General features: G+C 72.1%; 217 protein-coding genes, 4 tRNA genes, 3 pseudogenes and 1 riboswitch (1 of these 225 running past the window's edge). Of the genes and pseudogenes, 77 read left to right on the forward strand and 147 right to left on the reverse strand.

Annotated features, from left to right (window positions below):
* Positions 1-1879, forward strand: partial view of a fumarate reductase/succinate dehydrogenase flavoprotein subunit gene (locus GA0070216_RS08045; RefSeq protein ID WP_091241558.1) — the 3' portion only. It extends 35 nt beyond the left edge of the window; 1879 of the gene's 1914 nt are visible here — the last part of the coding sequence; its start codon lies off the left edge, out of view; its stop codon occupies positions 1877-1879.
* Positions 1879-2967, forward strand: coding sequence for a succinate dehydrogenase/fumarate reductase iron-sulfur subunit (locus tag GA0070216_RS08050; protein WP_091241561.1), 1089 nt, complete (start codon positions 1879-1881; stop codon positions 2965-2967). Before GA0070216_RS08045 ends, GA0070216_RS08050 begins: the two co-directional genes overlap by 1 nt.
* Before the next feature lie 234 nt (positions 2968-3201).
* Here the strand turns inward: GA0070216_RS08050 and GA0070216_RS08055 are convergent, their stop codons facing one another.
* On the reverse strand, positions 3202-3642 hold the full coding sequence (locus GA0070216_RS08055; protein WP_091242658.1) for a (deoxy)nucleoside triphosphate pyrophosphohydrolase: 441 nt from the start codon (positions 3640-3642) through the stop codon (positions 3202-3204).
* Positions 3643-3824: 182 nt separating this feature from the next.
* On the opposite strand from GA0070216_RS08055, the gene GA0070216_RS08060 reads away from it, so the two are divergent.
* Entirely contained in the window at positions 3825-4133 is a 309-nt protein-coding gene (locus GA0070216_RS08060) for a 4a-hydroxytetrahydrobiopterin dehydratase (RefSeq protein WP_091241564.1), read from the forward strand.
* A 181-nt stretch (positions 4134-4314) separates the two neighbouring features.
* Here the strand turns inward: GA0070216_RS08060 and GA0070216_RS08065 are convergent, their stop codons facing one another.
* Positions 4315-5439, reverse strand: coding sequence for a DUF4190 domain-containing protein (locus GA0070216_RS08065; protein ID WP_091241567.1), 1125 nt, complete (start codon positions 5437-5439; stop codon positions 4315-4317).
* A 111-nt stretch (positions 5440-5550) separates the two neighbouring features.
* On the opposite strand from GA0070216_RS08065, the gene GA0070216_RS08070 reads away from it, so the two are divergent.
* Positions 5551-5913 (forward strand): PH domain-containing protein, encoded by a 363-nt coding sequence (locus GA0070216_RS08070; RefSeq protein WP_091241571.1) that lies wholly within the window; start codon positions 5551-5553, stop codon positions 5911-5913.
* 56 nt (positions 5914-5969) lie between these two features.
* Here GA0070216_RS08070 and GA0070216_RS08075 read toward each other — a convergent pair whose 3' ends face one another.
* The gene (locus GA0070216_RS08075) at positions 5970-6335 is read right to left on the reverse strand and encodes a MerR family transcriptional regulator (protein WP_091241575.1); all 366 of its coding nucleotides are present in this window, start codon (positions 6333-6335) and stop codon (positions 5970-5972) included.
* Positions 6336-6395: 60 nt separating this feature from the next.
* On the opposite strand from GA0070216_RS08075, the gene GA0070216_RS08080 reads away from it, so the two are divergent.
* From GA0070216_RS08080 to GA0070216_RS08090, 3 genes are read left to right on the forward strand one after another with little or no spacing between them, the layout of a single operon-like run.
* Entirely contained in the window at positions 6396-7319 is a 924-nt protein-coding gene (locus GA0070216_RS08080; RefSeq protein WP_091241578.1) for an NAD(P)-dependent oxidoreductase, read from the forward strand.
* A 50-nt stretch (positions 7320-7369) separates the two neighbouring features.
* Positions 7370-7891: a GNAT family N-acetyltransferase gene (locus tag GA0070216_RS08085; RefSeq protein ID WP_091241581.1), complete on the forward strand. Its 522-nt coding sequence runs from the start codon at positions 7370-7372 to the stop codon at positions 7889-7891.
* A 20-nt stretch (positions 7892-7911) separates the two neighbouring features.
* Positions 7912-8298, forward strand: coding sequence for a hypothetical protein (locus GA0070216_RS08090; RefSeq protein WP_342670710.1), 387 nt, complete (start codon positions 7912-7914; stop codon positions 8296-8298).
* Between the two features lie 102 nt (positions 8299-8400).
* Here GA0070216_RS08090 and GA0070216_RS08095 read toward each other — a convergent pair whose 3' ends face one another.
* A complete protein-coding gene (locus tag GA0070216_RS08095) occupies positions 8401-8871 on the reverse strand; it encodes a GNAT family N-acetyltransferase (protein WP_141723023.1) in 471 nt (156 codons plus the stop codon).
* Positions 8872-9040: 169 nt separating this feature from the next.
* Between GA0070216_RS08095 and GA0070216_RS08100 the strand changes: the two genes are divergently transcribed.
* Complete coding sequence (locus tag GA0070216_RS08100) at positions 9041-9652, forward strand: nucleotidyltransferase domain-containing protein (protein WP_091241588.1); 612 nt, start codon at positions 9041-9043, stop codon at positions 9650-9652.
* Between the two features lie 114 nt (positions 9653-9766).
* Positions 9767-10348, forward strand: a complete 582-nt coding sequence (locus GA0070216_RS08105; RefSeq protein ID WP_091241591.1) for a Uma2 family endonuclease — start codon at positions 9767-9769, stop codon at positions 10346-10348.
* A gap of 45 nt (positions 10349-10393) precedes the next feature.
* Here GA0070216_RS08105 and ychF read toward each other — a convergent pair whose 3' ends face one another.
* From ychF to GA0070216_RS08120, 3 genes are all read right to left on the reverse strand, one after another.
* Complete coding sequence (ychF, locus tag GA0070216_RS08110) at positions 10394-11479, reverse strand: redox-regulated ATPase YchF (protein WP_091241595.1); 1086 nt, start codon at positions 11477-11479, stop codon at positions 10394-10396.
* Between the two features lie 59 nt (positions 11480-11538).
* Complete coding sequence (locus GA0070216_RS08115) at positions 11539-12273, reverse strand: Type 1 glutamine amidotransferase-like domain-containing protein (RefSeq protein ID WP_091241598.1); 735 nt, start codon at positions 12271-12273, stop codon at positions 11539-11541.
* A 165-nt stretch (positions 12274-12438) separates the two neighbouring features.
* Complete coding sequence (locus GA0070216_RS08120) at positions 12439-12900, reverse strand: hypothetical protein (RefSeq protein WP_091241602.1); 462 nt, start codon at positions 12898-12900, stop codon at positions 12439-12441.
* A 141-nt stretch (positions 12901-13041) separates the two neighbouring features.
* On the opposite strand from GA0070216_RS08120, the gene GA0070216_RS08125 reads away from it, so the two are divergent.
* The 8 genes from GA0070216_RS08125 (at position 13042) to valS (ending at position 24885) form a co-directional block, all read left to right on the forward strand.
* Positions 13042-13551, forward strand: a complete 510-nt coding sequence (locus tag GA0070216_RS08125; RefSeq protein WP_091241606.1) for a SigE family RNA polymerase sigma factor — start codon at positions 13042-13044, stop codon at positions 13549-13551.
* The gene (locus tag GA0070216_RS08130; protein ID WP_091241608.1) at positions 13548-14129 is read left to right on the forward strand and encodes a hypothetical protein; all 582 of its coding nucleotides are present in this window, start codon (positions 13548-13550) and stop codon (positions 14127-14129) included. Before GA0070216_RS08125 ends, GA0070216_RS08130 begins: the two co-directional genes overlap by 4 nt.
* 241 nt (positions 14130-14370) lie before the next feature.
* A complete protein-coding gene (locus tag GA0070216_RS08135; protein WP_091242662.1) occupies positions 14371-16035 on the forward strand; it encodes a DNA-3-methyladenine glycosylase 2 family protein in 1665 nt (554 codons plus the stop codon).
* On the forward strand, positions 16032-16544 hold the full coding sequence (locus tag GA0070216_RS08140) for a methylated-DNA--[protein]-cysteine S-methyltransferase (RefSeq protein WP_091241611.1): 513 nt from the start codon (positions 16032-16034) through the stop codon (positions 16542-16544). The genes GA0070216_RS08135 and GA0070216_RS08140 overlap by 4 nt, the downstream gene beginning before the upstream one ends.
* A gap of 37 nt (positions 16545-16581) precedes the next feature.
* Entirely contained in the window at positions 16582-18390 is a 1809-nt protein-coding gene (locus tag GA0070216_RS08145) for an ABC transporter ATP-binding protein (RefSeq protein ID WP_091241614.1), read from the forward strand.
* Positions 18387-20279: an ABC transporter ATP-binding protein gene (locus GA0070216_RS08150; RefSeq protein WP_091241617.1), complete on the forward strand. Its 1893-nt coding sequence runs from the start codon at positions 18387-18389 to the stop codon at positions 20277-20279. Before GA0070216_RS08145 ends, GA0070216_RS08150 begins: the two co-directional genes overlap by 4 nt.
* Before the next feature lie 147 nt (positions 20280-20426).
* On the forward strand, positions 20427-22001 hold the full coding sequence (locus GA0070216_RS08155) for a trypsin-like peptidase domain-containing protein (protein WP_141723025.1): 1575 nt from the start codon (positions 20427-20429) through the stop codon (positions 21999-22001).
* A gap of 268 nt (positions 22002-22269) precedes the next feature.
* On the forward strand, positions 22270-24885 hold the full coding sequence (valS, locus tag GA0070216_RS08160; protein ID WP_091241624.1) for a valine--tRNA ligase: 2616 nt from the start codon (positions 22270-22272) through the stop codon (positions 24883-24885).
* 220 nt (positions 24886-25105) lie between these two features.
* Here the strand turns inward: valS and GA0070216_RS08165 are convergent, their stop codons facing one another.
* The 4 genes from GA0070216_RS08165 to GA0070216_RS08180 are packed head-to-tail and all read right to left on the reverse strand — an operon-like array spanning position 25106 to position 28497.
* Positions 25106-25816 (reverse strand): ABC transporter permease, encoded by a 711-nt coding sequence (locus tag GA0070216_RS08165; RefSeq protein ID WP_091241627.1) that lies wholly within the window; start codon positions 25814-25816, stop codon positions 25106-25108.
* Positions 25816-26766: an ABC transporter ATP-binding protein gene (locus GA0070216_RS08170; RefSeq protein WP_091241630.1), complete on the reverse strand. Its 951-nt coding sequence runs from the start codon at positions 26764-26766 to the stop codon at positions 25816-25818. The genes GA0070216_RS08165 and GA0070216_RS08170 overlap by 1 nt, the downstream gene beginning before the upstream one ends.
* On the reverse strand, positions 26763-27647 hold the full coding sequence (locus tag GA0070216_RS08175; RefSeq protein WP_091241633.1) for an ABC transporter permease: 885 nt from the start codon (positions 27645-27647) through the stop codon (positions 26763-26765). The genes GA0070216_RS08170 and GA0070216_RS08175 overlap by 4 nt, the downstream gene beginning before the upstream one ends.
* On the reverse strand, positions 27640-28497 hold the full coding sequence (locus GA0070216_RS08180) for an ABC transporter ATP-binding protein (protein ID WP_425413142.1): 858 nt from the start codon (positions 28495-28497) through the stop codon (positions 27640-27642). Before GA0070216_RS08180 ends, GA0070216_RS08175 begins: the two co-directional genes overlap by 8 nt.
* Positions 28498-28911: 414 nt before the next feature.
* Here GA0070216_RS08180 and GA0070216_RS08185 point away from each other — a divergent pair, with 414 nt between their 5' ends.
* The 4 genes from GA0070216_RS08185 to galT all read left to right on the forward strand — a co-directional run bounded on the left by GA0070216_RS08185 (position 28912) and on the right by galT (position 33174).
* On the forward strand, positions 28912-29535 hold the full coding sequence (locus tag GA0070216_RS08185) for a DM13 domain-containing protein (protein ID WP_091241639.1): 624 nt from the start codon (positions 28912-28914) through the stop codon (positions 29533-29535).
* Positions 29536-29662: 127 nt separating this feature from the next.
* Positions 29663-31192, forward strand: coding sequence for an adenylyl-sulfate kinase (gene cysC / locus GA0070216_RS08190; protein ID WP_091241642.1), 1530 nt, complete (start codon positions 29663-29665; stop codon positions 31190-31192).
* Positions 31193-31294: 102 nt separating this feature from the next.
* Entirely contained in the window at positions 31295-32101 is an 807-nt protein-coding gene (locus GA0070216_RS08195; RefSeq protein ID WP_091241645.1) for a DeoR/GlpR family DNA-binding transcription regulator, read from the forward strand.
* Complete coding sequence (gene galT, locus GA0070216_RS08200; RefSeq protein WP_091241648.1) at positions 32098-33174, forward strand: galactose-1-phosphate uridylyltransferase; 1077 nt, start codon at positions 32098-32100, stop codon at positions 33172-33174. The genes GA0070216_RS08195 and galT overlap by 4 nt, the downstream gene beginning before the upstream one ends.
* A gap of 388 nt (positions 33175-33562) precedes the next feature.
* On the opposite strand, the gene GA0070216_RS08205 is transcribed toward galT, so the two are convergent.
* On the reverse strand, positions 33563-34780 hold the full coding sequence (locus tag GA0070216_RS08205; RefSeq protein WP_091241651.1) for an NADP-dependent isocitrate dehydrogenase: 1218 nt from the start codon (positions 34778-34780) through the stop codon (positions 33563-33565).
* A 147-nt stretch (positions 34781-34927) separates the two neighbouring features.
* Here GA0070216_RS08205 and GA0070216_RS08210 point away from each other — a divergent pair, with 147 nt between their 5' ends.
* Positions 34928-35800, forward strand: coding sequence for an MBL fold metallo-hydrolase (locus tag GA0070216_RS08210; protein WP_091241654.1), 873 nt, complete (start codon positions 34928-34930; stop codon positions 35798-35800).
* 228 nt (positions 35801-36028) lie between these two features.
* Here GA0070216_RS08210 and GA0070216_RS08215 read toward each other — a convergent pair whose 3' ends face one another.
* A complete protein-coding gene (locus GA0070216_RS08215; protein WP_091241657.1) occupies positions 36029-36979 on the reverse strand; it encodes a malate dehydrogenase in 951 nt (316 codons plus the stop codon).
* Positions 36980-37160: 181 nt separating this feature from the next.
* Positions 37161-38021 (reverse strand): bifunctional methylenetetrahydrofolate dehydrogenase/methenyltetrahydrofolate cyclohydrolase, encoded by an 861-nt coding sequence (locus GA0070216_RS08220; RefSeq protein WP_091241660.1) that lies wholly within the window; start codon positions 38019-38021, stop codon positions 37161-37163.
* A 415-nt stretch (positions 38022-38436) separates the two neighbouring features.
* Here GA0070216_RS08220 and GA0070216_RS08225 point away from each other — a divergent pair, with 415 nt between their 5' ends.
* The 5 genes from GA0070216_RS08225 to GA0070216_RS08245 all read left to right on the forward strand — a co-directional run bounded on the left by GA0070216_RS08225 (position 38437) and on the right by GA0070216_RS08245 (position 44310).
* Positions 38437-40041: a peptide ABC transporter substrate-binding protein gene (locus GA0070216_RS08225; protein ID WP_091241663.1), complete on the forward strand. Its 1605-nt coding sequence runs from the start codon at positions 38437-38439 to the stop codon at positions 40039-40041.
* Between the two features lie 151 nt (positions 40042-40192).
* Positions 40193-41131: an ABC transporter permease gene (locus tag GA0070216_RS08230; RefSeq protein ID WP_091241666.1), complete on the forward strand. Its 939-nt coding sequence runs from the start codon at positions 40193-40195 to the stop codon at positions 41129-41131.
* A gap of 18 nt (positions 41132-41149) precedes the next feature.
* Positions 41150-42106: an ABC transporter permease gene (locus GA0070216_RS08235; RefSeq protein ID WP_091241669.1), complete on the forward strand. Its 957-nt coding sequence runs from the start codon at positions 41150-41152 to the stop codon at positions 42104-42106.
* 145 nt (positions 42107-42251) lie between these two features.
* Entirely contained in the window at positions 42252-43289 is a 1038-nt protein-coding gene (locus tag GA0070216_RS08240; RefSeq protein ID WP_091241672.1) for an ABC transporter ATP-binding protein, read from the forward strand.
* A complete protein-coding gene (locus GA0070216_RS08245; RefSeq protein ID WP_091241674.1) occupies positions 43273-44310 on the forward strand; it encodes an ABC transporter ATP-binding protein in 1038 nt (345 codons plus the stop codon). The genes GA0070216_RS08240 and GA0070216_RS08245 overlap by 17 nt, the downstream gene beginning before the upstream one ends.
* A 123-nt stretch (positions 44311-44433) precedes the next feature.
* Here the strand turns inward: GA0070216_RS08245 and purH are convergent, their stop codons facing one another.
* Entirely contained in the window at positions 44434-46005 is a 1572-nt protein-coding gene (gene purH, locus GA0070216_RS08250) for a bifunctional phosphoribosylaminoimidazolecarboxamide formyltransferase/IMP cyclohydrolase (RefSeq protein WP_091241677.1), read from the reverse strand.
* Positions 46002-46622: a phosphoribosylglycinamide formyltransferase gene (gene purN / locus GA0070216_RS08255; RefSeq protein WP_091241680.1), complete on the reverse strand. Its 621-nt coding sequence runs from the start codon at positions 46620-46622 to the stop codon at positions 46002-46004. Before purN ends, purH begins: the two co-directional genes overlap by 4 nt.
* A gap of 183 nt (positions 46623-46805) precedes the next feature.
* On the opposite strand from purN, the gene GA0070216_RS08260 reads away from it, so the two are divergent.
* Both GA0070216_RS08260 and GA0070216_RS08265 read left to right on the forward strand, forming a co-directional pair.
* Positions 46806-47105 (forward strand): CD225/dispanin family protein, encoded by a 300-nt coding sequence (locus GA0070216_RS08260; protein WP_091241683.1) that lies wholly within the window; start codon positions 46806-46808, stop codon positions 47103-47105.
* Between the two features lie 26 nt (positions 47106-47131).
* On the forward strand, positions 47132-47737 hold the full coding sequence (locus tag GA0070216_RS08265) for a DUF4190 domain-containing protein (RefSeq protein ID WP_091241687.1): 606 nt from the start codon (positions 47132-47134) through the stop codon (positions 47735-47737).
* A gap of 216 nt (positions 47738-47953) precedes the next feature.
* On the opposite strand, the pseudogene GA0070216_RS08270 reads toward GA0070216_RS08265, so the two are convergent.
* A pseudogene (locus GA0070216_RS08270) lies at positions 47954-49228 on the reverse strand (cell division protein PerM); the annotation flags it as partial.
* A gap of 156 nt (positions 49229-49384) precedes the next feature.
* Here GA0070216_RS08270 and GA0070216_RS08275 point away from each other — a divergent pair.
* Positions 49385-49651, forward strand: a complete 267-nt coding sequence (locus GA0070216_RS08275) for a hypothetical protein (protein WP_091241689.1) — start codon at positions 49385-49387, stop codon at positions 49649-49651.
* A gap of 69 nt (positions 49652-49720) precedes the next feature.
* Here GA0070216_RS08275 and sucD read toward each other — a convergent pair whose 3' ends face one another.
* The 3 genes from sucD to icmB form a co-directional block, all read right to left on the reverse strand.
* Complete coding sequence (sucD, locus tag GA0070216_RS08280; RefSeq protein WP_091241693.1) at positions 49721-50608, reverse strand: succinate--CoA ligase subunit alpha; 888 nt, start codon at positions 50606-50608, stop codon at positions 49721-49723.
* 2 nt (positions 50609-50610) lie between these two features.
* Positions 50611-51789: an ADP-forming succinate--CoA ligase subunit beta gene (gene sucC / locus GA0070216_RS08285; RefSeq protein ID WP_091241696.1), complete on the reverse strand. Its 1179-nt coding sequence runs from the start codon at positions 51787-51789 to the stop codon at positions 50611-50613.
* Positions 51790-52386: 597 nt separating this feature from the next.
* Complete coding sequence (gene icmB / locus GA0070216_RS08290) at positions 52387-52791, reverse strand: coenzyme B12-dependent isobutyryl CoA mutase small subunit (RefSeq protein ID WP_091241700.1); 405 nt, start codon at positions 52789-52791, stop codon at positions 52387-52389.
* A gap of 385 nt (positions 52792-53176) precedes the next feature.
* Between icmB and GA0070216_RS08295 the strand changes: the two genes are divergently transcribed.
* Complete coding sequence (locus tag GA0070216_RS08295; protein ID WP_091241703.1) at positions 53177-53893, forward strand: M23 family metallopeptidase; 717 nt, start codon at positions 53177-53179, stop codon at positions 53891-53893.
* A 264-nt stretch (positions 53894-54157) separates the two neighbouring features.
* Complete coding sequence (locus tag GA0070216_RS08300) at positions 54158-55006, forward strand: M23 family metallopeptidase (protein ID WP_091241706.1); 849 nt, start codon at positions 54158-54160, stop codon at positions 55004-55006.
* A gap of 58 nt (positions 55007-55064) precedes the next feature.
* Here GA0070216_RS08300 and pcrA read toward each other — a convergent pair whose 3' ends face one another.
* Positions 55065-57467, reverse strand: a complete 2403-nt coding sequence (gene pcrA / locus GA0070216_RS08305) for a DNA helicase PcrA (protein ID WP_091241709.1) — start codon at positions 57465-57467, stop codon at positions 55065-55067.
* A gap of 281 nt (positions 57468-57748) precedes the next feature.
* On the opposite strand from pcrA, the gene GA0070216_RS08310 reads away from it, so the two are divergent.
* Both GA0070216_RS08310 and GA0070216_RS08315 read left to right on the forward strand, forming a co-directional pair.
* Positions 57749-59599 carry a bifunctional metallophosphatase/5'-nucleotidase gene (locus GA0070216_RS08310; protein ID WP_091241712.1) on the forward strand — a complete coding sequence of 617 codons (1851 nt, stop codon included), beginning with the start codon at positions 57749-57751 and terminating at the stop codon, positions 59597-59599.
* Between the two features lie 275 nt (positions 59600-59874).
* Positions 59875-60243: a chorismate mutase gene (locus GA0070216_RS08315; protein WP_091241716.1), complete on the forward strand. Its 369-nt coding sequence runs from the start codon at positions 59875-59877 to the stop codon at positions 60241-60243.
* 165 nt (positions 60244-60408) lie between these two features.
* Here GA0070216_RS08315 and GA0070216_RS08320 read toward each other — a convergent pair whose 3' ends face one another.
* The 8 genes from GA0070216_RS08320 to GA0070216_RS08355 all read right to left on the reverse strand — a co-directional run bounded on the left by GA0070216_RS08320 (position 60409) and on the right by GA0070216_RS08355 (position 70294).
* On the reverse strand, positions 60409-61422 hold the full coding sequence (locus GA0070216_RS08320; protein ID WP_091241720.1) for an ABC transporter ATP-binding protein: 1014 nt from the start codon (positions 61420-61422) through the stop codon (positions 60409-60411).
* A complete protein-coding gene (locus tag GA0070216_RS08325; protein ID WP_091241723.1) occupies positions 61415-62443 on the reverse strand; it encodes an ABC transporter ATP-binding protein in 1029 nt (342 codons plus the stop codon). Before GA0070216_RS08325 ends, GA0070216_RS08320 begins: the two co-directional genes overlap by 8 nt.
* Positions 62444-62469: 26 nt before the next feature.
* Positions 62470-63441 carry an ABC transporter permease gene (locus tag GA0070216_RS08330; protein ID WP_091241727.1) on the reverse strand — a complete coding sequence of 324 codons (972 nt, stop codon included), beginning with the start codon at positions 63439-63441 and terminating at the stop codon, positions 62470-62472.
* 75 nt (positions 63442-63516) lie between these two features.
* Positions 63517-64443: an ABC transporter permease gene (locus GA0070216_RS08335; RefSeq protein WP_091241731.1), complete on the reverse strand. Its 927-nt coding sequence runs from the start codon at positions 64441-64443 to the stop codon at positions 63517-63519.
* 152 nt (positions 64444-64595) lie between these two features.
* Positions 64596-66239: a peptide ABC transporter substrate-binding protein gene (locus GA0070216_RS08340; protein ID WP_091241734.1), complete on the reverse strand. Its 1644-nt coding sequence runs from the start codon at positions 66237-66239 to the stop codon at positions 64596-64598.
* A 735-nt stretch (positions 66240-66974) separates the two neighbouring features.
* Entirely contained in the window at positions 66975-68171 is a 1197-nt protein-coding gene (locus tag GA0070216_RS08345; protein WP_091241738.1) for a thioester domain-containing protein, read from the reverse strand.
* Between the two features lie 169 nt (positions 68172-68340).
* A complete protein-coding gene (locus GA0070216_RS08350) occupies positions 68341-69012 on the reverse strand; it encodes a response regulator (RefSeq protein ID WP_425413140.1) in 672 nt (223 codons plus the stop codon).
* Between the two features lie 16 nt (positions 69013-69028).
* Positions 69029-70294 carry an ATP-binding protein gene (locus GA0070216_RS08355; RefSeq protein ID WP_091241746.1) on the reverse strand — a complete coding sequence of 422 codons (1266 nt, stop codon included), beginning with the start codon at positions 70292-70294 and terminating at the stop codon, positions 69029-69031.
* Positions 70295-70462: 168 nt separating this feature from the next.
* On the opposite strand from GA0070216_RS08355, the gene GA0070216_RS08360 reads away from it, so the two are divergent.
* From GA0070216_RS08360 to GA0070216_RS08370, 3 genes and pseudogenes are all read left to right on the forward strand, one after another.
* On the forward strand, positions 70463-72070 hold the full coding sequence (locus GA0070216_RS08360; protein WP_091241748.1) for a PspC domain-containing protein: 1608 nt from the start codon (positions 70463-70465) through the stop codon (positions 72068-72070).
* Positions 72067-72324: pseudogene (locus GA0070216_RS36370) on the forward strand (hypothetical protein); the annotation flags it as partial. The gene GA0070216_RS08360 and the pseudogene GA0070216_RS36370, both read left to right, overlap by 4 nt.
* A gap of 460 nt (positions 72325-72784) precedes the next feature.
* Positions 72785-74032 carry a phosphatidylserine decarboxylase gene (locus GA0070216_RS08370; RefSeq protein ID WP_091241751.1) on the forward strand — a complete coding sequence of 416 codons (1248 nt, stop codon included), beginning with the start codon at positions 72785-72787 and terminating at the stop codon, positions 74030-74032.
* Between the two features lie 64 nt (positions 74033-74096).
* On the opposite strand, the gene GA0070216_RS08375 is transcribed toward GA0070216_RS08370, so the two are convergent.
* From GA0070216_RS08375 to GA0070216_RS08385, 3 genes and pseudogenes are all read right to left on the reverse strand, one after another.
* A complete protein-coding gene (locus GA0070216_RS08375; protein WP_091241755.1) occupies positions 74097-75026 on the reverse strand; it encodes a CDP-alcohol phosphatidyltransferase family protein in 930 nt (309 codons plus the stop codon).
* Positions 75027-75373: 347 nt separating this feature from the next.
* Entirely contained in the window at positions 75374-76357 is a 984-nt protein-coding gene (locus tag GA0070216_RS08380; RefSeq protein WP_091241758.1) for an NUDIX domain-containing protein, read from the reverse strand.
* Between the two features lie 135 nt (positions 76358-76492).
* Positions 76493-77442: pseudogene (locus tag GA0070216_RS08385) on the reverse strand (NUDIX domain-containing protein).
* A 144-nt stretch (positions 77443-77586) separates the two neighbouring features.
* Between GA0070216_RS08385 and GA0070216_RS08390 the strand changes: the two are divergent.
* Positions 77587-77997 carry a PspC domain-containing protein gene (locus GA0070216_RS08390; protein WP_091241761.1) on the forward strand — a complete coding sequence of 137 codons (411 nt, stop codon included), beginning with the start codon at positions 77587-77589 and terminating at the stop codon, positions 77995-77997.
* A gap of 7 nt (positions 77998-78004) precedes the next feature.
* Here the strand turns inward: GA0070216_RS08390 and guaA are convergent, their stop codons facing one another.
* Positions 78005-79561 (reverse strand): glutamine-hydrolyzing GMP synthase, encoded by a 1557-nt coding sequence (gene guaA / locus GA0070216_RS08395; RefSeq protein WP_091241764.1) that lies wholly within the window; start codon positions 79559-79561, stop codon positions 78005-78007.
* 68 nt (positions 79562-79629) lie between these two features.
* Positions 79630-81339: an FAD-dependent oxidoreductase gene (locus GA0070216_RS08400; protein WP_091241767.1), complete on the reverse strand. Its 1710-nt coding sequence runs from the start codon at positions 81337-81339 to the stop codon at positions 79630-79632.
* Between the two features lie 130 nt (positions 81340-81469).
* Between GA0070216_RS08400 and GA0070216_RS08405 the strand changes: the two genes are divergently transcribed.
* Positions 81470-82588 (forward strand): LCP family protein, encoded by a 1119-nt coding sequence (locus GA0070216_RS08405; protein ID WP_091241771.1) that lies wholly within the window; start codon positions 81470-81472, stop codon positions 82586-82588.
* An 85-nt stretch (positions 82589-82673) separates the two neighbouring features.
* Here the strand turns inward: GA0070216_RS08405 and GA0070216_RS08410 are convergent, their stop codons facing one another.
* From GA0070216_RS08410 to guaB, 3 genes are all read right to left on the reverse strand, one after another.
* A complete protein-coding gene (locus GA0070216_RS08410; protein WP_091241774.1) occupies positions 82674-84131 on the reverse strand; it encodes a M1 family metallopeptidase in 1458 nt (485 codons plus the stop codon).
* Between the two features lie 126 nt (positions 84132-84257).
* The gene (locus GA0070216_RS08415) at positions 84258-85376 is read right to left on the reverse strand and encodes a GuaB3 family IMP dehydrogenase-related protein (RefSeq protein WP_091241778.1); all 1119 of its coding nucleotides are present in this window, start codon (positions 85374-85376) and stop codon (positions 84258-84260) included.
* A 30-nt stretch (positions 85377-85406) separates the two neighbouring features.
* Positions 85407-86969 carry an IMP dehydrogenase gene (gene guaB / locus GA0070216_RS08420; RefSeq protein WP_091241781.1) on the reverse strand — a complete coding sequence of 521 codons (1563 nt, stop codon included), beginning with the start codon at positions 86967-86969 and terminating at the stop codon, positions 85407-85409.
* Between the two features lie 195 nt (positions 86970-87164).
* Here guaB and GA0070216_RS08425 point away from each other — a divergent pair, with 195 nt between their 5' ends.
* Positions 87165-87575, forward strand: a complete 411-nt coding sequence (locus GA0070216_RS08425) for a DUF5319 domain-containing protein (protein ID WP_091241784.1) — start codon at positions 87165-87167, stop codon at positions 87573-87575.
* A 12-nt stretch (positions 87576-87587) separates the two neighbouring features.
* Here the strand turns inward: GA0070216_RS08425 and GA0070216_RS08430 are convergent, their stop codons facing one another.
* Complete coding sequence (locus GA0070216_RS08430) at positions 87588-88412, reverse strand: helix-turn-helix transcriptional regulator (RefSeq protein ID WP_091242668.1); 825 nt, start codon at positions 88410-88412, stop codon at positions 87588-87590.
* 255 nt (positions 88413-88667) lie between these two features.
* Between GA0070216_RS08430 and GA0070216_RS08435 the strand changes: the two genes are divergently transcribed.
* Complete coding sequence (locus GA0070216_RS08435; RefSeq protein WP_091242671.1) at positions 88668-89051, forward strand: WhiB family transcriptional regulator; 384 nt, start codon at positions 88668-88670, stop codon at positions 89049-89051.
* A gap of 246 nt (positions 89052-89297) precedes the next feature.
* On the opposite strand, the gene GA0070216_RS08440 is transcribed toward GA0070216_RS08435, so the two are convergent.
* The 4 genes from GA0070216_RS08440 to groES form a co-directional block, all read right to left on the reverse strand.
* Positions 89298-90734, reverse strand: coding sequence for a non-reducing end alpha-L-arabinofuranosidase family hydrolase (locus GA0070216_RS08440; RefSeq protein WP_091241787.1), 1437 nt, complete (start codon positions 90732-90734; stop codon positions 89298-89300).
* Positions 90735-90914: 180 nt separating this feature from the next.
* Positions 90915-92675 (reverse strand): molybdopterin-dependent oxidoreductase, encoded by a 1761-nt coding sequence (locus GA0070216_RS08445; protein ID WP_091241790.1) that lies wholly within the window; start codon positions 92673-92675, stop codon positions 90915-90917.
* Positions 92676-92805: 130 nt separating this feature from the next.
* Complete coding sequence (groL, locus tag GA0070216_RS08450) at positions 92806-94446, reverse strand: chaperonin GroEL (RefSeq protein WP_091241793.1); 1641 nt, start codon at positions 94444-94446, stop codon at positions 92806-92808.
* A gap of 72 nt (positions 94447-94518) precedes the next feature.
* Entirely contained in the window at positions 94519-94833 is a 315-nt protein-coding gene (groES, locus tag GA0070216_RS08455) for a co-chaperone GroES (protein ID WP_084261531.1), read from the reverse strand.
* A gap of 549 nt (positions 94834-95382) precedes the next feature.
* Between groES and GA0070216_RS08460 the strand changes: the two genes are divergently transcribed.
* The 7 genes from GA0070216_RS08460 (at position 95383) to GA0070216_RS08490 (ending at position 102892) form a co-directional block, all read left to right on the forward strand.
* Positions 95383-96702, forward strand: coding sequence for a THUMP-like domain-containing protein (locus GA0070216_RS08460; protein WP_091241796.1), 1320 nt, complete (start codon positions 95383-95385; stop codon positions 96700-96702).
* Between the two features lie 9 nt (positions 96703-96711).
* Positions 96712-97191, forward strand: a complete 480-nt coding sequence (gene ybaK / locus GA0070216_RS08465; protein ID WP_091241798.1) for a Cys-tRNA(Pro) deacylase — start codon at positions 96712-96714, stop codon at positions 97189-97191.
* A 211-nt stretch (positions 97192-97402) separates the two neighbouring features.
* Complete coding sequence (locus GA0070216_RS08470) at positions 97403-98503, forward strand: sugar ABC transporter substrate-binding protein (RefSeq protein ID WP_091241801.1); 1101 nt, start codon at positions 97403-97405, stop codon at positions 98501-98503.
* A 119-nt stretch (positions 98504-98622) separates the two neighbouring features.
* Complete coding sequence (locus GA0070216_RS08475) at positions 98623-99447, forward strand: ATP-binding cassette domain-containing protein (RefSeq protein WP_091241804.1); 825 nt, start codon at positions 98623-98625, stop codon at positions 99445-99447.
* On the forward strand, positions 99444-100703 hold the full coding sequence (locus GA0070216_RS08480) for a sugar ABC transporter permease (protein ID WP_091241807.1): 1260 nt from the start codon (positions 99444-99446) through the stop codon (positions 100701-100703). The genes GA0070216_RS08475 and GA0070216_RS08480 overlap by 4 nt, the downstream gene beginning before the upstream one ends.
* A 40-nt stretch (positions 100704-100743) precedes the next feature.
* The gene (locus tag GA0070216_RS08485; RefSeq protein WP_091241810.1) at positions 100744-101925 is read left to right on the forward strand and encodes an ROK family protein; all 1182 of its coding nucleotides are present in this window, start codon (positions 100744-100746) and stop codon (positions 101923-101925) included.
* 229 nt (positions 101926-102154) lie between these two features.
* On the forward strand, positions 102155-102892 hold the full coding sequence (locus tag GA0070216_RS08490; protein ID WP_091241813.1) for a DUF4142 domain-containing protein: 738 nt from the start codon (positions 102155-102157) through the stop codon (positions 102890-102892).
* Positions 102893-103036: 144 nt separating this feature from the next.
* On the opposite strand, the gene GA0070216_RS08495 is transcribed toward GA0070216_RS08490, so the two are convergent.
* From GA0070216_RS08495 to tsaB, 4 genes are read right to left on the reverse strand one after another with little or no spacing between them, the layout of a single operon-like run.
* Positions 103037-103291 (reverse strand): hypothetical protein, encoded by a 255-nt coding sequence (locus GA0070216_RS08495; protein WP_091241817.1) that lies wholly within the window; start codon positions 103289-103291, stop codon positions 103037-103039.
* Positions 103292-103307: 16 nt separating this feature from the next.
* A complete protein-coding gene (tsaD, locus tag GA0070216_RS08500) occupies positions 103308-104354 on the reverse strand; it encodes a tRNA (adenosine(37)-N6)-threonylcarbamoyltransferase complex transferase subunit TsaD (RefSeq protein ID WP_091241820.1) in 1047 nt (348 codons plus the stop codon).
* Positions 104347-104823, reverse strand: a complete 477-nt coding sequence (gene rimI, locus GA0070216_RS08505) for a ribosomal protein S18-alanine N-acetyltransferase (RefSeq protein ID WP_091241824.1) — start codon at positions 104821-104823, stop codon at positions 104347-104349. Before rimI ends, tsaD begins: the two co-directional genes overlap by 8 nt.
* On the reverse strand, positions 104820-105566 hold the full coding sequence (gene tsaB, locus GA0070216_RS08510; protein WP_091241827.1) for a tRNA (adenosine(37)-N6)-threonylcarbamoyltransferase complex dimerization subunit type 1 TsaB: 747 nt from the start codon (positions 105564-105566) through the stop codon (positions 104820-104822). Before tsaB ends, rimI begins: the two co-directional genes overlap by 4 nt.
* Positions 105567-106083: 517 nt before the next feature.
* On the opposite strand from tsaB, the gene GA0070216_RS08515 reads away from it, so the two are divergent.
* The gene (locus GA0070216_RS08515; protein ID WP_245722371.1) at positions 106084-106629 is read left to right on the forward strand and encodes an XRE family transcriptional regulator; all 546 of its coding nucleotides are present in this window, start codon (positions 106084-106086) and stop codon (positions 106627-106629) included.
* Positions 106630-106818: 189 nt separating this feature from the next.
* Here the strand turns inward: GA0070216_RS08515 and ung are convergent, their stop codons facing one another.
* The 5 genes from ung to GA0070216_RS08540 all read right to left on the reverse strand — a co-directional run bounded on the left by ung (position 106819) and on the right by GA0070216_RS08540 (position 111880).
* Positions 106819-107520 (reverse strand): uracil-DNA glycosylase, encoded by a 702-nt coding sequence (gene ung, locus GA0070216_RS08520; RefSeq protein ID WP_091241831.1) that lies wholly within the window; start codon positions 107518-107520, stop codon positions 106819-106821.
* A 55-nt stretch (positions 107521-107575) separates the two neighbouring features.
* Complete coding sequence (gene tsaE / locus GA0070216_RS08525; protein ID WP_091241834.1) at positions 107576-108058, reverse strand: tRNA (adenosine(37)-N6)-threonylcarbamoyltransferase complex ATPase subunit type 1 TsaE; 483 nt, start codon at positions 108056-108058, stop codon at positions 107576-107578.
* A gap of 70 nt (positions 108059-108128) precedes the next feature.
* Positions 108129-109148: an alpha/beta fold hydrolase gene (locus GA0070216_RS08530; protein WP_245722395.1), complete on the reverse strand. Its 1020-nt coding sequence runs from the start codon at positions 109146-109148 to the stop codon at positions 108129-108131.
* A 74-nt stretch (positions 109149-109222) separates the two neighbouring features.
* A complete protein-coding gene (gene alr, locus GA0070216_RS08535; RefSeq protein ID WP_091241839.1) occupies positions 109223-110341 on the reverse strand; it encodes an alanine racemase in 1119 nt (372 codons plus the stop codon).
* A 69-nt stretch (positions 110342-110410) separates the two neighbouring features.
* Entirely contained in the window at positions 110411-111880 is a 1470-nt protein-coding gene (locus GA0070216_RS08540; protein WP_091241842.1) for an NAD(P)H-hydrate dehydratase, read from the reverse strand.
* Between the two features lie 214 nt (positions 111881-112094).
* On the opposite strand from GA0070216_RS08540, the gene GA0070216_RS08545 reads away from it, so the two are divergent.
* Entirely contained in the window at positions 112095-112391 is a 297-nt protein-coding gene (locus tag GA0070216_RS08545; protein ID WP_091241845.1) for a hypothetical protein, read from the forward strand.
* Positions 112388-114157 (forward strand): alpha/beta hydrolase, encoded by a 1770-nt coding sequence (locus GA0070216_RS08550; RefSeq protein WP_091241848.1) that lies wholly within the window; start codon positions 112388-112390, stop codon positions 114155-114157. The genes GA0070216_RS08545 and GA0070216_RS08550 overlap by 4 nt, the downstream gene beginning before the upstream one ends.
* 29 nt (positions 114158-114186) lie before the next feature.
* Here the strand turns inward: GA0070216_RS08550 and glmS are convergent, their stop codons facing one another.
* Entirely contained in the window at positions 114187-116100 is a 1914-nt protein-coding gene (gene glmS, locus GA0070216_RS08555; protein WP_091241851.1) for a glutamine--fructose-6-phosphate transaminase (isomerizing), read from the reverse strand.
* 902 nt (positions 116101-117002) lie between these two features.
* On the opposite strand from glmS, the gene GA0070216_RS33650 reads away from it, so the two are divergent.
* Together GA0070216_RS33650 and GA0070216_RS08565 are read left to right on the forward strand one after the other, a co-directional pair.
* On the forward strand, positions 117003-117488 hold the full coding sequence (locus GA0070216_RS33650) for a hypothetical protein (RefSeq protein ID WP_141723027.1): 486 nt from the start codon (positions 117003-117005) through the stop codon (positions 117486-117488).
* A 126-nt stretch (positions 117489-117614) separates the two neighbouring features.
* Positions 117615-118811 (forward strand): pyridoxal phosphate-dependent aminotransferase, encoded by a 1197-nt coding sequence (locus GA0070216_RS08565; RefSeq protein WP_091241859.1) that lies wholly within the window; start codon positions 117615-117617, stop codon positions 118809-118811.
* 83 nt (positions 118812-118894) lie between these two features.
* Here the strand turns inward: GA0070216_RS08565 and glmM are convergent, their stop codons facing one another.
* The 7 genes from glmM to GA0070216_RS08600 form a co-directional block, all read right to left on the reverse strand.
* Positions 118895-120250: a phosphoglucosamine mutase gene (gene glmM / locus GA0070216_RS08570; protein ID WP_091241862.1), complete on the reverse strand. Its 1356-nt coding sequence runs from the start codon at positions 120248-120250 to the stop codon at positions 118895-118897.
* 112 nt (positions 120251-120362) lie between these two features.
* A complete protein-coding gene (rpsI, locus tag GA0070216_RS08575; RefSeq protein ID WP_091241865.1) occupies positions 120363-120836 on the reverse strand; it encodes a 30S ribosomal protein S9 in 474 nt (157 codons plus the stop codon).
* Between the two features lie 20 nt (positions 120837-120856).
* Complete coding sequence (rplM, locus tag GA0070216_RS08580; protein WP_030489638.1) at positions 120857-121300, reverse strand: 50S ribosomal protein L13; 444 nt, start codon at positions 121298-121300, stop codon at positions 120857-120859.
* Between the two features lie 211 nt (positions 121301-121511).
* Positions 121512-122825 carry an MFS transporter gene (locus GA0070216_RS08585; protein ID WP_091242675.1) on the reverse strand — a complete coding sequence of 438 codons (1314 nt, stop codon included), beginning with the start codon at positions 122823-122825 and terminating at the stop codon, positions 121512-121514.
* Positions 122826-123115: 290 nt separating this feature from the next.
* Entirely contained in the window at positions 123116-123409 is a 294-nt protein-coding gene (locus GA0070216_RS08590; RefSeq protein WP_091241869.1) for a type II toxin-antitoxin system PemK/MazF family toxin, read from the reverse strand.
* Positions 123399-123656 carry a DUF6364 family protein gene (locus GA0070216_RS08595; RefSeq protein ID WP_091241872.1) on the reverse strand — a complete coding sequence of 86 codons (258 nt, stop codon included), beginning with the start codon at positions 123654-123656 and terminating at the stop codon, positions 123399-123401. Before GA0070216_RS08595 ends, GA0070216_RS08590 begins: the two co-directional genes overlap by 11 nt.
* A 121-nt stretch (positions 123657-123777) precedes the next feature.
* The gene (locus GA0070216_RS08600) at positions 123778-124476 is read right to left on the reverse strand and encodes a class I SAM-dependent methyltransferase (protein ID WP_091241875.1); all 699 of its coding nucleotides are present in this window, start codon (positions 124474-124476) and stop codon (positions 123778-123780) included.
* Positions 124477-124716: 240 nt separating this feature from the next.
* On the opposite strand from GA0070216_RS08600, the gene GA0070216_RS08605 reads away from it, so the two are divergent.
* Genes GA0070216_RS08605 through GA0070216_RS08625 form a run of 5 tightly spaced genes read left to right on the forward strand, consistent with a single transcriptional unit; the run spans position 124717 to position 132320 of the window.
* Positions 124717-126858 carry a molybdopterin oxidoreductase family protein gene (locus tag GA0070216_RS08605; RefSeq protein ID WP_245722397.1) on the forward strand — a complete coding sequence of 714 codons (2142 nt, stop codon included), beginning with the start codon at positions 124717-124719 and terminating at the stop codon, positions 126856-126858.
* The gene (locus tag GA0070216_RS08610; RefSeq protein WP_091241879.1) at positions 126855-128288 is read left to right on the forward strand and encodes an FAD-dependent oxidoreductase; all 1434 of its coding nucleotides are present in this window, start codon (positions 126855-126857) and stop codon (positions 128286-128288) included. The genes GA0070216_RS08605 and GA0070216_RS08610 overlap by 4 nt, the downstream gene beginning before the upstream one ends.
* Positions 128289-128317: 29 nt before the next feature.
* Positions 128318-130888 carry a nitrite reductase large subunit NirB gene (nirB, locus tag GA0070216_RS08615; RefSeq protein WP_091241882.1) on the forward strand — a complete coding sequence of 857 codons (2571 nt, stop codon included), beginning with the start codon at positions 128318-128320 and terminating at the stop codon, positions 130886-130888.
* Entirely contained in the window at positions 130885-131232 is a 348-nt protein-coding gene (gene nirD / locus GA0070216_RS08620; RefSeq protein ID WP_091241885.1) for a nitrite reductase small subunit NirD, read from the forward strand. The genes nirB and nirD overlap by 4 nt, the downstream gene beginning before the upstream one ends.
* Positions 131232-132320 carry a uroporphyrinogen-III synthase gene (locus GA0070216_RS08625; protein WP_091241889.1) on the forward strand — a complete coding sequence of 363 codons (1089 nt, stop codon included), beginning with the start codon at positions 131232-131234 and terminating at the stop codon, positions 132318-132320. Before nirD ends, GA0070216_RS08625 begins: the two co-directional genes overlap by 1 nt.
* A gap of 78 nt (positions 132321-132398) precedes the next feature.
* Here GA0070216_RS08625 and GA0070216_RS08630 read toward each other — a convergent pair whose 3' ends face one another.
* From GA0070216_RS08630 to GA0070216_RS34430, 5 genes are all read right to left on the reverse strand, one after another.
* Positions 132399-133022 (reverse strand): GTP-binding protein, encoded by a 624-nt coding sequence (locus GA0070216_RS08630; RefSeq protein ID WP_091241891.1) that lies wholly within the window; start codon positions 133020-133022, stop codon positions 132399-132401.
* Positions 133003-133365 (reverse strand): DUF742 domain-containing protein, encoded by a 363-nt coding sequence (locus GA0070216_RS08635; protein ID WP_091241894.1) that lies wholly within the window; start codon positions 133363-133365, stop codon positions 133003-133005. Before GA0070216_RS08635 ends, GA0070216_RS08630 begins: the two co-directional genes overlap by 20 nt.
* An 84-nt stretch (positions 133366-133449) precedes the next feature.
* Complete coding sequence (locus GA0070216_RS08640; RefSeq protein ID WP_067313320.1) at positions 133450-133857, reverse strand: roadblock/LC7 domain-containing protein; 408 nt, start codon at positions 133855-133857, stop codon at positions 133450-133452.
* The gene (locus GA0070216_RS08645) at positions 133854-137204 is read right to left on the reverse strand and encodes a sensor histidine kinase (RefSeq protein ID WP_091241899.1); all 3351 of its coding nucleotides are present in this window, start codon (positions 137202-137204) and stop codon (positions 133854-133856) included. Before GA0070216_RS08645 ends, GA0070216_RS08640 begins: the two co-directional genes overlap by 4 nt.
* The gene (locus tag GA0070216_RS34430; protein WP_176738881.1) at positions 137201-137362 is read right to left on the reverse strand and encodes a hypothetical protein; all 162 of its coding nucleotides are present in this window, start codon (positions 137360-137362) and stop codon (positions 137201-137203) included. The genes GA0070216_RS08645 and GA0070216_RS34430 overlap by 4 nt, the downstream gene beginning before the upstream one ends.
* Positions 137363-137642: 280 nt before the next feature.
* Between GA0070216_RS34430 and GA0070216_RS08650 the strand changes: the two genes are divergently transcribed.
* Positions 137643-138824, forward strand: coding sequence for an ABC transporter substrate-binding protein (locus GA0070216_RS08650; RefSeq protein WP_091241903.1), 1182 nt, complete (start codon positions 137643-137645; stop codon positions 138822-138824).
* A gap of 76 nt (positions 138825-138900) precedes the next feature.
* On the opposite strand, the gene GA0070216_RS08655 is transcribed toward GA0070216_RS08650, so the two are convergent.
* Both GA0070216_RS08655 and GA0070216_RS08660 read right to left on the reverse strand, forming a co-directional pair.
* On the reverse strand, positions 138901-139710 hold the full coding sequence (locus GA0070216_RS08655) for an ABC transporter permease (protein WP_245722372.1): 810 nt from the start codon (positions 139708-139710) through the stop codon (positions 138901-138903).
* Between the two features lie 169 nt (positions 139711-139879).
* Positions 139880-140908 (reverse strand): ABC transporter substrate-binding protein, encoded by a 1029-nt coding sequence (locus GA0070216_RS08660; RefSeq protein ID WP_091241907.1) that lies wholly within the window; start codon positions 140906-140908, stop codon positions 139880-139882.
* Between the two features lie 262 nt (positions 140909-141170).
* On the opposite strand from GA0070216_RS08660, the gene GA0070216_RS08665 reads away from it, so the two are divergent.
* The 4 genes from GA0070216_RS08665 to GA0070216_RS34435 all read left to right on the forward strand — a co-directional run bounded on the left by GA0070216_RS08665 (position 141171) and on the right by GA0070216_RS34435 (position 145499).
* A complete protein-coding gene (locus GA0070216_RS08665; protein ID WP_091241911.1) occupies positions 141171-141956 on the forward strand; it encodes an ABC transporter ATP-binding protein in 786 nt (261 codons plus the stop codon).
* Positions 141957-141958: 2 nt separating this feature from the next.
* Positions 141959-142909 (forward strand): LLM class F420-dependent oxidoreductase, encoded by a 951-nt coding sequence (locus tag GA0070216_RS08670; RefSeq protein ID WP_091241914.1) that lies wholly within the window; start codon positions 141959-141961, stop codon positions 142907-142909.
* Complete coding sequence (locus tag GA0070216_RS08675; RefSeq protein ID WP_091241920.1) at positions 142906-143214, forward strand: cupin domain-containing protein; 309 nt, start codon at positions 142906-142908, stop codon at positions 143212-143214. The genes GA0070216_RS08670 and GA0070216_RS08675 overlap by 4 nt, the downstream gene beginning before the upstream one ends.
* 86 nt (positions 143215-143300) lie before the next feature.
* Positions 143301-145499, forward strand: coding sequence for a hypothetical protein (locus tag GA0070216_RS34435; RefSeq protein ID WP_091241923.1), 2199 nt, complete (start codon positions 143301-143303; stop codon positions 145497-145499).
* Between the two features lie 172 nt (positions 145500-145671).
* On the opposite strand, the gene thiC is transcribed toward GA0070216_RS34435, so the two are convergent.
* From thiC to thiE, 7 genes are all read right to left on the reverse strand, one after another.
* Positions 145672-147264: a phosphomethylpyrimidine synthase ThiC gene (gene thiC, locus GA0070216_RS08685; RefSeq protein ID WP_091241926.1), complete on the reverse strand. Its 1593-nt coding sequence runs from the start codon at positions 147262-147264 to the stop codon at positions 145672-145674.
* A 17-nt stretch (positions 147265-147281) separates the two neighbouring features.
* Positions 147282-148070: a bifunctional hydroxymethylpyrimidine kinase/phosphomethylpyrimidine kinase gene (thiD, locus tag GA0070216_RS08690; protein ID WP_091241929.1), complete on the reverse strand. Its 789-nt coding sequence runs from the start codon at positions 148068-148070 to the stop codon at positions 147282-147284.
* Positions 148067-148885: a thiamine phosphate synthase gene (locus GA0070216_RS08695; RefSeq protein ID WP_091241933.1), complete on the reverse strand. Its 819-nt coding sequence runs from the start codon at positions 148883-148885 to the stop codon at positions 148067-148069. The genes thiD and GA0070216_RS08695 overlap by 4 nt, the downstream gene beginning before the upstream one ends.
* Complete coding sequence (locus tag GA0070216_RS08700; RefSeq protein ID WP_091241936.1) at positions 148882-149652, reverse strand: thiazole synthase; 771 nt, start codon at positions 149650-149652, stop codon at positions 148882-148884. Before GA0070216_RS08700 ends, GA0070216_RS08695 begins: the two co-directional genes overlap by 4 nt.
* A 5-nt stretch (positions 149653-149657) precedes the next feature.
* Complete coding sequence (thiS, locus tag GA0070216_RS08705) at positions 149658-149858, reverse strand: sulfur carrier protein ThiS (protein ID WP_091241940.1); 201 nt, start codon at positions 149856-149858, stop codon at positions 149658-149660.
* A gap of 10 nt (positions 149859-149868) precedes the next feature.
* Complete coding sequence (gene thiO / locus GA0070216_RS08710) at positions 149869-150939, reverse strand: glycine oxidase ThiO (protein ID WP_091241944.1); 1071 nt, start codon at positions 150937-150939, stop codon at positions 149869-149871.
* Positions 150933-151559, reverse strand: coding sequence for a thiamine phosphate synthase (gene thiE / locus GA0070216_RS08715; RefSeq protein WP_091241948.1), 627 nt, complete (start codon positions 151557-151559; stop codon positions 150933-150935). The genes thiO and thiE overlap by 7 nt, the downstream gene beginning before the upstream one ends.
* Positions 151554-151663, reverse strand: a riboswitch (TPP riboswitch). Its footprint overlaps the gene before it by 6 nt.
* 337 nt (positions 151664-152000) lie before the next feature.
* On the opposite strand from thiE, the gene GA0070216_RS08720 reads away from it, so the two are divergent.
* Together GA0070216_RS08720 and GA0070216_RS08725 are read left to right on the forward strand one after the other, a co-directional pair.
* Complete coding sequence (locus GA0070216_RS08720; protein ID WP_091241951.1) at positions 152001-157829, forward strand: ThuA domain-containing protein; 5829 nt, start codon at positions 152001-152003, stop codon at positions 157827-157829.
* Between the two features lie 75 nt (positions 157830-157904).
* Positions 157905-158456 (forward strand): hypothetical protein, encoded by a 552-nt coding sequence (locus GA0070216_RS08725; RefSeq protein ID WP_091241954.1) that lies wholly within the window; start codon positions 157905-157907, stop codon positions 158454-158456.
* Between the two features lie 138 nt (positions 158457-158594).
* On the opposite strand, the gene GA0070216_RS08730 is transcribed toward GA0070216_RS08725, so the two are convergent.
* The 3 genes from GA0070216_RS08730 to GA0070216_RS08740 form a co-directional block, all read right to left on the reverse strand.
* Positions 158595-159557, reverse strand: coding sequence for an aldo/keto reductase (locus GA0070216_RS08730; protein WP_176738882.1), 963 nt, complete (start codon positions 159555-159557; stop codon positions 158595-158597).
* 89 nt (positions 159558-159646) lie between these two features.
* On the reverse strand, positions 159647-161326 hold the full coding sequence (locus GA0070216_RS08735; protein WP_091241961.1) for an ABC-F family ATP-binding cassette domain-containing protein: 1680 nt from the start codon (positions 161324-161326) through the stop codon (positions 159647-159649).
* A 41-nt stretch (positions 161327-161367) separates the two neighbouring features.
* On the reverse strand, positions 161368-161973 hold the full coding sequence (locus GA0070216_RS08740; RefSeq protein ID WP_091241964.1) for a class I SAM-dependent methyltransferase: 606 nt from the start codon (positions 161971-161973) through the stop codon (positions 161368-161370).
* Positions 161974-162096: 123 nt separating this feature from the next.
* Here GA0070216_RS08740 and GA0070216_RS08745 point away from each other — a divergent pair, with 123 nt between their 5' ends.
* A complete protein-coding gene (locus GA0070216_RS08745; protein WP_176738883.1) occupies positions 162097-163218 on the forward strand; it encodes a hypothetical protein in 1122 nt (373 codons plus the stop codon).
* 160 nt (positions 163219-163378) lie between these two features.
* Here the strand turns inward: GA0070216_RS08745 and GA0070216_RS08750 are convergent, their stop codons facing one another.
* Positions 163379-163873 (reverse strand): GyrI-like domain-containing protein, encoded by a 495-nt coding sequence (locus tag GA0070216_RS08750; RefSeq protein WP_091241967.1) that lies wholly within the window; start codon positions 163871-163873, stop codon positions 163379-163381.
* Between the two features lie 153 nt (positions 163874-164026).
* Here GA0070216_RS08750 and GA0070216_RS08755 point away from each other — a divergent pair, with 153 nt between their 5' ends.
* Together GA0070216_RS08755 and GA0070216_RS08760 are read left to right on the forward strand one after the other, a co-directional pair.
* Positions 164027-164836 (forward strand): phytanoyl-CoA dioxygenase family protein, encoded by an 810-nt coding sequence (locus GA0070216_RS08755; protein ID WP_091241970.1) that lies wholly within the window; start codon positions 164027-164029, stop codon positions 164834-164836.
* A 2-nt stretch (positions 164837-164838) separates the two neighbouring features.
* Positions 164839-165657, forward strand: coding sequence for a TrmH family RNA methyltransferase (locus GA0070216_RS08760; RefSeq protein WP_245722398.1), 819 nt, complete (start codon positions 164839-164841; stop codon positions 165655-165657).
* Between the two features lie 100 nt (positions 165658-165757).
* On the opposite strand, the gene truA is transcribed toward GA0070216_RS08760, so the two are convergent.
* The 57 genes from truA to GA0070216_RS34440 form a co-directional block, all read right to left on the reverse strand.
* Entirely contained in the window at positions 165758-166588 is an 831-nt protein-coding gene (gene truA, locus GA0070216_RS08765) for a tRNA pseudouridine(38-40) synthase TruA (protein ID WP_091241976.1), read from the reverse strand.
* Between the two features lie 74 nt (positions 166589-166662).
* Positions 166663-167235, reverse strand: coding sequence for a 50S ribosomal protein L17 (gene rplQ / locus GA0070216_RS08770; RefSeq protein WP_091241978.1), 573 nt, complete (start codon positions 167233-167235; stop codon positions 166663-166665).
* A 34-nt stretch (positions 167236-167269) separates the two neighbouring features.
* Positions 167270-168292, reverse strand: coding sequence for a DNA-directed RNA polymerase subunit alpha (locus GA0070216_RS08775; protein ID WP_007073009.1), 1023 nt, complete (start codon positions 168290-168292; stop codon positions 167270-167272).
* Positions 168293-168387: 95 nt separating this feature from the next.
* Positions 168388-169014 (reverse strand): 30S ribosomal protein S4, encoded by a 627-nt coding sequence (gene rpsD / locus GA0070216_RS08780; protein ID WP_067301470.1) that lies wholly within the window; start codon positions 169012-169014, stop codon positions 168388-168390.
* A gap of 14 nt (positions 169015-169028) precedes the next feature.
* Complete coding sequence (gene rpsK, locus GA0070216_RS08785) at positions 169029-169436, reverse strand: 30S ribosomal protein S11 (protein ID WP_030329919.1); 408 nt, start codon at positions 169434-169436, stop codon at positions 169029-169031.
* A gap of 128 nt (positions 169437-169564) precedes the next feature.
* Positions 169565-169945, reverse strand: coding sequence for a 30S ribosomal protein S13 (rpsM, locus tag GA0070216_RS08790; RefSeq protein ID WP_091241981.1), 381 nt, complete (start codon positions 169943-169945; stop codon positions 169565-169567).
* Between the two features lie 264 nt (positions 169946-170209).
* Positions 170210-170323, reverse strand: coding sequence for a 50S ribosomal protein L36 (gene rpmJ / locus GA0070216_RS08795; RefSeq protein WP_012184307.1), 114 nt, complete (start codon positions 170321-170323; stop codon positions 170210-170212).
* Positions 170324-170415: 92 nt separating this feature from the next.
* Complete coding sequence (gene infA, locus GA0070216_RS08800) at positions 170416-170637, reverse strand: translation initiation factor IF-1 (protein WP_007073013.1); 222 nt, start codon at positions 170635-170637, stop codon at positions 170416-170418.
* Positions 170638-170987: 350 nt separating this feature from the next.
* Positions 170988-171623, reverse strand: coding sequence for a DUF1707 SHOCT-like domain-containing protein (locus tag GA0070216_RS08805; RefSeq protein ID WP_245722373.1), 636 nt, complete (start codon positions 171621-171623; stop codon positions 170988-170990).
* A gap of 588 nt (positions 171624-172211) precedes the next feature.
* Positions 172212-173063: a type I methionyl aminopeptidase gene (gene map / locus GA0070216_RS08810; protein ID WP_091241984.1), complete on the reverse strand. Its 852-nt coding sequence runs from the start codon at positions 173061-173063 to the stop codon at positions 172212-172214.
* Positions 173064-173159: 96 nt separating this feature from the next.
* Positions 173160-173813, reverse strand: a complete 654-nt coding sequence (locus tag GA0070216_RS08815) for an adenylate kinase (RefSeq protein WP_091241987.1) — start codon at positions 173811-173813, stop codon at positions 173160-173162.
* A gap of 1 nt (position 173814) precedes the next feature.
* On the reverse strand, positions 173815-175143 hold the full coding sequence (gene secY / locus GA0070216_RS08820) for a preprotein translocase subunit SecY (RefSeq protein WP_091241990.1): 1329 nt from the start codon (positions 175141-175143) through the stop codon (positions 173815-173817).
* 235 nt (positions 175144-175378) lie between these two features.
* Entirely contained in the window at positions 175379-175822 is a 444-nt protein-coding gene (gene rplO / locus GA0070216_RS08825) for a 50S ribosomal protein L15 (protein WP_067301456.1), read from the reverse strand.
* On the reverse strand, positions 175822-176004 hold the full coding sequence (gene rpmD / locus GA0070216_RS08830) for a 50S ribosomal protein L30 (RefSeq protein ID WP_091241994.1): 183 nt from the start codon (positions 176002-176004) through the stop codon (positions 175822-175824). The genes rplO and rpmD overlap by 1 nt, the downstream gene beginning before the upstream one ends.
* The gene (gene rpsE, locus GA0070216_RS08835) at positions 176004-176618 is read right to left on the reverse strand and encodes a 30S ribosomal protein S5 (RefSeq protein WP_088646996.1); all 615 of its coding nucleotides are present in this window, start codon (positions 176616-176618) and stop codon (positions 176004-176006) included. The genes rpmD and rpsE overlap by 1 nt, the downstream gene beginning before the upstream one ends.
* A 33-nt stretch (positions 176619-176651) precedes the next feature.
* On the reverse strand, positions 176652-177041 hold the full coding sequence (gene rplR, locus GA0070216_RS08840) for a 50S ribosomal protein L18 (RefSeq protein ID WP_091241997.1): 390 nt from the start codon (positions 177039-177041) through the stop codon (positions 176652-176654).
* On the reverse strand, positions 177038-177580 hold the full coding sequence (gene rplF, locus GA0070216_RS08845; protein ID WP_091242002.1) for a 50S ribosomal protein L6: 543 nt from the start codon (positions 177578-177580) through the stop codon (positions 177038-177040). The genes rplR and rplF overlap by 4 nt, the downstream gene beginning before the upstream one ends.
* Positions 177581-177596: 16 nt before the next feature.
* The gene (gene rpsH / locus GA0070216_RS08850; protein WP_091242005.1) at positions 177597-178004 is read right to left on the reverse strand and encodes a 30S ribosomal protein S8; all 408 of its coding nucleotides are present in this window, start codon (positions 178002-178004) and stop codon (positions 177597-177599) included.
* A 96-nt stretch (positions 178005-178100) separates the two neighbouring features.
* Positions 178101-178286 carry a type Z 30S ribosomal protein S14 gene (locus GA0070216_RS08855; protein ID WP_007465272.1) on the reverse strand — a complete coding sequence of 62 codons (186 nt, stop codon included), beginning with the start codon at positions 178284-178286 and terminating at the stop codon, positions 178101-178103.
* Position 178287: 1 nt separating this feature from the next.
* Positions 178288-178857, reverse strand: coding sequence for a 50S ribosomal protein L5 (gene rplE / locus GA0070216_RS08860; protein WP_091242008.1), 570 nt, complete (start codon positions 178855-178857; stop codon positions 178288-178290).
* Positions 178857-179177, reverse strand: a complete 321-nt coding sequence (gene rplX / locus GA0070216_RS08865) for a 50S ribosomal protein L24 (protein WP_176738884.1) — start codon at positions 179175-179177, stop codon at positions 178857-178859. Before rplX ends, rplE begins: the two co-directional genes overlap by 1 nt.
* Positions 179174-179542 (reverse strand): 50S ribosomal protein L14, encoded by a 369-nt coding sequence (rplN, locus tag GA0070216_RS08870; protein ID WP_007465279.1) that lies wholly within the window; start codon positions 179540-179542, stop codon positions 179174-179176. The genes rplX and rplN overlap by 4 nt, the downstream gene beginning before the upstream one ends.
* Positions 179543-179642: 100 nt before the next feature.
* On the reverse strand, positions 179643-179924 hold the full coding sequence (gene rpsQ, locus GA0070216_RS08875; RefSeq protein WP_091242012.1) for a 30S ribosomal protein S17: 282 nt from the start codon (positions 179922-179924) through the stop codon (positions 179643-179645).
* Positions 179921-180157 (reverse strand): 50S ribosomal protein L29, encoded by a 237-nt coding sequence (rpmC, locus tag GA0070216_RS08880; RefSeq protein ID WP_013288628.1) that lies wholly within the window; start codon positions 180155-180157, stop codon positions 179921-179923. Before rpmC ends, rpsQ begins: the two co-directional genes overlap by 4 nt.
* A complete protein-coding gene (rplP, locus tag GA0070216_RS08885; protein WP_091242015.1) occupies positions 180157-180582 on the reverse strand; it encodes a 50S ribosomal protein L16 in 426 nt (141 codons plus the stop codon). Before rplP ends, rpmC begins: the two co-directional genes overlap by 1 nt.
* Before the next feature lie 3 nt (positions 180583-180585).
* On the reverse strand, positions 180586-181458 hold the full coding sequence (gene rpsC, locus GA0070216_RS08890) for a 30S ribosomal protein S3 (protein ID WP_091242018.1): 873 nt from the start codon (positions 181456-181458) through the stop codon (positions 180586-180588).
* Positions 181458-181916, reverse strand: coding sequence for a 50S ribosomal protein L22 (rplV, locus tag GA0070216_RS08895; RefSeq protein WP_091242021.1), 459 nt, complete (start codon positions 181914-181916; stop codon positions 181458-181460). Before rplV ends, rpsC begins: the two co-directional genes overlap by 1 nt.
* Positions 181917-181955: 39 nt before the next feature.
* Positions 181956-182237, reverse strand: a complete 282-nt coding sequence (rpsS, locus tag GA0070216_RS08900) for a 30S ribosomal protein S19 (protein WP_088647003.1) — start codon at positions 182235-182237, stop codon at positions 181956-181958.
* A gap of 12 nt (positions 182238-182249) precedes the next feature.
* On the reverse strand, positions 182250-183089 hold the full coding sequence (gene rplB / locus GA0070216_RS08905; protein ID WP_091242024.1) for a 50S ribosomal protein L2: 840 nt from the start codon (positions 183087-183089) through the stop codon (positions 182250-182252).
* 12 nt (positions 183090-183101) lie between these two features.
* Positions 183102-183404, reverse strand: coding sequence for a 50S ribosomal protein L23 (rplW, locus tag GA0070216_RS08910; RefSeq protein WP_007465304.1), 303 nt, complete (start codon positions 183402-183404; stop codon positions 183102-183104).
* Entirely contained in the window at positions 183401-184081 is a 681-nt protein-coding gene (gene rplD / locus GA0070216_RS08915; protein ID WP_091242028.1) for a 50S ribosomal protein L4, read from the reverse strand. Before rplD ends, rplW begins: the two co-directional genes overlap by 4 nt.
* A complete protein-coding gene (gene rplC, locus GA0070216_RS08920; protein ID WP_091242032.1) occupies positions 184078-184743 on the reverse strand; it encodes a 50S ribosomal protein L3 in 666 nt (221 codons plus the stop codon). The genes rplD and rplC overlap by 4 nt, the downstream gene beginning before the upstream one ends.
* A gap of 11 nt (positions 184744-184754) precedes the next feature.
* Positions 184755-185063 (reverse strand): 30S ribosomal protein S10, encoded by a 309-nt coding sequence (gene rpsJ / locus GA0070216_RS08925; RefSeq protein ID WP_007073037.1) that lies wholly within the window; start codon positions 185061-185063, stop codon positions 184755-184757.
* A gap of 353 nt (positions 185064-185416) precedes the next feature.
* Positions 185417-186610: an elongation factor Tu gene (gene tuf, locus GA0070216_RS08930; RefSeq protein WP_091242035.1), complete on the reverse strand. Its 1194-nt coding sequence runs from the start codon at positions 186608-186610 to the stop codon at positions 185417-185419.
* A gap of 217 nt (positions 186611-186827) precedes the next feature.
* On the reverse strand, positions 186828-188924 hold the full coding sequence (gene fusA / locus GA0070216_RS08935) for an elongation factor G (RefSeq protein ID WP_091242039.1): 2097 nt from the start codon (positions 188922-188924) through the stop codon (positions 186828-186830).
* Between the two features lie 75 nt (positions 188925-188999).
* A complete protein-coding gene (rpsG, locus tag GA0070216_RS08940) occupies positions 189000-189470 on the reverse strand; it encodes a 30S ribosomal protein S7 (protein ID WP_091242043.1) in 471 nt (156 codons plus the stop codon).
* 1 nt (position 189471) lies between these two features.
* Complete coding sequence (gene rpsL, locus GA0070216_RS08945) at positions 189472-189846, reverse strand: 30S ribosomal protein S12 (protein ID WP_007465318.1); 375 nt, start codon at positions 189844-189846, stop codon at positions 189472-189474.
* Between the two features lie 471 nt (positions 189847-190317).
* A complete protein-coding gene (locus GA0070216_RS08950; protein WP_091242690.1) occupies positions 190318-190746 on the reverse strand; it encodes a hypothetical protein in 429 nt (142 codons plus the stop codon).
* Between the two features lie 608 nt (positions 190747-191354).
* Positions 191355-191723 (reverse strand): hypothetical protein, encoded by a 369-nt coding sequence (locus GA0070216_RS08955; protein WP_091242694.1) that lies wholly within the window; start codon positions 191721-191723, stop codon positions 191355-191357.
* Positions 191724-191856: 133 nt separating this feature from the next.
* Positions 191857-195747 (reverse strand): DNA-directed RNA polymerase subunit beta', encoded by a 3891-nt coding sequence (locus tag GA0070216_RS08960; RefSeq protein WP_091242044.1) that lies wholly within the window; start codon positions 195745-195747, stop codon positions 191857-191859.
* Between the two features lie 119 nt (positions 195748-195866).
* Complete coding sequence (gene rpoB / locus GA0070216_RS08965) at positions 195867-199298, reverse strand: DNA-directed RNA polymerase subunit beta (protein ID WP_091242047.1); 3432 nt, start codon at positions 199296-199298, stop codon at positions 195867-195869.
* A 590-nt stretch (positions 199299-199888) separates the two neighbouring features.
* Complete coding sequence (gene rplL / locus GA0070216_RS08970) at positions 199889-200272, reverse strand: 50S ribosomal protein L7/L12 (RefSeq protein ID WP_091242050.1); 384 nt, start codon at positions 200270-200272, stop codon at positions 199889-199891.
* A 54-nt stretch (positions 200273-200326) separates the two neighbouring features.
* Positions 200327-200875: a 50S ribosomal protein L10 gene (gene rplJ, locus GA0070216_RS08975; RefSeq protein WP_091242053.1), complete on the reverse strand. Its 549-nt coding sequence runs from the start codon at positions 200873-200875 to the stop codon at positions 200327-200329.
* Positions 200876-201248: 373 nt separating this feature from the next.
* Complete coding sequence (locus GA0070216_RS08980; RefSeq protein ID WP_091242056.1) at positions 201249-201935, reverse strand: hypothetical protein; 687 nt, start codon at positions 201933-201935, stop codon at positions 201249-201251.
* Complete coding sequence (locus tag GA0070216_RS08985) at positions 201932-202804, reverse strand: ATP-binding cassette domain-containing protein (protein ID WP_091242061.1); 873 nt, start codon at positions 202802-202804, stop codon at positions 201932-201934. Before GA0070216_RS08985 ends, GA0070216_RS08980 begins: the two co-directional genes overlap by 4 nt.
* An 80-nt stretch (positions 202805-202884) precedes the next feature.
* Positions 202885-203601 carry a 50S ribosomal protein L1 gene (gene rplA, locus GA0070216_RS08990; RefSeq protein WP_091242065.1) on the reverse strand — a complete coding sequence of 239 codons (717 nt, stop codon included), beginning with the start codon at positions 203599-203601 and terminating at the stop codon, positions 202885-202887.
* An 80-nt stretch (positions 203602-203681) separates the two neighbouring features.
* Positions 203682-204113 carry a 50S ribosomal protein L11 gene (rplK, locus tag GA0070216_RS08995; protein WP_091242068.1) on the reverse strand — a complete coding sequence of 144 codons (432 nt, stop codon included), beginning with the start codon at positions 204111-204113 and terminating at the stop codon, positions 203682-203684.
* Between the two features lie 186 nt (positions 204114-204299).
* Complete coding sequence (gene nusG, locus GA0070216_RS09000) at positions 204300-205022, reverse strand: transcription termination/antitermination protein NusG (RefSeq protein WP_091242070.1); 723 nt, start codon at positions 205020-205022, stop codon at positions 204300-204302.
* 38 nt (positions 205023-205060) lie between these two features.
* Positions 205061-205498 carry a preprotein translocase subunit SecE gene (gene secE, locus GA0070216_RS09005; RefSeq protein ID WP_091242072.1) on the reverse strand — a complete coding sequence of 146 codons (438 nt, stop codon included), beginning with the start codon at positions 205496-205498 and terminating at the stop codon, positions 205061-205063.
* A gap of 216 nt (positions 205499-205714) precedes the next feature.
* Positions 205715-205787: transfer RNA gene (locus GA0070216_RS09010), tRNA-Trp, on the reverse strand.
* Between the two features lie 127 nt (positions 205788-205914).
* On the reverse strand, positions 205915-206307 hold the full coding sequence (locus GA0070216_RS09015; protein WP_091242075.1) for a MaoC family dehydratase: 393 nt from the start codon (positions 206305-206307) through the stop codon (positions 205915-205917).
* A gap of 1 nt (position 206308) precedes the next feature.
* Positions 206309-206755, reverse strand: coding sequence for a MaoC family dehydratase N-terminal domain-containing protein (locus tag GA0070216_RS09020; protein WP_091242079.1), 447 nt, complete (start codon positions 206753-206755; stop codon positions 206309-206311).
* A gap of 130 nt (positions 206756-206885) precedes the next feature.
* Complete coding sequence (gene rpmG / locus GA0070216_RS09025) at positions 206886-207053, reverse strand: 50S ribosomal protein L33 (RefSeq protein ID WP_091242082.1); 168 nt, start codon at positions 207051-207053, stop codon at positions 206886-206888.
* A gap of 132 nt (positions 207054-207185) precedes the next feature.
* Positions 207186-207258, reverse strand: a tRNA-Met gene (locus GA0070216_RS09030).
* A 25-nt stretch (positions 207259-207283) separates the two neighbouring features.
* Positions 207284-207356 (reverse strand) — tRNA-Thr (locus tag GA0070216_RS09035).
* A 96-nt stretch (positions 207357-207452) separates the two neighbouring features.
* Entirely contained in the window at positions 207453-209972 is a 2520-nt protein-coding gene (locus GA0070216_RS09040; RefSeq protein ID WP_091242084.1) for a putative bifunctional diguanylate cyclase/phosphodiesterase, read from the reverse strand.
* 63 nt (positions 209973-210035) lie between these two features.
* Positions 210036-210182 carry a hypothetical protein gene (locus tag GA0070216_RS34440; protein ID WP_176738885.1) on the reverse strand — a complete coding sequence of 49 codons (147 nt, stop codon included), beginning with the start codon at positions 210180-210182 and terminating at the stop codon, positions 210036-210038.
* A 481-nt stretch (positions 210183-210663) separates the two neighbouring features.
* On the opposite strand from GA0070216_RS34440, the gene GA0070216_RS09045 reads away from it, so the two are divergent.
* Complete coding sequence (locus GA0070216_RS09045; protein WP_091242087.1) at positions 210664-211176, forward strand: GyrI-like domain-containing protein; 513 nt, start codon at positions 210664-210666, stop codon at positions 211174-211176.
* A gap of 62 nt (positions 211177-211238) precedes the next feature.
* Positions 211239-211712, forward strand: a complete 474-nt coding sequence (locus GA0070216_RS09050) for a hypothetical protein (RefSeq protein WP_091242091.1) — start codon at positions 211239-211241, stop codon at positions 211710-211712.
* A 100-nt stretch (positions 211713-211812) separates the two neighbouring features.
* Here the strand turns inward: GA0070216_RS09050 and GA0070216_RS09055 are convergent, their stop codons facing one another.
* From GA0070216_RS09055 to GA0070216_RS09065, 3 genes are read right to left on the reverse strand one after another with little or no spacing between them, the layout of a single operon-like run.
* Positions 211813-212355: a DapH/DapD/GlmU-related protein gene (locus tag GA0070216_RS09055; RefSeq protein WP_091242095.1), complete on the reverse strand. Its 543-nt coding sequence runs from the start codon at positions 212353-212355 to the stop codon at positions 211813-211815.
* Between the two features lie 52 nt (positions 212356-212407).
* A complete protein-coding gene (locus GA0070216_RS09060; protein WP_245722374.1) occupies positions 212408-212719 on the reverse strand; it encodes a precorrin-4 C11-methyltransferase in 312 nt (103 codons plus the stop codon).
* Positions 212712-213071: a hypothetical protein gene (locus tag GA0070216_RS09065; RefSeq protein ID WP_245722375.1), complete on the reverse strand. Its 360-nt coding sequence runs from the start codon at positions 213069-213071 to the stop codon at positions 212712-212714. The genes GA0070216_RS09060 and GA0070216_RS09065 overlap by 8 nt, the downstream gene beginning before the upstream one ends.
* A gap of 452 nt (positions 213072-213523) precedes the next feature.
* On the opposite strand from GA0070216_RS09065, the gene GA0070216_RS09070 reads away from it, so the two are divergent.
* The 3 genes from GA0070216_RS09070 to GA0070216_RS09080 all read left to right on the forward strand — a co-directional run bounded on the left by GA0070216_RS09070 (position 213524) and on the right by GA0070216_RS09080 (position 216190).
* Positions 213524-214297: a GntR family transcriptional regulator gene (locus GA0070216_RS09070; protein ID WP_091242103.1), complete on the forward strand. Its 774-nt coding sequence runs from the start codon at positions 213524-213526 to the stop codon at positions 214295-214297.
* Positions 214287-215189 carry a DMT family transporter gene (locus tag GA0070216_RS09075; protein WP_218108153.1) on the forward strand — a complete coding sequence of 301 codons (903 nt, stop codon included), beginning with the start codon at positions 214287-214289 and terminating at the stop codon, positions 215187-215189. The genes GA0070216_RS09070 and GA0070216_RS09075 overlap by 11 nt, the downstream gene beginning before the upstream one ends.
* Positions 215190-215332: 143 nt before the next feature.
* Positions 215333-216190 carry a protein phosphatase 2C domain-containing protein gene (locus GA0070216_RS09080; protein ID WP_091242109.1) on the forward strand — a complete coding sequence of 286 codons (858 nt, stop codon included), beginning with the start codon at positions 215333-215335 and terminating at the stop codon, positions 216188-216190.
* A 129-nt stretch (positions 216191-216319) separates the two neighbouring features.
* Here GA0070216_RS09080 and GA0070216_RS09085 read toward each other — a convergent pair.
* Positions 216320-216403: transfer RNA gene (locus GA0070216_RS09085), tRNA-Tyr, on the reverse strand.
* 147 nt (positions 216404-216550) lie between these two features.
* Here GA0070216_RS09085 and GA0070216_RS09090 point away from each other — a divergent pair.
* Complete coding sequence (locus GA0070216_RS09090) at positions 216551-217045, forward strand: YajQ family cyclic di-GMP-binding protein (RefSeq protein WP_091242112.1); 495 nt, start codon at positions 216551-216553, stop codon at positions 217043-217045.
* A 70-nt stretch (positions 217046-217115) separates the two neighbouring features.
* On the opposite strand, the gene GA0070216_RS09095 is transcribed toward GA0070216_RS09090, so the two are convergent.
* Positions 217116-218375: an MFS transporter gene (locus GA0070216_RS09095; protein ID WP_091242114.1), complete on the reverse strand. Its 1260-nt coding sequence runs from the start codon at positions 218373-218375 to the stop codon at positions 217116-217118.
* A gap of 200 nt (positions 218376-218575) precedes the next feature.
* Between GA0070216_RS09095 and GA0070216_RS09100 the strand changes: the two genes are divergently transcribed.
* Positions 218576-219796: an MFS transporter gene (locus tag GA0070216_RS09100; RefSeq protein WP_091242118.1), complete on the forward strand. Its 1221-nt coding sequence runs from the start codon at positions 218576-218578 to the stop codon at positions 219794-219796.
* A 111-nt stretch (positions 219797-219907) separates the two neighbouring features.
* Here GA0070216_RS09100 and htpX read toward each other — a convergent pair whose 3' ends face one another.
* From htpX to GA0070216_RS09135, 7 genes are all read right to left on the reverse strand, one after another.
* On the reverse strand, positions 219908-220786 hold the full coding sequence (gene htpX / locus GA0070216_RS09105; RefSeq protein WP_091242122.1) for a zinc metalloprotease HtpX: 879 nt from the start codon (positions 220784-220786) through the stop codon (positions 219908-219910).
* Between the two features lie 235 nt (positions 220787-221021).
* The gene (locus GA0070216_RS09110; protein WP_091242126.1) at positions 221022-222530 is read right to left on the reverse strand and encodes an NADH-quinone oxidoreductase subunit N; all 1509 of its coding nucleotides are present in this window, start codon (positions 222528-222530) and stop codon (positions 221022-221024) included.
* A 203-nt stretch (positions 222531-222733) separates the two neighbouring features.
* A complete protein-coding gene (locus GA0070216_RS09115; RefSeq protein WP_091242130.1) occupies positions 222734-224263 on the reverse strand; it encodes a complex I subunit 4 family protein in 1530 nt (509 codons plus the stop codon).
* Positions 224264-224377: 114 nt separating this feature from the next.
* Positions 224378-226288, reverse strand: coding sequence for an NADH-quinone oxidoreductase subunit 5 family protein (locus GA0070216_RS09120; protein WP_091242133.1), 1911 nt, complete (start codon positions 226286-226288; stop codon positions 224378-224380).
* Positions 226285-226671, reverse strand: a complete 387-nt coding sequence (nuoK, locus tag GA0070216_RS09125; protein WP_245722376.1) for an NADH-quinone oxidoreductase subunit NuoK — start codon at positions 226669-226671, stop codon at positions 226285-226287. The genes GA0070216_RS09120 and nuoK overlap by 4 nt, the downstream gene beginning before the upstream one ends.
* A 232-nt stretch (positions 226672-226903) precedes the next feature.
* Positions 226904-227446 carry an NADH-quinone oxidoreductase subunit J family protein gene (locus GA0070216_RS09130; protein ID WP_091242136.1) on the reverse strand — a complete coding sequence of 181 codons (543 nt, stop codon included), beginning with the start codon at positions 227444-227446 and terminating at the stop codon, positions 226904-226906.
* Positions 227443-228126 (reverse strand): NuoI/complex I 23 kDa subunit family protein, encoded by a 684-nt coding sequence (locus tag GA0070216_RS09135; protein WP_091242139.1) that lies wholly within the window; start codon positions 228124-228126, stop codon positions 227443-227445. The genes GA0070216_RS09130 and GA0070216_RS09135 overlap by 4 nt, the downstream gene beginning before the upstream one ends.
* A 130-nt stretch (positions 228127-228256) precedes the next feature.
* On the opposite strand from GA0070216_RS09135, the gene GA0070216_RS09140 reads away from it, so the two are divergent.
* Positions 228257-228832, forward strand: a complete 576-nt coding sequence (locus GA0070216_RS09140; protein ID WP_091242142.1) for a Uma2 family endonuclease — start codon at positions 228257-228259, stop codon at positions 228830-228832.
* Here GA0070216_RS09140 and GA0070216_RS09145 read toward each other — a convergent pair.
* Positions 228813-229235 carry an ester cyclase gene (locus GA0070216_RS09145; RefSeq protein WP_091242145.1) on the reverse strand — a complete coding sequence of 141 codons (423 nt, stop codon included), beginning with the start codon at positions 229233-229235 and terminating at the stop codon, positions 228813-228815. The two genes, GA0070216_RS09140 and GA0070216_RS09145, sit on opposite strands and share 20 nt — an antisense overlap.
* Before the next feature lie 243 nt (positions 229236-229478).
* On the opposite strand from GA0070216_RS09145, the gene GA0070216_RS09150 reads away from it, so the two are divergent.
* On the forward strand, positions 229479-230516 hold the full coding sequence (locus GA0070216_RS09150; RefSeq protein WP_091242149.1) for a glutathione S-transferase family protein: 1038 nt from the start codon (positions 229479-229481) through the stop codon (positions 230514-230516).
* The last annotated feature ends 170 nt before the right edge of the window (positions 230517-230686 follow it).

Below are 230686 nucleotides of genomic sequence, written 5' to 3' on the forward strand. Positions count from 1 at the left end.
CGACGTCGTCGTGATCGGGGCCGGCGGCGCCGGCCTGCGCGCGGCGATCGAGGCCCGGCTCGCCGGCAAGAAGACCGCGATCATCTCCAAGTCGCTCTTCGGCAAGGCGCACACCGTGATGGCCGAGGGCGGCGCGGCGGCCGCGATGGGGAACGTGAACAGCCGGGACAACTGGCAGGTGCACTTCCGCGACACCATGCGCGGCGGCAAGTTCCTCAACAACTTCCGGATGGCCGAGCTGCACGCCAAGGAGTCGCCGCAGCGGATCTGGGAGCTGGAGACGTACGGGGCGCTCTTCGACCGGACCAAGGACGGGAAGATCTCCCAGCGCAACTTCGGCGGGCACGAGTACCCGCGGCTGGCGCACGTCGGTGACCGGACCGGCCTGGAGCTGATCCGCACCCTCCAGCAGAAGATCGTCTCCCTCCAGCAGGAGGACAAGCGCGACCTCGGCGACTACGAGGCCCGGATCAAGGTGTTCTCCGAGACCACCATCACCGAGCTGCTGCTCGACGGGGACCGGGTGGCCGGCGCGTTCGGCTACTACCGGGAGTCCGGCGAGTTCATCCTGTTCGAGGCCCCGGCGGTGGTGCTGGCCACCGGCGGCGTCGGCCGTTCCTACAAGGTCACCTCGAACTCCTGGGAATACACCGGGGACGGGCACGCGCTCGCCCTGCGGGCCGGGGCCACGCTGATCAACATGGAGTTCCTCCAGTTCCACCCGACCGGCATGGTCTGGCCGCCCTCGGTGAAGGGCATCCTGGTCACCGAGTCGGTGCGCGGTGACGGCGGGGTGCTGAAGAACTCCGACGGCAAGCGGTTCATGTTCGACTACGTCCCCGACGTCTTCCGCAAGCAGTACGCGGAGACCGAGGAGGAGGCGGACCGCTGGTACACCGACCCGGACAACAACCGACGCCCGCCGGAGCTGCTCCCCCGCGACGAGGTCGCCCGCGCGATCAACAGCGAGGTCAAGGCCGGTCGGGGTACGCCGGCCGGCGGCGTCTACCTGGACATCGCCTCCCGGCGTTCGGCCGAGGAGATCCGTCGCCGGCTGCCGTCGATGTACCACCAGTTCAAGGAGCTGGCCGATGTCGACATCACGGCCGAGCCGATGGAGGTCGGGCCGACCTGTCACTACGTGATGGGCGGCGTCGAGGTCGACCCGGATTCCGGCGCGGCGTTCGGCACGGTGCAGGGGCTGTTCGCCGCCGGTGAGGTCTCCGGTGGCATGCACGGCTCCAACCGGTTGGGCGGCAACTCCCTGTCCGACCTGCTGGTCTTCGGCAAGCGGGCGGGCGGGCACGCGGCGTCGTACACCGATCAGCTGGCCTCGCGGCCGAAGGTGCCGGTCGGCGCGGTGGAGGACGCGCTGGAGGCGGCACTCGCGCCGTTGCAGCGGGACACCGGTGAGAACCCGTACCACCTTCAGCAGGACCTTCAGGCGGTGATGGGGGACCTGGTCGGCATCATCCGCCGGGAGAGTGAGCTGGTCGACGCGCTGACCCGGCTGGCCGAGCTGCGGGAGCGGGTGGCGAAGGTGAGCGCGGCCGGCGGCCGACGCTACAACCCGGGCTGGCACCTGGCCCTGGACCTGCGCAACATGCTGGTCGTCTCGGAGTGCACCGCGAAGGCGGCGCTGGAGCGGCAGGAGTCGCGGGGCGGGCACACCCGGGAGGACTTCCCGACCATGGACCCCGGGTGGCGTCGGGTCAACCTGGTCTGCGCCCTGGACGGCGACGCCGTACGCCTGGAGCACAAGCCGCTGCCGAAGATGCGGGCCGAGCTGATCGGCCTCTTCGACCGTACCGAGCTGGCCAAGTACCTGACCGACGAGGAACTGGCCGACTTCGACGCCCGCGCCGAGGAGGCGAACTGATGGGAAACAAGAGGGAGTTCCGCATCTGGCGGGGCGACGAGACCGGTGGTGACCTCCAGGACTACTCGGTCGAGGTGAACGAGGGTGAGGTCGTGCTCGACGTCATCCACCGGCTCCAGGCCACCGAGGCACCGGACCTGGCCTGCCGGTGGAACTGCAAGGCCGGCAAGTGCGGCTCCTGCTCGATGGAGATCAACGGCAAGCCCCGGCTGAGCTGCATGACCCGGATGTCGACGTTCGAGGAGGCGGAGACCGTCACGGTCACCCCGCTGCGCACCTTCCCGGTGATCCGGGACCTGGTCACGGACGTCTCGTTCAACTACGAGAAGGCGCGGGAGACGCCGGCCTTCGCCCCGCCGGCCGACCTGGCGCCGGGCGAGTACCGGATGCAGCAGGTCGACGTGGAGCGGTCGCAGGAGTTCCGCAAGTGCATCGAGTGCTTCCTGTGCCAGAACGTCTGTCACGTGATCCGCGACCACGAGGAGAACAAGCCGGCCTTCTCCGGCCCCCGGTTCTTCATCCGGGCCGCCGAGCTGGACATGCACCCGCTGGACGCGAAGACCGACCGCAAGCAGTACGCGCAGGAGGAGCAGGGGCTCGGCTTCTGCAACATCACCAAGTGCTGCACCGAGGTCTGCCCCGAGCACATCAAGATCACCGATAACGGGATCATCCCCATGAAGGAACGGGTCGTCGACCGCAGGTACGATCCCCTGGTATGGCTCGGTAGCAAGATCTTCCGTCGGGGCGAGACGCCCCAGAGCACCGCGAACAGCGCGGGAAAGGGGTCCGTGGTGCACAGCGGCGCTCGTCAGACCGGGGTCCACTCGCACGCCGGCGGCTCCGGCGATCCGGCTGCGGAGGCCCAGGCGCAGCAGGGCGTGAACTGGCACCGCGAGGTCCCGCACCCGACGATGCCGGCGGTCGACGACCGGGGCCGGCTCCCGCTGACGGAGCTGACCTTCGACCGGGCGGCGGCCCCGTCGCCGTTCGGTGACGACGTCACCTTCCCCTTGCCGCCGGAGCACCTCAACTTCGCCCACCCGAGCCAGGACGACAAGCCCGCAGGCGAGGGCGACAAGCACTGACGCGGCGCGACGGGCCCGGAGCCGGCACGACAGGCGACCGGGCCGGGACCGATCGGCACTGCCGCACGACAGGCACTGCCGTACGACAGGCATTGAGCCGGGACCGGACAGGCCCGCGCAGCACGACAGCACCGAGCCGGCGCGATGCACGCCGAGCGAGCACCACGACGGCGGACGGGGCCGGCGGCGCAAGCCGTCGGCCCCGTCCATGTTCCGGGCCGGGCGCCGGCTCCGTCAGTCGGCGGCCAACAGCGGGCGGAGGGCGGCGACGATGGGGACATCGGCCGGGAGCCAGGTGACGGTGTGCAGCTCGCCGGCAGCGAGCCAGCGCAGCGCGGAATGCTCCAGCGCGCGCGGCTGGTCGCTGTGCAGCAGGCGGGCCGCGTACACCTTCAGCACCGACCGGCCGTGGGCCATCCGGACGTCCCGGCCGATCCGGTCGCCGATCTCCACCCGGACGGCCAACTCCTCGGCGCACTCGCGGATCAGCGCGGCCGTCTCGCTCTCCCCCGGTTCGACCTTGCCGCCGGGGAACTCGAACATGCCGGCGACCTCGCGGGGCGCGGTGCGCGCACAGGCGAGCACCCGCCCGGCGGAGATGATCGCCGCACCCACGACCACTCTCGGCTCACGCCGGTCGGCCTGTCCGTCACCGCTACACCGTTCGGTCTGCACGGGCATCCAGCGTGCCAGATCAATCGTCGGTTTGGGTACCGTGCTCGACCGGTAGGCCAATAAGAGACGGAAGTGTGGGCGTGGACACACCGCCGCCAGGTCGACAGACTGGTGACACCACGAGGACACGGGACGGCGACGATTTGGCCACAAGCCGGCAACGGCGCCTGGGAGGTGCGGTGATGCGCGCGCTGTTCACCAGTCGAACCAAGCACGACTATCTCAGTGACGCCCTCACGCTCCTGCACGGGTGGACCCGCGACGGTGAGCAGATCCGGCGCACCCTGGTGATGGACGACACCCAGCACGCGGCGTTGACCGAACGGGTCAAGGTCGTCGCGGACGCGCTGCGGTTGCGGCCGGACATCAGTCGCCGGGACACCGAGACCCGCATCCGGGTCGGGCACGGTGACGGGGAACCACTCACCGAGGGTGAAGTGCTGCTCGCCGCCCGGATCGAGGACGCGTACCGCGCGGTGACGGCGGACTGAACGCGCCTCGGCAGGGACCGCGCACCCGGCGACTGCACGCCTGCGGTCGTCCCCGCCATTGTCGGCCCCCGTCCCCCACCGCGTCGTCGTCGCCAGCCTAGGGCCGGCCGGCAACCGCCCTGATCCCCGGAACGTCCGATCCGTCCGCGCCGAGCGGTCGGCACACCACCGTCGGTGATGATCAGCGCATCGGTTCGCCCTGCGCGGTGGGCAACCCCAGCGCCTGGCGTACGGCCAGCTCGGTGGCCGGGTCCGGGTGCTGCCCGGCCTGCGCCACGACCTGGAGCAGCTTGCCCCGGTCGGGCTCACCGTCGGCGTCCCGCCAGGCCGGTTCGTCCTGCTCCATCTCGGTGAGCAGCCGCTCCATCGCCGGTCGGACCGGCTCCGGCCAGGGTTCCCGGCGCAACCGGAACCACATGTCGGTGTGGGTGGCCTCGGCCCGCCGCACCGCGTCGCGCAGCCCCGCCGGGGTGCTGGTCGGCCCGCCGGCCACCAGGGCGGCCCGCGCCTCGGTCCAGTCCCGGCTGGCCAGCAGGTAGCCGAGCTGCGCCGGGCTGAGCACCGTGGTGTCCATCCGCAGCGGTCGGGACAGCGTGGTCGGGGCGGTCAGATAGCAGGTGATGGTGGGATCGGTGGACCAGTCGACCCGGGTCGGCAGGTACCAGCTCAACCGCACCTCGGCGGGCAGCCCCAGCGGGTCCACCACGTAGCTGCGCTGCCGCTGCCGGCAGAGCGTCCCCGCCCGCTGGGAGAGCACCGCCGCGCCGGGGTAACGCTCGTCGGCGGAACGTTCGTACGCGGGGAAGTCGTCGACGTACTCGGCATTGTGGGACGCGTCACAGGCCACCCGGGTGACCTGTTCGGGGGCGGTACGGCTGGCGGTGGCGTCGGTGGGCACCCGGAAGCAGTCCCCCACCCGCAACCCGCGCAGCCCGGTGTCCGGGTCGGTGCCGGTCATCGTGAGCCCCCACACCGCCAGGCCGGCCAGCACCCACCCGCCGAGGAGCACCAGCCCGGCGGTCACCAGACCCTTGCCCCGCTCGCCGTTGCGCCTGATCCGGCGCAGCGCGAACACGGCGGTGACCGGCGCGAGCACCCCGCCGAGCAGGCCGAACACGAGGGTGACGACGGCCAGCCGGTTCAGTCGGCCCCGGACGGCCGGCCGCTGCGGCCACGGCTCCCAGTCGGGTACGGCGGTGCCGGCCGCTCGGCGGGACGGGGCCGCGTCCTCGCCACCGGTCGGTGCCGACGACGGCTCACGCCGGGCCTCATCGGTGGGTTGCGTCTCGGAATGTTCGCTGGTCACGCCGCTTCCCTCCCCCGTCGCCCGCGTCTGGCCAGGCATGGGGAGACTAGTCGACCGGACCGACCGACGGGGAACCACCGACGCTGGCGGGCACCTCCTACCGTGGATTCCATGGCAAATGCGACGTACGACCGCAAGGAGCAGTTCCAGCAGATCCAGAGTGGACTGCTCGACGGGGAACAGATCATCGCCGTCTACGACGCCGTCGGCACCGGCACCGGGTTCATCGGCCTGACCGACCGGCGGGTGATCATCCAGGACCGGTCATTCGTGGGAAAGAAGTACGCGATCACCAGCATCCCGTACTCGAAGATCACCAGCGTGAGCGTGGTGAGCAACAAGTCGTGGGGCGGGGAGTTCTTCTCCACCGGCTCCATCGCGGTGCACGTCGGCACCCACACCTACGAGGTGGAGTTCCGGGGCGCGCAGAAGAGCCACCACGTGCACAACGTGATCCTGCACTACATCTCCTGAGCCCCGCCCCGCCCGCCGACGTGCAGACCCGCAGCGGCGACCACCGCCGCCCGGCCTCACCGCAGGCGGGTGGGGGCACCGGTGGCGATGAGGGCGTCGAGGATGTCCCGGGCCGCGACGAGCCGTTGCATGGACGCGGTGATCCGCGCCCGCTCCTCGGCGAGGGCGTCGAGCAACTCGGGGCAGGTGGGGGCGAGCACCGTGGTGTCGTCCGGCACACAGGGCAGGATCTCGGCGATCACGGTCGTCCCGAGCCCGGCCGAGAGGAGCAACTGGATGCGCCGCACCGTGGTCAGCGCCTGCTCACCGTAGTCGCGGTAACCGCTCGGCCGCCGCTCGGGCCGCAACAGGCCCTGTTCCTCGTAGTAGCGCAGGGCCCGGGTGCTCACCCCGGCCCGCCGGGCCAGTTCACCGATCCGCATGCGGTACAGGAGAACGCGGACTTGACCTTCACGTCAACGTGAACGTCTACCGTCGCCGGCATGAGCGACCGACAACTCACGCACCACGACCCGGTGGCGGTACTCGGCCTGGGGCCGATGGGGCAGGCCCTCGCCACCGCCCTGATCTCCGCCGGGATTCCGACCACCGTCTGGAACCGTACGCCGGAACGGGCCGGACCCCTCGTCGCCCGGGGCGTGACGGCCGCGCCCACCGTCACCGCGGCGGTCCGGGCCGCCACCGTCGTGGTCACCTGCCTGAGAAACCCGGCGGCGGTCGACTCCGTGCTGGCCGCGCACGACGACTGGGCCGGTCACACCGTCGTCGACGTCACCACCGGTCGACCGGACGAGGCGCGGAAGCTCGCGGACTGGGCCGACGGCAACGGCGTCGACCTGGTGAAGGGCGCCATCCTGACCCCGACGCCGACGATCGGCACACCGGCCGCCGTGACGCTCTGGTGCGGCAGTCAGTCCGCCGTCGAGGCCGTCCTGCCCACCCTGGGGGCCTTCGGCGGCACGCCCGCCTACCTCGGCTCGGAGCCGGGTGCGACGGCGGCGTACGAAATGGCGCTGTTCGATCTGTTCGGCACCTCGGTCACCGGCCTGCTCCACTCCTTCGCGCTGGCCTCGGCCGAGGGCATCGACCCCCGGTCGTTCGCCCGGTACGCCGCCGGAATCGCCCCGACGCTCGCGGCGTTGGTGGCCCGCTTCGCCGACGAGATCGCCGAGGACCGGTTCCCCGGCGACCACTCCACCGTCGCCTCGGTCGGCTCGAGCATCAGCCACGTCATCGAGGCCACCGACGCGCACGGGATCGACTCCGGGATGCTGCGCGCCGCCCGATCCGTCATCGAGCGGACCGTCGCCGCCGGCCACGGCGAGGACGGCCTGGCCCGGCTGGCCCAGTTCCTCACCCCACCCCGCTCCGCCTGGCCCCCCGGATCGGGGCGACCCCTGGAATAGTCGTGCCATGCGGACGACTCTCCACCATGGTCGACGGGGGCAGGTGCGGCGTGTTCCTGCGTGACGTGCTGGCCACCGACGTCGAGGCGTACCTGCGGATGCGCTGCGACCCGGTGATGATGGCCGAGTTGGGCGGACCGCTGCCGGCCGCCCACGTGACGCGACAGGTCCGTCGGGACGCCCAACTGGCCGCCGACGGCACCGCGCTGATCAAGATGATCGTGGTGGACGACGCCGTCGCCGGGACCGTCACCCTCTGGCGGCCCGCACCGGACGACGGGACGGCCGCCGAGATCGGGTGGATGGTGCTGCCCGAGTTCCAGGGCCGGGGCCTGGCCAAGCAGGGCGTCCGGACACTGCTCGACCAGGCCCGCGCCGCGGGACGGGGGGACACCGTGCACGCGTTCCCGGCGGTCACCAACGGCCCGTCCAACGGGATCTGCCGGGCGCTCGGGTTCACCCTGCGCGGCGAGGAGGACGTCGAGTTCAACGACCAGGTCATCCGCACCCGACACTGGACGCTGGAGCTGGCCCGCCCACCCGAGCGGCCGGAAACCGGGTTGCCCCGCTGACGGGCCCGCTGCTTGGCCGGGTGCACGCGGAGCGGCAGCAGGACTGCTTCCGCAACGTGGCCCGGGTGCTGGCCCCCGGTGGCGAGTTCGTCATCGAGGCGTTCGTGCCCGACCCGGCCGACTTCGACCGGGACGAGCAGGTACACATGCGATCGGTGACCGAGGACTCGGCCACCATCCGGCTGCACCAGTACGACCGGGCCGCGCAGACCTTCGTCCGGCAGACGATCACCTTCGACCGCGACGGGGTGCACCTGGCGCCCTTCGCGATGCGCTACTGCTGGCCGGACCAGATCGACGAGTTGGCCGGGCGGGCCGGGCTACGGCTCGTCGCGCGGTACGCCGACTGGCACCGGCAACCCTTCGACGACGGCAGCCGATCGCACATCTCGGTCTACCGTCGCTGACCCGGTGGCCCGGCCGGGGTCGGGGCGAGCGTCCCGACCCTGGCCGGGCCGGCACGCCGTCGCCCGTTCCCGGGGCGCTCGTTCAGGCCCGCCATTCGCACGTCACAACCGCTTGGCCATCCGGATGGCGGTGACCTCGAAACCCATCTGCTCGTAGAGCGCCCGCGCGCCGGAGTTGAACCCGAAGACGCTCAGCCCGATGGCGACCACGCCCCACTCCCGGCAGAGCCGCTCGGCGGCCTCGATGATCGCCCGGCCGTAGCCCTGGCGGCGCAACTCCTCGCGTACCTCGAAGTCGTAGCCGAAGGCGTGCAGGCCGTCGGACTTCTGCTCCAGGTGCAGCCAGAGCATGCCGACCTCGTCGGCGTCGTCGTACGCCGTCCAGAGCCGGTGTCCCTCGGTGGCCAGGCCGTCGGGCAGCAACTCCTGGTACTGCTGGCGGGCCTTCTCCTGAGCGTCCGGCAGCGGCATCGCCCCGGAGGCGGCGATGTTCTGCGCGTAGTCCTCCTCGGCGCGTTCCCGGTAGCGCAGGTACTGCTCGTCGGTCATCGGTTCGAGCCTCAAGGTCGCCACGCCGCCACGGTAGGCCAGCACCGTCCCGGCCCGCTGCCCCGCCACCCGTGGCCGGGAAGCGCGCAGGTCACCCGGCCCGCCCGCTGCTGGACGCCCCTCCCCCGAGGCGGCGCACCCGAGACGAGGGCAACGACTGGTGCCCGAGAAGGACCGCTGTCAGGCTGGGTCCGTGCGGTACGACCCCCACCGGCACATCTGGGCGGCGCTCTCCGTCGCCGAGGTGCGCTCGCTGTTCACCGGCGGCCCGGCGCGCTGGTGGCTCTCCGGCGGGTGGGCCATCGACCACTGGCTCGGCAGGCCGAGCCGGGCGCACGGCGACATCGACGTCAGCACCCTCCGGCCGGCGTTGTCCGGCCTCCTCGACGACCTGCCGGCACAGCTGCGGCCGTACGCGGCCATCAGCGGGCACCTGCTCCCCCTGGCAGGGCAGCTCGGCGACCACCGGCTGCACAACATCTGGGTACACGACCCGGATCGGGAGCGCTTCGTCCTCCAGATCAATCTGGAGGACGGCGACGGGGCAGGCTGGCGCTACCGCCGCGATCCACGAATCACGCTCCCGTGGGGTTCGGCGGTCACGCCCATCGACTCCGTGCCGACCGGGACGCCGGTCACCCAACTACTGTGGAAGTCGCGAGACCCGCGCCCTCGGGACGAACACGACCTGGACATCGCCCATGGTCTGCTGAGTCCCGAGCAACGCCGGTGGCTGGGCGAGGCCGTCCGCCGTGCACACCCGCGCTCACCGTGGGCCGACGACCCTCGACTGGCACCGCACTGACCCTCTCCAGAGCCGGAACCGGCGAGATGGTGAAGCCCGACCCGTCGGTATGCGACAGCCGAACGCCCGCGCGCAGCAGGCCAGGCGGTCATTACCGAATGCTACGGTGACGGCATGACTGCGGTGCCCGAGTGGATGCGGCCGCCCCGCCCCGAGGGGTGGTACGCCGACGACCTCGACCACCTTTCCGAAGCGCCGCGTCACACCGAGCTGATCGATGGAGCACTCGTCTTCATGATGTCCCCCCAGCGGGTCTGGCACGCCAGGATGATCACCGCGCTGGTGAACTCCCTGAGCGGCCAGGCACCGGCAGGCATCGAGGTGGACCGGGAAATCACGATCCGACTCGACAGGTGGAATCGTCCCGAGCCCGATCTCCTGGCCACGACGGCACCTTACGATCCGTCCCGTACCTGCTACACGCCGGAAGAGACCCTTCTGGTCGTGGAGGTGGTCTCGCCGGAGTCGGCGCACCGGGACCGCAACGTCAAGCTGCGCAAGTACGCGGAAGCCGGCATCCCGAGCTACTGGCGTATCGAGGACGAGGACGGATCACCTGTGGTCCACGCCTACGAACTCGACGAGCCCACCCGGTCGTACGCGCCGACCGGAATCCATCGACACGAGTTGCTCACCACGACGCCGTTCGCGATCAGGATCGATCTGGATGGGCTGGTGCCCGGCCGCAACAGCTAGACCGGGCAGGGCACCCGGCCGATGTCCGCCAGAGGCCGTCCGTCGCTACACGTTGAAGCGGAACTCGACCACGTCGCCGTCCTGCATGACGTACTCCTTGCCCTCGATCCGGACCTTGCCGGCGGCCTTCGCCGCCGCCATCGATCCGGCCGTGACCAGGTCGCCGTAGGAGACCACCTCGGCCTTGATGAAGCCGCGCTGGAAGTCGCTGTGGATCACCCCGGCGGCCTCCGGGGCGGTCGCGCCGACCGGCACGGTCCAGGCCCGCGCCTCCTTCGGACCCGCCGTGAGGTACGTCTGGAGCCCGAGCGTGCGGAAGCCGACCCGGACGAGCTGGTTCAGGCCCGGCTCGTGCTGCCCGATGGACTCCAGCAGCTCGCGGGCCTCGTCCTCGGGCAGGTCCACCAGCTCGGATTCGATCTTGGCGTCCATGAAGACCGCCTCGGCGGGGGCCACCAGCGCGCGCAGCTCGTCGAGGAAACCGGCGTTGGCCAGCTCGGCCTCGTCGACGTTGAAGACGTAGAGGAACGGCTTGGTGGTGAGCAGGTGCAGCTCCCGCAGGTGCTCCAGCTCGATCTTGGCGGCGGCGGCCCCGGCGTACAGGGTGGTGCCACCGTCGAGCACCTCGACGGCCTGCTTCGCAGCGGTGACGGCGGCGGCCCGGTCCTTACGGAGCTTGGCCTCCTTCTCCAGCCGGGGCAGCGCCTTCTCCAGGGTCTGCAGGTCGGCCAGGATCAACTCGGTGTTGATCGTCTCGATGTCGTCGGCCGGCGAGACCTTGCCGTCGACGTGCACCACGTTCGGGTCGGAGAAGGCCCGCACCACCTGGCAGATCGCCGAGGCGTCCCGGATGTTCGCCAGGAACGCGTTGCCCCGGCCCTGCCCCTTCGACGCGCCCCGGACCAGGCCGGCGATGTCGACGAACGACACCGGCGCGGGCAGCACCTTCTGCGACGAGAAGATCTCCGCGAGCTTGCCGAGCCGTTCGTCCGGCAGCCCCACCACCCCGACGTTGGGCTCGATGGTGGCGAACGGGTAGTTCGCCGCGAGCACGTCGTTCTTGGTCAGCGCGTTGAACAGGGTGCTCTTGCCGACGTTGGGCAGGCCGACGATGCCGATGGTGAGACTCACGACGGGCCAGCTTACGCCGTCACACCCGCACCCCGGACAGGCAGCCCCGGCAGAGATCGTCAGGCGGTGAGCAGCCGGGGCTCGATCCGGGTCTCCCGGACCCCACCCGCACCGTCCGGCACCACCTCGTACCCGGCCACCCCGGGCCGGTCGGCGACCACCTCGGCCAGCCGGGTGCCCCGGTAGACCAGCCCCACCCCGTCGTCGGTGCAGTGGCTGGCCGGCAGGGTGCCGTCGGCGACCAGCCGGTGCAGCAGCGGCCGGCGCTCGGCCTCGCTGTCGTAGTGCACCCCGTTGCCGTACGGCAGCCAGCCCAGACCGTCGGTGTAGGCGCGCAACTTCCGGCCGAAGCTGTCGGTGGTGCCGCCGACGTGCCAGCAGATCGAGCCGGCGGAGACCCCGCCGAGCACCACCCCGGCCTCCCAGCACTCGCGCAGGATCTCCGGCAGGCCGTGCACCCGCCACACCGCGCAGAGGTTGGCCACGCTGCCGCCACCGACCCAGATGATGTCCTGACCGAGCAGGTGGGCCCGGACGTCCTCGACGTTGGGCATCGGGAACAACGCCAGGTGCGAGGGGCGGTAGCGGGTACCGGCGAACGCGCCGTGGAAGACCGTCAGCGAGGTGGGCTGGTCGCCGACGGCCTGGTTGAGGTAGCAGATCCTCGGCTCGTCGGCCTGCGCCAACCCGGCCATCAGGTCGAAGACCGGCCCGGGGTCGGCGTCCCAGGGCCCCCGGCCACGGCTGGTGAAACCCATGCTGGTGGCGACGATCGTCGGTTCGCTGGCGGGCATGCTGGTCCTCTCGTCGGCTGGCTCCGCCCCCATCCTGCGCCACCGTCACACCCCGACCGCCGTCACACCCCGGCTGTGTCCCGCCCGACCGGAACCGCGCCCCGGTCACTGTCGTCCCGGTCACTGTCGCCCCGACCGCCGGCCCGCCCCGACCGCCGGGCGGGGTCACCCGGCCAGCCGCCAGCCCGCCCCGCCGTCGGTCACCCCGGGCAGCTCACCGGCCGCCGCGAGCGGCAGGGTGAACCGGTCCCGCGCGGTCGGGCCGGCCCGCTCGGACTCGCCGAGCATCCAGCGGACCTCGTCGACCGTCCAGCCCAGCCCCCGCCGGCCGGCGATCTCCCGAACCAGCCGCCGACCGACCCGGGTGTCGTCGTCGTAGAACCGCATGCACCAGTGGTGCGCCCACATGCCCAGCGCCCGCAGGCCGGCCGCGTCGAGGGACCCGGCCAGCCGACCACAGGCGGTGTCGGCGAACGGCCGCGCCGGGTCGTCGGCCCGGTCCCGCTCGATCGCGCCGAAGGCGGCCGGCGCGACCACCCGCATCCGGTCGTAGAGGCCCTGCGCCACAGCATCGTCCAGCCGCGTCCGCCCTGACCGAGGGTCCCCACGCCCGGTCACGCTCGCCATCGCCGCACCCTTCTGGAGTTGGTGCCGGGACGCTACCGACCACTACCGACACTTTCCGGCGGGAAACTCCGTCCGGCCACCGGGATAGCTGCGACGAGCTGGGGCGTCTGTATCTGTGACAGCCAACATCGGGGAGGGCGGGTGGACGAGGACGACCGGGCCCGACTGGCCGATTTCGTGGCCAGCCGGACGCCGGCCCTGATGCGGGTCGCGTACCTGCTCACCGGGGACCGGCACGCCGCCGAGGACCTGTTCCAGTCGGCGCTGGCCAGGACCATTCCGAGGTGGCGCGAACTGCGGCACACCGACCCGGAGGGTTACCTGCGCGCGGTCATGTACCGGGAGCAGGTGAGCTGGTGGCGGCGACTGCGCCGGTACCGGGAGACGTTGCTCACCGGCGCCGACGAACGGGCCGGTCCCGATCCGAGCGGCGGCACCGACGTACGGCTGGCGATGCGGACCGCGCTGCGGGCGCTGCCGGCGGCCCAGCGCACGGTCGTGGTCCTGCGCTACTACGAGGACCTGACCGAGACCCAGGTGGCCGCCGCGCTCGGCTGCTCGGTCGGCACCGTACGCAGCCGCACCCACCGGGCCGTGGCCCGGCTGCGGCAACTCCTGCCGGACATCGAACTGCTGGAGGTACGGCGGTGACCACGCCCTTCGAGAACCTCATCCGCGCCACCCTCACCGACCTTGCCGAGGAGGCACCGACAGTGCACGACCAATTGCCCCGGGCCGAACACCGGGCCCGGACCCGACGCCGCGCCACGGTGACGATGAGCGCGGTGGGCGCCCTCGCCGCCGTGCTGATCGCCGCCCCGATCGCGATGGCCGCCAGCGGTGGCCGGGACGCCCCGCCCGCCGTGCCGGCCTCGACGCCGAGTGGCCCGCCGGCCGCGCCGGCCCCCGCGCCGGCCCGGACCGCACCGCCCGCCGACCCGGCCCCCCTGACCGGCCGGACCGCCGCGCCCGAGCCACCGGTCCTGCCCCTTCCGGCGGCACCCGGGGCACCCGTTCCGGCCCAGACCGCGCCGCCCCTCGACCAGCCCCGGACCGGCAATCCGGCCGCACCGGCCCCCGCCGTCACCGCACCCCCGGTCGACCGGCCCCGAACCGGCCGGACGGCCGCACCGGCCCCCGCCGTCACCGCACCCCCCGTCGACCAGCCCCGAACCGGCAGGATCGCCGCACCGGCACCGGCGGCGCCGGCAGGAGCGCCCGGGCGCTGACGCCCAGCGACCGCCCCCGGGCCGGCCATGCACTGTCGGCCCGGGGGCGGTCGCTGCGCCGGCCACTGACCTGTCGGCCCGGGGGCGGGCAGCCATCGGGCCAACCACTGACCTGTCGGCCCGGGGCGGTCGCCAGCGTCCGGGCGGGTTGCCGGTCCCCGGGGGTCGTCCCCGGAAAGCGGCACACTGAGGTCCGATTTCCGCGAGCCACCGCCGCTGAGCTGCGGGCATGATCGGTGGCGTGGAGTTGGACTTCGAACGGTGCTACCGGGCCGTGGACAGCCGTGACCAGCGGTTCGACGGCTGGTTCTACACCGGCGTCACGTCGACCGGGATCTACTGCCGGCCGTCCTGCCCGGCGATGACGCCGAAACGACGCAACGTCCGGTTCTTCGCGTCGGCAGCCGCCGCGCAGGGGGCCGGGCTGCGGGCCTGTCGCCGGTGCCGGCCGGACGCCGCGCCCGGCTCGCCGCAGTGGGACGTCCGCGCCGACGTGGTGGGCCGGGCCATGCGGCTGATCGCCGACGGGGTGGTCGACCGGGACGGCGTGCCGGGGCTGGCCGCCCGACTGGGCTACACCGAACGGCACCTGCACCGGATGCTCCGGGCGGAGCTGGGGGCCGGCCCGTTGGCGCTGGCCCGGGCGCAACGCGCACAGACCGCCCGGACGCTGATCGAGACCACCGGGCTGGGCCTGGCGGAGGTGGCGTTCGCGGCAGGTTTCGGCAGCGTGCGGCAGTTCAACGACACGGTCCGCGAGGTGTACGGGACCGTGCCGTCCCAGCTGCGCACCGCGCGGGGCGGCCGGCCGGCACCGGGCGGGGCGGGCACGATCACGCTCCGGTTGGCGTACCGGCCGCCGTTGCACGCCACCGCGCTGCTGGACTACCTGGCCGCCCGGGTGCTGCCCGGCGTGGAGGACGTGGTCGACGGGACGTACCGCCGGGGGTTGCGGCTGCCGCACGGCCCGGCGGAGATCGCGCTCACTCCGGTCGCCGGATACGTCGCGGCGACGCTGAGGCTGGCCGACCTGCGCGACCTGGCCCCGGCGGTGGCCCGCTGCCGTCGCCTGTTCGACCTGGACGCCGACCCGGAGGCGGTCGACCAGACGCTGGCCGCCGACCCGGCCCTCGCCGGGATCGTCGCCGCCGAACCCGGCGTCCGCCTCCCCCGTGCGGTCGACGGTTTCGAGCTGGCCCTGCGCGCGATCATCGGCCAACAGATCTCCCTCCGCGCCGCCACCACCACCCTCACCCGCCTCCTCCACCACCCCCGCACCCCCTCCCCTCCCCCCGCCCCCTGCCCTCCCCCCACCGACCGCCCCGGCTCCGGTGATCAAGAGGTTTGCGTCACGGAGAGCGCTTCCCGGCGTCCCAAACCTCTTGATCACCGCGGCGAACCCGGAGCGCACGGCGGACACGGAGCGCACGGCGGACACGGAGCGCACGGCGGACACGGAGCACGCGGCGGACACGGAGCACGCGGCGCGCGTGGAGAGGGCGGTGGGGTGGGGGGTGCGTGGGGGGTGGTGCGGGGGTTTCCGGGGGCGGAGGAGGTGTTGGGGTTGCCGGATGCGGCGTTCGGGATGCCGGTCGCGCGGCGGGAGACGATCCGGACGCTGGCCCGGGCGGTCGCCGCCGGGGAGGTCGACCTGGAACCCGGCGGGGACCGGACGGAGACCGTACGGCGGTTGACCGCGCTGCCCGGGATCGGCCCGTGGACGGCCGGCTACCTGGCCATGCGCGCCCTCGGCGACCCGGACGTGCTGCTCCCCACCGACCTCGCGGTACGCCGGGGCGCCGCCGCCCTCGGCCTGCCCCACACCCCCACCACCCTCGACGCGTACGCGGACCGCTGGCGGCCCTGGCGGTCGTACGCGGCGATCAGACTCTGGAGAGCGGCATGACGACCATCGACACCACCACCATGGACACCCCGACCGGCCCGCTCAGTGTGCTGGTCGGCCCGGACGGCGCGATCCGGGCCGCCGGGTTCACCGCCGACCCGGAGAGCCTGCTGCCGCTGGTGCACCCGAGCCTGCGCGGCCCGCTGCGGCAGCACGCCGACCTCGGTCCGGTGACCGCCGCCGTCCACGCCTATCTCGCCGGTGAGCTGACCGCGATCGACGAGGTGCCGGTGACCCAGCACAGCGGTGGGGCGTTCCAGAGCCACGCCTGGATCGTGCTGCGGGACGTCAAGCCCGGCGAGCCGATCACCTACACCGGGTACGCCGCGCTGGCCGGTCGGCCCGCCGCGGTCCGGGCAGCCGCCGCCGCCTGTGCCCGCAACGCGGTCGCCCTCTTCGTCCCCTGCCACCGGGTGCTGCGCACCGACGGGACCCTCGGCGGCTACCGGTACGGGTTGGCGGTGAAGCAGTGGTTGCTCGGTCATGAGCGCGGGCTGACGGCAACCTGACAGCGGCATCGACGCCGTTCGACGCTACCGTCGGGTAGTGCCTGCGCAGTGCGACGGCGACCCGGCCACCCCGAGGGCGGACGGCCGGGTCCGGTCGCTGCGCAACCTCTGGCGGCTGCGCCGCTACCTGCGCCCGTACGCCGCCGCGTACGTGCTGCTGTTGCTGGCCGCGCTGGCCGCCACCGGGGCCGGTCTCGCCGTACCGCTAGTGGTGCAGCGGGTGGTGGACGGGCCGATCGCCCGGCACGACGAGGCCGGGCTGCTCCGACTCGGCGGGCTGGCCCTGCTGCTCGGGCTCGTCGAGGCGGTGCTGATCTTCATCCGGCGGTGGAGCCAGTCCTCCTCCTCGGTCGGCATGGAGGCGACCATCCGCGCCGACCTCTACGCCCACCTGCAACGCCTGCCGGCCGGCTTCCACGACCGCTGGCAGTCCGGGCAGCTGCTGTCCCGGGCCATCAGCGACCTGTCGGTGCTACGCCGGTTCCTCTCCTTCGGGCTGCTCTTCCTGGTGCTCAACATGGTCACCTACGTCGCCGTGGTGATCCTCCTGCTCCGGTTGCACGGGCCGCTGGGGCTGCTGGTGGCGGCCAGCGCGGTGCCGCTGTTCCTGATCAGCCGCCGGTTCGGCCGGAACTACCACGCCGCGTCCCGAAGGATGCAGGACCAGCAGGGCGACGTGGCCACCCTGGTCGAGGAGACCGCGCAGGGGCTGCGCACCATGAAGGCGTACGGGCGGGGGCCGGAGTTGGCCGACCGGTTCGCCGGGCGGGCCCGCGCGCTGCACGACACAGGCGTCGGCAAGGGCGTCCTGCTGGCCGGCGCCTCGGCGCTGTTCGACCTGGTGCCCAACCTGACCCTGGGGGTGACGCTGGTCGGCGGCGCGACCCTGGTCGCCCGGGACGCGTTGACCATCGGCGAGCTGGTCGCGTTCGTCAGCCTCCAGCTCATGCTGATCTGGCCGGTGCAGTCGCTCGGCTGGATCATCGCCAACGGGCAGGAGGCGGCGACCGCCGCCGACCGCATCCAGGAGGTGCTGGACACCCCGCCGTCCATCGTGGATGCCCCGGGTGCCGTGCCGTTGGCCCGGTCGGCGGTCCGCGGCCGGCTCCGCTTCGAGGGGGTGTCGTTCCGCTACCCGGGAAGCGCCGAACCGGTGCTGCGGGAGATCGAGCTGACCGTCGAGCCGGGCGAGACGCTGGCCCTGGTCGGGGCGACCGGCTGCGGCAAGAGCACCCTGCTCTCCCTGGTCCCCCGGCTCTACGACGTGACCGGCGGCCGGATCACCCTGGACGGGCACGACCTGCGCGAGGTACGCCTGGACGCGCTGCGCCGGTTGGTCGGGGTGGCCTTCGAGGAGCCGACCCTGTTCTCCATGTCGATCTGGGAGAACCTCACCCTGGGCTGCCCGGACGCCGACGCCGACCAGGTCCGGGCCGCGTTGGCGCTGGCCCAGGCCGACTTCGCGTACGACCTGCCGTGGGGGTTGGCGACCCGGGTGGGTGAGCAGGGCCTGTCGCTCTCCGGCGGGCAGCGGCAACGGTTGGCGCTGGCCCGGGCGGTGCTCGGCCGGCCGAAGCTGCTGGTCCTCGACGACCCGCTCTCCGCCCTGGACGTACAGACCGAGGCGCTGGTCGAGGCGGCGTTGCGCCGGGTGCTGCGGGACACCACCGCGCTGCTGGTGGTGCACCGGCCGTCGACCGTCGCGCTGGCCGACCGGGTGGCCCTGCTCGACGGGGGTCGGATCACCGCCGTCGGCCGGCACTCCGAACTGCTGGCCACGGTGCCGGCGTACCGGGCGGTGCTCGCCGCCGAACCCTCGCCGACGCCGGGCCTGGTGCGCTCGTGAGCCGCCCGCCCCGACAGCACCCCCCGACCGGGGGCGACGGCCGGCCCGCCGCCGAGTTGTCCCACTGGCGGGGACTGGCCACCGACCCGGACGCCGACCGCAGCCGCGCCGAGGACGACTCGCCCGAGGCGGTGGCCCGGCTGCGCGGGCGGAGCCGGGCGCTGCTGCGGGACCTGCTCCGCCCGCACCGCAGGCCACTCGGCGCGGCGGTGGCCCTGCTGCTCGTCCAGAACACCGCCGCGATGGCCGGGCCGTACCTGGTCATGCTCGGCATCGACCGGGCGGTGCCGCCGCTGCGGGCCGGCGACCCGGGTCCGCTGGCGGCCGTCGCGGGCGCGTTCGCCGTCGCGGCCGTCACCGAGTACGCCGCCCGGCGCAGCTACCTCACCCGCTCCACCCGGATCGGCCAGGCCGTCCTGCTCCAACTCCGCCAGCGGGTGTACGGCCACCTGCTGACCCTCTCGGTCGGTTTCCACGAGCGCTACACCTCTGGTCGGGTGGTGTCCCGGCTCACCAGCGACGTGGACTCCATCGCCGAACTGGTCGACGGGGGGATCGACACCCTGGCCGCCGCCGCGTTGTCGGTGCTGTCGGTCGCCGCCATCCTGCTCTGGCTGGACCTGCCGCTGGCGGCGGTGACCCTGCTGGCGTTCCCCTTCCTGTTCTGGCTGTCCCGCTGGTTCGCCCGCGCCTCGGCACAGGCCTACCGGCACAGCCGGGAGGCGGTGGCCCTGGTGATCGTCCACTTCGTGGAGTCGCTGCGCGGCATCCGCGCGGTGCAGGCGTTCCGCCGCGAACCGCGCAACCAGCAGATCTTCGTGACGGTCAACGACGAGTACCGGCGGACCAGCCAGCACGGCTTCCGGCTGATCGCCACGTACTCGCCGGCGATCAAGGTGATCGGCAACGTCACCGTGGCGCTGGTGCTCGGGTACGGCGGTTGGCGGGTGCTGGGCGGCCACACCGACGTGGGGGTGCTCGCCGCGTTCCTGCTCTACCTGCGCCGGTTCTTCGAGCCGATGCAGGAGCTGAGCCAGTTCTACAACTCCCTCCAGTCGGCGACCGCCGCCCTGGAGAAGCTCGCCGGGGTGCTGGACGAGCAGCCCGGGGTGCCCGAGCCGGCGTCGCCGGTGCCGTTGCCGGCCGGGCCGGGCCGGGGTGCGGTGACGTTCCGTGCGGTGTCCTTCGGCTACCGGCCGCAGACACCGATCCTGACCGGGCTGGGCCTGGCCGTGCCGGCCGGGCAGACGGTGGCCCTGATCGGCCCGACCGGTGCCGGCAAGTCGACGGTGGCGAAGCTGCTCGCCCGCTTCCACGACCCGGACGACGGCACGGTCGAGCTGGACGGCGTCGACCTGCGGGCGCTGTCCGACGCGGAGCTGCGGCGCGCCGTGGTGCTGGTGACCCAGGAGAACCATCTGTTCGGCGGCTCGGTGGCGGAGAACATCCGGTTCGGCAGGCCGGACGCCACCGACGCGGCGGTGCAGGCGGCGGCGCGGGCGATCGGCGCGCACGACTTCATCGCCGCCCTGCCCGACGGGTACGCCACCGAGGTGCACCGGCGCGGCGGCCGGCTCTCCGCCGGGCAGCGGCAACTCGTCGCGTTCGCCCGCGCGTTCCTGGCCGACCCCCGGGTGCTGATCCTGGACGAGGCGACGTCGTCGCTGGACGTGCCGACCGAGCGGTTGGTGCAGCGGGCGCTGGCCACCGTGCTGCGGGACCGCACCGCGCTGGTGATCGCGCACCGGCTCTCCACAGTGGAGACCGCCGACCGGGTGCTGGTCGTCGACTCCGGACGGATCGTCGAGGACGGCTCACCGGCCCGGCTCGCCACCACCGGCGGCCGGTACGCCGCACTGCACCGGCAGTGGCGCGATTCGCTGATCTGACCTCGGCCGTCCGGGGCGGCCGGTGGTGCACGGGACGGCTAGACTCTCTGCGCATTGATGGGCCCCGCCGCCCGCCCGACCGCTCCGACCGGTCGGGCGGGCGCGGCGGGGTCGATCGCATCGCCGGCATACGGGGGAGGGCGCGGCGTGCGGATTCGTGGACGAGTGGTCCTGGCGGCGGCATTGGCGCTGAGCACGGTGGGAACGACGGGGGTGGCGTTGGCCGTGGACCGGGACGCCGGTCCGGCCACCGGACCATCCGGCGGCGCCTGGTCGGCCGGGGCGGCTCCGGCCGCCGAGGACGTCCGCGCGGCGGCCGGAGCCGGCACCGGCGGCCGGGTCGCGGCACCTGCCGCCCCCCGCCCGGCACCGGTGGTGACCCGCCCCGCGACCCAGGTCGCGCAGGCCGCCCCCGCCTCGGTGAGCTACCTGAGCGACCGTTACCGGGTCGCCCCGGGCGAGGCCGCCCGCCGGCTGGCCCTCCAGGAGCTGTCCGCGCCGCTGGCCGACACCCTGGCCGCCCGTTTCCCCGACTCGTACGCCGGGATGTGGCTGGACCAGGCCGGTGGCGGTGTGCTCACCATCGCCGCCACCGATCCGGCACCGGTCACCGAGGCGGTCGCCGGCCTGCCGGACGCCCGGCACGTCACCGTCGTGCCGGTGCGCCACTCGCGGCGCGACCTCGACGCGGCGGCGGCCCGGCTGGCCGGGACGCTGGGCGTCACCGCCGGTCGGGACGTGCTGGTCGACGAGCGGGCCAACGAGGTGCTGGTGCTCACCGGCGACGCGGTGCCCGCCGACGACGCCCGGCTGGCCGGCACGCTCGACGCGGCCGGGGTGCCGGTGCGGGCCCGGGCCCGGCTCGACGACTCCGCGATCCCCAAGGCGTGCGACCCGCGCTACTGCGCCAAGGCGCCGATGCGCGGCGGCATCCGGCTCGACGTGCCCCGCGACGACGGCACCGTCGGCGGTTGCACCACCGGCTTCAACGTCCGGGCGAAGTCCGGGCAGTACTACGTGCTGACCGCCGGGCACTGCGTGGTCGGCGGCCGGCACCAGCGCGTCGACGACACCTGGCACCAGTTCCTCGGGCCGAAGGTGCCGGTGGGCCTGGAGTCGACCAATCCGGTGCTGGCCGAGAACGCCTTCCCCAACGACTACGCGGTCCTGCCGTACGCGAAGGGCGCGACGACCCGCTGGGCGTACCCGAGGCGGACCGTGGGCAACGCCCCGAGCCTGGTCAACTACTGGTGCGTGGCGGACAATCCGGCCTGCGCCAGCAAGGGCAGCCGCGACGTGCCGATCACCGGCGTCACGCCGTACGGCGCGGTGCAGGCCGGCTGGGTGGTCTGCGCCACCGGTTCGGCGTACACCCCGGCGGCCGGCGAGCAGTACGTCGACTCGGGCGCCGGGGCCGGTTACCTGCCGGGCACCCGCTGCGGTGAGGTCATCGGCAAGGCCAGTGGCGGCATCGACGTGCGGGTGTGCGCCCGGCCGGGTGACAGCGGCGGTCCGCTGTTCACCGAGTCCGACGGGCGGGCGCTGGGCATCCTGAACAACGGCGACCCCGGTGAGGGTCCCTGCACCAACCCGGACGAGAAGAACACCTACGCGCCGGTCTCGGTGATCCTCGACCGGGTCAACGGCCGCACCGGGCTCGGCTTCCAGATCGCCACCCAGGGGCCGCTGCTCACCCCGCCGGTCGGCTCCTCGAACCGGTAGCCCACCGGGTCCGGCCGGCTTCCCGAACCGGCCGGTCGCCCGGTCCGGTAGGTCGCCCGGTCCGGTCGGCTCCTCGAAGCGGTAGGTCGGCCGGTCACCGCGCCCGGCCCGCCCCACGTCGCACCGCACACCCGGCCCGCCACGACCCATGACGCACCGCACACCCGGCCCGCCACGACCCATGACGTGCCGGGCACCCGGCGCGAGGCAGCCGGCACGCCGGGTAAAGCCGGTGGTCGGGAGGTCGGTGGCTGCCTACGATCGACCGATGACTGACACGGCGAGGACGGCCCGCGCCGGTGTTCCCGAACGTCCCACCCTGGACGGCATCGAGGAGCACTGGGCGCACCGCTGGCAGGAGGAGGGCACGTACGCGTTCGACCGGGAGAAGGCGACCGTAGCGGGTCGCGGGCCGGCGGCGCAGACGCCCCGTCGGCACGGTCGCGGCGACGACGTGTACTCCATCGACACCCCGCCGCCGACCGTATCCGGCGAACTGCACATGGGGCACGTCTTCTCGTACACGCACACCGACACGGTGGCCCGGTTCCAGCGGATGCGCGGCCGCAACGTGTTCTACCCGATGGGCTGGGACGACAACGGCCTGCCCACCGAACGCCGGGTGCAGAACGTCTACGGGGTGCGCTGCGACCCGTCCCTGCCGTACGACCCGACGTGGCAGCCGCCCGACGCCCCGGTCACCGAGGCCCGACGCCGGGAGCCGACCCCGATCTCCCGACGCAACTTCGTCGAGTTGTGCGCGCGGTTGACCGCCGACGACGAGCAGGTCTTCGAGGCGCTCTGGCGGCGGCTCGGGCTGTCGGTGGACTGGTCGCTGACGTACACCACGATCGGGCGGGCGGCGCGGGCCACCTCGCAGCGGATGTTCCTGCGCAACCTGGCCCGGGGTGAGGCGTACCAGGCGGAGGCGCCGACGCTGTGGGACGTCGGGTTCGGCACCGCCGTGGCCCAGGCGGAACTGGAGGACCGGGAGCGCCCGGGGGCGTACCACCGGCTGCGGTTCACCGGGCCGGGCGGGCGGGAGGTGCTGATCGACACCACCCGGCCGGAGTTGCTGCCGGCCTGCGTGGCGCTGGTCTGCCACCCGGACGACGAGCGGTACGCCGACCTGGTGGGCGCGACGGTGCGTACCCCCGTGTTCGGGGTGGAGGTGCCGGTGCGCGCGCATCCGCTGGCGGACCCGGCCAAGGGCACCGGCGTCGCGATGGTGTGCACGTTCGGTGACCTGACCGACGTGACCTGGTGGCGGGATCTCGACCTGGCGACCCGGGTGGTGATCGGCCGGGACGGGCGGCTACTGGCCGAGCCGCCGGCCGGCGTGCCCGCGGCACCCTACGCGGCGCTGGCCGGGCAGTCGGTCAACGCCGCCCGACGGACCCTGGTGGAGCTGCTGCGCGCGGCCGGTGACCTGGTCGGCGAGCCGCGCGAGATCACCCATCCGGTGAAGTTCTACGAGCGTGGCGACCGGCCGCTGGAGATCGTCTCGACCCGGCAGTGGTATCTGCGCAACGGTGGCCGGGAGGCCGAGTTGCGGGCGGCGCTGCTGGCCCGGGGGGACGAGCTGCGCTGGGTGCCGGAGCACATGGGGCACCGCTACGCGCACTGGGTGGGCGGGCTGACCGGTGACTGGCTGGTCAGCCGGCAGCGCTTCTTCGGTGTGTCGGTGCCGGTGTGGTACCGGCTCGACGCCATTGGCGAGCCGGACCACACCAACCCTCTCACACCGGACGAAGCGTCGCTGCCGGTCGACCCGTCCAGCGAGCCGCCGCCCGGCTACGACGAGTCGCAGCGCGGTGTGCCCGGCGGTTTCGTCGGCGACCCGGACGTGCTGGACACCTGGGCCACCTCGTCGTTGACCCCGCAGATCGTCGGCGGTTGGGAGACCGACCCGGAGCTGTTCGACCGGATCTTCCCGATGGACCTGCGCCCGCAGGGGCAGGAGATCATCCGCACCTGGCTCTTCGCCACCGTGGTCCGCGCCCACCTGGAGCACGGGGTGCTGCCCTGGCGGGACGCGGTGCTCTCCGGCTGGATCCTCGACCCGGACCGCAAGAAGATGTCCAAGTCCAAGGGGAACGTGGTCACCCCGATGGCGTTGCTGCAACAGCACGGCTCGGACGCGGTCCGCTACTGGGCCGCCAACGGCCGGCCCGGGATGGACCTGGCCTTCGACCCGGCGCAGATCAAGGTGGGCCGGCGACTGGCCACCAAACTGCTCAACGCGTCGAAGTTCGCGCTCGGGCTGGGCGCCGGCGACGCCCTGCGCGCCCCGGCGACCACCCCGCTGGACACCGCCATGCTCGCCGAACTCTCCGCCGTGGTCACCACCGCGACCACCGCCTTCGACGGGTACGACCACACGACCGCCCTACAGGCCGCCGAGGCGTTCTTCTGGCGGTTCTGCGACGACTACATCGAGTTGGTGAAGGAACGCGCCTATGGCACCGGGCCGGGTGCCGACTCGGCCCGGGCGGCGCTCGCCACCGCCCTGTCGGTGCAGTTGCGGCTCTTCGCCCCGGTGCTTCCGTACGTGACCGAGGAGGTCTGGTCGTGGTGGCGGTACGGCTCGGTGCACCGGGCCACCTGGCCCACCACGTACGAGGTGGACCGGGCCATCACCGGCACCGGTGACCCGGCCCTGCTCCGGCTGGCCGGGGACGCCCTGGCCCAGGTCCGCCGGGCCAAGTCCGACCGCAAGCTGTCGATGCGGGCGGAGATCCCGCTGGCCGAGGCGTTGGGCCCGGCCGCCCTGCTCGACCAGCTCACCCTGATCGCCGACGACGTCCGCGCCGCCGGCCGGATCACCACCCTCGACCTGCTCCCCGACCGCGCCCCCGAGCTGGTGATCGCCAGCGCCTTCTGACCGGCAGGGCCCCGCGCGGGGTCGGCGACCCCGCGCGGAGGTTCGCAATATCGCCGATATAGCGGTGTCAGCGTGGGGCGGATGCCGCTATATCGGCGCACCTGTGTCGATCATGCCGCCCCACCCGGCCCGCCCGGCCCGCCCGGCCCAGCCCCGCCCCGCCGCACCACCGCCCGGCCCGGGACAAGGCTGCCGGGCCGGGCCGGGCGGGGTACCGGGATCAGCTGGTCTCGCCGGCGACGCTGAAGGAGCGGAGCCGGTCGATCGCCAGGACGGTGAAGCCGACGCTCACCAGGGCGGTCAGCACCACCGCGACCGGCACCGAGACGGTCGTCGACAGCAGCGCCGTGGGGGCCATCCGGTCGGTCAGGGCGATCACCCACTGCTGGATCGACAGCACCTTGGTGCCGCTGACGAAGTTGCCCAGCAGCCCCTCCCAGATCAGCACGTAGACCAGGCCGAGCAGCACCGGCCGCCGGGTGACCAGGCTGAGCGCCAGGAACAGCGCCGAGTACGCCAGCGCGCCCAACGCCGAGGCGGCGGCGAGGGCCAGGCCGAGGCGTGCCGAATCGGCCAGCACGCCCGCGACGTAGAGCGGCACGGCGACCGTGGCCGCGCTGACCCCGGCGGCCACCATGAGTTTCGGCAGCACGATCTGCCAGCGCGGCAGCGGCTTGGTCAGGATGTGCACCACCGTGCCGTCGTCGATCTCCGCGCCCAGCACGCCGGTGCCGATGATGAGCGCCACCACCGGCAGCACCACGGCCAGGCCGAGGCCGACCAGCACCGGCGGCGCCCACTCACCCGGGTCCACCCCGAGCGACCGGCAGAGGACGGCGAGCAACACCAGCACCGCCGGCAGCGGCAGCAGCATGAGGAACCGGCGACGGCCGAACAGCCCACGCGCGGTGATCCAGGAAACGGTTGACATCAGGCCTCCACCAGGTAGGAGAAGACGCTCTCCAGGGACTCGTCCTCGGGGGTCAACTGCCGGACCCGGATCTGCCGGGCGAGCGCGATCTTCGGCAGTGCCCGGGTGAACGCGCCGTAGTCGCCGGCCCGTACGGTCAGGCCGGTCTTGTCCAGCTCGACGCCGGTGACCGACGGGTCGGCCATCAGCGCCACGGCCAGCGCCCGGTCGTCGGTGGAGCGGACCGCGAAGACGTGCGGCCGGTTGGTCATCAGCCGGCGGATGGTGCGGAAGTCACCGGAGGCGGCCAGCCGGCCGGCGACCATCACCTGCACGGTGCCGGAGACCTGCTCGACCTCCTCCAGGATGTGCGAGCTGAACAGGATGGTCCGCCCGGCGTCGCCGAGGGAGTGCAACAGGCCCATCATGTGCAGCCGCTGGCGCGGGTCCATCCCGTTGAACGGCTCGTCGAGCAGCAGCACCTGCGGGTCGTGCACCAGCGCGGCGGCCACCCGGGTACGTTGCCGCATCCCCTTGGAGTACGTGCCGATCCGGCGGTCCTGCGCGTCGGTCATCTCGACCAGCTCGATCGCCCGGCGGGCGGCGGCCTCCGGGTCGGGCAACCGGTGCAGCTTGGCGCTGGCCAGCACGAACTCCTTGGCGGTGAGGAAGGAGTGCACCGCCTCCCGCTCGCTGACCAGCCCGAGCCGGCGGTAGACACCGGGATTGCGCCAGGTCGACTCGCCGTCGAGGGTGAGCGTGCCCCGGGACGGGGCGAGGAAGCCGGCCATCATGTGCAGCAGGGTGGTCTTGCCGGCGCCGTTGGGGCCGAGCAGGCCGGTCACCCCGGAGCTGAGCTGCATGGTGACGTCGTTGACCGCCACCACGTTGCCGTACCAGCGGGAGACCCCGACGAGATCCAGGGTGCTGGTGGTGACCGCCGGCCGGGCGTCGGTGTCGAGTGTGGTCATCGGGCGGCCACCTTCCGGTATCGCAGCAGCAGCAGGGCGGTGCAGGCGGTGACCAGCAGCACGGCGACGATCGCGTAGACCGGGCCGAAGCTGCCGATCGGCATCCCGCCGCCCTGTCCCTCGGGCACCAGCAGGTCACCGAGCGCCCAGGTGCCCACCCCACCGACCAGCGTCGACGGCGAGGCGAGGAAGGCCAGCTCGTTGACCGCGTGGGACGGCAGGATCGACAGCACGCCGACGATCGGAGTGGTCATCAGGAACACCGCCACGATCCCGCCGGCGGCGAACGCCCGCTTGCCGGTGAGCGAGGCGACCAGCAGGCCGATCGCGGCGAAGACCACCGCCCACAGCCCGGCGTAGAGCAACCCGGGGAGCAGGTCCAGCAGCTCGTTCCAGGTCCCGCGCAGGCCGTCGGAGGTGGTGAACGCCGCCGCCAGGAACATCACCAGCTGCGGCCCGCCCAGCAGCAGCCAGAGCGCGCTGACCAGGGAGAGCAGCTTGGCCAGCGCGTAGTCGTCGCGCGGCAGCGGCCGGGAGAAGTACAGCGGGAGCACGCCGCTGCGCAGGTCCCGGGAGACCAGCTCGGGGGCGGCCACCGCGACGAAGAAGATGACCAGCCAGCTCATCGCGTCGGCGAACTGGGCGTACGTCATCACCACCTCGCCGAGCTGGCTGCGGACGGCGGCGAGGCCGGCAGCCACCACGGTCACGATGCCGACCACCAGCCAGGGGAAGATCTTCGCCTTGGCGCTGCGGCCCAGCCCGAAGACGGTCCGCAGGCCGTGCAGGTAGAGCGCGCCGAAGACGTGCCGGCGGCCCAGCCTCGGGCCGGTGTACCGCTGGTAGCCGATGTCGTGGATGACGCCGGTCGGCTCAGGCATTGCTGGGCTCCCTCGGGGCGAAGAGTTCGGCCACCCGGTGCCGGCGCTGGTCCAGCCGGTGCAGCGGCAGGTCCAGCTCGGCGACCGCGCCGAGGATCAGGTCGTAGGTGCGCTCGTCGACGAGCGGGACGAGCAGCATCCGGCCGTCCCGGGTCACCGGCAGGTCGAGCGTGGCGAGTCGGCCGGCCAACTGGTCGGTGCCCTCGCTGACCTCGACGGCGAGCACGTCGGTGGCCGAGGTCATCGCGTCGATCCGGTCGGCGCGCAGGAGCCGGCCGCCGTCGATGGCGACCAGGGTGTCGCAGATCCGCTCCACCTCGCCCAGCAGGTGCGAGCAGACCAGCACGGAGATGCCGAACTCGGTGCCGATCCGGTGGACCAGGGCGAGCATGGCGTCCCGGCCGGCCGGGTCGAGGCCGTTGGTGGGCTCGTCGAGCAGCAGCAGGTCCGGGTCGTGCACCAGGGCCTGGGCGAGCTTGACCCGCTGCTTCATTCCGGTGGAGTAGCCGCCGACCGGCCGGTAGCGCTCCTCGTAGAGGCCGACGTGCCGCAGCGTCTCGGAGGCACGCTCACGGGCCACCGTCCGGGGCAGGCCGCTCATCCGCCCGAGGTGGGTGACGAGCTCGGCGGCGGAGAGGTCGGGTGGGAGCGCCTCGTGCTCCGGCATGTAGCCGACCCGGGCGCGGACCGCCGCCGGGTCGGTGGTGGGGTCGAGGTCGAGCACGGAGACCCGTCCGCTGGTCGGCGGGAGCAGGCCCAGCAGGATCTTTATCAGGGTCGACTTGCCGGCGCCGTTGGCGCCGACCAGCCCGATGATCCCCGGCTCGACCGCGACGGTGAGGTCGGCCAAGGCGGTGACCCGGCCTCCGTACGTCTTGGTCAGCGACTCGGTCGCGATCAGTGTCACGCCGCCAGCCTAGGGAGGTGGCACCCTGGCGGGTATCCGGAATCGCCCGGGGTCGCCCCTGATTCCCGCCCTCGACCAGCCCCGTCCTCGACCGGCCGGCCGGGCCGCGCTGCGCCGGGTGGGCCGGCGGGCCGGGCGGAGGCGGCCTGGCGGAGGCGGCCGGGCGGGGCGGGGCAGAGTGGTGATCCACTCGTCATCAGCGATGTAGCGGTATCCGCCGCACCTGATACCGCTACATCGACCCCAGCGGGTCGATCCAGGGCAGGCAGGCAGAAAGTCTGCACGGCCGGGGCGGTAAGGCTTTCGTAACGGCGTTGGGCGGTGACCGGCCACCGTTGTCCGGCGAGACTGGGCGGCATGTCCCGTCGCCTGTTGCGTACCCCGCTGACCTGGGTCGCCGTCGCCGTCCTCGGCGTCGGCGTCGCCTTCGGCCTGTACTGGTTCCAACCCTGGAAGGTGGTGACCGACAACCAGGTCGACGAACAACTCGCCGAGGTGGACGCCACCCCGGCCGGCACCACCCCGGCCGACGCCCCCGGCACCGGGGCCACCCCCGCCGGCACCACGCCGACCACCCCGGCCGCAGGGACAGGGACCCCCGCCGGCAGCCCCACGAGCACCCGTCCGGTGGTGGTCAGCCGGGGGAAGTTCGTCAGCCACGAGCACGACACCGCGGGCACCGCCCGGATCGTCCGTACCGCCGGTGGGGGGCACCGGTTGGAGCTGGTCGGATTGGACACCTCCAACGGCCCCGATCTGAAGGTCTGGCTCACCGACCAGCCGGTACGCACCGGCCGGGCCGGCTGGGGCGTCTTCGACGACGGCCGCCGGGTGGAGCTGGGCCGGCTCAAGGGCAACAAGGGCGACCAGGCGTACGCCATCCCGTCCGGCACCGACCTCGCCGGACTGAACAGTGTCGCGATCTGGTGTCAACGATTCGCCGTCTCGTTCGGTGCCGCGCCCCTGGTCCCGGTGGGTTGACCTCGCTCACCATCCGGTCGACGCACCCCTCCATTGATCCACTTCCGGGTCGGCAGTGGAGTGGCGCTCTCGACCGATCGCCGGTCGGCTGAGAAACTGTGAGCCGGTCGGCGAGTGAGGGGTAACGATGAGCAACAGTTGGGTGCTGCCCGAGGACGTGTTGCGGGATGCCCCCGCGTACGCGCCGCGCCCCGGTGAGCTGGCCGATCTGGAGTTGCTGCTGAGTGGGGCGTACACCCCGCTGGCCGGCTTCATGACCCGCGCCGACCTGGCCTCGTTGTCGCGTCGGGGTCGACTGGCCGACGGCACCTCCTGGCCGGTCCCGGTGACCCTCCAGGTGCCCACCCCGGTCGCCGACGGCCTGGACCCGGCCGATCCGGCCCGCCGGACGCTGGTGCTCACCGACGGCGAGGGCGCCCCGGTGGCCGCCCTGGAGGTGACCGACGTCTGGCCGGTCCGCGAGGGGGTGGCCGGGCTGGGCGGCCCGGTCCGCCGGCTCGGCGACGGCGGGCACGGCCCGTTCCAGCGGTTGCGTCGGGGCCCGGAGGAGATCCGACCGCTGCTGCCCCCGGGCCGGGTGCTCGGGGTGATCGCCGACCGGCCGCTGCACCGGCCGCAGCTGGCGCAGATCGCGCACGCCGCCCGTACCCTCGGTGCCCATCTGCTGGTGATGATCCCGGTCGGTGAGGACGGCGCCGGCGGGCTGCCCACCGAGGCCCTGGTCCGCAGCGTCTTCGCCGCCCGGGACCGGATGCCCCCGGCGACCCTGGTCGCGGTGCCGCTGCCGCGGCGCACCGACGAGATCAGCGACGCCCTGCTGCGGGCCCGGATCTCCGCCGCGTACGGAGTGACCCACCTGCTCTCCACCGGCGGCATGCTCTCCGGCGCCGGGCTGCGGGTGCTCGTCCCCCGCGAACTGGCCTACGACAGCCGGGACGGCCAGTGGCGTTGGCGGGACGACATCCCGCCGCGCAACCGCAAGCTGGCGCTGAGCGAGGCGGAGATCGACGACCTGCTCGACCGGGGGTTCCCGCTGCCCGAGTGGCACACCCCGCCGGCGGTGGCCAAGGAACTCAGTCGGGCCCGCCCGCCGCGCCGGCACCGGGGGCTGGTGGTCTTCCTGACCGGGCTCTCCGGTTCCGGCAAGTCGACCATCGCCCGAGGGCTGGCCGATCTGCTGCGGGAGCAGGGCGAGCGCACGATCACCCTGCTCGACGGCGACGTGGTGCGCCGGGAGTTGTCGGCCGGGTTGACCTTCAGCCGGGCCGACCGGGACGCCAACGTCCGGCGGATCGGTTGGGTGGCGGCCGAGATCGCCCGGCACCGGGGGGTGGGCATCTGCTGCCCGATCGCCCCGTACGCCCAGGCGCGGGCCGCCGTCCGCGAGATGGCCCGCTCCGCCGGGGCGGGCTTCCTGCTGGTGCACGTGGCCACCCCGTTGGAGGTCTGTGAGCAGCGCGACCGCAAGGGCCTCTACGCCCGTGCCCGCGCCGGTCTGCTCACCGGGATGACCGGCATCGACGACCCGTACGAGACGCCGACCGATGCGGACCTGGTGGTCGACACCACCGACCAGAGCATCGAGGAGGCCGTGCAGGTGGTGATGAACCACCTCACCGAGACCGGTTGGGTGGAGCCCCGCCTGCCGTCCGCCTGACCTCGGGGTTCCACTTCCGCCGCTGCCCGCTGCGCGCTAGTGTTCAATCTTGTTTGAACACGTTCGAGCGCGTGCAGGTGTGTGGACCGGGAGGCAGGGCGGATGCTGGCGCGGCAGCGACAGGCGACGATCCTCGACCGGGTCCGGACCGCCGGTGGCGTACGGGTGACCGAACTGGCCGCCGAGTTCGGCGTCTCCGACATGACCATCCGGCGTGACCTGGACACGCTGCACGACCAGGGGCTGTTGGCCAAGGTACATGGTGGGGCGACCGCCACCGGTCCCGGCTCGACCGACGAGCCGGGCTTCCACGCCAAGTCCGTTCGGCAGTCCGCCGAGAAGGCCGCCATCGCCGGCCACGCCGCCGAACTGGTCCGGCCCGGTGCGGCGATCGCGCTCTCCGCCGGCACCACCACCGCCGAGCTGGCCCGCCGCCTGGTCGACGTCGCCGGGCTGACCGTGGTGACCAACTCGCTGCCGGTGGCCGAGATCCTGCACACCGCCGGCCGCCCCGACCAGACCGTGGTGCTGACCGGCGGGGTGCGCACCCCGTCCGACGCGCTGGTCGGCCCGCTGGCCGTGGAGGCCATCCAATCGCTCCACCTGGACCTGCTCTTCCTCGGCGTCCACGGGATCACCGAGCGGGCCGGTTTCACCACCCCCAACCTGATGGAGGCGGAGACCGACCGGGCCCTGGTGGAGGCCGCCGACCGGCTGGTCGTCCTCGCCGACCACACCAAGTGGGGCACCGTGGGCATCTCCTCCATCGTCGGCCTGGGCGCCGCCGACGTGCTGGTCAGCGACGACCGGTTGGCCCCCGAGGCGCGCCGGGTGATCGACGAGAAGGTGGGCGAGCTGGTGATCGTGACAGGCACGGGCCGGGCGACCGGGCAGGAGACGACGCGGTGAAGCGTACGGCGATCGAGTTGGCCGACGGCCGCGAGCTGATCTACTTCGACGAGCGGGACGACGCGGTCCGGGACCAACCGGACCAGCGGGAACTTCCCCCGCCGCCGCCGGCCTCCCAGCTGCGGTACGACCCGCTCACCGACGAGTGGGTGGCGGTGGCGGTGCACCGGCAGACCCGGACCTTCCTCCCGCCGGCCGACCAGTGCCCGCTCTGCCCGTCCCGGGGCGACCGGCACAGCGAGATCCCCGCGCCCGACTACGACGTGGCGGTCTTCGAGAACCGGTTCCCCTCGCTGAGCCAGCGGATCGCCGACGAGCCGGCTGAGATCACCCCGTTCACCCCGGTCCGCCCCGGCCAGGGCCGCTGCGAGGTGGTCTGCTTCACCGACGACCACCAGGCGTCCTTCGCCAGCCTCTCCCCCCGTCGGGTCCGGCTGGTGCTGGACGCGCTGGCCGACCGGACCACGGCGGTCGGCGCGCTGCCCGGGGTGGAGCAGGTGTTCTGCTTCGAGAACCGGGGGGTGGAGATCGGGGTGACCCTGCACCACCCGCACGGCCAGATCTACGCCTACCCGTTCGTCACGCCACGTACCCGGTCGCTGCTGGCGGCGGCCCGCCGGCACGCGGAGCGCACCGGCGGGGGCAACCTCTACGCCGACGTGCTCGCCGCCGAACGCGCCGCCGGCGACCGGGTGGTCGCGGCCAACGACCACTGGACGGCGTACGTGCCGGCGGCGGCCCGCTGGCCGTTCGAGGTACACGTCGCGCCGCACCGGCCGGTGCCGGACATCCCGGCGCTCGACGACGCCGAACGGGACGCGTTCGGCCCGCTCTACCTGGACGTGCTGCGCCGCTTCGACGGGCTGTTCGACCTGCCCATGCCGTACATCGCGGCCTGGCACCAGGCACCGGTGCGGATCGACCGGGAGCTGGGCCACCTGCATCTCCAACTGTTCACCGTCCGCCGGGCGAAGGACAAGTTGAAGTACCTGGCCGGCTCCGAGTCGGGCATGGGGGTCTTCATCAACGACATCGCCCCCGAGCGCGCCGCCGAACTCCTGCGCGCCGGCTGACCCGCACTCCTGACCCGCACTCCTGGCCCGCCGGCTGACCCGCATCCCTGCGGGCCGGCTGACCCGCACCCCTGCTGCGTGTCGCCGGACCCCGGACAGCAGGACGCGGGGGCCCGGGACCGGGCCCCGGCGGGGAAGGGACGACTGGCTGTGCTCGACAGCCGGGGAGGCTGGCCGATCGGCACCGGTGCCGTGCCGCGATCGACGTGCTCCCTGGACGCGACTGGCACCACGTCCACCCGGCTCAACGACCCTTTTCCCGGCCGGTGACGCCGGCGTCACCCGGACGGGTGGCGCCTCCGGGTGACGCCGGTACGCGCCCGCCGGCCGGGTACGACGGAACCCGCCGGCGGTCCGCCGACGGGTTCCGAGGGTGCGGGGTGAGAGATCAGGCGCCGAGCTTGCGGGCCAGATTCTCGTCGAGGGTGTTCATGAACTCGTCGGTGCTCTGCCACGGGGCGTCCCGCGAGATGAGCAGCGCGAGGTCCTTGGTCATCTGGCCGGCCTCGACGGTGTCGACGATGACCTGCTCCAGGGTGTCGGCGAACTCGGTGACCGCCGGGGTGCCGTCCAGCTTGCCCCGGTGGGCCAGGCCCCGGGTCCAGGCGTAGATCGAGGCGATCGGGTTGGTCGAGGTCTTCTCGCCCTTCTGGTACTGCCGGTAGTGCCGGGTGACCGTGCCGTGTGCGGCCTCCGCCTCGACGGTACGACCGTCCGGGGAGAGCAGCACCGAGGTCATCAGGCCGAGCGAGCCGAAGCCCTGCGCGACGGTGTCGGACTGCACGTCACCGTCGTAGTTCTTGCAGGCCCAGACGTAGCCGCCCTCCCACTTGAGCGCGGCGGCGACCATGTCGTCGATCAGCCGGTGCTCGTAGGTGATGCCGGCGGCGGCGAACTCGTCCTTGAACTCGGCCTCGAACACCTCGGCGAAGAGGTCCTTGAACCGGCCGTCGTACGCCTTGAGGATGGTGTTCTTGGTGGACAGGTAGACCGGGTAGCCCCGGTCCAGGCCGTACCGGAACGAGGCGCGGGCGAAGTCCCGGATCGACTCGTCGTAGTTGTACATGCCCATGGCGATGCCGCCGCCGGGGAAGTTGGCGACCTCCAGCTCCATCGGGGCGCCGCCGTCGGCCGGGGTGTAGCTGATCGTCACGGTGCCCGGACCGGGCACCACGAAGTCGGTGGCCTTGTACTGGTCACCGTGGGCGTGCCGGCCGATGATGATCGGCTTGGTCCAGCCGGGGACCAGCCGCGGCACGTTCGACATGATGATCGGCTCGCGGAAGACCACGCCGCCGAGGATGTTGCGGATGGTGCCGTTCGGCGACCGCCACATCTTCTTGAGGCCGAACTCCTCCACCCGGGCCTCGTCCGGGGTGATGGTCGCGCACTTGACGCCGACGCCGTGCTCCTTGATGGCATTCGCGGCGTCGATGGTCACCTGGTCGTCGGTGGCATCCCGGTGCTGGATCGACAGGTCGTAGTAGTGCAGGTCGACGTCGAGGTAGGGCAGGATCAACTGCTCCCGGATCTGCTTCCAGATGATCCGGGTCATCTCGTCGCCGTCGAGCTCCACGACCGGGTTGTTTACCTTGATCTTCGCCATCGGCCGGCGCTCCTCTCGGGGGACACGTGCTCTAGCAGTACGAGCGTACTGGAAACCGGTCGACGGCACCGAGCCGGCCTCGACCCGGGCCCCTCGGCCGGCAGAAACACCGGGCGGACCGCAGCGGACACCTGACAGGATCGCCGGATGCCGCTCAGCCGCACCCTCGGGTCTATCACGGTCACCGCCCTCACCGACGGTGAGGGACCGTTCTTCCAGCCTCGCGCGGAGGCGTTTCCCGCAGCCACCGCCGCACACTGGCGCGAGGCGGACCGGCGGGAACCCGACTCGGTGACCGCCGACGGCGGCTGGTGGCTGCCGTTCCGCGCCTTCGCCCTGCGCGTCGGGGACGGGCCGGTGACCCTGATCGACGCCGGCATCGGGCCGGCCGACTCCCCCGCCGCGAGCTGGGCGCCGGTGCCGGGCCGGTTGCCGGCCGAGCTGGCCGCCGCCGGCATCGACCCGGCCGACGTGCACACCGTCGTCCTCACCCACCTGCACAGCGACCACATCGGCTGGGCGGTGACCGGCACCCCGGGCCGCCCCTACTTCCGCAACGCGACCTACCTGCTCCAGCGGGCCGAACTGGCCGCCGTGGAGAGCATCAACCCCGAACTGCCGGCCGGCCTGATCGCGCCGTTGCGCGCCGCCGGCCAACTCCGGGTCGTCGACGGCGACACCACCCTCACCCCGGGGGTACGACTGCTGCCCGCTCCCGGGCACACCCCCGGCCACCAGTGCGTGCTGGTCGACACCGGCGACGAGCGGGTCCTGTTCACCGGCGACCTGCTGGTGCACGTGGTGCAACTGATCGACCCGGAACTGGCGTACGCCCACGAGGTGGACCCGGCCACCGCCCGCCACTCCCGCACCACCCTGCTGCGCGACCTCGCCGGTACCACCCCTCCCCCCACCCTCCTCGCCACCCCCCACCTGTCCACCCCCTTCACCCCCCACCCACCCGCCCCCGCCCCCGCCTTCAGCCCCAGCCCCGCCTTCAGCCCCGGCCCGCCCCGGTGATCAAGAGGTTTAGGTCAAAAAACCGCCTCGGCGTGACCTAAACCTCTTGATCACCGGAGCGGAGCGGGCGGAGCGGGCGGAGCGGGCGGAGCGGGCGGAGCGGGCGGAGCGGGCGGAGCGGGCGGAGCGGGGCTGAGGGTGGGAGTGGAGGGCAGGGGTGGGGGTGGGACGGCTGAGGGGCGGGCCGGCGGGAGCCGGCCCGCCCCTCAGGGTGGGTGTTTCAGGTGGTCACATGCTGGCTACGTCGGCCTGCTTGGCGCGGACGGCCTCGGCGGCCGCCTTGAGGCTGGCCAGCTCGTCGGCGTCCAACTCGGTCTCGACGACCCGCTTGACGCCCTCGGCGCCGATCTCGGCCTCGACGCCCAGGTAGACCCCGGAGATGCCGAACTCGCCGTCGACCCAGGCACAGACCGGCATGACCGCGCCGGAATCCTCGGCCACGGCCCGGGCCATCCGCGCGGCGGCGGCGGACGGGGCGTAGTACGCCGAACCGGTCTTAAGCAGCGCGACGACCTCGGCACCACCGTTGCGGGTCTTGACGACCAGTTCCTCGATCTGCGCGGCCGGCATCGCGTCGCGCAGCGGCTTGCCGTTGACGGTGCTCTGCGACGGCACCGGGACCATGGTGTCGCCGTGCGAGCCCAGGGTCAGCGTCTTGACCGACTTGACCGGCACCTCCAGGGCCTCGGCGACGAAGTTGGTGAACCGGGCGGTGTCCAGCATGCCGGCCTGGCCGAGCACCCGGTTCTTGGGGAACTGGGTGGCGAGCTGGGCCAGCGCGGTCATCTCGTCGAGCGGGTTGGACACCACGATGACGACGGCGTTCGGGGCGTACTTGGCGACGTTCTCGGCGACCTGACGCACGATCTTGGCGTTGGTCTCCAGCAGGTCCATCCGGCTCATGCCCGGCTTACGGGGCAGACCAGCGGTGATCACCACGACGTCCGAGCCCTCGATGGCCTCGTAGCCCTCGCCGTTGGGGCCGGTGGTGGCACCGACGACCTTGGTCTCGAAGCCCTCGACCGCCCGGGACTGGTTGAGGTCCAGCGCGAGACCCGCCGGCTTGCCCTCCACGATGTCGGTGATCACGACGGTGTCGAAGACGTCGTACTCGGCCAGGCGCTGTGCGGTGGTGGAGCCGTAGAACCCGGCCCCGACGACAGTGACCTTCTTACCCATGGTCGTCCCACTCCCTGCTACCAGTCGGTTTTCCCGACCGTAACAGTCATCGCGGCACCGTTCGGGCCAGGGGCGGCGACCATCCCCGGGATGGGGCCAACGTCACCACCGCCCGGTTCCCGGCCGGTGGCGCGAGTGCCGACGGCCCCTGCCCCGGGACACCGTCGCCGAGCAGGGGTGATCAGCCTCGCTCGGCGCGTTCGACGACGTTGGTGAGCAGCATGGCCCGGGTCATCGGCCCGACGCCGCCCGGCATCGGCGCCAGCCGGGCGGCGACCTGGGCCACCTCCGGGTCCACGTCGCCGGTGTACCGGCCCTTGCCGTCGTCGCCGATCACCCGGGTGATGCCGACGTCCACCACGGTGGTGTCCGGGGTGACCATGTCGGCGGTGAGCAGGCCGGGCACCCCGGCGGCGACGATGACGATGTCGGCGGCGCGGGTGTGCGCGGCCAGGTCGAGGGTGCCGGTGTGGCAGAGGGTGACGGTGGCGTTCTCGCTGCGCCGGTTGAGCAGCAGGCCGAGCGGTCGCCCGACGGTGTTGCCCCGGCCGACGAGGGCGACGTTGGCGCCGCGCAGCGGCACGTCGTACCGGCGGAGCAGCTCGACGATGCCGCGCGGGGTGCAGGGCAGCGGACCGTCGTAGCCGAGCACCAGCCGACCCAGGTTCACCGGGTGCAGCCCGTCGGCGTCCTTGTCCGGGTCGATCATCTCCAGGGCCCGCTGGGTGTCCAGGTGCCCCGGGAGCGGCAGCTGGACGATGTAGCCGTGGCAGCCCGGGTCGGCGTTCAACTCGGTGAGCACGTCGTCGAGCTGCTGCTGGGTGGCGTCGGCGGGCAACTCCCGGCGGATCGAGGCGATGCCCACCTCTGCGCAGTCGCGGTGCTTGCCGTTGACGTACGCCTCCGAGCCGGGGTCCGCGCCGACCAGGACGGTGCCCAGGCCGGGGGTGACACCTCGCTCCGCCAGCGCCTTGACCCGTACCCGCAGCTCGTCCTTGATCTTGGCCGCGGTCGCCTTGCCGTCCAGGATGATCGCCGTCACGACCAGATCGTCTCACGGCCGATGGACGGCGGACCGCCGACGGGGGAAGCGTCACTTTCCGTTACGTGCAGTTGGTCACTTTGAGTTACCGAATGTGGATCGGGCCACTCGCCGGGCGGGACGACCAACCCCTGCCGACCACGGACCGGACGGGCGGCAACCAACCTCCCGGACTGGTCGACCCGGCCCACCGGCCCCCGATCCACTCGCTCCCACACGGAATCTGAGCAGCAAGAACAACCACCCTCCCTACCAGGCAGACAGGCCGACGACAAGGCCGTCGACGGTGATCCGTTATCCGTTCGCAACGCTTCCGTTGTCGCCGGGCCGATCCTGACCTACCGTTGCCGAACGTTGCGCAGAGTCACCCAGCGCCGGGTTCGGCTGCGCTACGTGATGAGATGAGGAGACCCCCATGCGTGTGCGCAGGCTTGCTGCCTGGACCGCTCTCCCGCTCGCGGTGACCCTGGGCCTGGCGGCCTGCGGCTCGGGCGGCGGCAGCGGAACCGGTCAGTCCGACCCCAATGCGGCCGTGCGGATCGAGATCGCCGAGCCGCAGCACCTGGTGCCGACCAACACCAACGAAACCAGCGGTTCGCAGGTGCTCGCCGCCCTGTTCAGCCCGCTGGTCGACTACGACGAGGCCAACAAGCCCTACGAGGTGGCCGCCGAGTCCGTCACCTCGTCGGACAACAAGGTCTGGACGGTCAAGCTCAAGGACGGCTACACCTTCCACAACGGCGAGAAGGTCACCGCCGACAACTACCTCGACGCCTGGAACTACGGCGCGTACGCCCCCCACGGGCAGAACTCCAGCTACTTCTTCGAGAAGATCGCCGGGTACGCCGACCTCCAGGGCGACAAGCCGGCCGCCGAGCGGTTGTCGGGGCTGAAGAAGGTCGACGACCTGACCTTCACCGTGACGCTGACCGAGCCGTACAGCGAGTTCAAGACGATGCTCGGGTACACCGCCTTCTATCCGCTGCCGAAGGCCGCCTTCTCCGGGCCCGGCACGCTGAAGGAGGGCTACGAGCAGGCCCCGATCGGGCAGGGCCCGTTCCGGATGAAGGGCTCCTGGCAGCACGACGCCAAGGTCGAGGTGGAGCGCTACGACGCCTTCCCCGGCGAGCAGCCGAAGGTGGGCGGGGTCGAGTTCCGGATCTACCAGCAGCCCACCGCCGCGTACGCGGACGTGCTGTCGGACAACCTCGACGTGATCAAGACGATCCCGACCGAGAACCTGTCCACCGCCGCCACCGACCTGGGCGACCGGTTCCGGCAGAGCCCCGCGTCGTCGTTGCAGGTGCTGGCGTTCCCGACCTTCCAGAAGGAGTTCAGCAACCCCGAGGTCCGCAAGGCCATCTCGATGGCGATCGACCGGGACGAGATCACCAAGTCGATCTTCAAGGACTCGCAGCGGCCGGCCCGCTCGTTCGTCTCGCCGGTGGTCGCGGGCTACCGGGAGAACACCATCGGCACGGCCGCTGAGTTCGATCCGGCCGCGGCGAAGGCGAAGTACCAGGCCGCCGGCGGCCCGAAGAAGATCGAGCTGTCGTACAACGGCGACGGCGGGCACAAGGACTGGATCGACGCGACCTGCAACCAGCTCAAGGCCAACCTGGGCGTGGACTGCGTCGGCACCGCCGAGCCCAAGTTCGCCGACCTGCTGACCAAGGTCAAGGCGAAGCAGCCGGTGGGCCTGTTCCGGATGGGCTGGGTGATGGACTACCCGTCCATGGAGAACTACCTGGGCCCGCTGTACAGCACCAACGGCTCCTCGAACTACTACGGCTACCGCAACCCCGAGTTCGACAAGCTGCTCGCCGAGGGCGCCAAGGCCCCGAACGAGGAGGCCGCGGTCGCGAAGTACCAGGCCGCGGAGGACCTGCTGGCCAAGGACCTGCCGGTGATCCCGCTGCGCTACGGCCAGAACAACTTCGGGCACTCGACCAAGGTGAAGAACGTCCAGATGGACCTCTTCGACCGCATCGACCTGCTCAAGATCGAGGCGGTCAGCTAGCCCGGGAGGGCGTCGGCGGCGAGCGGGCCGCCGACGGGTGAAGGCGCGTCGGCGGCAACGGGGCCGTCGGCGGGAGCAACGGGTCGGGTCATCGGTGGACGGTGGCCCGACCCGCCTCCGTCCCCGCCGGTTTTCGGCAAGACTGCACAGTATGTTCCGCTTCGTTCTGCGGCGTCTGCTCCAGATGGTCCTCGCCTTCTTCGGGACCACGCTGATCGTGTACGCCCTGATGTTCGCCGGCCAGGGCGACCCGATCCAGGCGCTGGCCGGCGAGCGGCCGGTCACCCCGGCCCAGCGGGCGTACCTCACGGAGAAGTTCCACCTCGACCGCACCGGCGTCGGCGGCTTCTTCTACCGCTACTTCGACTACCTCAGGAACCTGCTCCAGGGTGACCTCGGCCAGTCGCTGACCGGCCGGTCGATCGGGGACATCCTCGCCGCCGCCTGGCCGGTCACCGTCAAGCTGGCCGTGATCGCGATGGCCGTGACGATCCTGTTCGGGGTCACCGCCGGGGTGCTCGCCGGCATCCGCCGGGCCAGCCTCTTCGACAACGCCACGCTGGTGCTGACCCTGCTGGTGCTGGGCATCCCCACCATCGTGCTGGCCCCGCTCGCCCAGTACCTGCTCGGCGTCCGCTGGCCGCTCTTCCCCCCGACCGCCGGCGCCGACCCCGACCTGTACGCCCTGCTGCTGCCCGGCATCGTGCTCGGCTCGCTGTCGCTGGCCACCGCGCTGCGGCTGACCCGGACCTCGGTCGCCGAGAACCTGCGCGCCGACTACGTGCGCACCGCCCGGTCGAAGGGGCTGGTCCGGCGACGGATCATCGGCGTGCACGTGCTGCGCAACTCGCTCATCCCCGTGATCACCTTCCTCGGCGTCGAGCTGGGCAACCTGATGAGCGGCGCGATCATCACCGAGGGCGTGTTCAACATCCCCGGGGTGGGCTTCAACCTGTTCCGGGGCATCCGCACCGAGGACGGACCGCTGGTGGTGGGCATCGTCAGCGTGCTCGTCGTGGTCTATCTCGTCGCCAACCTGGTGGTGGACGTCCTGTACGCCGTACTCGATCCGAGGATCCGCTATGAGTGAGCGCGACGAGGTGCCGGCATGAGCGACTTCGAGACGGTGGCGGCGACGGAGGACCAGGCCGCCCGGCGGGGGGTCTCCGGCGAGCCGGGCACGCCCGACCGGGTGGGCGTCCCGCAGCGGCCCCGCAGCCTGGCCGGGGACGCCTGGCGCGACCTGCGCCACAAACCGGTCTTCTGGATCAGCCTGGTGCTCGTCGTGCTGGTCGCCGCGATGGCCGCCGTACCGTCGCTGTTCACCGCCAACGACCCGCGCGACTGCCTGCTCTCCCGCCAGCACGCCGCCGCGTCCGGCGGGGCCGTCTTCGGGTACGACTTCCAGGGCTGCGACACGTACGCCCGGGCGGTCTACGGGGCCCGCGCCTCGCTGCTGGTCGGCGCGCTCTCCGCCCTGCTCACCGGGGCCGTCGCGCTGGTGGTCGGGATGGTGGCCGGGTACTTCGGCCGCTGGGTCGACGCGGTGCTCTCCCGGGTGATCGACATCGTGCTCGGCATCCCGCTGCTGCTCGCCGCGATCGTGCTGCTCAAGCGGGTCAGCACCAGCAGCGACACGGTCCGGCTGTTCGCGGTGATCTTCGTGTTGGCGGTGCTCGGCTGGACCACCGCCGCCCGGGTGGTCCGCTCCTCGGTGATCACCGCCAAGGAGCAGGACTACGTCGCTGCCGCCCGGATGCTCGGCGCGGGCAACGGCCGGATCATGTGGCGGCACATCCTGCCCAACGCGCTCGCCCCGGCGATCGTGGTGCTGACCATCGCGCTCGGTTCGTTCATCGCCGCCGAGGCGACCCTGAGCTTCCTCGGCATCGGCCTGAAGGCCCCCACCATCTCCTGGGGCATCGAGATCGACGCCGGCCGGGTGCACATGCGCGAGTCGGCGACCCCGCTGGTCGTCCCGTCGGCCTTCCTCGCGCTGACCGTGCTGGCCTTCATCATGCTGGGCGACGCCATCCGCGACGCCTTCGACCCGAAGCTGCGGTGACAGGCGTGCCCGCCACCACCACGCGCCGGACGCCCGCCCGCCGAGCGCGAGGAGCGGGACCGACCGGTGCGCGCAGGAGATCGACGCCGCGCGCGCAGGGAGCGAGCGCAGCCCGCCCCGCTGTCGCCAGCGAGAGGGAGATCCGGTGACCGAGTCCGTGGTCCGGCCCACGCCGGCCTCACCCACCCCACCCGGCGGGCACCTGCTGGAGGTACGGGACCTGCACGTCGAGTTCCGCACCGGTGAGGGGGTGGCCAAGGTGATCAACGGGGTCTCCTACCACCTGGACCCGGGCGAGACGCTGGCCGTGCTCGGCGAGTCCGGCTCCGGCAAGTCGGTCACCGCCCAGGCCATCATGGGCATCCTGGACACCCCACCGGCGGTGATCCGTTCCGGTCAGATCCGCTACCGGGGCCGGGACCTGCTGACCCTGCCCGAGGAGCAGCGCCGGCAGGTACGCGGCAAGGAGATCGCGATCATCTTCCAGGACGCCCTGTCGGCGTTGAACCCGGTCTTCCCGGTCGGCTGGCAGATCGGCGAGACGCTACGGCACCGGGACGGGATGTCCCGCGCCGACGCCCGACGGCGGACCGTCGAGTTGATGGACCTGGTCCGGATTCCCGGGGCGGCCGGGCGGCTCGGCGACCACCCGCACCAGTTCTCCGGCGGGATGCGGCAACGCGTGATGATCGCGATGGCGCTGGCCCTGAACCCGAAGGTGCTGATCGCCGACGAACCGACCACCGCCCTCGACGTCACCGTGCAGGCCCAGATCATGGACCTGCTCGCCGACCTGCGCCGCGACCTCGACATGGCGATGATCCTGATCACCCACGACCTGGGGGTGGTGGCCGGCGTCGCGGACCGGATCGCCGTCATGTACGCCGGCCGGATCGTCGAGCACGCCGACGTCCGCGCGCTGTACCGGGCCCCGGCCCACCCGTACACCAAGGGGTTGTTGGCCTCGATTCCCCGGCTGGACGTGCGCGGCCGGGAGCTGTCCACGATCCGGGGACTGCCACCGAACCTGATGCGGATCCCCACCGGCTGCCCGTTCCACCCCCGCTGCCCGTACGCCCGGCAGGTCTGCGTGGACGTGGTGCCGGACGACCTGGTCCTCGCCGACGGCCGGACCAGCGCGTGCCACTTCGCGCAGGAGGTCCACGATGACCGCGCCCGCTAGCCCGGCCAAGGTCCGGGGCGAGACCATCCTCGCCGTCGACGACCTGGTCAAACACTTCCCGATCACCCGGGGCGTGCTCCTTCAACGGCAGGTCGGCGCGGTGCGGGCCGTCGACGGGGTCAGCTTCGCGCTGCACCGGGGCGAGACGCTCGGCATCGTCGGCGAGTCCGGCTGCGGCAAGTCGACCCTCGCCCGGCTGCTGATGCGACTGGAGACGCCGACCTCCGGCCGGGCCACCCTGGAGGGTCGCGACCTGCTCTCCGCCTCCGGGGGCGAGCTGCGCCGGTTGCGGCGCAACATGCAGATGGTGATGCAGGACCCGTACACCTCGCTGAACCCCCGGATGACGGTGGGCGACATCATCGGCGAACCGTTCGACATCCACCCCGACGCCGCACCCAAGGGCAGCAAACGCGGCCGGGTGCAGGAGCTGCTGGACGTGGTCGGGCTCAACCCCGAGCACGTCAACCGCTACCCGCACCAGTTCTCCGGCGGCCAGCGGCAGCGCATCGGCATCGCCCGCGCGCTCGCCCTGCGCCCCGAGGTGATCGTCTGCGACGAGCCGGTCTCCGCCCTGGACGTCTCGATCCAGGCGCAGGTCATCAACCTGCTGGAGCAGCTCCAGGACGAGTTCGGGCTGTCCTACGTCTTCATCGCGCACGACCTGTCGGTGGTCCGGCACATCTCCGACCGGGTGGCGGTGATGTACCTGGGTCGGATCGTCGAGATCGGCACCGAGGAGGAGATCTACGAGCGGGCCACCCACCCGTACACCCAGGCGCTGCTGTCCGCGGTGCCGGTGCCCGACCCGGACGCCCGCGACGACGCCGGCATCATCCGGCTGACCGGTGACGTGCCCAGCCCGGCCGACCCGCCGTCCGGCTGCCACTTCCGCACCCGCTGCTGGAAGGCCGAGGACATCTGCGCCCGGGAGGACCCGCCGACCGTTCCCCGCCCCGCCGACCCGCACCCCAGCGCCTGCCACTTCGCCGCCCTGCGCGACCCGCCGGGCGGGGTCTGAGCACCGGTCGCCGCACCGCGCACACACCTACGGCCGAGCACACATCGGGTGCCGCTCGGCCGTAGGTGATCACGCAGGTGGTGCGCCGGGCCGGACGGTGGCGGCCCGCCCGGCCGGGGTGGATCAGTGGAAGAAGTGCCGGGTGCCGGTCAGGTACATGGTGACGCCGGCCTGCTGGCAGGCGGCGATGGTGTCCTCGTCGCGGATCGAGCCACCGGGCTGGACGATCGCCTTCACCCCGGCGTCGATCAGGATCTGGGGGCCGTCGGCGAACGGGAAGAAGGCGTCGGAGGCGGCGACGGAGCCCCGGGCGCGCTCCGCGCCGGCCCGGCTGACCGCCAGCCGGGCCGAGTCGACCCGGTTGACCTGCCCCATCCCGACCCCGACCGAGGCACCGTCGCGGGCCAGCAGGATCGCGTTGCTCTTCACCGCGCGGACCGCCCGCCAGGCCAGCACCAGGTCCCGCAGGGTCGCCTCGTCGGCGGCCTCGCCGGTGGCCAGCTTCCAGTTGGCCGGGTCGTCACCCTCGGCGTCGATCCGGTCCCGCTGCTGCACGAGGACACCGCCGGTGACCTGCCGCCACTCGGCCGGCAGCGGGGCGAAGGCCGGGGCACGCAGCAGCCGGATGTTCTTCTTGCCCTGGAGGATCTCCACCGCGCCGGGCTCGAACCCCGGGGCCACCAGCACCTCGGTGAAGATCTCCGCGACCTGCCCGGCCAACTCCACCGAGACCGGCCGGTTGACGGCGATCACCCCGCCGAAGGCGGAGACCGGGTCGCAGGCGTGGGCCTTGCGGTGGGCCTCGGCGACGTCCGCGCCGACGGCGATGCCGCACGGGTTGGCGTGCTTGATGATCGCCACCGCCGGCTGGTCAGGGAAGTCGTTCGCGGCCCGCCAGGCGGCGTCCGCGTCGACGTAGTTGTTGTAGGACATCTCCTTGCCGTGCAACTGCTCGGCCTGGGCCAGCCCCGGCGGGCTACCCGGGTCGGCGTAGACGGCGGCGCCCTGGTGCGGGTTCTCGCCGTAGCGCAGCGTCGCCTGCCGGTGCAGGGCCAGCCCGGCGAAGTGCGGCCAGCCGTCCTCGGCCGGGGCGGCGGTGCCGGCGAACCAGTCGGCGACCGCGACGTCGTACTCGGCGATGTCGGCGAAGGCGCGGGCGGCCAGCGCCCGCCGCTGGGCCAGCGTGAAACCGCCCTCGGCCAGCGCGGCGACCAGCGCCGGGTACGCGGCCGGGTCGGTCACCACGGCGACCGAGGCGTGGTTCTTGGCGGCGGCCCGGACCATCGCCGGCCCGCCGATGTCGATCTGCTCCACGCACTCGTCCGGGGACGCGCCGGAGGCGACGGTGGCCTGGAACGGGTAGAGGTTGGAGACCAGGACGTCGATCCCGGCGATGCCGTGCGCGTCGAGCTGCGCGCCGTGCGACTCCTTACGCAGGTCGGCCAGGAGACCCCCGTGGATCTTGGGGTGCAGGGTCTTGACCCGGCCGTCGAGGATCTCGGGGAAGCCGGTCACCTGCTCGACCGGGGTCACCGGCACGCCCGCGCCGGAGATCGTCGACGCGGTGGAACCGGTCGAGACGATCTCCACCCCGGCCTCGTGCAGCGCGCGGGCCAGCTCGACCAGACCACTCTTGTCGTAGACGCTGACCAGTGCCCGCCTGATCGGGCGGCGGGAGTCCTGCGGGGCACTCACGGAACGGTGACCTTTCTTCCGGTGATCGTCCAACCTGCACGAACCAGGCGACCGACCTGCTCGACGAGCTGGCGGCGCTCGGCTTCCTTGATGCGCTCGGTGAGCGCCTCCTCGTCGTCGTCGTCGCGGACCGGCACGGCGACCTGCGCGACGATCGGGCCGGTGTCCATCCCGGCGTCGACGAAGAAGAGGGTGGCCCCGGTGATCTTGACGCCGTAGGCGAGCGCGTCCCGGGGACCGTGGATGCCGGGGAACGCCGGCAGCAGCGTGTTGTGCGTGTTCAGATAGCGGTCGCCGAAAGCCGCCAGGAACTGCGGCCCCACCAGCTTCAGGAAACCGGCGGAGATGACCAGGTCGGGTCGGTGCTCGGCGACGTGTGCGGTGAGGGCCTTGTCCCAGTCCGCGCGGGTCGGGTGGTCCTTCACCCGGTCGACGAAGGTCGGCACCCCGACGGCGGCGGCCCGGTCCAACCCGGCGATGCCGTCCCGGTCGGCGCCGACGGCCACCACCCGGGCCCCGTAACCGGGGTCGGCGGCGGCGTCCAGCAGCGCTTGGAGGTTGCTGCCGGAGCCGGAGACGAGGACGACGAGGCGGGCGACGGACGCGGGCTCGGTCACCCGGCCACCCTAGCGGGCAGGTCGGCACGCCCATCCTGCGGGCGGCGACGTTTCGGGTGATCACGCGTGTCGCCCGGACACGGTACGCTGCCGGTCGCCCGGTGGCCGGGCTGTGCCCGCCACCGCACCCCTAGCCAATGATCAGGTACGGACGCCGTACCGACGTGAACGAGGAGCACCACGATGCAGCCCGGCTACCCCCACCCGCAGCAGCCGATCAACAACAACATGACCCCGTCAATCGTGGCCATCTTCTTCTTCTGGCCGCTGGCGATCCCCGCCATCATCAACGCCTCGAAGGTCAACCCGCTGCTCCAGCAGGGCGACTACGCGGGCGCCGAGGCCGCCGCCCGGGAGTCCAAGAAGTGGTCGAAGCTGGCCTTCATCATCGGTGCCGTCTGGCTCGTCATCGTGCTGCTCTGCTGCATCTTCGGTGGTCTGATGGGTGCGATCGGCGGCAACACCAGCACGAGCAGCTACTGACGGACCACGACTGAGGAGCACCCGAGATGCAGCCCGGAGACCCCGGCCAGGACCCGTACGGCCAGCAGCCCCCGCACGACCCGTACGGGCAGCAGCCCGTGTCGGGCCAGCCGCAGGACCCGTACGCCGCGCCGCAGGCACCGTACGGCCAGCAGCCGGCGGCACCGTACGGCGAGCAGCCACAGTACGGGCAGCAGCCGCAGTACGGGCAACAGCCGCAGTACGGGCAACAGCCGCACGACCCGTACGGCCAACCCCTCCAGCAGGACCCGTACGGCCAGCCCGTCCACAAGGACCCCTTCGGGCAGCAGCCGTACGGCGCGGCGGCTTCCTCGTACCCGGGGGCCGGCTACCCGGCGCTGCAGGGGCAGCAGAACACCCTCGGCCTGGTGTCGCTGATCCTCGGCATCGCGTCGCTTCCCCTGCTCTGCTGCCTCTTTCTGGGCATCCCGCTCGGCATCGGCGCAGTGATCACCGGTTGGCTGGGCATGCAGAAGGCGGCCCAGGGGCTGGCCAGCAACGCCGGCCAGGCCAAGGCCGGCCTGATCTGCGGCGCGATCGCCATCGGGCTCGGCATCCTGCTGATGCTTCTCAACCTCATCGGCAGCTTCACGCTGCCCACCTCGCCCTGACCGGGCGCGACATCGAGGGGCGTCCCGGCACCGTCCGGGGCGCCCCTCGGCACCTGCTCAGTCGGGCACCGGGCGGTGCGGGCGGTCCTCGGACGACCGGGGTCGGTCCCGGGTCGGATGCGGCCGGCCCTCGGCCGAACCGGGCCGGTCCAGGGCCACCCGGGGCCGACCGGCGGACGGCCGCGGCCGGGTAGCCGGGCGGGGGGCGGCCGACGGGCGGTCGAGCACCTTGGCGGCGGCGGCCCCGAGCAGCGCGCCGACCGCGACCACCCCGGTCGCCACCGCCGCCACCTGCCAGGGCACCGGGCCGATCTCGGCCAGCCGGCCGCCACCGAGCGGACCACCGGAGGCCGCCGCGACGAGCCCGACGGCCAGGCCGGCCACCGGCCCGGCGAGCGCCGCCGGGACGAGCAGCGCCGGCCAGTCCGCGACGGCCCGGCCGTCGGGGTCCGGGCGGAGCAGCCGGCGGCCGAGCAGCCAGCCCGCCGTCATGCCGGCCAGCACCGGCACCGCCAGCAGGGCCGCGCCGATCCCGTCGACCGGGCCGCTGGGCAGGCCGGCGAGCAACGGTACGGCCGGCAGCGACCCGACGGAGACCTCACTGAGCCGCACCGCCGTGCCGGTGCCGACGGCGAACCCGGGGCCGAGCAGGTAGGCGGTGGACCAGACGGTGGCGTTCGGCGCGTAGGCCAGGCTGACCAGGGTGATGCCGGCCTGACCGGCCACCCCGGTCCGGTAGGCCCCGATCAGGTCGGCGGCGTCTCCCCCGCCGGTCGCCACCGCCAGGCCGGCCGCCCCGGCGCCCGCCCCGAGCAGCAGCAGACCGGCGACCAGTCCGGTGCGGACGCCGTCGCGCAGCACCGTCGGCGCGCGCTCGGCGAGCAGGCCGGCCACACCGGTGGTGCGGGCCGCGCCGACCAGGGCCGTCAACGTGCCGAAGAGCAGCAGGGTCAGCCCGGAGCGGACCGGGGAGACCCGCAGGCCGGCGCTGTCGACCAGCAGCGCGGCCAGGACGCCGAACAGGGCGTACCCGATGCCGACCGCAACGGCGACGGTGGCCGCCTGCCGCGGTGACCGGCCGCCGCGCGCGCCGACCGCCCGGCTGGTGTGCACCCCGGCCCGGCTCAGCCGCCAGAACGCGAACGCGGAGAGCGCCAGCGGGACGAGGCCGAGCGGGCCGGCGGTGGTCTGCAGCGGCACCCCGTGGCCGAGCAGCCAACCGGCGAGCCCGGCGCGCAGCGCACCGACCACCGAGCCGGCGTCCTCGCTGAACTGGGCCAACCCGAGCACCACCGCCACCGGCAGGTACGAGGTGACGGCGGCACCGGCGGCGGCCACCCCGGCGGCGACCGGCAGTGGCGCCCGGGAGCGTCCGGACCGCTCGGGTCGACGGGGTGCGGGCACCCGGGCGCCGCCGGCCCGGCCCGGCGGCCGGCCGCCGGCGCGGACACCGCTGGGACGGCGGGGCTGATCAGGGGTGATCGAGGACATCGGCTCTACTGTGGCACGCCGCGCCGGTGGTGGCTGCCCGTCGGGGCCGCCCGTTTCCGGCGAGTTCCGTGATCCACCGTCCTCGGGTGCCGATCCGGTCTAGCCTCGGCGCAGGGACGCGACCGAAGTCGCGGCACCGATCGCCCGGAGGAAGCCGTGAACGCTCCGTACCCACCGCCCCCGCCGCCGTCCGCGGCCGGGCGGGACCGCACCACGCTCTGGGGGGTGCTCGGCATCGTCCTCGGTCTGATCTGCTGCGGCATCCTGGGCATCGTCTTCGGCTATCTGTCGATCCGGGACGCCAAGCGGTACGGCCAGTCGCCGGTCCTCGGTTACCTGGCCATCGCGTTCGGCGTGATCAACATCATCGGTACCGCGATCTGGCGGGCCAACGGGACGTACCCGCTCTGGAACAACAACTGAGGGGGCCGGCCGTCTCCGGCCGACCCCCACGGTGGTGGCGTCGTTGACTCGGGTGGTGCCACCGGCGGCTCAGCGGCCGGACATCAGCTCCCGCATCAGCTCGGCGGTCTCGGTCGGGGTCTTGCCGACCTTGACGCCGACCGCCTCCAGCGCCTGCTGCTTGGCCTCGGCGGTGCCCGCCGAGCCGGAGATGATCGCGCCGGCGTGCCCCATGGTCTTGCCGGGGGGCGCGGTGAAGCCGGCGATGTAGCCGACCACCGGCTTGGTGACGTTGCCCTTGATGAAGTCGGCGGCCCGCTCCTCGGCGTCGCCGCCGATCTCGCCGATCATCACGATCGCGTCGGTCTCCGGGTCTGCCTCGAACGCGGCGAGCGCGTCGATGTGGGTGGTCCCGATGATCGGGTCGCCACCGATGCCGACGCAGGTGGAGAAGCCGATGTCGCGCAGCTCGTACATCATCTGGTAGGTCAGCGTGCCGCTCTTGCTGACCAGGCCGATCCGGCCGGAGCCGGTGATGTCGGCCGGGATGATGCCGGCGTTGGACGCGCCCGGCGAGGCGATGCCGGGGCAGTTCGGCCCGATGATCCGGGTCTGCTCGCCCTTGGCCACGTTGTACGCCCAGAACGACGCGGTGTCGTGCACCGGCACGCCCTCGGTGATCACCACGGCGAGCGGGATCTGCGCGTCGATCGCCTCGATCACCGCGCCCTTGGTGAACTGCGGCGGTACGAAGATCACCGTGACGTCCGCGCCGGTGTCCCGCATCGCGTCCGCGACGGAGGCGAAGACCGGCAGCTCGGTGCCGTCGAAGTCGACGGTGGTGCCGGCCTTGCGCGGGTTCACCCCGCCGACGACGGTGGTGCCCGCGGCGAGCATCCGCCGGGTGTGCTTGGAACCCTCGGACCCGGTCATCCCCTGCACGATGACCTTGGATTCCTTGGTCAGCCAGATCGCCATCGTCAGACCCCCGCAGCTGCCAGCTCGGCGGCCCGCTCGGCCGCGCCGTCCATGGTGTCGACCCGCTGCACGAGCGGGTTCCCGGCGCCGTCGAGGATCGCCCGACCGGCCTCCGCGTTGTTGCCGTCGAGCCGGACGACGAGCGGCTTGGTGACCTTCTCGCCGCGCTCCTCCAGCAGGGCCAGCGCCTGGATGATGCCGTTGGCGACCTCGTCGCAGGCGGTGATGCCGCCGAAGACGTTGACGAAGACGCTGCGCACCGACGGGTCGGAGAGCACGATCTCCAGGCCGTTGGCCATCACCGCGGCGCTCGCGCCACCGCCGATGTCGAGGAAGTTGGCCGGCTTGACGTTGCCGTGCCGCTCGCCCGCGTAGGCCACCACGTCGAGGGTGGACATGACCAGGCCCGCGCCGTTGCCGATGATGCCGACCTCGCCGTCGAGCTTGACGTAGTTGAGGTCCTTCTCCTTGGCAGCCTGCTCCAGCGGGTCCACCGCGGCCTGGTCGACCAGGGCCTCGTGGTCCGGGTGCCGGAAGCCGGCGTTCTCGTCCAGCGTGATCTTGGCGTCGAGCAGCAGCAGCGTGCCGTCGCCCGTGGTGGCCAGCGGGTTCACCTCGACCAGGGTGGCGTCCTCGGCGACGAACGCCTTCCACAGCCCCACCGCGACCGCGACGACCTGGTCGGCGACCTCGGCCGGGAAACCGGCCTGGTCGACGATTTCCCGTGCCTTCGCCTCGTCCACGCCCTCGACCGCGTCGATCGGGGCCTTGACCACCTTGTCGGGGGTGTCGGCGGCGACCTGCTCGATGTCCATGCCGCCGGCCACGCTGGCGATGCAGAGGAAGGTGCGGTTCGCCCGGTCGAGCAGGTAGGAGAAGTAGTACTCCTCGGCCACGTCCGCGGTCACCGTGATCATGACCTTGTGGACGGTGTGGCCCTTGATGTCCATGCCGAGGATGTCGGTGGCCCTGGCCACCGTCTCGTCGGCGCCCTCGGCCAGCTTGACGCCGCCGGCCTTGCCACGGCCACCGACCTTCACCTGCGCCTTGACGACCACCCGGCCGCCGAGGCGTTCGGCGATCGCGCGTGCCTCCTGCGGGGTCGTCGCGACGCCGCCGGCGAGCACGGGCAAGCCGTGCCGCTCGAACAGGTCCCGCCCCTGGTACTCGTACAGGTCCACGATTGCGCGTCCCGTCCCGTCTCCGCGGCGCGCCGTCGCGCCGCCGCCAGCCTTGTGGAAACTCCGTTGACGCCTGCCATCAGTTGAAACAGGCCATTGGCCGCAGCCTAGCGAGGTGGGCACCGGCGGCAACCGAGCGGGTGCGCGGTGTGCGGTAATGCACAGCGCGCCGTCGGCGACTCGCCGGTGACACAAGTTGGTCCACAGGTTGTCCCGCGCAACGCGTAACCCCACCGTACGGGCCTCGTTGAGTCTGATGTCGGAGCGCTGAACAGCGCGAAGACGGGAGCGGCCGATGCCCTGTCGGTCGAGGGGTGGCGGCGGGGCATCGTGCATAGAAGGGCCGGGCGTGTGAGGGGTGCGTCCGGCCCTTCACCCTGCCCGGATTCGGCTGACCTGCCGCCGGGGACGTACGGGCCCGGGCGATGAGCGAGCTGCCCGCCCTCGTGACGGATGACACCACCGCCCGGTCCCGGATGACCCACCGTCGGTAGTTCGGATGACCGCACCGTCGGGGTCGGGCACGACGAAACGGCGGCGTCCCGGGATCGGCACACCGCCGTCGGCACACGTTCGGGTGCGGCGCACCCGGGGCCGTCAGCCGACCGGCTGGGCCACGTTGGCCCGGACCCACTCCACGATCGACTGGGTGGTCGCGCCCGGCGTGAAGATCTTCTTGACGCCGAGCTCCACCAGCTCGGGGAGGTCGGCGTCGGGGATGATGCCGCCGCCGAAGACCACGATGTCCCGCGCGTCCCGCGCGGCGAGCAGCTCCAGCACCCGACGGAAGAGCGTCATGTGCGCGCCGGAGAGCACCGACAGGCCGACCGCGTCGGCGTCCTCCTGGATGGCGGTCTCGACGATCTGCTCCGGGGTCTGGTGCAGGCCGGTGTAGATGACCTCCATGCCCGCGTCACGCAGCGCACGCGCCACCACCTTCGCGCCCCGGTCGTGGCCGTCGAGGCCCGGCTTCGCGACGACTACCCGGATACGAGAGTTCATCAGCGCACACCCTTCACGGCTCCGCGGCTACCAGCTGAACGAACGGTAACCCGGCCGACCAGGGGTGGAGAACCCGGGCCGGACCCCTACCGTGCCGACCGGCCACCCGGAAGCCGGACGCCTCCGCCGAACGGTCACGGTGCGCGACGAACGGGCAGGAAGGGGGACAGCCGTCCGGCGTCCCGAGCTATGACAATGATGGACGGAAAGGGACAGAACGAATCGCCGGTTCGGCGCTTGCGCTTGTGACCGGAGCGGTGGGGGGCTAACGTGTCCACGGTTGTCATCAGGTCCACGGACGGGTGATGACGCGATCTCCGACCGTTCGATCAGCTGCACCGAACGGTCGGAGGTGGCATCGGATCCCCGACAACGGAGGGTGTGCGTGCGCCAGCGCCTGTCGTCTGAGCCCGATAGATATCGCGGCCGTCGCCGTGTACCCACCCCCCCGCGGAGCCGCTACGCGGCGGTCGTCACCACCGCGTTCGTCGGCGCCGGGATCGTCGCGCTCGGCGCGGGTGCGATGCCGGACGCCAAGAGCGTCAGCCCGTCGGTACTCGACGAGCTTCGGCAGGCCTCGATCACCAGCCAGGACGCCGCCGCGCGAGCCGACGCCGCCGACCGGGCCACCCGGGACAACGCCCGGGACACCTCGGCGGGCGTCGACGAGCAGGACCCGTGGCTGCTGCCCATGCAGGGCTACGACTTCAACTCCCCGTACGGCGTGCGCTGGGGCAAGCTGCACACCGGCATCGACCTGGTCGCGCCGGAGGGCACCCCCTACGTGGCCATCCACTCCGGCACGGTCACCAAGGCCGGCTGGTTCGGCGGCTACGGCTACGCGGTGATCGTCCAGCACACCGACGGCAGCGAGGCCATCTACGGCCACTCCTCCGCGGTGAGCGTGCACGAGGGCCAGCAGGTGAAGGCGGGCGACCAGCTCGGCCTGGTCGGCAACACCGGCCACTCGTACGGCGCGCACCTGCACCTGGAGGTCCATGTCAAGGGCCAGCCCCTCGACCCGGTGCCGTGGCTGCAGGAGCGCGGAGTGGACATCAAGCTACAGGTCGAGGCGTACTACACCGAGAAAGCCGCCTCCTGACGCTGGGTAACGCCTGCTGACCGCCCGGATCTGCGGATCCGGGCGGTTTCGTGTGTGGGCAAGTCCGCTACGTCACACTCCGGAATGTGACCGACGGCACTGCCGGTCGGGTTCCGCCAACGGGTCAGACGACACCCGCGCGGGACATAGCCGGGCAGCTCTCCCGGAGACCCCGGGCTACCCGCCGGTACCGGCACCCGCCCCGGCGCGCTTCGACACCCAGGATGGTCCGGTCCGCATCCCCTGAGTGTGTGAAGGTCCGCCGTGCAGGAAGACAACGACCGCCGGGACGACAGCACCCCCCGGAACGACAGCACCACCCGTACCAGCCGCAACGCGCGGATCTCCGCCGCCGTGACCCGGCACCGGCGGCGGCACCCACGCGGCGCACGCGCCCTCGCCGTCGGCGCTGTCGCGCTGGTCGGCCTCGGCCTGGCCGGAGCCGCCACGATCGCCCTCGACCGGGACGACGCCCCCGAGCCGGCCGCCGTCGCGCTCGACGCCCGGGCCCGCGCCGAGGCAGCCGACCGCGCCGACCGGTCCGCCCGGGAGTCGACCGCCCCGACCAGCCCCACCGCCGTGCCCACCGCCACCAGTGCCAGCCCCACCCCGACGGTCGCGCCGACGAAGAAGGCTGCGGCCACGCCGAAGGTCACCGTGAAGCCGAAGGCCGTCGCCAAGAAGACGACCAGTCCCAAGCCGAAGCCGAAGCCGTCCTGGGTGATCCCCATGGCGGGGGCCGAGATCACCTCCTGCTACGGGCAGCGAGGGGGCGCCCTGCACGCCGGCATCGACTTCGCCCTGCCGGCCGGCACCCCGATCCACGCCGCCGCGGCCGGCACCGTGGTCAAGGCCGGCGATGTCGGTGACGGCTACGGCACCTCGGTCTTCATCGACCACGGCAACGGCTACCTGACCCACTACGCCCACCAGAGCAGCCTGAAGGTCTCCGAGGGCGACCGGGTCGGCGTCGGCCAGGTGATCGGCTACGAGGGCTCCACCGGCGACTCCACCGGCCCTCATCTGCACTTCGAGGTGCACCAGGGGCAGATGTGGAACCAGATCGACCCGGCGCCGTTCCTGCGGGCCCGGGGCATCGACGTGGCCTGCTGAGCCGCGGCGGCGAAGGGCCCGGCCCGGCACCACGCCGGACCGGGCCCTTCGCCGCCGGTCAGAGCTTGTCGAGCGGGGCGTGCCGCAGCACCAGCCACATGGTCTGGTCGCCGAAGTCGATCTGCGCGCGGGCGCTCGGCCCGTGCCCCTCCACCGCGAGCACCCGACCCAACCCGTACCGCTGGTGGTTGACCCGGTCGCCGGCCGACACCTTCGGCCCCTGGGGCAGCTCGCTGGCGGTGGCCAACCGGCTGGCGTCCACCCCGAGCCGCTTCGCCAGCTCCGCCGCCTTCGGCGTACCCCCGGTGAAACCGCCGCGCCCGCCGGGCACGCGGTCCGCGCGACCCCCGACGCCACCGCCGCCGCCGGCCCACGAGGTGTACGTCCCCTCGGTGCGCTCCCAGCGGACCAGCTCCGGCGGCAGCTCCTCCAGGAACCGCGACGGCGGGTTGTAGGACGGCTGCCCCCAGGCCGAACGGGTCACCGCCCGGGACAGGTAGAGCCGTTGCCGGGCCCGGGTGATGCCCACGTAGGCCAGCCGGCGCTCCTCCTCCAGCTCACGGGTGTCGCCGAGTGAGCGGAGGTGGGGGAAGACGCCGTCCTCCAGGCCGGTCAGGAAGACCACCGGGAACTCCAGGCCCTTGGCGGTGTGCAGGGTCATCAGGGTGACCACACCCTGGTGGTCCGGGTCGTCGGAGGGGATCTGGTCGGCGTCGGCGACCAGCGCCACCTGCTCCAGGAAGCCGGCCAGGGTGGCCCGCTCGCCGTCCTCGCCCAGCGCCTCGATCCGCTCGGTGTACTCCCGGGCGACGCTGACCAGCTCCTGGAGGTTGTCGACCCGGCCGGCGTCCTGCGGGTCGAGGCTCTCCTCCAACTCGGTCAGATAGCCCGACCGGGTCAGCAGCGCCTCCAGCACCTCCTCCGGGGTGCCCTCCTCGGCCAGTTCGCGGGCGCCGTCGAGCAGCGCGACGAACTCACCGATGGAGTTGGCGGCCCGGGTGGAGATGCCCGGCGCGTCCCTGGCCCGGCGCAACGCCGCCCCGAAGGAGATCCGGTCCCGGCTGGAGAGCGCCTCGACGCACGCCTCGGCGCGGTCGCCGATGCCCCGGCGCGGGGTGTTCAGCACCCGGCGGAGGCTGACCGTGTCGTCGTCGTTGACCACCGCGCGCAGGTAGGCCAGCGCGTCGCGGACCTCCTTGCGCTCGTAGAAGCGCACCCCGCCGACCACCTTGTAGGGCAGGCCGACCCGGATGAACACCTCCTCGAACACCCGGGACTGGGCGTTGGTGCGGTAGAAGACGGCGACGTCGGCGGGGCGGATCTCCCCCGCGTCGACCAGCCGGTCGACCTCCCGGCCCACCCAGTCGGCCTCGGCGTGTTCGGTGTCGGCGACGTAGCCGACGATCTGCTCGCCCGCCCCGGCGTCGCTCCACAGCCGCTTCGGCTTGCGGGAGGTGTTCCGGTCGATCACCGCGTTGGCCGCGTTGAGGATGGTCTGGGTGGAGCGGTAGTTCTGCTCCAGCAGGATCGTCCGGGCGTCGGTGAAGTCCCGCTCGAACTCCAGGATGTTGCGGATCGTCGCACCCCGGAACGCGTAGATCGACTGGTCGGCGTCGCCGACCACGCACAGCTCGGCCGGCGCGATCCCCTCGGTGCCGGCGACCAGCTCCTTGATCAGGGTGTACTGCGCGTGGTTGGTGTCCTGGTACTCGTCGACCAGGACGTGCCGGAACCGCCGACGGTAGCTCTCCGCGACGTGCGGGTGCGACTGGAGCAGGTGCACCGTCGTCATGATCAGATCGTCGAAGTCCAGCGCGTGCGCCTCCCGCAGCCGCCGCTGGTAGAGCGTGTACGCCTCGGCCAGGGCCCGCTCGTTGGGCCCCTTCGCCCCGGCGGCGAAGGTCTCCGGGTCGGTCAGCTCGTTCTTCAGGTTGGACACCTGGGCGGCCAGCCCCCGGGCCGGGTAGCGCTTCGGGTCGAGATCCAGCTCCCGGGCGACCAACTGCATCAGCCGGCGGGAGTCGTCGGCGTCATAGATGGAGAAGGTCGACTTCAGGCCGGTGTGCTCGTGCTCCGCCCGCAGGATGCGGACGCAGGCGGAGTGGAACGTCGACACCCACATCAGCCGGGCACGCGGCCCGACCAGGTGGGCCACCCGCTCCTTCATCTCACCGGCGGCCTTGTTGGTGAAGGTGATCGCGATGATCTCGCCGGGGTGGACGTCCCGCGCGGCGAGCAGATAGGCGATCCGGTGGGTGAGCACCCGGGTCTTGCCGGAACCGGCCCCGGCCACGATCAGCAGCGGTGAGCCCGAGTGGGTGACGGCGTCCCGCTGAGGGCTGTTCAGGCCCTCCACCAGGGCCTGCGGGTCCAGGCGGTGGGCGGGGCCGGGCCGGCGTGGGGAAACCGACGCGGGCTCGGGCGCGGGCGGGGACGCGGGGATGTCGAAGAGAGGATGCATCGCACGGCGAGTCTATGCCGACGGCCGGACACTTCCCGCCCGCGCACGCCCGGCGGGGCGGCGAGCACCCACCACCGCCACTCGGCGTCCCGTCCCCGTCACCGGGCGGCGCGGCTGGCGTCGGCCGGGCGGCGCGGGGAACGTCCCGGGCCCGGATGCGGCGGGGCCGGGACTGAGACGAACCTGTCACGGTGGCCCCACTGGCATCTTCGTCCCCAAGGCGCGACGATGACCCGGGAAATCCCCGCCTGCTCCCCCGTAGACAACCTGGGAGAACAACCATGAGTCAACCGCGCTCGCGCGGTCGGGCCGTGCTGCGTCACCTCGCCGCGCCGGCTCTCGCCCTGGCCGTCGTGGCCAGCCTGCCCATCACCGGCCGCACCACCACGCCGCCGGCCGACGCCACCCCCGGGGCCGGCCTCGCCCCGGTCGCCGTCTCGTACGCCACCAAGACGGGCGGCGAGGTCAAGGGCCAGTTCCTGAGCTACAACGACTTCCACGGCGCGATCGACCCGCCCGGCGGCAGCGGCGCCACCGTCAACGGCACCCCGGCGGGCGGGGTCGAATACCTGGCCACCTGGCTGAAGAAGCTGCGTGCCGAGGCGAGGACCGAGGGTCGGGTCACCACCACGGTCGGCGCCGGCGACCTGATCGGGGCCACCCCGCTGGTCAGTGCCGCCTTCCACGACGAGCCCACCATCGAGCTGATGAACCAGATCGGCCTGGACGTCAGCTCGGTCGGCAACCACGAGTTCGACGAGGGCGTCAAGGAGCTGCTCCGGATCAACAAGGGCGGCTGCCACCCGGTCGACGGCTGCCAGGACGGCGACGGTTTCGCCGGCGCGAAGTTCACCTACCTCGCCGCCAACACCATCAACAAGAAGACCAAGCTGCCGATCCTGCCTCCGGTCGACGTGAAGTTCGTCGGCGGCGTGCCGGTCGGCTTCGTCGGGGTCACCCTGGAGGGCACCCCGGGCATCGTCAACCCCGCCGGCATCAAGGACGTCACCTTCGCCGACGAGGTGCAGACCGCCAACAAGTGGGGCGGCGTGCTCAAGCTCTTCGGTGTCAAGGCGATGGTCCTGCTGGTGCACGAGGGTGGCGCGCAGTCCGCGCCGCCGGCCACCCCGGGCGTCTCCGACTGCGCCAACTTCTCCGGCCCGATCGTCGACATCGTCAAGGGCCTGCGGCCGGAGTTCGGCGTCGTGGTCTCCGGGCACACCCACCGCTTCTACTCCTGCTCGCTGCCGAACTCCTCGGGCAAGCCGAGCGTGGTCACCAGCGCCGGCAACAACGGCCAACTGGTCACCGACATCGACTACTCGTTGGACCGCCGCTCCGGCCGGTTCACCGGCATCACCGCGAAGAACGTGATCGTGGAGAACGGCGTGCGCAACGCCGACGGCAGCTGGCAGCAGACCGGTGGGGTGTTCGCCAAGAACCCGGCGCTGGTCGACGCGGGTGCGAAGGCGCTGGCCGACAAGTACCGCACCGCCGTCGCCCCGATCGCCAACCGGGTGGTCGGCAAGATCAGCGCGGACATCGTCCGGGACGCCCGGCCCAACGGGGAGAGCCCGATGGGTGACGTGATCGCCGACGCGCAGCTGGCGTACACGAAGGGCGACGGGGCGCAGCTCGCGCTGATGAACCCGGGCGGCGTCCGGGCCTCCCTGTCGTACGCGGCGTCGACCGGTGGTGAGGCGCCGGGCGAGGTGACCTACGGCGAGGCGTTCACGGTGCAGCCGTTCAACAACCTGGTGGTCACCCAGACGTTCACCGGCGCACAGCTCAAGAACGTGCTGGAGCAGCAGTTCGTCGGCTTCAACGGGCAGACCACCCAGCGCATCCTCCAGCCGTCCGCCGGGCTGACCTACTCGTACGACAGCACCGCGGCGGCCGGTTCGCGGGTCAGCGCGCTGGCCCTGAACGGCACCCCGATCGATCCGGCGGCCAGCTACCGGGTCACCACGAACGACTTCCTCGCCAACGGCGGGGACGGGTTCACCGAGCTGGCGGGCGGCGCCGGCCGGACCACGGCCCCCGGCTTCGACGTGGACGCCCTGGTGGCGTACCTGGGTGCCGGGGAGGCCGTCGCTCCCACGGCGGCGGACCGCATCACCCGCCTCGGCTGACCGGCGGGCGGGGCTCCCGGGTCGGCGCGGACGTGCCGACCGGAAGGGGCCCCGCCCGACCCGGTGGCCAGGGACTGCTTGCGCGGACCGGCTTCCGGTCGGCATACTCGACGACGTGATCGAGCGGCGGTCCTACTTTTACTACGGCACCGGGAGTCCGGCAGCCGTGGGTCGCGCCTGATCGACAGGACCTACGAAAGCCCCGGGCTCGGAGAGCCCGGGGCTTTTTCGTCCCGGGATCCGAACACCGGGCCCGAGACCCGAGGGGTACGACGATGATGACTGACGTGGTGGAGTCCAGCGGTGGCCCCGCGCGGCACGACGAGCCGGCCGAGGCCGATCCCACGGCGGCCGACCCGACCGGTGCCGCTGCCGCCCGTACCGGCACCGGTGACACGGCGGCGGCCGAGCGGATCGTGGCGATCAGGGAACGGATCGACGAGATCGACCGTACGCTGATCGCGCTCTGGCAGGAACGCGCCGCGCTCTCGCAGGAGGTCGGGGTGACCCGGATGGCTTCCGGGGGCACCCGGCTGGTGCTCTCCCGGGAGCGGGAGATCCTGGAACGCTTCCGCAGCGAACTGGGGGCCGACGGCACCCAACTGGCGCTGCTGCTGCTGCGGGCCGGGCGCGGACCGCTGTAACGGCGAACCGCCCGGTACGGGCCGCTTGTAACGGCGAACCGCCCGGTACGGGCCGCTGTAACGGCGAACCGCCGGGTGCGGGCGTGGAGATGACGGACCACGGGCCGGGCAACGACGAACCGCCTGCCGCCGTCGGGTGACGGTGGCAGGCGGCCCGGGTGTGGCTCACGCCTCGTGCGTCGCGACGATCTCCCGCTTCTCGGCGAAGTGGCAGGCGCTCGGGTGGTCCGAGCCCGACCGGATCTCCAGCAGCGGCGGCTGCTCGGCGCAGACGTCCTGCGCCTTCCAGCACCGGGTGCGGAACCGGCAGCCCGACGGCGGGCTGATCGGCGACGGCACGTCACCGGTGAGCCGGATGATCGCCTTGTTGTCGCGCAGCGTCGGGTCCGGCACCGGCACCGCCGACAGCAGCGCCTGAGTGTACGGGTGGGTCGGCCGCTCGTAGATCTCGTCCTCGGTGCCGATCTCCACGATCTTGCCGAGGTACATCACCGCGACCCGGTCGGAGAGGTGCCGCACCACCGACAGGTCGTGGGCGATGAAGACGTACGACAGGCCCAGCTCGTTCTGGAGCTTCTCCAGCAGGTTCATCACCTGCGCCTGGATCGAGACGTCCAGGGCGGAGACCGGCTCGTCACAGACGATCACCTCGGGACGCAGGGCGAGCGCCCGGGCGATGCCGATGCGCTGCCGCTGGCCGCCGGAGAACTGGTGCGGGTACCGGTTGATGTGCTCCGGGTTGAGGCCCACCAGGTCGAGCAGTTCCTTGACCTTGTCCCGGCGGCTGCCCTTCGGCGCCACCTCCGGGTGGATCTCGAACGGCTCACCGATCAGGTCACCGACCGTCATCCTCGGGTTGAGCGAGGTGTACGGGTCCTGCATCACCAGCTGGATCTGCCGGCGCAGCCGACGCAGCGCACCGCCGGAGAGCTTGGAGATGTCCTGGCCCTTGTAGTGCACGGTGCCGGCGGTCGGCTTCTCCAGGTTCATCAGGACCCGGCTCAGCGTCGACTTGCCGCAGCCCGACTCGCCGACCACACCGAGCGTCTCGCCGGCCCTCAGGTCGAACGAGACGCCGTCGACGGCCTTGACCTGACCGATGGTCTTCTTGAACACGACGCCCCGGGTGACCGGGTAGTGCTTGACCAGGTCACGGACTTCGATGATGTGCTCAGTCACGGTTCACCAGCTCCTCGGCGAAGTGGCAGGCGCTGGCCCGACCGGTGCCGATCTGCAGCAGCGGGGGGATCGTCTCCCGGCACACCGGCTGCGCCATCGGGCAACGCGGGTTGAACGGGCAGCCCGGGGGGATGTTCATCAGGTTCGGCGGGAGACCCTTGATCGTGCGGAGCTGCTGCCCTCTCTCGTCCAGCCGGGGAATCGAGTTGAGCAGGCCGAGGGTGTACGGGTGCGCCGGCTTGGCGTACAGGTCGTAGACGTCGGCTTCCTCGACGATCCGGCCGGCGTACATGACCGCGATCCGGTCCGCGACGTCGGCGACCACGCCGAGGTCGTGGGTGATCAGGATCATGCCCATCCGGCGCTCCCGCTGGAGTTCGCCGAGCAGGTCCATGATCTGGGCCTGCACGGTCACGTCCAGCGCGGTGGTCGGCTCGTCCGCGATCAGCACCTCGGGGTCCAACGCCAGCGACATCGCGATCATCGCGCGCTGCCGCATGCCGCCGGAGAACTGGTGCGGGTAGTTGCTGAACCGGCCCTTGGCGTTCGGGATCTTGACCTGGTCGAGCATCTCGATCGCGCGCTTCTTGGCGTCCGAGCGGCTCATCCCACGCCGGATCCGGAACTGCTCGGCGATCTGGAACCCGACGGTGAAGACCGGGTTCAGCGCGGAGAGCGAGTCCTGGAAGATCATCGCGATGCCCTCGCCGCGGATGCGGCGGCGCTCCTCGGCGGACATGGTGAGCATGTCCTTGCCGTGGAAGCGGACCCGGCCCCCGGTGACGAAGCCGGGGGGCATGTCCAGGATGCCCATGATGGTCTGCGCGGTGACGCTCTTGCCGGAGCCGGACTCGCCGAGCACGGCGAGGGTCTCCCCCGCGTCGACGTGGTATGTCACTCCGTTGATGACCTTGGCGACGCCGTCCCGGGTGCGGAACTCCACCCGCAGGTCGTCGACCTCGAGCAGCCGACCGGAGGGGCGGCCGGATCCGTCGGCGCCGGGCGCGGACTGCTCGGACACGAGAATGTCGGACAACTCAGTCTCCCCTATCGGAGCTTCGGGTCGAGGGCCTCGCGGACCGCCTCGCCGAGCATGACGAAGCTCAGCACGGCGGTGACGAGGAACGCGGAGGGGAAGAAGAGCAGGTACGGCGAGGGCCGTAGGTAGTTCTGCGCCTCGTTGATCATGATGCCCCAGGAGACCACCGGACTCTTCAGGCCGATCCCCAGGAAGGACAGGGTGGCCTCCGCGCCGATGAAGGAACCGATCATGATCGTCCCGTAGACCAGCAGCGGCGCCAGGCAGTTCGGCAGCAGGTGCTTGAAGATGATCCGAGTGGTGCTCGCACCCATCGCCCGGGCGGCCACGATGTAGTCGGCCTCCTTGGTGGCCAGCACCGAGGACCGCATCAGCCGCATCACGACCGGCCAGCTCAGCACCACCAGCGACGCGATGACCAGACCCATGATCTGCCACGCCGTGTTGTTCGAGGTGGCGCCGTTGAACGTGGTCAGGATGACGATCGCGCCGAGCACGAACGGCAGGCCGAAGAAGATGTCGGCGATCCGGGAGAGCAGGCCGTCGACCCAACCACCCTTGTAGCCGGCGATGATGCCCATCGTCCCGCCGATCAGCATCGTGCCGATCACGGAGAGCAACGACACGACGATCGAGGCGCGGGCGCCGTAGATGGTCCGGGCGTAGACGTCCCGCCCGAGCACGTCGTAGCCGAACCACGCATCGCCGGAGGGCTCGACCCGGCTGCGGGAGAGCGAGGTGGCGGTCGGGTCGCCGGAGGTGAACAGCGACGGGAAGGCGGCCATCACCACGAAGAGCAGAATGAACGTGGCGGAGATCCAGAACAGCGGCTTGCGCCGCAGGTCGAGCCAGGCGTCGCCGAGCAGGCTGCGCGGCTTCTCCTTCTTGCCGACGGGTCCGGCGGTGGCCGGAGAGCTTGCCTCGGTCAACTGCTCGGGACGGGGCGTGCTCACGATCGAAGCGGCACTCGGGTCGCTCATGCCTGCACCTCGCTGCGCTCGGCGCCGGCCTGGTTGCCCGCGCGCACTGCAATGACGATTCGTTCGCTGCTGTGCTCACTCATAGCGGATCCTCGGGTCCAGCGCGGCGTAGAGCAGGTCCACCACCAGGTTCATCAGCAGGTAGACGAGCACCAGGACGACGACGATGGAGACAACGGTAGCGCTCTCCTTGGTGACGATCGCCCGCAGCACGGTGCGGCCGACGCCGTTGATGCCGAAGATGCCCTCGGTGATGATCGCGCCGCCCATCAGGGCACCGAGGTCGGTGCCGAGCAGGGTGACCACCGGGATCAGCGAGTTGCGCAGCAGGTGGATGCCGACCACCCGGCGCATCGGCAACCCCTTGGCGATCGCGGTACGCACGTAGTCGGCGCGACGGTTCTCGGCGATGCTGGTCCGCGACACCCGGGCGATGTACGCCATCGACGCGCTGCCCAGCACGAAGCCGGGGAGGATCAACTCGGTGAGCCGCATCTCGTTGGAGACGGTCGGCGTGACGATGCCCCACTTGACGCCGAAGAACCACTGGAGCACGAAACCGACCACGAAGACCGGCAGCGCGATCAGGAAGAGCGTGGAGACCAGGACCAGGTTGTCCAGGAAACCGTTGCGGCGCAGGCCGGTGAGGACGCCGGCGGTGAGACCGATGACCGCCTCGATGACCAGGGCCATCGCGGCCAGCTTGAGGGTGTTCGGGTAGGCGGTGGCGATGATGTCGCCCACCTCACGGCCCGACCAGGTGGTACCGAAGTCCCCTTGCAGGAGGTTCTTCATGTAGGTGGCGTACTGCACGAACCAGGGCTGATCCAGCTGGAACTTCTCGGTCATCATGGCCCGGTAGTTTTCGGGGCAGCCACGGTCACCGCACTTGCCGGCGAACGGGTCCCCGGGGACCTTCCACACCAGCAGGTAGATCATCAGCGTCGTCCCGATGAAGACCGGTACGAGTTGGAGCAGCCGTCTCACCAGATAACGGCCCATGGGGTGGTCCTCCTGACAAGGGGCGTGCCGGGCGGGGTGCCGCCGACACGGGTGGCGAGAACGTGGCGAGGGGTGTGGTGCACCCGCTCGCGGAACGGCCCCGGGTCGGGCTCACCGGTAGGCGAGCCCGACCCGGGGTCAGACCGAACGGATCAGAGCTCGACGGAGGTGATGTCGAGCTCGCCGACGTTGGACAGCTCCATCTTCTTGATCTTCACCGAGTGGCCGGACTGCTGGCCACCGAAGTAGATCGGCATCGTCGGAACGTCCTGGTCGATCTTCTCGACCGCCTTGGCGAACAGCTCGTGCGAGGCCTCCAGGCTCGGGGCGGAGCTGGCCTGCTTGGCCAGGGCGTCCACCTCGGGGTTGCTGTAGAGACCGTCGTTCGAGGAGCCACCGGTCACGTAGAGCGGGTTGATCCAGTTCTCCACGTCCGGGTAGTCCTGCTGCCAACCGGCCCGGTAGGCGCCGTCCATCTTGTGGGCGTTGATGTTCTGCCGGAAGACCGCGAAGGTCGGCACACCGACGGCGACCGCGTCGATGCCCAGGGTGTTCTTGACCTGCCCCGCGACGGCCTCCATCCAGTCCTTGTGGCTGGCGTCGGCGTTGTAGTACATCTTCAGCTGACCGGTAAAGCCACCGGCCTCGGCCAGGAGCTGCTTGGCCTCGTCCGGCTTGAACTGGCAGGCGGTGCAGTTGCCCGGCTTGGCGCCCGGGGTCAGCGGGTTGGCCCAGCTGTCGGCCGGCTTGCGGTTACCGAAGAAGATCTTGTCGGTGATCTCCTGCCGGTTGACCGACAGCGAGATCGCCTTACGCAGCTTCGGGTTCTGGAAGCGCTTGTCGTAGATCGGGAACGCGATGATGCCGGTGGACGGCGTGGTGGACGAGATCGCCCGGTCGCCCAGGTCGTTCTTCCAGTTGTCACCGGCCAGCGAGGAGACCGGCACCTGCTGCTGGAAGTCCAGGTTGTTGGAGACCAGGTCGTTGTAGGCCGCCGTGTCGTCCTGGTAGATCTTGACGTTGACGTCCTTGATCTTCATCTTGTCGCGCAGGTTGTAGTCGTCGAACCGCGTCAGCTTGATCGCGACGTTGTTCTCCCACGAGACGAAGCTGACCGGGCCGTTGCCGATCGGCTTCTTGCCGAATGCCTCGGCGCCCTGCGAGAAGAAGGCGTCCGGCAGCGGCATGAAGGTGCTGTAGCCGAGCTTGGTCGGGAACACGGCGGTCGGCGCGGCGAGCGTGACCTCGAAGTTCCAGTCGTCGACGACCTTGAGGCCGGACATCTCCTTGGCCTTGGGCTCGGGCGCCTTCTTCGGGCCGTCACCGTCCGGGTCGGAGGTGTTGACGTCGGCGAAGCCGTCGATGTCGGCGAAGAAGCTGGCGTTCTGCGCGCCGTTCGGCGAGTACGCGCCCCAGTTCCAGGCGTCCACGAAGTTCTTGGCCTTGACGACGGTGCCGTCGTGGAACTTCGTGTTCTGCTTGATCTTGATCTTGTAGACCTTGGAGTCGCTCGTCTCGATCGACTCGGCCAGCGCGTTCTGCGGCGCACCACCGTTGTTCGGGTACTCGACCAGGCCGGTCCAGAGCCAGTCGATGATCTTGCCGCCACCGGTCTCGGTGGTGTTCGCCGGAACCAGGGGGTTCTCCGGCTCGGTGCCGTCGACGACGATGGCACCGTCCGAGCTGTTGGCGCTGGTGCCGCCTTCGTCGTCGTTACCGCTGGAGCAGCCGGACGCGATGAGCGCGAACGCCGCACCCATCGCGATGGCGCCGCTCGCCCGCTTCGAGACTCTCATTCCGAGGGGCCTCCTCTTTCTAACCTGGTTCCGTCGTGGGTTTCACGCACGTTGGGGGGTGACACCGCACGGCGATCATGTGTTGCAGATCACCGGTTACCGCAGAGAAATCGGGACACCCCAGGGGTACCGATCCGCCGGGCCACCACACTCCCGCACTCGGCTCCCGGGCAGGCTCGACGACCACGATCCGTGCCGGAGGCAGCGGTGACGTGGTCGGCCGGGACACACGGGTGCCTCACGTCAGGGGTGAGGTGCTGCCACTGTGACACCCACCGGCCCATTACGTGAAGGTGCCGTTATCAAGCCGTTAGTTGCCCGCCATGTTGCCGATACTTGAGAAAAGATCATGAGATGCCCTGGTCATACCGCTCTGAGCAGGAAAGACAGCAAGTCCGCTCCACCGGGAGGTGACCGCCGCGTCAGCAGTGTGAGCTTTCCCGCCGCCCGCTCGACGTGCGTCCACGTCCACCGTGCGTCACCCGTTTCTGCCCGACCGGATGAGGTCGACTTCCGCCAGCCGGAGCAAAGTCCCAGCCAGGCGGCCGAAGACAGCCAGTTCGCATGTCCGAATCCGAGCGGACACCGACCGGTGTTCCGGCCCGCCGACGGCCCCTCAAAGGCCGGAACACCGGGCCACCCGGGCGGCACCGGGCGTCGATCGGCCCGGGCGGGCGATCCGGAAAGGGGCCGGCCCCGGCACCATCGGGTGCCGGGGCCGGAGGTATCCGTGCCTCAGACGGTGAAGCGGACCTTGCGGCGACGGACCACCAGCACGGCCACCGCACCGAAGGCGAGCAGCGCCATCCCGGCCAGGGCGGCCATCGCGATCGGCGAACCGGTCAACGGCAGCCCGCCGCCGCTGCTGGCCGGCGAGGTCGACGGGGCCGGGCTGGCCGGCGGCGACGAGGACTCGGCCGGGGCGGACGGCGACGGCGACGCGGCCGAGGGCGACGGGGAAGGCGACGGCGACCCGGACGGGGTGGACGACGACGGCGACGGTGAGGCGGGGGCGGCCGCGAAGCTCGCCGCCGCGTCGGCGGTCACCGAGGTGCCGGTGCTCCCACCCAGGATCAGCTTCTGCTTGGCGTTCTTGCCGCCGGAGAAGAGGAAGACCCGCCCGAAGGAGACCGAGTCCGGGGCGGCGACGGTCACGGTCACCCGGCCGGCGGCGGTGGCGGTCAGCCAGAACCGGCCGCCGTTGGTGGTGGTGCCGACCGGACGGCCCTCGGCGTCGACCGCGGTCCCGCCCTCGACCTTCAGCGTGATCTCCCCGGCCGGCCCGTGCACGGTGAACGGCCCAGCCCGACCACCGGTGGTCGCGGTGGCCGACGCCGGGTCGAGGCTCAGCTCCGCCTTCGGCTCCGGCTGGTCGGTGGCGTTGCGCACCAGGTAGTCGTGGACCCGCCGGATCACGTCGTACTCGGCGGCGGCGGTCAGCCCGCGCTCCCAGTCGCCCAGGCTGATGCCGTCGCTGAAGTGCCAGACGGCAGTCTGGGTGCCGAAGTAGAGCAGCGCGTCACGCCGGGAGTCCGGCAGCCCGCCGGGCAGGGTGGCCCCGGCAGCGGCGAGCAGCTTCGTCCGGTCGGCGTTGGGGTAGCCGTGGGTGAGCACCCACTGCACCCGGCCGAGGTTCTTCACCTCCGACTGGCTCCAGGTGCCCTCGGCGTACTCGCCGTCGCGGGCCACCGGGGTGTGGAAGTCGATGCAGAAGACCGGCACGGTGCCGTCCTTCAGCTCCAGGGCCAACGCCGAGGTCTTCTGCGCCCGGCCGTTGAGCTTCAACGTGACGGCGGTGCCCGGCACCGCGCGGGCCACACCCTTCGTGGCCGGTTCCGCGGCGGCCGGCCCGGCTGCGGCGAGCACCAGCGCGCCACCGGTGACGAGCGCCGCGGCGAGCCCCGCCCAGCGTCGTCCTCGTTTTCCGAACATCAGTTCCGTGCACCTCTCCCCAGGGGTGGGCCCGCTCCCGGCGGGCCTGCATGCGTCGCCGTCCCGCGGGGTCGTGACACCACCCGCACGCGCGAAGGCGACGGGGCATTATGCGACACGAATTGATCTCTTGTCAGCCCCTGGGGCGATGCTCCCGGAATGAGGAGTGTCAGACGAGTCGTCGGTCCGCCGCCCAGCGGGACAGCTCGTACCGGTTGGACATCTGGAGCTTGCGCAGCACGTTCGACACGTGCGTCTCGACCGTCTTGATCGAGATGAACAGCTCCTTGGCGATCTCCTTGTACGCGTACCCGCGGGCGAGCAGGCGCAGCACCTCGCGCTCGCGGTTGGTGAGCTGGTCCAGCTCGGGGTCGGCGACCGGGGCGTCCGGCCGGGCCGCGAAGGCGTCCAGCACGAAACCGGCCAGCCGAGGGCTGAACACGGCGTCACCGTCGGCCACCCGGCGGATCGCGTCGGTCAACTCGTCCGGGGAGATGGTCTTGGTCACGTAGCCCCGGGCACCCGCCCGGATCAGCCCGATCACGTCCTCGGCGGCATCGGACACGCTCAGCGCCAGGAACTTCACCTGCGGGTGGCTGCGGCGCATCGCGTCCAGCACCGCCCGTCCACCACCATCGGGCATGTGCACGTCCAGCAGCACCACGTCCGGCCCGGTCGCGGCGATCCGGGCAACCGCCTCGGCGACCGTGCTCGCCTCCCCCACCACCTCGACGTGCGCGCCCAACTCGGCCCGCACCCCGGCCCGGAACATGGCGTGGTCGTCGACGAGGAAGACCCGCAACCGCTCCACCCGTGCCGGGGCGTCCGAACCCGGTTCCATCGACTGCTCCGCCATCTCAGCTGTCCCTTTCCGCCGTGGAGCCGGTGCCGGTGATCGGCAGCATCAACCGGACCTCCGTCCCCTCTCCGGGCTCGGAACGGATCTCCGCCCGGCCACCGTGCCGCTTCATCCGTCCGATGATCGACCCTCGGACGCCGTGCCGGTGATCCTCCACGGTATCCGGGTCGAAGCCCTTTCCCCGGTCCCGGACGAAGACGCTCACCTGCTCCGGCTCGACCTCGGCATAGAGCGACACCGTCTGCACCCCGGCGTGGCGGGCGGCGTTGACCAACGCCTCCCGGGCCGCCGCCACCAGCGCGCCGACCCGTTCGTCGGTCTCCCGGTCGCCCACCACCACCGCCTCGACGGTGATCGCGAAGGTGTCCTCCACCTCGGCGGCGGCCTGTTCCAGGGCCGCCGCGAAACGCTCGGTCGGTGACGCGGTCGGCTTGTAGAGCCAGTTGCGCAACGACCGTTCCTGACCCCGGGCCAGGCGCTGCACCGTCTTGACGTCGCTGGCGTTGCGCTGGATCAGGGCGAGGGTGTGCAGCACCTGGTCGTGCACCATGGCGGCCAACTCGGCGCGTTCCTGCTCGCGGATGCGCCCCTCCCGTTCCGAGCGGAGCTGGTTCCACGTGCGCCACAGCACCGGTGCGGCCACCACCCCGACGCCGACCAGCCCGACCAGCGCGAAGATCACCCCGTTGACCACCGCGTCGAGGTTCTGCACCGGGGAGTAGACCGCCGCCACGCCGATGATGCCGACGGCGACCAGCACCGCGCCACCGGCGAAGCGGAGCACGAAGGCCCGCCGGTCGCTCTCCTCCACCACCGCGCCGAGCCACGGCACCGGCATCGACCCGCTCCACTGGCGGCGGCGCTCCGGCGCGGACTGGTGCCAGATCACCCCGGCGCCGACCGCGATGATCGCCACCAGCCAGCCGGCGGTGCCCGCCGCGCCGACCGAGTCGAAGACCAGCACCTGGACCAGCAGCACCCCGAGGCCGATCGCCACGAACGGCAGCAACTGCCCGGGGTCGCGCCGGGGCGGCGTGGCGGTGTCACCCGGCCGCAGCGGCACCACCGCCCAGAACGCCGCATAGAGCAGCAGCCCCAGTCCGCTGAGCCCGAGCAGCACCATGAAGGCGACGCGTACCCGCAGCACCGAGATGCCGAGGTGGTCGGCGATGCCGGCGGCCACACCGGCGGCCAGCCGGTGCTCGGGCGCCCGGTAGAGACGCGGCGGCGGGGTCACGACGCTGATCGGAGACTCCCTGGTCACGGTGGGTGGCGGATGGGCACCATGGCGTACGGTGCCGCTCCGATCGTCACACGTGGGGGACGGCGCCGACCACGGGGACGCCCCGGACATCCGCCCGCCGGGATCTCAGGGTGGGGTCAGGGTCGGTTCCGGAGGTAACTCGGCCCGGCGACGCCGCAGGATCGAGTCATGACCGAGGACCCCGCCCCGCCGCCGTACCCTCCGGTGGCCGCACCGGGTGGTATGCCGCCGCCCGGCTCCGCCGCCGGGCCGCCCCCGACGGCGCCCACGTCGCCCACGGGGGGCGACGACGCGCCGAGACCACCCGGGGGATACCCACCGCCGTCCGGAGGTGCCAGCTTCACCTCACGGTACGGCCTGGTCCGGCCCCGCGACGGCCGTTACCTGGCCGGAGTCTGCGCGGCCATCGGCCGGGCCACCAACACCGACCCGGTGCTGTGGCGGGTGCTGCTCGCCGTGCTCGGGTTCTTCGGCGGGGTCGGCATCCTGGTCTACGTGGCCGCCTGGCTGATCATCCCGGGCGAGGGTGACAGCGCCTCACCGCTGGAGTCGATGCTCGGGCGGGGCCGGTCGAGCATGTCCCCGATCACCGTGATCGTGCTGACCATCACGGTCGCGGTCGGCTTCGGGTACATCGTCACCGATGCGTTCCGGGCGGTGCTGCTGGGCGCGGCGATCCTCATCGGCGGCGCGCTGCTGCTCAACCGGGATAGCCGGTCCGGTGCCCCGGCCGCCGGTCCGGCGCCCGGTCCGGCCACCCCACCCGGGCTGGTGCCCCCGGTGGGCTGGCCGGCGCCGGCCCCGTTCACCCCGGCGGCAACTGCCGCACCGGTGCTCCCGTTCCCGCCGGGTCGTGGCGGACTGCCCACGGGGTGGCCGCCGGCCCGCACCGGCGAACAGGTGGGCTGGCCGGCGCAGACCAGCACCGCCCCGCTACCGGCCTGGCCGCCGGCCGCGCCGATGACACTCACGACGACCCGGGCGGACGCACCGAACTGGCCGCCCCGCCCACCGGTGACCGGTGGACCCACCGCCGCACCGGTCACCGTCCCACCACCGCCCGGTACGGGCTACCGGCCGCCGTTCGCCCCGCACGGCCCGTACGCCGGGGGAAATCCCCCGCCGGTGCCGCCCGCGCCCCGGGTCAAGCCGCCGAAGAAGCCGAAGGAGCGGTCGGCGCTGGGTGCCGCGACCTTCTCGCTGATCTTCCTGGCTCTCGGCGTGGTCGCCATCCTGGACCTGCTGGACGTCTTCCCGATCAGCGCCGCCGGCTACTTCGCGGCGGTGCTCGCCACCATCGGGCTCGGGCTGCTGGTGGGCACCTGGTTCGGCCGGGCCCGCTGGCTGATCGCCCTCGGTCTGGTCGCCGCCGCCGCCCTCGGTGTCGCCACGGTCGCCGAGTCCTACGACCGGGTCCGGGGCGTCGACGGGGCGGTCACCTGGGCGCCGACCAGTTACCAGGACCTCGCCGACCGCTACGAGAACAGCTTCGGTGACGCGACCCTGGACCTGCGCGCGGTGGACTTCGACAAGCGGGACACCGACCTCACCGTGGTGGTCAACTTCGGGGAGGCCACCATCGTGGTGCCGCCGAACGTGGACGTCACGGCGGTGACCAACGTCAAGGCCGGGGAGGCCACCGTGTTCGGGCGGCGTACCTCCGGGATGGAGGGGCAGGGACGCCAGGTCACCGATCCGGGCCTGGACGGGGCCGGCGGCGGCACGCTGCGGCTCACCGTCCACGTCAACGCGGGCAATCTGGAGGTGATCCGGTGAAGGGCCATCGCACCGATCTGGTGTCGTTCGTCTTTGGACTGATCTTCGTCGGGCTCTCCCTCTGGTGGCTGCTCGCCCAGATCCTCGGGTTGGCCCTACCCGCGGTGGGCTGGTTCCTGGCCGGCGCGCTGGTGTTCATCGGAGTGCTCGGCCTGGTCGGTGCGGTGCGGTCGGCCCGTACCCCGGACCGACCGGCACCCGCCGCCGCCGGCGGTGAGGCGGCCCTCGCGCCAACCGGCCCGGTGGGCGGACCCGTGAGCGGACCCCCGACCGGCTCGGTGAGCGGACCGGTGAGCGGACCGCCGGGTGGGGACGACGAGCGGGCCGACTGGCGGGACACCGCCGAACTGCACCTCGGCGATCCGGCACGCGAGCCCGGCCAGCAGCACGGGTGGGACCAGCGAGGCGAGCCGGACCGGCCGGACGACGAGGGTGCGCAGTTGCGGCCGACGGGCGAGCTGGTGGTGCCCCCGGTCACCGGCCCACCGGGCACCCCTCCGGGGGCATCCAGCTGACCGCACCGGTGCGGGCGGCGTCCGACGGCTCGTATGCTGGCCGGGGGAGATCCCGCCTCCGCCGGCCGCGCCACGTCGTCGGGCTCCGCCGGTGCCCGCGCAACAGGTGCCCCGGCACCGGCCCGGATGCGCCTCGTCCGGGCGTCCGAGGCGGTCCCGCCGCGACGTCCGTCTCTACCCCGTCAGGAGCCCGCCCGACATGACCCAGTCCCCCGCCGTGCGCCCCTCCGGTCCGCCCGGTCCGGTCCGCATCGGCGAGCGTGCCGCCCGTACCCTCGTCGCCGAACTCGCCCGGCGCAACGACCCGAAGGCCGCCCTGCTGGTGGGTGCCGCCCCCGGGGCCGCGGTCCTCGCCGCGGCGATCGACGCGCTGCTGCCGGGCGACACGTTGACCGTCGTGCCGGCCGCGACGACCGACGCCGCCACGCTGCGCGAACACGTGACGGCCCAGGGCCGCTGGGTCGCCGACCGGGTCCGGGTGGTCGACTCCCTCGCCGAGGCGGACGCTGCCGAGCTGGTCATCGCCGCCGAGCCGTTCACCGGCACCGACGAGGAGACCCGCGACGCCGTCGACGGTCTCACCAAGTACCTCACCGACGGCGCGGTGCTGAGCGTCGCCGCACCGGTGTTCCGCACCGACGGGGCGGCCGCCGAGCTGGACCGGCACGGCGTGCTGCACGGTGTCCGCACCGACCTGGTGCTACGTAACTCCCCGCCGGTCCGGGTGCACCACCTGCGGTTCACCCCGGCCAGCGCCGCGTCGGCCGACCAGCTCGCCCCGGCGTACCGGCCGTCGAGCGTGCCGCTGACCCGGGGCATGCACATCGACTCGAACGGGGTCGCGGCGGCCGGCATCGCGCTCGGCCTGGCCGCCGTCGCCCGGGTCGTCCGGCCGAAGTCGAAGTTGTGGCTGGTGCCGGCGCTCGCCGCCGTCCCGGTGGCCGCGTTCTTCCGGGACCCGCAGCGGGACGTGCCGGAGGACCCCTCGGCGGTGGTCGCCGCCGCGGACGGTCAGGTGCTCTCGGTGCAGCGGCTGCACGACGAGCGGTTCGGCGACGGTGAGTGGCTGCGGATCGCGGTTTTCCTGTCGGTGCTGGACGTGCACGTCAACCGCGCGCCGGTGGCCGGCAAGGTGGTGGACTACTTCGTCGCCGACGGCGGCTTCGTCAACGCGATGAAGCCGGACGCGGAGCACAACGTCGCGGCCTACACGGTGCTGGACACCGCGCACGGCACGGTGGTGGTGGCCCAGCGGACCGGGCTGATCGCCCGACGGATCGTCCAGCGGGCGCCGGTGGGGGCGCTGCTGGCCCGGGGCGAGCGGTTCGGGCTGATCCGGTTCGGCTCCCGTACCGATGTCTACCTGCCGGCCGACGCCGCCGCGCCACTGGTCGGCCCCGGCGACAAGGTGGTCGGCGGTTCCTCGGTCATCGCCCGCTGGAGCTGAGTCGACGCCGACGCGAACAGGGGCGCCGCGGTCGCGGCGCCCCTGTTGCGTAGCTACAGACGGGTCAGGCGGTGCGGCGCTGGTGCAGCCAGAGCAGCGGCCCGCTGACCAGGTAGGCCACCACCACGAGGGCGAAGGTGAGCCGGATGTCGACCAGCGCGCCGACGACCGGGGCCAGCCAGAGCCACGGCGGCAGCTTGACCAGCCGGGCCAGCTTGGCGTACGGGAAGCTGGAGACCATCGCGAAGGCCAGCAGCGCCACCCCGCCGATCTGCACGGTCGCCGGCAGCGGCAGCCCGATGGCCACGGTGAGCGCGAGCACCGCCGCCGCCATGGTCGTGGGTACGCCGCAGAAGAACCGGCCGTCCTTGGGCGAGACATTGAACCGGGCGAGCCGGATCGCGGCGCAGGACGCGACGAGGGCCGCCGCGACCGCGGCTGCGGCGGTGGGGGCCGATCCGGCGAGCGAGGCGTAGACCACCACCGGGGCGGCGAGTCCGAAGGAGCACATGTCGGCCAGCGAGTCCATCTGGGCGCCGAACGGGCTGGCCACGCCGAACTTGCGGGCGAGCGCGCCGTCCAGGCCGTCGAAGACGACGCAGGCGATCAGGAGGAGTGCCGCGAGCCGGGGCTGGCCGTGCATGGCGACGAAGATGGCGTTGATGCCGAGCACCAGGCTGGCCAGGGTACAGGCGTTGACCAGCGCGAACTTCATCCGCCGGGCGGGGGTACGCGCACCGGGGAGCAGCGGGATCGCCATCGCCGGCGACTCGTCGACCGGGGCGGTGGGGCCCAGCGCCGGGCTGACCGGCACGACCGCCTCGATCTCGGCGCGGCCGAGGGTGACCCCCCGACGGTCGAAACCGTAACGGCGGCGCTGCCGGTCGACGCGGTGCTCGGGAAGGACCAGGTCGGTGCCGTTGAGCTGGTCACCGTCGCGGCGACCCACCCGGACCAGCAGCACCTGGCGGGCGAACGTGCTGCTGCGGCGCAACCGGCCCGCCCAGCGACGCCCTGCGGGGCGCGGACTGTCAGTCGTACGACGCCGGCGCCATGGGGCTCTCGGCACGTTTCCTCCATCACCGGATCGGCTGGCCGCCCGTGCGGGCGGGTGTCCGGCTGTCTCGTGCCGGACCGCTCTTGGCCCGGCAGCCGTTCAAGCGGAGTACACCATTGCACAGGGGCCTGGTGATTGGCGATAGCTGCCGGCGGTACTTGTAACTACCTTTAACCGCGCAAACCGCTTTCTTATTCCCATCTCGGGCTTCATCGCCCGTTTTCTTCGCCAACCGCAGGGCCGACTTTACCGGAGCGCCCCACGGTCGGCTCGTCGAGCGACCGTCATCCGACCGACCGTCCGGTTGCCAGCACCGCGACATCGGTCATCAAAAGGCCGCGGAGCTGGGAATACGTGAACCAGGCGGCGCTCTGCGTCGATCCGCCGGCCTGCTCGGTGACCACCGGCTCGGTCGGCTCGTCGACCAGCACCCGATAGATCACCCGCACTCCGTGCCAGTCCAGCAGCCGCCCCTCGGGGCCGAGCGTGGCCGGATTGTGCAGATTATCGGCCAAGATCAGGCGATCGACCCGACCCCGCTGACCCGACTCCTCCACCAGTTCCCGTAACAGACCGTCAACCGGCTGCTCACCGTGATCGGTGCCGCCGCCCGGCAGGTGCCACAGGCCGGCACCCGGATAGCCGGGCGCGATCATCGTGAGCAGCACCCGTTCATCGGGGTCGGTGACCAGGCCGTACGCGGAGAACCGCTGCCGCCGGTCGCCGGTGGCCTCCGACCCGACCGGCGGCTCGTCCACCGACGACGTCGACCCGGCCGGCTCCGGCTCGGCGGGCAGGCCGGTGGGTGGCGATGGGGTGGGCAGGCCGAGCAGTGCGGCGGTGAACGGCATCAGCGGCAGCGCCGCCGTCTCCTGCGGGGTGCACCAGGCCAGCTCGTCGGGGCCGTCGGCGACCTCCCGACGGGGCGTCCGCTGCGCGAGGTCACCGGCGTGCCCGGGCTGAGCGCCCCGGATCGTGACGTTGAACACCAATCGGTCGGTGTGCACCGACACCTCGGTCGCCCCGAGGCGGAGGGCGGACAGATCGGCGACGGCGGCGCGCAACCCGGCGACCGCGACGGCCAGCCCGGTCTCGTCACCGAACTCCCGGACCACGGTGTCGGCCGGATGCTCGGCGTGCGGCACGCTCCCACCGGGCAGTCGCCAGGGCCCCGGCACCGGGCCGGACGCCGCCCCGCGTGCCAGCAGCACCCGACCGGCGTCGTCCGCACACCAGCCGTACGCCGCGATCCGTCGTCGCTCCTGCACGTCCCACCCTCCCGCCCCGCGATCCGCCCCGTCGATCATGAGGCTAGCGGTCGCCCGAGCGGGGCGGGTGCCGTCGCACCGGCTCTCGTCTGCCGCCGGCGGTCACGGAACCGGCGGCAGTCCAGGGGCGGACTGTCAGGCGGTGAGCCGGGCGGCCTGGACCGCCTCGGCGGTGACCTCGGTGAGCCGGTCGGTGGGCAGGGCGCCCAGCTCCTCGCGGGCGAACCAGCGGGCCTCACAGGTGGAGCCGCCCACGTCGGTGACGGTGGGCGGGGCGGGCTGGTCGACCATCACCCGGTAGAAGGCCCGGACACCGTGCCAGTCGATCGGGTAACCCTCGGGGCCGAGTGAGGCGGCGTCCCGGTGACTGGCCACCCGAGCAACTCGACGAGACGACCCGTCTGCCCGGTCTCCTCGACCAGCTCCCGGATCAGCGCCGCGCCCGGCTGCTCGCCGTAGTCGGTGCCGCCGCCCGGCAGGTGCCAGCAGCCCGCGCCCGGGTAGCCGTCGGAGACCCGGGTGAGCAGCACCCGGCCCGCCGGGTCGGTGGCCACCGCGTACGCGGCGAAGCGCTGTGCCCGGTGCAGCCCGTCGGGGCCGGGCACGGCGTAGAAGGAGGGGAACTCGGGGGCCTCGTCGGGGACCACGTCGGCGGAGGAGGTCGGCAGCCCCAGGGCACGGGCGGTGAAGGCCCGCAGCGGCAGCTCCCGCGCCTCGTCGAGGGTGTGCCAGCGGGCCAGGTCGGTGGAGCGGTCGACCCGGTCGGTGAGGGTGCCGCCGCGCACTGCCACCTGGTAGATCAGGCGGTCGGTGTGGATGGTGATGCGTCGCTCGGGCAGGGCGCGCATGTCGGCCAGGACGTCCGCCAGGCCGGCGACGGCGACCGAGAGCCCCGTCTCGGCGGCGGTCTCCCGGACGACGGTGTGGTTCGGGTCCTCGCCGTGGTCGACCGCCCCGCCGGGCAGGGACCATACGCCGGGGGTGCCGGAGCGCTCCGATGCGCGGACCAGTAACACTCGGCCGACTGAATCTGCACAGACTGCATATGCCGCGATCCTGCGGAGCGGCTCCAGCAAGGTGGTCACGGAGCTAAATTCTCCCCGGATCGCGTTACCAGCGCGGAAAAGAGTCGGATTCCTGACTCAGAGCTGGCCTCTCGGGGATCGATCAGGGTAGGGATCGGGGCAGTCACCGAGGTCGTCGGGGCGGTCGGCGCGGACCGTGGAGACATGACCTCGACGAGCACCCCCCACGCCCCGTACAAGCAACTCCGCCGGCCGACCACCGACCGGATGGTGGCCGGCGTCGCCAGTGGCCTCGGCCGCTACTTCGCCGTCGACCCCACCCTGGTCCGGGTGTTGTTCGCGGTGGCGACCCTGGTCACCGGCGGCCTGGCCGCGCTGGCGTACCCGATCATGTGGTTCCTGATGCCGGAGGAGCCGGCCGGCGCACCGGCCTGGCCGCACCCGACGGGCCCGGCGACCCCGCCGCAGTCGCCGGGCTGGCCGCACCCGACGGGCCCGGCCGCCCGGCCGCAACCACCGGCCTGGCCGCACCCGACGGAGCCGGCGACCCCGCCGCAGCCGGGCGTGCCGGTGGCGCAGCCCCGACCGGAGCCTCAGCCGCCGACGGCCGGCTGAGCCCCGCTCACTCCCACTCGATGGTGCCCGGCGGCTTGCTGGTCACGTCCAGGACCACCCGGTTGACCTCGGCGACCTCGTTGGTGATCCGGGTGGAGATCCGGGCCACCACCTCGTAGGGCAGCCGGGACCAGTCGGCGGTCATCGCGTCCTCGCTGGAGACCGGGCGCAGCACCACGGGATGCCCGTAGCTGCGCCCGTCACCCTGCACGCCGACGCTGCGCACGTCGGCCAGGAGCACCACCGGGAACTGCCAGACGCCCCGGTCCAGGCCGGCCGCCGTCAGCTCCTCCCGGGCGATCAGGTCGGCCTGGCGCAGCAGCGCCAACCGTTCCCGGTCGACCGCGCCGATGATCCGGATGGCCAGGCCAGGCCCCGGGAACGGGTGCCGCCACACCATCGCCTCGGGCAGGCCCAACTGGAGCCCGAGCGCCCGGACCTCGTCCTTGAACAGTGTGCGCAGCGGCTCGACCAGGGCGAACTTCAGATCGTCGGGCAGGCCGCCGACGTTGTGGTGGCTCTTGATGTTGGCGGTGCCGGTGCCGCCGCCCGACTCGACCACGTCCGGGTAGAGGGTGCCCTGCACCAGGAACTCGACGTCACCGTGGGCGGCGATCTCCCGGGCGGCGGCCTCGAAGACCCGGATGAACTCGCGGCCGATGATCTTCCGCTTCTGCTCCGGGTCGGTCACCCCGGCCAGCGCGCCGAGGAACCGCTCCTGGGCGTCGACCACCTTCAGCTTGATGCCGGTGGCCGCCACGTAGTCCTTCTCGACCTGCTCGGCCTCACCGGCACGCAGCAGGCCGTGGTCGACGAAGACGCAGGTGAGCTGGTCCCCCACCGCCTCGTGGACCAGCGCGGCGGCGACCGCCGAGTCCACCCCGCCGGACAGGCCGCAGATGACCTCCTTGTCGCCGACCTGGGCCCGGATCCGGGCCACCTGCTCGTCGATGATGTTCTGCGGCGTCCAGGTGGGCGCGATACCGGCGATGTCGTAGAGGAAGCGCCGGAGCATCTCCTGCCCCTGCGCGGTGTGCCCCACCTCGGGGTGGAACTGCACGCCGGCCCGGCGACCGGCCAGGTCCTCGAAGGCGGCGACCGGCGCGCCCGCCGACTCGGCGGTCACCGTGAAGCCGGCGGGGGCCTCGGTCACCGCGTCGCCGTGGCTCATCCAGACCGGCAGGTCCGCCGGCAGGTCACGCAGCAGCACACCCGGGTCGAGCAGCCGGGGACGCAGCGGGGTGCCGCCGTACTCCCGGTTGCCGGTCCGGGCGACGGTGCCGCCGAGCGCCTGGGCCATCGCCTGGAAGCCGTAGCAGATGCCGAAGACCGGCACGCCCGCGTCGAACAGCCCGGCGTCGATCTGCGGAGCGTCCGGGGCGTAGACACTGGACGGGCCGCCGGACAGGATGATCGCGGCCGGGTCCTTGGCCAGCATCTCGGCGACCGGCATGGAGTGCGGGACGATCTCCGAGTAGACCTTCGCCTCGCGCACCCGGCGCGCGATGAGCTGGGCGTACTGGGCTCCGAAGTCCACCACGAGGACTGGGCGAGGCGTGCTCATGTGCGCAAAGCCTACCGACAGTCACACCCGCCCCGGGCACGGGCCGCCCCCGGGCGTGCCGCACCCGGTCAGTGCGGCCCACGACGCAGCGCGCCGGGGGCGTCCGCCGGGACCGCCGGGTGCCGCGGTGGCACCGCACCCACCCGGGTGTACGCCGACCCGAGCGGCGGCCGGGGGTCCGGTTCGCCCTTGTTCGGCCAGTACGACATCGCCCGTTCCGCCTGCGCGGTGATCGTCAGCGACGGGTTCACCCCGAGGTTCGCCGAGACCGCCGCCCCGTCGACCACGTGCAGCCCCGGATGGCCGTGCACCCGGTGCCACGGGTCGATCACCCCGTCGGCCGGGCTGACGCCGATCACCGCCCCGCCGAGGATGTGCGCGGTCATCGGAATGTCGAACGGTTCGGTCAGCGCCCCGCCCGGGGTGCCGTCGATCTCCTCGGCGAGCAGCCGGGCCGCCCGGTTGCCGGCCGGGATCCAGGTCGGGTTCGGTGTGCCGTGCCCCGGGCCGGAGACCAGCCGCCGCCGACCCAGCCACCCCCGCCGCCAGCGGGTGGTCAACGAGTTGTCGAGCGACTGCATCACCAGCGCGATCACGGTCCGCTCGGACCAGTGCCGCACCGAGAGCATCCGGACGGCCTGCCGGGGCTGCCGGACCAGGCCGCCCAGCCAGCGCCGGAGCCGGTGCGGGCCGCCGTCGACCAGCAGCGACTGGAGCAGCCCCATCGCGTTGGCGCCCCGGCCGTAGCGGACCGGCTCGACGTGGGTCTGCGGGTCGGGGTGGAACGAGCTGGTGATCGCCACCCCGTCGGTGAAGTCGAGCCCCCGTTGCCGGGCCTGCCGACGGCCGACCGACGCGCCGAGGATCGCCTCCGAGTTGGTGCGGGTCAGCTCGCCGAGGCGGTCCGACAGGTGGGGCAGCGCCCCGGTCTGCCTCATCTCGTGCAGCAGCCGCTGGGTGCCGAGCGCGCCGGCCGCGAAGACCACCTGGTCGGCCCGGAACACCTGGCGACGGCGGCGCAGCCAGGCCCCGGTCCGCGCGGTGTGCACCCGGTAGCCGCCGTCGGCGGCCGGGTGGACGGCGGTGACCGTGGTCAGCGGGTGGACCCGCGCGCCGAGCCGTTCGGCCAGCCACAGGTAGTTCTTGACCAGGGTGTTCTTGGCACCGTGCCGGCAGCCGGTCATGCACGACCCGCAGTGCGTGCAGCCGGAGCGCTCCGGCCCCGCCCCGCCGAAGTACGGGTCCGCCACCCGTTGGCCGGGGCGACCGAGATGCACCCCCACCGGGGTGGGCCCGAAGGTGTGCCCCACCCCCATCCGCTCGGCCACCGCCCGCATCGCCCGGTCCGCGCCGGTGTGCCGGGGGTACGTGGTGACCCCGAGCATTCGGCTGGCCTGGTCGTAGTGGGGGGCGAGTTCGGCCCGCCAGTCGGTGACGTCGCGCCACTGCGGGTCGGCGTAGAAGGCGGCCGGCGGCTCGTAGAGGGTGTTCGCATAGACCAGGGAGCCGCCGCCCACCCCGGCGCCGGAGAGCACCAGCACACCGCCGCCGGCCTTCCGGTCGGCCGGGCGGAGCAGGGTGATCCGTTGCAGCCCGTAACAGCCGAGCCGGGGAGCCCAGAGGAACCGGCGCAGCCGCCAGGAGGTCTGCGGGAACTCGTCGTCGGCGAACCGCCGGCCCGCCTCCAGCACCCCGACGGTGTAGCCCTTCTCGGCCAGCCGCAGCGCGGTGACGCTACCGCCGAAGCCGGACCCGATGACGAGCACGTCGTACCGCATGGACGCATCATTACCGGCGGGTAGCCATCGCGCCAGTGCGGGATTTCGCGCGATCATGCTCACCGTCGCCGATCGGCAGCCGCAACCAAGGGGGCCGGTCGACGCGTTGTGCAGACGGGGGTGGCGGGCGATGACTCAGGAAACCGGAACGGGACGCCCACGATGGGTGTGGGTGCTGGCCACCCTGGTCGGTGTCGTGCTGGTGGCGGTGGTCGCCCTGGTGGTGACCCGGCAGGTCCGCGACGACGGGCCACGGCGTACGGCCGGGCCGGTCGCCACGACCGCCAGCCCGACGCCGAGCCCCACCCCCAGCCCGACCCCGCCACCCGGCGCGGCCATCACCGGCCCGCTCAACCTGCTCCTGGTCGGGGTGGACACCCGGGTCAGCGTGCCCGGTTGGGAACCGCACGGCGACTCGGTGCTGGTGCTGCACGTGCCGGCCGGGCTGGACCGGGCGTACCTCTTCTCGCTCCCCCGCGATCTGGTGGTCGACATCCCGGCGTTCCCGAAGTCGGGGTACAAGGGCGGCCGGACCAAGCTCACCCACGCGATGAGCTACGGCAGCCGGGTGCCGGGCAAGCCGAAGAACCCCAGCGCCGCCCAGGGGTACGAGCTGCTGCGCAGCACGGTCGCCGGGTACACCGGGCTGCGCTTCGACGCCGGTGCGGTGATCACCTTCAACGGCTTCGACCGGCTGGTCGACACCCTCGGCGGGGTGGACCTCTACGTCGACCAGCGGGTCCCCTCGCTGCACCGCCGGCCGGACGGCAAGTACCGCGACCCGGCCCCCGGTGGCGGCGGCTACACCGGCCCGCAGATGGTCTACGAGAAGGGCGAGCGGCACCTGAACGGCTGGCAGGCGCTGGACTACTCCCGGCAGCGTTACATCACCGGCGGCGACTACGCCCGGCAGCGGCACCAGCAGCAGCTCCTCCGGGCGTTGGCCGCCAAGATCCTCGGCGAGAACCTGGCCCGGGAACCGGACCGGGTGGAGCAGGTGGTGGCGGCGCTCGGCGACACCCTGGTCTATGCGGGCGGGCCGCGCATCGTCGACCTGGCGTACGCCCTGGGTGGCATGAGCGCCGACCGGATCACCCTGGTCGGCCTGCCCGGCGACGGGGTGGGCAAGGGCAGCAGCTACCGGGGTGAGCAGCTCACCCCGGTCGGCAAGGGCTTCCTGCCCGCACTCAAGGCCGGCAAGGCCGAGACCTATCTGGACGCCCACCCCGAGCTGCGGGTCAAGAACTGAGGGGTCCCGCCCACCTTGATCGGCTACGGCTCAGCCGCACTCACCCGGCGGTCGAGTCGGTCAGCCGAGACGCCCGAAGGGCGGGTCAGCGGCGGGTCGGGGGCGGCGGGCGTTCGGTGCCGTACAACCAGGCGGCGAAGAGGTCGTCGAGTTGCTGCCCGCTGACCCGCTCGGCGGTCGCCACGAACTCCGCGGTGGTGGCGTTGCCGTTGCGCTTCTCGGTCGCCCATGCCTTCAGGAGCCGGAAGAACGCGTCGTCGCCGACCGCCACCCGCAACGCGTGCACGGTCATCCCGCCCCGCTGGTAGACCGATTCGCTGAACAGGTTCGCCACCCCGGGCGCGGCCGGCGGCACCCGCCAGACCTGGTCGTCGGACGCGGTGTACTGCTGGTCGAAGGTGGCCTGTGCGGTGTCCCGGCCCTGGTGTTCGGCCCAGAGCCACTCGGCGTACGTGGCCAGCCCCTCGTTGAGCCAGATGTCCTCCCAGCGGGCCACCGAGACGCTGTCGCCGAACCACTGGTGGGCGATCTCGTGGGCGACCACCCCGGTGTTCACGCCGGTCCGGAAGAAGTTGGCCGAGTAGACCGGCCGGCTCTGCGTCTCCAGCGCGTACCTGATCCGGGGCTCGTCGACCACCACCCCGCCGTACGCCCCGAACGGGTACGGCCCGAACACGGTCTCCAGGTAGTCGGCGACCGCCAGGGTGCCGGCGATCGACTCGTCGGCGGCCCCCCGGGGCAGGCTGCTGGCGACCGCGCTGAACACCGGCCGGCCCCGGTGTTCGCCGGTGCTGGTGCGGTATTTCCCGATCACCACCGTGCTCAGGTAACTGGCCATCGGGGTCGCCTCGGACCAGCGCCACGTGGTCCAGCCACCCGCTGCGGGGCGCTGCCCCTGCGGCACCCCGTTGGCGACCGCGACCAGCCCCTTGGGCACGGTGATCTCGACGTCGTAGGCGGCCTTGTCGGAGGGGTGGTCGTTGACCGGGAACCAGGTGCTCGCCGACTCGGGCTGGCCGAGCGCGATCGCCCCGTCGGCGGTGTGCAGCCAACCGCCCTCGCCGATCGCCTCGTTGGGCAGCGGCACCGGCTGCCCGTCGTAGCCGACCTCGACGGTGAACGCCGTCCCGGACCGGACCGGCGCGGCCGGGGTGACCACCAGCTCGGTGCCCTCCCGGGCGTGCCGGGCCGGGCTGCCGTCCACGGTGACCCGACGGACCGTCAGGCCGGCCAGGTCGAGGTGGAACAGGGGCAGCTCGGCGGTGGCGGTGGCCCGCACCGTGGCGGTGCCGCGCAGCTCGTCGCGGGCCGGGTCGTAACGGACCTTGAGGGTGTACCGCTCGACGTCGTAACCGCTGTTGCCGGCGGTCGGGAAGTAGGGGTCGCCGACACCGGCCGGGCCGGGGGTCACGCTCGGGGTCGCACCGGGGGTCGGGACGGACCGGGACTCCGGGGGCTTCGGGGGCTTCGGGTCGGCCGTGCAGCCGGCCAGGGCCAGCGCCACGGTCACCAGCAGCGCGAGGCCGCGCCGGTTCCGGCTCATGGCCACCTTCGTCCCCCGTTCGCCGCCCCGCCGTGCGCGCAGCCTACCGAGCGGGCCGACCCCGTGCGCGCCGATCGACGGCCGGCCGGCCCCCGCTGGGGCCGGCCGGCCGTCGTGCCGGGCGGGTCAGCGGTCGAGGACCAGGCCGACCTTCTGGAACTCCTTCAGGTCGCGGTAGCCGCACTTGGCCATCGCCCGGCGCAGCCCGCCGAAGAGGTTGAGCTGGCCGTCCGGCTCGTCGGCCGGGCCGAAGAGCAACCGCTCCATCGAGCCGAGCGGCTCACCGGCCACCTCGAACGCGCCACGCGGCAGCGACGGGTGGCTGGCCGCCGAGTGCCACCAGGCCCCGCCGGCCGGGGCCTCCGCGCAGAGCGACAACGGCTCGCCGAGCATCACCGCGTCCGCCCCGCAGCCGAGCGCCTTGGCGATGTCGCCGGAGGTCTGCATGTCACCGTCGGCGATGAGGTGGACGTAGCGTCCGCCCGTCTCGTCGAGGTAGTCGCGCCGGGCGGCGGCGGCGTCGGCGATCGCGGTGGCCATCGGCACCCGGATGCCGAGCACCGACTCGCTGGTCGACCAGTCGTCGCCACCGATGCCGACGATCACCCCGGCCGCACCGGTACGCATCAGGTGCAGCGCCGTCTTGTAGTCGGTGCAGCCGCCGACGACCACCGGGAGGTCGAGGTCGGCGATGAACTCCTTGAGGTTCAGCGGTTCGTCGGTGGTCGAGACGTGCTCGGCCGAGACGATGGTGCCCTGGATGACCAGGATGTCGACGCCCGCGTCCAGGATCACCGGGGCCAGCGCCAGGGTGTGCTGCGGGGACACCCGGACGGCCACCGTGCTGCCGCCCGCCCGCAGCTCGCGGACCCGCTCGGCGATCAGGTCGGGGCGGATCGGCTCGGCGTAGACCTCCTGGAGCCGTTTGGTGGCACGGGCGTCCTCGCCCAGACCGGCCAGCTCCTCCAGGACCTTGGCCGGGTTCTCGTACCGGGTCCACAGACCCTCGACGTTGAGCACGCCCAGGCCACCGAGCTGGCCGAGCCGCACCGCCGAGGCGGGGCTCATGGTGGCGTCCGACGGGTGGCCGACGCAGGGGATGTCGAACTGGTAGGCGTCGAGCTGCCAGCCGGTGGAGACGTCGTCGACGTCCCTGGTCCGGCGGCTGGGCACGATGGCGATGTCGTCCAGGTGGTAACCGCGCTGCGCGGTCTTGCCCAGCCCGATCTCGACCACGTCACGCATGAGGGACTCCAGATGGTTGAGGGTGGTGGGTCAGCGGGTGTGGTAGTTGGGCGCTTCGACGGTCATCTGGATGTCGTGCGGGTGGCTCTCCTTGAGGCCGGCCGCGGTGATCCGGATGAGCTGGCCCCGGTGGTGCAGGTCGGGGATGTTCTCCGCGCCGGCGTACCCCATCGCCAGCCGCAGCCCGCCGACGAGCTGGTGGGCCACCCGGGACAGCGGCCCCCGGTAGGGCACCTGGCCCTCCACGCCCTCCGGGACCAGCTTGTCGTCGCTGAGCACGTCCTGCTGGAAGTAGCGGTCCTTGCTGTACGACTTGGCCTGGCCCCGGGACTGCATCGCGCCCAGCGACCCCATCCCCCGGTAGGCCTTGAACTGCTTGCCGTTGACGAAGATCAGCTCGCCGGGGCTCTCCTCGCAGCCGGCCAGCAGGCTGCCGAGCATCACCGCGTCGGCACCGGCCACCAGGGCCTTGGCGATGTCGCCCGAGTACTGGATGCCACCGTCGCCGATCACCGGGACACCGGCCGGGCGGGCGGCGCGGGCCGCCTCCATGATCGCGGTCACCTGCGGCACGCCGACCCCGGCGACGATCCGGGTGGTGCAGATGGCACCCGGGCCGACACCCACCTTGACGCCGTCGGCACCGGCGTCGACCAGGGCCTTCGCCCCGGCGTAGGTGGCCACGTTGCCGCCCACGACGTCAACCGTGACGTCGGCCTTGAGCCGGCGGACCATGTCCAACACAGCCCGCTGGTGGCCGTGCGCGGTGTCCACGATCAGCACGTCGACGCCGGCGTCGACCAGGGTGCGGGCCCGCTTGTAGGCGTCCTCACCCACCCCGATGGCGGCGGCGACCCGGAGCCGGCCGGCGTCGTCCTTGGTGGCCTCCGGGTACTGCTCGCTCTTGGTGAAGTCCTTGACGGTGATCAGGCCACGCAGCCGACCGGCGTCGTCCACGATCGGCAGCTTCTCGACCTTGTGCTGGCGCAGCAGCGCGAGGGCGTCGTCCTTGCTCACCCCGACCTGGGCGGTGACCAGCGGCGTCCGCGTCATGATCGAGTGGACCGGGGTGGCCGGGTCGGAGACGAAGCGCATGTCCCGGTTGGTGACGATGCCGACCAGTTGGCCCTCGCCGTCGACCACCGGGACGCCGGAGATGCGGTAGCGACCGCACAGCTCGTCGACCTCGCGCAGGGTGTCCTCGGGGCTGGCCGTCACCGGATTGGTGATCATGCCGGACTCGGAGCGCTTGACCAGGTCGACCTGGAGCGCCTGGTCCTCCAGGGAGAGATTGCGGTGCAGCACGCCGATGCCACCCTGGCGGGCCATCGCGATCGCCATCCGGGCCTCGGTGACGGTGTCCATCGCGCTGGACAGCAGCGGGATGGTCAACTCGACGTTGCGGGTGAGCCGGGTGCGGGTGTTCACCCGGCTCGGCACCACGTCCGACTCGCCCGGCTGGAGCAGCACGTCGTCGAAGGTCAGCCCGAGCGGCACCACCCGCGCCGACCCGGCGGGCAGCTCCGGCAGGTGGCCGCCCCACTCGCCGCTGTCGACGCCGGCCGGAAGATCGGTGCTGGGCGAATTCTCCACGATTGCTCCCCTGAGCTGCTCGGATGGGATTCAGCGAGGCGGCGCGCGCGGCACCGGCGCACGCCGGGGTGACGGCGAGTCGTCTCATCGTACCCACTGAGCTGGGCGGCCCTCGCCGGCGACCGGCCGGCGTCGGCGACGCCACAGCGACCGCCGGGGGGCGCGTGCCGCGAGGGTTGGGTCTACGGTGAGGGGGTGCACGACGAGCCCATCGACCCGTTCAACGGCGACCCGGCCGATCCGGCTGCGGGGCTGGACGATCCGGGCGACGACGCCCCACTCGACCCGCTGACCGAGGTCGAGCGGCAGGACGTGCTGGAAGACCTCGCCGATCTGGAGATCTACCAGGCCCTGCTGGCCCCGATCGGGGTACGCGGGCTGGTCATCGAGTGCGAGGACTGCCGCGAGCCGCACTACTTCGACTGGGACCTGCTCCGGGGCAACCTGCGTCACCTGCTCAGCTCGGGCCGTCCCCGGGTGCACGAGCCGGCCTACGACCCCGACCCGGACCACTACGTCACCTGGGACTACGCCCGCGGCTATGCCGACGGGGTGCACGACACCCTGACCGAATCCACCGCGGACGACCCCGACCCGGAGGACTGACCGCCGGGACGCTCAGGCGACCAGGCCGGCACGGAAGCCGGCGGCCACCGCGTGCGCCCGGTCCCGGGCACCGAGCTTGCGGAACAGCCGTCGGGCGTGCGTCTTGACGGTGTCCTCCGAGACGAACAGTTCCCGGCCGATCTCCGCGTTGCTCTTGCCCTCGGCCATGCCGAGCAGCACCTGGAGTTCGCGCTCGGTCAGCCCGACCGAGGTCCGACCGCTGCGCGCCCCGGGGGCCGGTCGCGGCGACGCGCCGGTCGGGTGCGACTCGGCCGGGCCGACCTCCGACTCGTCCTCGACCTCGTCGTCACCACGCTGCACGGGCACGACCGACGGCGCTCCGGGCGGCCCCTCGGCCGCCGCCTGCGACCAGCCCGCTCCCGGCGTACGACCGGTGGCGGGTCGGGGCGGCGCACCGACCGAGGCGGTGTCCCGGGCGGGGTCGGCGACCCGGTGCCGGGTGGGCCGGCCGGGTGCGGAGAGCAGCAGCAGGGCCTTCGCCACCGCGCTGGTCAGATCGTGGTCGGCACCCTGGATCAGGCCCCGCGCCCCGGCGCTGATGGTGGCCGCCGCCGCCTCCGACTCCTCGGTGCCGAGCAGCAGCACCGCGGCCTGCGGGGCACGGGCCAGCACCCGGCGGACGAAGCCGGCGCTGTCCGGCCGGGTGAGCGCCGTGTCGGCGAGCACCACGTCGACCGGGCGTTCGGCGAGCCGCAGCATCACCTCGGGATCGGAGACGGCTGTCCGGATGACCGCGGCCAGGCCGAGTCGCGCCGCCGCATTGGTCAACTGCTGCGCGGCGGCCGGTGTCCGAACGCATACGAGAACGGTACGCAAGGTGGTCTCCTCTCCGGACACGAGCAGACCATGACGGGGTCCACCGGGGAGGAGGTTCCGGGCAATCCTCCGAACTTTTCCGACATTTAGCCCATAAGCCGCAGGCTGCTCGGGTTTTCGATCTCAACACGTGTGAGTCGGTGAGCGTTCGGGTACCGAGGCTCCAGCCCGGAAGGCGGTACGCCAGCGCGGACCACAGCCCGGACACCGGTTCAACGAGGATCTCCGCGGTGCCGCGCGGGAGGAGGGGTGCTGATGTCGAACGTACGTAGACTGCCCGGACCCATCGTCGACCTGTGGGACTGGCAGCGTCTTGGTGCGTGCCGGGGCCGCGACAGCGCCCAGTTCTTCCACCCGGACGGCGAGCGCGGCTCGTCGCGGCTGCGCCGGGAGTCCGGCGCCAAGTCCGTCTGCCAGGCCTGCCCGGTGCGCGCCGAGTGCGCGGCACACGCCCTCGCGGTCCGCGAGCCGTACGGCGTCTGGGGTGGCCTCAGCGAGTCGGAGCGGCTGCGGCTGCTCGCCCTCGGCTGGGAGGACCTGGCCGACCGCCGGCAGACCCGGGTGGACATCGCCCGCATGGAGGCCCGCCTCGGCGCTCCGCACAAGACCGCCATGCCGGCCCAGCGCAAGATCGCCTGACCGACCCAGCACACCTCGACGAGGCCGCACTCCGATCTCCGGAGCGCGGCCTCGTCGTTTCCCCGGCCCCTGGTCCCGACGCCGGGCCGGCCGACACGCACGAAGAGCGGGGCGGGCCCGGCATCGCCGGACCCGCCCCTCATTCCACCCGATCCCGCTCCCGAGCCGTCCTACGGCTCACCCGGTGCGGCGTACGCCGCCGGTCGCGGGAGTCAGGAACAGCGGGGTCCCACCTGCGTCACGCCGTCAGCGCTGCAGGGTCAGCAGACCCGGCCGGTACGGCAGGAGGCCGTAGTCACCGCCCGAGTTCGTGGCGCGGCCCTGGTACAGCAGCTGCAAGTTGCACGGGTCGATCGTGTTCGTCTGATCCGCGCTGGTGCGCAGCAGCTCGCCGTGGCTGATGTCGTTGGTCCAGGTGGCACCGCTGTTGGCCTTGCCCGCGAACGGGTTGTTGTAGGTCGTCGCGTTCGGCGTCCAGGTGCCGCCCAGGCTGGTCGCCGTGAACGAGCGGAAGTAGCGCTCCCAGGAGCTGGTCCTGGCCTCGATGATCATCAGGTACTGGTTGCGGCCCTGCACCTTGTAGACCTGCGGTGCCTCGAAGATGTTCTCCGAGGTGTCGCTCATGATGGTCGTGTAGTTGGCGCCGAAGCTGCCCGGGAAGTTCCCGATCGGCATGATCTGGCGGTAGATCCTGCCGTTGTCGCCGGCGAAGAACAGGTACATGTTCTGGTCGTCGCCGATGATCGTCTGGTCGATCACGCCGGTGCCGGAGTCGGTGATCTTCGCGGTCGACAGGGTCTGCACGGCCGACCAGCCGTTGGCGTTGGCCGGGTTGGTCGACGTGCGGTACGAGAACGACGCCCCGCCCCACTGGTGGGCGAGAACCCAGATGTTCTTCGGCGCGAAGTAGAACAGCGACGGCGCGACGGTGCTCTGGCTCATGGTGTTCTGGGGGGCCGAGCCGAGCTGGTTGAGGTTGTCGACCAGGCCGAAGTTCATCGAACCCCAGCCGCCGGTGGCGCTGCTGCTGTGGGTGGTGGCGTACACCAACTGCTTGCCCTGGTAGGGGGCGATGGTGAAGTCCTTGAGTGACGCCCAGCCGGACTTCGGCTGCGCCAGCGGGCCGGTCGACGACCAGCGGTAGGACGTCGGCAGGGAGCAGTTGTTCGGCGGCGGCGTGGTTGGGGGCGGGGTGGTCGGGGGCGGGGTCGTCGGCGGCGGCGTCGTGGGCGGCGGGGTCGTCGGCGGCGGGGTGGTCGGGTTCGGGCCACCGTTGCAGGCCACCCCGTTGAGCGCGAAGCTCGTCGGGACCGGGTTGCTGGACGTCCAGGCCCCGTTGAAGCCGAACGACACCGAGCCGTTGGTCGGGATCGCACCGTTGTAGCTCACGTTCTTGGCGGTCACCGCCGAACCGCTCTGCGTCACCGTGGCGTTCCACGCCTGCGTCACCGACTGCCCGGAACCGAAGGACCAGGTCAGCGTCCAACTGCTCAGCGCGTCGCCCAGGTTGGTGATCGCGACGTTGGCACCGAAGCCGCCGCCCCACTCCGAGGAGACGGTGTAGTTCACCGAACAGCCCGCCGCGGCGGCACCCGCCGGCAACGCGGTGACGATCGACGCCGACGCCAGCAACGCGACACCGGCCGAGATCAGGCCGACATTGGCCGATCTGGATCTGGACATAAAACACCCTCCTGACGGGATGGCGACCTGCACATTGGTGGTGGTCGTTGTTAGGTGAACGTTAACAGTCGCGTCAGGTATGTTACGGGAGCGCTCCCACAGCCTCAACCCTCGATACCACCGGGGAATTTCCGGTAATCAACATATCGATCATGGCTGATGACCGAGGGTGGTGTGAAATCAGCGGACGGTGACTGTGACGCTGTGCCAACCGGTGGCGCCGTCCGGGGCCACCGGGGCGGCCAGCGGGGTCTGGGTCTCGCCGTCCCGGTCGGTCGCCCGCACCTGGAGGGTGTGCTCACCGGCGGTCGCCGGCCAGCGCCAGGACCACTGCACCCAGGTGTCCACCGACACCGCCGGGGCCAGGGTCGCCTCCTGCCACCCGCCGCCGTCCACCCGTACCTCGACCCGGCTGATCCCCCGGTGCTGCGCCCAGGCCACCCCGGCCACCACCACCTCACCGGCGCTCAGCCGGTTGCGCGGGCGCGGGGTGTCGATCCTCGACTGGGTCTTCACCGGCCCCTGCGCCGACCAGCCGCGCGGCACCCAGTACGCGTCGAAGTCGGCGAAGCTGGTCAGCTCCAGCTCGGTGACCCACTTGCAGGCCGACACGTACCCGTAGAGGCCGGGCACCACCATCCGCACCGGGAAACCGTGCTCGACCGGCAGCGGCTCGCCGTTCATCCCCACCGCCAGCAGGGCGTCCCGGCCGTCGCGCAGCGCCGCCGTGGGGGTGCCGCAGGTCCAACCGTCGACCGAGCGGCCGACCACCTGGTCGGCCCCCTCCTCCGGCTCCGCCTCGTCGAGCAGTTCCCGGATCGGCACGCCCAGCCAGCGGGCGTTGCCGATCAGGTCCCCGCCCACCTCGTTGGAGACGCAGGCCAGCGTGACGTAGCGCTCCACCATCGGGCGGGCGAGCAACTCGGCGAAGGTCAACTCGATCGGATTGCGTACCCGGCCATGGATGCGCAACCGCCAGGTCGCCGGATCGACCTGCGGCACCACCAGCGCCGTGTCGATCCGGTAGAAGCCGCCGTTCGGGGTGGTGTAGGGGGCGAGCTGGGCCAGCGACAGATCCGCACCGGGCGGCACCGTCGGCGCCACCGCCGACGGGGTGGGCAACGCGACGGCCTCCCGGGCCGCCGAGACCCCCCGTCGACCGGCGAGCCAGTGCCCACCCAGTCCCACCACGGTCGCCGCGCCCGCCAGCAGGCCGGCCCCCCGCAGGAACCGCCGCCGGGACTCCGGGTCGGTCGGCTCCAACGGCTCCCAGCCGACGGGCGGCCCGCCGGCCGGACCCGCAGGCGCACCCGGGCCATCGGCCGCTGGGCCGTCGCCGGCCATCGACCCGGCGGCCGGCGTACCGTCGACCCGGTCCACCGCTGGACCGGCCACCGGCGGCCCGCCGGCCGGAAGCGGCCCGGCGGCGGACGACGTCCCGGCGGCCGGGGGCGGCCCGGGGTGGACGGCCGGCAGCGGGGTGGGCGGCTGCCAGGGCCAGGGGTCGAGCTGCCAGGGACCGGCCACGAAAGCCCAGAGCACCAGCGCGCCCAGCCCCCCGCCGACCAGGGCGGGAAGCGCATCGGCGGCATCCGCGCCGGCCCGGGTGAGCGCGGCGGCGGCACCGAGGCCGGCGAACGCCGCGATGCCCACAAGTCCGACGGAGAGCCGGCGTGCGGCCAGCGCGCCGATCCCGGCGGCGAACGCCGCCAGCAGCACCGCCGTCCCGACCAGCAGGGCGATCTTGTCGTACGTGCCGAAGACGTCGATGGCGAACTGCTTGAGCGGCTCGGGAACCACGTCGACCACCACCCCGCCGACCGCGATCAGCGGGGCGGAACGCGGGCCGGTGAGGACGGCGACCGGCTCGGCGACACCGATGGCCACCACGGCGGCGGTGACCCCGGCCAGCGCGGCGAAGCCGCGGGGGGTGGTGCTCATCGGGCCAGTGTCGTCGATCGACCACCCCGGCCGCCAACCACGTCACCGTTCCGTAAGCAGCCGCCCCCCGGACGCGTCAGGGCGCACCGCCGACGTACGACGATGCGCCCTGAACAGTCGTGCTACCGGGTCAGAACCCCGGGCCGTGCTGGTGGCCGTGACCGTGGCCGTGCCCACCGGCGGCAGCCGGCTCCGGCTGCTCCGGCTTCTCCACCACGAGGCTCTCGGTGGTCAGCAGCAGACCGGCGATCGACGCGGCGTTGGTGACCGCGTTACGGGTCACCTTCACCGGGTCGATGATGCCGGACTTCACCAGGTCGACGTACTCGCCCTTGGCGGCGTCGAGGCCGTGGCCCCACTCCTTGCCGGCGACCTTCTCGACCACCACGTAACCGTCGTGGCCCGCGTTCTGGGCGATCCAGCGCAGCGGCTCGACCAGCGACTTGCGCACGATCGAGACACCGACCTTCTCGTCACCGGTGAAGCCGAGGTCGTCGTCGAGCACCGAGCGGATCTGGGCCAGCGCGGCGCCGCCGCCGGGAACCGTGCCCTCCTCGACCGCGGCCTTGGTCGCGGCGATCGCGTCCTCGATGCGGTGCTTGCGCTCCTTCATCTCGACCTCGGTCGCCGCGCCCGCCTTGATGACCGCGATGCCGCCGGAGAGCTTCGCCAGCCGCTCGGCCAGCTTCTCCCGGTCCCAGTCGGAGTCGGACGCCTCGATCTCCTTGCGGATCTGGGCGACCCGGTCGGCGACCTCGGCGGACTTGCCGCCGCCGTCGATGACGGTGGTGTTCTCCTTGTCGACCACGACCCGCCGGGCGGTGCCGAGCGCCTCCAGGCCGACCTGGTCGAGCCGGTAGCCCAGCTCCGGGGCGACCAGCTCGGCGCCGGTCAGGATCGCCATGTCCTGGAGCATCGCCTTGCGGCGGTCGCCGAAGCCCGGGGCCTTGACCGCGCAGACCTTGATGGTCTTGCGGATCGCATTGACCACCAGGGTCGACAGCGCCTGGCCGTCGACGTCCTCGGCGACGATCAGCAGCGGCTTGCTGTTCTGGAGGACCTTCTCCAGCAGCGGCAGCAGCTCCTCGATCGCCGAGATCTTCTGCGTGGTGATGAGGATGTACGGGTCGTCCAGCACCGACTCCTGCGACTCGGAGTCCGTGACGAAGTTCGGCGAGATGAAGCCCTTGTCGAACTGGAGACCCTCGGTCACCTCCAGCTCGGTGGTGAGGGTGGAGCCCTCCTCGACGGTGATGACACCGTCGCGGCCGACCCGCTCCATCGCCTCGGCGATCAGCTCGCCGATGGTGGCGTCCTGCGCGGAGATCGTCGCGACGTGCGCGATCGACTCCTTGTCGGCCACCTCGACGGCCCGGCCGAGCAGCGCCTCGGAGACCTTGGCGGCCGCCGCGTCGACACCCCGCTTGAGGCCGGCCGGGTTGGCCCCGGCGGTCACGTTGCGCAGGCCCTCGCGCACCATCGCCTGGGCCAGCACGGTCGCGGTGGTGGTCCCGTCGCCGGCGACGTCGTTGGTCTTCGTCGCCACCTCCTTGACCAGCTGCGCGCCGAGGTTCTCGTACGGGTTGGTGAGCTCGATCTCCTTGGCGATGGTCACACCATCGTTGGTGATCGTCGGCGCACCGAATTTCTTGTCCAGGACGACGTTGCGCCCGCGCGGGCCGAGGGTGACCTTGACCGTGTCCGCGAGGGCGTTGACACCGTGCTCCAGCAGGTGCCGGGCGTCGTCCGAGAAGCTCAGGATCTTCGCCATGAATGTCCCTTCGAAGCGTCGTCGCCCCGGCCCGGCGAGCCGGACCGGGGCGACGACACTGGAATCGGTTGGTTACTTCTCGATGACCGCGAGAACGTCGCGGGCGGAGAGCACCAGGTACTCCTCGCCGGCGTACTTGATCTCGGTGCCGCCGTACTTCGAGTAGAGAACGGTGTCGCCGACCTTGACGTCGAGCGGCACGCGGTTGCCCTTGTCGTCGATCCGGCCCGGGCCGACGGCGAGGACAGTGCCCTCCTGCGGCTTCTCCTTGGCGGTGTCGGGGATCACGATGCCCGACGCCGTGGTGGTCTCAGCCTCGTTCGCCTGGACCACGATGCGGTCCTCGAGCGGCTTGATCGCAACCTTGGTCGCGGTAGTCACGGGCATACCCTCCTGGGGTACTTGGTTTCGTTGCCGGCCGAGAGTCCGACCAGCGTCAATCTGCCACATGCCACCGGGCGGGGCCGTCGTCGCGGGTGCCGGTCCGCCTGGCGTTCAGCACCCGGGCCGGGTGGCCCGGACGCTGGCACCCTCAGGGTGAGAGTGCTAATCGCAGGTTATTCCTCGGCTAGCACTCCGTCAAGGAGAGTGCCAACGCGCCGCCCTCCGTGTCGTCACCGTTCCACCGCCAAGCATGATCACCCACCACCCGCCCGACCCGCCGCCACATCCCTGTCCGCCGCCGCATCCGGCCAGCCCGGGTGGTGATCAACTCAATGGTGGCGATGTTGCGGTGACGACACCGCCCGGACACCGCAACATCGGCCCCACTGAGTCGATCTTCCCCGCTCAGCCCGGCAGCCCGGTCGGGCAGGCGGACAGGCGGGCAGGCGGGCAGGCGGGCAGGCGGGCAGGCGGGCAGGCGGATCGTGCCGGGAGCGGTCACGGGTCGGCACCGGCGGAAACCCCGGACCGGCCGGGCCGGACAATGGGGGCGTGGATCTCGACCAGTTCGCCGCGCTGCGTACCCCCGAGGGGTCGGCCGTGCTCGCCGCGGCGACCGAGGTGGCCGGCGGCGATCCGCTGGTCGCGGCGGCGGCGCTGCGGTCACGCGGGGTGCCGCCCGGGTTGGCCGCCGCCGCGCTGACCCAGGCCGAGCTGCGCCGCCGGGCGGTCGGCAAGTTCGGCCCGGAGGCGGCCGGGATGTTCCTCACCCGCCCCGGCCTGGAGCAGGCCACCCGGCGGGTGGTCGCCGACCGGCGGGCCGCCCGGCTCGCCGCCGCCGGGGTGCGCACCCTCGCCGACCTGGGCTGCGGCCTCGGTGCCGACGCGCTCGCCGCCGCCCGCGCCGGCATCCGGGTGTACGGGGTGGAGGCCGACCCGGTCACCGCCGCGCTGGCCGCCGCGAACGCCGAGGCCGCCGGGCTGGCCGGGAGGTTCACCGTCGAGTGCGGCGACGCGACGGCGTTCGACGTGACCCGGGTCGACGCGGTCTTCTGCGATCCGGCCCGGCGGCAGGGCGGCACCGGACGACGGATCTTCGACCCGAACGCCTACTCGCCACCGTGGGACTTCGTCACCGGGCTGGCCGGGCGGGTGCCGCACACGGTGGTGAAGGTGGCCCCCGGGCTCGACCACGCGCTGATCCCGGCCGGGGCCGAGGCGGAGTGGGTCAGCGTCGACGGCGACCTGGTCGAGGCGGCCCTCTGGGGCGGCCCGCTCGCCGAGGTGCCCCGCCGGGCGACCGTGCTGCGACCGGGACCCGCCGCCCGCCAGCGCCCGACGGACGGCTCAGACGGACCGGGCCGCCCGACGGACGGCTCAGACGGACCGGGCCGTCCGGCGGACAGCCCGGACGGCCCCGGCGGCCCGGCGACGCGCGGCCACCAGTTGACCGGTACGGGCGACGTGGAGGCGAAGGTCGGACCGGTCCGGCGCTACCTGTACGACCCGGACCCGGCGGTGGTCCGGGCGCACCTGGTCGCCGAGCTGGCCGACACGCTCGACGCGACGCTGGCCGACCCGAGCATCGCCTACCTGTACGCGGACACCCCGCAGCCGACCCCGTTCGGCAGGTGCCTGGAGATCGTCGACGTGCTGCCGTTCTCGCTGAAGCGGCTGCGCGCGCTGCTGCGGGAGCGGCGGGTCGGCCGGGTGGAGATCCTCAAGCGGGGCTCGGCGCTGGTGCCCGAACAACTGCGCCGGGACCTGAGGCTGGCCGGGGAGCACCCGGCCAGCCTGGTGCTGACCCGGGTGGCCGGGGCGCCGACGGTGCTGATCGGTCGACCGGTCGCGGGTACGGGCACGCCGGGCTAGCGTGACCGCATGGCGGGACAGGCCACCGCGGCGACGGCGCTGCTGACCAAGCGGAAGATCGCGTACCGCACCCACCCGTACGACGTGTCCCCGGACGCGCCGCACTACGGCGCGCTGGTCGCGGCGGCGCTCGGGGTGCCACCGGAGCGGGTGTTCAAGACGCTGGTCGCCGAGGTGGACGGGGCGCTGGCGGTGGCGGTCGTCCCGGTCACCGGTGAGCTGGACCTCAAGGCGCTGGCGGCGGCGCTGGGTGGCAAGCGGGCCGTGCTGGCCGACCGCGCCGCCGCCGAGCGGAGCACCGGTTACGTGCGGGGCGGGATCAGCCCGCTGGGTCAGCGGCGACGGCTGCCGACGGTGGTGGACGCCTCCGCGCTGGACCACGAGACCGTCTATGTCTCGGCCGGCCGCCGGGGGTGGCAGCTCCAGCTCGGCCCGGCCGACCTGGTCGCCCTGAGCGAAGCCGGCACCGCGCGGATCGCCGCCCGCTGACCGCCCGGACCAGGGCGGTTGCGAACCAGACACGCAGCGTGATCGCGGGACGGGTGTCCCCGGGGTGACAGCCACGTTGCTGAATTGTTACCGCCGCCAACAAACTTCTGACCTCGGCAGTCTTGCGCCCCGAAGGTGAGCGGGAATACGTTGCCGGACACAACAAACACCGACCACTCCTTCCCCCACCCTCGAAAGGACCCGTGCAGACATGCGCAAGGGCTTCCTCACCTTCGCCGCCGTCGGCCTGCTGGCCACCGGCAGCATGGCCGCCTGTGGCGACAACTCCACGAGCGACGACACCGGCGGCAGCGCCGCCAAGAAGCCGAAGATCGGCGTGATCCTGCCCGACAGCAAGTCCTCCGCCCGCTGGGAGACCGCCGACCGCCGGTTCCTCAAGGAGGCGTTCGACAAAGCCGGTGTCGAGTCCGACATCCAGAACGCGCAGAACGACAAGAACGCCTTCCAGACCATCGCCGACCAGATGATCACCGGGGGCGTCACCACCCTGATGATCGTCAACCTGGACTCCGGCACCGGCAAGGCCGTGCTGGACAAGGCGAAGTCGCAGGGTGTCGCGACGATCGACTACGACCGGCTCACCCTGGGCGGCTCCGCCCAGTACTACGTCAGCTTCGACAACGAGGCCGTCGGCAAGCTCCAGGGCGAGGGCCTGGCCAAGTGCCTGACCGAGAAGGGCGTCAAGAACCCGACGGTCGCCTACCTCAACGGCTCGCCGACCGACAACAACGCCACCCTGTTCAAGAACGGCTACGACTCGGTGCTCAAGCCGAAGTTCGACTCGAAGGAATACACCAAGGGCCCGGACCAGGCCGTCCCGGACTGGGACCCGGCGCAGGGCGCCACCATCTTCGAGCAGATGCTCACCCAGACCGGCGGCAAGATCGACGGTGTGCTCTCCGCCAACGACGGCCTCGGCAACGCGGCCATCTCGGTGCTGAAGAAGAACAAGCTCAACGGCAAGGTCCCGGTGACCGGCCAGGACGCCGACGTGACCGGCCTGCAGAACATCCTCGCCGGTGACCAGTGCATGACCGTCTACAAGGCCGTCAAGAAGGAGGCCGACGCGGCCGCCGAGCTGGCCATCGCCGTGGCGAAGGGCGAGCGGAAGGACACCGGGCAGACCGTCAAGGACCCGGAGAGCGGCCGGGACGTCCCGTCTGTGCTGCTGGAGCCGAAGGCGATCGACAAGTCGACCGTCAAGGACGTGGTGGCCGACGGCTACGTCGACAAGGCCAAGCTCTGCACCGGTGCGTACGCCGCGCTCTGCGCCGCGAACGGCATCAGCTGACCCGTACGACGAGCGTCGTACCCCGTCGACGCGACGCCGCCCGGCACGGAACCTCGTGCCGGGCGGCGCTCGCCGCCGGACGGGCTCCGAGATCTTCCCTCCGTCTGAAGGAGACCCCCGTGTCCGCGACCCCCCTGCTGGAACTGCGCGGGATCGACAAGAGCTTCGGTCCCGTCCAGGTCCTGCGCGACGTCGCCCTCGCCGCCCACGCCGGCGAGGTGACCGCACTGGTCGGCGACAACGGCGCCGGCAAGTCCACCCTGGTCAAGTGCATCAGCGGCATCTACCCGGCCGACGCCGGCGAGTTCCTCTTCGACGGCCGGCCGGTGAGCATCAACAGCCCCCGGGACGCCGCCACGCTCGGCATCGAGGTCGTCTACCAGGACCTCGCGCTCTGCGACAACCTCGACATCGTGCAGAACATGTTCCTCGGCCGGGAGAAGCACAGCGGGCTGGTGCTCGACGAGCCGACCATGGAGCAGATGGCGGCGGAGACCCTGGCCGGGCTCTCGGTGCGGACCGTGAAGTCGCTGCGCCAGCACGTCTCCAGCCTCTCCGGCGGCCAGCGGCAGACCGTCGCCATCGCCAAGGCGGTGCTCTGGAACAGCAGGCTGGTCATCCTGGACGAGCCGACCGCCGCGCTCGGCGTCGCCCAGACCGCCCAGGTACTCGAACTGGTCCGCCGGCTGGCCGACAACGGCCTGGCCGTGGTGCTGATCTCGCACAACATGAACGACGTCTTCGCCGTCTCCGACCGGGTCGCCGCGCTCTACCTCGGCCAGATGGTCGCCCAGGTGAAGACCATCGACATCACCCACTCGCAGGTCGTCGAGCTGATCACCGCCGGCCGCTCCGGCAACCTCGGCCTCACCGGCGAGCCGGTCACGGCCGGCAACGGCACCGGCGCAGGGCCCGCCGACACCACTCCAGGAGGCGTTCGATGACCACCACCGCCGTGCACAAGGAAGGCCCGGCGGCGGTCACGCCGAGACCGACCGTCGGCAGCCATCTCCGCGGCTACTGGGGCCGGGTACGCGGCGGCGACATCGGCGCGCTGCCCGCCGTACTCGGGCTGATCGTGCTCTGCACCGTCTTCTCGATCATGCGGCCGTCGTTCCTCACCGCCGGCAACTTCGCCAACCTGTTCACCCAGGGCGCGGCGGTCACCCTGATCGCCATGGGGCTGGTCTTCGTCCTGCTGCTCGGCGAGATCGACCTCTCCGCCGGCTTCGCCAGCGGGGTCTGCGCGGCCATCCTGGCCAACGTCGCCACCAAGGCCGGCTATCCCTGGTACGTGGCCGTGCTCGCCGCGATCCTCACCGGCGTGGTCATCGGCACCGTGCTCGGCTTCCTGGTCGCGAAGATCGGCATCCCGTCCTTCGTGGTGACCCTGGCCGGTTTCCTCGCCTTCCAGGGCATCGTGCTGATGCTGATCAGCGGTGGCGCCAACATCTCGGTCAACGACGAGGTGCTGGTGGCGATCGCCAACCGCAACCTGCCGCCCACCCTCGGCTGGGCGCTGGCCGCCGTCGCGATCGGCGGGTACGCGGCCGTGCAGCTGCTGCGCCACCGCAAGCGGCTGGCCCGGGGCCTGACCACCGACCCGATGGCGGTGGTGCTGGCCCGGATCGGCGGGCTGACCCTGATCCTCGGCATCGCGGTCTACATCCTCAACCAGGAGCGCAGCCGCAACGTCCTGATCAACTCGCTCAAGGGCGTGCCGATCGTGGTGCCGGTCATCGCGGTGCTGCTGATCGTCTGGACCTTCGTGCTCCAGCGCACCAGCTACGGCCGGCACGTCTACGCCGTCGGCGGCAACAAGGAAGCCGCCCGCCGGGCCGGCATCAACGTCGACAAGATCCGCATCTCGGTCTTCGTGATCTGCTCGTCCATGGCGGCGGTCGGCGGCATCGTCGCAGCGAGCCGGGCCAACTCGGTGGACCCGAACACCGGCGGCAGCAACGTGCTGCTCTACGCTGTCGGCGCGGCGGTGATCGGCGGCACCAGCCTCTTCGGCGGCAAGGGCCGGGTCCTCGACGCTGTGCTCGGTGGCGCGGTGGTCGCCGTCATCGACAACGGGATGGGCCTGATGGGCTACAGCGCCGGGGTGAAGTACGTGGTCACCGGCGTGGTGCTGCTCCTCGCGGCCAGCGTGGACGCGCTGTCGCGCCGCCGCGCCTCCGCCTCCGGCACCCGCTGATCCGCGTACGCCACCGGCGGGACATGGGGTGCCATCAACGATGCGGGTAGGACCGAGCCAGGACGAGATCCGGCGGCAGAACCTCGGCGCGCTGCTCCGGCACGTCCACGTGCACGGCGCCACCTCCCGCGCGGAACTCACCACCGCCCTCGGGCTCAACCGCAGCACCATCGGCGCGCTCACCGCCGACCTGGCCGGCGCCGGGCTGGTCAGCGAGGGCACGCCCAAGGAGACCGGCCGGGCCGGACGACCGTCACTGGTCGTCCGGCCCGAGTCGGCCCGGGTCTACGCGTACGCGTACTCGATCGAGGTGGACCGACTGCGGGCCGCGCGGGTCGGGCTCGGCGGCGAGGTGCTGGACCGCCGCGAGCTGGACCGGCCGCGCGACCTGGACGCCGCCGAGACCGCCCCGATGCTGGCCGGTGCCCTCAAGCAGATGCGGGAACGGGTGCCACCCGGGTCGATCTGCGTCGGGGCCGGGGTCGCGGTCTGCGGCATGGTCCGCAAGGCCGACGGGCTGGTCCGGCTCGGCCCCACCACCGGCTGGGTGGACGAGCCGATCGGCGCGGCGCTCGCCGCCGAACTGGGCGCGGACCTGCCGATCACGGTCGGCAACGTGGCCGACGTCGCCGCCTTCGCCGAGCACGCCCGGGGTGTCGCCGCCGGCTGCGACAACGTCATCTACCTCTACGGCGACGTCGGCGTGGGCGCCGGCATCATCGCCGGAGGCCGCCGGCTCACCGGCCACGGTGGGTACGGCGGCGAGGTCGGGCACATGGTGGTGGTGCGCGACGGCACTCCCTGCGAGTGCGGCTCCCGGGGCTGTTGGGAAACCCAGATCGGCGAGTACGGGCTGCTCCGGGCCGCCGGCCGGTCCGACGCCCGGGGCCGGGAGGCGCTGCTGGCCGTCTTCGACGCCGCCGACCGGGGTGACGCCCGCGCCCAGACCGCGGTACGGCACGCCGGGGACTGGCTCGGCTTCGGGGTGGCGAACCTGGTCAACATCTTCAACCCCGAGATGGTCATCTTCGGCGGCACCATGCGGGACCTCTACCTGGCCGCCGCCGCCCAGGTCCGCAGCCGTCTCAACGAGACCGGGCTGCCCGCCTGCCTGGAACACGTCCGGCTGCGTACCCCCAAGCTCGGTGACGACGCGGCGCTGATCGGCGCGGCCGAGCTGGCCTTCGAACGGCTCCTCGCCGACCCGCTCGACGTCACCTGAGCCGTTGCCGCACCGATTCCCGCCGCCGTGTCGCGGCTGGCCGGTCGAGGCTGCGCTGCTTACGCCGTCCTGCTCCCGCTGCGCCGTCCCGCCCTGGCCTGCGCCGATCGGCGAGTTGACCGGACCGATGAACTGATCGGCCCGGTGTTCCGTACCAGTGGATGGACGGGCAGCCTGCGGGTCGCTGCCCGGCAGGACAGATCGGCCCGGATCGAGGAGGCACCGCAGCATGGCACCGCTGGATTCCGTACGTCGTCGGCGAGGGCACCGGACCTACCGGGTGGCGGTGCTGCTCGTCACCTTCCTGGCCGGCCTGGTCGTCCTACCCGGCATGGCCGTCGCCGCACCCGGCGTCCAGATGAACGCCGCCGACACGGCGCTGCTCAACGGTGTCCGACTGGCCGGCCTGTGGGAGATACCGGCCGGCACGATGGCCGCCGAGAAGGGCCAGTCCGCGCGGGTGCGGGAGGTCGGCGCGGAGATCGCCCGCCAGCACGGCGTCCTCGACGAGTTGGCGGTGCAGGCCGCCAACAAGCTGGGCGCGACGCTGCCGAGCGACCCCACCACCGAGCAGAAGGGGTGGCTGACCGAGATGCAGAACGCCTCCGGTGCTCAGTTCGATCAGATCTTCGTGACCCGGCTCCGGGTGGCCCACGGCAAGATCTTCCCGGTGATCGGCGCGGTCCGGGCCAGCACCCGGGACAACACCGTCCGTAAGCTCGCCGACGAGGCCAACAAGTTCGTGGGCGACCACATGGCCATGCTGGAGAGCACCGGCCTGGTCCGCTGGCAGCAGATGCCGCCGGCCGCGATCCCGGCCGCGCAGAACGACTCGCTGGTCGCCGCCGCCCAGGCCGGAGCCGCCGGCCCGTCGGTGGCGATCAGCACCACCGTCGTCTGGGCGGTATTCCTGCTCGCGCTCGGCGCGGGCGGCTACGCCACCTGGCGGATCACGCGACGCAGTTGACCCCACCCGTTCGACCGACGGCCCGTAGGCGGTACGCCTGCGGGCCGTCCGGCTGTTCGGCGGCTGACTGTTCGGCGGCCCGATGTTCGGCGGCCGGCTGCTTGGCGGCCGGCTTGTTCGGCGGCCGGCCGTGGCCCACTGTGGTCAGCGGTCGACCTGGGTGAAGTCCCAGGAGTGCGGAGGGCGGGCGACCAGCGTGGCCGGCGGCTCCGGCAGTGGGCGGGGGCTGCTGCGCCACTTCGAGATCACCACCACCCGGTGGTCGGTGGACGAGAAGACCTCACTGGACACGTGCAGCGGGTCGTGTGCGAACTCGGGCAGCGCGGTCTCACACACCCAGGTGATCAGGTCGGCGAAGCCGTACGACTCCGCCCGCGCCTCCCACATCCGTACGATCACGTCGGCCTCCCTCCCGTCACACGCTGACCGTGGTCAGTGGCAGCGCCGAGTCGGCGGGCAGATCCAGCCGGCTCGGTGCCACCCCGGCGGCCACCAGGTGCGCGCCGAGCGCGGCGACCATCGCCCCGTTGTCGGTGCACAGACCCGGCCGGGGCACCCGGACCCGGATGCCGTACCGCTGGGCCCGCTGCTCGGCCATCGCCCGCAGCCGCGAATTCGCCGCCACTCCCCCGCCGATCACCAGGGTATCCACCCCGTGCGCCCGGCAGGCGGCCAGCGCCTTGCCGGTGAGCACGTCGCAGACCGCCTCCTGGAAGGACGCGGCCACGTCGGCCACCGGCACCGGCTCACCGGAGCGTCGCCGCCCCTCCACCCAACGGGCCACCGCCGTCTTCAGCCCGGAGAAGGAGAAGTCGTACCGGTGGGCGGCGAGATCCTTGGCAGCGGTGAGGCCGCGCGGGAAGCCGATCGACGCCGGGTCACCGGCCCGCGCCTCCCGGTCGATGTACGGGCCGCCCGGGAACGGCAGGCCGAGCAGCCGGGCCACCTTGTCGAACGCCTCCCCGGCCGCATCGTCGATGGTCGCGCCCAGCGGGGTCACCCCCCGGGCCAGGTCGTCGACGAGCAGCAACGAGGAGTGCCCGCCGGAGACCAGCATCGCGATCGCCGGCGCGGGCAGCGGGCCGTGCTCCAGGGTGTCCACGGCGACGTGCGCGGCCAGGTGGTTCACCCCGTACACCGGCTTCTCGGCGGCCAGCGCGTAGCCCTTCGCGGCGGCCACCCCGACCAGCAGGGCACCGGCCAGGCCGGGGCCGGAGGTGACCGCGATCGCGTCGATGTCGGCGATGGTCACCCCCGCCTCGCGCAGTGCCCGGTCCATGGTCGGCACGATGGCCTCCAGATGTGCCCGGCTGGCCACCTCGGGCACCACCCCACCGAACCGGGCGTGTTCGTCCACACTGGAGGCCAGCGCGTCGGCGAGCAGGGTGTGCCCGCGCACGATGCCCACCCCGGTCTCGTCGCAGGAGGTCTCGATGCCGAGGATCAGCGGTTCGTCAGCCATGTTCCGTCCCGTCTGCGGCCGGCTCCGCGTCACGCCGCATGACCAGCGCGTCGGTGTTGCTCGGTTGGTAGTAGCCCCGCCGTACGCCGATCGGCTCGAACCCGTACGTCGCGTAGAGCCGCTGGGCGGGGGCGTTGTCGACGGCCACCTCCAGCAGGACACTGTCGATCCCGCGCCGGGCGGCCTCGGCGAGCAGGTCCTCCAGCAGCGTCCGGCCGATCCCGCGCCGCTGGGCGTCCCGGCGGACCGCGATGTTCTGCACCCACGACTCGCCCTCCGGATCGACGGTCAGGCCCGCGTAGCCCAGCAACGACCCGTCGGTGTCCAGGGCGACCCGGTAGTGGTGGCCGCTGGCCAGCTCGTTCCAGAACATCGCCGGCGACCACTGCTCGGGGCCGAACAGGTCCGCCTCGATCAGCAGCACCTCGTCGATGTGCCACCAGCGGAACCGGTCGAGTCGTACCGTCACGGCAGCACCGACTTACGGCTGGTCGCCGCGACCGCGTCCGGCCGGCGCAGGTACAGCGGGGTGAGCGTCTCGCCGGGGGCACCCGCCCGGATCCGCTCGGCGGCGAGGGTGGCCAGCGCGAACACGGCCGGGTAGCGGGGTTCGCCGCGCAGTGGCAGACCGAGCACGTCGGCATACCGATGGGCGCCGTCCCCGACCGCGGCGGTGACGGCCAACTCCCGGGCCCGGGCGGCCGCCACCGCCGGGGCGTCCACCGCCGGGCCGGCGATCCGCTGGCCGGAGTCGTCGTAGACCGCCCAGTACACCTCTTTGCGCCGGGCGTCCGCAGCGACCAGCACCCGCTCATCCCGCGCCGGGGTGTCCTGCTCCCGCGGCGGGGTGCTCTGTTCCCGCAGCGGGGCGCTCCCGGTCGTGCCGGCGGCCGAGGGATGGCCGATGCCGTCGAGGGAGCAGACGCCGTACGTGGGGATGCCGAGCACCTGGCCCATGGTGGCGGCGGTGACCAGACCGACCCGGAGCCCGGTGAAGGGGCCGGGGCCGAGCCCGGCGACGATCGCGCCGAGGTCGCCCGGCCGTGCGCCGACCTCGGCGAGCACCGCCTCGACCTGCGGGGCCAGCAGTTCACCGTGGGCCCGGGCGTCGACCGTACACCGGTGCGCCCGCACCACGACGCCGTCCGCCGTGACCTCGACCAGGGCCGCGGTGACCGCGGGGGTCGAGGAGTCCACCACCAGTACGAGCACGGTAAGCCAGCCTAGCCGTCCACCCGTACGGCCCGGTCACAGCCCGCCCGTCTCTCTCGGCCCGACCCGTCGCCCCACGGCCGCAGGTCCCCGCTGCCGGCTACGGCCGCCGATTCCCAGCGACCCCACCTGCCGATCCGCACCCGCCGGGTTCCCCGTTGCCCCCCGGCGGCGGGCGGCGGGGTGTGACGGGCGACAGGCGGCACGGACGACGGACGGCACGAGCGGCGGACGGCACGAGCGACGGGCGGCACGGGCGGCGGGCGGAACGGGCGGCGGACGGCACGAGCGACGGACGGCGGGCGGCAGGGTGTTGTACGTGGTGGATAGCGGTATGCCTGCCGGTCATGAGTATGACAGCTGGGCATACGGCTCACCCGCATCACGCCATCATGGGGAGATGCCGCAGAGTAGTCGTCTCGCTACGGATGTCGCCGCTCTTCTTCGCCGGGAGCGCGGTGCCTGACAGCTCACCCAGCAGCAACTGGCCGATCGGGCTGGGACGAGTCAGAGCGCTGTGGCCCGCATCGAGCGCGGGGATCGGGTGCCGGGCATTCCGCTGGTGGAGCGCCTCTTCGCCGCCCTCGGTCTGCAAATCGCCGTCACCGCCGAGGAGCTCGACAGCCACCTCGATGCCCGGATGGACGCCCTCGCCGCACGGTCGCTCGACGACCGGATCGACGAACTTGGGCTGGACCAGCTGCTGAATCGGCTGGGCGACCTGCCCCATCTGTTGACCGGCAGCACCGCCGCACTGCTCCAGGGTGCCCCGGTACCGGCCGATGCCGTCGAGATCGCCGTCCGGTGGGGCGACTCCGCCCGGTTCACCGCCTGGCTGGAGGCCGCCTACGGGCAGCGCTGGAACGCCAGGTGGCGCGAGTTCGGCGGCCTGTACCCGGCACCGGAGAAGCCGGGCGAGCACTACTGGTCGACCCGGTACGGCAAGATCCGCGCCCAGATGTGCGACGAGCTTCCGGAGGCGATCGAGGTGCGACACGGCAACCGCAGCTACCGGGTGGTCCCGCTGGGTCACGGTGGAGCTGACCGACCCGCAGGCCGCTGACCTGTTACGCCGACACCGCCAACGCTCAGCCGAGGTCAGCCCCTCAGCCGCCGGCCCCGTCGCGCGAACCCCGCAGTGAGCGCCGCCCCCACGGCGCCGGGACAGAGCACCACCGCGAAGCAGCACCACCGCGCACCGCCGACGTCAGCCGGCGGTGCGCGGTGCGGACGCGCGGGCGTGGCGGGTGGGTCAGCCGGCCGGGCGCTCCCAGTCGATCGGGGGCAGACCGGCGTCGGCGAGGGCCTTGTTGGTGGCGCTGAACGGGCGGCTGCCGAGGAAACCCCGCGGGTTCATCGGGCTCGGGTGGCCGGCCTCCAGCACCACGTGCCGTGGGTTGGTGACCAGGGCCGCCTTCTTGCGGGCGTAGCCGCCCCAGAGCAGGAAGACCACCGGTTCGTCCCGGGCGTCCAGGGCCCGGATGGTGGCGTCGGTGAACTCCTCCCAACCCTTGTTCGCGTGCGAACCGGGGCTGGCCTGCCGGACGGTGAGCACCGCGTTGAGCAGCAGCACCCCCTGCGCCGCCCAACCGTCGAGGTTGCCGCTGCGCGGCTTCGGCACCCCCAGGTCCTCACCCAGTTCCTTGAAGACGTTGCGCAGCGACGGCGGCACCGACACCCCCTCGCGCACGCTGAAGCTCAGCCCGTGCGCCTGCCCCGCCTTGTGGTACGGGTCCTGGCCGAGGATCAGCACCCGGCACTGTTCCGGGCCGCACAACCGGTAGGCGGAGAAGAGATCCTCCACCGGCGGGAAGACGGTCTGGGTGGCGTACTCGTGGGCGACGAATTCGGCCAGCGCGGCCGTACGGGCCGGGTCCAGGTGCGGGTTGAGCACGGCACGCCATGCCTGCGGCAGCAGCGCCAGCAGGTCGAGGGTGGGGGTGTCGTCGGGCATCGGCAACCTTTCACAACGAAGTCCCCGGCACTCTAGGCATCGGGTGCGACAACCCTCAGCCCAGGGCGGTCAACCGTTGCGTCCAGTCCCCGCCCACCGGCTCCAGGTCGACCACCCGGCTGTCGTCGTCGCGCCGGTCGATGCGGACCCGCAGGTGGGCGTCGGCCAACTGCTCGACCAGCCCCTCACCCCACTCGACCACGGTCACCGAGTCGTCCACCGAGGCGTCCAGGTCCAGGTCGTCGATCTCGGCGCGGGGATCGGTCGCGTCACCCAACCGGTACGCGTCGGCGTGCACCAGGGCCACCGTGCCGCCGCGCGCCGGGTCGGGCCGGTGCACCCGGGCGATCACGAAGGTCGGTGAGGTGACGTCGCCGCGTACCCCCAGGCCGACGCCGAGACCCCGGGTCAGCGCGGTCTTGCCGGCCCCCAGCGGGCCGGTGAGCAGCAGCAGGTCGCCGGCGCGCAGCACCCCGGCCAGCCGGCGGCCGAAGGCGTGCGTGTCCTCGACCGTGGGCAGCGTGACGCGCACGGTCACCGTGCCGCCCCGGATCGGTCCGGCCCGCCGGCGGCCTGCGCCGGGCCGCGCGCCGGCACGACGAGCCTGCTCACAGCGCCTCCAGGAAGCGTTCCAGCCCGGCGTTGACCTCGTCGGCGTGTTCCAGCATCACCACGTGCCCACTGTCATGGATCTTGAGATATTCGGCGTGCGGCAGCCGACGGACGATCTCGTCCGAGTGGACCACCGGCGTGATCATGTCCTTGTCGCCCACCACGACCAGCACCGGCGTGCCGCTCAGCGCGGCCAGCGCCGGGAACCGGGAGTGGGTGGCCAGGGTCCGCAGGTAGCGGGTCACCGTGTCGGCCGACGTCCGGGAGTTCATCCGCTCCACGTACGACACCAGGGCCGGGCTCGGTTTCGGGGTGCCGAAGCCGTACCGGCGGGTCAGCAGCCAGGCCACGTTGGAGGTGGACTTCCGGGCCCGGTCGATGACGATCCCGCCGTACCGGGTGGTGGTGCTCATCATGAACAGCACCGGCGAGCCGACCCGGCCGAGCAGGGCCGGCGCGACCAGCTTCGTCTCGGCGAGCAACCCGCCCGACGTGGCCATCAGCACCGTGCCGACCACCCGGTCACCGAACAGCTCCGGGTACGCCTCGGCGAACGCCATGATGGTCATCCCGCCCATCGAGTGCCCGACCAGCACCAACGGCCCCTCCGGGGCGGTCCGGTCGATCACCCGGCGCAGGGTGCGCCCGAGCGCGGCGAGGTCGTACTCGCCGGTCTCCAACCGACCCGACCGGCCGTGCCCCGGCTGGTCGTACGCGACGATCCGGTAGTCGCCCCGCTCGGCCAGCAGTTGGCGCTGGAAGTGGAACGTCCCCATGTCCAGGCAGAAGCCGTGCACCAGCACCACCGTCGGGCGCCCCGGCACCGGCCGGGTCGGCTCGACCACCTCGACGTGGATGTCGGTGCCGTCCGGCAACTCCAGCCGGTACGCCTCGTCGTAACGCTGCACGCCGAAGTCCTCCCCGGCATACGGGTCGGCGGGGTCGGCCTTGAGCCGGCGGACCAGGGCCCGTTCGGTGGCCACCCCGGCGGCCAGCCCGGCGGCGGCCACGCCCATCGCAGCCCCGACCACACCGGCAACCTTCCCGGCGGCGGTCCTCGGCCGGGGCACCCGGAACCGGTTGACCGCGCTCACGGCCGCTCACCGTCGTAGACCCGGGGCACCCGGACCCCGCCGAACCGGGTGACGATCTCGTAGTTGATGGTGCCGACCGCCTCGGCCCAGTCGTCGGCGGTGGGCATGCCGTCGTCGCCGCTGCCGAAGAGGGTGGCCACGTCACCGGCGGCCACCTCGTCGTCGCCGCAGTCGAGCACGAACTGGTCCATGCAGACCCGACCGGAGATGGTGCGGCGCTTCCCGCCGAGCTGCACCGGGCCGACGTTGGAGGCGTGCCGGGGCACCCCGTCGGCGTAGCCGAGCGGCACCACCGCGAGGTTCGCCTCCTCCTCGGTGGCGTACGTGTGGCCGTAGGACACGCCGGTGCCGGCGGGGACCCGCTTGGTGAGCATCACCCGGGCCCGCGCGGTCATCGCCCGACGCAGCCCGAACTGCTGACCGGCGACCGGCGACAGCCCGTACACGGCGATCCCGGGCCGGACCAGGTCGAAGTGGGTGTCGGGCCGGGTCAGGGTGGCCGCCGAGTTGGCCAGGTGCCGGTAGCGGGGGCGCAGCCCGGCCCGCTCGACCATGGCCAGCCCTTCGTGGAAGACCGCCAACTGCCGGTCGGTGGTGGGGTGGCCGGGCGAGTCGGCGTACACGAAGTGGCTCCACACGCCGACCACCTCGACCAGGCCGTCGGCCTGGGCCTTCGCGGCGGCCTCCAGCAGGGTCGGCCAGTCGGCGACGGTCGCCCCGCCGCGCGCCAGGCCGGTGTCGATCTTCAGGTGCAGCCGGGCCGGCCGGTCGGCGGCCCGGCCCGCCGCGACCATCTCGTCGAGCTGGGACAGGCTCGCGGCGGCCAGGTCCACCCCGGCCGCCACCCCCTCGTGCAGGGGCAGCCCCGGGTCGAGCAGCCAGGCCAGCACCGGCGCGGTGATTCCGGCCCGGCGCAGGGTCAACGCCTCGTCGAGGGTGCACACCCCCAGCCAGTCCGCCCCCGCGTCGAGCGCGGCCCGCGCCGACGGGACCATGCCGTGGCCGTACCCGTCGCCCTTCACCACCGCCATCAGCTCGGCGCTGGTCCCCGACCGGAGCCGGGCCACGTTTGCACGGATCGCGTCCAGATCGACGCGCACCTCGGCCTGCCACATGCGCCCAGCCTACTGGCGTCGGTGATCACCGGCCGGTGGACGCCGACCCGGGCCGCCGACCCGGGCCGGTCAGAGCAGCGGAGCCACCACCGGGCGCAACGCGGCCACCACGTCCGGCGCGGTCACCGGGCCGCCCCGGGCCGCCTCCCGCCCGGCCAGCCCGTGCAGGTACGCCGCGACGACCGCCGCCCGTTCCGGGGCCAGCCCGGCGGCGAGCAGCGCGCCGAGCAGCCCGGCCAGCACGTCCCCGGTCCCCCCGGTGGCCAGAGCGGGGCTCCCGGTCGGGTTGACGTACGCCCGGCCGTCCGGCGTGCCGACCACCGTGCGGTCCCCCTTGAGCAGCACCGTCGCGTTCATCCAGGCGGCCAGCCGCAGCGCGGCGGCGACCCGGTCGGCCCCCGGCTCCTCCCCGCACAGCCGGCGGAACTCCCGGTCGTGCGGGGTGACCACGATCGGGGCTTCCCGGTGCCGTAGCCGGTCGGCGAGCGAACCGTCCACCAGCAGGGTCAGCGCGTCGGCGTCGAGCACCACCGGCACCGGCGCGGCCAGCACCGCGCGCAGCTCCGCGCCGGCCTGGTCGTCGGTGCCCAGGCCGGAACCGCAGACCCAGGTCTGCACCCGGCCGGCCCCGGCGACCCGGTCGGTGGCGATCACCGACGGGTGCTGCCGGACCACCTCGCCCCGGGCGCCACCGGCGTACCGGACCAGGCCGGTGGGGCCGGCCAGCGCGCCACCCACCGAGAGCACCCCCGCCCCCGGGTAGGTCCGCGACCCGGTGGCCACCCCGACCACGCCCCGGCGGTACTTCTCCGAGGACGCCCCGGTGCGGGGCCACCAGTCGCGCACGTCCGACCATTCGGTCACCCACAGCGCGGGGGTGCCGCGCAGCCACGGCCCGAGCCCGATGTCGACCAGTTCGACCTGGCCGGCGAGCGGGGCCGCCGGGCCGACCACCAGGGCCGGCTTGAGCGCGCCGAACGCCACCGTCACGTCGGCCCGGACGGCGGCGGGCCGGCCGGACCCGCCCGTCGGCACGTCCCCGGTATCCACCGCCACCCCGCTGGGCACGTCCACCGCGACGACCGTGGCCCGGCCGCCGTCGCGTCCCCGCAGGGCGGGCAGCCCGGCGACGAGTTCGTCGGCGGCCTCCCGCAGACCGCCGCTGCCCCCGATCCCGACGATCCCGTCGAGCACCAGGTCGACGGTGCCGGGCGGGGTGTCGACCAGCCGGCCACCGGCGGCACGCAGCGCCGCCAGTCCCCCGGCGTGCGCCCGCCCGGGGCTGGTCGGCAGCACGGCGACCTGCGCGCCGCGCCGGGCCAGCCGCTCGCCGGCGTACAGCGCGTCGCCGCCGTTGTCACCGGTGCCGACCAGCACCAGCACCCGCGCGCCGTAGACCCCGCCCCGGTCGGCGAGCAGCAGGGCGCAACGCCGGGCCAGCCCGGCCGCCGCCCGCTGCATCAGCGTCCCGGGCGCCACGGTGGCCATCAGGCCGGCCTCCGCCGCGCGTACGTCCGACACCCGCCACACCGGTTTCATGCCGCCCCCGTCTTTCCTGCCGACAGAACGTCACCCTACCGGCGGCGGGGGCGGCAGATTAGCCATCGGCGTCACGGCCGGCAAGACCTGTGGACAACCCGGGGGTACGACCGCCGCCCGTCGTCCACAGGGCCGACCCGGCCGCCGTCCGCGCCCCTAGCGTCGGTGCCACGTCGGCAGCGGGGGCCGGCGACGGGGGCACGGGAGGCAGCCGATGACGAACGAGCCGGTGGAGGTCGACCTGTCGGTGCTGCGGGTGGCGGCCGGCGGGCTGGCCGACGAGGCGTACGCGCTGGCCCAGGGGTTGGCGGGTCGGCCCGGCCTGGTGCCGGCCGCGCCGGGTTGGCGGGCCGGCCCCGCCCTGGCCGGGCTGGAGTCGGCGGTGCACGCGTGGCACGGGGCGCTGGGCGTCCGGGTGGCGCAGGCGGGTGCGGCCCTGCGCGCCGCCGCCGAGGCGTACACGGTGGCCGACGACCGGGCAGCCGGGCGACTGGTCGGCCGACCCCGATGATCGGGTACGCCCAACTCTGGTCCGCCTCACCGGGTGACTGGGACGCGGCGGGGGTGGCCTGGCGCGGGTTGGACGCCCCGGTCGGGCGGCGGCGGGCCGGCCTGGCCGACCGGGCGGCGGCGTTGCGGGCGGGCTGGTCCGGCAGGGCGGCGACAGCGGCCGGTGGCCGGCTCGACGGGCTCCGGTCGGAGTTGGCCACCATCCTGCCCGCGCTGGTCGAGATCGATCAGGTGCTGGCCGAGTTCGCCGGTCGGCTCCGGGTGGCGAAGGCCCGGCTCACCGAGGCGGTGGCGCTGGCCGACCGCACCGGCGTGGCGGTGGACCGGCACGGCGGGGTCCGGGCGGCACCCCTGCTCTGGCGCGGCCCCGAGGCGGGTGCGCTCCCGGTCGGGGTGGGTGCCCACCCTTCTCCGGCGGGCGGTGCCGTCGGTACCGACGCGGTCGACGCCCGTGGTCCTGCCCGAGACCCCCGCGCCGGTAGCGGCGCTGCCGGCAGCGGTGCAGGTGCCGGGGGCGGAAGCGGGGCGGCTGCCGCAGGTACAGGTGGTGGCGGGGCCGGTGGCGTGGGCGGCGGGGTGGGCTCGCCGGCGGCGGTGGGTCAGGTGGCGGCGGCGCTGCGGGAGGCGCTCGCGCTGGCCGACGCGGCCGACCGGGAGGCCGCCTCCCGGCTGGCCGAGCTGTCCGGGGCGGCCCGCACCGGCTGGGTCGAGCGGCCACCGCCGGGCCGACCGGCGGACGACGCCACCCCGGCGGTGGTCCGTGCCTGGTGGGCCGGCCTCACCCCGGCGCAGCGGCGCTGGCTGGTGCTCCACGAGCCGGCCCGGATCGGCCCGCGCGACGGGGTGCCGGCGGCGGCCCGGGACCAGGCGAACCGACTGCTGTTGGCCGGCCACCGGGAGGCCCTGCTGGCGGCACGCCGTTCGACGGCGGGCGAGCGCGGTCGGCGGCGGATCGACCGCGCGTTGGCAGTCCTGGACGGGCTCGCCGGGCGGCTGGCCGCCACGTCGCCGCCCCGGGCGTACCTGCTCGGGCTCGACCCGCGCGGTGACGGCCGGGCGATCGTCGCGCTGGGCAACCCGGACCGGGCCGGCCGGGTGCTGACCTACGTGCCGGGGATGACCAGCGACCTCGCCGACGTCCCCGGTGAGCTGAGCCGGGCCGCCCGGGTGCAGGCCAGGTGCACCGCCCTCGCCCCGGGTGCGGAGACGGCGGCGGTGCTCTGGCTGGATTACGACGCCCCCGACTTCCTGCCCGAGGCGTCCTCGCCGGCCCAGGCCCGGGACGCCGGGCCGGCGCTGCACCGCTTCCAGGAGGGGCTGCGCGCCACCCACGACGGGCCGACGGCCCGGCAGACCGTGCTGGGGCACAGCTACGGCTCGCTGGTGGTGGGCAGCGCCGCCCGCGACCACGGGTTGGCCGCCGACGCGCTGGCCTTCGTCGGCTCACCCGGCGTCGGGGTGGACCGGGCCGGTGCGCTCGGCCTGCCACCGGAGCGGGTCTGGTCGAGCACCGCCGGTGACGACGTGATCAGGCTGGTCGAGCCGCCCCGCGACCTGGCCGGCCGGGCGGTGCTGGCCGCCTCGCCGCTGGCCAGCGCCGCCTGGCTGCTCCGCCCGGACGACCACCAGCTGTGGTTCGGGCACGACCCGAGCGATCCGGGGTTCGGCGGCCGGACCTTCCCCAGCGGCCGGTACGGCCACACCGGCTACTGGGAGCCCGGCAACCCGGCCCTGGACGGGATGGCCCGGATCGTGCTCGGCCAATGACCGGACCGCCGTCGGTGGCGCGGGGTCACCTACTCGACGGTGACCGACTTCGCCAGGTTGCGCGGCTGGTCGACGTCGTGCCCCCGGGCGGCGGCGATCTCGGCGGCGAACACCTGCAACGGCACGGTGGTGACCAGCGGGGCGAGCAGGGTCGGCGTACGCGGCACATAGATCAGGTGGTCGGCATAGCGGACCACCGCCTCGTCGCCCTCCTCGGCGATCACGATGGTCCGGGCACCCCGGGCCCGGACCTCCTGGATGTTGGAGACGACCTTGTCGTGCAACATGCCCCGGCCGACCGGCGACGGCACCACGCAGATCACCGGGGTGCCCTGGTCGATCAGCGCGATCGGGCCGTGCTTCAACTCCCCGGCGGCGAACCCCTCGGCGTGCATGTACGCCAACTCCTTGAGCTTGAGCGCGCCCTCCAGGGCCACCGGGTAGCCGACGTGCCGGCCGATGAAGAGCACGGTCGGCTCGGACTTCAGCTCCCGGGCCAGCTCGCGCACCGGCTCGATCCGGTCCAGCAACTCCCGCAGCTTGTCCGGCATCTCCTGGAGCTGACTCACCACCGCACCGACCTCGTCGGCGAACTTGATCCCGCGTACCTGGGCCAGGTGCAGGCCGATCAGGTAGCAGGCGACCAGTTGGGTGAGGAACGCCTTGGTCGAGGCGACCGCGATCTCGGGGCCACCGTGGGTGTAGAGCACCGCGTCGGACTCGCGCGGGATGGTGGAGCCGTTGGTGTTGCAGATGGCCAGCACCCGGGCCTTCTGCTCCTTGGCGTGCCGCAACGCCATCAGGGTGTCCATCGTCTCGCCGGACTGCGAGATCACCACGATCAGGGTGGACCGGTCGAGCACCGGATCACGGTAGCGGAACTCACTGGCCAGCTCCACCTCGCACGGGATCCGGGTCCAGTGCTCGATCGCGTACTTGGCGACCATGCCCGAGTGGTACGCGGTGCCGCAGGCGACGATGAAGATCTTGTCGACGTCGCGCAGGTCCTGGTCGCTGAGGCGGACCTCGTCGAGGGCGATCTCCCCGGCCTCGGTGAGCCGGCCGAGCAGGGTGTCCGCGATGGCCTGCGGCTGCTCCTCGATCTCCTTGAGCATGAACCAGTCGTAGCCACCCTTCTCGGCGGCCGAGGAGTCCCAGTCGATGTGGAAGTCCTTGCCGGTGGCCGGCTGACCGTCGAAGTCGGTGATCTCGATGCTGTCGGCGGTGATCAGGACGAGTTGGTCCTGACCCAGCTCGACCGCCTCGCGGGTGTGCTCGATGAACGCCGCCACGTCACTGGCCAGGTAGTTCTCCCCGTCGCCCCGGCCGACCACCAGGGGCGAGTTGCGCCGGGCGCCGACCACCGCACCGGGGACGGCCGCGTCGACCGCGAGCAGGGTGAACGCGCCCTCCAACCGCCGGCACACCACCCGCATCGCGGCGGCGAGCAGTTGCGGGCTGTCGGTCCCGCCGGCTGCCCGCAGCTCGGTGAGCGCGTGGGAGAGCAGGTGGGCGGCACACTCGGTGTCGGTGTCGCTGGTGAACTGGACGCCATCGTCCTCCAGCTCGGCGCGGAGCTTGGCGAAGTTCTCGATGATGCCGTTGTGGATCACGGCGACCCTGCCGTCGGGGGCCAGGTGCGGGTGGGCGTTACGGTCGGTCGGACCGCCGTGGGTGGCCCACCGGGTGTGGCCGATGCCGGTGGTGCCGTCGCCGATACCGACGGGGCTGGCGGCGCAGTCGTCCGGGTTGTTGGCGGCCCGCTCCGAGAGGACCTTCTCCAGGTTGGCCAGCTTGCCGGCCTTCTTCTCGGTGAGCAGCTCGTCATCGCAGACGATCGCGACCCCGGCCGAGTCGTAGCCCCGGTATTCCAGCCGCCGCAATCCGTCGAGCACGATGCCGAGCGCCGGGCGCGCGCCGGCGTAACCCACGATTCCACACATGGCTTGCAGCCTAACCCAGCTTCGCTCACCTCGCGTGCGCGGAAGTCGGGTAAACAATCACCGAATTTGAGCGATCGGTCGGTGACGGGCGGCAATCGGACGACCGGCCGGCCCATCCGACCGCACGGGGTTGCGAGAGGTCCGGCAGTACGACAGTCTCTCGGCGACCCTGGAACGTCCCTGGGACGGCCCGCTCGCCCCCTTCCTCCTCTTCCGTCCCCGGAGCGACCATGTCCGACGCGCCACCTCCCAGCGATCCCCCATCTCCGCCCAGCGACCCGACCCCGCCGGCGTCCAGCGACCCGTCTCCCCCGCCCAGCGGGCCGGACGTCCCGGCCTCCGCCGGTGGTCAGGTCCCCGCCGGTGGTCAGGCCCCCGCGCCGCCGGGCGGTGCCGGCGTGGACCCGACGGCCGACCCGAAGCCCGGCCCGTCCCCCTGGACCCCGCCCGACCCGTTCGCGGTCCCGCAGCCCTGGGCCGCCCCCGACCCGTGGCCCGGCAGTCCGACGACCGGCGGCCCGCCCGCCGGCACGGCCGGCCCGGTCTCCCCCGGCCCGCCGAGCGACCCCGCCGGCCAGCCCGCGCCCACCGGCTGGCCCGGCCCGACGCCGGGACCCACCGGCTGGCCCGGCCCGATCGCGGGGCCCACCGGCTGGCCCGGTCCGATCGCGGGGCCCGCCGGCTGGCCCGGTGCCGCCTCTGGACCCGGCGGTTGGCCCGGTGGGGTTCCCGGGATGCCCGGCGGCCCGCCCGCCGGTTGGCCCGGCACGGCACCGGGAATGCCCGGCGGTCCGCCCGGTCACGGTTGGCCGCCCCCGGGCTACCCGCCGCCGTTCGCCCACCCCGGGTATCCGCCGTCGGGCGCACGCAGCTCCACCGGCACCGGTCAGGTGGTGGGGATCGTGATCGCCGTGGTCGTGGTGCTCGTCCTCGGCTTCTGCGCCTGCGTCTGCGGGGGCAGCACCCTGCTGGGTGACATCGCACCGGACTCGGCGACCGAGGACCCCTACGACCGCGGCTACTACGACGACGACCCCGAGCCCAGTTGGAGCCCGCCACAGCCGTTCCAGCCGTCCGCGCCCGCCACCAGGCCGGCGGACGGTCCGGGCCGGTACGCCGTGACGTACGAGGTGACCGGCACCGGGCCGGTGGACCTCCAGTTCTACGACGGTGACGGCTACTTCATCCAGCAGGAGAAGGCGCGGCTGCCGTGGCGGATGGAGCTGCGCACCGACGACCCGGACCGGGTGCTGGTCAGCGCCGCCCGCGCCGATGACAACGAGGGCGGGTTCCGGTGCGCCACCACGGTCGCCGGCCGACCCCGGGTGACCGACGCGGTGGGTCCGGACGGCTGGCGGGTGCAGTGCCACGCCAGACCGATCCGCTGACCGGTCACTGCGCGCGGCGCACCGGCCGGCAACCGGCCTGTGCCCTGCCGGTCGACCACGAACCGGGGTGGCACACGCGGCCACGAGCTGGTGGCAGGGGCGGTCCCGGGCCGTAGGCTGACAGGCGTGACGACGCCGACCGATGTGGACCCGCTGGTGGCCCGGATGCGTGCGTTCGGGACGACCGTGTTCGCGGAGATGTCCGCGCTTGCCGTCCGGACCGGCGCGGTCAACCTGGGCCAGGGCTTCCCGGACACGGACGGGCCACCGGAGATGCTGGCCGCCGCCGCCGAGGCGCTGCGCTCCGGGCACAACCAGTACCCGCCCGGTCCGGGCATCCCGGCCCTGCGCGCTGCCGTCGCCGCACACCAACGGCGGTTCTGGGCGCTGGACTACGACCCGGCCGACGAGATCGTCGTCACCGCCGGGGCCACCGAGGCGGTCGCCGCGAGCATCCTGGCGCTCTGCGAGGCGGGCGACGAGGTGATCTGCTTCGAGCCGTACTACGACTCGTACGCGGCGTCGATCGCGTTGGCCGGGGCGGTGCGGCGGCCGGTGACCCTGCGCCCCGGCGACGACGGCCGGTACGCCTTCGATCCGGCCGAGCTGCGGACCGCGTTCGGGCCGAAGACCCGGCTGGTGTTGCTGAACTCTCCGCACAACCCGACCGGCAAGGTCTTCACCGCGTCGGAGCTGGCCCTGGTCGCCGAACTCTGCCAGGTGCACGACGTCTACGCGGTCACCGACGAGGTGTACGAGCACCTCGTCTTCACCGATGCCGCCGCCGCGCACCTGCCGCTGGCCGGCCTGCCCGGGATGCGGGAGCGCACGCTGCGGATCTCGTCGGCCGGCAAGACGTTCTCCTGCACCGGTTGGAAGGTGGGCTGGGTCAGCGGCCCCGCCCCGCTGGTCTCGGCGGTGCTACGGGTGAAACAGTTCCTCACCTTCGTCAACGCCGCCCCGCTGCAACCGGCGGTGGCCGTGGCGCTGGCCCTGCCCGACGCCTACTACACCGGTTTCCGCGACAGCCTCCAACGGCAGCGGGACCTGCTGATCGGCGGCCTGACCGACGCCGGCTTCGAGGTGCTCACCCCGGAGGGGACGTACTTCGTCACCGCCGACATCACCGGCCTCGGCGGTCGGGACGGGCTGGAGTTCTGCCGGTCCCTGCCGGAGCGCTGCGGCGTGGTGGCGGTGCCCACCCAGGTCTTCTACGACGACGCCGAGGCCGGCCGCCGGCTGGTCCGGTTCGCCTTCTGCAAGCGTCCCGAGGTGCTGACCGAGGCGGTCACCCGGCTGCGTGCGCTGGCCGGGGCCCACTGACCGCACCCGCCGGCACCTCGCCGGCCCGGCGGTCGGCAATCACCGGCCCGTCGGGTAAGCGCCCCGGCGGGCACGGCCGGGCGTCAGTTGACGGGGCTGGCGGTGCGGACGTGTTCGGCGATCCGCTCGGCCACCGACCGGGCGGTCTCCTCGGTGCCGGCCTCGACCATCACCCGCACCAACGGTTCGGTGCCCGACGGGCGCAGCAGCACCCGACCGGTCTCCCCCAGCTCGGCCTCGGCCCGCTCGACCTCGGCCCGGACGGCGGGCGCGGCGGCACCGACGGTACGGTCGCCGACCGGCACGTTGATCAGCACCTGGGGCAGCTTGGTGACCACCGAGGCCAGCTCGGCCAACGACCGGCCGGTGGTGGCCATCCGGGCCATCAGGTGCAGGCCGGTGAGGACCCCGTCCCCGGTGGTGGCGTGCGCGGGCATGACGAGGTGGCCGCTCTGCTCGCCGCCGAGGGCGAGCCCGGAGGCGCGTAGCTCCTCCAGCACGTACCGGTCGCCGACCTTGGTCTCGACCAGCCGGATGCCCTGCGCGGACATGGCCAACCGCAGACCGAGGTTGCTCATCACGGTGGCGACCAGGGTGTCCTGGGTCAGCTCGCCGGCGTCCCGCAGGGCCAGCGCGAGGATCGCCATCAGTTCGTCGCCGTCGACCTCCTCGCCGGTGGCGTCGACCGCCACGCAGCGGTCGGCGTCGCCGTCGTGGGCGAGGCCCAGGTGCGCGCCGTGCTCGACCACGGCGGCCCGCAGGCTGTCGAGGTGGTTGGAGCCGCACTCGTCGTTGATGTTGAGGCCGTCCGGCTCGGCGTGGATCGCGATCACCTCGGCGCCGGCCTCCCGGTAGGCCACCGGGGCGACCTCGGCGGCGGCGCCGTTGGCACAGTCGACCACGACCTTGATGCCGTCGAGGCGGTGCGGCACGGTCCCGACGAGGTGCTGCACGTAGTGGTCGGCACCGTCGAGCAGGTCGTGCACCCGGCCGACCCCCGCGCCGACCGGGCGGTCCCAGGCGGTGGTGGCGTTCGCCTCGACGGCCGCCTCGATCCGCAGCTCGATCTCGTCGGGCAGCTTGTGCCCACCGGCGGCGAACAGCTTGATCCCGTTGTCCGGCATCGGGTTGTGCGAGGCGGAGAGCATCACGCCCAGGTCGGCCTTGGCCTCGGCGGTCAGGAACGCCACCGCGGGGGTGGGCAGCACGCCGACCCGGACCACGCTGGCCCCGGCGCTGGTGAGCCCGGCGACCACGGCGGCCTCCAGCATCTCGCCGCTGGCCCGGGTGTCCCGCCCGACCACCGCGAGCGGCGGGTGGCTGCGGTCCGACTCGGCCAGCGTGTGCGCGGCGGCCACCGCCACCGCGAGCGCCAACTCCGGGGTGAGATCCACGTTCGCCCGCCCGCGTACGCCGTCCGTGCCGAACAACCGCCCCATACCGCGAACCTCCGGTGCACCTGCGATGAGTGGAGAAAGCGGAACGGCCGGGCCGCCTCCCGTGGGGGAGGCGGCCCGGCCGTCCGTCAGAAGTACAACGCGCTGTGGGAGATCAGCGCTTCGAGTACTGAGGAGCCTTACGGGCCTTCTTGAGACCGTACTTCTTGCTCTCCTTGACCCGGGCGTCCCGGGTCAGGAAGCCGGCCTTCTTCAGGGCCGGACGGTCGTCCGGCTCGTTGACGATCAGCGCACGGGCGATGCCCAGCCGCAGCGCACCGGCCTGGCCGGTGGTGCCGCCGCCACGCAGGTTGGCGATGACGTCGAACTGCTCCAGCTTCTCGGCGGTGACCAGCGGGTCCTTGATGAGCTGCTGGTGCACCTTGCTCGGGAAGTACGACTCGAGCTCCTGGCCGTTGCAGGTGATCTTGCCGGTGCCGGGGACGATACGGACCCGGACGATGGCTTCCTTGCGGCGTCCCACGGTCTGGATCGGCCGGTCACCACGAGGCGCGCGGGCGACGGGCGCGGGCGCCTCGGTGGCCTCAGGGGCTTCCGGGGCAACCTCGGTCTCGGTGATGTCGGTCATGCTGTTTCCTTCGCCCTCGCTCACTGCGCGATCTGCTTGATCTCGAACGGCACCGGCTGCTGCGCCAGGTGCGGGTGCTCGGCACCGGCGTAGACCTTCAGCTTCTTGATCAGCTGACGGCCGAGCTTGTTGTGCGGGAGCATCCCCTTGACGGCCAGCTCGATGGCCCGCTCGGGCCGCTTGGTCAGCAGCTCCTCGTAGCCGATCTGCTTGAGGCCGCCCGGGTAACCGGAGTGCCGGTAGGCGACCTTGGTCTGCCGCTTGTTGCCGGTCAGCGCCACCTTGCCCGCGTTCACGATGACGACGAAGTCGCCCGTGTCGACGTGCGGCGCGAAAGTCGGCTTGTGCTTGCCGCGCAGCAGCGTGGCGGCGTGGGTGGCCAGGCGGCCCAGCACGACATCAGAGGCGTCGATAACGTGCCACTGACGCTCGATCTCACCCGGCTTCGGGCTGTACGTACGCACAGGTCTACCTTGTCTCGTCGTCGGTCTGGGGTCGCGCGCCGAGGTGACCAGAGGCTTCCCGGCCGGACCAGCGCGCACGAACGACCAAGCGTACCTGAGCGGCACGCCTCTGGATGTCGTACAACAGCAGGCAACGATACCCGGCGCCCCGTCGGCTGGTCAAAACGGGGGTTCGACCGGCGTGGCCTGTGGTTTCGGCGGATGACCAGCGTCACACGCCGATCAGCTTACCCGGGCCGGGCCGCAGGTAGACCACCCAGGTCACCACGACGCAGAGCGCGTACCAGCCGATGAAGGCCAGATAGGCGGCGTCCGCGTTGCCCGAGGTGAGGAACGACTGCCGGAAGGCCACGTTCACCAGCACCCCGCCCGAGGCGCCGACCGCCCCGGCGATGCCGATCAGGGCCCCGGAGCGCCGCCGGGCCCGGCGTTGCGCCGCGACCGGGTCCCCGGTCAGCTCCGCCTCGGCCGCCGCCCGGACCCGGAAGATCGCCGGGATCATCTTGTACGTCGACCCGTTGCCGATGCCGGAGAAGACGAACAGCGCCAGGAACCCGGCCAGGTAGAGCGGGAACGACCGCTCCCGGGCGGCGTACAGCACCAGGCTGGCGCCGGCGGCCATCGCGACGAAGTTCCAGAACGTCACCCGGGCCCCGCCCAGCCGGTCGGCGAGCTGCCCGCCGAGCGGCCGGATCAACGAGCCGATCAGCGGCCCGAGGAAGGTCAACCAGGCCGCGTCGACGGGGGTCGGGAACCGCTCGGCGAACTGGAGCTGGAGCACCTGGCCGAAGGCGAAACCGAAACCGATGAAGGAGCCGAACGTGCCCACGTAGAGCAGGGACATCACCCAGGTGTGCCGGTCGCGGGCGGCCTCCCGCAGCGCGCCGGGCTCGTTGTGGGCGTCCGGGATGTTGTCCAGCCAGCGGGCGGCGGCGAGCGCGGCCAGCACGATCAGCGGCAGGTAGACCGCCGGCACCAACCGGGGGTACGCGGCCCCGGCGGTGGCCAGCACCGCCAGCCCGACCAGTTGCACCGCCGGCACGCCGAGGTTGCCGCCGCCGGCGTTGAGCCCGAGCGCCCGGCCCTTGAGCCGGTCCGGGAAGAACAGGTTGATGTTCGCCATCGACGAGGCGAAGTTGCCGCCACCGACCCCGGTCAGGCAGGCCAGCACCATCAGCGTGGTGTACGACACCCCCGGCTCCAGCAGCAGCGCCATCGGCACCGCCGGCACCAGCAGCAGCAGCGCGCTGACGATGGTCCAGTTCCGCCCGCCGAACCGGGCCACGGCCAGGGTGTACGGCAGCCGCAGCACCGCCCCCAGCGCGGCCGGTACGGCGGTGAGCAGGAACTTCCCCGCCGGGTCGATGCCGTAGGCCGGGCCGAGGAAGAGCACGGTGACCGACCAGAGGCTCCACACCGAGAAACCCACGTGCTCGGCGAAGATCGACACCCAGAGGTTGCGGCGGGCGATCGGCGCTCCGGTCGTCCGCCAGAAGGTGGGGTCCTCGGGCCGCCAGTCGTCGATCCGGTGCCGACGTCCGGCGGGGCGGGTGGGTCCGGGGGCGGCGACCTGCGCGTCGGCGGTCGGCGGGACGGCGGTGTCGCCCGGCGGACCGACGGCGGTGGTGGCCGACGGATCGGTGGTGGTGGCGGCGGCCGACGGATCGGCGGCGGTGCTGCTGGCGGGCGTGCTCACGGCGACTCCTCCTCATCGATGTGAGCAGGAGGCTAGGCAGGGCCGGTTTCCCGGCGGTGCCCCACGTGGGTCGTTCCGGAAACGGAGATCGCACGTCGACCGGGGAGCAGCGGTGAGGGTCAGAGCTCCTGGAGGATGCGCAGCGCGCGGGCCACCCGCTGCATGGTCTCGGTGTCGGCGACGTCCACGCACTCGGTGAACCACTTCTTCATCGGCGCCGACAGCCGGTCGGGCATCACCACGTTGCCACCCATCGGCACGGCGAGCGGGGAGTCGCGCAGCAGGGCGGTCTCGACCACCTCGGCGACGATCACGATCGGCACGTCGGTGGAGTTGTAGACGTCGGAGCTGATCACCAGGCCGAGCCGTTCCCGGGCGCCCTCGATGCGCCAGACCTCTCCCCTACGCAGCACGTGGGCGACCGCCGAAGAGCACGTCGGCGACCATCCCCACCTCGCGGGCGTCGGCGAGGGCGGCAGACTCCAGGTCGAGCCCGGCCCGGCCGACCGCCTCGGCGTGAGCGGTGAAGACCTCGCGCAGCGCCTTCTCCCGGGCGGCCTGGTCCATCCAGGCGGAGAGGGAGAGCCCTTCCCGCTTGGCGAACCGGCGGGCCTCCTCGATCGTCTCGTCGGAGAACGAGAGGGTCACCTTGGCAGTCATGCCGTCGATCCTACTCCCGGTATGACCGCCGGTCATCCTCATCGGTGCTTCCCGACGACCCGGCAGACCGCCTCCCAGCACGCCCGGACCGGTCCCGGCCATTGCGCCGGGGCGGCCCGGGTCAGGCCGGGCGACGGCCGCCGAAGACGGCGAACCGCCACGCCTTGTAGAAACAGTCCACGTCGACCAGGCCGGCGTCGGCCAGCCAGCGGCACTGGTCGGCCACCGACGCCGGACGGTCGTGCCGCATCCGCTCGCGGGCGGCGGCGATCTCGTCGGCGTCCGCGCCGCGCGCGGCGGTCTGCGCCAGCCAGACGTCGTCGTACCGGCGGTCCAGGGTCGGGGTGGGGCCGGCCACCTGCTCGGCGTTGACGAACACCCCACCGGGGACGAGCACCTCGGCCGCCCGGCGGTAGAGCGCGCGCTTGCCGTCGTCGTCGAGGTGGTGCACGGCCAGGGCGGAGACCACCGCGTCGTACCGGCCGGCGGGGAGCGGGTCGGCCAGGTCGGCGACGACGGTCCGGTGCGCCACCCCCCGCGCGGCCAGCCCGTCGGCGGCCACCGCGAGCATCCGGGCCGCACCGTCGACCAGGGTCACCCTGACCTCGGGCAGTGCCGCACCGAGCAGCAGCGACAGCAGCCCGGTGCCGGCGCCGAGATCGAGCACCTCCGGGGTGCGACCGGCGGCGAGGGCGGCCCGCAGCGGCGGGGCGGCCACCTCGACGGCGGTGCCGTAGAAGTCGTCGAAGCAGGGGACGAGCCGGCGGCGGGCCCCGTCGTAGGAACCTGCCACCGCATCGAAGGCCGCCGTCACGTCCACGATCCACTCCTCTCACATACTAAGAAAGTTGTCTCATATTATAGACCCCACCGACCGCTTCTCTGCCCCCGTGCGGTGTGAACCGCTCTTGACAGGACCGAAACAGAAGGGACCCCGGTCGGAAACCGCCCGGCGGCACGCTTTGCGGACATGACAGACGGTGCACGCGCCGCAACACGAACGGGGCCCCCGCCCCCGGAGGCGGAAACGCACTGCCCGTACTGCGCACTCCAGTGCGGCATGGTGCTGCGGGACACCGACGGCCGGATCGAGGTCCGGCCCCGGGACTTCCCCACCAACCGGGGCGGGCTGTGCCAGAAGGGCTGGACCGCCGCCGAACTGCTCGACCACCCCGACCGGTTGACCACCCCGCTGGTCCGCGACCCGGCGGGCGAGCTGCGCCCGGCCAGCTGGGACGTCGCCCTGGACCGGATCGCCGACGGACTGCGCACCGTCCAACGTGCCCACGGTCGGGACGCGGTCGCGGTCTTCGGCGGCGGCGGTCTCACCAACGAGAAGGCGTACGCGCTCGGCAAGTTCGCCCGGGTGGCGCTGCGGACCCGGCACATCGACTACAACGGCCGGTGGTGCATGTCCTCGGCCGCGGCGGCCGGCCTGCGCGCCTTCGGCATCGACCGGGGACTGCCCTTCCCGCTGACCGACCTGGGCCGGACCGGAACCCTGCTGCTGGTCGGCGCGAACCCGGCCGAGACCATGCCACCGCTGATGCGGCACCTGACCGACCAGCGGGCCCGGGGCGGCCGGCTGATCGTGGTCGACCCCCGGCTCACCGCCACCGCCCGCCAGGCCGACCTGCACCTGCAACCGCTGCCCGGCACCGATCTGGCGGTCGCCAACGCGCTGCTGCACATCGCGCTCACCGAGGGGCTGATCGACCGGGAGTACGTCGCCGCCCGCACCGAGGGCTTCGACGCGGTACGCCGTACCGTCGCCGGGTACTGGCCGGCCGAGGTGGAGCGGCTCTCCGGGGTGCCGGTGGCCGACCTGGAGGAGACCGCCCGCGCGCTCGGCACCGCCGACTCGGCCGTCATCCTCACCGCCCGGGGCGCCGAACAGCACGCCAAGGGCGTCGACACGGTCAGCGCGTACGTCAACCTCGCCCTCGCCCTCGGCCTGCCCGGCCGCCCACACTCCGGGTACGGCTGCCTCACCGGCCAGGGCAACGGCCAGGGTGGCCGCGAGCACGGCCAGAAGGCCGACCAGCTCCCCGGCTACCGGAAGATCGACGATCCGGTGGCCCGCGCCCACGTCGCCGGGGTGTGGGGGATCGACCCCGCCGAGCTGCCCGGCCCCGGGGTGCCGGCCTACCAGCTGCTCGACTCGCTCGGCACCCCCGACGGCCCCCGCGCGCTGCTGGTCTTCGGCTCCAACCCGGTCGTCTCCGCGCCCCGGGCGGCCCGGGTCGAGTCCCGGCTGCGCGACCTGGACCTGCTGGTGGTGGCCGACTTCCTGCGTTCCGAGACCGCCGAGCTGGCCGACGTGGTGCTGCCGGTCGCCCAGTGGGCCGAGGAGGACGGCACGATGACCAACCTGGAGGGTCGGGTGCTGCGCCGCCGGGCACTGCGCGAACCACCCCCCGGCGTCCGCACCGACCTGGCCGTCCTCGCCGGCCTCGCCGACCGCCTCGCCGACACCCCCGGCGCACCGGTCCCGGCGGCCACGTCGGACGGTCCGGCCCCGACGACCCCGACGACCGCCCGGACCGTCGTCCCGGCCCCACGCACCGCCCCGGACCACTTCCCGGCCCCACGCACCGCCCCGGACCGCTTCCCGACCGATCCGAGGACCGTCTTCGCCGAGCTGCGGCGGGCCTCCGCCGGTGGCGTCGCCGACTACGCCGGGGTCACCTGGGACCGGATCGAGTCGACCGACGGCGTCTTCTGGCCGTGCCCCGACCCGGACGGGCCGGACTCCCCCCGACTCTTCGCCGACACCTTCCCCACCCCCAGCGGCCGGGCCCGGTTCCACGCCGTGCAGCACCGGCCGGCGGCCGAGGAGGTCTGCGCCGACTACCCGCTGCACTTCACCACCGGGCGGGTGCTGGCCCAGTACCAGTCCGGCGCGCAGACCCGGCGGGTCGCCGCGCTGCACCGGGCCGCCCCGCACGGCTTCGTCGAGCTGCACCCCGACCTGGCCGCCCGGCTGGGAATCGGCGAGGGCGACGAGGTCCGGGTCGCCTCCCGCCGGGGTGAGCTGCGGGCACCGGCCCGGCTCAGCCCGACCATCCGGCCGGACACCGTCTTCGCCCCGTTCCACTGGCCCGGGGCGGCCCGCGCCAACTCGGTCACCAACGACGCCCTCGACCCGGTCTCCGGGATGCCCGAATTCAAGATCTGCGCGGTCCGGGTGGAGCGGGCATGACCGGGCAGATCGTGATCGTCGGGTACGGGATGGCCGGCGCCCGGCTCGCCACCGAACTGCACAGCCGCAACGGCGACCGGAAGGTCACCGTGCTCGGGGCGGAACCGCACCGGGCGTACAACCGGATCATGCTCAGCACGCTGCTGGCCGGCAAGGTCGACGAGCCCGACGTGGAGCTGGCCGAGGTCGCCGGGCAGGGCACCGACGTGCGTACCGGCGTGGTGGCCGCCGCGATCGACCGGGCGGCCCGGACGGTGCGCACCACCGACGGCGACCGGATCGACTACGACCACCTGGTCCTCGCCACCGGCAGCCGGGCCGTGGTGCCCCCGCTGCCCGGCCTCGACCCGGCCGCCCTGCCGCCCCGGGTGGCCGTCTTCCGCACCCTGGCCGACTGCCGCCGCATCCTCGCCGCCGCCCGCACCGCCCGTACCGCGCTGGTGCTCGGCGGCGGGCTGCTCGGCCTGGAGGCGGCGCGCGGCCTGGCCGCCCGGGGGCTCTCGGTCACGGTCGTCCACCCTCACCCGCACCTGATGGAACGGCAGCTCGACCCGGCCGCCGGGGAGGTGCTCGCCGGCACGCTGGCCGGGCTCGGCGTCGCCACCCGGCTGGGGGTGCCAGCGGCCGGGCTGGCCGCCGACGCCGACGGGGTCCGCCTCGCGCTGGCCGACGGCACCCGGCTGACCGCCGACCTGCTGGTGCTCTCCTGCGGGGTACGCCCCGACACCGACCTCGCCGCCGCCGCCGGACTGGCCGTCGACCGGGGGGTGCTGGTCGACGACCGGCTGCGCACCGACGACGAGGCGATCTCGGCGATCGGCGACTGCGCCCGCACCGGCGGCCCGACCGGGCTGGTCGCGCCCGCCTGGGCACAGGCCCGGGTGGTGGCCCGGCTGCTCACCGGCGAGGAGCCCACGGCCCGCTACCGGCCCCGGCCGGTGGTGACCCGGCTCAAGGCCGCCGGGATCGACCTGGCCGCGATGGGCGACCCGACCGGCGGCCCCGGCGAGGAGCTGACCTTCGCCGACCCGGCCCGGGGGACGTACGCCCGACTGCGGATCCACCACGACCGGCTGACCGGGGCGATCCTGCTCGGTGACAACCCGGCGGTCGGCACGGTCGTGCAGCTCTTCGACCGGGGCGCGGCGGTCCCCACCGACCGGCGGGCACTGCTGCTCGGCCGGTCGCTCGGCAACGCCCCCGCGACACCCGCCGCGTCCCCGGCGCTGATGCCGGACACGGCGACCGTCTGCCAGTGCAACGACGTCGACAAGGGCACCCTGGTCCGCTGCTGGCGGGCCGGTGCCCGGACGGTCGACGAGGTGGTCGCCGCCACCCGGGCCGGCACCGGCTGCGGTGGCTGCCGGCAGGCCGTCGGCGGGATCGTCGGCTGGCTGTCCGAGGTGGACTCGGTGGGGACACCCCGATGACCGTGATGACACCACGAGGAGGTGACCCGATGACCGGTGGACGATTGGTCGTCGTCGGCAACGGCATGGTCGGTCAACGGTTCGTCGAGGCGCTGCGCGCCCGCGACCACGACCGGCGCTGGCAGGTGACGGTGCTCGCCGAGGAACCCCGCCCGGCGTACGACCGGGTGCGGCTGTCCGCGTTCTTCGACGGGGTGTCCGCCGGGGAGCTGAACCTGCACACCCCGGACGACGGGGTGCAGTTGCGCCTCGCCGACCCGGTCACCGGGATCGACCGGGACCGGCGGGTGGTGACCACCGCGACCGGCGAGCACCCGTACGACGCGCTGGTGCTGGCCACCGGGTCGTACCCGTTCGTCCCGCCGGTGGCCGGCACGGACCTGCCCGGCGTCTTCGTCTACCGCACCCTGGACGACCTGGAGGCGATCCGGGAGCACGCCCGGGGTCGGGTGACCGGGGCGGTGATCGGTGGCGGCCTGCTCGGTCTGGAGGCCGCCAACGCGCTGCGGCTGCTGGGGCTGCGTACCCACGTGGTGGAGTTCGCGCCCCGGCTGATGCCGGTGCAGGTCGACGAGGCGGGCGGCGCGATGCTGCGGCGCTACGTGGAGGAGCTGGGGGTCACCACCCACCTGGGGGTGGGCACCACCGCGCTGCGGCCCGGCCCGGACGGCGCGGTCGCCGCGTTGGACCTCTCCGACGGCGGCACGGTCGACGCCGACCTGGTGGTGGTGGCCGCCGGCATCCGGCCCCGCGACGAGCTGGCCCGCACCGCCGGGCTGCGCCTCGGCCCGCGCGGCGGGGTGCTGGTCGACGGGAGCTGCCGCAGCGACGACGCGCGGATCTGGGCCGTCGGCGAGTGCGCGGCCGTCGACGGCACCTGCCACGGCCTGGTCGCCCCCGGGTACGCGATGGCCGAGGTGGTGGCCGACCGGCTGCTCGGCGGCGCGGCCACCTTCCCCGGCGCGGACAGCGCCACCAAGCTCAAGCTGCTCGGCGTCGACGTGGCCTCGTTCGGCGACGCCCACGGCACCACCCCGGGCTGCCTGGACGTCACGTTCACCGACCCGGTCACCCGCTCGTACGCGAAGCTGGTCCTCTCCGACGACGCGCGGACGCTGCTCGGTGGGGTGCTGGTCGGGGACGCGACCGCCTACCCGACGCTGCGGGCCAGCGTCGGCGGGCCGCTGCCCGCTCCCCCGCTGGCGCTGCTGGCCCCGGCGGGCGAGCCGGGAGCCGGGGTGACGACGCTGCCCGGGGCGGCGCAGGTCTGCTCCTGCAACGCGGTGACCCGGGACGACATCGACACGGCGATCGCCGGTGGGGCCACCGACGTGCCGGCGCTGAAGGCGTGCACCCGGGCCGGGACGAGCTGCGGCTCCTGCGTGCCGATGCTCAAGCAACTGCTCGACGCGGCCGGGGTGCAGCAGTCCACCGCCCTGTGCGAGCACTTCGACGTCAGCCGCCAGGAGCTGTTCGACATCGTCCGGGTGCGCGGCATCCGGACGTTCTCGCAGCTCGTCGCCGAGCACGGCCGGGGCCGGGGCTGCGACGTCTGCAAGCCGGTGGTGGCCTCGATCCTCGCCTCGCTGGGCACCGGGCACGTGCTCGACGGCGAGCAGGCGTCGTTGCAGGACACCAACGACCACTTCCTGGCCAACCTGCAACGCGACGGCAGCTACTCGGTGGTGCCCCGGATTCCGGGCGGCGAGATCACCCCGGACAAGCTGATCGTGATCGGGGAGGTGGCCCGCGACTTCCAGCTCTACACCAAGATCACCGGAGGGCAGCGGATCGACCTGTTCGGCGCACGGGTCGAGCAGTTGCCGCAGATCTGGCGTCGGCTGGTCGACGCCGGCTTCGAGTCCGGCCACGCGTACGGCAAGGCGCTGCGGACGGTGAAGTCCTGCGTCGGCGAGACCTGGTGCCGGTACGGGGTGCAGGACTCGGTCGGCCTGGCCGTCGCCCTGGAGCTGCGCTACCGGGGGCTGCGCGCCCCGCACAAGCTCAAGTCCGCCGTCTCCGGTTGCGCCCGGGAGTGCGCCGAGGCGCGCAGCAAGGACTTCGGCATCATCGCCACCGACACCGGATGGAACCTCTACCTCGGCGGCAACGGCGGCTTCCGGCCCCGGCACGCCGACCTGTTCGCCACCGACCTGTCCACCGACGAGCTGATCACGCTGATCGACCGGTTCCTGATGTTCTACGTCCGCACCGCCGACCGGTTGCAGCGCACCGCCGCCTGGATCGAGGCGATGGACGGCGGCCTGGACCACCTCCGGTCGGTGATCGTCGACGACTCGCTCGGGCTCTGCGCCGAACTCGACGCGGCGATCGCCCGGCACGTCACGTCCTACTCCGACGAGTGGCGCGACGTGCTCGAAGACCCGGAACGGCTGCGCCGGTTCACCTCGTTCGTCAACGCCCCCGACGTGCCGGACCCGTCGATCACCTTCGCGGTGGAACGCGGCCAGCCGGTGCCGACGCGGGAACCCCTCACCGCGACCGGGGCCGCGCCACCCACCGGAGCCGCCGCCTCCGCCGGGGCCCCCACCCGGCGTCGTCAGCCGGTCGCCCTCGGACTGCCGGAGGTACGGCGATGAGCGACACCGTCACCCTCACCTGGACCCCGGTCTGCCCGCTGGACCGGCTGGAGCCCGAGCGGGGCGTCGCCGCCCTGGTCGACGGCGTCCAGGTGGCCATCTTCCGCACCGACGACGAACTGTTCGCGGTCGACAACCTCGACCCGCTCAGCGGCGCGTACGTGATGTCGCGGGGCATCGTCGGCAGCCGGGGCGGGGCGCCCACCATCGCCTCACCCCTGCACAAGCAGGTGTACGACCTGCGAACCGGGCTCTGCCTGGACCTGCCCGGGGTGACCCTGCCCCGGTACGACGTCCGCTGCCGGGACGGCCTGGTCGAGGTGCGGCTGCGACAGGAGGAGTGATGCGGGACGAACTGGCCGGCTTCACCATCGGGGTGACCGCCGACCGGCGACGCGACGAGTTGGCCGCGTTGCTGGAACGGCGTGGCGCCCGGGTGGTGCTCGCCCCGGCCCTGCGGATCGTGCCGTTGGCCGACGACACCGACCTGCGGGACGCCACCCGGGCCTGCCTGGACCGGCCACCGGACGTGCTGATGGCCAACACCGGCATCGGGATGCGTGGCTGGTTGGAGGCGGCCGAGGGCTGGGGGCTGGCCGAGCCGCTGAAGGGCGTGCTCTCCCGGGCCTACGTGGTGGCCCGGGGTCCCAAGGCGCGCGGCGCGATCCGGGCCGCCGGCCTGCACGACCAGTGGTCACCCGCCTCGGAGAGCTGCGAGGAGGTGGTCGAGCACCTGTGCCGGCGCGGGGTGGCCGGGCAGGTGATCGCCATGCAACTGCACGGCGACCGGCAACCGGAGTGCACCGAGGCCCTGGAGGCCGCCGGGGCCACCGTCATCGAGGTGCCCGTCTACCGGTGGGCCCCACCGACCGACCCGGCCCCGCTGCACCGGCTGATCGACCTGGTGGCCGGCCGACTGGTCGACGCCGTCACCTTCACCTCCGCCCCGGCGGCGGAGGCGCTGCTGCGCGCCGCCGGCGACCGTACCGAGGCGGTGCTGGCCGCGTTGCGGGGGGACGTGCTGGTCAGCTGCGTCGGCGCGGTCACCGCCGAACCGCTGGTGCGGCGGGGGGTGCCGGTGAGCGCGCCGGCCCGGGCCCGGCTCGGCGCGCTGGTCCGCACCATCGTGGACGAACTTCCCCGCCGTACCGTCACGGTCAAGGCGGCCGGGCATCTGCTGACCCTGCGCGGGCACGCCGCCGTCATCGACGGGGAGCTGCGGCCCCTGGCGCCCGCGCCGATGGCGGTGCTGCGGGCGCTCGCCGCCCGGCCCGGTCGGGTGCTGTCCCGGACCGAACTGCTGCGCACGCTGCCCCGGGGGGCCGACGAGCACGCGGTGGAGATGGCGGTGGCCCGGCTGCGGGTGGGGCTGCGGGCGCCCCGGGTGGTACAGACCGTCGTCAAACGCGGCTACCGGCTCCGGGTGGAGTGAGCCGGCAACGGGCCGGGTCACCGGTGGCGACGACCCGGCCCGAGGGCTGCGTCGTCGCCACCGGTGACCCGTGCGCGCTCAGCCCACCGGGGCCGGGAAGCCCCGGCCGTGCTCGGCCTGCAGCCGGATCATGGCGTGCTCGACCACCGTCACCAGCACCTGCTTGACCGACTCCCGGTCCCGGGCGTCGCACATCACCAGCGGCACGTCCGCCGAGATGGCCAACGCCTCGCGGATCTCGTCCGGCTCGTACAGGTCCGCGCCGTCGAACCGGTTCAGCGCGACCACGTACGGCAGTTTGCGGTTCTCGAAGTAGTCCAGTGGGGCGAAGGCGTCGGTGATCCGTCGGGTGTCCACCAGGACGGCGGCACCCACCGCACCCCGGATGATCTCGTCCCACATGAACCAGAACCGGGTCTGCCCGGGGGTGCCGAACAGGTACAGGATCAGGTCCTGCGCCATGGTGATCCGGCCGAAGTCCATGGCGACCGTGGTGGTCTCCTTGCCCGGCACCTTCGACGGGTCGTCGATGCCGACGCCGGCGGCGGTCATCAGCGCCTCTGTGGTCAGCGGAGTGATCTCGGAGATCGCTCCGACCAGGGTCGTCTTGCCCACGCCGAAGCCGCCCGCGACCACGATCTTCGCGGAGACGATTCCCCGGCTCTGGCGCGACCCGGCGGGGTCATAGCCTGCGAAGTCCACTTAGCACCCTTCCAAGGATTTCCATTCGCTCCTCGAACCCCTCGGCGGGAGCGGCAGTGTGTAGCGTGAGCAGACCGTCGGCGACCAGGTCGGCGACCAGCACCCGGGCGACGCCCAGCGGCATCCGGGTGTACGCGGCGATCTCCGCCAGCGACTGCGCCCGACCCTCGCAGACGGTGGCGATTCGATACTTGTCGTGCCCGGCGAAGCGGGACTCGGCCACCTGGGTCGCGCTGCAGGTGAGCACCGCCTCCAGCGCGATGTCCCGGCTCGGTTCGGTACGGCCTCGGGTGACCGCGTACGGACGCACCAGCGCCCCACGTGGGTCCCGCCGGGGGTCCATGCCGCGATCACCTCCTCCCGCCCGGGTCCGGCCCGGATGCGTCGTCCCTCTGGCCGGACGCGGTCGCGCCCGGCCCCGTCCCCGCTACGAGCGCACCGCGTCCCGGGGCAGCGGCACCAACGCCGCGCCCACCCGCTCGACCAGCAACGCCATCTCGTAGCCGACCTGACCCACGTCGCAACTACGGGCGGCGAGCACCGCCATCGACGAGCCGTCACTGATCGACATGAGGAACAGGTATCCGCTGTCCATCTCGATCACTGTCTGCAGCACCCCGCCCGCGCTGAACATCCGGGCGGCACCCTCGGTCAGACTCACCACGCCGGAGGTGATCGCGGCGAGCTGGTCGGCCCGGTCGGTGGGCAGGTCCCGCGAGGAGGCGAGCAGCAGCCCGTCCGCGGACACCGCCACCACGTGGGCGATGCCCGCCACGCTGTCGGCGAAGTTGGTGAGCAGCCAACCCATGTCCTGCATGGCAGCTGGCCTGTTCATCGGTTCGTCTCCTTGGTCGAGGTGCTGTTGAGGTCCGCGCCTGCGGTGCGACCGCGCTGCACGCCGCGGTGGTAGGCCGAGAGCAGGCCGCGTACTTCGTCGGGGGTGCGACGGCTGCGGTCCCGGCCCCCCTTCGGCTCGATCCCGCCGGGGACGAGCTGGGCCTGCGGCACCCGCTTCGGCAGGCCGGAACGGGTGGTGCCGGCGTTGGCCGGATCGGCCGCCTGGGTGGCCCGGGACCAGCCCTCGTCGGCCGCCGTCCGCCAGGCGTCGGCGTCGCCGGCCGGCGGGCCCGCCGGGGCCTCGGGGGCAACCGGCGGGGGTGTGTCGTAGGTCGGCGACGCGGTGGCTGCCGGCGGGACGGGGCCCGTCGCGGCCGGCGGGACGGGGCCGGTCGCGACGGGTGGGACGGGGCCGGTCGCGGCGGGCATCTCCGGCGCGGTCGGGGCGGACGTGACGGTCGGCGTACCGGCGGCGGTGGGTGCGGTCGGCACCCGGGTGGGTAGCGGCGGGCGGGACGCCTTGGTGGTGCCGTTCGACCGGGGTGGTGCGGCGGGCGGTTCCTCGTCGAAGCGGGGCCGGGTGAAGATCGCGGTGGCGTCGTCCCCGTGGGACCGGAACCACACCGCCTCCATCTCCCGGAAGATCGGCGAGTCGGCCGGCCGGTCCGGCCGGGCCACCACGGGCGCGGCCGGTGCCGGCGGGGTGTACGACGCGGCCGGTGCGGCGTACGGCTGGGCTGCGGGGGCGCTGTACGCGGCTGGCGGGGCGGCCTGGGCGAACGCCCCCGCCGCAGCCGGGGCGAACGGGGTGGCCGCCGGAGCACCGGCGTACGGGGTGGCTGCCGGAGCACCGGCGTACGGGGTCGCCGCCTGGGCACCGGTGTACGGGGTGGCCGCCTGGGCACCGGCGTACGGGGTCGCGGCGGGCGCACCGGCGAACGGCATGGCCGGACCGCCGTACGACTCCGTCGTGCCGGGGGCGGCACCGGCGACCGGACCGGCCGGGAGCACCGGGGCGGGCTCGCCCGGCATGGCCCGGCGCGGCAGCGGGTCGATGGTCGGGTTCGCCACCGTCGGGCTGCCGGCCGAGAAGGCAGCGAATCCGGAGTCGGCCGAGGGGGTGGAGAGCGGCGCGAACGGCGGGGCGGAGACCGGGCCGCCGAACTGCACGGCGGGGGCGGTCTCCCGGGCGTCCACCGGCGGGTGCCAGGGCGCGGGCGCCGGCGGGGTGGTCCGCCACTGGTCGGTCAGCGTCGCCGCCGCGCTGCGGGCACCGCTGAAGGCCCCGCCGATACCGGCCGACGCGGGCGGCGGCTGCTCGACCGCGAGCGGCTGGCGCGGGCGGCTGATCGCCTGGTCCCGGCCCCGGTGGGCGGGCAGCACCACGGTGGCGTTGGGCAGCGTCACCTGGGCGACGGTGCCGCCCTCGACGTTGCGGCGCAGCTCCACCCGGACGCCGTACCGGCTGGCGAGCCGGCTGACCACGGCCAGACCCATCAGCCGGAAGGCGGCCACGTCCACGGTCGGCGGCGCGGCGAGCCGGCGGTTGAGCGAGTCCAACTGCTCGTCGGTGAGGCCGAGCCCCCGGTCCTCGATCTGGATCAGCACGTAGTCGCGGATGCGTCGGCCGTCGGCGACCACGGTGGTGGTCGGCGGCGAGAAGCGGGTGGCGTTGTCCAGCAGCTCGGCGACGAGGCGTACCACGTCGTTGACCGCGTGGGCGGCGACCGAGATGTCGGTGTCGACGGTGCCGAACTCGATCCGGTTGTAGAGCTCCACCTCGGACTGGGCGGCACGCAGCACGTCGACCAGCAGCGCGTCGTCGCGACGCGGCACGGCCGAGTCGGCACCGGCCAGGACCAGCAGGTTCTCGTCGTTGCGGCGCATCCGGGTGGCGAGGTGGTCCAGCTCGAAGAGCTGGGCGAGCCGCTTCGGGTCCTCCTCGCCGCGCTCGATCGCGTCCAGCTCGCCGATCATCCGGTCGACCAGGGTCTGACTGCGCCGGGCCAGGTTGAGGAACATCGCCGAGACGCTGGTCCGCAGCGCCGCCTGCTCGGCGGCGACCCGGACGGCCTCCCGGTGGACCACGTTGAAGGCCAGGGCCACCTGGCCGACCTCGTCCCGGTTGGTCAACCTGATCGGGTCGCGCACCTGGCGGACGATCTCCTCCACCCCGCCGTCGCCGACGCTGCCCATGTTCTGCAACCGCTTGACCGCGTCCGGCAGGTCGTGGTTGGCCACCGAGAGGGCGCCCTCACGCAGCCGGCGCAGCGAGTGGTTGAGCGAGCGGGCCAGCACCACGGCGAGGGTGATCGCGATGATCAGGGTCAGCAGCACCAGCACCGTCTCGATGACGGCCTGCTGGATGACGTCGCTGCGGGCCTGCTCGGTGCGGGCGAGCAGGGTGTCCTGGAGCTGGATCTCGGTCCACCGCATCAGGTCGTTGACCGCGCCGATCGCGGCGCTGGCGTCACCGGCGCTGACCGGGCTGCGCTGCCCGACCGAGCGGGTGATGTCGGCGGCCACCCGGTCGGCGAGCCCGACGGCGTCACCGGAGACCGCGCGGTCGACCAGCGCGCGCTGGGTGGGGTCGGCGGCGAGGGAGAACCCGAGCAACGCCTCCTGCTGGCTGGTCAGGGTCGCCACGAAGGAGGAGAACTGCTCCTCGTCGAGACGTCCGCCGACCAGCGCGGTGTAGGCGACCGCCTCCTCCTCGGCGACGGCGGACTTGGCCCGGCCGAACGCGGCCACCGCGCGGCGGGCGTCCGCCAGGCTCTCCTGGCCGGGCAACTGGGCCAGGGTGTCACCGTACGAGACCAGGTCGGTGAGGATCACCCCGTACCGCAGGGTGGCCTCGGCGACCGGCATCTGCCGGCGGTCGAGCACCTCCTGCCGGGTCGCGTCGAGCGTCCGCAGGTGGTCGTCGATCACCTTGAGCCGGTCCCGCACGGCGGCCGGGACCTCACCGAGGTCGGCCCGGTCGGCCCGGTAGGAGTTGATCCGCTCGCCGGTGGCCCGGACCCGCAGGTTGTAGTCGTCCGGGCGCAGCTGCGGGTTGGCCAGGTAGCCGGCCGCCGCCATCCGCTCCTTGTGCAGATCCTGCGCGAGCGCCGAAACGTCGATGGAGAGCGCGGTCAGCGACCGGATCTGGGTGGCGTCGACCGCACCCTCGGTAGTGGAGACGAGTCGGATTGTTGCCAACGCGATGACCGCCGCAACCGGTACGACCAGAATGAGGGCGAGTTTGGAACGAATGCGCGCATCCCGCAGCCGGGGCAGGCGGCGCTTCCGTTCGTGTCCGGCGCTTTCGCCTGGCTCGGGCAGGGTCGTCGGTCCGGTGCTCACGACATCGCCTCCGTCGTATCTTCCACACGCCTGACCCGCCGACCCGCGCCTGGTGCGACGGACAGCGCCATGCGCGGCACGGCCGCGATTTCATCAGAGAAGATCCTGTTTGGGAAGCCGCAGTCGGACAGAAATCGGTCGACCAGCACGCTGGTCACCGTTTTCCCTGGTTAGCAGGCCACCCCTGAACAGGGCATGTCACTCCAGAGTGTTCGTACGCCTCTGATGAGTGAGCATGGGTAAATATCTGATGTCCCCACAATGTGAGATTCGCGTCCCGAAACCGCCGACAGCATCCGCGCTTGACCGCACGCCCCGGCATTGGCAAGGTTTTGCAGGCTTTCGCGCACACCGTACGGCACACAATCCCGTTTCTCCACTGAGGACGGACTAGCGGCGGTGACCGGGCCTGTCCCGCGCCGCACCTGGAGGACTGAGTTGAGCCCCATCCGCTCCGCGACCATCGTGGCGCTCGCATCGGCCGTGCTGGCCACCACGCTCACCGGCTGCTCGTTCGGCGCGACAGAGGAGGACAGCAGCCCGATCACCATTGGCGCCGATCTCGAACTCTCCGGCGCCGCCGCGCCGGTCGGCAAGGCGTACCAGCGCGCCCTGGATCTGAAGGTCGAGCAGTTGAACGCCTCCGGCGCCCTGGGCGCCCGGAAGATCAAGCTGGTGGTCAAGGACAACCGCTCCGACGCCAACGAGTCGCTGCGCAACATCGGCGACTTCAGCAACGACTCCACGGTCAACGCCATCATCATGGGCGGCTGCAACGAATGCGCCGTCGGCGCCGTACGCACCATCAATGAACGGAAGATCCCGACGATCGCGCTCGCGCCGTCCAGCGCGGTCGCCAGCCCGGCCCCCGAACGCCGGTACGTGTTCAAGCTCGCGCCGAACGCCGCCGACAGTGCCGCCGCCCTCACCGCCGAACTGCGTCGACGCGGGATCACCGAGGTCAGTATCCTGCACAGCGACGACGACTACGGCCGCGAGGGTCTGGCCGCACTGGAGAACGAGTTCGGCAAGGCCAAGATCAAGCGGGTCCGCGCCGAGGCGGTGCGTACCACCGACACCGAACTCGCCGCGCCGATCGGCCGGCTGACCGACCGCGACCCCACCGGCCTGGTCATCTGGACCCCGCCGGAGCAGGCCGTTCTCGCCGCCGCCGCCGCCGACCAGTCCGGTTACGCCGGGTCGCTCTTTCTCGACGCCGCCGCAGCCGGCGACCTCTTCCTGGGCAGCTCCGGCCGGGCCACCGAGCGGGCCACCCTGATCTTCACCCAGACCATGGTGATCGACGACGTCATCGCCACCACCCCGGCCAAGGCGGCCCGCCGGCAGTGGTTCCAGGACTACACCGCCCGGTTCGGCGGCTACAACGGCCTCTCGTCGTTCGCCGCCGACGCCGTGCAGCTGATCGCCGACTCGGCGGTACGGGCCGGCGGTCCGGCCGGCCGGGTCAACCGGGACGGCCTGCGGGACGTGCTGGAGACGTCCCAGCTGGACGGCCTCTCCGGGCCGATCCGGATGACCCCGGACAACCACTCCGGCCTGATGCCGCAGGCGCTGACCACGCTGGTGGCCCGGGGCGGACGGTGGCGGTTGGCGGGCTGACACGACCCTGGACCGACGGGCCGATCCCCAGGTGGGATCGGCCCGTCGGTGGCGTCGGGGGGCGCAGCGGGACGGGTCAGCGGGCTGAGGTGGTGGCCCGGACCCAGGGGAGGGCCAGCCGCTCGACCAGCGACAACGCCGAGTAGAGCAGGATGCTCATCGCCGCGATCAGCACGATCGCCGCCCACGCGGTGGCGGTGTCGCCGACCCCGTTGTACTGAAGGATCTGGTAACCCAGACCCGGCTTGTCGGAATAGAACTCCCCGATCACCGCGCCGATCGCGGCCAGCGGCATCGCCACCTTCAGCCCGACGAAGATCTGCGGCAGCGCAGCCGGGAACCGCACCTTGCGGAACGACTGCCACCAGGAGGCGTTCAGCGACCGGGCCAGCTCGGCCAGGTCCGCCGGGGTGGTGGTGAGGCCGGTGGCGGTGGAGAGCACGATCGGAAAGAAGCAGAGCAGGAACACCATGGTCAGGATCGGCTTCGCACCCCAGCCGACCGAGACCACCAGCAGCGGCCCCAGCGCGATCTTCGGCACCGCGTTGATCGCCACCAGCAGCGGGGCGAACATCCGCTCGGCCCGCCGGGAGGCGGCCAGCGCCATCCCGATCAGCACCCCGGCGACCATCGACAGCAGGAAGCCGAGCAACGTCATCAGGGTGGTGGTGCCCAGCGCCGGGAAGAGCACGTCCGCCGACGCGGTCAGCGACGTCCAGACCGCCTGGGGCGGCGGCAGGGACGCCGGGTGCACCAGGTGCAGCCCGGAGGTGACCGACCACCAGACCGCCACCGCGACCAGCAGGCCGAGCAGCGGCAGGCCGGCCGCTGCGGGGCGTACCCGGGACCAGGCTGACCGGCCGGGCGGCGGGGGGACGGTCGGCACGGTCTGACCCGTGGGCGCTGGTGGGCCGGCCGAGCCGGATACGGGGCGGGTCCGGATCGAGTCCGTCACAGGGTCCTCCTCTCCTGCCGGCACGATGGCCGGCACGCGACGGGGGTGCGCCCACCGGTCGTCCCGCTGGGTCGCACCCCCGTGGCACCTACGGCGTCGGTCAGGCCTTCGGCACGAGACTGAAGTCGATGATCTGGTCCGGGGTGATGTTCGACTTGAGCGCGCCGGCGCCCTGGAGGATCGCGATGCTCTTGGCGACCCGGTCGCTGTCCAGGGTGCCGATGGCGGTGCCGGAGTTGCTGGAGCGCACGTAGCCGGCCATCAGCTGCAACTCGGCGGCGGCAGCTGCCGGGTTGGTGGTGTCCACGTTCTTCTTCAGGATCTCGGCCGCCTCCTGGGGCTTGGCCAGGGCGTACTCCAGGCCCTTGAGCAGCGCGGCGGTGAACTTCTTGACCTTCTCCGGGTTCTCCTTGGCGATCTTGCTGGAGGTGATCAGCGCGTTGCCGTAGAGGTCCTGCATCACGTTGCTGTACGGCAGCACGACGGGCTTCTTCCTGGTGACCGCCTCGACGGTCGGCTGACCGACGACGAACTGGCCGATGCCGTCCACCTGGCCGGAGGCCAGCGTGCCCATCAGGGTCTGCGCATCACCGTTGACCCAGGTCACCTTGTTGTAGTCCACCCCGGCCATCCGGGCGTACGTCGGGAAGAGGTTGCGCACGACGGAGCCGGGGGTGTCCGCGAGCTTCTTGCCCTCCAGGTCCTTCGGCGTGGCGATGTTCTTGCCCTCGACCGAGACGATGGCGGCCATGGTGCGCTGCTGGATCGCGGCGACCGCCACGAAGTCCTTGGCCACCCCGTTGCCGACCTGGAGCAGGCCACCGGTCAGGTCGATCGGACCGAAGTCGGCCTGGCCGCCGACGATGGTCTGGATGACCGCGCCGGTGCCCTGACCGGGCTTGATCTCCACGTCGAAGCCGGCCTCCTTGAAGAAGCCCTTGTCCTTCGCCACCCAGACGTACGAGTCACGGCCGAAGTTGCCGAACGAGGTGAGGTAGGTCACCTTCTCCAGCGACTTGCCGTCGCCGTTCTTTGCGTCCGCCGAGTCGGACCCGCCACTACAGGCGGATACCAGAGCGAGGGCGGTGGCCAGGGTGGCCGCGGCGACCGTGCGGGTCAGCCTTGTCATCAGTGCACCATGTCCTTTCCGACCGGGCGGTTCACCCGGAGGGGGTTGTCGGTCCGGCGGCACGGCGTGAGGGGGCACCGACGCCGCCGTCGTGAAGGGACTCTTCGCTGGCACAGAGTACGAGACACTGACGGTCACCACACCAGGCGGATCGGGTTGCGGAACGGAAACAACTCCACTCCACCCCGGACGGTGAGCAGCCGACACGCTGGGGATACCCTTGTCGGATTCCTGACCGCTGACTCAGGGGAGACCGACGGCGATGATCCGACTGTCCGATGTGTCGCGCACGTTCGACGGCCGTTCCGGGCGGGTCGAGGCGCTGCGCGGGATCAACCTCGACGTGACCGAAGGCGAGTTCGTCGCCGTGCTCGGCCGCTCCGGCTGTGGCAAGTCCACCCTACTCAGGATGATCGCCGGGCTGCTGCCGGTCAGCGGCGGCGAGATCACCGTAGCCGGCAGCCCGATCACCCGGCCGCGCCGGGACGTCGCGATGCTCTTCCAGAAGCCCGCCCTGCTCCCCTGGCGCACCGTGCTCGACAACGTACTGCTGCCGGCCGAGATCTTCGGCTGGAGCCGCGCCAAGCACCGCCAGCGGGCCCGCCAACTGCTGGAACTCTCCGGCCTGGGCGGCTTCGAGAAGCGGCTGCCCCACGAACTCTCCGGCGGCATGCAGCAGCGGGTGTCGCTGTGCCGGTCGCTGATCGGCGAGCCCCGGGTGATGCTGATGGACGAGCCCTTCTCCGCCCTGGACGCGCTCACCCGGGAGGAACTCTCCGGCGAGCTGCAACGGGTGCACATGGAGACCGGGGCGACCGTCGTCTTCGTCACCCACTCCATCGACGAGGCGGTGCTGCTCGCCGACCGGGTGGTCGTGCTCAGCCCCCGCCCGGGACGTATCCGCAAGATCGTCGAGGTGAACATCCCCCGACCCCGCACCCTCGGCCGCAACGCCCACCTCGCGGACGTCGCCCGGGTCAGCGCCGACCTGCACGAACTGCTGATGGAGCGGGAGACACCGGCGGCGGCCGGGGTGGAAGGACGATGACCATGCGGGTGGCGATCTTCACCGAGCCGCACCGCGGCGCGAGCTACGACGACCAGCTCCGGTTCGCCCAACTGTGCGAGGCCGGCGGCTTCGACGGGTTCCTCCGGGCCGACCACTACCGGGCGATGGGCGACGAACCCGGGCTGCCCGGCCCCACCGACGCCTGGCTGACCCTGGCCGCGCTCGCCCGGGAGACCTCCCGCATCCGGCTCGGCACCCTGGTCACCTCGGCCACCTTCCGGCTGCCCGGCCCGCTGGCCGTGATGGTCGCCCAGGTCGACCAGATGAGCGGCGGCCGGGTCGAGCTGGGCATCGGCGCCGGCTGGTACGAGCGGGAGCACACCGCGTACGGCATCCCCTTCCCGCCGGTCGGCGAGCGCTTCGACCGGCTCGCCGAGCAGTTGGAGATCGTCACCGGCCTGTGGCGTACCCCGGTCGGCGAGACCTACAGCTGGGCCGGGGAGCACTACCAGCTCGCCGACGCCCCGGCCCTGCCCAAGCCGGTCCAGCAGCCCGGCCCGCCGGTGATCGTCGGCGGCCGGGGCCCGAAGCGCACCCCCGACCTCGCCGCCCGGTACGCCGACGAGTTCAACATGCCGTTCAAGTCCGTCGAGGAGACCGCCGAGGCGTACGACCGGGTACGGGAGGCGTGCGAGCGGGCCGGCCGGGCCGAGGCGGGGCGGGCGCCACTGGTGCTCTCCGCCGGGATCGTGGTGGCGATCGGGCGTACCGACGCGCAGGCGCAGCTCCGGGCCGCGCCGTTGCACGTCAAGAGCGCCCTGCCGCCGGAGGACCCGGTGGTCGGCTCCCCCGCCCAACTGGTCGACCGGATCGGCGAGTTCGCGGCGATCGGGGCCACCCGGGTCCACCTGCGGCTGATCGACCTCGACGACCTCGACCACCTGGAGCTCATCGCCGCCGAGGTGCTCCCCCAACTGGACGGAACCCGATGACCGACGTGACCCACGACCTCGAACTCGGCCCGGTCGGCCAGGAGATCGTCTACGAGAACGACCGGGTCCGGGTCTGGCACATCCGGCTGGCCCCGGGCGAGCGGCAGCCGCTGCACCGGCACGACCACCCGTACCTGGTGGTGGCGATCGAGGGTGCCAAGAACGTGGTGCAGACGATCGACGGGACCCGGATCGACGCCGACGAGCCCGCCGGCGGCGTGGTCTACCGGGACCCGGGTGCCGTCCACATGCTCACCAATGTCGGGGACACGACCTATCTGGCCCGCCTGGTGGAACTCAAGTAGTCGCTGGTCGCGCTTGGGTAACAGCTGGTCCCGGCCGCGCCGCGCCACAGTGGCGATCGGGCGCACCGGGCCGTAACGTGCGCGACATGGCCTTTCGGACGTGGGGCAGACTGCTGCTCACCGCACTCGGGGTGAGCATGTTGGCCGGGGCCGGCCAGCTGGGCATCGCGTACGGCTTCGGCATCGTCCGACTCACCGGCGATTTCCCCGACGTCAACCGGTGGCCGGCCCAGCTCGCCTGGGTCGGTTGGTTCGCGGTGACGGCTGCGGTGGTCGGCGCGGTCCTCACCGGCCGGCTCGTCCGCCGCGAGGGGTTGCCGCAGGACACCCCCGTGCAACTGGCGATCTCCGGGGCCGCCGCGCTCGGCGCGCTGGTCGTCGCCCCGCTGTGCATGCAGCCCGCGCGGGCTGTCGAGCTGAGCGCCGTCGACCCGGTCTGGGCGGTCGGCATCTGCGCGGTCGCCGGGGCGGTGGTCGGCGCGGGTGCCGCGTCGGCCGTCCTGCTGCGCCCCCCGCTGGGCTGGAACGTCGCCCTGCTGGGCGGGGCGGTCTGGCTGGTCGCGCTCGTCTCGGCCGCGCCGGGGGTGCTCTCCACCGAGCCGCTGCGCACCGTACGCCTGGGCGTGCTGGAGCCGGCCTGGCTCGGCGCGGACCGGGCGCAGCAGCTGGCGATGCTGCTGCTGCCCGTGGTCGCGCTGGTGGCTGGCGCGGTGACCGGCGGGCTGGCCCGCCGGCGGGGGCACGTCCCGCTGATCGGCGGGGCCGCCGGGGCGGCCGGCCCGGTGCTGCTCGCCTTCGCCTACCTGACCGCCGGGCCGGGCGACCCGGGGGACCGTTACCAGCTTGCCCCCTACTACGGCGCGCTGATCGCGGTCGCCACCGGCGCGCTCGGCTCGGTCGCCGCCACCCTGCTGCGGTGGCCGCTGCTGCCCGCCCGCCCCACCACCGGTGCGGGCGACGACGACACGGCGATCGAGCCGACCGACATCCTCGCGCCGCTGCCCACCGTGCCCGCCCCGCCCCGACCCGACCCGACCGAAGCCGTCTCCGCCGGAACCGCCTCGACCGGAACCGCCTCGACCGGAACCGCCTCGGACGAGCCGGCCACCGTGGAGCTGAGCGTTGCCGCCCGGACCGTCGACCCCGACCCGCCGGGCGCCGGGCGCACCCCGGCCCACTGGGACTGGCCGGATCCCGCCGCCACGGTCACCGACCGGCCGACGACCCGCCCCGTCACCCCGCCCCCGAGCGGACCGTCCCGGACCGGGTCGACCTCGACCGAGCCCACTCCCACCTGGCCCGCCCCGACCGGGCCGATCCCGACCGGGCCGAATCTGGCCGGGCCGAATCTGGCCGGGCCGGCCCAGGATGAACCGGCTTCGGCCGACCCGGCTCCGACCGGGCCGGGCCGGAGCGGACCGAGTCCGGCCAGGTCGGCGCGGGCCGAGAGCGCACCGATCGGCGCGAAGCAGCGGAAGGCGGCCACACCGCCCCCGGGGGATGAGCCCGTAGCCGCACCCAAGCCGCGGGTGAAGCGGACCACCCGGACCCGTCCCGCCACCGGCGTTCCGGTCGCCGACACCGGGCGACCCGAGCCCGATCCAGCGACCGGGGTGGGTAGCACGGAGGGGAACGAACCGGCCGTCACCGAGCCCGCCCCGACCGTCACCACCGGACCGGGCACCACCGAGTCCACCCGTCCGGGCACCGCCGGGCCGGGCACCGCCCGTCCCGATGCGGCGGCCGCCGGGGCGCTGCCGCCGGTGGCCGGGTTGCGGCACGTCTCGCCGGACGGTGTCGAGCGCACACCACGCCCCCGCCACCAACTGCCGGACCTGAGCGGTACGGGTGCCCCGGCCGACACTCCCCGCCCCGTACCGGCCCGGGCCTCCCTGCCGTTTCCCGAACCGGACACCGCCGAGCGAACGGAACCCCTGGGAGCAGTCAGCCTCCGCTGGGAGGCGGATGGCTCCCCCACCACCGCACCGGTGGACGGCACTACCGCCGAACCGGCTTCCACCGATCCCGCTTCCGCTGACCCCGCGTCGACCGGTGCCGACGGTCAGCAGCCGTCCGGGAAGGCCAAGGGCCGGCGGGGGTTGTTCCGGCGTAACCGACCGCCGGAGGGTGAGTCGGCAGCCGCTCCCACCGCAGAGCCGGCGACGGCCGACGACGAGTACGTCGACTGGGTCGCCGGCCTGGGCAAGCCCCTGGCCGACAACGAACCGGAACGGGAGAGCGGCCGACGTTCCCTACGTACCAGCGGCCGCCACCACCGCGACTAACCCCCACCCCTCCCCTCCCTCCCCCGCCCGTCGCCCGCCCTGGTGATCAAGAGGTCCACGTCAGATTCCGGCCGTCCCGTGACGCAAACCTCTTGATCACCGGGGCGGAGCGGGAGTGGAGCAGAGCGGGGGGCCGGGGCGGGGGCAGAGCCGGAGCGGGGCGGGGTCAGGGTCAGGCTAGGGGGAGGTAGACGCGGTTGCCGGTGGAGCGGAATTCGGCTGACTTGTTCTGCATGCCCTGGGCGGCGTACTCCTTGAGTTCCTGGGTGATCTTCATGGAGCAGAACTTCGGGCCGCACATGGAGCAGAAGTGGGCGGTCTTCGCCGGCTCCGCCGGGAGCGTCGCGTCGTGGTAGGCGCGGGCGGTCTCCGGGTCCAGCGACAGGTTGAACTGATCCTCCCAGCGGAACTCGAACCGCGCCTTCGACAGCGCGTCGTCCCACGCCTGCGCACCGGGGTGCCCCTTGGCCAGGTCGGCCGCGTGCGCCGCGATCTTGTACGCGATCACGCCGGCCTTCACGTCGTCCCGGTCGGGCAGGCCGAGGTGCTCCTTCGGGGTGACGTAACACAGCATCGCGGTGCCGAACATGCCGATCATCGCGGCCCCGATCGCCGAGGTGATGTGGTCGTACGCGGGCGCGATGTCGGTGGTCAGCGGGCCGAGGGTGTAGAACGGGGCCTCGTGGCACCACTCCTGCTGGAGGTCCACGTTCTCCTTGATCTTGTGCATCGGCACGTGGCCGGGGCCCTCGATCATCACCTGCACGTCGTACTCCCAGGCGATCCGGGTCAGTTCACCGAGGGTGCGTAGCTCGGCGAACTGCGCCTCGTCGTTGGCGTCGGCGATCGAGCCGGGCCGCAGCCCGTCGCCGAGGGAGAACGTCACGTCGTAGCGGGCGAGGATCGCGCACAGCTCACGGAAGTTGGTGTAGAGGAAGTTCTCCTCGTGGTGCGCCAGGCACCAGGCCGCCATGATCGAGCCGCCCCGGGAGACGATCCCGGTGACCCGGTCCACCGCCAGCGGCACGTACGGCAGCAGCACCCCCGCGTGCACCGTCATGTAGTCGACGCCCTGCTCGGCCTGCTCGATGACGGTCTGGCGGAACACCTCCCAGCTCAGCTTCACCGGGTCGCCGCCCACCTTCTCCAGCGCCTGGTAGATCGGCACGGTGCCGATCGGCACCGGCGAGTTGCGCACGATCGCCTCCCGGGTCTCGTGGATGCGCTTGCCGGTCGACAGGTCCATCACGGTGTCCGCGCCCCACCGGGTGGCCCAGGTCAGCTTCTCCACCTCCTCGGCGACGGACGAGGTCACCGCCGAGGTGCCGATGTTGGCGTTCACCTTCACCAGGAACGCCTTGCCGATGATCGCCGGCTCACACTCGGGGTGGTTGACGTTGAGCGGCAGCACCGCGCGCCCGGCGGCGATCTCGTCGCGGACGACCTCCGGCGGCAGGCCCTCCCGGATCGCCACGAACTCCATCTCCGGGGTGACCACCCCGGCGCGGGCGTACCAGAGCTGGGTGGGGCGTTGGGAGTCGACGCCGGCCAGGGGGGTGCCGGCGCCCCGGACCGGAGCGACGCCGCCCCGCTCGGCGATCCACGGTCCGCGTAGCGGCGGCAGTCCCACCTCCGGGTCCGAGCCGGGGCCGGACGTGTCGTAGAGACGGACCGGCGGGTTGTCCCCGCTCAACTCCACCTCGGCGAACGGCACCCGGACGTCCGGCCGGGGCCCCTCGACGTAGACCTTGCGACGTGCCTGCATGACAGCCTCCCTGATGGTCAACGGGACCAGCCGAAGTGGTCCAACGGGCCGCGTCCCGCGCCCAGTTCCCAACCCCGCGCGCCGGTCAGCGCGCGGGTCACGTATTCCTTGGCGGTGGCGACCGCGACGGGCACCGGGTCGCCGGCCGCCAGCCGCACGGCGATCGCCGCCGAGAACGAGCAGCCGGTGCCGTGGCTGTGCCGGGTGTCCACCCGGGGCGCGCGGAGCAGGGTGGTCGTCGTGCCGCCGGCCAGCACGTCGACCGACTCGCCGGCCGCGTCGACGTCACCGCCGGTGACCACCACGAACTCCGGGCCGCCGGCCGCCAGCGCCTGCGCCGCGGCGACCATCTCCTCGACCGTGGTCACCGGGCGTCCGGTGAGGGCGGCGGCCTCCGCGCAGTTCGGCGTCGCCACCCGGGCGTACGGCAGCAGCCGCTCGACCGCCGCCACCACCCCGAGCCGGTGTCCGCTGGTGGCGACGAGCACCGGGTCGACGACGAGGTGCGGCAGCCGACCCGCCTTCGCCGCCTCGGCCACCGCGTCGGCGACCGCCGGGGTGCCGAGCATCCCGGTCTTCACCGCGCGGACCGCGAAGTCGGTGAGCACGCTGTCGAGCTGTTCGGTGACGGTGCGCGGGGGCAGCGGCAGCACGGCGTCCACCCCCCGGGTGTTCTGCGCGGTGACGGCGGTGAGCACACTCGTGCCGTACGCGCCGAGGGCGGCGAAGACCTTCAGGTCGGCCTGGATGCCGGCGCCGCCGCCGGAGTCGGAACCGGCGATGGTGAGCACCGTCGTGGGCGTCATGTCGTCTCCTCGGGCCACGCCCCGCCGACCGGGATGCGGTCCGTCGTGCGGGGGGTCGAAGGCTGCGGCCGACCGCGCCCACTCGGGGCGGTCAGGCCTGATCCCTGCGTGGGCACGGTCGGCCACGGCTCCGTGCCGGTGACGTCCGTACCGGCGGGTGGGGTTGCCGGGGCAGGGGCGGTCGGTGGCGGGCCGGCCGGTCGGCGTGGGGGGAAGGCGCTGGTGAGGGCCGCCGCGATGGCGGTCGGGTCGGCGGCCCGCATGATCGCGCCGAGCACCGCCACCCCGACCGCGCCCGCCTCGGCACACGCCGTCACCTGGTCGGGGGTCTCGACGCCGCCCAGGGCGAGCACGGGCACCGGGCTGCGCCGGATCAGGTCGCGCAGCCCGTCCGGGCGCAGGGGTGGGCCGTAGCCGGGCTTGCTGCGGGTGGGCCAGACCGGCGAGAGCGTCACGTAGTCCTCGGTGGTCAGTCGGGCCAGCTCCGCCGCGTCGTGGCAGGACCGGCCGACCAGCCCGACGGCCGGCGGCGGGTACGGCCCGGCGGCGGGCAGGTGGACGGCGTCCCCGTCGAGCGGGTCGGGACCGGCGACGATCAGGCCGCCGCCGGTGTCAGCCAGGGCGGCCCGCAGCGCGACGGCGAGTGCGGCCCGCTCGGCGCGGGGCAGGTCCTTCTCCCGCAGCACCACCCACCGCACGCCACCGCGGGCCGCCCCGGCGACGACGTCGACGAGTTCCCCCCGCGTCGCCCGCCGGTCCGTCAGCAGCACCACCCCGTCCGGCCGGAGGAGGGGTGGGGCGGCGGGGCGGGTCACAGCTCGGGTCTTCCGTCGTCGGGGGTGGAGGCGAGGGCGTGGAAGCGGCGGGGAATCCGACCGGCGGTGTACGCGAGCCGCCCGGCCTGCACGCCGTACCGCATGGCGGTGGCCATCGCCGTCGGATCGGCGGCCCGGGTGACGGCGCTGGCCAGCAGCACCCCGTCGCAGCCCAGCTCCATGGCGAGCGCCGCGTCGGAGGCGGTGCCGATCCCGGCGTCGAGGATCACCGGCACGTCGACGCTCTGCCGGATCAACCGGATGTGGTGCGGGTTGCTCACACCCAGGCCGGAGCCGATCGGCGCGCCGGCCGGCATCACCGCCGCGCAGCCGACGTCGGCCAGCCGGCGGGCCAGCACCGGGTCGTCCGAGGTGTACGGCAGCACGACGAAGCCGTCGGCGACGAGTTCCTCGGCCGCCCGCAGCAGCTCCACCCCGTCGGGGAGCAGGGTGCGTTCGTCACCGATCACCTCCAGCTTGACCCAGTCGGTGTCGAACGCCTCCCGGGCCAGCCGGGCCACCTTGACCGCCTCCCCGGCGGTGTAGCAGCCGGCGGTGTTGGGCAGCAGCCGCACCGCGCACCGGTCGAGCAGGTCGAGCAGTCCCCCGGCGGTGCCGGGGGCGGTGTCGACCCGGCGCAGGGCGAGGGTGACCAGTTCGGTGCCGGAGGCCCGGATCGCCTGCTCCAGCACGTGCAGGTTGGCCGCGCCGCCGGTGCCGAGGACGAGCCGGGAGGTGAAGGTCCGGTCGGCGATGGTGAGGGACATCCCGCTCACCCGCCCTGGGCGGCGCTGAGCACCTCGACCCGGTCGCCGTCGCACAGCACGGTGGCCGGCCAGCCGCCCCGGGGGACCACCTCGCCGTTGACCGCGACCGCGAGGCCGCGCCGCTGCTCGGTGACCGCGGCGACGAGGTCCGCGACGGTCGTGCCGCCGGCCAGCTCGCGTCCGACGCCGTTGACGATCAGTCGCACGTCTTCCTCCTCAGTGGAACCGGTCGGCGGTGAAGGGGGTGAGCAGCGGGTCCGGCTCGCCGGTGACGATCAGGTCGGTGATCAGGTCGGCGGTGACCGGGGTGAGCACGATGCCGTGCCGGTGGTGGCCGGTGGCGGCGAGCACGCCGGGGCGGCCGGGCAGCGGCCCGAGGATCGGCGCGTTGTCCGGGGTGCCGGGGCGCAGCCCGGCGGTCGCCTCCACCAGCGCGTACTCGGCGAGTTCGGGGACCAGGTCGACGGCGGCGCGGAGCAGGCGCAGCACCGCCCCGGCGGTCACCTCGGTGTCGGCGCGCTCCTCGACGGTCGCCCCGACCACCACCTCGCCGCTGTCGCGGGGGACCAGATAGACCGACTCGCCGTCGGCGTACCCCCGGATGACGTGGCGGAAGCCGGGCGGGCGGTGGTCGGGCGCGCGCAGCCGCAGCACCTGGCCCTTGACCGGGCGGACCGGCAGCCCGGTCAGCGCGGCGGCGCCGCAGCCGGCGGCGACCACGACGACCGGCGCGGCCAGTTCGGCCAGCCGGGTCACCGGGCCGGGGACCAGGGTCACGCCGGCCCGTTCGGCGGCGACCCGCAGCGCGTCGACCAGCCGGCGCGGGTCGACCTGGTGGTCGCCGGGGGCGACCGCGCCGCCGCGCAGCCGGGGGGTCAGCGCCGGTTCGCGGTCCCGCAACTGCGACGGGCGCAACGCGCTGATCGGCAGTCCCAGCCCCTGCTGGTACGACCAGAGCCGGCGCGCCTCGGCCAGGTCGTCCCCGGTCAGCCCGACGACGAGGGTGCCGTCGGTGCGGTAGCCGAACTCCCTGCCGGTGGCGGCGGCCAGCGCGGCGGCGAAATCCGGCCAGCGGGCGGCGGACGCGGTGAGCAGCCCGGTCAGCTCCCGCTCCCCGAAGTACGCCTCGGCGACCGGGGCGAGCATCCCGGCGGCGACCCGGGACGCGCCGGAGCCGGGGGCCGGATCGTGCACGGCCACCCGCAGGCCCCGGGTGGCGCAGCGCCAGGCGATCGCCAACCCGACCGGCCCCGCGCCCACGATGGCGACGTCGGGCCGGGTCAGCACGTCAGCGCCGCGATCAGCTCGGCGGTGGCCCGGCCCGGGTCGGCGGCGGTGGAGAGCGCCCCGACCACCGCCACCCCGTACGCCCCGGCGGCCCGCAGCGCCGGCACCGTCGCGACGGTGACCCCGCCGATGGCGATCACCGGTACGGCGACGGCCTCGGCGACGGCGCGGATCCCGGCCGGGCCGATCGGGTCGGGCAGGCCGGCCTTGGTGGTGGTGCGGTGGCACGGGCCGACGCCCAGGTAGCTGGCCCCGGCGGCGACCGCCCTGCCGGCGGCCCCGGGTTCCCGGGCGGTCGCGCCGAGCACGGCATCGACGCCGAGGACCCGACGGGCCGCCGCGACGGGCAGGTCGTCCGCGCCGACGTGGCCGCCGTCGGCGTGCACCGCGAGGGCGACGTGCAGCCGGTCGTTGACCAGGCAGGTCGCCCCGTACGGCGCACAGAGCGCGCGCACCCGCCGGGCCAGGTCGTACGCCTGCCGGTCGGTGGTCCCGTCGGTGACCCGGACCTGGACGACCAGCTCGGCGCGGGCTACCGGGAGGGCGGCCCGCAGGACGGCGAGCGGGTCGCACCCGGGTCGGGTGTCGGTGATCAGATGCAGTCGGCCGAGGGACGGCACGTCAACTCTCCTCCCTGCGCCGGCATTATCCGGATCAGGTTCGACGGTCGGGGGCTCTCAGCCCCCCTCTCAGCCCGGTGTACCGGGCTCCCGTGGGTCACGTGCCTGTGACCGTACGACAGATCCGCTGATCCGCCAAGGGGTGTTACCTTGATCCAAGCATGTCAATCCCTGCCCTTTGCCCCCTCTCTCCACATAAGCCGGAAAAGCGAGTCGACGATACCGAATCGTTACATGCTCATGCCTTGCCGGAAACCAATCCAGCGGCGCTAATTTGTTCAACCGATCGACATTATTCCGGTGCGCGGCCTCGACGAGGTCGACACCTGATCGCCACCGATGCGGACCTCGGCGGGCCCGCACCCATCCGACCGGGGACGGTCTGCGGCGAGTCGTCCCCATGCCCCCACCACTGTCCAGCTCGGACAAAAGGAGCATGGAGTGTCTCCATCCCGCCATCGCCGCGCCCGTCGCGGCCCACTGGGTGCCGGTCTACTGGCCCTCTCCCTACTCGCCAGCGGCCTGATCGGCGGCACCGCCGCCCAGGCCGCTCCCGCGGCGGCAGCCCTGCCACAGGCCGCACCGGCACCCGCACCGGCGGCGGCAGCCGCCGCCGAACCGTTCTCGGTCCTGGTCTTCTCCAAGACCGCCGGGTTCCGGCACGACGCCATCCCGGCCGGCATCACCGCGATCCAGAAGCTCGGCACCGACAACGGGTTCACCGTCGACACCACCGAGGACGGGGCCGCCTTCAACGACACCAACCTGGCCAAGTACCAGGCGGTGATCTGGCTCTCCACCACCGGTGACGTGCTCGACAGCACCCAACAGGCCGCGTTCGAGCGTTACATCAAGGCCGGCGGCGGCTACGCCGGCGTGCACGCCGCCTCGGACACCGAATACGACTGGGCCTGGTACGGCAACCTGGTCGGCGCGTACTTCTCCGGCCACCCGGCCAACCAGCAGGCCACCGTCAAGGTCGAGGACCACGCGCACCCGTCGACCGCCGACCTGCCGGACAAGTGGTCCCGGTTCGACGAGTGGTACAACTTCCGCACCAACCCGCGCGCCAAGGTGCACGTGCTGGCCAGCCTGGACGAGAAGTCCTACAGCCCGGGCGCCGGCGCGATGGGCGCCGACCACCCCACCGCCTGGTGCCAGGACTACGACGGCGGCCGGTCCTGGTACACCGGCGGCGGCCACACCCAGGCGTCGTACACCGAGCCGGAGTTCCTCTCCCACCTGCTCGGCGGCATCCGTACCGCGGCCGGGGTCGAGAACGCCGACTGCGGCGCCTCGAAGACCGCGAACTTCGAGAAGGTCACCCTCGACAGCAACACCAACAACCCGATGGAGCTGGACATCGCTCCGGACGGCCGGGTGTTCTACGCCGAGCGGGACGGCCGGGTGCAGATCGTGAAGCCGGACACCGGCAACACGGTCACCGCCGTCCGGCTGGACGTCTTCACCGGCAACGAGGACGGCCTGCTCGGTCTCCGCCTCGACCCGGACTTCGCCACCAACAAGTGGATCTACCTGTACTACGCGCCGGCCGGTGGTGGCCCCCGCAACTACCTGTCCCGGTTCACCGTCAACGGTGACACCATCGACAAGGCCACCGAGAAGGTCGTCCTCCAGGTCGACACCCAGCGCAACACCTGCTGCCACGCCGGCGGCAGCATGACCTTCGACTCGCAGGGCAACCTCTACCTGGCCACCGGCGACAACACCAACCCGTTCGAGTCGAGCGCGTTCACCCCGATCGACGAGCGGGCCGGCCGGCAGGACTACGACGCGCAGCGCAGCGCCGGCAACACCAACGACCTGCGCGGCAAGGTGATCCGGATCCACCCCGAGGACGACGGCACCTACACGGTCCCGGCGGGGAACCTGTTCGCCCCGGGCACCGCGAAGACCCGTCCCGAGATCTTCGGCATGGGCTTCCGTAACCCGTTCCGGATCGGCGTCGACCAGAAGACCGACACCCTCTACGTCGCCGACTACGGGCCGGACGCCTCGGCGGCCAACCCGAACCGCGGCCCCGAGGGCCTGGTGGAGTGGAACATCGTCGCCACCGCCGGCAACTACGGCTGGCCGTACTGCACCGGCAACAACAAGGCGTACAACGACTACACCTTCCCGTCCGGGCCGAGCGGGGCGAAGTTCGACTGCGCCGCGCCGGTGAACGACTCGCCCAACAACACCGGCCTGACCACCCTGCCGCCGGCCATCGCGGCGACCGTGGACTACGGCTACGCGGGCGACCCGCGCTTCCCCGAGATCGGCGGCGGCGGCGCCCCGATGGGCGGCCCGGTCTACCGCTACGACGCCGACAACACGTCGAGCCGCAAGTGGCCGGCGTACTACGACGGCAAGGCGCTCCTCGGCGAGTGGAACCAGTCGAAGATGTACACGATGCAGGTCAGCGCGGACGGCAAGTCGCTGATCGACATCAACCAGCTGCTCACCGGCATGTCCATGGTCCGCCCGATGGACTTCGAGTTCGGTCCGGACGGCGCGCTCTACCTGATCGAGTGGGGCACCGGCTTCGGCGGTAACAACGACGACTCCGGGGTCTACCGGATCGACTACACCGCCGGTGACCGCGCGCCGATCGCCGAGGCCAGCGCCGACCCCACCTCCGGGGCCGCACCGCTGACCGTGAACTTCTCCAGCGCCGGTTCCCGTGACCCGGACGGTGGCACGCTGACCTACGCGTGGAAGTTCGGCGACGGGCAGACCTCCACCGAGGCGAACCCCACCCACACCTACACCGCGGCCGGCGACTACACCGCACAGCTCACCGTGACCAACCCCAAGGGCCGTTCCGCGGTGGCGAACGTGCCGGTGACGGTCGGCAACACCGCCCCGACGGTGACCATCGAGTTCCCGCCCAGCGGCGGCTTCTTCGAGTGGGGCGACCAGGTCAAGTACACGATCAAGGTGACCGACCCGGAGGACGGCACCGTCGACTGTGACCGGGTGCAGCTGCAGGTGCTGCTCGGCCACGACGAGCACGCCCACCCGCTGGAGCAGCACACCGGCTGCACCGGCACCGTGCAGACCTCGCTGGCGTCCGGCCACGGCGCGGAGGCGAACGTCTTCGCAGTCTTCGAGGCCACCTACACCGACGACGGCGGCACCGGCGGCGCCGGCCCGCTGACCGGTCGGGCGATCGAGATCCTCCAGCCCAAGCGCAAGCAGGCCGAGTACTTCACGGCCACCGGTCGTGCCCCGGGCAGCACCGGCGGCGGTGACCCGGGCGTGCAGAAGGAGACCACCACCGACCCCGCCGGGGGCGGCCAGAACATCGGCTTCATCGAGGACGGCGACTGGTGGTCGCTCGACCCGGCCAACCTGACCGGTGTCGACCAGATCCGGTTCCGGGCGGCCTCCGAGGTGCAGGGTGGACGGATCGACGTGCACGCCGGTGCCGTCGACGGCCCAGTGGTCGCCACGGCCACCGTGCCCACCACGGGCGGTTGGCAGCAGTTCGTCGACGTGACCGCGCCGGTGACCGCCGCGGCCGAGGGCGTGCTGTACTTCGTCGCCAAGGACCCGGCCGGTGGCACCGGTTCGCTGTTCAACGTCAACTGGATGGACTTCATCGGTCGGGGCGTCACCGACAACGCTCCGCCGCAGGTGACGGCCACCGCCAACCCGGCGACCGGCACCGCGCCGGTCACCGTCGCCTTCACCGGCACGGCCACCGACACCGAGGGCGACACCCCGCTGACGTACGCCTGGGACTTCGGTGACGGCGGGACGGCGACCACCCTGAACGCCACCCACACCTACACCACCCCGGGCACCTTCACCGCCACCCTGACGGTGACGGACAAGCGGGGCGCCAAGTCCTACGCGACCGTTCCGGTCAAGGTGGACGCGCCGACCAACTCGTGCCTCGGCGCGCGGTCGGACGAGTTCCTCGGCAACAGCCTCGACAAGGACCGCTGGTCGGTGGTCCGGGAGAACCAGCTCTACTCGGTCTCCGGCGGGGCGCTGCGACTGCCCACCGCCTCGGGTGACCTGTACGGCACCCGTAACGACGCGACCAACCTGGTGCTCCAGCCCGCGCCCAGCGGGGCCTGGCAGGCCACCACCAAGGTCACCGTGCCCGTCACCGCCGACTACCAGCAGGCCGGCCTGCTGATCTACGGCGACGACGACAACTACGCCAAGGTGGATCTGCTCTACGGCGGTTCCCGCAAGGTGGAGTTCATCCGGGAGACCGCGGCGACGCCCCGCAACGACGCGGCCGACGCCGTGGCCGCACCCGCCGGTGACACCATCTGGCTGCGGCTGATCAGCGACGGCACCAACCTGACCGCACAGTTCTCCACCGACGGTGCGACGTTCACCCCGGTCGGCCGGTCCGCCGCGCTCGCCGGCATCACCAACCCGCGGATCGGCCTGCTCGCCCTCAACGGCGGCACCACCGCACCGGTGGTGGACGCGGTGTTCGACTCGTTCCTGGTCTCGCCGGATGCTCCGGCCGGCCCGGTCAGCCCGTCGGACGAGTTCACCGGCACCACGCTCGACAAGTGCCGGTGGAACGCGGTGCTGCGGGAGGACCCGGCCGCCTACCGGGTGACCGACGGCGCGCTGAAGATCGACGTGCCGAAGGGTGACATCTACGGCACCGGTAACACCGGGCCGACGAACTTCATCCTCCAGACCGCGCCGAGCGGCGACTGGACCCTGGAGACGAAGGTCGACGGCAGTGCCCTGGCCGAGCAGTACCAGCAGGCCGGTCTGATCGTCCACGCCGACGACGACAACTACGTCAAGTTGGACTTCATCGTGGACAACCAGGCCGGGCAGACGCCCTCCCGGCGGATCGAGTTCCGTGGCGAACTCGCCGGGGTGACGCAGAACCCGCAGCCCCAGGTCTCCAACCTGACCTCGGGGGTGTGGCACCTGCGGCTGGCCCGGGCCGGTGACACCTTCACCGCGTCCTACTCGGCCGACGGGCAGGAGTGGACGACGTTCGAAACGGTGACCAACGCCGCCGTCGGGGCCACCCCGAAGATCGGTCTGTTCACCCTCGGTGCGAACGCGGCCACCTCGAAGACGGCCTCGTTCGACTACTTCCGGCTCTCCACCAAGGCGGCCGACACGACCGCCCCGGTGACCACGGCCACCGTCTCCGGCACCCCGACCGAGGGTTGGCACACCGGCCCGGTCACCGTGACGCTGGCGGCTGCCGACGAGGCCGGCGGTAGCGGGGTGGCGAGCACCGAGTACCAGCTCGACGGGGCCACCACGTGGACCGCGTACACCGCGCCGGTGCAGGTCACCGGGGACGGCACGCACGAGGTGCGGTTCCGGTCGACGGACGCGGCCGGCAACGTGGAGGCGACGAAGAAGGTCGCCGTGAAGATCGACGCCACCGCGCCGGTCAGCTCGGCGGCGTTCGCCCCGGCGAACGACGACGGCTGGCACAACGGCACCGTCCCGGTGGTGATCACCTCCACCGACGCCGGTTCCGGGGTGAAGAAGCTGGAGTGGTCGCTCGACGGTGGCGCCTGGACGGCGTACACCACGCCGGTCGAGGTGACCGGGGACGGCACGCACGAGCTGCTGTACCGGGCCACCGACGCCGCCGGCAACGTCGAGTCGCTGAAGTCGGCGGTCGTGAAGATCGACGGCACCAAGCCGACGCTGCTGGTCTCCGGCATCGCCGACGGCCAGCTCTACGGTGACAGCCAGGACGTCCGGATCTCGTGGCAGGCGGTCGACCCGACCTCCGGCATCAAGACGACCTCCGGCGTGCTGGACGGTCGGGCGTACGCCAGCGGCACCCTGCAAGCGCTGTACGAGCTACCGCTCGGCCTGCACGAGCTGACGGTGACCGCGACCGACAAGGCGGGCAACTCCACCACCTCGACGGTCCGGTTCTTCGTCACCACCTCGTTCCGGGACATGCAGAACCTGCTGGACCGGTTCAAGGCGACCGGACGACTCTCCACCAAGGCGCACCGTCAGCTGTCCAACAAGCTGGACGCGGTGCGGGAGTCCGAGGCGGCGGGCAACGACAAGCGGGCGGTGCAGCAGTTGACCGCCTTCAAGGCGTTGGCCAACGATGCCGCACTGGTGACTGACACCGACGTCCGGGACGTGCTGGTCCGCGACGCCGACGCCATGATCGTCCGACTCGGTGGCGCGGCCACCAAGGCCGGCGTCAAGGCGAACAACAACAAGTCGGTCGACGGGGCCGGCCGGCTCGGTGCCGATCCCACCCGGATCGCCGAGGGCGGTTCGCTGTAACACCACCACCGGGGCCGCTCCCACCGTCGACACCGACGGTGGGGGCGGCCCCTCCACATAGCGAGGGAGACGCCGATGCGTACCTGCAGAGTTCTCGCCGCCGCGCTGGTCGTGGCGGGCCTGGTGGCGCTGCCGGCGGGCCCGGCGGCAGCGCACGGCGGGAAGGTCAAGCTGACGGTGGCCGGTGACGGCGCCGGCGGGGTCACCGTGATGGCCGTGTACGCCGACGGACACCGGCTGGACCAACCGGTACGGCTCACCCTGACCGCCGAGGGCGAGGGTGGCCGGACGGCCGGGCCGGTGCAGATCGCCCCGGCCGGGGAGGGACAGGGCTTCTACAGCAGCGGCCCGCTGCTCTCCCCCGGCGACTGGCGGGTGACGGTCAGCGCCCCCGCCCCGTACCAGAGCACGGCGACGGCGCAGGTGCAGGCCCGGGTGGCCCAGTCGCCGCCACCGGCTGCCGCCGCCCGCCCTGAGACCGGGGCGGAGGCGGACGGGGTCGGACGGTGGTCGTGGCTGGCCGGCGGGCTGGCGGTGGTCGCCGTCGCGGGGGTGGCGCTGCTGTGGTGGCGTCGCCGCCGGGTCCACCCCGGGCCCGCGGACCCCCCGGTCGGCCTGGGCGGCTGACGGGCCAGGCCGGGGCACCCGCCCCGGGGGTCACCGAATCGGGCCCGGACACCTCAGCGGTGTCCGGGCCCGATCACATAGCCGCAAGGTCCGCCCGGGTGGGGCGGGGTCTGCGCCAGGTCGGGCCGGACCGACCGGTCAGAGCAGGGCGTCCAGGGCGTCCAGGTCGTCGTCGGTGGGCTGCCAGGTGCCGGCGGCGGCGTTCGCGCGTACCTGCTCGGGCGTGGTGGCACCGGCGATGACGGAGGCCACCGCCGGTCGGGCGGCCAGCCCACCGATGGCGACCTGGAGCAGGGTCAGCCCCCGCTGCGCCGCGTACCCCTCCAGCGCCTCGATGGTGTCCCAGCGGGCGGCGGCCAGCCGCTCGGCGTACCGGCCGCCGCCGGAGAGGCGGCTGCCGGCGGGCGGGGCGGTGTCCCGCTGGTACTTGCCGGTGAGCAGCCCGTTGGCCAGCGGGAAGAACGGCAGCAGACCCAGGCCGAAGCGCTCGCAGGCCGGAATGATCTCGACCTCGGCGTCCCGGTGGAGCAGGTTGTAGTGGTTCTGCGCGCTGACGAACCGGGCCAGCCCCCGGGTCTTCGCCGCCCAGTCGGCGTCGGCGATCTGCCAGCCCGAGAAGTTGGAGTTGCCCAGGTATCGCACCTTGCCGGCGCGGACCAGGTCGTCCAGCGCGGCGAGCGTCTCGTCGATCGGGGTGTCCGGGTCGGGTTCGTGCAGCTGGTACAGGTCGATGTGGTCGGTGCCGAGCCGACGCAGCGACGCCTCGACGGCCCGCATCACGTACCGCCGGGACCCGCGCACCCCGAAGTCGCGGCCGTTGCGCCCGCCCATCGACATGCCGAACTTGGTGGCCAGCACCACGTCGTCCCGGCGGCCCTTGAGGGCCTGCCCGAGCAGTTCCTCGGAGCCGCCCGGGGGTTCGCCGTAGATGTCGGCGGTGTCGAAGAAGGTGATCCCGGCGTCGAGCGCGGCGTCGACCACCGCCCGGGTGCCGTCGATGTCGAGCTTGCGGCCGAAGTTGTTGCAGCCGACACCGACCACGGACACCACGAGCCCGGAGTCGCCCAGCCGGCGGTAGGTCATCTCAGTCACGAGATCCACCCTATGCCGCCCGGACCGGCCCCGACCGGCGACGACCCCGCCCGATGACCGAGCGGGGTCGGCACCTCACGGCTCGCGCAGGTCGGCGGTCAGCCCACGTCCCAGACCGGCTCCGGGGTCTCCACCACGTCCCCGTCGCCCCGGAACAGCACGAACCGGTCGAACGAGCGGGTGAACCAGCGGTCGTGGGTGACCGCGACCACCGTCCCGGCGAACGCGGTCAGCCCCGCCTCCAACGCCTCGGCCGAGGCCAGGTCGAGGTTGTCGGTCGGCTCGTCGAGCAGCAGCAGGGTGGCCCCCGACAGCTCCAGCAGCAGCACCAGGAACCGGGCCTGCTGACCGCCGGACAGGGTGCCGAAGCGTTGGTCACCCTGGCCGGCCAGCTCGTAGCGGCTCAGCGCCGCCATCGCCGCGTGCCGGTCCATCCCGGCCCGGTGCTCGTCACCCCGCCACAGCGCCTCGACCAGGGTCTTCGCCATCAGCTCCGGCCGGTCGTGGGTCTGCGAGAAGTGCCCCGGGCGGACCCGGGCGCCCAACCGGACCACCCCGCCGTGCGCCACCGGGGCCAGCGCGGCGGCCCCGTCGACCGGGCCGTTGGCCGGGTCGGGATCGGTGCCGCCCCGGGCCAGCAGGCGCAGGAAGTGCGACTTGCCGGTGCCGTTGGCACCGAGCACCGCCACCCGGTCGCCGTACCACAGCTCCAGGTCGAAGGGGTAGGTCAGGCCGTCCAGCTCCACCTGCTCGCAGATCACCGCGCGCTTGCCGGTCCGCCCGCCGGCGAGCTGCATCCGGATGTCCTGGTCCTTCGGCGGTACGGGCGGCGGCCCGGCCTCCTCGAACTTGCGCAGCCGGGTCTGCGCCGCCTGGTAGCGGGAGGCGAGCCCGTCGTTGTACGCGGCCTTCTGCTTGTACATCAGCATCAGCTCCCGCAGCTTCTGGTGCTCCTCGTCCCAGCGGCGGCGCAGTTCGTCGAGCCGGGCGTGCCGGGCCGTGCGCGCCTCGTGCCAGCTGGCGAAGCCGCCCGGGTGCACCCAGGCGCTGCCGCCCTCGACGGCGACCACCCGGTCGGCGGTACGGGCCAGCAGCTCCCGGTCGTGCGAGACGTACAGCACCGACTTGGTGGACTCGCGCAGCCGCTGCTCCAGCCAGCGTTTGCCGGGCACGTCGAGGAAGTTGTCCGGCTCGTCCAGCAGCAGCACCTCGTCGGTGCCACGCAACAGCAGCTCCAGGGCGAAGCGCTTCTGCTGCCCCCCGGACAGGGTCCGCACCGGACGGTCCCGGGACGCGTCCCAGGGCAGGTCGAGCACCGTGGTGGTGACGGTGTCGAAGAGCACCTCGGCGTCGTACCCGCCGGCCTCGCCCCAGGCGGCCAGCGCGTCCGCGTACGCCAGCTGGGCCTTGCCGGCGGCGGTGCTGTACTTGCCGCGCAGTTCGGCCGCGCGCATGGCCTGTTCGGTGTCGACGAGCCGGCGGCCGGCGTCACGCAACGCCGGTGGGGCCAGCGACAGGGCCAGGTCGGCCAGCGTCGACTCGTCGCCGATCATGCCGATGAACTGCCGCATCACGCCGAGCCCACCGGCCCGCGCGACCGCGCCGGTGCGCACCGGCAGGTCACCGGCGACCATCCTCAGCAGCGTCGTCTTGCCGGCGCCGTTCGGCCCGACCAGGGCGACCTTGGCCCCCTCACCGACCCGGAACGACACGTCGGCGAAGAGTTCCCGACCGTCCGGGAGGATGTGCCCTACCGCTGCCACGTCCACGTATCCCACGCCGGCATCCTGCCCGAGGCGCGGGGCCGGGCGACACCGGATTACCGGGTGACCCGCAGCACCCGGTAGCCCTTCTGGCTGGCGTGCCGGGTCACCGTGAAGCCCTCGTCGATCAGCCAGCGGTGCAGCGAGTCGCCGCCGAGGTGCCGGGCCACCACCAGCCAGCCGACGCCGTCCGGGGTGAGCCGGGGCAGCCAGCGGCGCAGCAGCCCGTGCAGTTCGGGCTTGCCGATGTGGATCGGCGGGTTGGACCAGATCTGGGTGAAGGTGACGTCGGCCGGCACCTCGTCGGGGGCGACCGCGTGGACCCGGTCGCCGGTGTCGATCCGGGCGGCGTTCGCGGCGGTCAGCGCGCGGGCCCGCTCGTTGACGTCGACCGCCCAGACGGTGGCGGTCGGCGCGAGGTCGGCCAGCACGCAGCTGATCGGGCCGAACCCGGAGCCGATGTCGAGCAGGTGGCCACCGGTGGCGGCGGTCGGCAGGTCGGCCTTGCGCAGCAGGACGGCGGTGCCGGGGTCGAGCCGGGTGGCGGAGAAGACCCCGCTGGCGGAGGCGAGCGCGTAGTCGCGCCCGGCGACGTGGAACTCCACCTCGCGGGGACGGGCCGGGGCGCTGGGCTCCGCGGTGAAGTAGTGGTCGCCGGTCACCGGGGCATTCTTCCACCGGCCCGGACCGGGTGCGTCGTCGGCCAGCGTCGCCGCCCGACGCGCCGCAGGCAGTATTTCCCGTTATTAGCCCCTAAAGGGGCAATGGACCCTACTCTGGGCGACATGGTATATCGGTACGAGTCCGCTGAGGACGCGTTTGAGGAGAACCCGCAGCCCGGCACGGACCTGCCGCTGTTCCAGCCCGTGCCGACCACGGCGGCCGGGCCCTCCCCGTCCCGCTTCCCGGCCCCTTCACTGCCCCGGGTCAGCCAGCCGGTCCCACCGGCGGCCGACCCCGTCCCGATCCGCTCCGCCGTCCAGGTGCCCGCCCCGACGTCCGCACCGGACCGGTCCCGGTCCCGCCGCTCCGGCGACGGCCGGAGCAGCCGGGGTGGCCGGGGCTGGCAGATCGTCGTCGGTGGCGCCGCCGTGCTGATGCTGCTCGGTCTCTGCGGGCTCGGCGGGGCCGTCCTGCTCATCGACCGCACCCCGACCGACGACTCGTCGCCGAACGGACAGGCCGCGCCGACGGCGCCGGGCGCCACCGCCCCGGACGAGCAGGCCGCCGGCGGCCCACTGGACTCCCGGGACGTCGACCGGCAGCCGTTGACCGTCAAGGAGGTCTTCCCCGGCAAGAAGTTGGTCGTCGGCGTCGACCGGCACGAGTACCAGGTGCTCAAGACCCAGTCCGGCAGCAGTTGCGCCGTCGCGGCCACCGGCGAGATCGCCGACCTGCTGGTCACCCTCGGGTGCAGCCAGGTGGTCCGGGCCACCCTGCGCTCCCCCGACGACGACCACCTGGTCACCGTCGGCCTGTTCAACCTGACCGACCTGGCCACCGCGCAACGGGTCCGGGAGCGGATCCGACCGCTGCTCGACGACCGGCGCGGCCGGTTCCGGGGCATGCCCGCGGGGGACGACACCGAGTCGGTCGCCACCGCCGCCGCCCGCGTCGCCTGGCAGGTACGCGGCCACTACGTCGCCTACTGCCTGGTGACCAGGGACGACGCCGGTGCCGTGCCGGCCGACGACAAGACCGTCCGCGAGATCATCTACGACCTGATCGAACTGCACCTCGACAAGGGGGTGCTGGACCGCCGGGCGGCCGGCGTCAGCGTGGACCAGCCCACCGTGAAGGCCACCAGCCCCTCGGCCACCCCGCGCGCCGGGGACCGGAAGACCCCCACCCCGTCCGCCTCTGCGAACCGCGACGACCCGGACACCGGCGAACTGCCCGGCGACTGACGACCACATGACCGGGGCTCGGTCGTCCCGGCCGGCCTCCGTCGGGGCCGGTGGGCCCGCTGTCGGGGCCGGTCCCGGCGCGAGCCGTAGGCCTTCCGATCCGCACGGGTACGCGGCCTGCCGCCGTCGGAGCCGGGCACCCGGATGTCTTACCCGGTCGCTACGCCGGCTCGACGGGCAGCCAGAGCTCGCGGGTCGTGGTGCTGTGGTCGTCCGTCGGCTCGGGCATGGCGACGATCTCCGGGCCCGGCCGCAGCCGCCACGGGTTGAAGGGAAACCACTCGGTTGCGGCCGTGGCCCAGATCTTCCGCAGGGCCTGCGGAGACGGCCCCACGGCCCGGATGACCACCCAGTGGCCTGCCGGGACCTCGATGACGTCGAGGTCGCCCGGGACCGGCGTGCTCGGGGACACGGCGACCCCGTGCAGGTAGGTCAGCTCGCTGCCTTCGTCGTAGTCCGCGTCGAGGTCGTCGCAGACCGCGAGCAGGCCGCCCGGCTCAGCGTCGCCGAGTGTCTTCAAGCGCAGATGCTCCTCTGCCGGCAGCGCGGCGACGTGCTGCTCAATGTACGGGTTGACGCCTCGGTGGATCAGTGGAACCCGGGCAGCGTGCCCCACGAGCCGGAACGCGGGACGGTCGACGATGCGGGTCAGCATGCGTTCGCTCCCTTCGACGGTTGGGCGGAGTCTGAGCTGTGCTGTGGTGCGACAGGGCCTCCGTAGCGTGACCGGCGCTGTGGCGGCACACCCGACGGATGCGGAGCGGAAAGTGTCGGGAGATCGGGGTCGGTGCCGCCACACGATGGGGTCATGGACGACACGACACTGGTATCCCGGTTCCTTCGCGACGGCTTCGTGAAGTTGACGGGCGCCGTCGCACCGCGCGTGGCCACGGACTGCGCGCGGCTGCTGTGGCGGGAGACCGGCTGTGACCCGGACGACCCCGCCACCTGGGCGCAGCCCGTGCACTGGGTGCCCGGCATGGCGCAGGGGCCGTTCGCCGCCGCACCCAATTCTCCGTTCCTCCATCACGCGTACGACCTGCTCGTCGGCGCGGGACGCTGGGAGCCGCGCTACTCACTGGGCACGTTCCCGTTGCGCTTCCCGCACGAGGATGAGCCGAACGACGCAGGCTGGCACATCGAGGGCAGCTACCTGCCGGAGGGTGCGAGCTGGTACTTCACGAATGTTCGCTCCCAGGGGCGCGCGCTGCTGATGCTGTTCCTGTTCAGCGAGGTCGGTGCGGAGGACGCCCCGACCCGGATCCGGGTCGGCTCACACCTCGACGTGCCGAAGGTGCTGGAGAAGTACGGGGAGGACGGGGCGAGCGGGCTGGACCTCGCGCCCGAGTTGGTGGCGGCGTCCGACCACCGGCCGGTCGCCCTCGCCACCGGGTCCCCGGGTGATGTCTTCCTCTGCCATCCGTTCCTGGTGCACACGGCGCAACCGCACCACGGGACGCGGCCGCGCTTCATGGCCCAGCCGCCACTGATGCCGGCCGCGCCGTACGAACTGGATCGGGCCGACGGTGCGTACTCGCCCGTGGAGATCGCGATTCGCCGGGGTCTCGGGCAGGACACCCCCGGCCCCGACGGGCGAGGGACGCGGGGACGACGGTGAAGGTGCGGGTGAGTGGCCGCAACGCGCGGTTCCAACAGTGGGAGGCGCTGCTCCGCAATCGGACCAAGCGGCAGCGTCGCGGCGAATTCCTCGTGCAGGGCGTGCGCCCGATCGCCATGGCCATCGCACACGGCTGGCAGGTCCGAGAGTTGCTCCACGACGCCGACGGTCCGCTGTCCGGTTGGGCACGCGAGGCCCTGGACACGGTCCGGGCCGAGAAGTTCGCCGTATCCCGTGAGCTGATGCACGAGCTGGGCGGCAAGGCGGACACGGTTCCGGAGCTGCTGGCCGTGGTCGCGCTACCGGAGGACGACCTGTGCCGCATTCCGGCCGGGCCGACCATGCTCACCGTCGTGTTCGACCGGCCCACCAGCCCTGGCAACATCGGGACACTCATCCGGTCCGCAGACGCCTTCGGCGCGTCCGGCGTCATCGTCACCGGCCATGCTGCCGATGTGTACGACCCGAAGGCGGTGCGGGCGAGCACCGGCTCGCTGTTCGCGCTGCCCGTGGTCCGGGCGCCCGCACACCAGGCCGTGCTGTCCTGGGTCGCCGACGTGCGCGCCGACGGCGTCGGCATCGGCATCGTGGGTGCCGACGAGCACGGCGCACTCGACGCCGCCGAGTACGACTTCACGCAACCCACGTTGACCCTGATCGGCAACGAGACCACCGGGCTCAGCGTCGGCTGGCGTGCGGCCTGCGACCAACTCGTCCGGGTCCCGATGTCCGGGGCCGCCAGCTCCCTGAACGCGGCGGCCGCCGGGACCGTCGTGCTCTACGAATCGGCACGCCAGCGCAGCGCCGCCGCCCGCCGGTAGCGCACTGGCCACCCGGGTGGGCCGATCACCTGTCGGCACGGATCTGCTGGCGGCATCACCCATACCCGGCAACCTGTCGATGAACCGACGACTCAGAACACTAGGACTCCACCGGGAGTCGCAGCCGGCGGGTGCGGTCGGCGCGGTGGGCGTACTCGGCCGGGTCGTCCGGATAGCCGACGGCCACCAGGGTCAACCCGTGCGCCGGGGCGACGGTCACCTCGCTGGACCGTTCCCGCCGGGCGAGCAGGCCGGACGGCCAGGCCACCGGGCGTCGGCCGTCCCCGGCGGTCAGCATCGCCCCCACCAGGCTGCGCACCATCGCCTGGCAGAACGCGTCGGCCTGCACGGTGGCGACCAGGATGCCGTCCGGGTCCCGCCGCCAGTCCAACCGGGTCACCTCGCGCACCGTGGTGGCGTTCTCCTTGCGCCGGCAGTACGCGGCGAAGTCGTGCTCCCCCACCAGGCCGGCCGCCGCGACGTTCAGGGCGGCCAGGTCCAGCGGTCGGGACCAGGCGAGGATGTCCCGCCGCCGCAACGGCTCGGCACCCCACGGCGCGTCGGTCACCCGGTACTCGTACCGGCGGAAGGTCGCCGAGAAGCGGGCGTCGAAGTCGGCGGGCACCTCGGTCATCGCCCGGACCCGGACGTCCCCGGGGAGCAGCCGGGCCACCCGGCGCAGCAGCCGCCCCTGGTGCTCCCGCCAGGCGAGGGTGGGCAGGTCGAGGTGACAGACCTGACCGGTGGCGTGCACCCCGGCATCGGTCCGACCGGCCACGGTCAACCCGGTCACGGCACCCGCCCCGAGCACCAGGTCCAGCGTCTCGACCAGCACCCCGGCCACGGTGCGCCGGGTCGGCTGGACCGCCCAGCCGGAGAAGTCCGTGCCGTCGTACGAGACGTCCAGCCGCAGCCGGATCCGCTCGTCCACCTCGTACCTCCCGTTCACGGCATCGGGCCCGGCACCCCAGGAAGGGATGCCGGGCCCGACGATGCTGCTCGTGCTCAGGCCTTCTTCTCGGTGGCCTCGTCGGTCTCGGTGGCCTCGTCGCTGTCCTCACGGGCGGCGGCGGTGTCCCCGGACGCCGAGACCGGCGCCTCGGAGTCCTGGTCGGCCGAGGCCGCCGGGGTCTCCTCGGCCGGGGCGAGCGCCTCGACCTTGTCCTGCTGTGCGCTCTTGCGGGCAGCGGTCTTCTTGTTCGCCTTGGGCTCGGCGACCTGAAGCTCCTCGACCAGCTCGATGATCGCCATCGGAGCGGCGTCACCCTTGCGCGGACCGGTCTTCACGATCCGGGTGTAGCCACCGTTGCGGTTGGCGTACCGGGGCGCGATCTGGTCGAACAGGGCGTAGACCACGTCCTTGTCCTTGACGACGCCCAGCACCCGACGCCGCGCGGAGAGGTCGCCCCGCTTGGCCTTGGTGATGAGCTGCTCGGCCAGCGGACGCAGCCGCCGGGCCTTCGTCTCGGTGGTCTTGATCTTGCCGTGCTGGAACAGCGCGGTGGCCAGGTTGGCCAGCATCAGCCGCTCGTGCGCGGGGCTGCCGCCGAGGCGGGGGCCCTTGGTGGGCGTGGGCATGCTTGGTGCTCCTCAGGTGTGGCGGCAGCGCGGACTAGAGCTGCTCGGTCTCGCGATAGTCGTCGGTGTCGTAGTCGGCCTCACCGAAGGCGTCCACGACGTGTGCCGGGTCGAAGTTCGGGGCCGAGTCCTTCAGCCCCAGACCCATCCCGGCGAGCTTCATCTTGACCTCGTCGATCGACTTCTGACCGAAGTTCCGGATGTCGAGGAGGTCGGCCTCGGTACGCCCGATCAGCTCACCAACGGAGTTGATGCCCTCGCGCTTGAGGCAGTTGTAGGAGCGGACGGTGAGGTCCAGCTCCTCGATCGGCAGGGCCAGGTCCGCCGCCAGCTGGGCGTCCTGCGGGGACGGCCCGATGTCGATGCCCTCGGCGGTCTCGTCCAGCTCCCGGGCCAGCCCGAAGAGCTCCACCAGCGTCGAACCGGCGGAGGCCAGCGCGGTGCGCGGGCCCATCGACGGCTTGGTCTCGACGTCGATGATCAGCCGGTCGAAGTCGGTCCGCTGCTCGACGCGGGTCGCCTCGACGCGGTACGTCACCTTCAGCACCGGCGAGTAGATCGAGTCGACCGGGATCCGGCCGATCTCGGCGCCGGCCTGCTTGTTCTGCGCCGCCGTCACGTAGCCACGACCCCGCTCGACGGTCAGCTCCATGTCGAGCCGGCCCTTGCCGTTGAGGGTGGCGAGCTTGAGGTCGGGGTTGTGCACCGAGACGCCGGCCGGGGGCTGGATGTCGCCCGCGGTGACGTCGCCCGGACCCTGCTTGCGCAGGTACATGCTGACCGGCTCGTCGTGCTCGGAGCTGACGCAGAGCTCCTTGATGTTCATGACGAGCTCGACCACGTCCTCCTTGACCCCGGGGATCGTGGTGAACTCGTGCAGCACACCGTCGATCTTGATCGAGGTGACCGCGGCACCCGGGATGGACGACAGCAGCGTACGCCGCAGCGAGTTGCCCAGGGTGTAGCCGAAGCCGGGCTCCAGCGGCTCGATGGTGAACCGGGAGCGGGTCTCGTTGATCGACTCTTCGGAGAGAGACGGTCGCTGGCTGATGAGCATTTCTTCTCTTCTCTTCCGGGACGCCCGCTATATGACGTCCACGACACAAACTGTTCCGGTGGCCCGCCCCGCAGGACGGGCCACCGCAACGGGCCCTACTTGGAGTAGAGCTCGACGATCAGCTGCTCCTGGACCTGGGTGTCGATCACCTGACGGGCCGGGAGCGAGTGCACCAGGACCTTCATCTGGCTCGGGATCGCCTCCAGCCACGCCGGAACGGTCTTCGAGCCGGCCTGGGCCTGGGCCACGATGAACGGGGTGAGCTCCTTGCTCTTGCCCCGGACCTCGATGATGTCGTGCTCCTTGACGCGGTACGACGGGATGTCGACCTTCTTGCCGTTCACGGTGAAGTGACCGTGCTTGACAAGCTGGCGGGCCATGTCCCGCGAGTGCGCGTAACCGGCCCGGTAGACCACGTTGTCGAGGCGCGACTCGAGGATCTGCAGGAGGACCTCACCGGTCTTGGCCTGCTTGGCCACGGCTTCCTCGTAGTAACCGCGGAACTGCTTCTCCAGCACGCCGTAGACCCGACGCGCCTTCTGCTTCTCGCGGAGCTGGAGCAGGTACTCCGTCTCCTTCGTGCGGCCACGACCGTGCTGCCCGGGCGGGAACGGCCGGGACTCGAACGGGCACTTCGGGCCATCGCACTTGCTGCCCTTGAGGAACAGCTTCATCTTCTCCCGCCGGCAACGGCGGCAGTCAGCACCGGTGTAACGAGCCATCTCTCTCTAACCTCTCAGACCCGGCGACGCTTCGGCGGACGGCACCCGTTGTGCGGCTGCGGGGTGACGTCGGCGATCTGGCCGACCTCCAGCCCGACGGCCTGCAGCGAACGGATGGCGGTTTCCCGGCCGGAGCCGGGACCCTTGACGAACACGTCGACCTTGCGCATGCCGTGCTCCATCGCCCGACGCGCGGCGGCCTCGGCGGCCAACTGCGCGGCGAACGGGGTCGACTTGCGGGAGCCCTTGAAGCCCACCTGGCCCGCGGAGGCCCAGGAGATGACCGCACCGGTCGGGTCCGTGATGGACACGATGGTGTTGTTGAACGTGCTCTTGATGTGCGCCTGCCCGTGGGCGACGTTCTTGCGTTCCTTGCGCCGGACCTTCTTGACAGCGGCTCCGGCACGAGCCTTCGGTGGCATAAGTCTTCTGCGCTCCTGTATGGGTTCTCGATCGGCTGTTGGCTCTTCGCCCGTCGATCACGTGGACACCGGTTCCGGTGGGAGCCGGGCCTACTCGACGGGGGACGAGCAGAATTCCGGTGGAAGAATTACTTCTTGCCGGGCTTCTTCTTGCCGGCGACGGTCCGCTTCGGGCCCTTGCGGGTGCGGGCGTTGGTCCGCGTCCGCTGGCCGCGCACGGGCAGACCCCGGCGGTGCCGGATGCCGGCGTAGCAGCCGATCTCGACCTTGCGGCGGATGTCAGCGGCGACCTCGCGGCGCAGGTCGCCTTCAACCTTGTAGTTCGACTCGATGTGGTCGCGGAGCTGTACCAGCTCCTCGTCCGTGAGGTCCCGAGCGCGCTTGTCCGGCGAGATGCCGGTAGCGGCGAGCGTCTCCTGGGCACGGGTGCGACCGACCCCGAAGATGTAGGTGAGCGCGATCTCCATCCGCTTCTCGCGGGGGAGATCCACGCCGACTAGACGTGCCATGTGCGGGCGTACTCCTCGTGATGTGTGGCGGAGGTGTGGACCCGTCCCATCCCGCTACCGACCTGTCCGTCTCCGACGCGGTGTGCGTCGGCGACCGAACGGCCGCTGCCCGAGCGGGCCCCGGCCTCCGACCGGGGGTTGGCCACGAGAAGGTACGCATGCGTACGTTCCGCGGCTGGGACGAGCTGGTGACGTGTTGTCGTGGGATCTGCGCGACCCGGACCGGTCCGCCGCCCTCCGTTCGTCACGGAAGGCGGGATCGGATCAGCCCTGGCGCTGCTTGTGGCGCGGGTCGGTGCAGATCACCATGACCCGGCCGTGCCGGCGGATAACCCGGCACTTGTTGCAGATCCTCTTGACGCTCGGCTTGACCTTCACGGTTGCCTTACTTCCCATCTGGCCCGGCGACGCGATGACCACGACTCCGGACGTCGAAGACGGACACGGGGACTTCCCGGCCGCCGTCAGGCTTACTTGTAGCGGTAGACGATGCGCCCGCGGGTCAGGTCGTACGGCGAGAGTTCGACGACGACCCGGTCCTCCGGCAGGATGCGGATGTAGTGCTGCCGCATCTTGCCGCTGATGTGAGCCAGCACCTTATGGCCGTTCGCGAGCTCCACCCGGAACATTGCGTTCGGCAGAGGCTCGATGACCCGACCCTCGATCTCGATGGCTCCGTCTTTTTTCGGCATGTACTCCGCTGTCCTGACGTCGGTTGCTCCGGACGGCCCACAACGCCTTACACGGGCCTTCCGATGGTCATCGGGGACCCGCGCCAGCCGCGGCTCCGGCTCCCACCGAAGCGCGGGGTGGGCATGCCGGAGTGGACGCTGTGCGCCGATCTGAAAGTGTACGCCCGCCCCCGGGTGGCCGCCAAACCGGCCACCCGGAGTGTCACCCATCCGGACAAAAAGGGGCACCGAACCCACCAGTCCCACTCGGCGACGCCGGGCCGACCGAGGCCCGAACCGACCGGCCGTGCCCACCGGACCCGCGTGGTCCGGGCTTCGGCACGCCTCGCCGGCAGCCGGTCGGATCAGCGTCAGCGATCGCGCCGGCGCCGCTCCCGGCGTTCCCCGCGACGGACCGCGCGGGCCGCCCGCCGCCGGTCCCAGTGGTCGACGTCCCGCCTGGGCGCGCCGCTCGCAAACCCGCTCGCAGAGCGGAAGAGCAACAGCGCCCCCCACGGGCCGAGGGCCCACACCGGCCAGTAGAACAGCAGGTCCCGGCTGCCGACCGAGGAGATCGCCCAGATCGCGGTGAGGACCGCCGCCGCCCGCAGCCAGGGTCCCCACACCTCGGCCAGCCAACGACCGGAGACGGCACCGGTCGGCACCCCGGCCACCGGCTCCCCGCCCACGGGCACGCCGGTTGCCGGCTGCCCCGGCATCGGCTCCCGTCCGGGCACCGTCGCGGCGTCCGGGCCGACCGGTGCCGGCGGCGACGGGGCCGTGTCGGTGCCGACCGGCGCGAGGGCGGACCGCTGCACGGACGCCGGTCCCGGCAGATCCGCCAGCACCGTGTCCAGCTCCGCGTAGGTCTTCGCCCCGTACGTCTGCTGCAGGCGCTCGTCGTACTCGTGCAGGTCCAGGCGGCCTTCCTCCAGGGCGACCCGGAGCCGCTCCGCCGTCGCCTCCCGGTCGGTGTCCGCCGCCCTCATCCCGTCCCGCCCCTCCATGCCGGCAAGCATGACACCGCCGGTCCACCCCCGCCGACCCCCACCACCGCCGCCCGCCACCCGGTCGCTCCGTGTCACGTCCGTGCCGGCCGGCTCCGCCTCCCCCGCCCTGTCGTCCGCCCTGCCCCTGTGGTCCGCGCCCTGTCCCCTGCCCCTGCGGTCGGCCCTACTGGGTCGGCCCCGCCCCTGCGGTCGATCCTGTCGCGCTGATGACGTTGGCGACCCACCCCGCTCGCCCGGACTCCGAGTCGTTCACGTCATCAGCGCGACAGCAGCCGGCGAGGAGGTGTGGTGGGGGCCGGCGGCGTCTGCTGTTCGCGGTGGCTGCCGGGGAGGCTCCGCTTCGACGGCTGCAGCTCGACGCACCCGGGCACGCGGCTCGCCGCACTGCTGCCACCGACCGGTCCCGACCCGACCCGGAAGCGGGTGCGGCTGCGGGGCACGACCACCCGAGGCAGCGGGGTCGGTCGGGGAGGCCGGACGGGCAGAGCGGGGAGTAGGCGGCCGGGGTGAGCCAGCCGGAGGGCCGGAGGGCCGGGCAGCCGGAGAGCCGGGCAGCCGGAGAGGCAGGCGGCTGGAGAGGTGGGGTCAGCCGGCCGGGGAGACGGCCGGCTGCCGGGCGGTCACCAGATCGCCGAGCCGGGCCCGACCACCGTCGAAGGCCGTCAGCACCCAGACCCCGTCCGCCAGCAACGCCATCGAGTGCTCGACGTGCACCGCCATCGACCGGTCCCGGGTGACCACGGTCCACCCGTCGGACAGTTCGACGGTACGCGGGGAACCCATCGTGATCATCGGCTCGATCGCCAGCGCCATACCCGGCACCAGCCGGGGGCCCTTGCCGGGACGGCCGTGGTTGAGCACGTGCGGGTCCTGGTGCATCTCGGTGCCGATGCCGTGGCCACCGTAGCCGTCCACGATGCCGTACCGGCCACCCCTGCGCACTGCCGTCTCGACCGCGTGGGAGATGTCGGTGAGCCGGCCCCGCCCACTCGCGGCGCCCCGGGCGGCGGCGGCGATCCCGGCCCACATGGCGTCCTCGGCGACCGAGGCCATCTTCAGCAGCGCCGGGTCGACCTCGCCCACGCCGACGGTGACCGCCGCGTCGCCGTGCCAGCCGTCCAGCACCGCGCCGCAGTCGATCGAGATCACGTCGCCGTCCCGGAGTACCTGGTCGGCCGCCGGGATCGCGTGCACCACCTGCTCGTTGACCGATGAGCAGATCGAGGCGGGGAAGCCGTGGTAGCCCTTGAACGACGGCACCGCGCCGGCCTCCCGGATGGTCGCCTCAGCGATCGCGTCGAGGTCGGCCGTACTGACCCCGGGGGCGACCGCCGCGCTCATCCGACGCAGGGCCTCGGCGACCACCAGGCCGGCGGCGCGCATCTTCTGGATCTGGTCAGGGGTCTTCAGCTGGATGTCCAGCTGGGCACGGCGCATGGAGCATTCACCTTTCGTTGCCGATGCACAGCGAAACAGCGGGGCACGTCGCGCACCCCGCTGTTCGCACTCTATCCGCCGGGCTCCGGCGGGAGGTCAGCCGCCGTACGAGCGCAGCGCGTCGATGGCGCGGACGGTGACGTCCTCCACCGGACCGGTGGCGTCGATCCCGACCAGCTTGTTCTGGGCGCCGTAGTAGTCGACCAGCGGCGCGGTCTTGTCGGCGTACTCCCGGAGGCGGGCCGCGATGGTCTCCGGCTTGTCGTCGTCGCGCTGGAACAGTTCGGCGCCACACCGGTCGCAGATGCCGTCCTTGGTGGTGGCGTCGAACTCGACGTGCCAGATCTTGCCGCAGCCCCGGCAGGTACGCCGGCCGGAGAGCCGTCGGATCACCTCGTCGTCGTCGACCACCAGCTCCAGCACGAGATCCAGGGCGGTGCCCAGATCGGCGAGGAGCTTGTCCAGCGCGGCGGCCTGCGGCGTGGTCCGCGGGAAGCCGTCGAGCAGGAAGCCCTCGGAGGCGTCCGGCTCGGCGAGCCGGTCCCGGACCATGTTGATGGTCACCTCGTCCGGAACCAGCTTGCCCGCGTCCATGTACCGCTTCGCCTCGACCCCCAGGGGCGTCCCCTGGGAGACGTTGGCCCGGAAGATGTCACCGGTGGAGATCTTCGGCACCGAGAGGTGTGCGGCGATGAACTCCGCCTGTGTGCCCTTGCCCGCGCCCGGCGGGCCAACCAGAACGAGTCGCATCCTACCGCAGGAACCCTTCGTAGTTCCGCTGCATGAGTTGGCTCTCGATCTGCTTCACGGTCTCCAGACCGACGCCGACCATGATGAGCACAGCGGTGCCGCCGAACGGGAAGTTCTGGAACTGCTGGCTGTTCAGCCAGATGAAGAAGAAGTTCGGCAGGACCGCCACGATGCCCAGGTAGAGCGCGCCCGGCAGGGTGATCCGGCTGAGGATGAAGTCGAGGTAGTCGGCGGTCGGCTTGCCGGGGCGGATACCCGGCACGAAGCCGCCGTACTTCTTCATGTTGTCCGCGACCTCGGTCGGGTTGAACGTGATCGACACGTAGAAGTACGTGAAGAAGATGATCAACAGGAAGTAGATCACGATGTGCAGCGGCGCGTCGGCCTGCACGATGTTGTTCTGGATCCAGGCCTGGGTCTTGCCCGGGTCGGTCTGGTCGAAGAACTGGAGCGCCAGCTGCGGCAGGTAGAGCAGCGACGAGGCGAAGATGACCGGGATGACACCGGCCTGGTTCACCTTCAGCGGGATGTAGGTGGAGGTGCCGCCGTACATCCGCCGGCCGATCATCCGCTTGGCGTACTGCACCGGGATGCGGCGCTGCGCCTGCTCGATGAAGCAGACCGCGGTGATGACCACCAGGACCAGGGCGAGCACCAGGGCGAACTTGCCCCAGCCCTCGTTGGTCTTGATCTTCCAGCCCTCGCTGGGGAGCCGGGCCGCGATCGAGGTGAAGATCAGCACGGACATGCCGTTGCCGACGCCGCGGTCGGTGATCAGCTCACCGAGCCACATCACCATGCCGGTGCCGGCGGTCATCGTCATGACCAGGATGCCGAGCGTCAGCCAGTTCGGGATGCCGGTGCCCTCGGGCACGATCGGGAACTGGTCGCAGCGGTTCTGGAAGAGCTGGCCGGAACGGGCCAGCGCCACGAAGGCCGACGACTGGAGGATGCCCAGGCCGAGGGTCAGGTAGCGGGTGTACTGGGTGATCTTCGCCTGGCCGGCCTGGCCCTCCTTGCGGAGCTGCTCCAGCCGGGGGATGACCACTGTCAGCAGCTGCAGGATGATCGACGCGGTGATGTAGGGCATGATGCCCAGCGCGAAGACCGAGAGCTGCAACAGCGCGCCGCCGGAGAACAGGTCGAGCAGGTTGAGCACGCCCGTGTTCTGGCCCTGCAGACTGTCGAGACACTTCTGCACGTTGCCGTACGAGACGCCGGGGCTGGGCAGAGTGGCGCCGAGCCGGTAGACCGCGATGATGCCTACTGTGAACAGCAGCTTCTTGCGCAGGTCAGGCGTACGGAACGCACTGAGAAAGGCGGACAGCAACTTCTTCCTCCTGCGCGCGGGCCGCCCGGTGGTGGTCCCTGGCGGGTCGGGGTGGGTGCCGGGCGAGTGCCCGATATCCATGGCTGGGAAGGGACTCTAACAGTCCGATCCCGCTCCGGGCAGGTGTGCCCGGCTACATAAACCAAATCCGATGTTACCCGGCGCACACGCTCCGGGGAGACCACGGCGCCCGCCCAGTTACGGAGAACTGAGCGGGCGCCGTGGTTTGCCTGACCTACAGCTCGGTGACCGAGCCGCCGGCGGCGGTGATCTTCTCCTTGGCCGACGCGCTGAACGCCTGCGCCGACACCTGGAGGGTCACCCCGCCGAGATCGCCGGTGCCGAGGACCTTGACCGGGTGGCCCTTACGGACCGCACCGGCCTCGACCAGCTCCAGCGGGCCGACCTGGCCGCCGTTGGGGAACAGTTCGGCGAGCCGGTCCAGGTTGACCACCTGGAAGACGACCTTGAACTTGTTCTTGAAGCCCTTCATCTTCGGCAGGCGCATGTGGATGGGCATCTGCCCACCCTCGAACGCCGCCGAGATGTTCTTGCGGGCCTTGGAGCCCTTGGTGCCGCGACCGGCGGTCTTGCCCTTGGAGCCCTCACCGCGACCCACCCGGGTCTTCGCGGTCTTGGCGCCCGGGGCCGGACGCAGGTGGTGAACCTTGATCGTCATTACTCGACCTCCTCGACCTTCACGAGGTGGCTGACCGTGAAGATCATGCCCCGAATCTCGGGACGGTCCTCCTTGACCACCACGTCATTGATCCGCTTCAGGCCGAGCGAACGCAGCGAGTGCCGCTGGTTCTGCTTCTTCCCGATCGCGGACCGGAGCTGGGTGACCTTCAGGCGTGCCATCAGGACGCCACCCCCGCCCGCGACGCCAGCATGGCGGCCGGCGCGACGTCCTCGACCGGCAGGCCACGACGGGCCGCGACAGCCTCCGGGGACTCCAGCCCCTTCAGCGCCGCCACCGTGGCGTGCACGATGTTGATGGGGTTGGACGAGCCGAGGCTCTTGGAGAGCACGTCGTGAATGCCCGCGCACTCCAGGACGGCACGCACCGGGCCACCGGCGATGACGCCCGTACCGGCGGACGCCGGCTTGAGCAGCACGACGCCGGCAGCGGCCTCACCCTGGATCGGGTGCGGGATCGACTGACCGATCCGCGGCACCTTGAAGAAGTGCTTCTTGGCCTCCTCGACGCCCTTGGCGATCGCCGCGGGCACCTCCTTGGCCTTTCCGTAGCCCACGCCGACCGTGCCGTCGCCGTCGCCCACGATCACCAGGGCGGTGAAGCTGAAGCGACGACCGCCCTTCACGACCTTGGCGACGCGGTTGATCGCGACGACCCGCTCAAGGTGCGGGGTCTTCTCGACGGGCGCGTTTCCGCGGCCGCCCTCACGGCGGTTGTCGCGGCGACCACCCTCGTTGCCACCGGACCCGCCGCCACGGCGCTGTTGACCTGGCATCAGCAGCCTTCCTTATCTCTCGTGACGGGGTTTCTAGAACTCGAGCCCGGCTTCGCGGGCGGCATCGGCAAGCGCGGCGACCCGCCCCGCGTACCGGTTGCCACCGCGGTCGAAGACGACCTTGGACACACCGGCGGCCTTGGCCCGCTCGGCGAGCAGGCCGCCGACCTTGCCGGCGAGGGCGCTCTTGTCGCCCTCCGCACCGCGCAGCGACGCGTCCAGGGTCGAGGCCGACGCCAGGGTGTGACCCTTGGTGTCGTCGACGATCTGGGCGACGATGTGCCGCAGGGAGCGGGTGACCACCAGGCGGGGACGCTCGGCGGTGCCGCTGACGTTCTTGCGGACCCGGAAGTGTCGACGCGCACGGCCGACGGCGCGCTTGGCGGCGACGCCGCGGCGGCGCTTGAGCAGCGTGGCGCTCACTTCTTACCTGCCTTTCCGGCCTTGCGGCGGATGACCTCGCCCTGGTACTTGACGCCCTTGCCCTTGTAGGGCTCCGGCGGGCGGATCTTCCGGATGTTGGCGGCGACCTCACCGACCTGCTGCTTGTCGATGCCGGCCACGTGGAACAGGGTCGGCCGCTCCACCGTGAAGGTGATGCCGTCCGGCGCGGGGACCAGCACCGGGTGCGAGAACCCGAGCGCGAACTCCAGGTCCTTGCCCTTGGCCGTGACCCGGTAACCGGTGCCGGCGATCTCCAGGCTCTTGCGGTAGCCCTCGGTCACCCCGACGATCATGTTGGCGACCAGGGTACGGCTCAGGCCGTGCAGTTCCTTGGCCTTGCGCTCGTCGTTCGGCCGGTTGACGTGCAACTGGCCGTCCTCGCCCCGCTCCGCCTTGATCGGCTCGGCGAGCGTGTGCGACAGCTCGCCCTTCGGGCCCTTGACCTTGACGGTCTGGCCCTCGATCTTGATGTCGACGCCGGAAGGCACCGGGATCGACTTACGTCCAATTCGCGACATTTCTACCTGTCTCCCGTTACCAGACGAAGGCGAGGACTTCCCCGCCAACGCTCCGCTTGCGGGCCTGCCGGTCGGTGAGCAGCCCCTGGGACGTCGAAATGATCGCCACGCCCAGCCCGCCGAGCACCCGCGGGAGCCCGTCCGACTTGGCGTACACCCGGAGACCGGGCTTGGACACTCGCTTGATGCCGGCCAGGCTACGCTCGCGGCTCTGGCCGTACTTCAGCTCGACGACCAGTCGCTTGCCGACGGCACCCTCTTCGGGCTCCTCGACCGACCAGGTGGCGATGTAACCCTCGGCCTTGAGGACCTCGGCGATGTTCGCCTTGATCTTCGAGTAGGGCATCGTCACCCGGTCGTGGTACGCCTGGTTGGCGTTACGCAGACGCGTGAGCATGTCTGCGATCGGGTCGGTCATCGTCATGAATTCGTCAACCTTTCTCGCCGGGGTTCCCCGGGCACGGCCCGGGGCCTACGGCGAAGAGACAGTTCAGCTGACACGCCGAAGCGCGCCGGGCTATTACCAGGAAGCCTTGGACACGCCGGGCAGCTCACCGCGGTGGGCCATCTCCCGGATGCACACCCGGCAGAGACCGAACTTGCGGTAGACCGCCTTCGGACGCCCGCACCGCTGGCAGCGGGTGTACGCGCGAACCGAGAACTTCGGCTTCGCAGCCGCCTTGATGATCAGCGCCTTCTTGGCCATCTCAGTTCTCCTTGAACGGGAAGCCCAGGAGCTTGAGCAGCGCCCGGCCCTCGTCGTCGGTCGTGGCGGTCGTGACCACCGTGATGTCCATGCCCCGCTGGCGATCGATCCGGTCCTGGTCGATCTCGTGGAACACCGACTGCTCGGTCAGGCCGAACGTGTAGTTGCCGTGCCCGTCGAGCTTGCGCCCGTCCAGGCCGCGGAAGTCACGGATACGCGGCAGCGCGATCGACAGCAGCCGGTCCAGGAACTCCCACATCCGGTCGCCGCGCAGGGTCACCTTCGCGCCGATCGGCATGCCCTCACGCAGCTTGAACTGCGCGATCGACTTGGTGGCCCGCCGCACCTGCGGCTTCTGGCCGGTGATCGTGGCCAGGTCGCGGACGGCGCCGTCGATCAGCTTGGCGTCGCGAGCGGCCTCGCCGACGCCCATGTTGACGACGATCTTGACTAGCCGCGGCACCTGCATGGGGTTGCCGAAGCTGTGCTGCTCCTGCAGCTTGGCCACGATCTCGTTGCGGTACCGCTCCTTGAGGCGCGGCAGGGTCTTGGTTTCGGTAGCCGTGGTCATCACAGGTCCTTACCGGTGCTACGCGCGATGCGGACCTTCTGGCCGTTGTCGTCGAACCGGTAACCGACCCGGGTCGGGTTCCCGTCGGAGTCCAGGACCTGCACGTTCGAGACGTGGATCGGGGCCTCCTGGGTGACGATGCCACCGGTCTTGGCGCCACGCTGGGTGGTGCTGATACGGGTGTGCCTCTTGACCCGGTTCACGCCTTCGACGAGGACCTTGTCCTGCCGCGGGTAGGACGCGATGACCTTGCCCTTGGCACCCTTGTCCTTGCCGGCGATGACGATGACCGTGTCGCCCTTCTTGACCTTCACGGTCACAACACCTCCGGCGCGAGGGAAATGATCTTCATGAACCGCTTGTCCCGCAGCTCCCGGCCCACCGGGCCGAAGATGCGGGTACCGCGCGGGTCCCCGCCGTCCTTGATGATGACGGCGGCGTTCTCGTCGAAACGGATGTACGAGCCGTCCGGCCGCCGCCGCTCCTTGGCGGTGCGGACGACGACCGCCTTGACGACGTCGCCCTTCTTCACCCCGGCACCCGGGATCGCGTCCTTGACGGTGGCCACGATGACGTCGCCGATGCTCGCGTAGCGCCGACCGGAGCCACCGAGAACCCGGATGCACAGGATCTCCCGGGCACCCGTGTTGTCGGCGACGCGCAGTCGCGACTCCTGCTGAATCACGTCTATCTCCTATGTCTGCCGGTTCTCCGGCCGCCCTCACGGGCGGCCGGAGCCTGGCGGAACCTGCGCCCGACCGAAACCGGCCGAGCTCGAGCCTTCGCTACTTGGCCTTCTCGAGGATCTCCACGATCCGCCAACGCTTGGTGGCGGACAGCGGCCGGGTCTCCATGATGAGGACCCGGTCGCCGATGCCGGCGGCGTTCGGCTCGTCGTGCACCTTCAGCTTGCGGGTACGGCGCATGATCTTGCCGTACAACGCGTGCTTGACCCGGTCCTCGACCTCGACCACGACGGTCTTGTCCATCTTGTCGCTGACCACCAGGCCCTCACGAACCTTACGGCGGGCCCGCACGGCAGCGGTGGTGTTCTCGGTCTCGCTCATGATGCAGTCACCTCAGTCGGCGCGGCCGAGAGACCCAGCTCGCGCTCACGCATGATCGTGTAGATCCGGGCGATCTCCCGACGGATGACCTGCAACCGCCGGTTGTTGTCCAGCTGACCGGTCGCGGCCTGCACGCGGAGGTTGAACAGCTCCGCCTTGGCCTCGCGCAGCTTCGTGACCAGCTCCTCCTCGGAGAGCTCACGCAGCTCGGAAGGCTTGACGCCCGCTGCCATCAGGATTCACCCACTTCGCGCGTAACAATGCGGCACTTCATCGGGAGCTTGTGGATCGCGCGACGCATCGCCTCTCGCGCGATCTGCTCGTTGGGGAAGGACATCTCGAAGAGAACCCGCCCCGGCTTGACGTTCGCGACCCACCACTCGGGCGAGCCCTTACCGGAACCCATCCGGGTTTCGGCCGGCTTCTTGGTGAGGGCCTGGTCCGGGAAGACCGTGATCCAGACCTTGCCACCACGCTTGATGTGCCGGGTCATGGCGATACGAGCCGCCTCGATCTGCCGGTTGGTCACGTACGCCGGCTCGAGAGCCTGGATCCCGAACTCGCCGAACACCACCCGGTTACCACCCTTGGACGCACCGTGGCGGTCCGGGTGGTGCGGCTTGCGGAAGCCCTTCGGGGGCTTGCGCGGCATCAGCATCTGTCAGCCCTCCTGCTGCGTTTCTGCCGGCTGGGTGACGGCCGCGGCGACAGCGGAGCTGTCGACCGGCTCACCACTCGGCGTCTCGGCCTGCTGCGCGATGGTCGTCGCGGCAGCCCGGCCGGCCTCGGTACCGCCGGCGGTCGTACCGGACGAACCCGACCGGCCACGACGCGGCCGCTCGGGGCGGTCGCCACGCTCACCACGACGCGGGCGGGACGGACCGGCCTCGGCCGGAGCCTCCCGGCCCGGGACGGCGTCGCCCTTGTAGATCCAGACCTTCACGCCGATCCGGCCGAAGGTGGTACGGGCCTCGAAGAAGCCGTACTCGATGTTGGCCCGCAGCGTGTGCAGCGGGACCCGACCCTCGCGGTAGAACTCCGTCCGGCTCATCTCGGCGCCGCCGAGACGGCCCGAGACCTGCACCCGGATGCCCTTGCAGACGGGGTTCTTCATCGCCGACTGCATGGACTTGCGCATGGCCCGACGGAAGCTGACCCGGCTGGAGAGCTGCTCGGCGACGCCCTGGGCGACCAGCTGCGCGTCCGACTCGGGGTTCTTCACCTCGATGATGTTCAGCTGCACCTGCTTGCCGGTGAGCTTCTCCAGCTCGCCGCGGATCCGGTCGGCCTCCGCACCCTTACGGCCGATGACGATGCCCGGCCGGGCGGTGTGGATGTCGACCCGGACGCGGTCCCGGGTGCGCTCGATGTCGACCTTGGAGATGCCGGCGCGCTCGAGCCCCTTGGACATCATCCGGCGGATCTTGACGTCCTCGCCGATGTAGTCCTTGTAGAGCTTGTCCGCGAACCAGCGGGACTTCCAGTCGGTCGAGATGCCGAGCCGGAATCCAGTGGGGTGAACCTTCTGACCCATTACTCGGCACCCTCCGTCTTACTCTCGGTCGCCGCGGGCTCGGCCTGCTGCGCCGGCGCCGCCTTCTTCGCTGCGGACTTCTTCGCCGCAGCCGGCGCGACCGCCTCGACCGCCACGGTGATGTGGCAGGTGCGCTTGCGGATCCGGTACGCCCGGCCCTGCGCCCGCGGCCGGAACCGCTTCATGGTCGGGCCCTCGTCGACGAACGCCTCGCTGACGAGCAGCGCGCCGGGGTCCAGCCGCTCGTTGTTCTCCGCGTTGGCAATCGCGCTCGCGAGCACCTTGTACACCTGCTCGCTCGCCGCCTGCGGCGCGAACTGCAGCACCGTGAGCGCCTCCTTCGCGGGCAGGCCGCGGACGAGGTTGACCACCCGGCGCGCCTTCATCGGCGAGATGCGCACGTGTCGCGCAACCGCCCGCGCGCCCGGAAGCACCGGAGCGTCGCCCTTTCCTGGCATCGCTGTAACCCCTTGTTCCTCTATCCGTATGCCCGCGGCTCAGCGCCGGCGGCTCTTCCGGTCGTCCTTCTCGTGACCCTTGAACGTGCGGGTCAGCGCGAACTCGCCGAGCTTGTGCCCGACCATGGCCTCGGTCACGAACACCGGGACGTGCTTGCGTCCGTCGTGCACGGCGATCGTGTGCCCGAGCATCTCGGGGATGATCGTCGAGCGGCGCGACCAGGTCTTGATGACGTTCTTCGAGCCCTTGTCGTTCTGCGTCTCCACCTTCTTGAGCAGGTGGTCGTCGATGAACGGGCCCTTCTTCAGGCTGCGAGGCATGCTCTATCTCCCTCAGCCGCGCTTACGCGTGGCGTAGCGGCGGCGGACGATCAGCCGGTCGCTCGGCTGGCCCTTACGACGGGTGCGGCCCTCGGGCTTACCCTGCGGGTTCACCGGGTGACGACCACCGGAGGTCTTACCCTCACCACCACCGTGCGGGTGGTCGACCGGGTTCATCGCGACACCACGGACGGTCGGGCGCTTGCCCTTCCACCGCATCCGGCCGGCCTTGCCCCAGTTGATGTTCGACTGGTCGGCGTTGCCGATCTCGCCGATGCTGGCGCGGCAGCGCACGTCGACCCGCCGGATCTCACCGGACGGCATCCGGAGGGTCGCGTAGACGCCCTCCCGGCCGAGCAGCTGGATGCCGACGCCGGCCGAACGGGCCAGCTTGGCGCCGCCGCCCGGACGCAGCTCCACGTTGTGGATGGTGGTACCTACCGGGATGTTGCGCAGCGGCAGGTTGTTGCCCGGCTTGATGTCGGCGCCCGGACCGGACTCGACCCGGTCGCCCTGCTTCATGTCCTTCGGCGCGAGGATGTAGCGCTTCTCGCCGTCGGCGTAGTGCAGCAGCGCGATGCGCGCGGTGCGGTTCGGGTCGTACTCGATGTGCGCGACCTTCGCCGGCACGCCGTCCTTGTCGACCCGCTTGAAGTCGATCAGGCGGTACTGCCGCTTGTGGCCGCCGCCGTGGTGCCGGGTGGTGATCCGGCCGTGGGCGTTGCGACCACCCTTCTTGGGCAGCGGAGCCAGCAGGGACTTCTCCGGCGTGGACCGGGTGATCTCGGCGAAGTCGGCGACGCTGGAGCCGCGTCGGCCCGGCGTCGTCGGCTTGTACTTACGGATAGCCATTGTCTACACCCCTCAGCTGACCGGGCCGCCGAAGGCCTCGATACGGTCACCGTCAGCCAGCTTCACGATCGCCCGCTTGGTCGCCTTGCGCTGACCGAAGCCGGTCTTGGTGCGCTTGCGCTTGCCCTGGCGGTTGAGCGTGTTGACCGTCAGGACGCGGACGTTGAAGATCTGCTGGATAGCGATCTTGATCTCGGTCTTGTTCGCGTCCGGGTGCACCAGGAAGGTGTACCAGTTCCGGTTCAGCTCGCTGTAGCTCTTCTCCGAGACGACCGGCGCGACGATGATGTCCCGCGGGTCGGCGATCGTGCTCACTTGCCACCCTCCTCGGTGGTCTCGGCGGCGGACTCGGCCGCAGGGCCGGCCTCCGCGGGCACGCCCAGGAACTCGTCCAGGGCGTCCTTGGTGAAGACCACGTCGTCGGCCACCAGCACGTCGTACGTGTTGAGCTGGCCGGACTCGATCAGGTGCACCCGCGGCTCGTTGCGCAGCGACACCCAGTTCAGCTCGTCGATGCTGCTCAGCACGACCAGGACCCGACGGGCCTCGGTCAGCTTGCCCAGCGTGGCCAGCGCCGTCTTGGTCGACGGCTTCTCGCCCGAGACGAACGCCTCGACGACGTGCACCTGGCCGGCGCGGGCCCGGTCGGAGAGGGCGCCACGCAGGGCGGCGGCCTTCATCTTCTTCGGGGTCCGCTGGCTGTAGTCGCGCGGCACCGGGCCGTGGACCACGCCACCGCCGGCGAACTGCGGCGCGCGGATCGAGCCCTGCCGGGCCCGACCGGTGCCCTTCTGCTTGTACGGCTTCTTGCCCCCACCGGCGACCTCGCCGCGGGTCTTGACCTTGTGGGTGCCCTGCCGGGCCGCCGCGAGCTGAGCCACCACGACCTGGTGCATCAGCGCGATGTTGGCCTGGACGTCGAAGATGTCGGCCGGCAGCTCGACGGAGCCGCTCGTGGCGCCTTCGGCGTTGCGGACGTCAACGGTGGTCACTTGGCCACACCGCCCTTCTTCGCCTTCGTCTTGGCCGCGGTGCGGACCAGGACCAGCGCGCCCTTGGGGCCGGGGATGGCACCACGGACGAGCAGGAGGTTGTTCTCGGTGTCGACCGCCTGGACGGTCAGGTTCTGGACGGTGTAGCGCACGCCACCCATCCGGCCCGCCATCCGGGTGCCCTTGAAGACACGACCCGGGGTCGCGCAGGCGCCGATGGAGCCCGGCGAGCGGTGCTTGCGCTCGACACCGTGGCTGGCGCGCAGGCCGTGGAAGCCGTGCCGCTTCATCGGGCCGGCGTAGCCCTTGCCCTTGGTCTTGCCGGTGACGTCGATGGTCACGCCGACCGGGAACTCCTCGACCGTGACCTCCTGCCCCAGCGAGTAGTCCGCGGCGTTCGAGGTGCGCAGCTCGACGATGTGCCGGCGCGGCGCCACGTCCGCCTTGGCGTAGTGCCCGCTGAGCGGCTTCTTGGCCTTGCGCGGGTCGATCGTGCCGTAGGCGAGCTGGACCGCGGAGTAACCGTCCTTCTCGGCGCTACGCACCTGGCTGACGACGCACGGGCCGGCCTGAACCACGGTCACGGGCACAACCTTGTTGTTGTCCCAGACCTGGGTCATACCGAGCTTGGCGCCCAGGATCCCCTTGACTTGCCTGTCCATTTGTCCGGTCCCTACAGCTTGATCTCGATGTCGACGCCAGCCGGCAGGTCGAGGCGCATGAGCGAGTCGACCGTCTTCGGGGTCGGGTCGATGATGTCGATCAGCCGCTTGTGCGTACGCATCTCGAAGTGCTCGCGCGAGTCCTTGTACTTGTGCGGCGAGCGGATGACGCAGAAACGGTTGATCTCCGTGGGCAGCGGCACCGGGCCCGCGACCTGCGCCCCGGTGCGCGTCACCGTCTCGACGATCTTCCGCGCCGAGGAGTCGACGACCTCGTGGTCATAGGCCTTGAGCCGGATGCGGATCTTCTGTCCCGCCATGGTGGCTTCTGTTCCTTCTCTCGATGCCGCTGTGTTGCGGGCGCCTGTACCGGCTGGCACAGGCCCGCTTCGCCGACCCCCGCGGTCGGGCGTGTCGCGCCCTCGGACCAGGCTCCGCCCCGAGTCTCCGGAGCGGCTCTCTGACCACACGGTGGGTCAAGGCGCCGATCGCATCACAGCGATCTGGACGCCGTGCGAGGGTGGTTGACCGCCAGGGGCGATCAACCACCCTACGCGCGATTGTCAGTGTCCCGGAGGTCCAACTTACGCCGGACACGGGCGACTAACCGTCGTTACGCAACCTGACTAGTATGCCGCACGACCGGCGGCAACGCTAATCGGGGTTACCTAGTTCACTTGATGATCTTGGTGACGCGACCAGCGCCGACCGTACGACCACCCTCGCGGATCGCGAACTTGAGGTTGTCCTCCATCGCGATGGGCTGGATGAGCTTCACGGCCATCGTGGTGTTGTCGCCCGGCATGACCATCTCGGTGCCCTCGGGGAGGGTGACGACACCGGTGACGTCCGTGGTCCGGAAGTAGAACTGCGGGCGGTAGTTCTGGAAGAACGGGGTGTGCCGGCCGCCCTCCTCCTTGGAGAGGATGTAGACCGTCGCCTCGAACTCCGTGTGCGGGGTGCTGGTGCCCGGCTTGACGACCACCATGCCGCGCTCGACGTCCTCGCGCTTGATGCCACGCAGCAGCAGACCGACGTTCTCGCCCGCGCGGGCCTCGTCGAGCAGCTTGCGGAACATCTCGATGCCGGTGCAGACCGTCTTCTGCGACTTCTCGCGGATGCCGACGATCTCCACCTCCTCGTTCGGCTTGAGGATGCCGCGCTCGGCGCGACCCGTGACGACCGTGCCACGACCGGTGATCGTGAAGACGTCCTCGATCGGCATCAGGAACGGCTTCTCGGTCTCGCGCTCGGGCTGCGGGATCGCGGTGTCGACCGCGTTCATCAGCTCCAGCAGGCGACCGGTCCACTCGGGGTCACCCTCGAGGGCCTTCAGCGCCGAGACCCGGACGACCGGCAGGTCGTCACCCGGGTACTCCTGCGCCGACAGCAGCTCGCGGACCTCGAGCTCGACGAGCTCCAGGAGCTCCTCGTCGTCGACCATGTCGCTCTTGTTGAGCGCCACGACGATGTACGGCACACCGACCTGACGGGCCAGCAGCACGTGCTCGCGGGTCTGCGGCATCGGACCGTCGGTCGCCGCGACCACCAGGATCGCGCCGTCCATCTGGGCGGCACCGGTGATCATGTTCTTGATGTAGTCGGCGTGCCCGGGGCAGTCGACGTGCGCGTAGTGCCGCGACTCGGTCTGGTACTCGACGTGTGCGATCGAGATCGTGATGCCGCGGGCCTTCTCCTCCGGCGCCTTGTCGATCTGGTCGAACGGCGTGTACGGGTTGAGGTCCGGGTACTGGTCGTGCAGGACCTTGGTGATGGCCGCCGTCAGCGTCGTCTTACCGTGGTCAATGTGACCAATGGTGCCGATGTTGACGTGCGGCTTAGTCCGCTCGAACTTAGCCTTCGCCACTGGTGTCCTCCTGTGGACTTCTTGGTTCGCGCCCCGGCGCGCCGGACGGCGCTTAGGACTCTGTCGACAGCCTTTCCGGCCTTCGGCCGGAGAGCTTGGTGGGTTCTGCGGCGATGAAGCCTACAGGCCCGGATTCATACAACCCGACCGAGGTGGTCGCGGGTGGGATTCCCGCCCGCGACCTGCCCCGGCTCACCGGATCAGCAGCGGGTGAGCGTCACTCACCCGTCGCCTTGGCGATGATCTCCTTCGCCACGCTCTGCGGAACCTCGGCGTAGGAGTCGAACTGCATGCTGTAGCTAGCCCGGCCCTGGGTCTTCGACCGCAGGTCGCCGACGTAGCCGAACATCTCCGACAACGGCACCAGAGCCCTCACGATGCGGGCGCCGCTGCGCTCCTCCATCGCCTGGATGATGCCGCGGCGGGAGTTGAGGTCGCCGATGACGTCACCCATGTTCTCCTCAGGAGTGGTGACCTCAACGGCCATCATCGGCTCGAGCAATGCCGGGTCGGCCTTGCGGGCCGCGTCCTTCATCACCATGGAGCCGGCGATCTTGAATGCCATTTCCGACGAGTCGACCTCGTGGTACTGACCGTCCAGCAGGCTCAGCTTGACGCCGACCAGCGGGAAGCCCGCCAGGATGCCGTACTGCATGGCGTCCTGCGCGCCGGCGTCGACCGACGGGATGAACTCCCGCGGGATACGACCGCCGCTGACCGCGTTGACGAACTCGTAGGTCGGCGACTCGTTGTCCAGCGGCAGCGGCTCGATGCTCACGATGACGCGGGCGTACTGGCCGGAGCCACCGGTCTGCTTCTTGTGCGTGTACTCGACCTTGTCCACCTTGCGGCGGATGGTCTCGCGGTACGCCACCTGCGGCTTGCCGACGTTGGCCTCGACGTTGAACTCGCGGCGCATCCGGTCGACCAGGATGTCCAGGTGCAGCTCGCCCATGCCGGAGATGACCGTCTGACCGGTCTCCTCGTCGAGCCGGACCCGGAAGGTCGGGTCCTCCTCGGCCAGCCGCTGGATCGCGGTGCCGAGCTTCTCCTGGTCGGACTTGGTCTTCGGCTCGATCGCCACCGAGATGACCGGCTCCGGGAAGGTCATCGACTCCAGGATCACCGGGTTCGCCGGGTCGGAGAGCGTGTCGCCGGTGGTGGTCTGCTTGAGACCCTGCACCGCGATGATGTCGCCGGCCTGCGCCGACGGACGCTCTTCCCGCTTGTTGGCGTGCATCTGGTAGATCTTGCCGATCCGCTCCTTGCGGTCCTTGGTGGAGTTGACCACCTGGGAACCGGATTCGAGCAGGCCGGAGTAGACCCGGACGTAGGTGAGCTTGCCGAGGTGCTTGTCCGTCTGGATCTTGAAGGCGAGGCCCGAGAACGGCTCGTTCTTCGACGGCTTGCGCAGCAGCGGGGTCTCCCCGTCGGTGGCCGTACCCTCGATGGCGGGAACGTCCAGCGGCGACGGCAGGAAGTCGACCACGGCGTCGAGCATGGGCTGCACGCCCTTGTTCTTGAACGCCGAGCCGCACAGCACCGGGTTGGCCTTGCTGGCGATGGTGGCCCGCCGGATGGCGGCCTTGATCTCCTCGACGGAGATCTCCTCGCCCTCCAGGTACTTCTCCATCACCGCGTCGTCGACGTCGGCCAGGGTCTCCATCAGCTTCTCGCGCCACTCGGCCGCGGAGTCGGCCAGGTCGGCCGGGATCTCCTCGATCGCGTAGTCCTCACCCTTCTGGGTCTCCCCGCGCCAGGTGAGGGCGCGCATGCCGATCAGGTCGACGACACCGATGTGGTCGCCCTCGAGCCCGATCGGGATCTGGAGCACCAGCGGGGTGGCGTTGAGCCGGTCGATCATCATCTGCACGCAGCGGAAGAAGTCCGCGCCCGTGCGGTCGAGCTTGTTGACGAAGCACATCCGCGGGACGTGGTACTTGTCGGCCTGCCGCCAGACGTTCTCCGTCTGCGGCTCCACGCCGGCGACGCCGTCGTAGACCGCGACCGCACCGTCCAGCACCCGCAGCGACCGCTCGACCTCGACCGTGAAGTCGACGTGACCGGGCGTGTCGATGATCTGGATCGTGTGGCCCTTCCACTCACACTTGGTAGCAGCAGAGGTGATCGTGATGCCACGCTCCTGCTCCTGCTCCATCCAGTCCATGACGGCAGCGCCCTCGTGGACCTCACCGATCTTGTAGGTGATACCGGTGTAGAACAGGATCCGCTCGGTGGTCGTGGTCTTACCGGCATCGATGTGCGCCATGATGCCGATGTTGCGTACGTTGGCGAGCGCGTCTGCGGCGGCCACTTCAATCCCTACTTATCGTCGTCTCGACTCGACCGATGGCGGTTCCGGCGCCGGTCCGGCGCCGGAACCGGGCTGTTACCAGCGGTAGTGCGCGAAGGCCTTGTTGGACTCCGCCATCTTGTGGGTGTCCTCGCGCCGCTTGACGGCGGCGCCCAGACCGTTGCTCGCGTCCAGCAGCTCGTTCATCAGCCGCTCGATCATGGTCTTCTCACGACGGGCCTTGGAGTACGTCACCAGCCAGCGCAGACCGAGGGTGGTCGCCCGGGCCGGGCGGACCTCGACCGGCACCTGGTAGGTGGCGCCACCGACACGGCGGCTGCGCACCTCAAGGGTCGGCTTGACGTTGTCCATCGCCCGCTTGAGGGTGACGACCGGGTCGGTGCCGCTCTTCTCGCGGCAGCCCTCCAGGGCCGCGTACACGATGCGCTCGGCGAGCTGACGCTTACCGCGCATCAGGATCTTGTTGACCAGCTGGGTGACCAGAGGCGAGTTGTACACCGGGTCAGCGACCAGCGGCTTCCGCGGAGCGGGTCCCTTACGCGGCATGTCAGCTCTTCTCCTTCTTCGCGCCGTAACGGCTGCGCGCCTGCTTGCGGTTCCGGACACCCTGGGTGTCCAGCGAACCGCGGACGATCTTGTAACGCACGCCGGGGAGGTCCTTCACCCGGCCGCCGCGGACGAGCACGATCGAGTGCTCCTGCAGGTTGTGACCCACGCCCGGGATGTAGGCGGTCACCTCGATCTGGCTGCTGAGCTTGACACGAGCGACCTTGCGGAGCGCCGAGTTCGGCTTCTTGGGGGTGGTGGTGTACACGCGGGTGCACACACCGCGCCGCTGAGGGGATCCCTTCAGCGCCGGGGTCTTGGTCTTGGTCGTCTTGGCCTGGCGGCCCTTTCGGACCAGCTGCTGAATGGTGGGCACCGGGTTTCTCCGCTCCCTTCGGCCGCTCACGCGACCGCGCCGTCTGCTCGTTAGCCGACCTGATGGCCGGCTCTCCTACATTCCGACCGGGACCGCCTCACGGAAGTCCCGGCACCCGCGGTCGGGCGTGTCGCCTGATTCGCGGTTCCGGTGCGGTCGCTCACGCGCGCACCGGGTTTCTGTCACCGGCGCGTGATCGTCCGCACGCCGGGTCCTGGGCTGTGTCGTACGGCCGCTGGATCTCCGGATCAATCCGGGTCCCGCGCACGCACGAGTCGCCCGGGCATGCCCGGGCGCAAGGGGAAAGAGTACCTACCACAGCCTCGCAGGTCAAAACGGGCTGGTCCGACGGGTCTCAGATCCCCGTCGGTCGCGCCGTGCGCCCTGGTCTGCTCGCCCGTGGCGGGCCCCTAGGACCTCCAGTGTACCGGCTGCCGCGTGCCGCAGCCCGTCACCCCCGGGCGACGGGGGTCACGCCAGCTGCACCAGCAACGCCAGTCCCAGCCCCAGCCCCAGCAGGCTGAGCACCAGCCCCACCCCACCACAGCTGATCCCGGCCGTCGCCAGGCCCCGACCGGTGAACCGCACCGCCGGAGGCGGCGCGGCCCGGCGGATCTGGCGGCGGGCCAGCAGACCGGCGACGATCGCCGCCGCGCCGGCCAGCGCGCCGGGCACGGTGAACGCGCCGGCCGCCCACGCCCCGCCGAGCCGCGCTCCCCCCACGCCGAAGCAGATCACCAGGAACGACACCAGGATCGACGCCACCCCGGCGATCAGCGACCCCACCGCCAGGCCGGAGGTGACCGCCGGGACGTCCAGGTGCACCACCGCGAAGGGCGTGCCGGGGACCGGGTCGACCCGTCTCGGGGCGCGGGGGGCGTCCGGCGGCGGCGGGGGCAGCGCCCCGGGTCCGTGCCCCGAGGGCGTCGGCCAACCCGTCCCGGCCGGCGCACCCGCCAACTGTCCCGGGTACGACCCGGACGGCATCCCCGGGTGCACCCCGGGATAGGCCCCACCGGTCCCCGGATACGCCCCACCCGCAGCGGGGTACGGCGACGCGGCGGGGTGCGAGGAGCCCGCTGCGGGGAACGGCCCGGCGGCGGAGGTCGGCGGCGGGGCGTACCCGATCGGAGCGGCCTCCGGCGGGATGCCGGTGCCATGGACCGGTCCGGGGACGGACGGCGTCCCCCAGGGGCCGGCGGCCCACGGATCGGGCCGGCCGAATGCCCCGACCCCGTGGTCGGACCGGGTCGGGTCGACGGACCCCGGGTCGGATCGGGCCACGCCGACCGGGTCGGTGCCGGCGGGGCGGGCCGCGACGGCGTCGTTGCCGGGATCGGGGGAGCCGCCGGGCGGGCCGCCCGGGTCGCCTCCCGACGGCGGCGCCGGTTCCGTCACGGGGTGTCCTCCTGTCGCGATGTGGGGTCCACCGTCACGCGACGGACACCGGCCAGGCTACCGCCGCCGCGCACCGCGGGTGCCCCCCACCGGATCATCACCCCGACGGGTCAGTCCACGTGCGGCGCGAAGTCCTGCCCGTACGGGGACCCGGCCAGCCGGACCACGCCGATCACCACCAGTGTCACCACCGCGACCGCGACCAGCACCAACCCCGCCCAGGCCAACCGCTCCCCCCGCCGCAGCCAGGCCGCACCGGTGAGGAAACCACCCGAGGCGTACGCCTCCCGGCGGGCCTGCCGCGCCAACTGGAGGGCGATCGTGGCGGGCACCACCCCGCCGACGAAGAGCCCGGTCAACGCCCCGATCAGCCCGAGCGCGAAGACGGCCCGCGCCTTGGTGGCGCGCACCGGGTCGGGGTCGAGCGGATGACGTGGCGGCTGGTACGCCACCGGCACCTGCCCCGCAGCGGTCGTCATGCCCACCATCATGCCCGGCCGACGGCCGCCCCGGGCACTCCCCCGGCGGACCCGGACCCGGCGGAGATCCCCCCGGGCCCCGGAAACGACGAAGGCCCCCGGCGTGGTGCCGGGGGCCTTCGTCAGAGGTTGCTCAGCGGTACGACCCGAAGTCGAAGTCGTCCAGCGGAACCGCCTGGCCGCTGGCCGGCCCGAAGCCGTAGTCGGTCTCCGGGTAGCCGGTCATCGAGTAGACCTTGGCCTTCGCCTCCTCGGTCGGCTCGACCCGGACGTTGCGGTACTTGCTGATGCCGGTACCCGCCGGGATGAGCTTGCCGATGATCACGTTCTCCTTGAGGCCGACCAGCGAGTCGCTGCGCGAGTTGATCGCCGCGTCGGTCAGCACCCGGGTGGTCTCCTGGAAGGAGGCCGCGGAGAGCCAGGAGTCGGTGGCCAGCGAGGCCTTGGTGATACCCATCAGCACCGGGCGACCGGCGGCGGGCTCGCCACCCTCGCCGACGAGCCGGCGGTTCTCCGACTCGAACAGCGCCCGGTCGACCAGCACACCCGGCAGGAACTCCGTGGAGCCGGAGTCGATGACCGTCACCCGCTTGAGCATCTGGCGGATGATGATCTCGATGTGCTTGTCGTGGATGAGTACACCCTGCGAGCGGTAGACCTCCTGGACCTCACTGGTCAGGTGGACCTGGACCGCCCGCGGACCCATGATCCGCAGCAGCTCGTGCGGGTCGATGGTGCCCTCGGTGAGCTTCTCGCCGACCGCGACGTGACCGCCGTCGTGGGTCCGCAGCCGGACCCGCTTGGAGATCTTGTCGTAGACGATCTCCTCGCTGCCGTCGTCGGGCACCACGATGATCTTGCGGGAACGCTCGCCGTCCTCGATCCGGATCCGGCCCGGGGTGTCGGCGATGGGCGCCTTGCCCTTCGGGACCCGGGCCTCGAAGATCTCCTGCACACGCGGCAGACCCTGGGTGATGTCCTCACCCGCGACACCACCGGTGTGGAAGGTACGCATCGTCAGCTGGGTACCCGGCTCACCGATCGACTGGGCGGCGATGATGCCGACCGCCTCGCCGACGTCCACGGTCTTGCCGGTCGGCAGCGAGCGGCCGTAGCACGCACCGCAGACGCCCAGCTTCGACTCGCAGGTGAGCACGCTGCGCACCCGGACCGTCTCCACCCCGGCGGCGACGATCTTGTCGACCCCGATGGAGTTGAGGTCCTGACCCCGGTGGGCCACCACGGTGCCGTCCGGCCCCTTGATGTCGTCGGCCAGGGTACGGGCGTGCACGCTGGTCTCGGCGTGCTCGTGCACCGCCAGCCGGCCACCCTCCAGACGCTCGCCGATCTGCATCGGGATCGCCCGGTCGGTGCCGCAGTCCTCCTCGCGGATGATCACGTCCTGCGAGACGTCCACCAGACGACGGGTCAGGTAACCCGAGTCGGCGGTACGCAGCGCGGTGTCGGCCAGACCCTTACGGGCACCGTGCGTGGAGATGAAGTACTCCAGCACGGACAGACCCTCCCGGTAGCTGGCCTTGATCGGCCGCGGGATGATCTCGCCCTTCGGGTTGGCCACCAGACCACGGATCGCCGCGATCTGCCGGAGCTGGAGCAGGTTACCGCGGGCACCCGAGTGGATCATCTTCCACAGCGGGTTCTCCTGCGGCAGCGCGGTGTCCATCTCCTTGGCGACCTCGTTGGTCGCCTTGGTCCAGATCTCGATCAGCTCGCCGCGACGCTCCTCGGCGGTCATCAGGCCACGCTGGTACTGCTTGTCGATCCGGTCGGCTTCCTTCTCGTACTTCTCCAGGATCTCCCGCTTGCGCGGCGGAGCGATGACGTCCTCCATGCCGATGGTGACGCCGGACCAGGTGGCCCAGTGGAAGCCGGCCTCCTTGAGGCCGTCCAGGGTGGCCGCCAGGGCCACCTTCGGGAAGCGCTCGGCGAGGTCGTTGACGATCGCGGAGAGCTGACCCTTGCGGATCTCGTAGTTCACGAACCGGTAGCCCTGCGGCAGCGTCTCGTTGAACAGGACCCGGCCCAGCGTGGTCTCCACGGTCAGGGCCTCACCCTCGACCCAGCCCTCGGGGGCGACCCAGGGCTCGGCGCCGGCGCCGTTGTCGACACCGACCACGCCGCGCAGCCGGATCTTGACCGGGGTCTGCAGGTGCAACTCGCTCGCGTCGAACGCCATCCGCGCCTCGGCGTCCGAGCTGAACGCCCGGCCCTCGCCCGTGCCACCCGGGGTCAGGTGGGTCAGGTGGTAGAGACCGATGACCATGTCCTGGGTGGGCATGGTGACCGGCTTGCCGTCGGCCGGCTTGAGGATGTTGTTCGACGACAGCATCAGGATCCGCGCCTCGGCCTGGGCCTCGGCCGACAGCGGCACGTGCACCGCCATCTGGTCACCGTCGAAGTCGGCGTTGAACGCGGTGCAGACCAGCGGGTGGATCTGGATCGCCTTGCCCTCGACCAGCTGCGGCTCGAAGGCCTGGATGCCCAGGCGGTGCAGGGTCGGCGCACGGTTGAGCAGCACCGGGTGCTCGCCGATGACCTCTTCCAGCACGTCCCACACGACCGGGCGCTGACGCTCGACCATCCGCTTGGCGGACTTGATGTTCTGCGCGTGGTTGAGATCGACCAGCCGCTTCATCACGAACGGCTTGAACAGCTCCAGCGCCATCTGCTTGGGCAGGCCGCACTGGTGCAGCTTGAGCTTGGGGCCGACCACGATGACCGAACGGCCGGAGTAGTCGACGCGCTTGCCGAGCAGGTTCTGCCGGAACCGGCCCTGCTTGCCCTTGAGCATGTCGGACAGCGACTTGAGCGGGCGGTTACCCGGGCCGGTGACCGGCCGGCCACGACGGCCGTTGTCGAACAGCGCGTCGACGGCCTCCTGGAGCATCCGCTTCTCGTTGTTGACGATGATCTCGGGGGCACCGAGGTCGATCAGGCGCTTGAGCCGGTTGTTCCGGTTGATCACACGGCGGTACAGGTCGTTCAGGTCGGAGGTCGCGAAGCGGCCACCGTCGAGCTGCACCATCGGGCGCAGGTCCGGCGGGATGACCGGGACGCAGTCCAGCACCATGCCGAGCGGCGAGTTGCGGGTGTTCAGGAACGCCGCGACGACCTTCAGCCGCTTGAGCGCGCGGATCTTCCGCTGGCCCTTGCCGGAGCGGATGGTCTCGCGCAGGCTCTCGGCCTCGGCGCCGAGGTCCATGTTCTGGACCAGCGCCTTGATGGCCTCGGCGCCCATGCCGCCGGTGAAGTACTCGCCGAACCGGTCGCGCAGCTCACGGTAGAGCAGCTCGTCGGTGACCAACTGCTTCGAGTCGAGCTTGCGGAAGGTGTCGAGGACCTCGTCGAGGCGGTCGATCTCGCGCTGGGCCCGGTCGCGGATCTGGCGCATCTCGCGCTCTCCGCCCTCCTTGACCTTGCGCCGGACGTCCGCCTTGGCACCCTCGGCCTCCAGCTCGGCCAGGTCGGCCTCGAGCTTGGCGGCCCGCTTCTCGATCTCCGAGTCACGGCTGTTCTCGGACTGCCGCTTCTCGGCGAGGATCTCGTTCTCGATCGTCGACAGGTCACGGTGACGCGCCTCGGCGTCCACGCTCGTCACGACGTACGAGGCGAAGTAGATGATCTTTTCGAGGTCCTTGGGGGCGAGGTCCAGCAGGTAGCCCAGCCGGCTCGGCACGCCCTTGAAGTACCAGATGTGGGTCACCGGAGCAGCCAGCTCGATGTGCCCCATCCGCTCACGACGGACCTTGGACCGGGTCACCTCGACGCCGCAGCGCTCGCAGATGATGCCCTTGAACCGGACCCGCTTGTACTTACCGCAGTAGCACTCCCAGTCCCGCTGAGGGCCGAAGATCTTCTCGCAGAAGAGTCCGTCCTTCTCCGGCTTGAGGGTGCGGTAGTTGATCGTCTCAGGCTTCTTGACCTCACCGTGCGACCACTGGCGGATGTCATCCGCGGTCGCGAGGCCGATGCGCAGCTCGTCGAAGAAGTTGACGTCGAGCACTATGTCCCCTATGTCGTCGTCTGTACAGCTAGATCACGGGCGGGGGTGGGGGCCGACCGACTCGCGTCGGGCTCACGCCTGACCGCCCGAGCGGGTCGGCCGGCCCCCACCGCCACCACCTACACCTCTTCGACCGAGCTCGGCTCGCGCCGGGACAGGTCGATGCCCAGCTCCTCCGCGGCCCGGAACACCTCGTCGTCGGTCTCGCGCATCTCCAGGGCCACCCCGTCGCTGCTGAGCACCTCGACGTTCAGGCACAGCGACTGGAGCTCCTTGAGCAACACCTTGAACGACTCCGGGATGCCCGGCTCGGGGATGTTCTCGCCCTTGACGATCGCCTCGTAGACCTTGACCCGGCCCAGGACGTCGTCGGACTTGATGGTCAGCAGTTCCTGCAGGGCGTAGGCGGCGCCGTACGCCTGCATGGCCCAGCACTCCATCTCACCGAAACGCTGGCCACCGAACTGCGCCTTACCACCCAGCGGCTGTTGCGTGATCATCGAGTACGGACCGGTCGAACGAGCGTGGATCTTGTCGTCGACCAGGTGGTTGAGCTTCAGGATGTAGATGTAACCGACCGCGATCGGGTCGGGCAGCGGCTCGCCGGAACGACCGTCGAACAGCTGCGCCTTGCCGGAGGAACCGATCAGCTGCTTGCCGTCCCGGTTGGGCAGGGTCGACGAGAGCAGACCGGAGATCTCCTCCTCGCGGGCACCGTCGAAGACCGGAGTGGCCACGTTGGTGTCCGGCTCGGACTCGTGCGCCTCGATCGACCGGAGCTGACGCTTCCAGTCGGTGTCGTCGCCGTCCACGCTCCAGCCGGTCTTGGCCACCCACCCGAGGTGGGTCTCCAGGACCTGGCCGATGTTCATCCGGGACGGCACACCCAGCGGGTTGAGCACGATGTCGACCGGGGTGCCGTCCTCCAGGAACGGCATGTCCTCGATCGGCAGGATCTTCGAGATGACGCCCTTGTTGCCGTGCCGGCCGGCGAGCTTGTCACCGTCCTGGATCTTGCGCTTCTGGGCGACGTACACCCGGACCAGCTCGTTGACGCCCGGCGGCAGTTCGTCGCCGTCCTCGCGGGAGAACGTGCGCACCCCGATGACCGTGCCGGTCTCGCCGTGCGGCACCTTCAGCGAGGTGTCCCGGACCTCCCGGGCCTTCTCGCCGAAGATCGCGCGCAGCAGCCGCTCCTCCGGGGTCAGCTCGGTCTCGCCCTTCGGCGTGACCTTGCCGACCAGGATGTCGCCGGGGACGACCTCGGCGCCGATCCGGATGATGCCGCGCTCGTCGAGGTCGGCGAGCATCTCCTCGCTGACGTTCGGGATGTCCCGGGTGATCTCCTCCGGGCCGAGCTTGGTGTCCCGGGCGTCGACCTCGTGCTCCTCGATGTGGATCGAGGTGAGCACGTCCTGCTGCACGAGGCGCTGCGACAGGATGATCGCGTCCTCGTAGTTGTGACCCTCCCAGCACATGAACGCCACCAGCAGGTTGCGTCCGAGCGCCATCTCGCCCTCGTCGGTGCACGGACCGTCGGCGATGACCTGGCCGGCCTCGACGCGGTCGCCCTCGAAGACGACCGGCTTCTGGTTGACGCAGGAGCCGGCGTTGGAGCGGCGGAACTTGTGCAGCAGGTACGTCCGGCGGTGGCCGTCGTCCTGGTGGATGGTGATGTAGTCGGCGCAGAGATCCTCGATCATGCCACCGACCTCGGCCACCACCACGTCACCGGCGTCGACCGCGGCACGGTATTCCATGCCGGTGCCGACCAGCGGCGACTCCGCCTTGACCAGCGGCACCGCCTGACGCTGCATGTTGGCGCCCATCAGCGCGCGGTTGGCGTCGTCGTGCTCCAGGAACGGGATCATCGCGGTCGCGACCGAGGTCATCTGCCGCGGCGACACGTCCATGTAGTCGACGGCACCGGGGACCACGTCCTCGGTCTCGCCACCCTTACGGCGACACAGCACCCGGTCCTCGGCGAACGTGCCGTCCGCCTGCAGCGGCGCGTTGGCCTGCGCCTTGACGAACCGGTCCTCCTCGTCCGCGGTCAGGTAGTCGATCTGGTCGGTGACCCGACCCTCGACGACCTTCCGGTACGGCGTCTCGATGAAGCCGAACGGGTTGACCCGGGCGAAGGTGGACAGCGCGCCGATCAGGCCGATGTTCGGGCCTTCCGGCGTCTCGATCGGGCACATCCGACCGTAGTGGGACGGGTGTACGTCCCGGACCTCGAAGCCGGCCCGCTCGCGGGACAGACCACCCGGGCCGAGCGCGCTCAGCCGACGCCGGTGGGTCAGGCCCGCCAGCGGGTTGGTCTGGTCCATGAACTGGGACAGCTGCGACGTGCCGAAGAACTCCTTGATCGCCGCCACCACCGGGCGGATGTTGATCAGGGTCTGCGGCGTGATCGCCTCGACGTCCTGGGTGGTCATCCGCTCGCGGACGACCCGCTCCATCCGGGAAAGACCGACCCGGACCTGGTTCTGGATCAGCTCGCCCACGGTACGCAGGCGACGGTTGCCAAAGTGGTCGATGTCGTCGGCCTCATAGCCGTCCTCACCGGCGTGCAGCCGGCAGAGGTACTCCACGGTGGCGACGACGTCGTCCTCGGTCAGCGTGCCGGTGGTGATCGGCACGGCCACTTCGAGCTTCTTGTTGAACTTGTAGCGCCCGACCTTGGCGACGTCGTACCGCTTCGGGTTGAAGAAGAGGTTGTCGAGCAGGGTCTGGGCGTTCTCGCGGGTCGGCGGCTCGCCAGGGCGGAGCTTGCGGTAGATGTCGAGCAGGGCCTCGTCCTGGCCGGCGATGTGGTCCTTCTCGAGCGTGGTCATCATCAGCTCGGACCAGCCGAACTTCTCGCGGATCTGCTCGGCGGACCAACCGATGGCCTTGAGCAGGACCGTGACGGCCTGCCGGCGCTTGCGGTCGATGCGGACGCCGACCGTGTCGCGCTTGTCGATGTCGAACTCCAGCCAGGCACCCCGACTCGGGATGACCTTGACGCTGGAGAGGTCGCGGTCGGAGGTCTTGTCCGGCTCCTTGGAGAAGTACACGCCCGGGGACCGGACGAGCTGGCTGACCACGACGCGCTCGGTGCCGTTGATGATGAAGGTGCCCTTGGGCGTCATCATCGGGAAGTCACCCATGAACACCGTCTGGCTCTTGATCTCGCCGGTGGTGTTGTTGGTGAACTCCGCCGTCACGAACAGCGGGGCGCAGTAGGTCAGGTCCTTCTCCTTGCACTCCTCGATCGAGGCCTTGACCTCGTCGAAGCGCGGTGCCGAGAAGGAAAGCGACATGGTGCCGGAGAAGTCCTCAATGGGACTGATCTCGTCGAGGATTTCCGCGAGACCCGAGCGTGCGTGCGGGTCGTCCGCCGACCGGCCCTGCCAAGCCTCGTTGCCGACGAGCCAGTCGAAGGACTCGTTCTGAATGGCGAGGAGGTTGGGGACCTCGAGGTGTTCGGTGATCCTGCCGAAAGAAACTCGGCGGGGAGCGAAAGCGCTCGACGTACGACTGGTCTTCGCAGGGCGGGAAGCTGCCAAGATGCGTCCTTCCGAGGACCGGTGCTGCATAACGGCTGGTACGCGTGCACTCCAATGACCCCACCAGAAATATCCGTAAACGGACATTTCCGAGCAGGGGTCAAGTCGGAAGGCAGCGCAAACTAGCAGTGTAGCCGAGAGGCTAACCGCTGTCCAGCCCATCCCGCAGGTCGTCGCGGAACGTGCCTCGGGGCCCCGGAAAACCGGGGTCACACCGGGCCGCTCGGAACGCGACGTTCCTGTCGGGCCGCTCGGGTGCAGCGGCTGCTGATGCTGCCGCAGCCATTACCCAAGAGGTGGCCGTCGCAAGCGCGGAAGGTCTTGCTGGTGTCAGCGTGCCTGGCAGGTCGGGGCCGCGTCAAGAGCCTCCTCGCGGCTGCTCGCCGGGTTTCCCACGGACGGGCTACCCGCCGACGTCCCCGCCGCGTCGCACCGCCGGTGCGAACACCCTGCTCACGCCACTGATACCCGGAGTCACCAAGCAGGACGGGCGGTGATCCGTTGTCGGATCACCGCCCGTTCAGGTTGCGGTGTGCCGCGGCTCACGAGCCGGACAGCCGCGGAGGTCGACCCGCGAGGTCGACCTCAGGTCACTTGAGGGTGACCTTGGCGCCTTCGCCCTCGAGCTTGGCCTTGGCCTTCTCGGCGGTCTCCTTGTTGACCTTCTCCAGGATCGCCTTCGGGGCGGCCTCGACCGCGTCCTTGGCCTCCTTGAGGCCCAGGCCGGTCAGCTCACGCACGACCTTGATGACCTGGATCTTCTTGCCACCGTCGGCCTCGAGGACGACGTCGAACTCGTCCTTCTCCGGCTCGGCCTCGGCCGGGGCGGCAGCGCCGCCGGCAGCGGCGACCGCGACCGGCGCGGCAGCGGTGACCTCGAAGGTCTCCTCGAACTGCTTCACGAACTCAGAGAGCTCGATCAGCGTCATCTCCTTGAACGCGTCGAGCAGCTCGTCGGTGCTGAGCTTCGCCATGTCTGGCGTCCTTTCTCGCAATGAAAATTAAGAACGTGGTGCGCCGGGAGGGCCTCAGGCCGCCTCGGCGCCCTCCTGCTCGCGCTTCTTGTCCGCCAGGGCGGCCGCCGCACGGGCGGCCTTGGAGAGCGGTGCCTGGAACAGGGCCGCGGCCTTGCTCAGGTTGCCCTTCATCGCGCCGGCCAGCTTGGCCAGCAGCACCTCACGGGACTCCAGGTCGGCGAGCTTCGAGACCTCGGCCGCGGAAATGGCCTTGCCCTCGAAGACACCGCCCTTGATGACGAGCTTCGGGTTGGCCTTCGCGAAGTCGCGAAGACCCTTCGCCGCCTCGACGACGTCGCCCGAAACGAAAGTCAGCGCGGTAGGACCGGTGAACAGCTCGTCGAGGCCGGAGATGCCCGCCTCGGTCGCGGCACGCTTCGCCAGCGTGTTCTTCGCGACCGTGTAGGTGGTCTCCTTGCCGAGCGAGCGCCGCAGCTGGGTGAGCTGGGAAACCGTCAGACCACGGTACTCGGTGAGCACCGCAGCGCCCGAGGTACGGAAGCTCTCGGTCAGCTCAGCGACGGCCGTGGCCTTGTCGGCCCGGATCGGCTTGTCCGCCATGTCCCTCCTCTCTCGTTACTCGGAGCTGGTCGCCGTCGAGGAGCACGAGGCTCTGCGACGGCACCGGAGGCGTCACGACAACGAAAAAGCCCCGGCGCAGGGCGCGCGGGGCGAGGGCCGGGCCGATCACCGTGGTCGGCAGACCACGGGGAGGAACCGTATTACGCTTACCGCCCTGCGCGGGTCGCCCGTCATCGCGGAGCCTTCGACCGTGCCGGGGCACGGTGACCAGCGGTCTCTGGGTGGAACTACCGGCCCAGGTTACGCGACGCGTCCACCCATCGCCAAATCGCCGCCGGGCACCGGGCCCCGACGCCCCTTACCGCAGGGCGGCGGGGTCCGGTGTGGCCGCCGCACGCCACCCCACCGCCCTTCAGGGGCGGGTCCGCCGCCACCAGGCGTAGCCGGTCAGCGCCACCCCGGCCCAGGCGAGCGCCCAGCCGGAGAGCAGCAGGGCGGTGCCGGCCGGGAGGGAACCGGCGAGCGCCCGGGCGGTCGCCAGCACCGGCGGCACCAGCCAGGGCGCCACCGAGCCGCGCAGGCCCAGCGCCAGGGTGCCGACCACGCCCACCGCGAGCACCGCGACGCCGTACCCGGCGGTGCGGGTCAGCGCCCGGCTGGCCAGGGCGCCCCACGCCACCGCCGGCAGCAGGGCGAGCAGGTGGGCCCAGAGCCCGAGCGCCAGCACCGTCGCCAGCGGCAGGTCACCCGGACCCGGCATGGTCACCGCGCCGACCAGCCAGGGGAAACCCAGCGCCACCAGGACCGTGCCCACCCCCGCGACCATGGCCGCGAGCAGCCCGGCGGCCTGGTCCCGGGTCGGCCCGACCAGCACCCGCGCCAGCCGGCGCTGCACGTCCGGTTCGACGTCCAGCAGGATCTTGGCCTGCCAGGCCAGCACCGGAAAGAGCACCACGGCGCTGACGCCGTACGCCTCGGCCGGTCGGGCCGGGCCGCCGCCGTACAGGACGCCGAGGGTGAGCAGGCCGGCCAGCACGGGTGCCAGTGCCCGCCCGGTACGCAGGAAGCCGGCCAGCCGCATCCGGACCAGCGCGCTCACCGGGCCACCTCCCCCGTACGACCACTGCGCGCCGGACCACCCGCCGGCTCGCCAGCCGAGGGCGGAACGGGTGGGGGCGACGCAGCCGCCGGTGCGGGTGGGGGCGACGCAGCCGCCGATGCGGGTGGGACGGTGGGTTCGCGTACCCGCAGGACGTGGTGGCCGTCGGCGCGCAACCGGGCGACGGTGCCGGCCACCCGCGCGGCCGGCACGGCGACCTCGACCACGGCGACGGCGACGGCCGGATCGCCGGTGGTCGTCTCCTCGGTGACCAGTCCGTCGGCCACCGTCCAGTGCCGGGCGCCGGGGAGCCGGACCGTCTCGCCCCGGTGGTCGCTGACCAGAACCGCTCCCCCGTCGGCCAGCACCTCGTCGATCAACTCGGGGACCAGGCCCCGGGCGGCGGAGTCCAGGCCCTCCCAGGGCTCGTCCAGGACCAGCAGGCCCGGGGTACGCAGCATCGCCTGAGCCAGGCCGACCTTTTGCGCGGTGCCCTTGGACAGGTCGGGGAGGCGGACCCCGCGGAACGGGATCAGGCCCAGCCGGTCGGTCCACCGGTCGACGGCCCGGTCGGCATCGGCCCGGCCCAGGCCGGCGACCCGGCCCATGGCGGTCAGATAGCGGGTCACCGTGAAGGGCTGGTCGGCGGGGAACCGCTCGGGCACCCAGCCGACGTGGCGGGGCCGGTCGACCACCCGGCCCCGGACCGGCCGCAGCACCCCGGCGCAGAGTTGCAGCAGGGTCGACTTGCCGGCCCCGTTGCGGCCGAGCGCCACCGCCACCTCGCCCGGGTCGAGCCGGGCCGTGACGCCACGCAGCACCCACGGGCCACCCCGGCCGTATCGAAGCCGGACGTTCTCCAGTCGCATGGGAGGAGCCTGCCACAGCGGAACATGCGGAAGGGCCCCGCCACGATCCGTGGCGGGGCCCTTCGCGGGAGAAGCCGGGCTCAGCCCTCGGCGCCGGTCTCCTGGAAGTTCTTCACCACGTTCGGGTCGATCGGAACGCCCGGACCCATGGTGGTGGCCAGGGTGACCTTCTTGAGGTACTTGCCCTTGGCCGCGGACGGCTTGGCGCGGAGCACCTCGTCGAGCACCGCGGCGTAGTTGTCGATCAGCTGGGTCTCGGAGAACGAGGCCTTGCCGATGATCAGGTGGAGGTTGGAGTGCTTGTCCACCCGGAAGGTGATCTTGCCGCCCTTGATGTCCGAGACGGCCTTGGTGACGTCCATGGTCACCGTGCCGGTCTTCGGGTTCGGCATCAGGCCGCGCGGGCCCAGGATCCGCGCGATCCGGCCGATCTTGGCCATCTGGTCCGGGGTGGCGATCGCCGCGTCGAAGTCCAGCCAGCCGCCCTGGATCCGGGCGACCAGCTCGTCCGTGCCCACCTCGTCGGCACCGGCGGCGACGGCCTCCTCGGCCTTCGCGCCGGCGGCGAAGACGATCACGCGGGCGGTCTTACCGGTGCCGTGCGGCAGGTTGACCACGCCGCGGACCATCTGGTCCGCCTTGCGGGGGTCGACGCCGAGGCGCATGGCGACCTCGACCGTGGCGTCGAACTTGGCGCTGGTGGTGTCCTTGGCGAGCTTGACCGCCTCGGCCGGGGTGTAGAGCTTCGACTTGTCGACCGCCTCGGCGGCCTTGCGGTACGTCTTGCTGCGCTGCATCTCGGGTTACTCCTGTGGTCTCTGGCGGGCCGCGGTCGACGCGTGCCCTCCCACGAACTGATCTTGGGGACCGACCGGGGTCAGTCGTTGACGACGATGCCCATCGACCGGGCGGTGCCGGCGATGATCTTCGCAGCCTGGTCGATGTCGTTGGCGTTGAGGTCGACCATCTTCTTCTCGGCGATCTCGCGCACCTGGGCCTGGCTCACCGCGCCGACCTTCTGGCTCTGCGGCACGCCGGAGCCCTTGTCCACGCCGGCGGCCTTGAGCAGCAGCCGGGCGGCGGGCGGGGTCTTCAGGACGAAGGTGAACGACCGGTCCTCGTACACGCTGATCTCGGCGGGGACGATGTCGCCCCGCTGGGCCTCGGTCTGCGCGTTGTAGGACTTGCAGAACTCCATGATGTTCACGCCGTGCTGACCGAGCGCGGGGCCCACCGGCGGAGCCGGCGTCGCCTGGCCCGCCTTCAGCTGAAGCGTGAACGTCTTGACGAGCTTCTTCTTCGGAGGCATGTCACTTCCTGGGGCTTGGAACTGGGAAAGGTGCCGGCCACGGGCGCGCACGGTCAGCGCGGTGCCACAGCGACGACGTTCAAGAGTAGCGCAGCGCCCGGTGGCCCTCTGCGCCGAGGTCCGCGCCGGGGGTAACGACGTCGCCGGCGGCGGGCTGCTGCCCACCGCCGGCGACGAGGAACGTCGTCAGATCTTGGCGACCTGGTTGAAGTTCAGCTCGACCGGGGTCTCCCGGCCGAAGATCGACACCAGCACCTTGAGCTTCTGCTGATCGGCGTTGATCTCGCTGATCGTCGCCGGCAGCGAGGCGAACGCCCCGTCGGTGACGGTGACCGAGTCGCCCACCTCGAAGTCGAGGACCCTGATCTCGGGCTTGGCCTTCTTCTGCTCGTTCTCCACCGCCGGAGCCAGCCACTTGAGCACCTCGTCGAGGCTCAGCGGCGCCGGACGGTCGGCCCGGTCGGTGGCCCCGACGAAGCCGGTGACCCCGGGCGTGTTGCGCACGCACGAGTAGGACTCGGCGGTCAGCTCCATCCGGACCAGGATGTAGCCGGGGAAGACCTTGGCCTGGATCTGGGAACGCTTGCCGTTCTTGACCTCGACCTCTTCCCGGGTCGGCACCTCGACCTGGTAGATGAACTCCTCCATGTCGAGGGAGGTGATCCGGGTCTCGAGGTTGGTCTTGACCTTGTTCTCGTAGCCGGCGTACGAGTGCACCACGTACCAGTCGCCGGGCGCGTAGCGCAGCTTCTGGCGCAGCTCGGCGACCGGGTCGTAGTCCGGCTCCGGCTCCGGCTCCGTGGTCGGGAATTCCGGCTCGCTGGCGGCCTCGACCGACTCGTCACTCGCCGCCGTCGCGACCGTGGACTGGTCGTCCGTGGTCTCGGCGGTCTCGTCGTACTCAGGCACGCTTGCTCACTTCCGTCACTATCGGCTCAGTCTGCCGGTCAGCTGGGGCTGCCAAAGACCCACAGCACGCCCTTCGCGAAGGCGAAGTCGAGAAGGCCCACGATCGTCAGCATGACCGCGACGAAGGTGACCACCACGGCCGTGTAGGTCAGCAGTTCCTTGCGGGTCGGCCAGATGACCTTACGCAGTTCGGCGACGACCTCGCGGAAGAAACGCGCGATGCGCGCGAACGGCCCCACCCGGTCGGTCTCGGACCGGGTCTTCGGCTTGCTGTCGGCAGCACCCGCGCGGGTCCGCGACCGGGTCGCGGTGCCGCCCCGGGATACCGGCTCGTCCGCGTCGGTGGCGTCGTCGTCGATGGCGTCGTCGTCGTCGGGGGCGTCGTTGTCGGCGGTCACCTCGTCGACGACCTCGTCGCGCTCGTCGCGCCGACCGTCGTCGCCGGCGTCCTCGCCGCGCCGCTTACTCTCGGCCACTTCGCCCTCCGTCGCGGGATGTCGGTTCGTACGCCGGGAGGCGTACGCGGCGCGCTGGTCACGCCGGCCGGACCAACCGTCCCGCGACGGGCCGCGGCCGGCGGACCGGACGAAGAGGAGCCGAGTCGCCTCGGAACCACCCCGCCGATGCCACCACCACGGGCCGGACGCCGCCTTGCGGCGGCGCGACCCACGGGAACGGTCAGGCCTGAGGCGCAGGGGTGACAGGACTTGAACCTGCAGCCTGCGGTTTTGGAGACCGCTGCTCTGCCAATTGAGCTACACCCCTGTGCGGCAACGCTCGCTCCACCCGACCTGCACGGCCGGGCAGAGGTCACTTGCCCCACGGCGGACCAGTGTACGGGTAGCGCCCCGACTTTCCCAACCGGTCCCGCCCCGTACGTTTCCGGAGGCCGTCAGCCGGTCGTCCGGACGATCGCCCGCGCCTGCGAGAGGATCTTCTCGTCACCACATCGGGCGGTCACATCGAGCCTGGTCAGCCCCGCCTCGGTGACCTCCTTGACCACCGCGTCCACGGTGATCTCGGTGCCCTCGTCGTCGTCCGGAACGACCACCGGCCGGGTGAACCGCACCCCGAACTCGACCACCGCGTCGGGTGCGCCCGCCCACTCGGTGACCGCCCGGCCGACCAGCGCCATGGTGAACATGCCGTGCGCGATCACCCCGGGCAGGCCCACCGTGGTGGCGGTCCGGTCGTTCCAGTGGATCGGGTTGAAGTCGCCCGAGGCGCCCGCGTAGCGGACCAGGTCCGCCCGGGTCACCCGGAACGTCCGGGTCGACAGTTCCACGTCAGGACTCCCCACGTACGACGAGCTTGGACCAGACGGCGACCACCGGCTCACCGGCCGAGGTGGTCACGTCGGTGCGGGTGGTCAGGAAGGCGTGCCCACCCCGGTTGCTGATCTCCTCGATGGTGTTCACGCAGACCAGCTCGTCCCCGGCCACCACCGGCCGGGTGTACGCGAAGCGCTGGTCGCCGTGGACCACCCGGCTGTAGTCGACCCCGAGTGCCGGGTCGTCGACGATCTGCTGGCTGGCGGCCATGGTGATCAGGACCGGGAAGGTGGGCGGGGCGACCACGTCCGGGTGGCCGAGGGCACGGGCCGCCGCCGAGTCGTGGTAGGCCGGTTCGGTGGCCCCGATGGCGGTGGCGAACTCGCGGATCTTTTCTCGGCCCACCTGGTAGGGGGCGGTCGGCGGATACGTCCGGCCGACGAAGGACGGGTCCAGGGACATGCCGCCGAACCTACACGGACGCACGAACGCCGACCCGTACGGGCAGGCGGCTCTCAGGCCGCGCCATCCGTGCGGATCGGCGTCCGGGGTGGTCGCTGCGGACCGGGCCGGCCAGGTGGCCGGCCGAGAGTCAGCGGGTTTCGCGGTGGGCGGTGTGCTTGCCGTCCCGGGGGCAGAACTTCTTCAGCTCGATGCGGTCCGGGTCGTTACGACGGTTCTTGCGCGTGATGTAGTTGCGCTCCTTGCACTCCACACACGCCAGAGTGATCTTCGGCCGGACATCGGTCGCCTTCGCCACGGCGGAGTGCCTTCCTCGCTACGGATATCAACTACAGCGCATCAGCCTACGCGGACGATGCCTGGACATGCAAAGTGGGCGCCTATGGCGCCCGTCCCACTCACCACCGGGGATAAGCCCGGAGGACGAGAGTAGCGGTGGCCGGAATTGAACCGGCGACACAGCGATTATGAGCCGCTTGCTCTGCCATCTGAGCTACACCGCCGAGGCGGGTCCAACCGGACCCTCTGAGCCCCCTTACGGAATCGAACCGTAGACCTTCTCCTTACCATGGAGACGCTCTGCCGACTGAGCTAAGGGGGCCTACCCGATCACCCCGGAGGGCGTCGCGCAGGGGATACATTACACGGCACCGCGCCGGGGGTGAAATGGGATCCCCCGATACCGCGTCGACCCAGCTCAGGGCACGACGCGGAGTCTCGGCAGCTCGCCCGGGTCGGTCGCCTCCTGGTCCACCTGGGCACCGAACCAGGCCTCCAGCCGCTCGTACGGCAGGGGCCGGCTGAACAGGAAGCCCTGCCCGATCTCGCAGCCGATGTCCTGGAGCAGTTCGAGGGTCAGCTCGCTCTCCACCCCCTCGGCCACCACGGACAGCCCGAACTGCTGGGACAGCGACACCACCGCGTTGACGATCGCCAGGTCCCCCGGGTCGGTCGCCATCCCCTGCACGAACGACCGGTCCACCTTCACCTCGTGCACCGGCAGCCGACGCAGCTGGGCCAGCGACGAGTTGCCGGTGCCGAAGTCGTCGACCGCCAGCCGGACGCCGAGGTCCCGCAGCCGGCGCAGGGTGGGGATCGGCCGCTCGGTGCCGTCCAGCACCGCCGCCTCCGGGATCTCGACGGTCAGCAGCTGCGGCGGGACGCCGTACTCGGCCAGCAGCTCCCCCACCCGGTCCGGGAACTGCCGGTCGATCAGCGAGCGGGCGGCGATGTTGACCGCCACCGCGAGCGGCTGCCCGGTGTGGCTCCAGTCCCGGCTGCGGCGCAACCCCTCGCGGAGGACGAACTCGGTGAGCCGACCCAGCTGCCCGGTGTGCTCGGCCACCGCGACGAAGTCCTCCGGGGAGACCGTGCCGTGCGCCGGGTGCTCCCAGCGGGCCAGGCACTCCACCCCGAGCAGCCGGCGGTCCCGCAGGGTCACCTTCGGCTGGAAGTAGACCTCCAGCTCCCCCTCGTCGAGGGCGCGGCGCAGGTCGCCGGCGAGCCCGAGCCGGCGCAGCGACCGCGACTCCAGCGCCGGGTTGAACAGCTGCACGCTGCCCGGCACCGCCTTGGCCGCGGTGGCCGCCAGGTCGACCCGTTGCAGGAGTACGGCGGCGTCACTGCCGTGATCCGGATGCACGGTCACCCCGACGGCGGTGTCCACGTCGAGGGTGAGCGCGTCGAAGACCATCTCGTCGCGGATCTGCTCGCGGAGCTGGGCGGCCAACTCCAGGGCCGCCTCGGCGTTCTCCAGCCGGAGCGTCACCAGGAACTCGTCTCCACCGGCCCGGCCCACCAGGGCGGACGACGGGGCGCACGCGCGCAGCCGCTCGGCCACCTCGACGAGGACCTTGTCGCCCGCCGCGTGCCCCAGCGACTCGTTGACCTGCCGCAGCCCGTCCACGTCGAAGAGCAGCACGGCGACCACCTCGCCGGGGGCCCGGATCTTGACCGCCTCGGCCAGCGCGGCGGTGATCCGTCGCCGGTTCGGCAGCCCGGTCAGCGCGTCGTGGTAGGCGTCGTGCCGCAGCCGGTCGACCAGCCGGGAATTCTCCAGGGCGACGGCGGCGTGCGCGGCCACGGTCTCGAAGACGGGGATGTCACTCGTGGTGAAGTGGCCGATGTCGCTGAGCCGGTTGGTGACCTCCAGGGTGCCGATCACCGCCTGACCGGAGCGCAGCGGCACCACGATCGCGTCCTTGACCTGCTGGGCGCCGACCTCGCGGCGCAGCGCGGTGTCGTCGCCGAGCAGTCGGCCGATGGACAGCGTCTTGCCCAGCTCACGGGCCTGCTCCCGGAAGACCGTCGGGGTGGGCGCGAAGTCGAGCAGGCCCGGGGTGTCGACCCGGGCGGTCAGCAGCACCTCCGGGTGCCGGCGCTGGGCGGGCAGCCAGAGGGTGGCGTACTCGGCCTGCATCAGGCCCCGCACCCGGTCGAGGAGGATGTCGGCGAGCGCCCCCTCGGCGCTGTTGGTGAGCAACCGGGTCAGGTCGTACATGCCGGTGAGAGTGCGGTGCTGTCGGAAGAACTGCGAATAGGAGCGGTAGACCTGGAACAACGCCGCGAACAACGCGGCCAGCAGCAGCACCGACCACCAGGTGGTCTTCAACGCGATCAGGACGAGCAGGCCGACCGAGGCGTTGATCGAGGTGGTGAGGAAGACCGACGGCGCGGTACGCAGCGCCTCCCGGCCGGCCTGCCAGCCCTGCAGCAGCACGTGCACCCCGGCCACCGAGAGCAGGCTGACCAGGGTGATGGTGTTGACCGCCAGGAACAGGCTGACCCAGGTGCCCGGCCCGACCCCGTTGATCGGGGGCAGGGCCAGCAGGAGCAGCCCGGCCAGCGAGGTGGCCGCCGCCGCCTTCGCGACGTTGAACCACAGCTTGGCCGGGGCGAACCGGTGCGACGCGCTCCAGATCAGCACGGAGAGCGTGTAGATCAGCACCACCGTCAGCGGTGGCAGGAAGAAGAGCGCGACGACGAGGGGCACCTCGGTCAACGTCACCCCGACCGACTGTCGCCGGACTATGACGTTGAGGACCGGGATGCTGATCCCCGTCATCGCCACGAAGAGAACGAACGCCAGGCCCCACTCCCCGAACTCGGGGCGCAGGACACCGATCGCGGTACTGAAGACGATGGCCAGCAGGGCCAGGGGGGCGGTGATGAACCAGGCGCGTTCGGTGGACTTACGCCGCTGATCTCGGCTGGCCATGCGCCACCCTCTCCCTGAGAGACGTCACCCCCAGGACACCGGGAGCGGGGACGACGCGGGGGCTTAGCGCGCGCCGCCCATCGTCCAGACGACGTCCGCCATTTGCGCGCCGCCGTCGATGGCCTGGACGCCGGTGACGGCGAGTCCACCCAGGATGGTGGCGAGCACGAGGAGCGAGCCAAACAGCCGGCCCAGCCTTCGACCAGACATGATTGCTCCTGTCGAGAGAGTGTTCACGGGGGATGGTGGAGGTTCCACGATCGTGCCACACCTCGGGTACCCAGAAAAGCGGGGAGAGCGGCGCTGGTCCAAGCAGCGGAGAGGTTCCGCCGTTCGGCCCACCGCCGTCACCTCCCCGTGCCAGATCAGCGGCACCAGGACGGGTAGCAGCCTCCACGAATTGCCCAATGTCACTATCGACGCAAACCCGATCTTTAACGGCGCGGGGCCGTCGTCCGGGCGGCAGGGCGACCGTCGCATTCGAGGGTCGCGACGACTGCTCCCGGAACCGCCACATCGATCACCATAGCTCATTTCGTCGGGTACGGAAGCGGCCTGTCGGGAGTCGACGGACTCCGCATCAGATCAACGACAAAACACGCGTACGGTGGCGAGCTGGCGCGAGCAGGCGAAACACCCGCCAGAGGCGGTCGGACACTGCGATGTCGTACCGCGATGGTGTCGTGAATCCATGACATCGCAGCCGCCGGTGACGCCGGTGATCGAGGAACGCCCGGCCCAGCCGTACGTGGGGATCAGACGCCCGGTGACCATGGAGACCATCGGCGACGCCGCCGGCGCCCTGTCCGACCTGGCCGACTGGCTGACGGCGCGGGAGATCACCCCGGCCGGCCCGGACTTCCTGCGTTACCACGTGATCGACATGGCGCGGGAGCTGGAGGTCGAGGCGGGCGTGCCGGTCCCGGCCGACGCGCAGATCGCGGTCGAGACGCCCATGGAGACCGGCGTGCTGCCGGCCGGCCGCTACCTCACCACCACCCACGTCGGCGACCCCGACGAACTGGTCGCGGTGACCGGGGCGTTCCTGGAGTGGGCGGAGCGCAACGGGTTGCGCTGGGACGTCAGCGACACCGGGGCGGGTGAGCGCTGGGGCTGCCGGCTGGAGATCTACCACCTCGGCCCGGACGACGACCCGGACCGGAGCACGTGGAAGACGCAGCTGGCGTTCCGACTGGCGGACTGAGAAGAACGGTCGACCGCGCAGGGATGGGATACCTGGGGCGGTGTGGGGGTATGTCGGGGGTTATGGCAGGTCAGAACGGTGCTGTGGATGAGGAGCACGCGCGGCCGGCGGGAGTCGACGACGCGACGGTCGAGGCGTTGGGCAAGTTGAGTGAGGCGTTGGAGACGATCCACCGGGTACGCGGGCACCTCTATTCCGCGCACCAGCTCGTCGGCGGCGCGGATCTCACCCTGGACCGGGTGGTGGAGTTGCTGCGCGCGGCCGGGCACGACGAGGTGGCCGACCGGGTCGCACACGAGCTGTTGGGGCGCAACGTGCTCCCCGGCCGGTGGACGTTCCAGCTCGTGGAGGAGTTCGACGACGGCTACTACGCCACGTTCCAGGAGATCGAGCGGTACGCCCGGGAGAAGCTGGCCGGCGGTCGGCGGCACCTCTACGAGGCGGAGATGAAGCAGCGCCGGCGTACCCCCGGCATGCCCGGCCACGAGGCCACACCGGAGTCGGCGCGACCCGGCCGACGGGGCAGGGGCGCATGATCGACTCAATTGGGCCGATGTAGCGGTATCCACCCTGCCTCGATACCGCCACATCGGCCCAACGGTGAGGCGGGCGGGGGCACCCCGAGGCGGGTGGGGGTCACCCCTGGCGGCGTACCGTCGCTTTGGGGCCGGTGACCAGGGTGGCGGGCGGGATGTCGTCGGCGACGACCGACCCGGCCGCCACCACGGCGTCGCGGCCGATGCGGACGCCGGGGAGGATCGTCGCGCCGGCCCCGATCCAGACGTTCTCCGCCACGTCGATGGGCGCTCCGGTCAGCCACTCCCGCCGCTGCGCGGGGTCGACCGGATGGCCGAGGGTGATGAAGGTGGCCTTCGGGCCGATCATGACGCCCGCGCCGAGCCGGATGCCGGCATAGTCGAGGAACGTGCAGTTCTGGTTGATGAACACCCGCTCCGCGATCTCCAGGTTGAGGCCGTGATCGGTGTAGAACGGCGGATAGATGGTGACCCGCGCCGGCAGCGGCCGGCCGAGGAGCTGCGCCAACAGCTCCGCCCGGCCGGCTTCGTCCTCGAAGGGCAGGACGTTCAGCCGGGAGGTCAGCTCGGTGGCCCGCAGCACCCTCGCGGCCATCGCCTGGAACTCGGGGCTGTGGATACGCATGTAGCGGTCGTCGGACATGCCGCGATCCTCGCCGACGCCCCCGGCACGCGCCCCTGCGGGCCGCCGCCGCTCACCGCTCCTCCCCCGCCGGCCCCGACCGACCGACCGGTGCCCGCATCAGCCGACGCGCCTGGGTCAGCTCCTCGATGAGCCGGTCGACCTGCCCGGGCGACAACAGCACGGCCCGGGTCGCGCCGTACCGGGTCGCGTCGAGCTTGATCGCCGCCTCGCGCCGGACGAACCGGTCGACGAGCAGTTGCAGGCTCACCCAGCCGGTCCGCTCCCGCCCCACGGTGGCGAGGAACCCCCGGTGCATCGGATCGTTCGGCCCGCACCCCCGGCACCACACCGGACAGACGACCGGCCGACCACCCTCACTCATCGCCGACCCCCTGCTGGCCGGGTTCGTCCCGGTCCGCGTCGCCCTGGTCGGCCACCTGGGTCAGCAGGCCGCTCAGCTGCGCGGCCAGTTCGGCGGCCTGGGGCAGGGACAACTCGGCCCAGGCGTTGCCGGCCCGGCAGGTCGCGTGCACCCCGACGAGCGGCGCACCCGGGACTTCCGCGCTGATCAGGTACGTGACGACGAGGCCACTCGCCCGACTCTCACCGACCCGGAGCATCGGGCCACGATGCCGGCGAGCCATGTGCGGCATCACCGGCGGGACCAGGTAACCGCAGCGCTCGGGGGTACACCACTGCGGGTGGGTGGTGACCGGCTTGTTGGTACGGGTCATCGCTGCCACCGCCCGCCGTTGCCCCGACGCGCCTGGCCCACCGTCAGCAGCGGGGCACACCGCAGCGTGGGCAGCTCGCGGGTCACCCCGACCGACCACCACGGCGCGGCGAGGGCGGAACCAGCGGGCGTGCTGGGCGGGGCGTTGCTGCGGACAGGTCGCGATGGTGGACGCCGTCGGGACCGCCAAGACGAGAACCAACCGCATCGACGATGAGTGCCGGACATCACACCTCCACAGGTAACCGGGGCGACGACCCCGGGTTGCGTAGCTGCCAGCGCCACGGCCTGGTCCTCCGAACGGCGTGACTCCAGGCCGACGACCTGCTCACGACAGGAACATCGTCGCCGCCAACTGGCTTAAGCCAGCTTCGATGAAGGGCGACAGGCTGTCAATAGCTGGCTTGAGCCAGTTGCGCTAGCCTGGGTATCACCTTGAGGAGTGGTGATCCGATGAGTGACCAACGGGAGCGGCAGCCTCCGAGCCGCCGCATCGCCGAGAAGCTACGGGCCGCGATCATGCGCGGTGACCTCGGCGACGGCGACCAACTACCTTCCGAACGTGACCTGGCAGCCAGATACGCCACGGCCCGCAACACCGCCCGAGAGGCATTGGGCATCTTGCAGGCCGAGGGCCTCGCCCAGGCCCAGCACGGCCGAGGCGTGTTCGTGCGCCTGCGGCGTCCGCTGATGAGGATGGGTCGGGACCGGTACTCCCGCCGGGCGCGGAACGAGACGGGGCTTTCACCGTTCCGCATCGAGGTGGAGCGGCAGGGGCGCACCCCGCACACGGAGTGCCGGTCGGTGACGACCGTGCAGCCGCCCGCCGACGTCGCCCAACGGCTGGGGCTCGACGCCGGCCAGGAGGTCATCCGGCGAGAGAACTGGTACTTCGCCGATGACGAGCCCATGCAGGTCGGGGTGACCTACATCCCGACAGCGGTGGTCGAGGGATCACCACTGGCGAGTGAGAAGAAGCTCGGCCGAGGCAGCATCTACCAGCGGTTCGAGGATCTCGGCTATCCGATCGCGCGTATCCGGGAAGAGGTGAGCGCCCGGATGCCGACGCCGGAAGAGGTGAAGGGGCTCTCGATGCCGCCGGGTGTGCCCGTGATCGAGTTGCTGCACACCAGCCTTGATGGTGACGGACGAGCCTTCGAGGTGACCCGGTTCGTCATGCGCGCCGACGTGAACGGCCTGGACTACGACATGCCCGTTGAGGACTGACCGCCAGCGGGTCTCCCGGGCAGGTATCGCCCGGGTGGCCGGTCTCGCGCTGCTGTGGGGTTCCGGCTTTCTCTGGATCAAGCTCGCGTTGCGGGGCTTCAACCCGGTGCAGATCGTGTTCGCCCGGCTCCTGCTCGGCTTCCTGATCCTGACCCCGATCGCCCTGTCCCGGGGACTTCGCTTTCCGAGGCAGGGGCGGTTGTGGGGTCACCTGTTCGTCGCGGCCCTGGTCGCCAACGCCGTGCCGTACCTGTTGTTCAGCATCGCGGAGGAGACGATCGGGTCGAACGTGGCCGGGGTGCTGAACGCGACCACACCGCTGTGGACGCTGCTGCTGGCGTTCCTCGTCGGCGTCGACCGGGCCGTCACCGTGCAGAAGGCCGCCGGGTTCGCCCTCGGGTTCCTCGGCGTCGTGGTCATCTTCTCGCCGTGGCAATCCGCGAGCGAGATCGCCAGTTGGGGTGGCCTCGCCTGCCTCGCCGCAGCCGCCAGCTATGGGCTCGGCTACGTCTACATGGGTCGGTTCCTGACCGGGCGCGGAATCCCACCGCTCATGCTGTCGGCGGCCCAGCTCGGCGCGGCCACTGTTCTGCTGATCCCGGCGCTGCCGTTCGCCGGACTGGAACCACCGGAATGGCAGCTCGACGCGGTGGTGAGCCTTCTCATTCTCGGGGTGCTCGGCACCGGGGCCGCCTACGTCCTGAACTACCGCATCATCGACGACGAGGGGCCGACCGCCGCCTCGGTGGTTACCTATCTGCTGCCCGTCGTCGCCGTGATTCTCGGATGGGTCTTCCTCCGCGAGGCCGTCACGACCGCGATCGTTGCCGGTATCGCACTGGTCCTCGCCGGGGTCACCCTCACCCGGAAGCGATCCACCGAAATCAGATAACCCACTCTTCACATCGATCAGCGACCCTCATACCCGGGTGGTCCGAGTGGCCGGCCCAGCCTGATGGTCACCGCGTCGAACCCGGACACCCACGATCCGCACCGGATCGGATCATCGCCGGCTGGACCGCATGGAGGACGCTGATGCAGGTCGTCACGGCAACCAGCCCGGCCAAGCCCGACCAGCCCAACGAGGACTTCACCGGTGCCGTACCAAATGCCGTCGTCCTGCTCGACGGTGCCGGGCTGGCCGGCACCACCTCGACCTGTCTGCACGGCGTCGCCTGGTACACCCGCCGGCTCGGCGGGGCGCTGCTCGGCCAACTGGCGGCCGACGACGGCCAGGATCTCACCGCCATCCTCGGTCAGGCGATCGCGCAGGTTGCCGACGCGCACCGGGACACCTGCGACATCAGTGACCCGAGCAGCCCGTCAGCAACCGTCACCATCTTCCGGATCGACGACAACCGCGCCGATTACCTCGCGCTCGCCGACTCCGTGCTGGTCCTCGACCACGCCGGGGACGCCCCCGAAGTGATCACCGATGGCCGGGTGGACGCCGTCGGTAGCCGCTACCGCGCCGCGATGGACGCCGCCCCGAACGGAACAATCGAACACGACCAGGCGCTACGCGAGTACATCGAAGCCCTCCGCGCCCACCGCAACCAGCCCGGCGGTTTCTGGGTGGCCGCCGACGACCCCGGGGCCGCAGCGGAGGCCCTGACCGGAAGCCGGCCCGCCGAGGGCCTCAGCAGCGCTGTCCTACTTAGTGACGGCGCAAGCCGCATCGTGGACCAGTTCGCACTCGCGGACTGGCCGGGAGTTCTGGCCCTCATCGCTGCGGAAGGGCCAGCCGAGGTCATCCGGCAGGTCCGCGCGGCGGAAACCAGCGATCCGCAGGGCAGAAGGTGGCCGCGCGCGAAGACGCACGACGACGCCACACTGGCCCGGTGCACCCGATTCCCGCCTGGTAGACGCCGGATGGATCGAGTCAGCAAATGATCGACCTCGATCAACGCACTTATGACAGGTCAGACCAGTCACGACAGGCTGGCCGCAGCGGGACGGAGCTAGATCAATGAGAACGGCCCCCGATCAGCATTTCTGCTGCTCAGGGGCCGCATCTGCGCCTGGTGGCGGGTAGAGGATTCGAACCTCTGTAGCTTTCGCGACGGATTTACAGTCCGCTCCCATTGGCCGCTCGGGCAACCCGCCAGGGCACACCACCGCGTCGCAACGCGGCAGCGGAGCAAGGATAGCGGTCACCCCCGGGGTCATGGCAACCGGGTACCGTCAGAGGGTCGTGGGGCTGGTCAGCGCCGCGACGACCCTGACAGACCGCCGGACAGCAGGAGCATCAGCATGGCAGCGAACCCGTCGTTCGACATCGTGAGCAAGGTCGACCGGCAGGAGGTCGACAACGCCCTTCGCCAGACGGAGAAGGAGCTTGCCCAGCGGTTCGACTTCCGTGGCACCGGCGCCGAGATCTCCTGGTCGGGAGAGGAGGCGATCAGCCTCCAGGCGGAGACCGAGGAGCGGGTCGCCGCCGCGCTCGACGTGTTCAAGGAGAAGCTGGTCAAGCGGAACATCTCGTTGAAGTCGCTGGACGCGGGCGACCCCCGGTCCTCGGGCAAGATTTTCAAGATCGACGCCAAGGTGATCCAGGGCATCGAGTCCGAGAAGGCCAAGGCGATCAGCAAGAAGATCCGCGACGAGGGCCCGAAGGGCGTCCAGGCCCAGATCCAGGGCGACCAGCTCCGGGTCACCGGCAAGAAGAAGGACGACCTCCAGGCCGTCATCACGCTGCTCAAGGGCGAGGACTTCGGGGTGGCCCTCCAGTTCACCAACTACCGCTGACCCGGTAGGCAGGCACCCACCCGGGCGGTCGTCCCCCCGACGGGGACGGCCGCTCGGCCCACGTACACCGTCAGACGGTGACGGGGTGTTCGGCGCGGGTGGCGGCGGCTTCGGCGCGGGCGATCGGGCCGCCGGGCAGTGCCGCGACGGCGGCTCCGACGCCGACCGCCCCGGCGGCGAAGAGGAACGCCCAGGGCACCCCGCCGGTGTGGTCGACGATCAGGCCGGCGACCGCGCCGCCGGCCGCGCTCGCCGCCACCGACATGGTCACCACCCAGGTGTACGCCTCGTTCAGCATGCCCGTCGGGGTGATCCGCCCGACCAGGGTGTTCTCCAAGGTCAGCGCGGGGGCGATGGTGGCCCCGCCGATCACCAGGGCGATGCCGAGCGACACCGGGCCGGGCATCACCGCGAAGATCGCCAGGGTGCCGGCCACCGCCGCGAGCAGCCAGGCGAACTGGCGGGTCATGTTGGCCGCCGGGCGGCGTACCCCGAACCAGAAACCACCCACGGCGCTGCCCACCCCCCAGACGGCGAGCAGCAGGCCGGCCAGGCTCTGTGGGTCGTCGGTGGGCTGGTTGCCGGCGAACGCCGGCACGATCACCCCGGCCGCGCCGAACGCGATGCCGAGGCTCGCCACGCAGACCAGCAGCGCCGGGAAGCCACCCACCCGCAGCGGGCCGAGGCCCCGGGCGTGGTGCTCACGCGAGTGGGGCCGCCAGGCGCGCATCACCCGGCCCAGCGCCACCCCGCCGGTGCCGACCAGGGTCACCACCGCCGCGCCGAACAGTGCGGCGGCGGCATCGGCCAGCAGGACGAAGGCGGCCACCAGCAGCGGACCGAGCACGAAGACGACCTCGAACAGCGACGTCTCGGCGGCCAGTGCCGTGTTGCGCAGCGGGTAACGGCCGGTCGCCGGGCCGGTCAGGTCGTTCCAGGCGCCCCGGATCGCGGCGGTCAGCGGCGGGTAGGTGGCCCCGGCCAGCCCCGCCGCCAGATAGATCAGGCGTACGTCGGCATCATCGGCGCGGCTCGCCCCGAGCAGCCCCAACAGGGCCAGCGGGTGCGCCACGGCGGTGACCAGCAGCACCGGGGTGGGGCCGACCCGGTCGGCGATCCGGCCGGCGACCGGGCTGAGCGCGGCACCGGACAGGGCGTAGATGCCGCCGGCCACGGCGGCGAGGGAGTACCGGCCGGTGACCTGCTCCACGACCAGGAGCAGCGCCAGCGGGGTCATCCCGATGCCGAGGCGACCGACGACACCGAGAAGCAGCAGCAGCGGTGCGCCGGGAATCCGCCAGACGCCCAGGTACTGGCGCAGTGCGGCCACGGTGGCACCTCCCAGGAGACGATCACGTAACGACTCAGAACCCTGTAGACCCTAACGCCGCAGGTCGCTCCAGGAATGGTCGATTCACTCACACCCGGGGTCACTCACCCGGTGGCGGTGAGGGGGTAACTTGCTGATCGACCCAGATACATACACCGCTGAATCGCCCCCCCGACGCCGTAGGAGGTCCGGCCGACCTGATGACCGACGCCGACGAGCGGCTCTCGCCGACACCCGGTTACCGGGCCCTGTTCCGCCACCCGGTCGCCTCCCGGTTGGTCACCGCCCGGGGCATCTCCGAGCTGGGCGACTTCGTGGGGCTGGCCGCGCTGCTGCTGCTCGCGTACGACCAGACGCAGTCGGTCCTCGGGCCGGCCGCCGTGTACGCCGCCCGTGCCCTGCCCGCCCTGCTGGTCGCCACGGTGTTCAGCGGCTGGCTGGACGTGCCGGCCCGCCGTACCCTGCTGGTCTGGCTCTCGGTGGCCGGCGCGGTGCTGATCGCGGTCCCCCTCGCGGTGCCCCGGCCGGTGCCGGCGATCATCGCGGCGGGGCTGCTCGGCGCGGTCCGGGCCGCCTACTCCAGCGTCAACGTGGCGGTCGCCGCCGAGGCGGTGGACGCCCCGCTGCGACTGCCGCTGTTCGGCCTGTCCGCCTTCGCCAACCAGGCCGGCCAGGTCATCGGCCTGGTCGCCGGGGCGAGCATCACCGTGGCGCTCGGCCCCCGGGTGGCGCTCCTGATCGACCTGGTCTCGTTCCTGGTCGCGGCGCTGGTGCTGGCCGGGCTGCCAACCGGGCAGCAGCGGCGGCGCGGGCCACGCCCACCGGCCACCGCCGGCATCCGGACCATCACCGGGCACCCGGTGCTGCGCGGCGTCGCCCTGCTCACCCTCGCCACGGTGGTCTCCGGCGCGCTGCCCGAGACCCTCACCCCGGACCTCGCCGACGGGGCCTGGCGGCCCGTGGTGCTGGCCTCCTCGGCGCTGGGCGGCGCGATCTTCGTGCTGGTGCTGGGCCGGGGCACCTGGCTGGGCCGGTTGACCGGGCAGGTCACCGTGGCCGCCGCCCTGGCCGGGGCGCTGCTGCTGGCCGCCCTGCTGGTCGCCACGCACGCCCCGGTCTGGGCGCTGGCCTGCGCCAACGCGCTGATCGGCGCGGGCGGCGGTTGGCTGATCGGCGCGCAGGCCACCTTTGCCCGGCTGGCCCCGGTGGAACGGATGGGGCAGGTGGAGGCGACCATCGTGGCCGCCAACATCGTCGTCGCCGGCTGCGGGATCTTCCTGCTCGGCTCGGCCGCCGCACTGTTCGGGCCCGCCGTCGCCTACCTGCTGGCCGGGGTGCTGCTGCTGGTCGTGGTGCTGCTGACCCGCCCCGACCAGTTGCCGGCCGACGCCGGCCCGCAGCCGACCGGTTCCCCGCGCTGACGGCTCCGGCGGCCCGGCTCGCGGCGGAGGCACCGCGCCGGACCACTGACGCAGACGACCGCGCCCGCGTCCGGGACGGGGACGCAGGCGCGGGTCGGGTCTCGCTCGGGGTCAGCGCTGGAACTGCACCGGGCCGGAGTTGCGGGCCAACTGCTCCAGCCGGGCCACCCGCTCCTCCATCCGGGGGTGGGTGGAGAAGAGCGCGGCGATGCCGCCACCCCGCTTGAACGGGTTGTCGATCATCAGGTGGGCGGTGCTGGTCAGCTGGCCCTGCGCGGGCAGCGGCCGGGCCTGGGTCCCCACGTGGATCTTGCGGAGGGCGCTGGCCAGGGCCAACGGGTCCCGGGTGAGCTGCGCGCCCGAGGCGTCCGCCTGGAACTCCCGGCTCCGGCTGATCGCCAACTGGATCACGGTGGCCGCGATCGGGCCGAGGATGATGGTGAGCAGCAGCACCGCCGGGTTCGGGCCGTCCTCGTCGTTGCTCCCGCCCAGCGGGATGAAGAACGCCAGGTTCGCCAACATGGTGATGATGCCGGCCAGCCCGGCCGCCACGCTGGAGATCAGGATGTCCCGGTTGTAGACGTGGGACAACTCGTGACCGATCACCCCGCGCAGCTCGCGGTAGTCGAGGATCTCGGTGATCCCGTGGGTGACGCAGACCGCCGCGTTGGCCGGGTTACGACCGGTCGCGAACGCGTTGGGCTGCGCGGTGGGGCTGACGTACAGCCGGGGCATCGGCTGCCCGGCCTCGGTGGCCAGCTCACGGACCATCCGGTACAGCTCGGGGAACTGAGCCTCGCTGACCGGTTGCGCCTTCATCGAGCGCAATGCCAGCTTGTCGGACCAGAAGTAGGTCACACCGTTCATCAGCAACGAGACGACGACGGCGATGACGAGGCCGCCGCTCCCACCGAACCAGTAGCCGACCGCGAGGATCAGCGAGGTCAGCAGGCCCAGCAGCGCTGCGGTCTTCAGACGGTTGTGATGCACGATCGCTCCTTCGGTGCGCGGGTCGCGCGGGACCCGCTGACCGGTACAACGTCACCGGTACCCGTCAACCATCCAGCTCATGACTGGCAGTTGACTGACAGAAGCTGGGAACCCGCTGAACGGACCGGACACCGGTGACGACGAGGGACACCAGGTCAGCGGCCCACCGCGCCGCCGGGCAGCGACCGTAGCGGGTCACCTCGCCACCGGGCCGTGACCGTAGCGGGCCGCCGGGTCAGCGGGCCGCGAGGTCCAGCACCAGTTGGGGGGCGAAGCCGATCACCACGGCCAGCGCGGTCGCCCCGGCCAGCGCCACGGTGACCGGCCAGGCCGCCCGACCGGGCACCGCGCCGAGGGTCGGCGCGGTCGGCTCACCGGCGGGGGCCGGGTCGGTCGGCAACGGGGTCGGATCGGCATAAAGAGTGGCGGCGAGGCGCAGGTAGTAGGCCAAGCCGATGACCGCGTTCAGCGCCACCACCAGGGCCAGCCAGCCGGCACCGCCGTCCAGCACCGCCCGGACCACGGTCACCTTGGCGAACAACCCCGCCAGCCCGGGTGGCAGGCCGGCCAGCCCGACCAGGGCCAACGCGAACGCCGCCCCGGCCCAGGGCCGTCGCCGGGCCGCCCCGCGCAGGTCCGCCACCGTGCCACCGTCCGCACCCGCCGGACGCAACGCCACCAGCGCCGCGAACGCCGCCAACTCCACCACCACGAAGAAGACCGCGTACGCCACCGCGGCGGCGTACGCGCCGGCCCGGACCTCGTCGGCCCGGCCGGCGGTCAACGCCAGCACCCCCAGCGGAGCCAGGATGTAGCCCGCCTGGGCCACCGACGACCAGGCGAGCAACCGGACGGTACGCCGCTGGCGCAGCGCCACCAGGTTGCCCACGGTCATGGTGAGCACCGCCAGCAGGGCCAGCACCGGGCCGGTCACCTCGGCCGGCAGCGCCCGCTGCACCACCGCCAGCAGGGCCACCACCCCGCCCAGCTTCGATGCGGTGGACAGGTAGGCCGCCACCGGCAGCGGCGCCCCGTCATAGGTGGCCGGGGCCCAGGCGTGGAACGGCACCGCGGCGACCTTGAAGGCCAGCCCGAGCACCACCAGCGCCACCGCCGCCGGGATCAACGGCAGGTCGGGCGCCTCGGCCAGCAGCCCGCCGAGCCGGTCCAGGTGCAGGCCGCCGGTCGCCGCATAGAGCAGGGCCGCGCCGAGCAGGGTGACCGTGGTGGCCACCACGCTCACCACGAAGAAGGTGACCGCCGCCTCGGCGCTGGCCAGGCTGCCCCGGCGCAGGCCCACCAGCACGTACAACGGCAGGGTCAGGGTCTCCAGGGCGACGATCAGGGTGATCAGGTCGCCGGCCGCGCCCAGCACCACCCCACCGGTCATCGCGCAGGCCAGCAGGAAGCAGTACTCACCGACCGGCGTCGGGCCGCCCCGCAGCAGTGGAGCGGAGAGCCCGAGCACGCCCAGGGTGAGCAGGGCGAAGACCCCGGCGATCAGAGCCGCCCGGCCGTCGAACACCCACGAGCAGTCGGCACCCACACAGAACGTCCGCCGGGTGCCGGCCACGCCGACCACCACCGCGCCGACCCCGGTGGCGACGACGCCCGCGCAGGCCACGGCCACCGTCGCGCCCGCCCGGCCGACCAGCAGATCCGCCAGCAGCACGAGTACGGCGGTGCCGGCCGCCAGGTACGCCGGCAGCAACGCCACGTTGTCGACGCTCTGCACCAGACTCACCGGTACCCACCTCCGTTCGCGACTGCGGGACTCACCGAACCGACCTTCCGTTCGCGACTGCGGGGCTCCGCTGCGCTGCACTCCTCACGCTCACCGGACCCACCCTTCGTTCGCGACTGCGGGGCTCCGCTGCGCTGCACTCCTCGCGCTCACCGGGCCAGCCTTCCGTTCGCGACTGCGGGGCTCCGCTGCACTCCTCGCGCTCACCGGAGCACCGCCACCAGGGCGTCCACTGGGCCGGTGGCGTAGCCGAGCACCAGGGTCGGCACCAGGCCGACGGCGAGGGCGAGCAGGACCAGCGGGACCCAGGCGGTCAGCTCCACCCCGGCCAGGCCGGGGGTGAACCGGCCGACCACCGGGCTCGGCCGGCCGTGGGTGACCCGGCGTAGCAACCGCAGGAAGTACGCGGCGGTGAGCGCCCCGCCGACCGCCGCCAGCACCGCCAGCGTGGTCCACAGCGGCCCGCCCCGCTCGACGGCGGCGACCACGGCGAACGCCTCACCCCAGAAACCCGCCAACCCGGGCAGGCCAAGCGAGGCGACCGCCGCGAAGCCGAGCAGGCCGGCCAGTCGGGGCGCGGTCTCCCGCAGCCCGGACAACTCGGCCAGCGCCCCGGTGTGGGCCCGGTCCTTGACCGCCCCGGCGAGGAAGAACAGCAGCCCGGTGATCACCCCGTGCGCCACGTTGCCGATCAGCGCCGCCTGGATGCCGGTGGCGGTCAGCGTCGCCACCCCGAGCAGCACGAACCCCATGTGCCCGACGCTGGAGTAGGCGATCAGCCGCTTCAGGTCCTCCTGAGCCAGGCAGACCAGCGAGCCGACCAGGATCGCCGCGACGGCCAGCACCCCGAGGACCGGCGCGGCCCATCGGGCGCCCTCCGGGGCCACCCCGACCGCGACCCGGATCAGGCCGTACGTGCCCATCTTGAGCAGCACCCCGGCGAGGATGACGCTGCCGACGGTGGGGGCCTGGGTGTGCGCGTCGGGCAGCCAGGAGTGCAGTGGCCAGAGCGGGGCCTTCACCGCGAACGCCAGCCCGAGCAGGGTGAACGCGGCCAACTGGGTGCCCCGGGACAGTCCCGCCCCACCGGTCAGCGCCACGATGTCGGCGGTGCCGGCGGCGGCCACCACCACGAACACGCCGACCAGCAGCAGCACCGAGCCGAAGAGCGTGTAGAGGGCGAACTTGCGGGCCGCCGCCCGGGCCGCGTCGCGCGCCGGCAGGTCGACGCCGGTGCCGCCCCAGCCGGCGATGATCGCGTACATCGGCAGCAGGACGACCTCGAAGAAGACGAAGAAGAGCACCAGGTCGAGCGCGAGGAAGGTGCCGAGGATGCCCACCTCGACCACCAGCAGCAGCGCCACCAGGGCCCGGCCACTGCCCCGGCCCTCGGGCACCCGGCGCACGGTGTAGCCGCAGCAGAGCAGGGTGAGCAGTGCGGTGAGCACCACCAGCGGCCAGGAGATGCCGTCCACCCCGAGGTGGAAGCGCAGGTCGAGGCCGGGCACCCAGGGCAGGTCGACCTGGTGCCACGGCTGCACGGCGGGGGCCGGGCCGTAGCCGAACCAGCCGTGGTCGCCGAGCACCAGCAGCACCGCCCCGACCAGGGTCAGCCCGGCGACCGCCGTACCCAGCAGCCGGGCCGCCCGCTCCCCGGGCAGCACGGCGACCAGCGCCGCCCCCACCGCCGGCAGCGCCAGCACCGCGACCAGCAACACCTGCCCCAAGCTCACCGGATTGGCCTTTCGCTCGCGACTGCGGGGCTCCGCTGCGCTGCACTCCTCGCGCTCACCGGATTGGCCTTTCGCTCGCGACTGCGGGGCTCCGCCGCGCTGCACTCCTCGCGCTCATGAGACTCCGATCAGGGCGGCGGCCAGGCCGATCAGCAGGGCGCCGGCCAGCACCGCCGCCGTCGCCCGGGGCAGTGCCGCCCGGTGCAGCCCGGCCAGCCCGGCACCGAGCGTGGACGCGCCCCGGCCGATCGCCTCGACCAGGCCGTCCACCCCGACCTCGTCACCGGTTCGCGTCACCCGGGCGAGCGCCGTCGTGGGGCGTACCACGAGGGTGTGCTGGAGGTCGTCGAGGCGGAAGGCGCGGGCGAACACCGGGCGCAGCGGGCCCAGCGCGCGGGCCGGGTCGGCGGCCGGGTCCCGTCGCCAGCCGGCCCAGGCCAGGCCCGCCCCGGCCAGCAGCAGCACGAGCGGCAGCAGCACCGCCGGGGCCAGGTGGACCAGCTCGATGTCGGCGGCGGTGCCCCGCAGCCGGTCGGTGAACGGCGGCCAGAACGCCGCCAACCCGAGCAGCGCCGCCGGGACGGCCAGCAGCAGCACCGGCCAGCGCATCAGGGCCGGCGGATCGTGCGGGTGCAGCAACGGCAGTCGGGGCTCGCCGAAGAAGGCGCGCAGCAGCAGGCGGGTGGCGTACGCGGCGGTCAGCAGCACCCCGAGCAGCCCGGCCAGCCAGACCAGCCACCCCACCCAGGCCGGGGCGGGACCGGTGCCGTCGAGCGCGGCCGACTCCGCGGCGGCGAGCACCCCGTCCTTGCTCCAGAAGCCGGACAGCGGTGGCACCCCGGCCAGCGCGCCGAGGCCGATCAGGGTGCACCAGAAGGTGACCGGCATGCTGCGGCGCAACCCACCCATCCGGGACAGCAGGGTGGTGCCGACGGCGTGGATCACCGCACCGGCGGCGAGGAACAGCAGCGCCTTGAACGCGGCGTGGGTGAGCAGGTGGAACAGCGCGGCGGCCGGGGCGCCGACGGCGAGCGCGCCGGTCATATAGCCGAGCTGGGAGACCGTCGACCAGGCGAGCACCCGTTTCAGGTCGTCCTGGGCGGTGGCGGCGAGCGCGCCGAGCAGCAGGGTGATCGAGGCCAGCACCCCGAGCACCGTCAGCGCCACCGGGGCCCGGGTGAACAGCGGGTAGAGCCGGGTCACCGCGTACACCCCGGCGGCGACCATCGTCGCGGCGTGGATCAGCGCGGAGATCGGCGTCGGGCCGGCCATCGCGTCCGGCAGCCAGGTGTGCAGCGGGAACTGGGCGCTCTTGCCGGCCACCCCGGCGAGCAGCAGCAGGCAGGCGGCGGTCAGGGTGCCGGTGGCATGGTCGTGGGCGAGCACGTCGGCGATCCGGAAGCTGCCGGCCGAGACGCCGAGCAGCGCGATGCCGAGCAGGAAACCGACGTCACCCACCCGGGTGACCAGGAACGCCTTCATCGCGGCGGCCGGGGCTTCGGGCAGCCGACGGTCATGGGCGATCAGCAGATAGGAGCAGAGGCCCATCACCTCCCAGCCGACCAGCAGCAGGATCAGGTCCCCGCTGACCACCACCAGCAGCATCGCGGCGGTGAACAGGCTGATCTGCGCGGCGTAGGGCGGATAGCGGTGGTCCACCTCGACGTCCTCGTGCGGGCCGCGCCGCAGGTAGGCCACCGAGTAGACCTGCACCGCCAGCGCCACCGCCGACACCGCGACCGCGACCAGCGCGGCGACGCCGTCCAGCCGGACCCCGAGGGTGACCCGCAGCCCGCCGAAATCGATCCAACTGGTGCTGGTCTCGACCGGGTCGCCGACCCGGACCAGCAGCAGCACCGCGACCAGCAACGCGCCGGCAGCGCCGGCCACCCCCAGCCCGATCGCCGCCCGCCGGGCCGCGTCCCGCCCGCCGGTCGCGCCCTTCGACGCCGGCGGCAGCAGCAACCCGAGTAACCCGGCAACCAGGGGTACGGCCGGCAGCGCCGCCCCGAGCACCCCGGTCACCGGCCGACCTCCGTCCGACCGCCGGCCGACCCGGTGCCCGCGTCGCCGCCCGACCCGACTCCCACCCGGTCGTCGGCCGGCTCGGTCAGCGGCACGTCGTCCACGGTGACACTGGCCCGCAGCCGGTAGAGCTGGAGCACGATGGCCAGCCCGACGCCGATCTCGGCGGCGGCCAGCACGATCACGAAGAGCGCGAAGACCTGCCCGGAGTGCGGCAGCACCGCCCGCACGGTGGTGTCGGCGGTGACCAGGATCAGGTTGACCGCGTTGAGCATCAACTCCACCGCCATCAGCACCAGCACCGCGTTGCGCCGCCGCAGCACGCCGTAGACGCCGAGGCCGAACAGCAGCGCGGCGGTGACGTACGGGATGACCGGCCTCACCAGGCTACCTTCATTCGCGACTGCGGGGCTCGCAAACCCGGCTCACTCCTCGCGCTCACCGGACCACCTTCATTCGCGACTGCGGGGCTCGCAAACCCGGCTCACTCCTCGCGCTCACCGGACCACCTTCATTCGCGACTGCGGGGCTCGCAAACCCGGCTCACTCCTCGCGCTCACCGGACCACCTTCATTCGCGACTGCGGGGCTCGCAAACCCGGCTCACTCCTCGCGCTCACCGGACCACCTTCGTTCGCGACGACGACGCGGCGGTGTCGGGGCGGCGGCCGATGTCCGGGCGGGACAGGATGATCGCGCCGACCAGGGCGGCCAGCAGCAGCACCGACAGCACCTCGAACGGCAGCACCCAGGAGCGGAACACCTGCTCGCCGATGCCCTCGGCGGTGCCCGCCGCCGGCAGCTCCACGCTCGACCAGCGGAACGCGTCGACCAGCAGCGCGGCCAGGCCCAACCCGACGCCGCCGCCAATCAGCGCAGCCGGCCAGCCCGGCCGGTCCAGGTCGTCGGAGGCCCCGATCGGGGCGCGGGTCAGCATCACCGCGAACAGCAACAGCACCACCACCGCGCCCACGTAGATCAGCACCTGCACCCAGGCGACCAGCTCGGCGGTGAGCACCAGGTAGTCGCCGGCCAGCGCGCCCAGGCAGAGCACCAGATAGAGGCCGGCCCGGACCAGGTGCTTCGTGGCGACCACCAGCACACCAGACCCGACCGCCACCGCGCCCAGGGCGAGCAGCAGCACGTCCGCACCGGTCACCGCGAGGCACCTCCGTCGCCGGCAGAACCGGGCTCGGGGGCGGGGCCGGGCTCCGGGCTCTGAGCGGGCGCGGGGCCCGGCTCGGGGGCGCCGGGGGCGGTGCGGGGGGCGGCGGGGGCGGGTTCGGGGCGTACCACGGTGGGGCGGGCGGCGGAGCTGGTCGGGGCGGCGGCCTTGCGCGCGGCGGTGGCCTCCTCCTTCGCCGGCTCACCGTGCGGGTCGTGCGCGGGCGGCGGCGGCACGGTGGCCATCCACTGGCCGAGGTGGTCCTTGTCGTGCAGCAGGTCCTTGATGTCGTACTCGGCGTACTCGAACTCCGGCGACCAGTAGAGGGCGTCGAACGGGCAGACCTCGATGCAGATGCCGCAGTACATGCAGAGCGAGAAGTCGATGTCGAACTTGTCGAGGACGTTGCGCTGGCGGGGGCGGGCCGCGCCCGCCACCGCCACCTCCTCCTTGTGCGAGTCGATGTAGATGCACCAGTCGGGGCACTCCCGGGCGCAGAGCATGCAGACCGTGCAGTTCTCGGTCAACAGCGCGATCACACCCCGGGAGCGGGGTGGCAGCTCGGGGGCGACGTCCGGGTACTGCTGGGTGGTCGACCGGCGGGTCATCGTCTTCAACGTGACCGCCAGCCCCTTCACCAGCCCCTCGCCAGGAATCCCGCTGCGCTCGCTCACGACATCGCCTCGCTGCGCTCGCTCATGGGGTCATCCTGCCCTGTGGCCACGGCGCGCGCGACCACCACCCGGCGTTTGCCGGCGTTACCCTGACAGCCGGGGAGAACGACGCACCGGGAAGGACCGACCGATGACTGCCGCGTTGCAGAACGACTATCCGCCCGAGGGCGGCTGGACGACCGACGATCTGGACGCGCTGCCCGAGGACGGCCACCGCCGCGAACTTCTCGATGGAGTGCTGATCGTGTCCCCCTCCCCCACTCGCATCCACCAGACCATCGCGATGCGACTTGGCGTCGCGCTCGAAGAGGAGTGCCCCGACGACTACGACGTGACCCAGGCCGTGGAGGTGCGGATCAACCGGACCCGCTCCTTCATCCCCGACGTGCTGGTGACCACGTCCACCGCCGCCGCCCGCGAACCGTCCCGCTACGAGGCGCACGAGGTGGTGCTGGCCGTCGAGATCGTCTCCCCCAGCACCCGCTCCATCGACCGGGTGCTCAAACCGACCCTCTACGCACAGGCCGGCATCCCGTTCTACTGGCGGATCGAGGTGGAGGACGACGGTCTGGTCGTGCACACCTACCGGATCGACGCGGTGAACGAGGTCTACCTGGAGACCGGGCGGTGGACGAAGTTCGTCGACACCGGCGAGCCGTTCCCGGTGAACCTGTCGATCGCCCGGATCACGCCCCGGCGTCGGTGAGCGGCGGCAGCATCTCCACACCCAACTGTTGCAGCAGTTGGAACAGCTCGTTGACGCTCCACACGTCGACGATCCGCCCGGCGGTGTCGAAGCGCAGGAACGTCGCCCCGGAATAGCTGACCACCTGCCCCGTCGGCGGCACCGGGCCGAACTGTCCCGCCTGGGTGCCGGCGGCCCGCCAGCGCAGCGCCACCCGGTCCCCGGTCGCCACCACGTCCACCAGCTTGTAGCGCAGGTCGGGGAAGGCGGCCCGACGGTCCCGGTGCCAGGCCAACAGCGCGGCCGGGCCGGTGCCGCCCAGCCCCGGGCACTCCTCGGCCACCAGCTCGTACACCGACTCCTCGTGGCCGGCGTTCCACACGTCGGCCACGAACCGCCGGGCCACCGCCGCAACGTCGATCATCCGGGCAGCGTAACCAGCCCACCCGCCGGGCCGACGACGCTCCCACCGCCCACTCCACCCGACAGACCGGCCGACCCCGGCGCGCCTCGGCATCCGGGCACCGACACCCGGAGGCGGGGGCGGGTGCCGGTACCAGCACTCCGGGTAGTGCCCAGGGGCCGGGACCAGCGCGCCGGAGGCCGACGGCGCGGAGATCAGTCAGGATGGGGCTCAGACACGAACGACGCAGACTCAGGGGGCGACGTGGGCAACGAGGCAGGCACGACGACCGGCGGCAAGTACGTCGAGCCGGGGGGTGAGTTCACCCGGGACCAGCGCTACATCGCCACCCGGATCACCGCCGACGGGCGGGACGGTTACCCGGTCGAGCCGGGCCGCTACCGGCTGGTGGTCAGCCGGGCCTGCCCGTGGGCCAACCGCATGATCATCGTACGGCGGCTGCTCGGGCTGGAGGAGGCGCTGCCGATGGCGGTGGCCGGGCCGACCCACGACGCCCGGAGCTGGACGTTCGACCTGGACCCGGACGGACGGGACCCGGTGCTCGGCATCGAACGGCTGGCCGACGCGTTCTTCGCCCGGTTCCCCGGCTACGAGCGGGGCATCACCGTGCCGGCGATCGTCGACGTGCCGACCGGGCAGGTGGTCACCAACGACTACGCGCAGATGACCCTGGACCTGTCCACCGAGTGGACGGCGTACCACCGTGAGGGCGCTGCGCAGCTCTACCCGGAAGCGCTGCGCGCCGAGATCGACGAGGTCAACGCGGTGGTCTTCGCCGACGTCAACAACGGGGTCTACCGGTGCGGCTTCGCCGGCTCGCAGGAGGCGTACGAGAAGGCGTACCGGCGGTTGTTCGACCGGCTGGACTGGCTCAGCGACCGGTTGGCCAACCAGCGTTACCTGGTCGGGGACACCATCACCGAGGCCGACGTGCGGCTGTTCACCACGCTGGTCCGCTTCGACCCGGTCTATCACGGCCACTTCAAGTGCAACCGGCAGAAGCTGAGCGAGATGCCGGTGCTGTGGGCGTACGCGCGGGACCTGTTCGCCACCCCCGGGTTCGGCGACACCATCGACTTCGACCACATCAAGCGGCACTACTACGAGGTGCACCGGGACATCAACCCGACCGGGGTGGTGCCACTCGGCCCGGACCTGGTCAACTGGCTCAGCCCGCACGGGCGGGAGGCGCTGGGTGGTCGACCGTTCGGCGACGGCACTCCCCCGCCGCCCCCGCCGCCCGGCGAGCAGGTGCCGCCGGAGCACACCCCGATCGGCTGACCCACCGTCCCGACCACGCGCCCCCGCCCGGCCCGCCGGGTGGGGGCGCGCTGCTGTCACCCCACCTGCACGCGAAGCCACGGCGGCCCGGCAGGTCACCGCGCCACCGCCGTTCCGGCCGGTCGCCGGACCACCGAATCCGGCCACTGAGAGCTGTCGCACATTCACCT

The sequence above is a fragment of the Micromonospora matsumotoense genome, from assembly GCF_900091525.1.
Classification (GTDB): domain Bacteria; phylum Actinomycetota; class Actinomycetes; order Mycobacteriales; family Micromonosporaceae; genus Micromonospora; species Micromonospora matsumotoensis.

Bases quoted from the DNA above. Each gene is read 5' to 3' on its own strand.
- GA0070216_RS08050 (WP_091241561.1), top strand. From the start codon at position 1,879: ATGGGAAACAAGAGGGAGTTCCGCATCTGGCGGGGCGACGAGACCGGT.
- GA0070216_RS08060 (WP_091241564.1), top strand. From the start codon at position 3,825: ATGCGCGCGCTGTTCACCAGTCGAACCAAGCACGACTATCTCAGTGAC.
- GA0070216_RS08070 (WP_091241571.1), top strand. From the start codon at position 5,551: ATGGCAAATGCGACGTACGACCGCAAGGAGCAGTTCCAGCAGATCCAG.
- GA0070216_RS08075 (WP_091241575.1), bottom strand. From the start codon at position 6,335: ATGCGGATCGGTGAACTGGCCCGGCGGGCCGGGGTGAGCACCCGGGCC.
- GA0070216_RS08080 (WP_091241578.1), top strand. From the start codon at position 6,396: ATGAGCGACCGACAACTCACGCACCACGACCCGGTGGCGGTACTCGGC.
- GA0070216_RS08105 (WP_091241591.1), top strand. From the start codon at position 9,767: ATGACTGCGGTGCCCGAGTGGATGCGGCCGCCCCGCCCCGAGGGGTGG.
- GA0070216_RS08115 (WP_091241598.1), bottom strand. From the start codon at position 12,273: ATGCCCGCCAGCGAACCGACGATCGTCGCCACCAGCATGGGTTTCACC.
- GA0070216_RS08120 (WP_091241602.1), bottom strand. From the start codon at position 12,900: ATGGCGAGCGTGACCGGGCGTGGGGACCCTCGGTCAGGGCGGACGCGG.
- GA0070216_RS08140 (WP_091241611.1), top strand. From the start codon at position 16,032: ATGACGACCATCGACACCACCACCATGGACACCCCGACCGGCCCGCTC.
- valS (WP_091241624.1), top strand. From the start codon at position 22,270: ATGACTGACACGGCGAGGACGGCCCGCGCCGGTGTTCCCGAACGTCCC.
- GA0070216_RS08165 (WP_091241627.1), bottom strand. From the start codon at position 25,816: ATGTCAACCGTTTCCTGGATCACCGCGCGTGGGCTGTTCGGCCGTCGC.
- GA0070216_RS08170 (WP_091241630.1), bottom strand. From the start codon at position 26,766: ATGACCACACTCGACACCGACGCCCGGCCGGCGGTCACCACCAGCACC.
- GA0070216_RS08175 (WP_091241633.1), bottom strand. From the start codon at position 27,647: ATGCCTGAGCCGACCGGCGTCATCCACGACATCGGCTACCAGCGGTAC.
- GA0070216_RS08185 (WP_091241639.1), top strand. From the start codon at position 28,912: ATGTCCCGTCGCCTGTTGCGTACCCCGCTGACCTGGGTCGCCGTCGCC.
- cysC (WP_091241642.1), top strand. From the start codon at position 29,663: ATGAGCAACAGTTGGGTGCTGCCCGAGGACGTGTTGCGGGATGCCCCC.
- GA0070216_RS08195 (WP_091241645.1), top strand. From the start codon at position 31,295: ATGCTGGCGCGGCAGCGACAGGCGACGATCCTCGACCGGGTCCGGACC.
- GA0070216_RS08205 (WP_091241651.1), bottom strand. From the start codon at position 34,780: ATGGCGAAGATCAAGGTAAACAACCCGGTCGTGGAGCTCGACGGCGAC.
- GA0070216_RS08210 (WP_091241654.1), top strand. From the start codon at position 34,928: ATGCCGCTCAGCCGCACCCTCGGGTCTATCACGGTCACCGCCCTCACC.
- GA0070216_RS08215 (WP_091241657.1), bottom strand. From the start codon at position 36,979: ATGGGTAAGAAGGTCACTGTCGTCGGGGCCGGGTTCTACGGCTCCACC.
- GA0070216_RS08225 (WP_091241663.1), top strand. From the start codon at position 38,437: ATGCGTGTGCGCAGGCTTGCTGCCTGGACCGCTCTCCCGCTCGCGGTG.
- GA0070216_RS08230 (WP_091241666.1), top strand. From the start codon at position 40,193: ATGTTCCGCTTCGTTCTGCGGCGTCTGCTCCAGATGGTCCTCGCCTTC.
- GA0070216_RS08235 (WP_091241669.1), top strand. From the start codon at position 41,150: ATGAGCGACTTCGAGACGGTGGCGGCGACGGAGGACCAGGCCGCCCGG.
- GA0070216_RS08245 (WP_091241674.1), top strand. From the start codon at position 43,273: ATGACCGCGCCCGCTAGCCCGGCCAAGGTCCGGGGCGAGACCATCCTC.
- GA0070216_RS08260 (WP_091241683.1), top strand. From the start codon at position 46,806: ATGCAGCCCGGCTACCCCCACCCGCAGCAGCCGATCAACAACAACATG.
- GA0070216_RS08265 (WP_091241687.1), top strand. From the start codon at position 47,132: ATGCAGCCCGGAGACCCCGGCCAGGACCCGTACGGCCAGCAGCCCCCG.
- sucD (WP_091241693.1), bottom strand. From the start codon at position 50,608: ATGGCGATCTGGCTGACCAAGGAATCCAAGGTCATCGTGCAGGGGATG.
- icmB (WP_091241700.1), bottom strand. From the start codon at position 52,791: ATGAACTCTCGTATCCGGGTAGTCGTCGCGAAGCCGGGCCTCGACGGC.
- pcrA (WP_091241709.1), bottom strand. From the start codon at position 57,467: ATGCATCCTCTCTTCGACATCCCCGCGTCCCCGCCCGCGCCCGAGCCC.
- GA0070216_RS08310 (WP_091241712.1), top strand. From the start codon at position 57,749: ATGAGTCAACCGCGCTCGCGCGGTCGGGCCGTGCTGCGTCACCTCGCC.
- GA0070216_RS08315 (WP_091241716.1), top strand. From the start codon at position 59,875: ATGATGACTGACGTGGTGGAGTCCAGCGGTGGCCCCGCGCGGCACGAC.
- GA0070216_RS08330 (WP_091241727.1), bottom strand. From the start codon at position 63,441: ATGAGCGACCCGAGTGCCGCTTCGATCGTGAGCACGCCCCGTCCCGAG.
- GA0070216_RS08335 (WP_091241731.1), bottom strand. From the start codon at position 64,443: ATGGGCCGTTATCTGGTGAGACGGCTGCTCCAACTCGTACCGGTCTTC.
- GA0070216_RS08340 (WP_091241734.1), bottom strand. From the start codon at position 66,239: ATGAGAGTCTCGAAGCGGGCGAGCGGCGCCATCGCGATGGGTGCGGCG.
- GA0070216_RS08345 (WP_091241738.1), bottom strand. From the start codon at position 68,171: ATGTTCGGAAAACGAGGACGACGCTGGGCGGGGCTCGCCGCGGCGCTC.
- GA0070216_RS08350 (WP_425413140.1), bottom strand. From the start codon at position 69,012: ATGGAACCGGGTTCGGACGCCCCGGCACGGGTGGAGCGGTTGCGGGTC.
- GA0070216_RS08360 (WP_091241748.1), top strand. From the start codon at position 70,463: ATGACCGAGGACCCCGCCCCGCCGCCGTACCCTCCGGTGGCCGCACCG.
- GA0070216_RS08370 (WP_091241751.1), top strand. From the start codon at position 72,785: ATGACCCAGTCCCCCGCCGTGCGCCCCTCCGGTCCGCCCGGTCCGGTC.
- GA0070216_RS08390 (WP_091241761.1), top strand. From the start codon at position 77,587: ATGACCTCGACGAGCACCCCCCACGCCCCGTACAAGCAACTCCGCCGG.
- guaA (WP_091241764.1), bottom strand. From the start codon at position 79,561: ATGAGCACGCCTCGCCCAGTCCTCGTGGTGGACTTCGGAGCCCAGTAC.
- GA0070216_RS08400 (WP_091241767.1), bottom strand. From the start codon at position 81,339: ATGCGGTACGACGTGCTCGTCATCGGGTCCGGCTTCGGCGGTAGCGTC.
- GA0070216_RS08405 (WP_091241771.1), top strand. From the start codon at position 81,470: ATGACTCAGGAAACCGGAACGGGACGCCCACGATGGGTGTGGGTGCTG.
- GA0070216_RS08410 (WP_091241774.1), bottom strand. From the start codon at position 84,131: ATGAGCCGGAACCGGCGCGGCCTCGCGCTGCTGGTGACCGTGGCGCTG.
- GA0070216_RS08415 (WP_091241778.1), bottom strand. From the start codon at position 85,376: ATGCGTGACGTGGTCGAGATCGGGCTGGGCAAGACCGCGCAGCGCGGT.
- GA0070216_RS08435 (WP_091242671.1), top strand. From the start codon at position 88,668: ATGTCGAACGTACGTAGACTGCCCGGACCCATCGTCGACCTGTGGGAC.
- GA0070216_RS08440 (WP_091241787.1), bottom strand. From the start codon at position 90,734: ATGTCCAGATCCAGATCGGCCAATGTCGGCCTGATCTCGGCCGGTGTC.
- GA0070216_RS08445 (WP_091241790.1), bottom strand. From the start codon at position 92,675: ATGAGCACCACCCCCCGCGGCTTCGCCGCGCTGGCCGGGGTCACCGCC.
- groL (WP_091241793.1), bottom strand. From the start codon at position 94,446: ATGGCGAAGATCCTGAGCTTCTCGGACGACGCCCGGCACCTGCTGGAG.
- groES (WP_084261531.1), bottom strand. From the start codon at position 94,833: ATGCCCGTGACTACCGCGACCAAGGTTGCGATCAAGCCGCTCGAGGAC.
- ybaK (WP_091241798.1), top strand. From the start codon at position 96,712: ATGGCGGGACAGGCCACCGCGGCGACGGCGCTGCTGACCAAGCGGAAG.
- GA0070216_RS08470 (WP_091241801.1), top strand. From the start codon at position 97,403: ATGCGCAAGGGCTTCCTCACCTTCGCCGCCGTCGGCCTGCTGGCCACC.
- GA0070216_RS08480 (WP_091241807.1), top strand. From the start codon at position 99,444: ATGACCACCACCGCCGTGCACAAGGAAGGCCCGGCGGCGGTCACGCCG.
- GA0070216_RS08485 (WP_091241810.1), top strand. From the start codon at position 100,744: ATGCGGGTAGGACCGAGCCAGGACGAGATCCGGCGGCAGAACCTCGGC.
- GA0070216_RS08490 (WP_091241813.1), top strand. From the start codon at position 102,155: ATGGCACCGCTGGATTCCGTACGTCGTCGGCGAGGGCACCGGACCTAC.
- tsaD (WP_091241820.1), bottom strand. From the start codon at position 104,354: ATGGCTGACGAACCGCTGATCCTCGGCATCGAGACCTCCTGCGACGAG.
- ung (WP_091241831.1), bottom strand. From the start codon at position 107,520: ATGCCCGACGACACCCCCACCCTCGACCTGCTGGCGCTGCTGCCGCAG.
- GA0070216_RS08530 (WP_245722395.1), bottom strand. From the start codon at position 109,148: ATGGGCGTGGCCGCCGCCGGGCTGGCCGCCGGGGTGGCCACCGAACGG.
- alr (WP_091241839.1), bottom strand. From the start codon at position 110,341: ATGTGGCAGGCCGAGGTGCGCGTCGATCTGGACGCGATCCGTGCAAAC.
- GA0070216_RS08540 (WP_091241842.1), bottom strand. From the start codon at position 111,880: ATGAAACCGGTGTGGCGGGTGTCGGACGTACGCGCGGCGGAGGCCGGC.
- GA0070216_RS08545 (WP_091241845.1), top strand. From the start codon at position 112,095: ATGACGAACGAGCCGGTGGAGGTCGACCTGTCGGTGCTGCGGGTGGCG.
- GA0070216_RS08550 (WP_091241848.1), top strand. From the start codon at position 112,388: ATGATCGGGTACGCCCAACTCTGGTCCGCCTCACCGGGTGACTGGGAC.
- glmS (WP_091241851.1), bottom strand. From the start codon at position 116,100: ATGTGTGGAATCGTGGGTTACGCCGGCGCGCGCCCGGCGCTCGGCATC.
- glmM (WP_091241862.1), bottom strand. From the start codon at position 120,250: ATGGGGCGGTTGTTCGGCACGGACGGCGTACGCGGGCGGGCGAACGTG.
- rpsI (WP_091241865.1), bottom strand. From the start codon at position 120,836: ATGACCGACATCACCGAGACCGAGGTTGCCCCGGAAGCCCCTGAGGCC.
- GA0070216_RS08595 (WP_091241872.1), bottom strand. From the start codon at position 123,656: ATGACTGCCAAGGTGACCCTCTCGTTCTCCGACGAGACGATCGAGGAG.
- GA0070216_RS08605 (WP_245722397.1), top strand. From the start codon at position 124,717: ATGGTGCTGCGGGACACCGACGGCCGGATCGAGGTCCGGCCCCGGGAC.
- GA0070216_RS08610 (WP_091241879.1), top strand. From the start codon at position 126,855: ATGACCGGGCAGATCGTGATCGTCGGGTACGGGATGGCCGGCGCCCGG.
- nirB (WP_091241882.1), top strand. From the start codon at position 128,318: ATGACCGGTGGACGATTGGTCGTCGTCGGCAACGGCATGGTCGGTCAA.
- nirD (WP_091241885.1), top strand. From the start codon at position 130,885: ATGAGCGACACCGTCACCCTCACCTGGACCCCGGTCTGCCCGCTGGAC.
- GA0070216_RS08625 (WP_091241889.1), top strand. From the start codon at position 131,232: ATGCGGGACGAACTGGCCGGCTTCACCATCGGGGTGACCGCCGACCGG.
- GA0070216_RS08635 (WP_091241894.1), bottom strand. From the start codon at position 133,365: ATGGACCCCCGGCGGGACCCACGTGGGGCGCTGGTGCGTCCGTACGCG.
- GA0070216_RS08640 (WP_067313320.1), bottom strand. From the start codon at position 133,857: ATGAACAGGCCAGCTGCCATGCAGGACATGGGTTGGCTGCTCACCAAC.
- GA0070216_RS08660 (WP_091241907.1), bottom strand. From the start codon at position 140,908: ATGACAAGGCTGACCCGCACGGTCGCCGCGGCCACCCTGGCCACCGCC.
- GA0070216_RS08665 (WP_091241911.1), top strand. From the start codon at position 141,171: ATGATCCGACTGTCCGATGTGTCGCGCACGTTCGACGGCCGTTCCGGG.
- GA0070216_RS08670 (WP_091241914.1), top strand. From the start codon at position 141,959: ATGCGGGTGGCGATCTTCACCGAGCCGCACCGCGGCGCGAGCTACGAC.
- GA0070216_RS08675 (WP_091241920.1), top strand. From the start codon at position 142,906: ATGACCGACGTGACCCACGACCTCGAACTCGGCCCGGTCGGCCAGGAG.
- GA0070216_RS34435 (WP_091241923.1), top strand. From the start codon at position 143,301: ATGGCCTTTCGGACGTGGGGCAGACTGCTGCTCACCGCACTCGGGGTG.
- thiC (WP_091241926.1), bottom strand. From the start codon at position 147,264: ATGCAGGCACGTCGCAAGGTCTACGTCGAGGGGCCCCGGCCGGACGTC.
- thiD (WP_091241929.1), bottom strand. From the start codon at position 148,070: ATGACGCCCACGACGGTGCTCACCATCGCCGGTTCCGACTCCGGCGGC.
- GA0070216_RS08700 (WP_091241936.1), bottom strand. From the start codon at position 149,652: ATGTCCCTCACCATCGCCGACCGGACCTTCACCTCCCGGCTCGTCCTC.
- GA0070216_RS08725 (WP_091241954.1), top strand. From the start codon at position 157,905: ATGCGTACCTGCAGAGTTCTCGCCGCCGCGCTGGTCGTGGCGGGCCTG.
- GA0070216_RS08745 (WP_176738883.1), top strand. From the start codon at position 162,097: ATGGTATATCGGTACGAGTCCGCTGAGGACGCGTTTGAGGAGAACCCG.
- GA0070216_RS08750 (WP_091241967.1), bottom strand. From the start codon at position 163,873: ATGCTGACCCGCATCGTCGACCGTCCCGCGTTCCGGCTCGTGGGGCAC.
- GA0070216_RS08755 (WP_091241970.1), top strand. From the start codon at position 164,027: ATGGACGACACGACACTGGTATCCCGGTTCCTTCGCGACGGCTTCGTG.
- rplQ (WP_091241978.1), bottom strand. From the start codon at position 167,235: ATGCCCACGCCCACCAAGGGCCCCCGCCTCGGCGGCAGCCCCGCGCAC.
- GA0070216_RS08775 (WP_007073009.1), bottom strand. From the start codon at position 168,292: ATGCTCATCAGCCAGCGACCGTCTCTCTCCGAAGAGTCGATCAACGAG.
- rpsD (WP_067301470.1), bottom strand. From the start codon at position 169,014: ATGGCTCGTTACACCGGTGCTGACTGCCGCCGTTGCCGGCGGGAGAAG.
- rpsK (WP_030329919.1), bottom strand. From the start codon at position 169,436: ATGCCACCGAAGGCTCGTGCCGGAGCCGCTGTCAAGAAGGTCCGGCGC.
- rpsM (WP_091241981.1), bottom strand. From the start codon at position 169,945: ATGGCACGTCTAGTCGGCGTGGATCTCCCCCGCGAGAAGCGGATGGAG.
- infA (WP_007073013.1), bottom strand. From the start codon at position 170,637: ATGCCGAAAAAAGACGGAGCCATCGAGATCGAGGGTCGGGTCATCGAG.
- GA0070216_RS08805 (WP_245722373.1), bottom strand. From the start codon at position 171,623: ATGGAGGGGCGGGACGGGATGAGGGCGGCGGACACCGACCGGGAGGCG.
- map (WP_091241984.1), bottom strand. From the start codon at position 173,063: ATGCGCCGTGCCCAGCTGGACATCCAGCTGAAGACCCCTGACCAGATC.
- GA0070216_RS08815 (WP_091241987.1), bottom strand. From the start codon at position 173,813: ATGCGACTCGTTCTGGTTGGCCCGCCGGGCGCGGGCAAGGGCACACAG.
- rplO (WP_067301456.1), bottom strand. From the start codon at position 175,822: ATGACGATCAAGGTTCACCACCTGCGTCCGGCCCCGGGCGCCAAGACC.
- rpmD (WP_091241994.1), bottom strand. From the start codon at position 176,004: ATGGCACGCCTGAAGGTCACCCAGCTCCGGTCCGCGATCGGGAAGAAG.
- rpsE (WP_088646996.1), bottom strand. From the start codon at position 176,618: ATGCCAGGTCAACAGCGCCGTGGCGGCGGGTCCGGTGGCAACGAGGGT.
- rplF (WP_091242002.1), bottom strand. From the start codon at position 177,580: ATGTCGCGAATTGGACGTAAGTCGATCCCGGTGCCTTCCGGCGTCGAC.
- rpsH (WP_091242005.1), bottom strand. From the start codon at position 178,004: ATGACGATGACCGACCCGATCGCAGACATGCTCACGCGTCTGCGTAAC.
- GA0070216_RS08855 (WP_007465272.1), bottom strand. From the start codon at position 178,286: ATGGCCAAGAAGGCGCTGATCATCAAGGCGGCTGCGAAGCCGAAGTTC.
- rplE (WP_091242008.1), bottom strand. From the start codon at position 178,857: ATGACCACGGCTACCGAAACCAAGACCCTGCCGCGCCTCAAGGAGCGG.
- rpsQ (WP_091242012.1), bottom strand. From the start codon at position 179,924: ATGAGCGAGACCGAGAACACCACCGCTGCCGTGCGGGCCCGCCGTAAG.
- rpmC (WP_013288628.1), bottom strand. From the start codon at position 180,157: ATGGCAGCGGGCGTCAAGCCTTCCGAGCTGCGTGAGCTCTCCGAGGAG.
- rplP (WP_091242015.1), bottom strand. From the start codon at position 180,582: ATGCTGATGCCGCGCAAGCCCCCGAAGGGCTTCCGCAAGCCGCACCAC.
- rpsC (WP_091242018.1), bottom strand. From the start codon at position 181,458: ATGGGTCAGAAGGTTCACCCCACTGGATTCCGGCTCGGCATCTCGACC.
- rplV (WP_091242021.1), bottom strand. From the start codon at position 181,916: ATGCCAGGAAAGGGCGACGCTCCGGTGCTTCCGGGCGCGCGGGCGGTT.
- rpsS (WP_088647003.1), bottom strand. From the start codon at position 182,237: ATGCCTCGCAGCCTGAAGAAGGGCCCGTTCATCGACGACCACCTGCTC.
- rplB (WP_091242024.1), bottom strand. From the start codon at position 183,089: ATGGCTATCCGTAAGTACAAGCCGACGACGCCGGGCCGACGCGGCTCC.
- rplC (WP_091242032.1), bottom strand. From the start codon at position 184,743: ATGGACAGGCAAGTCAAGGGGATCCTGGGCGCCAAGCTCGGTATGACC.
- rpsJ (WP_007073037.1), bottom strand. From the start codon at position 185,063: ATGGCGGGACAGAAGATCCGCATCCGGCTCAAGGCCTATGACCACGAG.
- rpsG (WP_091242043.1), bottom strand. From the start codon at position 189,470: ATGCCGCGTAAGGGACCCGCTCCGCGGAAGCCGCTGGTCGCTGACCCG.
- GA0070216_RS08955 (WP_091242694.1), bottom strand. From the start codon at position 191,723: ATGACGACCGCTGCGGGGCAGGTGCCGGTGGCGTACCAGCCGCCACGT.
- rplL (WP_091242050.1), bottom strand. From the start codon at position 200,272: ATGGCGAAGCTCAGCACCGACGAGCTGCTCGACGCGTTCAAGGAGATG.
- rplJ (WP_091242053.1), bottom strand. From the start codon at position 200,875: ATGGCGGACAAGCCGATCCGGGCCGACAAGGCCACGGCCGTCGCTGAG.
- GA0070216_RS08985 (WP_091242061.1), bottom strand. From the start codon at position 202,804: ATGCGACTGGAGAACGTCCGGCTTCGATACGGCCGGGGTGGCCCGTGG.
- rplA (WP_091242065.1), bottom strand. From the start codon at position 203,601: ATGCAGCGCAGCAAGACGTACCGCAAGGCCGCCGAGGCGGTCGACAAG.
- rplK (WP_091242068.1), bottom strand. From the start codon at position 204,113: ATGCCTCCGAAGAAGAAGCTCGTCAAGACGTTCACGCTTCAGCTGAAG.
- GA0070216_RS09020 (WP_091242079.1), bottom strand. From the start codon at position 206,755: ATGTCCCTGGACCCGTCCTTCGTCGGCCGGACGTATCCGCCGACCGCC.
- GA0070216_RS09040 (WP_091242084.1), bottom strand. From the start codon at position 209,972: ATGGCCAGCCGAGATCAGCGGCGTAAGTCCACCGAACGCGCCTGGTTC.
- GA0070216_RS34440 (WP_176738885.1), bottom strand. From the start codon at position 210,182: ATGTCTGGTCGAAGGCTGGGCCGGCTGTTTGGCTCGCTCCTCGTGCTC.
- GA0070216_RS09045 (WP_091242087.1), top strand. From the start codon at position 210,664: ATGACATCGCAGCCGCCGGTGACGCCGGTGATCGAGGAACGCCCGGCC.
- GA0070216_RS09050 (WP_091242091.1), top strand. From the start codon at position 211,239: ATGGCAGGTCAGAACGGTGCTGTGGATGAGGAGCACGCGCGGCCGGCG.
- GA0070216_RS09055 (WP_091242095.1), bottom strand. From the start codon at position 212,355: ATGTCCGACGACCGCTACATGCGTATCCACAGCCCCGAGTTCCAGGCG.
- GA0070216_RS09060 (WP_245722374.1), bottom strand. From the start codon at position 212,719: ATGAGTGAGGGTGGTCGGCCGGTCGTCTGTCCGGTGTGGTGCCGGGGG.
- GA0070216_RS09065 (WP_245722375.1), bottom strand. From the start codon at position 213,071: ATGACCCGTACCAACAAGCCGGTCACCACCCACCCGCAGTGGTGTACC.
- GA0070216_RS09070 (WP_091242103.1), top strand. From the start codon at position 213,524: ATGAGTGACCAACGGGAGCGGCAGCCTCCGAGCCGCCGCATCGCCGAG.
- GA0070216_RS09080 (WP_091242109.1), top strand. From the start codon at position 215,333: ATGCAGGTCGTCACGGCAACCAGCCCGGCCAAGCCCGACCAGCCCAAC.
- GA0070216_RS09090 (WP_091242112.1), top strand. From the start codon at position 216,551: ATGGCAGCGAACCCGTCGTTCGACATCGTGAGCAAGGTCGACCGGCAG.
- GA0070216_RS09100 (WP_091242118.1), top strand. From the start codon at position 218,576: ATGACCGACGCCGACGAGCGGCTCTCGCCGACACCCGGTTACCGGGCC.
- GA0070216_RS09140 (WP_091242142.1), top strand. From the start codon at position 228,257: ATGACTGCCGCGTTGCAGAACGACTATCCGCCCGAGGGCGGCTGGACG.
- GA0070216_RS09145 (WP_091242145.1), bottom strand. From the start codon at position 229,235: ATGATCGACGTTGCGGCGGTGGCCCGGCGGTTCGTGGCCGACGTGTGG.